Below are 230,686 nucleotides of genomic sequence, written 5' to 3'. Positions count from 1 at the left end.
AAGAGCTGGAAGTTAATACCAGCGGTTTGACCGATTTTAATTTTACAATGACGCCCTCAGCTCAGGCGATGGACGATATTGTGGTGGTAGGATATACCACACAAAAACGGGTAAGTGTGACGGGTGCCGTTTCCGTTGTTGATCTCAACAACCTGCAAAAAACAAAATCACCGGATGTTATACAGGCTTTACAGGGACAAGTGCCCGGTGTTATGATACAGTCAAGCACAGGAGCCCCCGGCGACGCTATCCAAATAAGGATACGGGGCGTGGGAACGCTTGGTAATGTAGACCCCTTATATATTATTGATGGGGTGCCTACCAAGAACCTTACTTTTCTGGACCCTTCGGATATACAAAGTATGTCGGTATTAAAAGACGCAGCAGCTACCGCCATTTATGGTTCAAGAGCTGCAAACGGCGTTGTTATCTTTACTACTAAACGGGGCACAAAAAGCGATAAAAGCAATATTGCTATTGATTATTACACAGGTATAACAAAGCCCACCAGCCTGCCTGATATGCTGAACGCAGACCAATATTTAACTGTAAAGGATATAGCCTGGCATAATACCGCCGGTAACAGCGCTTCGGCCACCAGTCCTTACGCAGCATTAAAGGCTGCGGGCAATTATGCCAATACTAATTGGTTAAACGAATTATTTACTACCGGTACCACCAATAAACTAAACGTTTCAGCAAGCGGTGGGTCGGATAAAGTACAGTATTACCTTTCTGCCGGCTATTTTAGCGCTAACGGAATCGTTGTTGAAAACAACGACATGTTTAAACGTATTAACCTACGTGCCAATGTAAATGCTAATCTTACAGACCGGCTTATAGCAGGCATTAATTTCCAACTGGTAAACGCTACGCAGGATAAGTTGTCCTCCAGCGGTGATGCTCCCGGCATTATCCGTCATGCATTGTTACGACCGCCGGTTCTGGGCGTTTACAAAGACCCTTCAGACCCTACTTATAACCCCAGCGATCCTTATACCGATCTACCTTTTTATGCACAAAACCTTGCAGCTAATAACGGCGTATGGAACGGAGCGCAAAATCGTTTTGAATTTTCATCCAACCCTATTGCGTTGGTAAATTACACAGATAACAAATTAAATAACTTCAGGAATTTTGGTAACGCATACCTGGAGTATGGCTTTCTGAGGGATAAATCACTAAAATTACGATCCAGCTACGGCGCCGATATTATTATGGTGCACAATAAAGCCTTTTTTCAAAACTTTGGAGACAATGATGGCGGAGGGGGCGCCCTCTATCCTAACCTGGGCAGACAAAACAGGCCTAGCAGCTTAACCGAAGAAAGAGGACAGCTTACTACATTAACCATAACCAATACTTTAAACTATCAAAAGCTGCTAAATAATATACATAATGTAAATATTCTATTGGGGCAGGAGTACATTAAAAATAAAGAAGACCGGATGAATGGAAGCCGTATTAATTATAACAATAGCTCTCCTGCCTTTAGATTCCTGGACTATGGAAGTGAAACCAGTGGACTTTGGAATGGCGGATCGCAGCCCAATAACTGGACCCTGGTATCGTTCTTTGGTTCTGCCAACTATGGATTTGAAAATAAATATTTCTTAAATGCCACATTCAGGGCGGACGGCTCATCCAGATTTGGCCCCAATAATAAGTGGGGGTACTTCCCCTCGGTAGCGGGTGCATGGGTTATCTCAAAAGAAAGCTTTATGCAGGATGCCAGCTGGATCAACAATCTTAAATTAAGAGCAAGCTGGGGTATGTCGGGCAACCAGGAAATTCCAAACGATGCTTACCAGACAGTGGTATCGCAGGTAGGTGGTGTGGTAAATATTAACAGGTATGGTAACCCCGATTTAAAATGGGAATCTACAAAGCAAACGGATATTGGCCTGGATATGGACGTACTAAGCAACCGCTTATCCATTTATGCAGACTACTACCACAAGACCACAGATAATATATTGCTGGCAGTTGGGCTACCGGCAGTATCGGTGGGTGTGATCAACGCCACTTATGTGAATGCAGGTGCTGTAAGCAATAAGGGATTTGAATTGGGCGTACAGTATAGGAACAAGGATCATGCTTTTAAATATGAAATAGGCGCGAATGCTACCACCCAAAAGAACAACGTAGACCAGTTATATGATTTTGTCCCTACTATTATTGATAATGTATCGCACACTATTACACGACCCGGCAATGCTATTAGTTCCTACTACGGATTACAGTTTGATGGTATTTATCAAAACATTAATGAAATCAATACTTACCTGCATACCAATACCAATGGCGCCCAACCTGGTGATATTAAGTTTAAGGATATAAATGGAGATGGCCAGATTGATGATAATGACCGTACCATTTTAGGCAACAATATCCCTAAATTTTTCTACGGGTTTCATTTTAATGCATCCTATAAAAAATTCGATTTTTCTTTCATGTTCCAGGGCGTGCAGGGTGTAGACAGGTATAACGATCTTAAACAGATCATCAACTACGATACCCGGCCCTTTAATTCCACTACAGACGTATTAAACGCATGGAACGGCGAAGGTTCAACCAACACTATACCACGCCTTACTTTTAATGATAATGGTGGCAGTAAGGTTTCGGGTGTTTTTGTTGAGGATGCGTCTTTCCTGCGTTTGAAAAATGTAGAACTAGGCTATACAATTCAAATGAAAAAATTAAACCTTAATAACTTCCGGGTTTATGTGTCCGGGCAAAACCTGCTCACCTTCACCAAATACTCTGGTTTAGATCCTGAATCTACCCTATTAAAAGACCAGGGCACCTATCCACAGCTGAAAGGATTTATACTTGGCGCAAGACTTAATTTTTAACCTGCCTAAATCAGTCATAATGAAAAATAATAAATATGTATACTTAGGATGTTTTGCTTTTCTAATGGCCACAGGCTGCAAAAAGCAATTGACATCAGACTCCATAGGGTTGCTTACACAAGAACAGGTAAATGCTACACCTACCAGTACAACTGTAGAAAATTCGGTAAAATCTTCTTATAAAATGCTGGCTAATACACTTAATCTTTTAGGCAACTGGGACTGGACCGGTGGGTTAGTTTTTCAAAACGATATCATTATATCCGATATCGAGTCGGACGACATGGAAAAAAAATGGGCTGCTGATGGCGACCAGCCCTGGATGGATGACATTAATAACTTCACATTCACTGCATCCAATGGTGGTCCTAACGGGCTATGGAAATACGATTACGAAGGTATCAAAAGGTTGAACATTGCTATCGGTCTATTAACCAAATCAGACATTGAAACGGTTACCGGTATTACTACCACCCGAAAAAACCAGTTACTGGGAGAGAGCTACTTTTTACGTGCTTACTATTACTTTTCCCTGGTTACTAATTTTGGAGATGTGCCACTCATTACAAAAACAGTAGACTCCTACCAGGAGGCTTTCAAAGTTGCAGTACGTGCTGACAAAAATACGGTGTGGGACCAGATAAAGGCTGACCTTGCCGCCGCCAAGCCGCTGTTACCCAACTCCAAATTCAGCTCAACAGCAGAGCTATGGCGTGTTTCAAAAGGTGCGGTAATTGCCATGCAGGCAAAAGTTGCGCTATATACACAAAAATGGAGCGATGTGACAACGCTCGTGAATGAGCTCGAGACTACAGGGTTTTATAATCTTAATGCGAACTATTTCAGCAGTTTCAATACCGAATTTACGGACAACGAAGTAATTTTTGCTTATGACCACTCTACCGGACAAATACCACAAAATGGCAACGGCTATTGTGCTCCTGTGGGATGGGGCTTTTTTGCACCAAGCACCGATTTTTTAAACTCTTTTGAAGCCAATGATCCACGCAAGCTGTATACTGTAAATACAGCAACTCAAAACGTAAATAAAATCTTAGGCTCAACAGATGGTAGTAATAAAGGGAATGATGATGCAGCCAATAATAAAATTTTGATCCGGTATGCCGATGTGCTTTTGTGGAAAGCAGAAGCTTACCTGGAAACGGGCGATTTTACAAATTCAATTGCTTACATTAACAAAATAAGGCAAAGAGCCAGAACAACCGTAACTGCTGATGGTAGCATTATACCTGCCGGCACGTTAGCGGACAGGCCTGCATCCAGCGATAAAGCAACCGTAAAAAACTGGTTGATGGCTGAAAGGCGCGCGGAGCTTGGGTTTGAGAACCAGCGTATGCCTGACTTAAAACGCTGGGGTATTGCCAAACAGGTAATGAATGCCTTGGGAAAGCCTTTCCAGGATAAGCATTACTTATACCCTATTCCACAAAGTGAAATTGACGCTTCCGCAGGTACACTTACCCAAAATTCCGGATATTAATAAATTAAAATTCAATGTCTGACATAGCAAAGAGATTCCCCCGGAATCCGTTACTGAAACCTTCCCATCTGAAGCCCAGTACGGAGGGGCTGGAAATAGCATGCCTGCTCAATCCCGGTGTATTCCGGTTCAATGATAAAACATGGATGATCGTCCGGGTAGCGGAGCGTCCGGCACAAGATGAAACCACGATCTCCTTCCCTGTTTTTACGGAGGCAGGAGCCATTCAGGTGATTAAGATCCAGAAATCAGATCCCGACCTGGATGCTACTGATGCACGCGTGATCAACTACAAAGGTGCAGATTATTTAACCACCTTATCGCATCTGCGGCTGGTTTGCAGCGATGATGGTATTAACTTTTATGAGCCGGAGGATTATCCCCCGCTGACAGGAGTAGGCCGGCTGGAAACGTTTGGTATTGAAGATTGCCGGGTTACACAAATTGATGACACTTATTATCTCACTTTCACCTCTGTTTCTGACAACGGTGTTGGTGTAGGCCTGAGAACGACCAAAGACTGGAAGCATTTCGAGATACACGGCATGATACTGCCTCCGCATAATAAAGATTGCGCCCTGTTTGAGGAAAAAATAAACGGGAAGTACTACATGTTGCACCGGCCAAGTAGCGTAGATATAGGAGGAAATTATATCTGGATCTGCAACTCTCCGGATGGCATTCATTGGGGTAATCACCAATGCCTTATCAAAACTACCAAAGGCAGCTGGGATAGTGCACGGGTAGGTGGCGGAGCCGCTCCTATTAAAACTAATAAAGGCTGGCTGGCCATTTACCATGGAGCTAATGAACAACACCAGTATTGCCTGGGTGCATTTTTGCTCGACCTGGATAATCCTTCGAAAGTGCTGGCTAAAACCATTGCCCCCATTATGATGCCGCTGGCTGATTACGAGCAAACCGGCTTCTTTGGCAACGTGGTTTTCACCAATGGTCATATTGTACAGCCCGATGGAGATACCGTAACTATTTATTACGGGGCTTCAGATGAGGTAGTATGTGCTGCAGATTTCTCCATCCACCAGATTTTATCACAATTAAGCTATACCCATGTTTAAATATATATCTAGCGAAGTAGCGCATTTCAAACAGCAGCCACACAATTTTCGCATACTGGTGCTTACCAATCTGGTATATGCATTGGTGTTGCCGGTTATTGATATTTTTGTTGCAGCTTATGTGATGCGTAATTCTAACGACCCCACTAAGGTTGTAATTTACCAGCTAACCATTTATACAGGCATTCCGCTTACTTTTTTACTCAATGGGTTTCTTTTAAAATATATCAATATCCGAAAACTGTATTCAGCCGGCATGATGCTAAGCGCTGTATCCATGATCGTGATGATGTCTTTAAAATCGCTCGACCTCGTGGGCATTGGCATTGCAGGTATGATCATGGGACTGTCTTTCGGCTTTTACTGGGCTAATCGCGACTATCTCGCCCTGGCCATCACCAACGACAGCAACCGCAATTATTATTACGGGCTCGAAACTTTTTTTTATACTTTGATCGCGGTGGCCATACCCATTACCATCGGCTGGTTTATAGAATCACGCGGTTCTGGAGAAGGCGTTAAAAATGCATATCGTATTGTTACCGGTGTAGTGTTCCTGATCACGATCCTGGCTTCGGTAGTTTGTTTTCGCAGCACTTTTAGCAACCCTGCACAAAAAAAATATGTATATTTCAATTTCCATCCGTTATGGAAAAAATTATTAGTGTTAGCTTCACTGAAAGGTCTGGCGCAGGGTTTCCTGGTCACCGCACCGGCTATGTTGATCATGTTATTATTGGGAAAAGAAGGTGCATTAGGAACAGCCCAATCTATCGGCGCCGTGTTGGCTGCTATCATTATGTATGTGCTGGGCCGTGTAACCAAGCCTTCTGACCGTATCAGAATATTTGCAGCCGGACTTATTTTATTTACAGCCGGTGCAGCTTTTAACAGCGCTTTATTTAACCAGACCGGCGTTGTACTATTTATCCTCTTACTATTGATCGCAAAACCCCTTATGGACCTGGCCTACTTCCCTATACAGTTCAGGGTTATTGACATTGTTTCTAAAATTGAAAAAAGAAGTGAATTTGCCTACATCCTTAACCACGAAGCAGGCTTATATGTAGGGAGATTTTTAGGTGCTGCTACTTTCTTAATTTTAGCTTATAAAGTTTCTACAGAAATAGCTTTACGATATGCCATATTGATCATAGCCATTCTTCAATTAGGATCTATATTAGTAGCAAAAGTAATTATCAAAGAGGGCAACAGGATAGCACCGCAAGACTCAGCCGAACTGCCGCCCGTAGAAACAGAAACAATAGAAAAAGTGATACAACCACAAGCCTAATTAATATTCAATAACGCATGACATTCAACAAAATTTTTTCTACCTGCCTGCTGGCTTTAATAGCATGCAGTTCAACGGCATGGGCACAGGTGCAACAAAAGGCTATTGATCGTGTTAACCAAATGCCTGACATTCCCCGCCCCTTTAAGATTATTGATTTTACTGCCCTCGCTAAAGATTTCGATCGCAAAATATATGACTTCAATGCAAAGGGTAAGTACTGGCCTATGATATGGATCGATAGCAGTAAAAGAAATTTTCCGCAGAATGTAGCAGGTATTTATACTGCTGTAGGCGATGTGCGCCAGGGACTGCAAAACCATAAAGGTATTTTTCACGAAGCGCTAACCACCATGGGAGCCGTATTGGGGGCAAGCCTTGTAGGCATCGATAAATCGGCACAGCAGTATAACTATGTAGCGATGCTGAAAAACTATTTCAACAAGGAAACCGGATGGAATATTATGATGAATAATACCTGCCCTGAAGTAGCGTTGCTGGGTGGTGGCTATGGCAGGGACTGGTGGTACGATGTTTATCCCAATGTGCTATTCTATTCTATTTATAGCCTATACCCGCATGAAAAAGACTTTGAAGAAATTGCCAGGAGCATTGCTGAAAAATTCTACGCAGCAGATTCGGTTTTGCAAGGCAATTACAATTACAGCTTTTTTAATTATGCAACTTTAACACCTGCTAAAAACCAGATCTGTATACAACCAGATGCCGCTGCGGGGCAGGCCTGGGTTTTATATATGGCTTATAAAAAATTTGGTGACAAAAAGTACCTGCAGGGAGCCATCAATGCCATTAAGGCATTGCTGGCATTAAATGAAAATATGACTTATGAACTGCTGATGCCTTATGGGGCCTATGTTGCAGCCATGTTAAATGCAGAAGAGGGACAACAGTTTGACTTTCATAAAATACTGGACTGGAGTTTCAATGGCGACGCTAAATGTCGTGAAGGATGGGGTGTATTAACAGGCAACTGGAACGGATTTGACATCTCCGGCATGGTAGGCAGCACGGTACATAACGGCGGTTATGGTTTTTTAATGAATACTTATGACCTGGCCCTCCCTTTGTTGCCAATGGTAAGATACGATGCCTCTTATGCAGCAGCGGTAGGCAAATGGATGCTGAACGCAGCTAATGTAGCCAGGCTATTTTATCCGCAACATATGCCCGCTAATCATCAAACGCTGTCCGATGCAATGGCGATATCAAAAGGAGTCATTGCCTATGAGGGAATCATTAAAAAATCGCTTTACAAAGAAAGTGAGCACCTGGCGGCGCCTGTAGCGCAGGGCGATGGTCCTTTGTGGGTACAGGATAAAAACCCCAAAGCATCTCAGTTAAGTGTATACGGGAGCGGGCATGTGGGCATTTTTGGAGGAACGATCCAGCCTACTAATGTCCCGGGCATCCTGCAACTAGACCTTTTGGCGGCAGACTTTTTTCACCAGAAAGCTTATCCTACCCTCCTGTATACCAATCCTTATACAGTTACTAAAACCATTATGATCCAAAATCAATCCAGACAACCTGTTGATCTTTATAATACGCTGGAAGGAAAATTTGTTGCACGCAATATCAGGCGAAGCTTCAATTACAAAATAAGTCCTAAGCAATCAGCTGTATTGGTTCAGGTTCCGGCTGGCGCAACTATCGCCAGGGTGGACGGAAAGCTTTTGGCTAATAAGGTTGTAATTGATTTTAAAGCCAGGTAGTATTAGTCTCCCCTCCAGTATCGAATAAAAAAGAGAAGCCGAGCCTTAATATTTTTGGCGCGGCTTCTTATTTAGTTTGTAGTAGCTATATAATGTGACTACTTTATTACCTGTATTATTCTTGAGTAAGTTTTTTTCCCATCCTTATCCAACTGTGCAATACGAATAAACAAATTTGAATCTTTTGCCGACACTTCATGATTATTTTTAGAGCATCCAATCTGTACAATGGTTATCAAAGCTAATACAACAGAAAGTGCAATAAGAGACTTTCTCCTGCGTACAAACAGCATTGAAAAAGCAATAGCACCAACACCGAATACTAGTCCATTTATGTCAATACTGAAGCTGTAATTTAAAACACCCTCATGATTGCCTTTGGTTGCTTTACTTGCCACCTTGGCAATACCTGTAAAATGAACGCCATCATTGGAAGCTTCAACTTCAAAATGATCATTATTTACTTCGGCCAATGTTTGCCATTGTACGTTCAACTGATCATTTTGAATAGTTGCAGAAAGCGACCCAAACTCAACCGGCAGGGTTGATTGAGATAAAGCGGCAATGTCTCCTATCTCACAATAACCGGTTAGTGTGGTATAATTGTCATCTAATAAAATAGTGTTACCGCTAGCAGGCGGATGTATGGCTGTGATATAATTTGTAAAAGTTGTATAATTACTAGTTGACGATTGCGAAAGATAAAAAGTGCCACCAGCATAAGCCAGCCCACGGTTCCCTCCAATAGCAGTACCTCCCGCCGTGAGATCCTTATTGTCAGTAATGCCCCACTTCAATGTAGCCGTCATAGCGCCTGTAACCACATTGGCTGCGGGCACGGTGTAAATAGCAGGATGCGCTGCAGAGTTGCCAGCCTCAAAGCGGGTTCCCAAAATATAAAGGTTACCGGCCGCATCAAAATCGAGGTCATTAATTTCTATAAAAGAGTTCCAGGCAGCTGGTGCATCCGAATTGATAAGCGACAGCATAACCGAACTCCCCCATGTAACGGAACCATTAGCTGCCGTTGTAAAACCGATGTACTTAATATCGCTACCATCCTCGTAAATGAGTCCTCCATTGCCAGAGCTGCCAATACCCAGCGCGTTGGGATAAATATCCTGCGTTGGATTGCTGGTGCCGTTTAAGTCAATCGCTGGAGTAAGAGCAGGTGCTGCGTTATCGAAAACGACAGCCGACTTATAAGCCAGTTGAATAATACCATTGTTATTGGTGGTTACATTTCCCGCAATGCTATACAAATAACCAAATGGAGAAATTCCTATAGGGTAATCACCTTTAATTGAAGAACTATTGTAATAGTTAGTGCCTGGTGTGAGCACACCGGTTGTCGGGTTAATACTGCCCTGGAACCATCCGGTTGTACTGCCGGTGGGATTAGCAACGCTGGTGCTGCTTGCGGCCATTGTTTCGGCACTTGCAGCCATCCTTGTAAAAGTCGGGCATGCAGCCGACATATATATACGATCTTGTGCCTGCGTACTTAAAAAAACGGCGCTTAGTAAAAATGATAGATAAATCCTTTTCATTTTGTTTTGATTGATGTAGATTTTATGGTATTCAGAAACTTTTTCCAATACAGATTGCAAAAATCTTTGAAAACAAAGGTTCTTACACCTGGTTTTCGATAGGATAGGTAAATACCTCTTTAAAACCGCATAAAAATTCTTTAAATACATCAATGCAACCGTATTTAACTGAAAATCAAACAAATAAAATAGTGCATACAGATCAAACTCCTGAGACGAATACACAAAACACCCCCTGCGATTATCTTTATCCTAGTTACAAAACAGCACAACTTTGGGGCGTGTAAACGGTAATTGGTGCAGTTAGCTAATAGTTAACTAATCATTGATGCATTAGGCTCATTACCATTTAAGTGAACCCTAATATAATTTGGTCATCTTAGTGAATCCCGTCTTAACAACCGGAACCAATTGGGGCGTAAATATCTGTGGTTGAAAAGTGATGTCTTTGGTTGCCTTGTTAACGATCCACTGTGAACGTTTTTCAAGTATAAAATTTAAACGTTGTTCGGTTGTTAGCTTAGGCAGGGTATATAAAATAGTATGCTCGCCTTCTTTGCCATTATTTTGCCGGTAGGTGTCACTAATCTGAACCTTGTTGCGTTGCTCAAAAGCTTTAATAAAAGCAGGATCCTCGTCCACAATTGCCCATCGGGGGTCCTTCGGACAACAAACCGAACCATAGCTTTCAGTACGATATACCACCAGCCCATCTTTGGGCACTACAGGTTTTTGAAACTCAATTTTCGGATGCCCGCCACCTGATATGCGGATGCTATCTACTTTCACATTATCCTCTTCACGCAGGATATGGTAATATAAGTTGGTAGTAGCGGGCTCCAGGGTAATGCCGTTTTTAGTAGCATCGGCAGCCACTTTTTCATAGAACTCCCAATCGGGCACTATAACAGTAAACTCCCTCAAAGCAGGGTAAAATCCGCCAATCTTCACTAATCTTGCTACGGGTACACCTGCATTCAGAAAAAACGTATAGCTACTGTCCGGATGCTCTGTTAAAGGAATATCAATCAAAATATTTTCACCCGACCGGGCAACATGCTTTGTTTCTATCTCCACCACATTGTTGTATTGATCTTGTAGCCAGGGAGCCGTTGACGGCATATCAAGTGGGTCGTTACCTGCCGACTGCTGCGACTCTTTGGAACTATCGCAGGCTTTTGCCACCAGGCTGATCAATACCAATATGCAAAGAAGATGGCTACTCATAATTGTGGTGATAAGAATTAGTCTTACAATAAATTTTTGCTACAGGTATAAAATTACTCACTAATTAGTGAATAATTAACCACGTCATACACCGATATACTTTTCCTGAAACCTAAAAATCGCGGAACAATGCTGAAAGCTTTATTCCGCGACCTTCGTATAATCCGATAAAATATTTTACATCCTTTCAGGAACCTTAATACCTAACAACTTCATTGAGGCTGCAATAGTATTGGCTGTTAATGTAGATATCTTCAAACGCAATTGTTTCTTTTCCTCGCTCTCGGCATTACGTATCGAGTGAGCTGCATAAAAACTATTGAACAGCTTAGCCAGGTTAAAAGCATAAATAGCCAACAACGATGGGTTAAATTCAGATGCAGCCTGCTGTAAGACTACATTGAATTGTTCCAGTAAAAACACCAGGTCTTTTTCCAGTGGCAGCAGGTCTCCTGTAGTTACTGACTGCTGGTTGATCGTTTCACTTCTTAATACCGATTTAATACGCGCATGGGTGTATTGTATAAACGGTCCGGTGAATCCATGAAAATCGATGCTTTCTTCCGGGTTAAACACCATACGCTTTTTAGGATCTACCCGCAACAGGAAGAATTTTAAAGCACCTAAGGCTATGGTTTCGTAAAGCTCTGTCAACTCGGCTTCAGAAAAGCCGCTTACTTTACCCAATTCTTCCGTTTTAGCGGCTGCTACCTTCACCAGCTCATCCATCAAATCATCTGCATCCACTACGGTACCTTCACGGGTTTTCATACGCCCTGTCGGCAATTCCACCATACCATAACTTAAATGATGTATCCGGTCAGCATACGGCTTACCCAGTTTTTGCAGAATAAGCTTTAATACCTTCATGTGGTAATTCTGCTCGTCAGCTATTACATAAATACTTTCATCATAAGGAAAATCTTTATATTTCTCATCTGCCAAGCCCAGATCCTGCGTTATATATACCGAAGTACCGTCTTTTCTTTGCACGATCTTTTCATCCAGTCCGTCCGATGTCAGATCGATCCATACACTTCCGTCTTCTTTCTGGTAAAAAACACCTTTACTCAATCCTTCCTGTACAAATTCTTTTCCCAGGAGGTAAGTCTGGCTTTCATAGTAGTTCTTATCAAAATCGGCACCGATACGGTTATAGGTTTTACTAAACCCTTCATATACCCAGCTATTCATTTTTTCCCAAAGTCCGACAACGGCAGTATCGCCACGCTCCCAGTCTACCAGCATTTGCTGGGCCGCTTTCATAATAGGTGTATTCTTATCTGCATCTTCCTTACTCATGCCGGCTTCTATCAACTCAGCCATTTGCTCTTTGTGCTTAGCACCAAAGAGTACATAATAGTCACCTACGAGGTGATCGCCTTTTAGCCCAGCCTGCTCCGGCGTTTGCCCGTTCGCAAATTGCTCCCAGGCTACCATCGACTTACAGATATGAATACCCCTGTCGTTAGAGATAGAGCTTTTAAATACTTCATCCCCCAGTTGTTTTAAGATCTCAGAAACACTCCAGCCCAGGAAAATATTCCTCAAATGGCCCAAATGCAAAGGCTTGTTAGTATTGGGAGACGCATATTCCAGCATGATCTTTTGGGGAGATGCAGCGGACTGCCTGAAATCGTTCACCGCATATTTTTGCTCCAGGTACTGTTTCCAGTAATCCTGATTGATCGAAAGATTCAAAAACCCTTTAATAACATTAAAAGCTGTGATGAGCTGCGGATGATTTGCTACCAGGTGCTGACCGATTTCAGCCCCTATTTCTTCCGGCTTCTTTTTCAGTTGTTTGATAAAAGAAAAAAGTACCAAAGTGTAATCGCCTTCAAATTCGGGTTTGGTTATATTTATAGAAACCACATCCTGGCCAAAATCCTGTCCGTACAACTGGTTTAAAGTGCCCAGCACAACAGGTTTCAATTCCGCAACAATGCTCATACTATCTTTAATTTTCGTGCAAACGTACAAGATTTTTTTCGTTCCCGATTTGACGCGACCATCCTAACCGCCGGTTAACCAATGAAAGATGCTGCACATTTGATGGCAATACAATAGAAATTTAAGACCTTATACATCATAAATAGGTATAAATACCAATATCTTCGCGGTCGATGCGGCAACACTTTTATCGGGTTAGAAATCTTATTTTACCGGTTATTGACTTTTTTTATCCCCCTTTTAAAAAGTTAATGACCATTCAAACCTTCCGTTACCTGGCTACCGGGGCGTCTAACACGGTGCTGGGTCTTATTACATTTTATTTAGCGTATCATTATATTGTAGGAAGTCAAAATGTTGACCTGGGGTTTTATGTTTTTGAGTCCTATACTGTCACTCTTGCCATTTCGTTCACTGTTGCCTTATTCTGGGGCTTTTTTTTGATGAAATACGTGGTGTTTGATGACAGCAAAATTAAAGGCCGCGTACAGTTCTTTAGGTATTTGCTGGTTTGTCTTTTGAACCTTTTTTTAAACTGGATTTTGCTAAAGCTGGCTGTAGAATATCTGCATATATATCCCACATTTGCCCAATTAGGCACAACAGCTATTTTAATTGTAGTTAGTTACCTCGTGCAACGCAATTTTACTTTTAGGAAAACGGTAGTACCCGATTATGTTGCAGAAGAAGAGGGCAACAGTTCTACACCGGCCTAAAACTGGAGGTAAAAAACCGTTCCCGATCCGGGCACCGATTTTACATAAATGTTTCCTTTATGCAGCAACATAATTTGTTTGCAAAGGCTTAAACCGATACCACTTCCGCTGGCTTTGGTGCTAAAAAACGGGACAAAAACCTTTTCCATCACATCGGCAGGAATACCTGCGCCGTTATCGGTAACCGTAATAATAATACGTCCATCATTGTCCAAATATCCCGAAAGCATCATCTTCGGATCAGCGGTATCCTTCAATCCATCAATAGCATTGAGCACCAGGTTAATCAACACCTGTTCAATCAAATGCCGGTCAGCGCTTAACTTCATTAGAGGATCCTTCAGAATGATATCCGCAGTAATAGCCCGCTGATCGAGCTTAGGTCCCAATAATTGCAGTACGCTTTCGAACAGGTCGCCTACCATAAACGATTGCTTACCCGAGCTGGTGATTTTGTTTAACGTGCGATAGGTGGCTGCAAACTGCATCAGGCCCTCGCTTCTGCGCTGTATCGTTTCAATGCCCAGCTCCACATCATCTTTAAAAGCAGCTAAATCATCTCCACCGCCCTGTAGTTGTTGTTTTAATGTAGCTGCCAGTGAGGCAATGGGCGCTACCGAGTTCATGATCTCATGAGTCATTACACTTAATAATTTCTGCCAGGAACGGGCTTCATTTTCGTCAAGTGCCTCGTTAATATTCTGCAGTGCTACCAGTTTATGATTTTTACCCTCTGTTACAAAAGTTGCCGCCGAAATCATTAACTTTTGCTGATCAGCATCAAGCAATAGTACGGTGCTCTGGCCAGGTTCCAGGTTAACCACTTCGTTATATATAACTGCATTCTTTTTTTCGATCAGATGCAGGTTGGGTATATATGGAAGCTCCAGTATCTTTTTTAGCGATTCGTTCACCCAGCTTACTTTTCCTGTTTCGATATCGTATAAGAGGATACCTGTTTGTATCAGCTCTAATATTTTCTGAAGATATTGATACTGGGTTTCTTTCTCTCTTGTTATCGACTTAAAGGTTTGGTTGATCAGGTTAAAGTCACTTCTTAGTGAGCGTAATTCGGCAGGCGCTTTATCAATATTAAAATGCCGGGAAAAATCGCGGTATCGTGCAGCCGATGCAAAGTCTTCTAATTCTGTAAAAGGTAATATCGCCAGTTTGTACAACAGGTAAGCCTGTACTATCGAAAGCACTAAAACCAATAAGGATAAGACATACTCTGTTTTGAGAAAAAACCAGGCTGCAATCAATAACGACACAAACAACAATAGCAGTCTTAATGCATACCTGAGCCTGTATTTTCGATGTATTGCCATAACTAAATATCATACTTACTTAAACGTCTGTATAAAGCGGTACGTGTAAGTCCCAGCTCTTTTGCAGCTTTGGTAATATTCCCGTTATGCTTTTCAACCACCCTGATAATGGTATTTTTCTCCAGGGTTTCCAGGTTCGTCTGTGTTTGTCCCTGTGCCTGCGACTGATGTTTTTCAATAGGCGAAAAAACGAGATCGCTGGCGTCCAGTGTTCTTTCTTCACACATGATCACCGCCCGCTCTATAGCATACTGTAATTCCCGTACATTACCGGGATAATGATAGAGCCTGAGCTTCTCAATTGCCTGCCTGCTGATGGACAAAGATGGCTTCAGGTATTTTTCGCTATACATTTTAATAAAATACTGCGCCAGGGGCAAAATATCTTCCGTTCTTTCGCGCAATGGCGGAATAGTGATCTCTACCGTATTAATCCGGTACACCAGGTCGCGACGAAAACGCTGTTCATTAGCCAATTCCTGCAAAGGCAGGTTGGTCGCACATATCAGCCGGATATTTATAGGTTGGGCTTCACTGCTGCCCAGCCGGTTTACCACCCGGTTTTGTAGAACGGTCAGTAATTTAGCCTGCTGGGGCAAGGCAATATTTCCGATCTCATCTAAAAAGAGCGAACCGCCCGAAGCCATTTCAAAACGTCCTGCCCTGTCTTCCCGGGCATCGGTAAAAGCACCTTTTTTATAGCCAAATAATTCACTTTCAAAAAGACTGGCTGTTAACGCACCTACATCTGTTTTAATAAAAGGGCCGCTATGGCGTAAAGATTGCTGGTGTATCAAATTAGCTACCAGGTCTTTGCCTGTTCCGTTTTCTCCTAATATAAGAATATTAGCCTCTGTGGGAGCTATCTTTTTGATCTTGTATAAAATATCCTGCATGGCCGGAGAATCAGCAATAAAGGCCGATTCGGTTTGCAGCAACGCATTGTTAGCCGCTTTGGCTGATTTATTTTTTTGAGCAACTATCTCTTTAATGGTTTCCAGCATTTTTTCATTATGCCAGGGTTTTACAATAAAGTCAGCAGCACCGTCTTTCAAACTCCGTACTGCGAGGTCGATATCACCATAAGCAGTGATCATCACTACCTGAATACGCGGGTCTAATGATTTGGCTTTACGTAACCAATAAAGCCCTTCATTACCCGTGTGAAGCGCGCTTGTAAAATTCATATCCAGCAATAGCAGGTCATACTTCTGCTCCAATAAATGTGTCCGTATATTTTCGGGATTCTTTTCAGTGGTGATCTGCTTCACTTCCGCCTTCAATAACAAACGCAACGCCGTGAGCATATCTGCATCATCATCAACAGCTAATATGGATATATTTTTTAAAGACATTTGCCGATGCAATAATACCACATTTGGCTACCTGATATGCATTTTTATGCCGGGTGAAGTGATAATTATAAAAACTGTATCAAAACCGGACAGTTGGTGTACGATTCCGAACAGTACTTCAATCCAATAAAACACCTAGTATATTGAAAATAAATAAATTAGAATAATGGCACGGTATTACAAGGCATCAGTGATTTTCTCTCATGTTTTCACTGCCGGATGGTTGATTAAAAATCCGGCAGCTTTTTAAACAGTAAGAGAACAGGGCGTAACTGGCTTATACCAGCATACAACACATCATACCATTAAAAACTAATAGGGTTGGACAGGAAAATTGAACAAAAGAAATGGTCGAAAAAAAGGATCATGCTTATTGCAGGCGTCGCTGGCCTGGTAATACTAATTGTAGCCAGCATTTACGCTACTACGGGTAATACTAAACTGAATGTAGCCGCTGAACGAATTACCGTCAGCGAAGTAAAGCAGGGAAACTTCCAGGAGTTTATACCTGTAAATGGCGTAGTGCAACCACTGACGTCTATTTACCTAGATGCAGCAGAAGGCGGTCGTGTAGAAGAAAAATTGGTAGAAGATGGCGCCATCATGAAAAAAGGACAGCCCATCCTGAGACTCTCCAATACAGATTTGCAGCTCAGCCTGGTACAACAGGAAACCCAGGTTTATAACCTGATCACCCAGATGCAGATTGCTAAAAATGCTTCTCAGCAAAACCGTATCACCAACCTGAACCAGATGACAGATGTAGATAATGAGCTGAAAGAAGCGGATCGCGTATATACACTTAATAAGAAGTTGTATGATAAAAAGGCCATCGGTTTGCAGGAGCTGAGGCAAAGTGAAAACACCTATAATTACCAGTTGGCAAAAAAGAACCTGGCTACAGAAACCATTAACCAGGATGCTCAATCTTCAAAGCAGCAGTTGGTACAGGCACAACAATCTTATAACGGCTCACAAAATGCCTTATCGGTAATGCGCCAAAAAGTCGGAGATTTGATTGTAAGAGCTCCTGTTGACGGGCAGCTAACTTCGTTGGATGCTGAAGTGGGCCAGAACAAAAATAAGGGGGAAAGACTGGGACAACTGGATGTGATTGGTGATTATAAAGTACGGGTAGACATAGATGAGCATTATATCAACCGCATCTATAATGGGCTTGAGGGTATTGCCACTATTGGCGGTAAAGATTATAAATTAACCATTAAGAAGGTATATACGCAGGTAGCTAACGGGAAGTTTTCGGTGGATATGTCTTTCGAAGGCAAAGCACCCGATGGCATCAGGCGGGGACAAACATTACAAATACGCCTGGCCTTGAGCGATGAAACAAAAGCTTTATTACTGGCAAGAGGAGGTTTTTATAATAAAACCGGTGGCAGATGGGTGTACAAACTCAGCAGCGACGGATCAGTTGCTTACAAAACAGACATCGAACTGGGACGCCAAAACCCCGATTATTTCGAAGTGATGGGTGGCCTGAAACCAGGTGATAAAGTAGTTACGAGTAGCTACGAGAATTACGGAGACGATATGCAGGAATTAGTGATCAAAAAATAAATGTAACGATCCAAATTAAACTTCAAACTTTCGAATCTGAAATCTTTTATATGATAAAAATTACCGATCTGGAGAAAATGTACCGGACAGAAGAAGTAGAAACAATTGCACTCAACAAATTATCGCTCGAAGTAAAAGAAGGAGAATTTGTTGCTGTAATGGGCCCCTCGGGCTGTGGCAAATCTACTTTATTGAATATACTGGGCCTACTGGACGATTTGGATGGCGGCAGTTTTATTTTTAACGGTATTGAAGTAGCACAATTCAATGAGCGCAAAAGGGCAGACCTGAGAAAGCATAATATTGGATTCGTTTTTCAAAGCTTTAATTTGATAGATGAGCTAACTGTTTTTGAGAACGTAGAGCTTCCCCTGATTTACACGGGCGTAAAAAGTGCAGATCGTAAAAAACGGGTGGAGGAAGTGCTTGAAAAAGTACAGATCATGCATCGTCGCAACCATTACCCCCAACAGCTTTCGGGCGGGCAGCAACAAAGAGTAGCTGTTGCCCGGGCTGTTGTAAACAAACCAAAGCTGATACTGGCGGATGAGCCTACGGGTAATCTTGACTCTTCCAATGGTAACGAGGTGATGGAGATGTTAACCGATCTTAATGAGCAAGGCACCACTATCATCATGGTAACCCATAGCGAGCATGACGCCCGTTATAGTCACCGTATCATACGTATGCTGGATGGTCAGACGGTTACGGAGAATATATTAGTGTGAGATTGAACATTGAATATTGAATCATAAACAGTAAACACCCAGCTTAAAGTTGAATTATATGTTCAAAAGTTACTTAAAAATAGCCTGGAGAAATCTTCGAAATAATAAATGGTACAGCGCCATCAATATCTTTGGCCTGGGCGTTGGCCTTGCCAGTTTTATTTTAGTGCTTCTTTTTTTGAACTATGAGTTAAGCTATGACAAATGGAACCCCGAACTCGAAAAGATTTATAAGCTTGGACTTGAGGACAAAGATGGTATTGCGTGGAATGGCGCTACTCCTGAACCTTTAGGTCGCCTGATAGCCAGCAAATACAGCAACGCCGAAGCTGCCACACGCATGGGTGGGGCGGGCGATTATGAAATACTCGTGGCAGCGAATGATAAAAAAATATATCAAAAAGGGATTACCGAAGTAGACTCCCTGTTTTTCAAAGTATTTCCCTATCAGCTGTCTTCAGGCAATATCAATACTGTTTTAAATGCACCCAATGCAGCTGTAATTACGGAATCTGTTAAGGAAAAGCTTTTTGGCCACGAAGATCCGATCGGAAAAACGATCAAACTCTATGGCCGGCTGGAGGTAGTAGTAACCGGTGTCATGCAATCGCCTGATCAGCCCTCTGCCTTGAATATGCAGATACTATTTCGTTCTCCCTATGAAAAATCCAACAACCACTGGCAGAATTTTTCTTATCAAACGTTTATAAAAGTAAAAAAGGACGTTAGACCGCAAGCATTTGAAAGTGCCATCAATAATATTTATTACAACGATCAGCTCAAGGCAGACAACCTCACCTATCAACAATACCTGGAAAAAGAAAATAAAACGCTTGTATTCTCCGAAAAATTATCAGCGCTCCACAATTTCCCTAAAAGTGGTGGCAGTAATTTTAAAACCATAGTGGTATTGCTCGTTTTGGCTTTTCTGTTATTGGTTGCAGGAGCTGTAAACTTCAGCAATCTGTCCATCGCTACATCCATTAAAAGGGCTAAAGAGGTGGGCGTAAGAAAGGTACTGGGAGGCCGCAAAAAACAACTGTTCTGGCAGTTTATGGGTGAAGCCATTCTATCCTGTTCAATAAGCTTATGTATTGCGGCACTGCTGGTAATAGCATTAATGCCATGGTTCAGGCAGGAGTTCAACATTCAATTTTCTATTTGGGGTACAAATATTCCCTACTTTGTCCTCCAGATAGCTTTATGTATTGTTACCGTAATTTTATTGTCAGGCCTCTACCCTTCTGTCTTCCTGTCCCGTTTCAACACTTCCAAAATATTAAAGGGTAATTACTCACAAGGTAAGTCGGGCCTGAAACTTAGAAATTTCTTGCTGGTTGTACAGTTTACTCTTTCCGGCTTTTTTGTTTTTGCTGTTATTGTGATCAGCTCACAGGTTCATTATATGCAAACTAAGGATAAAGGGTTTTCGGGTTCTCAAATAGTTCGCATCGAAGCACAGCAGAGCACCAGAGAAGACGGGTTTGATAAAGCCCGTGCTACCCTCCTGTCCATCCCCGGTGTTGAGCTGGTGTCCAAAACTACATTAGTTCCAGGCGATGCCGAAGTGGACACGATACTCAACGACTATACTTTCAATGGGCAAACGATAAAAATGACCACGGTTAAAGTAAGTGCCGATTATTTTAAAACGGTTGGAACTCCGGTATTAAAAGGCAGGAGCTTTAATGACAGCTATGCCGATCAAAATACACGCAGCATTATCTTAAATGAGACGGCGGCGCAGCTCTGGGGCGATCAAAAAGCGGTTGGTTCATTTGTAGGTATGCCTTACTGCGATTCGGTTAAAGCCCAGGTAGTAGGCATTACAAAGGACATCAATGTACAGGACATGACCAATGCGGTAAGACCTATTGCCTACTCCATCAATAATAAAGCTTGCGGGTACCTGTCTGGCGGAGCGCTATTAGTAAAACTTTCAGGTAACAACTTATCACAAACGATCAGTGATATTGAAACCCGCTGGAAGCAAATTGAACCGGAAGTTCCTGTCAGGTATAGCTTTCTTGATGAAAATTTCCAGAGAATATTCAAAACCTATTATACTATTCAAAAAACCATCAGCTTCTTTGCGCTGGTTGCTATATTAATTTCGGCGATGGGGCTGTTTGCGCTTACAGCCTATATTATAAAGGAAAGAACCAAGGAGATCGGTATCAGGAAGGTACTCGGCGCAGAGATTGGCGATGTAGTTTTTTTAGTTGGTAAGCTATTCCTGCAACTGATCATTATTGCACTGTTGATTGCTATACCGGTGAGCTGGCTGGCTGCCACCAAATGGCTGCAAACATTTGCTTATCGTATTCACCTCAGCTGGCTTATGGCAGCGGCCACAGTTCTCGCCATTGCGGTTATTGTGTTAATCACCATTGGCACGCAAGCCGTTAAAGCAGCGCTATCGAACCCTGTAAAGAGTTTAAAAACCGAATAAGATAAAAACTTCTAAAAATCGAATAGCCGCAAACCTTTTAAAAAAAGAGCATGTTTAAAAATTATTGCATAATAGCCTGGCGAAATTTATTGAAGAATAAGATCACATCATTTATCAATATCGGCGGACTAAGCATCGGTATGGCAGTTACAATACTCATTGGTTTGTGGATATGGGACGAGCTCAATTACGATCATTATCATACAAATTATGATCGTGTAGGACAGGTACAGCAATATGAAACCAGGAACGGCAGCACTGAAACCTGGCCGGCTGTGCCATTACCTCTCGGTGACGACCTGAAGAACCTTTATGGCAATAACTTCAAATATGTGGCCATGGCTTCCTGGCAGGGTAATCACATGCTCAGTAAAAACGAAAATCATCTAAATAAGAACGGTATTTATATTGACAAAGAAGGTCCATATATATTATCGCTGGATATGGTGAACGGTTCCAAAAATGGCCTGAGTAATCCTAACAGCATTCTCATTTCCGAAAGTACTGCCAAAGCTTTTTTTGGAGATGCAGACCCAATGAACCAATCTATGAAGATCGATAATAAACTGAATGTAAAAGTTACCGGTGTGTTTAAAGATCTTCCTTACAGTACTACATTCAGAGATCTGAAATTTATTGCCCCCTGGGATTTATATAAAACCTCTGAAGGCTGGTTGGCGGAGGCTGCTACAGATTGGAGCGACAATTCATTTCAGTGTTTTGTTCAGATACGCGATGGCGTCGACTTCGCTTCGGTGAATGCCAAAATTAAAAAGGCACGCTATAACAGATTAGGCGATAGAAATAAAAAATTCAATTCGAGCATTTTTCTCCACCCTATGAAAGACTGGCATTTACGTTCTTCTTATAAAGACGGTGTACAATCCGGCGGGCAAATAGAATATGTATGGATGTTTGCCATTATAGGTGTTTTTGTATTGCTGCTCGCCTGTATTAATTTCATGAACCTGAGCACGGCCCGCTCAGAGAAAAGAGCGAAGGAAGTCGGTATCAGGAAAACCGTAGGTTCTCATCGTAGCCAATTAGTAGGGCAGCTTCTTTGCGAATCTGTAATGGTTACACTTATTGCTTTTGTATTTTCTATAATGCTCACCACGATATCCCTGCCCTGGTTTAATAAAGTGGCGGATAAACAAATGCATATTCTATGGGATAACGTTTGGTTTTGGTTGATCGGGTTGGGCTTTACGATCACTACGGGCCTGATTGCCGGCAGCTATCCCGCATTGTATTTATCGTCATTCAGACCAATAAAAGTATTAAAGGGAACTTTCAAAGCCGGAAAGCTGGCCGCCTTACCGAGAAAAGTTTTGGTAGTAATGCAATTTGCCGTATCTGTTTCCCTGATGATATGCACGATTATAGTGTATAAACAAATACAACACAGCAAAAACCGCCCCGTTGGCTACGACCGTAATAACCTGATTTCAATTATGATGCAGACGCCAGACTTTTATGGCAAGTATGATGTTCTGCGCGCGGAGCTGAAAAAGCAACAGGCCATTGAAGAAATGTCTGAATCATCAAGTCCGGTTACAGGTGTATGGAGTAATAACAGCGGCTTTAAATGGGAAGGCAAAGATCCTAATACCGATAGCGATTTCGCAACGATCTGGGTTACTGCTGAATACGGGAAAACAGTTAGCTTCACCATCAAAGAAGGCCGTGACTTTTCACGGGAATTTAAAGGAGACAGCAGCTCCGCAATTATTAACGAAGCAGCTGTAAAATTTATGAATCTGAAAGACCCCATCGGCAAAATTGTTCGCTGGGGCGATGGGCCCGGTGCACCCGCTTTGACCATTATAGGTGTGGTAAAAGATATGGTAATGACCTCACCTTATGAGCCGGTGAAGCAGGCCGTATATCTTTTAACGGATAACAATGTTAACGTCATTAACCTGAAGCTAAATCCTGAAAAGAGTACATCTGCATCTCTGGCCATTATAGAGAAAGTTTTTAAGGAGCTTATACCAGAAGCGCCTTTTGCCTACGAGTTTGCTGATACAGAATATGCCAGAAAATTCTCCAATGAGGAACGTATTGGCAACCTGGCAGGCTTTTTTACATTACTGGCTATTTTGATTAGTTGTTTAGGTTTATTTGGTTTGGCATCTTTTGTAGCCGAACAACGTACCAAGGAATTAGGGATACGAAAAATAGTGGGCGCTTCGGTATTTAACCTGTGGGCATTACTTTCTGCGGAGTTTGTAGTACTGGTAAGTGTTGCCAGTGTTATAGCTGTTCCGGTGGCCTATTATTATTTACATGATTGGTTGGAAAAATATAACTACCGTGTCGCAGTCTCCTGGTGGGTTTTTGCAGGTGCGATCTTAGGTATGATGGTCATCACTTTATCCACTATCAGTTTCCAGGCCATTAAAGCAGCAACAACCAGCCCTGTTAAAAGTCTCAGATCAGAATAAGATATAAAACATACCAGCCTCTTACTTTATCATCAACAGCAAGACCCGTTTTCAAATTATTAATTTATGTTCAACAATTATATAAAAACCATTTTCCGGAATCTTTGGAAGAATAAGGGATATAGTTTCCTGAATATTTTTGGCCTGGCTATTGGCATCACCTGCGCCGGATTTATTTTCCTTTGGGTAGAACATGAAGTCAGCTATGATCAATACCATGCTAAGAAAGACAAGCTATATGAGGTAATGACCAACCAGACGTATGGGTCTCAAACATCTACATTTAGCTCGACTCCACTACCACTAGGACCCGCTTTGCAGGCGGAGATTCCGGGCATTGCCAATACCTGCAGAATTGCAGATAAAGGAACGAAGCAACTATTAACGGTTGGCGATAAATCATTGTTTGCTTTAGGAGCCTATGCTGACGCTTCTATTTTTAGCATGTTCAGTTTCCAATTCACCGAAGGCAATGCTAAAACGGCTTTTTCAGAACCTCATTCCTTAGTAATCACGCAGGGAACTGCTGAAAAGTTTTTTGGTGGTTCTAAAAATATAGTTGGCAAAACAATCAGGGTAGACAACAACACTGAATACGCGGTATCAGGTGTTATAAAAAACCTACCTAGCACATCTACCGTTGGCTTCGATTGGGTAGCCCCTTTTGCCGTCTGGTATAACCTAAATCAATCCCTGGCCCAGGCCTGGGGCAACAACTGCTTGCAAACCTTTGTAGAGTTAAAAGAAGAAATAACAGCCGCATCTGTCAATAAATCGATCAGCAATATGATCAAAAAGAGAGAGCCCGAAGCCACTGTAGTCCCTATACTATGGGCGATGAATGACTGGCACCTGAAAAGTGAATTTAAAAACGGGGTACAAACCGGTGGCGGCAAAATAGAATATGTTCGTATGTTTTCAATCATTGCCTGGATCATATTGATTATAGCCTGCATTAACTTTATGAACCTGTCTACCGCACAAAGTGAAAAAAGAGCCAGGGAAGTGGGCGTCAGGAAAGTGTTAGGCGCCGGCAAACGGAAGCTGGTTGTTCAATTTATTGCAGAAACGTTGTTCATGGCCTTCCTGTCGGCATTTATTGCCGTTCTGTTGATGGCATTGTTGCTACCCACCTTCAATTTACTGGTACAAACCAATCTATCGCTAGGTATTACCAACCCGGCTCACATGGTTTCTATTGTAGCAATCGCGCTTATTTGCGGACTGATAGCAGGCAGTTATCCTTCATTTTACCTTTCTTCTTTCAATCCTGTATCTGTTCTAAAAGGGATACGGGTTAAAACCGGTAGCGCCACTTTTATAAGAAAGGGCCTGGTTATATTACAATTTAGCATATCAATTATTCTGATCGTAAGTACTGTTATTATTTTCCGGCAAATACAACATGTAAAAAGCCGTAACCTGGGTTTTAATAAGAACAACCTGGTACAGATAGACATGAATGATGAAATAAGAAAGAACTATGCAGCAATAGATCAAAATTTATTAAATACTAATGTTATTGAACATATAGGTCTGGCAGATTACAATAACTTATATGGAGGTAATAATACGGGGGGATTGGCCTGGAGCGGAAAACCCGATAACGACAAAACATTGATCTCCACCCGTGGCATTAATCCAGGATTCTTTGATGCCTACGGTATGCAATTAGTATCCGGGAAAAACTTCGTTACAACGGATAGTGCGCAAACAGATAACCCGAATATCATCATTACCCGCTCTTTGGAAAAAAAGATGGGCAACGGTAGCGCACTTGGTAAAAAAATATACTGGGATGGGAATAGTGAAGGCGGCCAGTTTACCGTAGTAGGTGTAGTAAACGATTATATCTATGGCGACATGTACGCGCAACCGGACCCCGTTATATTTTACTGCACCAACATGAGCAGCCTCAATAACATGTATTTACGATTAAAACCCGGTGTTGATATTGAACAAGCTATTAGTAAAATAACAGCAGCTATAAAACCACACACCCCCTCGTATCCTGTTGCCAGTCGTTTTGTAGACGAACAGTTTAATCAAATGTTCCGGAATGAACAATTAATAAGCACCTTGTCCAGGATATTTGCTGCTTTGGCCATACTCATATCCTGCCTGGGTTTATTCGGCCTTTCAGCTTATACCGCTGAAAAACGAAAGAAAGAAATAGGTATCCGCAAAGTATTAGGAGCTAACATCACAGGCATAACAAGACTTCTATCAAAAGAGTTTTTATTATTGGTGGCCATTTCCTGTTTAATTGCCTATCCCATAGCATGGCTATTGATGAACCGGTGGCTTCAAAACTATTCATACCGAACTGAAGTTAACCTTTGGGTCTTTCTGATTGCAGGAGGTATGGCTATGTTACTAACTATAATTACTGTGAGTTTTCAGGCTATTAAAGCGGCTATTGCCAATCCGGTAAAGAGTTTAAGGAATGAATAATTATTAAACCCCCGATTATGTTTAAAAGTTATTTCAAAACCGCATTTAGAAGTTTAAGCCGCAACAGTAACTATACTATAATCAATATAGCAGGACTGGCAGTTGGCATCGGGGTTTGCATGATCATTTTTATTGTGATATCCTATCACACCGGCTTTGATCAATTTCATACAAAAAAAGACCGCATTTATCGCGTGCTGACGGAATACCGTCATACGGGTGATGCAAATATCAGCTATGGGAAGGATGTTCCCTTCCCTATGCCTGAGGCTATAAAAACGCAGTTTTCTCAAATAGAGGAAATGGCTCCCATTTTCGCGAGCCACGATGATCAGCTACTGGTACCGGCGTCAGGTGATAAAGAGCAACGTATATTTAAAGAGCCTACAGGCGTATTCTTTACCAATCCCTCGTTCTTTAAAATCTTCGATTTCCCGTTACTTGCCGGATCGTATGAGACACTAAAAGACCCTAATAATGTTTTACTCACCAAAGAAATAGCCGAAAAATATTTTGGAAATTGGGAAGCTGCTCTTGGACAGGCTATCGATCTTGAAACAGGCGGCTACTTATTCGAACATGGCAAAGACAAGCTAAAAGTCTCCGGCATCCTGGCCAATATACCGGCCAATACCGACTTCCAGATGAAAATTGTGGTGTCGTATGGTACAGGATTTACCGGGAGCCTGATTGCCAAAAATACCAATTGGGAAGACCGCACCAATACTGGGTTTGGTTGCTTTATTATGTTGCAGCCCGGTATTTCAGCCCACCATTTCAACGGGCAGCTGCGCGCTTATGCAACAAAAGTTCAATCGCCTGAAAACAAAGACAATTATCTTATCCAGCGTTTGGAAGCAGTTCATTACGATGCGCAGGCGGGCAATTATAGCAATAAAACCATCAGCCACGAAATGCTGAATGTTTTATGGTTGATTGCCGGATTTATTTTATTGATAGCATGCGTAAATTTTATCAACCTTTCTACTGCACAAGCAGTTACCCGGGCCAAAGAAGTGGGTGTGAGAAAGGTTATGGGAGGAAATGCCGTACAATTAAGAACCCAGTTTATAGTTGAAACCTTTATAATAGTCAGCATTGCAGTGGTACTTGCAATAATAGCCGTGGCGCTGGCCCTGCCCTATCTAAACCGGCTGCTCCAGCTTTCAGTTTCATCCGGTATCTTATCCAATAAGGCTATCCTCCTGTTTCCTGTTGCTATAACCTTTATTGTAACTGCGCTTGCAGGGTTTTATCCGTCTATTGTTTTATCCCGCTTCAATCCCATTCATGCTTTAAAAAGCAAACTAACCACTAATACAACAAAAGGCATTTCATTAAGAAGAGGCCTGGTTGTATTACAGTTCATTATTGCCCAGGCATTGATTATAGGCACATTGGTGACTGCCAAGCAAATGAATTACTTTATGGCCCGTCCCCTCGGGTTTGATAAAGATGCAATCATCAATGTTCCCTTCAGGGTGGATAGTCTCCGGATCAGCCGGCTCAACTATTTAAGGGATCAGTTATTACAGATAAAGGGGGTGGCAGCAGTGGGCTTTAGTTCTGCTACGCCTGCTGAAGAAGCCAATAATACCTGGAGCACTTTTAAATTTGATAATGCTATTAAGGAAACAGGCTTTAAAATAATTACCAAATTTGCTGATACCGGGTATGTACCTACCTACAAGCTACACCTGGTTGCCGGAAGAAACTTACAGCCTTCAAGTTTAACCAGGGAGTTCCTCGTTAATGAATTGCTGGTAAAAAAACTCGGATTTAAAAACCCGGAAGATATCTTAGGAAAAGAAATAAGCATTTGGGGCGACGTGATCAAATGCCCGGTTGTGGGCGTATTGCAAGACTTTAATAACCGCTCTTTTCGTTATGAAGTAGCCCCTGAACTTATTACCACAAATGTTACCATGTACAGTGTTGCCGGAATTAAATTGGAGACTGAAAACATTGCAGCTACACTCCCCCGGGTACAAGCAATATGGGAGCAAACATTCCCCGGCTTTGTTTATGAATACAAATTTTTAGACGATAAGATCGAGGGTTTTTATAAACAGGAAATGCAGTTAAGCCGGTTTTATAAAATATTTTCAGTGCTTGCTATTTTACTCGGTTGCTTAGGCCTGTACGGTTTGGCGTCTTTTATGACTACACAAAGAATAAAAGAAGTAGGTATCCGTAAGGTTCTCGGGGCCTCAGCAGGCAGTATTATTTATTTGTTTTCGAAAGAATTTATCTTATTAGTTATAGTTGCATTTGCCGTTGCGGTGCCGCTTGCCTGGTATTATATGCATCACTGGCTACAGGATTACGTTTACCGGGTAGAAATTAGCTGGTGGCTATTTCTTTTGGGCGGCGCCGCTGTTATTTTTATTGCAATTGGTACACTTAGTTTTCAGGCAATAAAAGCGGTAAGAGCCAACCCGGTAAAAAGTTTAAGAACAGAATAATACTCAAAACAAAGCGTTAACAAAAATTGGCAAATATCAAATCATAACCAGTAATATGTTTAGAAATTACATCAAGACAGCGTGGCGAAATATAAGGAAGTATAAACTTCATACCATCATCAACGTATTGGGCATGTCGGTTGCTTTCCTGTGCAGTATATTTCTTTTCCTGGTAGCCTGGTATGAATTTTCTTTCGACAGTTTCCATCAAAACAAATCTTCTGTTTTCAAAGTTTATAACTTTTACAGCGACGACCAAAATGAGTCGGGCTCAAGGCGCTCTTCCACAATGGGACTGCCTGTTGCGTCCGCGTTGAAGAAGGAAGTTCAGGGTGTTGAGCTGGCAACACGTTATAAGAATGGCAATGGCGCGGTAGAGTATAACGGTAAAGAAATCAATCTTCAACTAAACTATGTGGACAACGATTTCTTCCGGGTATTCTCGTTCCCGGTAGTATCGGGTAACGCCAAGGCTCCGCTTGCAGATCCCGGTAATATTGTAATGAGTGCTTATGCAGCAAAAACTATTTTTGGAAAAGAAGATCCCATCGGTAAAATACTAAAAGTAAATGTTGACGGCTCCTGGCAAAACCTCTCCGTTTCAGCGATATTAAAAGACTTCCCTGATAATTCTTCGATAACCTATGACTTGCTGGTAAGAACCGAATTGAGACCAGACTATACGGTTAATAAGGACCGGTGGAATACGCAGGATCATGATGTATATATTAAACTGGCCCCGGGTGTGTCCGCCCAAAGTGTAGAAAACAGTATGCGACCTGTTGTTGAAAAATATCGTGCCGGTGATATCAGGGAAATGACACAAAGAGGCGTCAGGCCCGATGCAAACGGAGACATCCTGGCGCTTCGTTTGCTCCCCTTATCTCAAATCCACTTTGATATTGAAAAAGGAACAGGGCCGGTAACAGCTAAAAGCTATCTGTATACCTTATTAACGGTCGGACTTTTAATTCTGATTATCGCTGTGTTTAATTTCGTTAACCTGAATATTGCTCAGGCGTTTACACGTATTAAGGAAGTAGGTGTTCGCAGAAGTCTTGGCGCAGGCAAAAGGCAGATCTTCCTACAGGTATGGGGTGAGAGCTTCCTGATCTGCCTGGCTTCGGTAATTATAGGTGTAGCAGCGCTTGGCATTTGCATTAAACCTCTTAACCAATTACTAAGTCAGCACATTTCGCTGGATTACCTGCTGCAACCCTTACCCATGCTTTTCACATTACTGCTTATTGTTGTGGTTTCTTTGCTGGCCGGAGGTTATCCGGCAGTTAGTGTATCGCGGTTAAGCACCATTAATGTATTAAAAGGGAATATCACAGTAAAACGTCCGGGCGTCTTTAGAAACACTTTAATTGTTGTACAGTTCATTATGGCCTGCCTGTTGATGGTTTCAGGTTTAATTGTTTTCAGGCAATTTGAATTTATGCGTACTCAACCCCTGGGCTTTAGCCAGGAGTCTGTGATCAGTGTTCCGATAGCACACCCTGAGAAGGGCAAAATGATCGTATCCAGCCTTCGTTCACAATTATCTGCTCAACCAGCGGTGCAAAGCGTTGCGGGCAGCGATATTAATTTTGGCGTAGGAAAGGATGGTGGTACTTCAAGAATATCATCGGGCTTTGATTATAACGGCCGGCTGATCCGTAGTAATGTTATAACAGTGGATTATGATTTTCTAAAAACAATGGGGATACCACTCCTATCGGGAAGAGATTTTAGCAAGAGCTTTGGTACCGATACGTCAAGAAACGTTATTGTTACAGAAAGCATGGCAAAATCTTTCGGCGTGGAAAATCCATTAGGACTATCATATATTACCGACAGCTCGGAGCCACGATCCACTATCATCGGCATTATACCCGACATTCACCTGTACTCGCTTCATGAGCAGAAAAAGCCATTATCAGTTTACCTGGCCGGCGATAATGCAGACTACATAGATTATGCATTAGTGAAAATTAAAAATCTTCATCCGGTAGAAGCCATGAATCTTATAAAAGAGGCCTATAAAAAAGCAGACCCCGGAGCAGAATTTAATGGATCATTTATAGAAGAGAATGTAGGCAGATGGTATAATAAAGAAAAGAATTTCTCTAAAATACTGGGCATTGCTACCGGTGTAGCTACACTCCTGTCCTGTCTCGGATTATTTGCCATGTCGGCCTTAATGATCGGGCAAAGAATCAAAGAAATAGGTGTCAGAAAAGTTCTGGGCGCTTCAGTTCAAAGCATCGCCGCACTTTTATCGAAGGATTTCCTGGTATTGGTGCTTTTAGCAGTGGCTATTGCAACACCCTTAACCTGGTGGTTAATGAACAAGTGGTTATCTGACTTCCCTTACCGTGTAGAAATAAGCTGGTGGCTGTTTTTTGCCAGCGGAATCGTAGCGCTGTCGGTAGCCATTATCACCATTAGCTTACACACTATAAAAGCGGCTGTAGCCAATCCTGTAAAAAGTTTAAGAACAGAATAAAATGGAATGCAAAACCCCCGAATTTAAAACCCCAACTGTCTGATATATGTTCCGGAATTATATAAAAATAGCGTGGAGAAATATTGTAAAGAGCAGGTTTTACACCGCTATCACTGTTATAGGCCTGGCTACAGGGATTGCATTTACATTGATTATTGCCGCGTATGTATGGGGGGAATTGCAGGTAAACAGAAATTTGAAAAATATAGCGCAACACTATGTTATCCAAAGCAAATGGAAAAACCCGGGCGAAGGATTCGAAATTGCAACGCTCGGACCGCTGGCGAAAACCCTGAAGGAAGAATATCCTAATCTCGTAAAAAATTATTACCGGTTTGATGGTATTACATCAAGCATTTATAAAAAGGACAAAAGCTTCAGGGAAAGTATCCAGATCGGCGACAGCACTCTATTAAATATGTATGGCTTCAGGCTGATAGACGGTGATGCATCTACAGCACTTACACAACCTTTTACTATTGTCATAACAGAGCATGCTGCTCAAAAATATTTTGGCAAAACAAATATTGTCGGGCAAACTCTAACCGTAGAAAACTTTTCCGGAGCAAAACATGATTTTCAAATTACCGGTGTACTAAGCAAGCATGCTAAAAATTCCGTGACACAGCTTTCAGAAGATTATCCGAGTAATTTTTTTATATCCAACTACAACCTGGATTTTTTTAACCGGGATATGAGCTGGCAAAACCCTTCAATTGCTAATTATATTGAGCTTCAGCAGGGCGTTTCTGCAAGAGATCTGGAACAGCCTATCGCTCAAATTATGAAAAGGCATGCGCCATCTAAGTTCCGGGAAGACCTTACCCCCTATCTTGTACCGCTGACAACTTATTACCTTGATCAAAATAACGGAGTTGTAAGAAAAATGATATATGCCTTATCAGCAGTAGCATTATTTATACTGGGTATGGCGGTTATCAATTTTATCAATATGTCGGTAAGCCGCTCTTCGGCAAGAATGAGGGAAATTGGCATCAGGAAAGTGCTGGGCGGCATAAAAAAACAACTGGTCATCCAGTTTCTTACCGAATCAGTCATTATTGTATTGCTGGCCACAGTGGTGGGCTTTATAGTATACCTGCTTACTCAAGGCTTCTTTAGCAACCTGCTTGGCAAAAACATTCCTTCCCTTAACGATTTCCCGGTTTATTATATTGTATACCCCCTGCTATTCATTTTTCTTGTGGGTACCGGAGCCGGTCTTTATCCTGCTTTTGTACTTGCATCCTTAAAATCGGTTGAGTCGCTTAAAGGAAAATCAGCCTCTATAAAAGACAATGTGCTATTACGTAAAGGACTTGTAGCTTTTCAGTTTATTACAGCAACAGTTGCTTTTGTCGGAGCTATTGTTATTTCAAAACAGGTTAACTTCTTCCTGAGCAAAAAACTGGGATATAACAAAGACTATATTATATCAGCACAGGTGCCAAGGGACTGGTCTCAGGCAGGGGTTGATAAAATGATAGCAATAAGAAACCAGTTTAAAATGCTGCCCGGGATCAAAGACGTCTCCTTGTCTTACGAGGTTCCGGACGGAAATAATGTAGGGCAAGCTTATATCTACCGCCAGGGTGCAGATACCGCAAAAGCCTTACCTATGCAATTCCTCAGCTCCGATGAGCAGTTCATTAAACTGTACCAGATCTCCTTAACAGACGGAACCGGCTTTCAGGGTAACAGACTTGATTCGGGCAATATAATTATGAATAAAACAGCCATTGAATCTCTGGGTTTTCATGATACCGAAGATGCTATAGGTCAGCAAGTACGGTTTTTAGGCGATCCTACTATTTTTAAAATTACCGGCGTTACCAGCGACTTTCATTTTGGCTCGATGCAACAAAAAGTGCAACCTGTTATTATAGCCAATGTGCAGTTTTCACAAATATACCGGTACCTGTCGTTTAAACTTACTCCGGGGAACCTGTCTTCTGATATTGATATATTGCAAAAAAAGTGGGCAGCATTACTTGGCAACGCCCCCTTTGAGTATAAATTTATGGACGACACCTTAGCCAATTTATATAAATCGGAAATACAATTAAAGAAGGCCGCGTATGTAGCTGCAATATTGGCATTGATCATTGTACTGCTTGGCGTAATAGGGTTGATATCATTAAGCATCCGGCACCGCACCAAAGAAATCGGGATCAGGAAGGTGCTGGGCTCATCCGTTACAGGCATTCTGCTTCTCTTTATCAGGGATTTCCTGGTGATCGTATTAATTGGTGGCCTGATCGCCTGCCCGGTAGCTTATCTCATAATGAGCAACTGGCTAAGAGATTATGCATACCGGATAAACCTCACGTCAACACCCTTTATTATTTCCGTGGCATGCCTGGCATTCGTCACCATCGCACTCATCAGTTTACAAACGATAAAAACAGCTTTAACAAACCCGGTAAAGAGCTTAAGAACCGAATAAAACGGAATGTCACGAATACCAAATCTTAAATATTAATATGCTCAGAAATTATATCAAAATAGCCTGGAGAAATATACTTAACTCAATTGGATACAGCATCTTAAATGTAACGGGGCTTGCTATAGGCATGTGTGTAACACTGTTAATTAGTTTTTGGGTGCACCATCAGTATTCATTTGACAGGTTCCTGCCGGAGTATCAATCTGTTTATCGTGTGCAAAGAAACTTTAATAGTAATGGCGATACGCTTACTTTCGCTACAACATCGCTAAAACTAGCTGATGCTTTACGTACACAAATTCCGGAAATACAATATGTAGCGGAAAGCGACTGGGTACGAAATCATGTATTACTTGTTGGCACAAAAAAGTTATATGTAAATGGTACCATTGCAGGCACAGATATTTTTAAAATCCTGCAACATCCGTTCATTAAAGGCAATGCCGATGCGGCATTTAAAGATGCCTATTCAATAGTATTAACTCAATCGCTGGCTAAATCGCTTTTTGGCAATGAAGATGCAGCCATAAATAAAACGATCCGTTTCGATAACGCACACGATCTTACAGTAACGGGTATTATTAAAGATGTACCGTCAAATGCAACATTTAGATTTGATTATATAGTTCCCAGCTCCTACATATATGCCACTAACCCGCAAATAAAGATAGACGGCTTAAGTAGCTTCAGTAATAATAATCTCCAGATATTAGTGAAGTTAAAACCGGGGGTTTCTTATGAGCAGGTTGCACCCAAAATCAGGAATATAGAGCACATTGAAAAAGGCAATACCAATGCCATGAATTCTTATGTAATACTGCAACCAATGGATCGATGGCACTTGTATTCTAACTATATTAACGGTAAAGACACCGCAGGCTTTTTGAGCTATGTAAAAATGTTTTCGATTATCGGTTTGCTGGTCTTGATTATAGCCTGCATTAATTTCATCAACCTAACAACAGCACGTTCAGACAAAAGAGCAAAAGAGGTAGGGGTAAAAAAAGCCGTTGGCTCTCAAAAAAAACAGCTTGTTATTCAATTCCTGACAGAGTCATTGCTGCTAACAATGATCGCTTTTGTTTTTGCATTTCTTTTTACATTATTATTATTGCCTGCATTCAATACATTAACCCAGAGTCATATTAGCATGCCGGTCGATAATTTCTATTTCTGGCTGGTAGTTATAGGGTGTTTATTTATGATTACCTTATTTGCAGGTGGCAGACCCGCCTTTCATCTCTCCTCATTTAATCCGGTCAAAGTATTAAAAGGTTCTTTCCCAACAGGTCATTCTTCTTTTTCAAGAAAACTGCTGGTTATTATACAGTTCAGTTGTTCCGTCGCGCTAATCATTAGTACCATTATCATCTATAGACAAATTCAATATGCAAAGAACAGACCCAGCGGTTATAGTTTAAGCAGGTTGATGTCAACTAATATGAACGATAATTTGCAAAAAAATTTCGCTGTTTTAAAGAATGAATTAATATCAAAAGGAATTGCTTCATCGGTTACAACTGCAACAAGTCCTGCAACTGATATTTGGTGGCACTCTGATATTGATAACTGGCCTGGTAAAAACGCAGCCGAAACGGTTGAGATGGGCACTATACTCGTGTCGGAAGATTATTTTAAAACAGTTGGAATGAATATGCAGGAAGGAAGGGATTTTTCAAATGCTGCTGATACGACAAGCGTAATATTTAATGAAGCGGCAATTAAACGGCTACGATTGAAAAATCCTGTAGGGCAAAAGATAACGTGGCAGGAGAAAAATTATACCATTGCCGGAGTGGTAAAAGATGCCTTAATGGTATCACCTTTTAAGACTGCAGATCCAACAATGTTTTTTTGCGTACCAGAGCCGCAGGGGAATCTGTTATACAAGTTATCTGCTAACAAAGAAACGCATCATTCTATTGTGCAGCTAACTGAAATTTTTAATAAATATGCCCCGGCTTACCCGTATGAGTATGCTTTTTCCGACCAGCAATATGCAACGAAGTTTAACCTGGAACAATTAATAGGAAAGCTGGCAGCCTTATTTGCTGCGTTCTCAATTTTTATATCCTGCCTTGGTTTGTTTGGATTAGCGGCTTACGTTGCAGAGCAGCGCAGAAAAGAAATAGGTATTAGAAAAGTACTGGGTGCATCAGTACGGCAGGTATGGGTTTTATTATCTAAAGACTTTCTGCTATTAGTGCTGATCAGCTGTTTAATTGCTACGCCTATTTCCTTTTACTTTTTGCATAACTGGCTATTGAATTATGATTATCGCGTCAGCATTGGGTTTAGCGTTTTTGTATTGAGTACACTGTTGGCTTTATCAATCACTATTCTGACAGTCTCTTTTCAATCTATCAAAGCTGCCATAGCTAATCCTGTGAAGAGCCTGAGAACTGAGTAAGGTAAATATCTGCAATAAAGAATTAAACATACATTAAATAAAATCGATCAGCACCAGCTGGTATTTAAAAACATAAATCTCAATGTTAGAACTTAAAAAAATATACAAGTGGGTTAACAATGGTAATCAGCGCATTTTTTTGCTAAAAGACATCAACCTCTCCATTAACGAAGGTGAATTTGTTTCTATTATGGGACCGTCAGGATCCGGAAAGTCAACCTTACTGAATGTCATCGGCATGCTGGATGGGTTCGATGAAGGAGCTTATCATTTTTTGGGCGAGTCGGTACACCAGCTAAAAGAAAAGCAAAGAACCAATTTGTACAAGCAGCATATCGGTTTTGTGTTCCAGGCGTATCACCTCATCGACGAATTAACCGTTTACGAAAATATTGAAACGCCTTTATTGTACCAGAATGTAAAAGGAAGCGAACGCAAGGCAATGGTTGCTGATATATTGGACCGTTTTAATATTGTAGCCAAGAAAGACCTGTTCCCTGCACAGTTGTCGGGCGGCCAGCAACAATTGGTAGGTATTGCACGTGCATTGATTGCCCGGCCAAAGTTATTACTGGCTGATGAGCCTACCGGTAATCTCAATTCCAAACAGGGTGAAGAGATCATGGAACTATTTACCCAACTCAACAAAGAAGGCACCACTATTATACAAGTAACCCATTCAGAGAAAAATGCAACTTACGGCAACCGCATCATTAGCTTGCTGGATGGCACTATTGAAAACTAAACCGTTAATAAGGCAGGATATTAAAACAGTACAATTACAATGAAGGACCAAGCCAGGATATTTTTATTATGTCTTTTTATAAGCACAGGCATCCTAAGCCATGCCCAAAAAACAATGACACTTCAGCAGTGTATTGATACCGGCATACAAAATAATTTTGATGTAGAGCAAAGACGCATTTCGGAACAATCGGAACAACTGGATTATAAACAAGCCAAACTCAGCCTGCTACCCGACTTAAACGGAAACGCCGGACATGGATTCAACCAGGGACGCAGCATCGACCCTTTCACGAATTCGCCCGTAACACAATCGTTCAATTCGTCTAATTTTAGTTTAAGTAGCGGCCTTGTATTGTTCAGCGGACTGTCCAGGATGAATAATATAAAAAGGGCAGATCTCGGCCGGAAAGCTGCCCAAATGGAGCTGCAGCAGGAAAAAGATAACCTGGCTATCAATATTATTCTTGCGTACCTGCAGGTATTAAGTCTTAACGAGCAAGCTCACCTTGTAGCAGACCAGGCCAGGTTATCGGCACAACAGGTAGAACGCCTGGATATATTAAATAAAGAGGGTGCCATCAAACCATCAGAGCTATCTGACCTCAAAGGCCAGTTTGCCAACGACCGGCTTACGATTACCGACAATAAAAACAACCTAGGTAATGCCCGATTAAGCTTGTTCAGGTTAATGAATATCACCTATGACTCAACGATCATATTTGAAGAAATAAACAGCGATTTTTCTGTAGCAGACAACAGGAGTTCAAACAGTATCTACCAGTCTGCATTACAGCAGCTGGCACTGGTTAAAGCCGTTGATTTACGTATACTCAGCTCAATCAAATCAGTACAAGTGGCCAGGGGTGCGCTATGGCCTACCTTGAGCCTCGGTGGAAATGCCTATACACAATACTCCAGCGTAGCCAGGCAAAACCTGGTACAAAATCCGAGTTTCAATCAAACAGAAGATTATGTTGCTATTAACGGACAACAATACCCGGTATTCGTAAAAAAGGATAATTACCTGAGTAGCCCTATTCCTTATGGCACACAGCTGAACAATAACCTGAACTCATCGCTTAGTCTTACTTTGAGCATCCCTATTTTTAACGCCTTTCAACAGCGCACCAAAATCAAGCAGGCACAGCTGGAAGTGAAACGTAAGGCAACCATAGCGGCAGATACCAAAAGACAATTACAACAGGAAATCGATGTGGCAGCGCTGAATATGCAAACTGCTGTTGAAAAATACCAAACCCTTTTGCAACAGGTAGCTGCTTACAAAGAGTCTTTTGATGCTGCTGAAGCAAGATTTACAGAAGGTGTAGGTAATTCCATTGATTACTTAACTGCAAAAAATAATGTAGACAGAGCCAACCGAAACCTGGTAAATGCACGTTACGATTACATTTTAAGACTTAAGATCCTTGACTTTTATAGTAACAATAGATTTTAATTCACGGGAAATTATAAATACAGAAAGTGCGCGTGAAGACACGCGCAGGGCTTAGATTATTTAACCGCCAAAAATAACCTGGACCGGGCTAACCGCAATCTCGTCAACGTCCGTTACGATTATATACTCAGAAAAAAGGTTCTCGATTTTTATAGCAACAATGCATTCTAAGGGTGCAATTCAAACTAACGTGCATGCCGCGCAACGGCTGCTTATTTAAAAGCCACGGGAAGATGTAAAGCCTGGTAAAGATGCATACCAATAAAATTGAACAGGCGATGGCTGCGTACCTACGGCACGCAAATATTCATTAACCTTATGAGACTATAATGAGTTTGCCTCTATGCAAAGGCGTTCGGGCTAAGGTTGCCTTCAAAACCATACCGGGTCATGCGTTTGATTTTTAGTTTTTCAGCACAGTAAAAACAGGCCCGTTCCGTACGAATATTTCTCAAAAGCCCGCGAATATTAATTGGGCTGTAAAATGATTCATCGCGCTTTTATATTTGAAAAAACAATTCTAAAGCGTTATGAAATGACTATAAAAATTTTCGAGCCAACCAGCCTGCCGGCTGGCAGGTTCGTACCTGAAGCAATGAAAATTTTTATACAAATTACATGTGGCCACAAAACAATAAAAATTAATACATGAAACTCAACAATACTATTGCAGCCCTGGTTGGCTTTTTTATTCTTGGCTTGTCGGCCTGTAATGCCGTTAAAGAAAATTTTGGAGGAGGTGTAGATATGAGCCAGCAAGACCAGGTAAACAAAGTACCGGGCATTATTGCCAAGAAGATACAGCCGGAGGAACAACTCCTCGAGATCGATTTTGACTTTAATAACAGCCAGTCTTTTACGCAGGAAGCAAAAGCCGTTGAAGTAGTAAAAGCTGATGGTCTCAAGGCGATAACGATAAGCCTGAATACAGAAGATTCTATAGGTTCCAAGAGCAAGGAAGCCTTTGCATGGTACAAGGATATGGTTCGATACGCCAAGCCCCTATCGCAATTCGATTTTTCAAAGATAGGCCAGCATGTTAACGAGGCCATCCAGCAAATTGATGGAAATGCCTACGAGTATGCAGGACTAGGTAATTACACATTAAAAGTAGGGAAAGGTGGTATCAGCCACGAATTTGATATCCAGACCACTAAAAAAGGAGAATCGTCAAAGCAAAATGGTAGAATGATTACCACCAACTATTACGAACTGAATTTCGAAGTAACTCCAGAGGGAAAACTTATTAATAAATCAAAGTAAGTATCGCTTCTTCTCCGGGCTCACTGATAGGAGCCGGCAAACCCATGATATATGGGTTTTCTTATTTCACAGTTCAACTGTCTGTACAAAAAAACCTTATAGACTTCCAAAAAAAGTAAAGATAAAAGCTGAACTGCATTGGCCGTTTCTAACCACCCCTTTTTTGCCGGAGATTGAACATATTTTTGCCGGCAATAAATCCAGCCAAATTCATGTTTTTGGGGCAGTTTTGGCTGGATTTAAATATCCGCTCATAATAAACAGGTATCAAAAATATTATTACATATAGTTCCCTCTTCCCCGTCAGTGGAAACACTGAGCAGGGTTATACTGATGTTAGTACCTCCACCAACCGTCCAGATACATTTCGAAAAAATTAATGCCGGTTTATTATCACGTCGATTGTGCCATTGGTGGAGTATCTCAACAACATCACCCATTCTATCATCCGGATTAATTCACCTATCGCCGGGCTGTTGGTTAAAGACGTGACAGCAGCCGCAGGGATGTATAACTCTATTATTTTATAATATCGCCCTTTAACCGCAACAGTTCGGTTTCTGCCAGTTTCAGGTTATAACGTGCTGCTATCAGGCGGTCATAAGCCTGTGCCAGGCTTAGCTGTGCTTCTCTTAATTGCACAAGGGTAGCTGCACCCAGCTTATAGGTTTCAAATACAATAGTTACGTTCTCTTCTGCCAGGGCAATGCTTTCTTCCTCCAGCTTTAAAAACTTTTGTTGCTGTTGATAATCCTTAAAAGCATTAATAACCGAAAGGTTGATCAGCGAGCGCTGGTTTTCCAGGCTTAGTTCCTGCAGGTTAACACTCAACTGGTCCTGCCTGATCTGCCTGCGCACCCTGAACTGGTTAAAGATCGGAACCGTAGCAGTAAAACCATAATTATATCCATTGAGCTGATTAAACAAAGTAGAGAAGTTGTTCAATACTCTTTTATTAACCGTTCGACTGTAATTATAAGCGGTACCAAATGCAATGGTTGGCCATAACCCGGCCTTTGTTTCCTTTAATGTATATTTTGCCACATCAATATTCGAACGGGCCAGTAACAGATCGGGATTTGTTTTTTCAATACCCTCCTGTATGTCACCAAGAGCAATGGTTTCATTTAAAGGAATGGTATCAGGTATTGAAAACTCGTGTTCTTTAATATTACTGTTCATGACCTGTATCAGTTGCTGCTTTAACTGGCCGATCAATGTTTCCTGTTGCATTTTAAGCGACTTTTGCTCGTTCAGATCTACCTTACTCTGCAATACATCGGGTTTGGCGCCACTACCTATTTCCAGCTTATATTGCGCCAGGCGTGACCGGTCATTATTTAACCTGATCTGTACATCTGTAGCCTTAATCAATTGCTGCTGACGCGAGATATTATAATAGGTGTTCACCACCTGCGCCACTGTATTTATAACCTGTGCTTTCGCGGTATATGAACCCGCTTCCAGCAAGGCTACGGCTTTATCCCGGGTGGCAAACATGCGGAATCCATCAAATAATACCCAATCCAGTCCTATACTGGCCTGCAGGTTGTTGGAGCGGACCCCGTTTGATTTTCGTTCGGTACCATCTGCTAAAGTCTGGCGCTGGTTATTATTATTAAAGGTACGGGCCGCATCTGCATTAACCGTTGGTAAAAAAACAGCATTGCGATAACTATAATCAATTGCTGCTACCAGCGAATCATTCCTGGAGATCTGTATATCATAATTATTCTGCAACGCAGTAGCGATAGCTTCCTCCAGGGTCAATACCCGCTGCGCTCCGGCATCCAAAGTAAGGGCCATCCATACCAACAGCAGTGCCCAGTACCGATGCCGGTACAATCGCTTTATTTTAATGTTTTGTATCATGCTCACGCGCTTCATTTGTTTTAGCAAGTTCCTGCTCTTCATCTGCCAACACCTCTTCAAAAGTTTTCACTTCCTTACCCGACGCCATATAACTGTAAATAGCCGGCAGTACGTACAGTGTTAGCACCAGCGAAAATATAATGCCGCCGACAATTACAATACCTAACGGGATACGGCTGGTAGCCGCAGCACCCAACGACATGGCAATCGGCAATGCGCCTAAAGCCATAGCCAGGCTCGTCATCAAAATCGGGCGCAAACGCTGACCTGCGGCATACACCACAGCCTCGGTTTTGCCCATCCCCTTTTTTTCACGGCTCTGGTTGGCAAACTCAACAATTAGAATACCGTTTTTGGTTACCAGGCCTATCAACATGATCATACCTATTTGTGAAAATATATTAAAGGTCTGGCCAAATATCCAAAGGGAAATAAAAGCCCCTGCAAAAGCCATAGGTACTGTAAGAATGATTATAAATGGATCGATAAAGCTTTCGAACTGTGCTGCCAGGATCAGGTATATTAATCCAATAGCCAGCAACAGGGCAAACATAGTATTACCACTGCTCTCAGCAAAGTCGCGGGCCGAGCCGGTTAACGAAGTAGTAAAGGTTTCGTCCAGTAATTTTTTAGAGATACGCTCCATTTCCTTAACTCCGTCACCTACAGTATATCCTTCAGCCAGGTTGGCCGATACCGTTGCCGACTTATAGCGATTGAAGCGGTAAATAGTAGGCGGAGTGGTTGATTCAACCGAATTGGTAATATTATCCAGGCTGATCAGTTGGCCGGCATTATTGCGCACAAAGATCTTTTTAAGGTCATTGGGATCATCTCTGTCAATCCTGTCTACCTGCGCCATTACCTGGTATTGTTTACCACTGCGGGTAAAATATCCCAGCCGTTGGTTACTGTAAGCAGTCTGCAGGGCCTGCGACACATCTGCAATAGACACACCCAGTTGCGCGGCTTTCAGGCGGTCTACATGTATTCTCAGCTCGGGCTTATTAAATTTAAGATCCGCATCTACCTGGGTTAAGATCTCACTTTTATTAGCCTCATCTAAAAATTGAGGCAATATATCCGAAAGCTTATCAAAGTCGTTGTTCTGCAATACAAATTGTACCGCCTGGCCTCCACGACGGTTTACCTGTATGGTTTGATCCTGGTTGGCAAATGCCCTGGCCTCCGTGTATTTTGAAACATGCCTGTTTACATATTCCACTATTTCTTTTTGAGATCGATCCCGCTCGTCGGGCTTCACCAACCTTACCCTGATCATACCATTATTGGCGGCCCCACTCATTCTCGAACCGGTTATCGAAAGTACAATCTCATGTTCGGGTACCGAATCGATGAGGAATTGTGAAACCTTGTTCACGTATTGATCCATGGCCAGGAAAGAAGTTCCCTCCGGTGCGGTTAAACTTAACCTGAACTGGCTTTTATCTTCCATCGGCGCCAGCTCCGACTGTATATTGGTAAACAGGAAATAAATAACCACGAAACAGGCTGCGATCACCACCCAGGCAATCCAGCGCAACTTCATAAATGATTTCAGGGTACGCTCATACAGGCTTTCCATGCCCGTAAAAAAGGGTTCTGTTTTCAGGTAGAACCAGGAATGCTTATGTACATCTTTTTTGGAAATAAACACATTGAGTACCGGCGTTAACGTGAGCGATACAAATGCCGATATCAATACGGCGCCAGCTACTACAATACCAAATTCCCTGAACAGACGGCCTACAAAACCTTCCAGGAACACGATGGGCAAAAACACCACTGCAAGTGTAATAGAGGTAGCAATAACGGCAAAGTAAATTTCTTTAGATCCTTCCAGCGCCGCCTTGCGCTTGCTCATGCCCTGCTCCAGTTTCTTAAAGATATTCTCTGTCACCACAATACCATCATCTACCACCAGCCCTGTTGCCAATACAATCGCCAAAAGCGTTAATACATTAATGGTGTATCCCATAATGTACATGATAAAGAAAGCGCCGATCAATGAAACAGGGATATCGATCAGCGGTCGAATAGACAATAACCAGTCCCTAAAAAACAGGTAGACAATCAATACAACCAACCCTATCGCTATGATAAGTGTTTCCTCTACCTCAAGAATCGACTTCTTGATATACTCCGTCTGGTCTAAAGCAATATTGAGCTTAATATCAGCAGGTACTTCCTTTTTAACATCTTCCAGCCGCTTGTAAAACTCGTCTGAAATGGATACATAATTAGCACCCGGCTGGGGAACAATGGCCAGCGCCACCATTGGTACTGCACTTTCCTTCAAAGCGCTTTCTTCATTTTCCGGTCCTAGTACCACATTAGCTACGTCTTTAACACGTATGTCGCTTCCGTTTACATTTTTTATCACGATATTGGCAAACTCCTCTTCTGTATCCAGCCGGCCGAAAGTGCGAATGGTCAGTTCGGTATTATCACCGGTTAACTTACCCGAAGGTAGTTCAATATTTTCCCTTTGTAAGGCCGATTGAATTTCTTCCGGGGTAATATCAAAAGCCGCCATTTTATTGGGGTCCAGCCAAAGCCGCATGGCAAACCTCTTCTCACCCCAGGTATCAATACTACTTACACCAGGTATCGTTTGCAACCGGTCTATTAAAATGTTATTGGCATATTCGGTAAGCTCCAGCGGGTTTTTAGTATCGCTTTGTACCGTCATCGATAGAATCGGTTCCGCACTGGCATCTGCCTTGCTTACCGACGATGGGGCTTCCAGGTCTGGTGGTAATTGTCTTTGCGCTGCCGCCACTTTATCTCTTACATCATTCGCAGCCGCCTCCAGGTCCACACCCACATCAAACTCTACGTTAATACTGCTGCTCCCGTTACTACTGCTCGATGTGATATTGCGGATCCCCGGAATACCGTTAATAGCATCTTCCAGGGGCTCTGTAATCTGTGATTCAATAATGTCTGCATTAGCTCCCGCATAAGTAGTACGCACACCAATATTAGGAGGATCAATTGCCGGGTAATCCCTTACCCCAAGGAATTTAAAGGCAATAACACCAAATACGATAATGACCACATTCATCACTATCGCCAGTACCGGCCTTCTTAAACTTAATTCAGAAATATTCACTCGTAGACGTTGAACTTTAGATGTTAGATATTAGATACCGGATACTTGATACTTGATATTCCCTACTTCCTACTCCCTACTCCCTATTTACTATTCACTACTCCCCCCTCATCACTTCACAATCTTACCTATCTCAACCTTAGCATCCGGCTTGGTGGTCATAATGCCCGTTGTTAAAATGGTATCACCTACTTTCAAACCCCGGGTTACTTCTACCCTTGCAGAATCGCGGGTGCCAATCTCCACATCACTGAACAGCGCTTTACCGTCGCGATATAAAATAACCTGCTTGCCTTTTATGGTAGGTACTACCGACTGAGACGGAACAAATATGGCATTCGTATTAGCAGCAAAACCGAGTTTTACTTTTGCAAATGCACCAGGTACGAGGGCGCCGGTAGCTCCATTTACGCGGGCTCTCACCAGGAGACTACGGTTGGTAATACCAACATTCGATTCGGTGGCATAAACCCTGGCAGTATACTCTTTGTCACTACCCTGTACAGTGAAATTCACTAACTGACCATTCTCAATACTACCGATATATTTCTCAGGAATGGAAAAGTCGAGCTTCAGATCACTTACCTGGTTGATGGTTGCAATAACATCTGCAGGCGATACATAAGCGCCCGGGCTTACGTTTCTAAGTCCCAGCTTACCATTGAAAGGTGCGCGAATCTCCGTGCGATAGATCTGTGTTTTGATCACGTCGATATCAGCACGGATATTATTGAGATTAAGGAGGGTAATATCATAATCATTACGGCTGATGCCTTGTATTTCCAGCAAACGGGACGCCCTGTTTTCATTGCTTTGCGCAATAGCCAACTGGGACTGCAGCTTTTTTAACTGCGCCTGCAAGTCGCCATCATATATTTTAGCCAGTAATGCGCCCTTTCCTACAGACTTGCCTTCAGCGATATTTATTTGTACAATACGACCGGATACTTCGGGCCGTATTTCGGTTACCTCGTTGGCCACAATGGAGCCGGGTACTTCTATTACATCCGCAAAAGATTGGGTAGAAACAATGTAAGCCTCCAGCTTAGGAGCGGTACGTTGTTGGGAGGGCTTTGATTTTGCCTCTTGCTTTTTAGAACCACATGCGGCAAAAAGACAGGCAATCGTTGCACTGATTATAGTTTGGTGAACATATTTCGGGATCATCAAATATCGTTATGCCTTAAAATTAAGTACGTAATCAACATAAGACGCCAAAAAATAAAAATTCCTGCTTAGAATAGTATTTTTTAGTAGAACATACCCGGCAATTTCAGCAATTAAAATATTAGAAAATATTCTATCCTATTAAATCGTACCGGTCAGGAGTTATCCCCGTTTATGTATTTGAGCTATTTTGTACAGCAATGCGGTTTTGCAGGCTTTCCATTCACTTTCAATAATAGAGAAAACAACAGTGTCCCGGTAGGAGCCATCGGGCATCAGTTGGTGGTTTCTTAAAACACCGTCCTGTTTTGCGCCCAGACGGGCAATAGCATTCCTCGAAGCAAAATTATACCAGTTGGTGCGAAACTCAACGGCAATGGCTTTCAGCGCTTCGAAGGCGTACTGAAGCAAAAGGAGTTTGCATTCGGAGTTCACATAGGTTTTTTGATAAGATTTTGCATACCAGGTATACCCGATTTCAACTCTTTTATGCTCACCAACCCCGTTTGCAAACCTTGTTGTACCAATAATTTTATTGATCCTTTTATCTACAACAACAAAAGGCAAAGCCGTATCGTTCTTAAAATCAGCTAAAGCTTTGTTTAAATAGGCATCAATAGTTGCTTCAGAGGGAACACTTGTAAACCACAACTCCCAGAGGTTCCCGTCACTCGCAGCAGCAACAAGGGCATCCCTGTGCTCCCGTTGTAAAGGAATCAATTTTACATTATCCGTTTCTAGAACCTCCTCATTCAACCACTTCATAGCACTTGTTTACTAATGACCTATTAACTACTTCCTACTCCCTATTCACTATTCACCACTCACTCCTTCTTGCTAACCACCGATAAATTATGCTTGATCCTATTGGCTTTATGCAGCAGATCGGCTTTCTCGTTGCTCATAATGGTTACGTGACCCATTTTACGGCCGGGCTTGGTTTCCGCTTTGCCATAAATATGAAAAAATGCATTCTCAATTTTCAGCATTTCTTCCAATCCTTCATAATGCGCTGTACCGCTATGCCCTTCGGCACCAATAATATTTTGCATAAGAGAAGACTGAATAGGATCGGTAGCGCCCAGCGGATATTGCAGCATTACCCTCCATAACATATCAAATTGTGAACTGTAATGTGCTTCAATAGTATGATGCCCGCTATTATGCACCCTTGGCGCCATTTCATTTACTAAAACATCCCCCTCAGGAGTTACAAACATTTCTACAGCAAAAATTCCCGGCGACTTAAGGTTCTTTACCGATGCCAGGGCAATAGCTTCGGCTTTATAATACACTTCTTTTGAAATTTCAGCAGGACAAAGCTGGAAAGCCAGCAAATTCAGGCTGGTATCAAATACCATTTCTACTGCGGGATATAATGCCATTTTACCGTCCACACCTACCGCAATCATCATGGCTATTTCTTTTGCTATATCCACTTTCTTTTCTAAAACGCTTAGTGCATCAAATCCTTTGGTGATCTCGCTTTCATTGTTGATCACCTGCACACCCTTGCCGTCATAACCACCTTCAGCCAGTTTATGTACTGCAGGTAAAAATTCAGTATGCTGCGCCAGGTCATCAATATTATGTGTCAATACATAGGGGGAAGTAGGAATCTGGTGTTCGGTATAGTAACTTTTCTGTGTAGCCTTATTGCAAATAATTTTCAGAACCGCCGGTTTGGGGAAAATGGTCTTTCCCTCCTGCTCCAGCTTTTCCAGGGCTTCAATATTCACATTCTCTATTTCTATGGTAATGGCATCCAGGTCTTTACCAAAATTGTATACGTCATCAAAGTTTTTAATATCGCCTTTGGTAAAGTGATGGCAGAGATGAGCCGCCGGGCTATGAGTATCATTCTCCAGCACATAAGTGGTTACAGGGTAGTTAGCTGCGGCTTGTAAAAGCATTCTACCTAATTGCCCGCCGCCCAAAATTCCTATTTTTTGCATGCCGCAAAGATAGGTATGCAGCAGGTTTGGCGGGCTGCCATTTATAACATTTACTTAGGCAAACTTTGCCGGTTAACTGTTAAATTTGCAGACAGTGAATCAGGATGCATCAAAATAGCAAATATTGGGCCCGATAAATAACTGAATCGTTGATTTTCAGCAATTCAGCTTCCGGACGACTCCCGTATTATTGCTTTGTTATTGACTTTGAGCACTCCTGTTTTATCTTTTAAAACGGGCAATTTATCTCAGATGATGAAAAATATTTTTTGGATTATCCTTGTTTTTCTCGGTAGCTTACAAGTGCAGGCACAAACTTCAGCGCCTTCTTTCAGTAATACAGCCACTTCTTCCTTTGTCAGTTATCAAATGGGGTTTCAACGGCCCCGCGAGTCCTTTGCCCGCAAAGAGGCTAATTTAAAGGCCTTATTTGAGGCTAAAAACCTTAAATGGCCTGCCCGATACATGTATATCCGCTCGTTTAAATACGACAGTCAACTGGAAGTATGGGTAAAAAATACAGTTACCGAGCCCTATAAATTACTAAAAATCTATAAGGTTTGTGCGCTGGTAGGCACGTTAGGGCCGAAGAGATTTGAGGGTGACTACCAGGTACCCGAAGGATTTTATCATATCAACGAGTTTAACCCCAATAGCGCTTATTACTTATCGTTGGGGCTTAACTATCCCAATGCTTCAGATCGTGTATTAAGCGATCCGGTAAAACCGGGAGGAGATATTTATATACATGGAGGTTGCGCTACGGTGGGTTGTATCCCCATTAAAGACGACCAGATTGACGAATTATATGTTTTAACGGCCAGCAGCAAATCAGTTGGACTGGACTTTATACCGGTGCACATCTTCCCTATTAAGTACGATGTAAAGAAAAGCTACGAATACCTGGGTAAGTTAACAAAAGACAACCAGCAACTGAAAGAATTTTCAGACGTTATGGAAGACGCCTATGATTATTTTGAGCAGTATAAACAGATCCCTATTGTAATGATTAAAGACAATGGGCAATATGTGGTTAGCAATGCATTACCTAAAGTACCAAAATTTCAACCTAAGCTTCGGCCGGTCAGCCATCACAAGCCCCTGGTACGTAACGTAGAGTTTGTAGCAGATGCAGTTGCCAAATGGCCTGAATATCCCGGTGGTGGCGATGCTTATGCTGCATTTTTAAAACAGGTGGGAAAGGATATGGTGAAGGCTTTTCCTGATAGCGTTAGCCGGGCTTACGCACAGGTAGAGTTTATTGTTGATAAAGATGGAACGCCTGTTAACTTTAAAGTGTTAAAAGGCGTGGATACTTACTTTAATGCAGTACTGATAGAGCAAATGGAAAAAATGGCCAAATGGTCCCCTGCTATCTACCGCGAAAAACCGGTAGCCAAGAAAATGGTGCAGACAGTGCCCGTGGGATTTGATTAAGTAATTTTTACTGAAAGATAGATTAAGCGCGACGGGATAACGTTGCGCTTTTTTATGCACCGGCAAGTTGAACATTAAGCTTACACCACCCGCCGCAAAACACCCCATCATTGACTTGTTCACACCTTAATCTAAAGGTTGCCCCTTAGTACATTTGTGGTAACAAAATCATTTATTAAAACAACAAGTATGAGCCAGCAAATTTTTATCAACCTGCCTGTAAAAGATCTTCAACAATCAATGAGTTTTTATACGGCTATAGGATTTAACAACAACCCCCAGTTTACCGATGATAAAGCTGCCTGCATGGTGGTAAGCGACACCATCTTCGTAATGCTGTTAACACACGAACGTTTTAGCGATTTTACTTCCAAAGAAATCGCCGATACCAAAAAAACAGTCGCGGTTTTAAACGCCCTTTCTGTTACCAGTCCTGAAGCCTTGAACGAGCTGGTCAACAAAGCCATTGAAGCCGGAGGCAATGAATATGCCGAACAAAAAGATTATGGTTTTATGCAGCAGCGTTGTTTTGAAGACCTGGATGGACATAACTGGGAGATCACTTATATGGACATGAGCCAGTTTCCAAAGTAAGCAACAATAAATTGTTACAAAAAAGGCTGCCCGTGTAGAGAAGCCTTTTTTGTTTAGAACTTTATCGTCTTATTACTTTTAAACATGAAGGTATTAAGGAGGGATATACATCAGGAATAACCTTAACTATCCTTAACTCCTTCATGTTTTACAACAACTCCCTGATTCACAAAAAGGTCGACAAATAGTAAATCTTTTACATTGACTTTTACGGCCTCAGCTCCAATACCAGGTTAGACATAGGCCGAAGCGCCATAGAATCCTGTAGCGGAATCTTTACATCGGTAACCACATCCCTGCCGATTGCAAAGCCATTCAGTCTTTCTGCAAACCGGCCCAAACCAAGGGTAAAAGCTTTATCATTGGTATTCATAATGCACATCACGCTTTGTTGCGCATCATACCTGAAATAAACATATACACCATCATAAGGAACAAACTGCATTAGTTTACCGGTTTTAATAGCCGATGAACTTTTCCTGAAATGGGCCAGCTTCCTGATATAATCAAATACCTGGTTTTCTTTGGCTGTTCGGCCGGCCGCTGTAAACTTATTGTGTTGATCTCCCTTCCAGCCTCCGGGAAAGTCCAGCCTTACATAGCCGTCATTCGGCGAGGTAGTGCCTGCCATTAATATTTCATTACCGTAGTACATTTGCGGTATGCCCCTGCTGGTGAGTAACCAGGCAAAAGCAGTCTTATACTTGGCAGTATCCTCGTTCACTACGCTGTAAAACCTTGCGATATCGTGGTTATCTAAAAATACTACCTGGCGCATCGGATCTTTATATAAGAAATCCTGGGCTAATGTAGTGTATAGTTTATTTACACCGTCCGTCCAGCCAAAAGGCTGTGTTAATGCGGGTTGTATACCATAAAACAAGGTTTGAAAATCGGTGGTAGCCTGTAAATTGCTTTTAAAAGGCACTTCGTAATTATTCTCACAAAAATAACTTTGATTGGGTACGCCATGCACCCATGTTTCTCCGAATATGGTCAGCTTTGGAAAATCATTATATAACGCCTGGTTACACTTGTTCATAAAAGGTAGGTCGTTATAGGCATAAGTGTCAATACGCCAGCCATCAATACCAAACTCTTCCACCGTCCAAATGGCATGTTGTATTAAGAACTGCTGTACCATTTCATTACTCTGGTCCCAATCGGGCATAGACGGCACAAACCACCCATCAGACATTAATTTTTTATCAGCAGCCGAGGCATAAGGATCAAACACTACCTGGTCTTTATAACTGGTTTGCGTAAACCTGGGCCAGCGGTGAAACCAGCTGCTATCCGGCTGGTCTTTAAATAAAAAATGACTGGTGCCTATATGGTTATATACCGCATCCTGTATAATCTTCATCCCCTTTGCATGCGCTGCAACCACCAATTCGAGGTAAGCCTGCTCGCCTCCTATCCTTCTTTCTATTTTATAATGGTCGGTAAAAGCATAACCGTGCTCGGTTCGATCGGGCATGTCGTTCTCTATAACCGGGTTTAGCCAGATGGCGGTTACACCCAGGTCCTGCAGGTAATCCAGGTGATTTTGCACTCCTTTCAAATCACCACCATGCCGGTTGAACACCGTATCCCGTCTCAGGCTTTGATCCCGCATTCCTTTTACCCTGTCGTTGCTTTCATCACCATTACTAAAGCGGTCGGGCATGATCAGGTACATCAGGTCTTCGGAAGTCACCCCTTTTGCATAAGCAGTGCCATTGCCTGTACGACGTGGCTTCAGCTCATACTTCAGGCCTTTTTTGCCCACAAAAGGTAAAGTGATCCAGCCCGGTTGCGCATTGCCGGCAATTTCCAGGTCAAAGAAAATATAGTTGCTGTTAGCCACTCGCTTTATTTGCTTCAAATGCACGCCCGGCGCCAGTTGCATGCCTTCAGGTTTCATTTTAACCATCGGTACGGTAGCAGCAACTTTATCACCCCTTACCATAAGTTGCAGCTGATTCCACTGCATACCGGTCCACCAATGAGTGGGATAAACGGCTACCGACTGCGCCTGTACCCAGCCAGTCCAGCACAATAATATCAGCATTAAAACCAACCTGTTCATTATACTTTTTAGTTTAATTGACAACTTATTTATCTGATAATTTTATAAACAATACATATACCGCCCCTATCAGCATCAACACACCGGCTGCTACCAGGTAATATATGGCATGGCTATGAAAAAGTTTGCTTACAATGGGACCACCGATCAATCCGTTAATGATCTGGGGTATTACAATAAAGAAATTAAAAATGCCCATATAAATACCCATCTTGCGTTGAGGAATGCTTTCGATTAACATTGCGTAAGGCATCGCTAATATACTGGCCCAGGCAAAACCAATGCCCAGCATACTGATCCATAAAAGACTGGTATCTTTTATAAAGAAAAGCGAGATCAAACCTAAGCCACCGCTGGCCAGGGCCAGTGCATGGGTTTGTTTTTTACCGATCTTAGCCGCCAGCGGTATCAGTACAAACGCAAAAGGAATCGCAAAGAAATTATACCAGCCAAATAAGGACCCCACAAAGTCGCCGGCTTTATTAAAAGCTGCTGAATGGGTATCATCCGGCTGCAGTCCGAAATGATGGGTGGCAATGGCACTGGTGGTGAATACCCACATAGAAAATAAAGCAAACCAGGAAAAGAACTGCACTATACCTAACTTTTTCATATTAGCAGGTATGTTCGCAAAATCCTTAAACATATCAGAGAAACTGGCTTTGGCTTCTGCATGATGATCTTCGCCCGAAAAAGCAGCAAGCTCCGCCGGGGTATATTCTTTGGTGGTAGCTATCGTATATAAAATAGCAGCCAACAGTATGGCGGCCCCTACGTAAAAGGAATAGATCACATTTAAAGGCACAAAACCAGCTGCAGCAATATTGGACACACCCATCGAGGTTAGTATAGCCGGTAAAGAGGAACCAATAACAGCTCCAATACCAATCAATATCGTTTGTACACTAAAGCCCACCGTGCCCTGCTCTTTGGGTAACATATCTCCCACCAGGGCCCTGAACGGTTCCATGGAAATATTCACCGAAGCGTCCATTAATGTAAGAAATGCTACAGCCAGCAACAATACGTTGGCCGTAAAAAAATGAGTCACACTGGCGGAGTTGGGCAAAAACACCAGTCCTAATGCACAAAGAATGGCTCCTATTAAAAAATAAGGTTTACGTCTCCCCATCGCGCCCCAGGTATTATCGCCCATATGACCTATAATGGGCTGCACAATTAAACCGGTTATAGGCGCTACCAGCCAGAACCAGGATAGCTGGTGCACATCAGCGCCAAAGTTGGCTAATATCCGGCTGGCATTACTATTTTGTAAACCAAAGGCCATTTGTATACCTAAAAATCCCATGCTCATATTAATAATCTGAGCAATGGATAATCGCGGCTTCTGTGCAGAAGTAACTTCGGAAATTGGAGACATTGCAATCGTTTTAAAGCACAAATATATGCATTATGTATTTAGTACACATTAAAAAAAGGCAATAAAAAAACCTCCCGCCAGGCGGAAGGTTATATTTTATATTACATAACCGTTAGGGAATACAGCTCCCTTCCGGGTTACGATAATGCCATCTTTTACGGTATATAATTCTGTTTCGGTGTTGGCCAGGTGCGGACCTCCATTTAAACGCACATCATCGCCTATACGACAGTTTTTATCGATGATACAATTGCGCAGGTAGCATCGCTTTCCAATACCAATCGGCGGCAAGCCTTTATTCTGGTCATTGTTGATATCATCAATCGTTTCATAATAATCGCTACCCATAATATAGCAGCTTACTACGGTTGAACCATAGCCAATGCGCGACCTGATGCCGATCACGCTATGCTCAATGCGGGAAGCGTTGATGATACAACCATCTGCAATCACCGTTTTTTCGAGGGTAGTGCCACTTATTTTAGCCGGTGGCAGCATACGCGGGCGGGTATAGATCGATTTTGTATTATCGAAAAGATTAAACTCAGGAATATCGGCAGTTAATTCCAGGTTGGCCTCGAAGAAGGAATAGATGGTTCCAATATCGGTCCAGTAACCTTCGTACTGATAGCTGGCCACTTTATACTCGCTGATAGAGGAAGGAATGATTTCCTTACCAAAGTCTGTGGTGTCCGGGTGAATCTTTAATAACAGGTCAAGTAACAACTGCCTGTTGAAAACATATATACCCATAGAGGCCAGGTAATTCCTTCCTTTTGCCTGCATAGCAGGGCCCGTATCACTCACCCACTCGCCCAGGATATCTTTGGAAGGCTTTTCAATAAAAGAACTGATCAGGCTTTCTTCGTCCACTTTCAAAATACCAAACTCAGGCGCTTCCCGGTCACCAACAGGTATGGTAGCAATCGAAATATCGGCCCCGGTAGCTTTATGGTTTTCGATCATTTTATTGAAATCCATCTGGTACAACTGGTCTCCCGAAAGAATCAGCACATATTCGCTGGGGAAAGCCGAGAGATGTCGTAAACATTGCCTTACCGCATCGGCAGTACCCTGGTACCAGGCTGGGTTATCGGGTGTTTGTTCTGCTGCAAGTATATCTACAAACGCAGTACTAAAAGCGCTGAACCGGTACGTGTTCTTAATATGCCTGTTTAAAGAAGCTGAATTGTATTGCGTTAATACAAACATCCGGTTAATATCGGAGTTAATGCAGTTGGAGATGGGAATATCCACCAACCTGTACTTACCGGCTATTGGCACCGCAGGTTTTGACCTGCTGCTCGTTAAAGGAGCAAGTCTGCTTCCGGCCCCCCCTCCTAAAATCATTGCGATAACTTCCTGCGAGATACTCATAAGTATATTTTTTTAAAGTTTGTTCTTTTATAGTTCGACAGCAATATTATATTTTATAATACTGATTCATATAGTTCCAGGTACTTCTGGGCAGAGGAAGTCCAGCTGTGGTTAATCCCCATCATCTTTTCCCTGATCTTTTTAAACTGGGCAGGTTTATTGTCGTAAAGATCGATAGCCCGGCCCACCGCGTACGCAATATCCCCCACGCTCGATTGTTCCATGGTTATACCAAACCCACCCGGAGCACCATAATCTATTACGGTATCTTTTAATCCACCCACGTTCCGCACCATAGGTACGGTACCATAACGCAACGCATATAGCTGGTTCAGGCCACATGGCTCTACCCTGCTGGGCATTAATAAAAAGTCGGAGCCAGCGTAAATCAAATGGCTCAGCGATTCGCTATAACCGATATAGGTGTTTACATACCCTTTCAAAGTCTTGTTCATATCCACCAAAGCCGCTTCTACATAAGGATTACCCGAACCCAGGATGAGGAAGGAGGCTTTACCCCCGTATTGGTATACCGACTGACTGATACCTTCCGGTAACAGATCGGCTGCTTTTTCATCTACCAGTCTTCCTATAAAACTGATCAAAGGCTTTTTAGGGTCAAGACCAAATTGTTTGGTGAGTTCTGCTTTATGTGCTGCCTTACCTGCTGTTACAGTTGTAGCATCATAGCCCTTCAAAAGGAACGGATCTGTAGCCGGATTCCATACTTCGGTATCGATACCATTGATAATGCCGCTGCATTTTCCTCTTTCGTATTCAAATAAAGCCTCTAGCCCTGCTGCAGATTGCCGCAATTCTTCCATATAATTCGGGCTCACCGTAGTCACTTTCCAGGCGCATTTTACAGCCGAAGCCATGGGATTGATCAGGTTATTCCAATCCAGGTAGCCCCAGTTTACAGTATCATAAGCAGGGATCATATAATATTTATCCCAGCTAAACTGTCCCTGGTACTGCCCGTTATGTATGGTAAAAATGGTAGGAATATCTGCTAACTGATGCCTGAACGCATGTACATATTTACAGAAGAATGGAATAAAGCCAGCCTGGTGGTCGTGGCAGTGAATAATATCCGGCTTATCCTGCCAGCGGCTCAGCCAATCGCAAACAGCCAGCTGAAAAGAAATAAACCTTTCGGCATCATCGTCATAACCATAAATCTTTTCGCGATCCAGCACACCATTAATATCTACCAGGTACAAATCAAAACCTAATTTACCGGTCTTTTCTTTGATAACACTATATTTAAACCAGTGGTTCCCCAGTACCTGTCCGCCCTCATGCACCAGCTCCCATTCATTATCATACAAAAATTTGGTACGATACATAGGCATCACCACTTTCGCTACATGGCCCAATTCGTTTTGGTATTTGGGGAGCGCTCCAACAACGTCACCAAGTCCACCTGCTTTAGCCATAGGATAACACTCTGCAGATACGTGCACAATTTCCATATATTACATCTTACGTTTCAACTAATGTAGGAAGAAAATATGAACTAACATCATTTTATGCAAACATATTTAACCTGATAAAAATCACCGCTAATGTGAATGGTTTATTTTATATTTACCCATTAAATAAGAACTGAAAAATCAATTTTGCTATATGAATAAAAGCTCAACCCAATGGGGTCAGTTTATATCCCTTGTCACTGTTTTTTTCTTCTGGGGGTTTGTGGCAGCCAGTAACGATATTCTAATTCCTGTATTTAAAGAGGCCTTTGACTTAACCCAGGGGCAAAGCCAGTTAGTAGCAGTTGCATTTTACGTGGCATATACTGTTGGCTCCGTAATTTACATGATCATCTCCCTGGCAATAGGGAAAGACCTGGTTAACAAAATAGGTTATAAAAACGCGCTGGTACTAGGGCTTGTGGTATCTGCGCTTGGCACCATTTTATTCTATCCTGCCGCTAATACCGGGTCCTTTGCGTTAATGTTATCCGGCTTATTTATAGTTGGCCTGGGCTTCTCACTTCAGCAAACTGTTGCTAATCCGCTGGCTATTGCGTTGGGTCCTGAGAAAACAGGGTCACAAAGGCTAACATTGGCTGGCGGTATCAATAATTTTGGAACAACCATCGGCCCGCTAATTGTAAGCTTTGCTATTTTTGGCTCGGCAACCAACTCGGATACAACGGCAAGTATTGAAAGTGTTAAAATTCCTTATCTATGCCTGGGCGTTGCCTTTCTGCTGGTAGCCATCTTTTTAAAATTCTCAAAAGTGCCTAACAAACCGGAGGTTGAAGAAGCGGCAACTGATGGAACCCATTACGAAAATGTGATCTCCAGGAAGTCTGCTCTTCATTATCCTCAATTAGTTTTAGGCATGTTAGCCATTTTTGTGTATGTAGGCGTTGAGGTTTCAACAGCCAGTAATTTGCCTGCGTATATGGAAAAGGACCTGGGGTTTTCTGTTAAAGACGTAGCTCCGTACATCTCACTCTATTGGGCAAGCATGATGATCGGACGCTGGTCGGGCGCTGTAGAAGCTTTTAATCTAAGCAAACCGACAGAGAAATTTGTAAAATTAATTGCGCCCTATCTTGCTTTTAGCGTTTTCTTACTGGTAAATTTTATCGCCGGACACGACTTGGGGGCTTTTTACATTTATGCTGCGATCATCCTGGTTTTGATTGCTGCCGACTACATGAGCCAGGGAAGTCCGGTGAGAATGCTGCTTATTTTCGCTATACTGGGAATTATTGCTACGGCAATAGGAATGGCTACGACCGGCATGGTTAGCGTTTATGCATTTACCAGCGTGGGCCTTTTCTGCAGCACTTTATGGCCTTGTATCTTTACTTTGGCATTGGCCGGACTGGGCAAGAGCACGAGCCAGGGAAGTAGTTTCCTTGTAATGATGATTATGGGTGGTGGTATTGTAAGCTGGCTGCAAGGTGTAATCGCAGATTCCACTTCTATACATTATAGTTACATTGTGGGCATTGTTTGCTTCGCCTATTTGGCATTTTATGCAATTAGAGTGAAAAGCATTCTGAAATCACAGGGAATTAGCTATGATAGCCAGGTGAGCGGCGGACACTAAGAAAAAAAATGTGTGGATATAACACATCTAAGTATTTTTACGCCTGATTCATTATCATTATAATAACAAAAACTTAATTCGAACTAATGGGCATATATGATTTATCAAATGAGATGGTGATTGGCATTGATATAGGTGGCACTAATACCAAATATGGATTGGTCAACCACCGTGGACAGATATTTGATAAAGGTGATATCAAGACGGATGGTTATGCAACTATTGAAGAGTATGTAGATGCACTACACTCGGCTATTTATCCATTGATCCAGAAATTTGAAAAAGACTACCAGTTAAAAGGTATCGGTGTTGGGGCTCCTAACGGTAATTACTACACAGGGTCTATCGAATATGCACCTAACCTGCCCTGGAAAGGAACCCTGGAAATTGCCAACCTGATCAGCAAAAAATTTGGCGTTCCCTGCACCCTCACCAATGACGCCAATGCAGCGGCCATGGGCGAAATGATGTATGGAGCAGCACGTGGCAAGAAAGATTTTATCATGATCACCCTGGGTACCGGTGTTGGAAGCGGTATTGTTTGTAATGGTCAGGTGGTATATGGCCATGACGGCTTTGCCGGCGAACTGGGACATGTGATTGTGCGCCCCGGTGGACGTAAACATTACAGCACCGGAGCACATGGCTCTCTTGAAGCTTATTGTTCGGCCACCGGTATTACAGTAACCGCCAAAAAATTAAGAGCCGAAAACCCTGATTCAATATTAAATAATATACCTGAAGAGCAGGTAGATTCCAAATCGGTATTTGATGCAGCCGAAAAAGGTGATGCGGTAGCAAAAGAGGTATTCCGTTATACAGGACAAATATTAGGCGAAGCTTTAGCCAATTTTATCATGTTCTCTTCTCCTGAAGTAATCGTACTATTCGGCGGCGTAATCAAAGCAGGCGACTATATCATGAAGCCGACAAAGGAGCATATGGAGAAAAACCTCCTGCCTATTTTCCAGAATAAAGTGAAATTGGTATTTAGCGAATTGAAAGAAGCCGATGCCGCTATATTGGGCGCTAGTGCGCTGGTTTGGGAGCAGTGAGAAAAAAGCTAGTGGGGGTTTAGGAAGTAGCTAGTAGGGTATAGCAAGTGGTTAGGAGGTTTAAGATTTAAAGTTTAAGGTTTAATATTTGAAAACCTCTGCGCCTCCGCTCCTCTGCGTGCTTTGCGTGAAACAAAAAAGCTAGTAGGGAGTTGCAAGTAGTTGGTAAGTTTGAAGTTTAATATTTAAGGTTTAAAACCTCCGCACCTCCATTACTCTGCAAACGCTGTGGAAAGAAAAGCTAGTAGCAAGTAAAGTTAATATACCAAAGGAACGATTCACTACTCACTGTTCACCACTCGTTATTCACCATTCACTTTTCATTATTCACTCCCATGGCTTACAAAATCCCCGCTCAAACCCGTATCGGGCATGTACATTTAAAAGTATCCGACCTGCAAAAGTCACTTGATTTTTATGTGGGCCTGCTGGGTTTTGAAATAACCACTTTATATGGCTCCCAGGCAGCCTTTATTTCCGCCGGTGGCTATCACCATCATATAGGTTTAAACACCTGGCATAGCCTGGGTGGTAAACCCGCGCCCGAAACCGCACCCGGATTGTATCATACGGCTATCCTGTATCCCACCCGCAAGGATCTGGCGGTAGCCCTGCAAAGACTGATCGACGCCGGTTATCCCCTCAGCGGCGCAGCCGATCACGGTGTATCTGAAGCATTATATCTGGATGATCCCGATGGCAATGGCGTAGAACTCTATTGGGACAGACCCCAGGAAGAATGGCCTTCCAAACCAGATGGTTCATTGGATATGTACACCCAAAGGCTGGACTTGGACGGACTACTGAAGGAAGTTAATAGCTAGAATATTCGTGTGGAATGGCTCATGGCAATATAGCGACGAACTATTTACCATGAACCATTAACTCTCGTTCCCTACGGCACAATCGCTTCTATGCTGTATATCTGCCATCCTATCGAAAAATTACCTGTAATAGTAACATACACTTCCCAACCATCAACAACCGCATAAAATTTGTCTACATTTATCGTACCCGGCGAATGCGAGTAGCTGCTCATATAAACAGGGCTGCCGCCATTGCGTGCAATAGTGGGCGTGGTATACAGCTGACCGGGTAAATAAGTGATCTGGGCAGTAAAACTACTTCCGTAAATAGTTTCGGTTTTTGTTTTTACTACAGGGGTTTGGGCCGATGCGTTAAAAATAAACAAGCCCACCAGCAGGGTAGTCAGCAAAAAGATTTTCGTTTTCATACCTATTACTTTTAAATGTTTTGCGAATACTTAAAGATAGATCGCATCAACACAAAAAAGTACAACATGCGCAACCGGTTGCACCTGCATGAAAGAATTTCCTCGCTCATGGATAACTGGTCAATATGTGCCGGCTATAAACCATCAACCATGAACCATCAACCTAGCCACTACTACACCAACATCTTCTTGCTCTGCTCCCATTCCTTCCTGCCAAGGCCGGGAAATACATGTCTTTCGCTATGGTAAGACGAACGCACCAACGGACCGCTTTCTACATAGTCGATGCCCATTTCATAACCGGCATCTTTATAGTAAGCAAATTCATCGGGATGTACAAAACGTTGTACCGGTAAATGCTTTTGAGTAGGTTGCAGGTACTGGCCAATGGTTACTACATCGCAGCCATTGTCTTTTAAATCCTGCATGGTTTGCACTACTTCTTCTTTGGTTTCACCCAGGCCGAGCATGATACCGCTTTTAGTACGGATGCCACCCTCTTTCAGCGTACGGATCACTTCCATGCTGCGCCAGTACTTGGCCTGTATGCGCACCTGGCGGGTGAGGCGTTCTACGGTTTCTATATTATGAGAAATCACCTCGGGCGCTGCAGCCATAACGGTTTGAATATCTTCTTTTTTACCCTTGAAATCAGGGATCAGCGTTTCCAGCGTAGTACCTGGATTCAGGACTTTCACCGCTTTAATCGTATTATGCCATATCTCAGCGCCCCCATCTTTCAATTCGTCTCTGTCCACCGATGTAATTACGGCATGTTTTACCTTCATCAGGTAAATGGCTTCTGCTACACGTTGAGGCTCATCATAATCTACTGCCAGCGGCCGGCCGGTAGCCACCGCACAAAAGCCGCAGCTGCGGGTGCAAATATTACCCAGTATCATAAAAGTAGCCGTACCGGCGCCCCAGCACTCGCCCATATTAGGGCAATTGCCGCTCTCACAAATCGTATGTAATTTATGCGTATCCACCAGCCCGCGTACATGCTTATACTCCTCACCTATCGGTAATTTTACGCGTAGCCAATCTGGTTTTTTGATCTTTGTTGTAACAGGTAATTCCGTCATAATGCGAAAATAATGCTTTTAAGCTGAAAGCCGTTCTGCTGTCTGTTTGGGGCTCTCAACTGTCAATATATCCCGACTCTGCTCCGTCCCTTCCAGGCTACGGCCCCTTCGGGGCTAAACCTTCCAGGCACGGCAGCCTTTGTACTAACAATAAAGGGCAGCAGTTGTTCGCTGTGATAAATCGCCCCGAGGCAACAATAGGCTTTTATACCCGGCAAGATAAAAAAACTACCAGTAGCTTAGTAAGCTGCCTTTTGCAGAACAGGCAGGGGAGAAAAAAGCTTGAAAAAATAAATAACCAGCAAAAACTGTGTATACCCATATACGGCATCTTCTACCGGAATGGTCAGCATTCTTATGTTCAATATTTCGTGCGGATTATAGTTCACAACAGGTGCTTCCAAACCCGTGCCTGTTAAAACCCCATTCACCACAAAAAAGCCCGGCATCAAACAAAAATACATAAGAGAAGCTTCTCCAATCCACTCCACTTTTGCAATAAAATGGAGAAAGATCATAGTTAAGGTGGCTGCCACAGCAGTTACCAGTGTGTACAACTGGAAATGATGCAACAGCGCGATCAATATACAGCCAACACAGGTAGCAAACACGATCATATTATTAAATCCATTAGCCCAGCTGATATCAAAGAATTTGCGCAGACAGAAATAAGTAAACGTACAGGAAAAAGGGATACAAATAAAAAACAGCCATTCTTCAACAGGCAAACCGGCTAACAAGACACCAATTGTATAATCTTTATTGAACCACCAAACGCCTCTTGCCGTAAACCATATATCCCAGGCAATAAAAGGAATAGCTGTGAGCACTGCAGCAACAGCAAAGGCTTTAAAATACTGGTCAAAACGAATACGCTTATCGAACGAAAATATAAAACAGATAATTACCGTAAAAATATTGATCAACAAATAAGTATACTGCTGCATTACTGGCTTTTCTTAAAATACATTTTAAAATATTTGACCGGTACCCACAAAAAACCAAAACATTCCCCCTCGTGCTTATCAATATGCTTGTGATGCTGTTTATGCGCCCGGCGAATAGCAAGAAAGTAGGGATTTTGCGTATGCCTGAATATTTTAACACGCTGGTGTATAAATATATCATGTACGAAAAAGTAGGACATGCCATATAAAAAAATACCCAGGCCAATATAAAACACAGCGCTGAAACCGTTTCTCACGCCGAAATACAGTAATATAATGGTAGGTATGGCAAAGATCACAAAAAACCAGTCGTTTCTTTCGAGGTCGCCATTATGGCTATGATCGTGATGATCGCGATGCAGGATCCATAAAACCCCATGCATAATATACTTATGAATGAGCCAGGTAGCCCCTTCCATTAAAACAAACGTGACCAGTACAATCAAAACATTCACAGCATTATTTTTATTGTTATTGTAGATAGCTTATTGATGACTGATATTAAAGCCAGGCTAATTTATATTGAAAATAGCTACTCATTGCCAAAGACAACTTTTTTCCATTGGGGATCCGTATCCTCTCTTTCAAAATTCGCTCAGCCGGTATTTTTCTTATTTTTTTAAACAGCGACCAATAGTATTTATACGCCAGGTATACACCAAATCTCGACGACCGGGGTAATTTAAAAATACCGGCAAGCGCCTCATCAAATTCTGCAGCAATCTCCTCCTCTATTTGCTTTTTAATAGTATTATTAAACAACTGCATATCTACATTAGGAAAATAGGTTCTGCCCAGGTTATGGTAATCATCTTTCAGATCCCTTAAAAAATTAACCTTTTGAAATACCGATCCCAGCTTCATTGCCTGGGGTTTCAATTGTTCGTACTGGGCGGCATCGCCATTTACAAAAACCTGTAAGCACATTAACCCTACCACTTCTGCTGACCCCAGTATATATTGTTTGTACAACTCCGAATTGTACGACATCTGCCCCAGGTCCATTTCCATGCTCAACAGAAACTGATCAATCAGCTTCACATCAATATTATACCGTATCACAGTTTGCTGAAAAGCGTTAATAATAGGATTAAGTGATATACCCTCATGGATAGCCTGTTTAGCCTGTTCTTTAAAACGCCCCAGCAATAAAGATTTATTATAGTCATGAAAGCTGTCAACAATTTCATCGGCCAGTCTTACGAAACCGTATATGGCATAAATAGCCGGCCTTATGGAAGGCTGCAGCGCGAAGATGCCCATTGAAAAGCTGGTACTGTAACGGTGAGTGGCTTGCTTGCTTACATGGTAAGACAGGTCATCAAATATTTTTTTCATAAAGAGGGCATTTTAATTTTATTGACTTCTGTTGCAACAATTTTCCCGGAAATGATGGAAGGTGGCACACCCGGACCAGGCACGGTTAATTGCCCCGTATAAAACAAATTAGGCAAATGCTTATTCTTTATCGACGGCTTCCATACAGCAGTTTGAGAAAGTGTGTTGGCCAGTCCGTAAGCATTTCCTTTATACGCATTATAATCTGCAATAAAGTTGCTGACACAGTAGCTTTTTTTATAGTCTGCTTTTAACAGCAGGTTAGTTGCGCCGGTAAAACGCTCAAGCCTGTTAATCATCAATTGCAGGTATCGCTCCCTTGTTGGCTCATCATCGTTAATGCCCGTGGCCAGCGGCATCAACAAAAAAAGGTTTTCGTGTCCTTTGGGCGCTACTGCCGGATCTGTTTTAGACGGGCAACACGCATAAAAAAGCGGACGCTCCGGCCACTTCTTATCTTCATAAATGGCATGGATATGATCATCGAGATCGTTTTCAAAAAAAAGGGTGTGATGCCTCAGATTGGGTATGTGCTCTTTAAATCCTAAATAATAGATCAGGCAGGAAGGGGCGAAAGTCTTTCTGGACCAGTATTGCTCGTCATAATTTCTTAAAGGAGCATCCAGTAAAGATTCTGTATGTTGGTAGTCAGACGACCCGATAATAAAATCAAACGACAACTGCTCCCCATTTACCACAAGGCCTGTTACTTTACCATTCTCTGTAATAATTTTTTCAACATTACAACCGGTCCTAAACCGGGCGCCTTTCGATTCGGCAACGGTCTTCATGGCTCTTACCAACTCATGAAATCCACCTTTGGGATACCAGGTACCCAACGCATATCCGCCATAGTTCATCAGGCTATACAGCGCGGGTATTTTTTTAGGAGAAGCACCGAGAAAGATTACCGGGAACTCCATCAACGCTTTTAATTTAGGGTTCGTAAAATAACGGCCAACATACCGCCTGAAGTCTGACAGCAGGTTCATTTTAAAAGCACTCTTTATCACTGTGGGCGTAGCAAACTCCAGCCAGCTGTAACAGGGCCTGGTTACCAATTGCCGCATCCCGATCTCATACTTATGCCGGGCCGATTTCATAAAGGCATCCAACCGGCTACCTGAACCCTTTTCCATGGTCTCAAACAGTACTTTCAATGCATCATAGGATCGGGGAATGGCAATGGTTTCGTCTGAAAAAACCATTTCAAATTGCGGGTCTAACGGAACCAATTCAAAAAAATCAGCAGTTCGATAACCAAAATCTTCAAAGAAACGTTCAATAATATCCGGCATCCAATACCAGCTCGGTCCCATGTCAAATTTATAGCCGTCAGGTGTAATCATTTGCCTGGCCCGGCCTCCTATTGTATCATTCTTTTCAAATACATATACTTCATTACCCTCCCCGGCTGCATAAGCCGCGGCTGAAATTCCTGAGAAACCTGATCCGATCACTGCGATTCTTTTGGGCATATTGTTTTAATTACCGGTTGACATAAATTCCTGGGTTACGCGCTCCAGCAATGTGGCACTATCAATACCAGCTTCAAATATGGGTTTATGAAAATGATCCAGCTTGTTTAGGATCCTGATGAGTTCCATTTTCTCATGTCTTGAAAGATCGCCGCTGACCACTTTAGTAGCCTGCCTGATCCGGTCCATCTGCTGCTCCAGCACGCGTTCGCCCGCTGCTGTAATGTCAACAACTTTGCTTCTGCCATCCTCGGAAGAAGGTTGCTGCGTTATCCAGCCATTATTTAAAAGGCGGTTAATGATTTGCATGCCGGTTGGTTTATCCTGTATATTTCTCCTGATCAGCTTCATTTTGCTCATGGCTCCATAAGCCCTCAGGTTAATCAGGTAAAAAAATTCCTCCTGCGTAGAAAATTCCGAGCCGTAAATGGCCGACCTGGAATAAGATTTTGCATACCGGTTCATGTGAACCAGCAAGGTGCTAATAACGCTTTCGGCACTACGGCCTTTCTCCTTCCCCTCCCAATCAGGATCTACACTCCCCTGCTCTGCGCCCTGTGTATCCACCACCCATTGCCGGAAACCGGTCATATCGGGTGTATATAAGCCCGACTGGTTGGCTAACTCAAAAGACTCAGTAAGACGGATCACATCAGTTATTAAACTATAATTCATAGCATCATTTTTTAATCATTTGGCCCATTTAGTAGCAAATTATAAATAGTATATTAATAAACCAAAAAAACTTACAAAACTACCTTTTTTGTCAAAATAGACGCATAATTAAAATAATATAGAAAATTTTAGTTCAATAATAAACTAAAATTTAACACTGGCATAAACTTTGTAAATATTTTAGTATAAAAAAATACCTAAAATATAAATAAAGGTATTTTATAAAACTATTATTAACTATATAAATTTTAAAACCACAAACCATGAATCAGCTACTCAAAACCGCTTTCATCGCCGCTTTTCCTGCTATATTACTGGCCTCTTGCGGAAAGGATGACGATGGCATGCCGTCTGACAACTCTAAAACTATTACCGTATTGGTGAGCGAAAATGCTAATTTATCTCTTTTGAAAACGGCAGTGATAAGAGCAGGTCTCACCGAAACCTTGTCTGCCAATAGCACTCTTACTGTATTTGCGCCAGACAACAGCGCCTTCCAGGCAGCAGGCCTCGGCACTGAAGCGGCGATCAACGCAGTGCCGGTAGATGACCTGAAAAAAATACTGCTTTATCATGTATTGGGTGAAAAGTATGCATCAGGCAGTATACCCTCAGGTACTACTGAGCTAAATACGGCAGCCAGCATTAAAACCTATGTTACTAAAAACAGTTCAGGTGTGTTTGTAAATGGCGCAAAAGTTGGATCAGCAGATGTGAATGCCCGAAATGGCATCGTTCATGTTATCAATAAAGTACTGATGCCACCATCGGCTAATATTGTACAATTAGCACAGGCCAATACAAACTTTTCATTCCTGGTAGCAGCCGTAGTTAGAGCCAGCACCGGTAGCACCAATGTTGCTGCAGCTTTATCAGGCGCGGGTCCGCTTACCGTGTTTGCGCCTACGAATGCGGCCTTCCAGGCAGCAGGTTTTGCTACCATCGCCGATATACAGGCAGCCAATGCCAATACGCTGGCAGCTATTCTTACTTACCATGTAATCAGTGGCCGTATTTTTTCTTCAGATCTTACTGAAGGAGCTATGCCAACAACGGTGAACGGGGGAAAGGTGACTATAACACTAGCAGGCGGTGCCAAAGTAAAAGGTGCGGCTAACACAACGGCATCTAATATTACCGCAACCGATATGATCACTACCAATGGCGTGGTGCATGTCATAGACAGGGTATTATTACCCTAGCTTCCCGGTAGCGCAGTCAAAAGCTTTATGAAACAGGTATTCAGCAATAAGATTGAATACCTGTTTTTTCATTATATTACAATTACTCCTTGTTGCTATCTCAACTCTTACATATTCTTCACCCCTACCACTTGACCACTCATCCATGCCCTGAGCTTTTTCGTTAACGCAGCAGTACGATGCTGTGAGAAGAAAACTCCGGCGATGCGCGAGTGAACTGATTTATCGTAAGAAAATTTCTAAGCTGAAGGAAGTATTGCCAGGGTTGAATGGAATAGCATTTCAGGTGCTCTACGGTATTCGGATGCCTGATTACTGCTTCCGTATTTACCCATACGTCGCAGCGGCTTATTCTTTCAATGGATCTGCATGACGATGGATAAGCTTCCACTCATTGTTCACTTTCCTGAATATTTCTGTAATACGCAAATTAAATTCAACCTCGTCGTCTTTTCCTTTCATTTTTACAGTAGAGCGTTGAATACCCGTCCAGTAAGCTAAATGTGCATCGGTATCCTGGTGCATTACCTCGAACCTGTTTTTTGCTCCGGGTAAAAAAGCATCTGCACCTTTTTCATTAAAGCTGTTTACGGATTCAGCGCGTTCTATACAAATACCCGAGGGTGGAAAGATGGTGGCAAGGCGCGCTTTCGGCAGATATATTTTAAAACTTCAAACCGGCCTTCTACAAAGTCGGTTGAGGCCTTTAGCCTCAGCGCCATGAAATACTGGAAATCCTCGAGGTAAGTATCGGTTTGTTTCATAACGATATTTTAAAATGACAAAGTTGTGTATTAACAATTAAATAATAATCATATCGCCAACCTTTAACTCTGTCAAAGTGTGAATAATAAGACAGATTGCCGCGCCGTTGTCATCGGCTCAGGAAAAGCCGTGATGCCCCGGCCAGGCAACAACTTATTATAACCTATGATCCGGCATCTAGCATCCTGCGCACAATATAAGATGTCCGATGTACGCCCTACATTGAAACAACCATTAACCTGCATGCATTACAAAGCACACAAAAAACCCTGCAGCTACCTTCCTTGCCGGAATAGTAACTACAGGGAATTTATGATATGAGATGTACGATGTAAGCCATACGATAGATCACCACTCACTATTCACTGTTCACTATTGACCATTCCCTACTCCCTGCTCACCATTCACTACTTACCTTTTCACCACAGTAACTACTTTAGAGTAACTTTTCGTTCCATCCTTATCAACCTGTGCAATGCGCATATATACTTTACCTTCCGGTAATGCATCATGCCTGCTTTTCTTACAACCCGCGGCCAACACAACGATAGCTAAAGCCATTGCCATCATTGCATAACGTGCGCGGCGTGCTTTAAATAAACCAGCACCTGCTACCAATAAAGCAATACCTGCGGCTACTATACCTGCGCTTGCATCTTTGGTAAACTCATACTCTAATGCTTCTGCAGAAATACCGTTGTTGGCTTTGCTATTTACTTTACCAATGCTGATGAAGTTGGTGCCATCTACAGATGCTTCTACTTCAAAATAGCTGTTATTTAATTCGCTTGTAGTGTTCCATTTTACTTTCAACTGGTTATTGAATAGCTCCGCTGCTACAAAGCCAAATTTAACGGGTAATACGGCAGGGTCGTTGCTGATACCAAAATCTACCGCTGTTACAGCGCCTGCCAACGCACCAATTTCAATAACACCCGTACGATTGCCGGTATTGGCCACACCACCTACACTGGTTCCCGTATAACCGTAGTCCCCATTAGGGGCAGTTGCTGAAGCCAGTGGAGCGCCAACAGGTCTTTCGCCATTAGTGACAATAACTGAATAATCTCCCCCCACGGTATTTTCTACCAAAAGCGCAATGGAGTATGTACCATCATCAGCCACTTTCGCCGAGCCAACTACGGTACCATTAGGCGCTACCAGGTTTACCCATAGGTCATTGGAAATACCATTTTCGCTACCTTCCTGGCTTGCATTTCCATTGGCATCGTTCCAGATAGTACCTGCTACAGAGTTCATCTTACAATCCGCAATTTCAAAGGTTTTGGTAGCTGTAGCCCCGGTTGGGCAGTCAGCGGTAGTTGTGGTATAAGAAATCGCAACGGTTCCTGTACCAGGGCCATTAAAAATTAAACGGTTACCGGTAATAGTAGCCGCGCCGGAGGTTACCGCCCAGGTTCCCCCAGCAGGCAAAGCCGATAGTACCAGCGAAGTACCATTACAATAACGGGCCAGTGCATCGGTAGTTCCGACGCCACCGGTTAATATTTGCGGTACCGCAGTAGCGCCGCATAACTGTACATTGGCCGTATTAAAAGTAAAAGAAGGCTCATTTACGTCCACAGTTGCGGCATCGCCATTACCCATACTTCCATTAACTCTGTGACCTACATAGCCAAAATTTTCCGTACAGGCTTTTACCAACATGGTCGTATGCCCCCCTGATTCTATTGATAGAAGTTTTTCTGCACCACTAATGCCCGCCGGCTGTCCCGGATCATAGTTGATGTTAGTGGTAGGGCGCCCTAACATTAAACCACCATTAAATCCCCAGTTATACACCTGGTAGGCGCTATTGATTACATTGATAGCCTGATTCCCGGAAAAGTGTTCATTAGGAGAAATCCACAATATGTCGTTCATTTCAGAACCAGCAACAGCAGTATAACGTGGCTGTATCCAATAATTTTTGTTTATGTTGGTAAAATCTCCCAGTTGTCGGCTAGAGTTAAAACCCATTGCGTATAAATGCCCGTTTTCATATAATACATAATGTGTGTTACCGGTCATACCGATCATTTTTATTAAACTAGAACCTTCAGGAGGCAAGGCCATAGGTGTTGCCCTATTGGGTTGCGAAATAGTAGTACCGCCGCCGCCCAGGTACACACTCTGTCCCCAGGTCCATAAAGTTCCATCGCGCTTCAGTGCCATTAAACGCACACTATGGCCTCTCAGGGCTACTACATCGGTAAGATAAGGGTTGCCCGCCGTAGATTCCTGTACATGAGCCCAGGTATTCGGATCAGCAGCACTTCCATCGCCCCTGGGCTGCCCATTGGTGGTATAATTGGCCAGCACATATACATGACCATCGCATGTAAGAATAGCCAGTGTAAGGTCTGATGCAAACATCATTTTTACCTGGGTAGGTGTCACACCTGTCGGCAAACCCGTGGCGTTACCATTGACAGTAATTCTTTCCAACTGACTGGTAGATTTGATCGTTGTACTAATTACAGTTCCTGGCTGTCCCCACACAAAAAGTCCGTCGGTAGTGAGCACAATAGTTTGTGGAAGACCTCCACCTGCTACCAGTGCTTTTAACGGACGGCCTGTTAAGCCAGGAAAGTTAACGCTATTAATCTCTGTAGGAACCGTCAGGCTTGTAGCACCGTCAGCCGCCGAAAGGGCTCCCCAGATACGAAAAACACCGGTGTAATCTCGTACCACAGAACTGTGAAAAGATGACACCTGATTATCATATTCCAACGTTTCCGCCCCAGAAGAGCCTACTCCATAATTGGCATAATTAGTTCCGGGGCAGCCGTAGCCGGAGAAATAGCCGCATTGAGCGGAGGTCGTTCGGATACCCAAAAACATAGCGGTACCTAGCGACAATGCCGCCAGTAGCTTAGAAGGTTTTTTTAACATGTAAGGGTTGTTTTAAGTGTTTAGTTTGTTAATTATAAGATCAATTTTACGTTTAGAGTTGCTTGGGGGTAGTTTTGGTACTACACCAGTTAATGAGGGTTGTTTAGAGGACCGCAAGATAGCCGCTGCCTGTTACAAAACCAAAAGATTGAAGGACAAAACATTAAAGGATGCCTCATACTGGATGCCGGATACTGGATACTTGATGTTGGATGGAAGAGCTTCCTGCCATCACCTCATTATCCACATTCCATTTCATCTTGCATATCCAATATTCAATGTTCATTGTTCAATATTCCCTATTTAATTTTCAACGGTAGCTGCCACCATCAGTCATTGAGCATCTACTTTCTATCACCCGTCATCTATCATCTGTCATCTTTCCTCTTCTCATGAAAGTAAACCCCGCAGTTGCCCGCTCCGGCGGCTTGCCCCCAGGCGCAGGAACCGCAGGGTTTATAATCATGTCAGCCCTTTTAATCACATGATCGATAATGGTGTTTTTTAAAGTGTATCTCCATTCGCCCTACAGATGGAGGCCCTAACCTTATACGAAGGCTAATTTAACAGCATCGGGTATCGTATGCAACCGTTTGTCTTGCCATAATCTGGAAAAAAGCCTGAAAATAATTGAGCTTTGCAACTATTTTTTGAGCCATTATTACAAAAACAACCATATTTAACTAAATGATTATTAATCAACTAACAAGAGTAGCATTTCTTAAATTCCGGAAATCGGCAAGACCATTGTAAATACACCATTGTCAGGCAGTTAGGTTTTCTGAACAAATGCCTATTTTTACGATTCATCTACCTTCAACTGTTGCGGCTCAACCGCTTTTATTCGAAAAATGAAATATAGATTTGGCGTGCTGGCGCTTTTCATGCACTGTTTTTTATGTATAAAAGCCCTGGCGCAGGATCCTGAAGCCTATAGCAGCATTTACCGCAAAACATTCCTGGAGACGGCACAGACTGATATGGCAAAGGCCCACGAAATTGCCGATTCGCTCTTCACTATTTCTACCACCCCACAGTTTAAAGCCAAAAGCCTGATGCTGTCAGCCACTTTATATGAGCAGCAACAACAACTGGAAAAGTCAACCCAGATAGCCGAACAGGCTTACACAATAATCAGCGAGACCAATGATTTTAGCTGGCAGGTTAGAGTATGCGGTTTCCTGGCCAGCCAATACCGGATACTGCAGCTTTATAAAAAGTCGAAGATCTATTGCGACCGTGCGCTGAAGCTGATACCACAAATACCTCAACCCGAAGCTGCTCAAAGTGCGGCAGGACTGGTGAACCAGGAACTATCATATTATTATATGGCTGCTAAAAATTACCAGGCGGCTATTCGCTATATAGAAGTATCGAAGCAAAGCTTTGACAAGGTGAGCCAGAATAAAGATTTTTTCCAGGCCAATAATGAACAACTGTTAGGATTAAGTTATTATCACCTTAATCAACCAGAGAAAGCAATGCAACACTACCGCAAAGGTTTGACTATGTTAAAGCAGATGCCCGATAACCATGTTCGCGGGTTGATGTACAATGGCATGAGTGCTGTTTATATTCAAAAATCAGATACGGCCAATGCTAAAAAATACCTGGATAGCGCTAATGCCATTGCCGGTCGCTCTCAGTACCTTCGATTAAAAAACGAAATATTAAAAACCACCCAAAGTTATTTTTTAAAAGTGAAAGACCTGGCCCGGTTTGAAGAAGCTCGCGAGAAACAGGATTCAATAAGGGAACAGATTGCCCAGCGCAATACCAGGTTCCTGGACAGCAGTTTTGTGGAGTTGGAAAAAACAACGCAACAGGCACAACAAAACAGTAATGCCAAAAACGTTCCGCTGGCAGCAGGCGGACTAATGCTTGTGTTTGGCGGAAGTTATTTTTATTTTTACCGGCGCAAACAGAAACAGCAGCACCGGCTATTTACGGCTTATTTTGAAGATAAAAAACAATTTGACCCTGCAGCGCCCCCAAGCAAGCCCTCTCACTACCTGGTATATACGGAAGCTGATGATACGGAAGGGACGGAAGCAATAACCGCCGATAACGAGGCACTAATTGAGACCGCAGCGGATGCCCCTACCGGCAGAAAACAGGATAGCCCTTTGCTACTAAGTGAAGAAACATTGCAAAGAATCCTGAATAGCCTCAGCGAATTTGAAGCGCAGCAACAGTTTACCTCGGGTACTATTACCCTCTCGCAGATGGCTGCACAAATCAATACCAATATCAAATACCTGTCTTATGTAATCAAAACCTATAAAGGGCGGGATTTTAACGGGTATATTAATGAACTGCGGGTAGACTATATAATCAGGCAACTGAAGGAACAATCCCAATGGCGCAGTTATAAGATCAGCGTGCTGGCCGAAAAAGCGGGGTTCTCCTCGCATGGCAAATTCGCCACCATTTTTAAAGGAGTTACAGGATTGTCGCCATCTGTATTTATACAGCACTTGGAGAACGAGGAGCGTAAGTAAGGGAATGGGCTTCAATGATTAAATAGCCCAGCTGCACAGGTAATCGAACACCATTTTATTCCCATTCCTGCCTGTAAGCCAGGAAAACTACTGCTAACAAAGGCTGGCAATGGACGCAACAACAAGGGCTGAAGTGGTAGGCTGTCCTTAAGCCACCCCAACACCACCTTCTTCGTTCATAGGTTCGGTTACTAAAAGAATTTTTATTTTTTTTGTAATTGATGCAACATTTTACAACACCTTACGCCTTAATAGAAAGAATCGCAAAAATAAGTAACCAGGCAAACAGAAAATAAGAGAATAGCCATTGCAACTACCGAAAAAATTAGACGACCAGGAGCTGATGGAGCTGTGCCGGCAGGGCAATGGAGCGGGTTTCTCCGAACTTTACTTACGTTATAATAAGGCTGTTTTTAATACCATTCTGCGTTTGGTTAGCGATTTTGCTCAGGCACAGGACCTGTTACAGGAGGCGTTTATGGCGCTTTACCAGGAAATTATGAAGGGCCGCGACATCGAGCATTTTGCTCACTTTTCGAGGCGCGTGGCCGCCAACAAAGCCATCAGTTTTTTACGGGCTCATAAACGCCTGTTTGTTTTTGAGGATTACCGCGACCAGGTTGCAGAAGAAGAAGCCGAAGATGAAGACCTGTACGAAATGAAGGTGGAAGGCGTAAAAAAAGCCATAGAGGCATTGCCAGAAGGATTCAGAACCATCGTTAACCTCTATGTAATGGAAGGCGTGCCTCAACAGGAAATCGCAGCGCTATTAGGCATTTCGCATGCAACAGTACGAACGCAATACCATCGCGCTAAAAAGAAAATATTGACGCTTTTACAAAAAGAGACCGTATAATATGAAGGAAGATATTTTAAAAAAATTTGTAGATACCAACCGCGACCAGTTTGACGACCAGTCACCTGATGCCGATATACTCGGTAAATTACAGGCGCAGCTGGGCCTGCAGCCAGCGGCTGATGCACCCAAACCTGCAAAAGTCATCGGGCTTCGGTACTGGTGGGTAGCTGCAGCAACCATTACCGCCATTATCGGCCTGGGGGTGCTTCTACAGCGGGCTCCAAAAGCGGACCAACCAATAGCTCAAACCAGGGATATAAAAGCGATAGCACCTGCTATCCCCACTCCTGCTGACTCCATGAGCAGTTCATCAGACATCGAAAAAGCAATGGCGCAAACCAAACCGCAGGCTAAAGCTGCAGCGCCACAGGCACAAAGGATAAGGGAAGCCCAACAGATCAATGCCCCTGTAGCTGCGGTAACAACAGCACCCGCTACGGCAACCGGCAACTGGCAGGCCGGTTTACAAAACGAAAGTTCATCGGTGCGGCTGGCAGCAGTGCTGACTTCCGGCAAAAGTAAGACCCTGTCTGACGATGATATAAAATCGCTCTATTTTACGATGAACAATGATGAGAACAGCAATGTGCGCCTGGCAGCCCTGGATGTGCTGAAAAAAAGAGAACAGGCCAGCAACCTGATCTTAGCTTCAGTTGATAAACAGGACGACCCGGTGGTGCAAATGGAATTACTGGCGTCCCTTTCGCCGGCACAGGCAGAAAAAGTAGAACAACAACTACTGGAGATCACTCAAAACCCATTAACTATTGATGCAGTGCGCAACGAGGCTTATGCCGTGCTGCTTCGATCTAATACAAATTTTTAAAACAATAAGATACAATGAAAAAAATAATAGCAACCATCATCCTGTCTGTAGTACTCGTTTCCGTGGTAAGTGCGCAGGATCGTCAATTTAAATTGTCCAGAAAAACAGGCACACTTAACATCAATATTCCTGGTGTATATATTGAAGGATATGATGGCAGTGAAATTGTTTTTGAGGCTCCGGCACTAAAGACTGAAGATAAAGATGAAAGAGCGGCCGGGCTCCGGTTGGTTTCAGGCTCAGGCCTCACAGACAATACCGGACTGAATTTAAGTGTACGTGAAAACGGCAATGTAGTAGATGTAGATTACGTGGGCAGAAGAGACAAAGACAGTCTCACCATAAAAGTTCCTAATACCATGGCCATAAAAGTAAAAACCAACAGTGTTATGGATGCCGGAAAACGTGTGGATATCAGGAACTTTAAAGGAGAACTGGAAATAAACACCATTTATAATGCCATCGCCTTAAACAATATCACAGGCCCGGTAAATGCCAAAACTATTTACGGAGAGCTTACTGCAAAATTTGCTTCTGCTATAAAAAGCCCGATATCGCTGGTTGCGCTTTACAAATTTGTAGATGTGAGCATACCTTCCGACTTAAAGGCAAATGTCAATATTTCGTCTCAAAACGGCAATATTTATGCTGCCGATGGACTGGATATTAAGAAAGAGCCGCTTAAAGAAAAAAATAGCGATGGTGAAGATCTTACAGGTTTAAAGGATTGGGGCAGGTCTTCAGAGATCAAAGGAACCCTCAATGGCGGTGGTATCGATCTGATACTGAAAACCAGCTATGGAAAGATCTACCTGCGTAAAAATTAAGCGCAGGTCCTCCCTTCTTCCCGTTTTATTATTATTTCCGTCTATTCAAAAATTCATATCATGATGAAAAGGGCATTGCTTTGCCTGTTATTTACAGGCAGTTTACAATTATTGTTCGCACAAAGGATCATTGAGAAAACGTATAAAACCTCGAAAGACCAACCGGTACTGTTACAGTTGGGCTATCCCAACCTGAAAGTGAACAGCTGGGACAAGGACGAGATTTATATTAAGGCGACGGTAAATATCAGTAACAACAAATATAATGACCGTTTTGAATTGCGGAGTGAAACCATTGCCGGCAAATTACACATCCTGGATTCTATTGACCTCAAAAATATAGAGCCGCAATACTATGTTGAGGTAAATGGCGTCAAAAAGCATTTTGATACCAAGGCAGATTTTGAGGTTTATAGAGCTGCACATAAAAACGAAAAGATGTCAGCCTACAGCAGTACCGATGCTCATATCGAAATTGAAGTAATGTTGCCTGTTAAAGACTTTATTACCATACAATCTAAGTTTGGGCTGGTAGAAGTAAAAAATTATACCGGTCCGCTAACCATAAAAACAGAATATGGAAAGATCGACGCCCAACTCAAAGAAACCCGGGTTGGCAAAATCAAACTCACCAACCATTATGGAAAGATCTATTCTGACTTCGATCTGAAACCGGTTGAAAAGGAAGATAAAAATTTCTACACCTCCATTACGGCTATTCCCGGCAAGGGGCCGGCATATGAATTGAGCTCAAAATTTGGGAATATTTATTTGCGTAATATAAAATAACACCCGGCTCGACCCCTACGGGGCCGATTCCGTAAATCATCTATTTTCTATAAACAGGATGCTCCTCCGGAGTATATCTTCACCTAACTCTAGCGCCTGTAATGCTATCCTTTTCAAAGAGGCCGTAGGCTTACAACAGAGCATATCCTAAGCACGTGCGGTCCCTACAAATATGAAAACATTATCCCCGCACCTGTAGCCTCCCCATCCTAGCCTGAACTTTAGCATCTGCAATGATTGCTATTATTCTCGAAGAAGCTGTGGGCCTACAGCATAATATCCATAAATATGTGCACCCACCTGGCTGGTTAGCTCAATTTTGCTTAAGAACCAGGTTTCTCTTCAAAGCAGCTGAGGGGCATCGAAACACCCTCCCCTGACGGCTGATAATCACCCCAGTAAGACCAGGCGATATATTTAAGCCTTTATTCGTATTAAAAAGCTTACCTTCAACAGAAGCAAATAAGCGTCCTATACAATAAAACAGGCTTTTACGGCTCGTGTCGGATTCTTCTTTATTGGTTTACATACCTTTCATCCTTACCAAATCCGATTCTCAGGTTCACTCATCGATGTATTTTTTGTAGTCATTGACTGGCAATCACCGGCATCAACTAAAAACGGCTGGCAATTTTAATTCTTTAAAATACTATTATGCATTTTGAAAAACATGATCTAAATATGGCACATTACAACTGGAGCCAGGAAACCCAGATGTATGAAGGCCCACCCAGCCGAAGAAGCTTCGACAAAAGCAATGGAGCGCAGGTGCTGTTTTTAATCAACCATTACGCCTCCTTTGATGAGCGGCTTAACCAACAGCAGTTACACTTGCTCGAGCAATTATTACGCGGCGAATTGCCTTTGGAAGCCCGGAGCGAGATATCTGTATTTAAATGGATGACAGAGCAACTGCTGTATTCCGATAAAATACTTTACAAGTAGTCATTTACGCACTATAGGTCAGCCGGGACTTTACTTCCAATTCCATTTTACAAAAGGGCAATGCTGGTTTTATTACCCTTCAACATTATAAAACAAATTCTTTTTTATGCAGAAGTATAACACATCGCGCCCGCCGGCACTCCGTATACAACTCAACAATAAGGACATTGCAACAGGACTGGTATACTTTACAGGCAATGCCATTTCTTCCTGGAGCGATCGCGTGGAGGGAGTAGCTACCGAATTAAACAATTGCACCTGGCATGAAGACATGTCCAGCGGAACATTACTGTATATTGTTACAGATATGAAAAAATAAACAGCTGTCAGTTGTATAACAATCTGGTAGGTATCTGAACCTTTAAGCTTATTCCGGTTCAATATGACCACAAGTATCGAGATCTTTCAAAGTATAAAGTATTTAAGCCGGTAAACGTTTAATCCTTGTCAACTACTCAATATTAATAACCTCACTGAAACATGCGCCGGAGCCAAAGACGCGTTGCTTATGCTGCTGGTTGAATTCAGAAACAGCAGTTTAATAAAAATCAATCACACAAGAATAATAACGGTTTGCCTTACGCCGTATGGTATGGTATTGTACAACATGCAATAACCGCGGGACTTAATAGCGAAGAGCGCCGGAGCCCACTACTCTTGGCAATCATCTTTATTCAGCCGTAATAAGTATTAATTCAGCAGGCTAACGAAAAAATGGATGAAGCTATTTTGGAGCGGCTACTGGCGTTATACCGTGTTATTAATAGTAACCCTAACCTTATGCCCATGACCATTTCCGGGCCGGGCAACAGTTAGTAGCCTCCAGTCCTGCTTTGCTTGATCTGATTTATAAATGACAAATGCCTGGTCACCATATTGAGGAGGGAAATATTGTTGTTTTCGCATCCGTGGGCGCTGGTATGAATATCAATACTGCGGTATATCGCTTCCCGCCTGCACCACCCATTCAAACCCGAACTGAACCATCGGTTTAGCTTATTTTTTTAAGGCATTTAATATAAATGACCAGGTCTTTATGTTCCTTTTCCCTGTAAAGTGTCAGGTAGGCGCCGTTAATGGCTTTCACCTCATACACATGCTTCGAAGAAAAAGGGGGCAACAACTTTACACGGTCACCAACAATGATACTACACATACCATAAAGATAGCTCTTCCGGCCGGGATTCCGGCTAAACTTCCCGGCCCCGGCAACCGCTACCGAACCTCAGGAACTAAATCTCCAGTGCCCTGGTTACTTAATCCTTACACCGGCAATCCATCCCTGCCGCCCAAAAAAAGGGAGAAGATAAGAATACCCCCTCCGTTGTTTTACATGAGAAAAAAAATAAGAGGCTAGCTATCCTCCTTATATGATGATACACCCCATTTCAGAGCTGTATTATGTTTATATTTCATAGCATCAACCCGCCACTAACCTGCGCTTCCCTATCTGGCTGAAATAAAGGAAAGGCTTCTTTTCATAAAGACCTTTCAGCGCCGCAAATGTAGTCATTGTAAGGCAGATAATTGAAAGAACAATGCAACTTAATGGAAATATAATAGTGATTGATAATAAAAAGACACCATTTGGGGACAATTTATTGAAATGAGAGATAAAGCCCCAATGGCGGTACCGATATTAATACTAGTAGCAAACTCTTTGTATGTATTGCACAGCAGGATACAGATAGCAGCATCTGCTATTCTAGTGAATGAAGTTTTAAACCCAGGTTGAGATCGGCCTGTTATGATCAACTGACACTGACTAAAGTTTTTCCAAACAAAAAAAGGCGCACTTGCTAACAACACTTATTAAGGGTGCCTCTCAAGTTGGTGCGCCTACCATGGTATAGCAACACAGGCAAAAAGGATGCCGGATCAGCAACTAAAGCTCCTGCACGATTGGTTGCGAATAACCATTTTAGAAATCCCGTGGGTATTATCAAGTACCTGTAAGGCCCAGGCATGCACTGCCTGCGCCGTATTACACATATACGGCTATATGTATCATTTCCCTATCTGCCGCCATCCCGGCAGTTATAAATATTATTAACTTCTTATTTCACGGCGCATAAAAATATAATAGCCTATTGCAAAGCAAACCACTGTTGATGCCACCAAACCGCTTACCTGCGGCCATACAATCATCAGGCTTTCTTTGAAAGGTAAGGGAGCAGGAATAGCACCTGCCATTTGTTCCATCGTAACAGGTCCAAGGCTGCGCACCGAAGGCATTAATAAGGTAGTGGTAGCATCAGTATACAGCTGGCTGGGCGATACACGGAGCAGCGTTAAAATAAGCTCGTTGTAACGGGCAATCTGTTGGGGCGCCAGGAAATCCGGGTCTGGTAACACGGTACGCACTGCCAGGTTTACCAGTATCTGGTAAAACACTGTAAAAAAAAGCCAGATACCAATAGCGGTCAGGGCTGAGGTAGCTGCCTGCTTCAGTCCGATAGACAATAGTATCGAAAGACTTAACCAGAAACCAACATATAAAATACTGATCGCAACAAATGCCAGTATTCTCAACAGTTCCTGCGGCTCCATCCTTACGCCTGTAATTAAAAGCCCTCCTCCAATCATCAGCAATACCAGCGCAATGAACAGGGTACTTACAATGATAAGCGTGCTTACAAATTTTGCGAGCAAGAGGTTGTCCCTGTAAACCGGCTGCGCCATCAGCCTGATCAATGTTCCGTTATTTTTTTCAGTATTGACGGCATCAAACCCGAGGCTGATACCGAGGAGGGGCCCGAGAAAGCTCAGGAAAACGTGAAAGGGTGGCATCGAGTTTTCGGTAGCCGTCAATAGCTTAAGATATAAAAAAATATGATCCGGATCGGTAGTATTACCCATGGCCTGTTTAAGGTTGCCCAGCGACACATACATCGATGCCATGAAGGTGAGTACAATAAGCAGAAACAATACCATAAACCGCCAGCTACGTATATGGTCAGCCATTTCCTTGCTTACTATTACCCAAAAGGGACTATTAGCCTTGTGCAGCCTGGTTTTACCGGGTTTTGCGCTTTTTAAAGAAAGACTTTTTGATAACATGATCTGACTTTTCATTTGCTCTGTCTTCTGTTGAATTATGTTCGAAATATTTCTGATAAATGTCTTCCAGCCCGTACTCCTTTCGCTGCACCCCTATAACGTCAAAGCCTTTATCTACAAATAGTTTTACAAGGCGGGCTGTTATATCATTGCTGCATGAAAAATGGATGGTATTGCCCACGACTTCCGTTTTTTTGATCACATCCCAGTCCTCTGTCTCCTTATCCAATGGCAGCGGCTCAAGCGGAGCAGTATTTAATGTAATAGCCGTGGTATAACCTTCCCTGTTAAACAGGTTGCCCGACAGCGAGTGTATGCTACCCTCAGCCAGAAGCTTACCCTTTACAAAAATGCCCACCCGGTCGCATACCTGCTGTACCTGGTGTAAATGATGAGAAGAAAGCAATACAGTAAGTCCATGCTTAACACTCAGTTCTTTGATCAGGTTCAGAAAGTCTTTAACCCCCGCCGGATCAATGCCCAGCGTAGGTTCGTCCAGTATAATTACTTCCGGTTTTTTGATAAGCACGTCCGCCAGGCCCAAACGTTGCTTCATACCCCGCGAGTAGGTGGATGTTTTTTGATGCATATAGGCCGAGAGCCCAACCACCTGCATCATTTCTTCGGCACGGCTTTTTACTTCCCGTTCCGGCAAGCCATTTAGGCGTCCCAGGTATACGAGGTTGTCAAGGGCTGTCATAGTATCATAAAAACCTACACTATCCGGCATATACCCCAGTTTTCTTTTGACTTCAATAGGGTTTGACGTAACATTGATACCAGACACCCAGGCACTGCCTGCCGTAGGTTCGCTGAGACCCAGCATCATCAATATGGTAGTTGTTTTACCGGCTCCGTTAGGGCCCAGGAGGCCAAATATCTCCCCCTTCGTAATATCAAGGTTTAGTTCATCAACTGCCTTAAGGGGGCCATAGCATTTGGTTAATCCCTTTAGCTGTATAATAGGATCCATCTGTAATTGTTAGGTGATGAATGCCGCCGGCGGCGGCAACAATTTTTGCGAACATGCTGTGGCAGTGTAGCTGCTGCTGTCCCTATCACTTGCTACCTTCTGCCATACTTACGTACCAGGTAATAAACCAGGGCTATAGCTGCCAGAATAACTAATATGCCAATCCAGCCTGAAAGCAGGGAAGTAGTTACTACCAGCCGGAAGTTGGCCTGGGCCGAACTGGTCGTGTTCTTGACGCTGAAGGTACCGGCATAATCTCCGGCTATGGTTTTATCAGGCACTTTAACCGTAACGGTTATGTTTGCAGTTTTGCCGGGTTCTAGTTGCTGTATTTTGACAGGTTCAAAAGTTGACTCCCATTGAGGAGGTAATTGCCCCGACAGCTCCAGCTCATTTAGTGGTAATGTACCTGAATTTTTTACGACCAGCTGAATTTCACTGCGGCTACCTGAAGTGATCTCCTCACTTAATCGCCCGGTGGGCGTGGTGAGTTCAAGAGCGTAAGATCCTCTTACCACTGCCTCCAGGTGAAGCAGCAGGGTATCTGCCTCCGAAACAGCTTTTACAGGCAACCGGTACTTATCAGGTTTTGCAGCAGCCGTTGCATTGACCTCTATTGAAATGTCCTGCGACTTTCCACTGTCGAGGTTTAAGGATCGAACCTGGCTACCCTCCACCCGGTAAGCAATCTGCCATCCGGCAGGCAGATCTGTTTTTAATTCATAAACACGGGACACAGAAGAGCCGTTGTGCAGTGTAGCAGTATAACGGAAGGTTTCGTTAGTAGGCGCTTCTATATTCATGAGGCGGGCGGTAAAGGTATTTTTACCATCGGCTCCGGGTGAGGGCTGCTGGGCCCATAATGAATAACACCAAAAATAAATAACAACAACAAGAGACAGCCGCAATGCGCTCTTACGAGTAAATAAAGATTCTGTTAACATGATCTAATAACTAAAATTTATAATTGTAGTTTGTAAAAAATGTCTTTTGAATAATTTGTTACCAGTAACGTTTTATAAAATGGCCCGCTAATTTAAAAATTGAAAATTAATTTCAAAAGTATTTTTTATTTTTTTTTGCATCGCCGCGATGCTTCTCTGCAAAAAACCTTTGTATACCCTTTCAAGGATGGCACCGGCACCTTAATCCCAGTAACCATACCTAAAATATGGGCAGGAGACAACCTCTTTTATATTTTGGCTTTCAATTTTGTAAAACATTAACCGGATACCTGCTGGTTTTGAAAGCGAAATTTTGACAGAAAAAAATGTCAGCAAAACTGAAAAAAATGCGGTTGTACACCAGGTGGTACAGCCTTTGTTTTTAAGTTGTACATAACAGCATGCTGTAATATTCTTTCAATTATTGTTTAACTAAATTAAAAGGAGGTTGATTATGTCACTCATCAAAAGGAATGGAAATTTCCCATCATTCCCCACGCTGTTCGACGACTTATTTAGCCGCGAACTTTTTAACTGGAATAACAGTAATTTTTCAACTACCAGCACCACCGTGCCTTCGGTAAACATCAGGGAAACCGATAGCAGTTTCGAAGTGGAAATGGCAGCTCCGGGTATGGAGAAAAAAGATTTTCACATTTCGCTTGAAGGCAATACCCTTACTATTGCTTCTCAGAAACAAAGCAAACAGGAGCAGGAAGGTTATAGCCGCAAAGAGTTCAGCTATCAGTCTTTTCAAAGAAGCTTTGAATTGCCTAAAGATGTGGTGGATGAAGAAAATATTGCCGCCCGGTACGAGAATGGTCTGCTTCATTTAACCATACCTAAAAAAGAAGCCGCCAGGAAGAAAGCGCCACGGCTTATTGAAATTGGTTAAAACTATTACAGGCTCGTAAGAAACGGGCCTTTTATTTTTTTGGTTTAAAGCATGCACCATGAACGAAGTGTTTAATATTACCATAGATATGAAAGTGGCTGAAGGCTATATTGAATATGGCCGCTTTTTTGTGAATACAGCAATAGACGCTGCGCAGGACAGTTTTGAACAGCTGCCCAGCCTGCCGTATACAAACAACGACCTGCTCCTTCGCCTTAGCCTTGTACGATCAGGCAGCCTGCCTGATGAAGTACTGGCTACTAAATACTGTACGCTCAACGAACTGGGCCATGCCTGCCGCCTTATTACGCGTGAGCTATTCAAATACTACAATCTCGACCAATAAATACCCGGTAATACGTTATGAATGCCGTATTGATTTCTTTATGCCAGGTATGCCTGGTCATACTGGCCTTAATATTTTTATTGCGAAAGGTAAAACAACCTTATATAGTGGCCTATATGCTGGCCGGTATACTACTGGGCCCGCAGGTTGCCGGTACCATCGTCAATACCAGAGAAATTGAAGCCATTGGCGAAATCGGTATTTTGTTGCTCATGTTTTTCCTGGGCATGGAGGTAGATGTACCCGACAGCCGTAGCCGGCTGGCCAGGCCCGTCACAATGCAGCTGATCAAAATAATACTTTCGGTTCTTTTTGCTTTTCTCGCCGGCAGGCTGGTTAACTGGCCGCTGGCCCTCATTATGCTTACAGCCATGTTGTTTATTTTTAACAGCACGGCTGTGGTTACCGAGTATCTCCGTAAAAACGGAGAACTATCTACTCCCCTGGGGCAAACGATACTGAACATACTGGTGTTCCAGGATGTATTGCTGGCACCCGCCATTATGGTGCTTCAGTTTTGGGGCAATGGTACTGCAGCGCCGGGCAGGCTGATATTGCCTGTTGTAATATCTACGCTGGTAATACTGTTGTTTCGTTATATGCGAAACCGGGGCCGGTTCCGGCCTCCCTTTTCGCTTCAGGCAGTGCACCGCGATCATGACCTGCAGGTGTTCGCAGGGTTATTTATTTGCATAGGATTTGGTGTAGTAGCCGAGCTGGCCGGTATGAGCAGTGCGCTCGGGAGTTTTCTTGCCGGCATCATCATCGGGAAAATGAAGGCATTTAACTGGCTCGAACGCTCCCTGCTTCCTTTCAAAGTATTCTTTACCGCCCTGTTCTTTCTTTCTGTAGGGCTGCGGCTCGATGTATTGTACATAACAGCAAACTATACCACTGTACTTACGGCAACACTACTTGTGTTGATCAGTAACTACCTCTTATCGGCTATTGCTTTTCGCATGTTAAAGTATCAATGGAAAGAAAGCTTTTATGGAGGCGCACTTCTTTCGCAAACAGGCGAGTTTGGCATCCTGGTACTGTCCTTAGCCTACAAATCAGGGATCATCAACTATGACTTTTTTAAGGCAGGTATCGCTATTACCGCCCTGTCCTTGTTGATCTCTACTGTATGGATATCCGTTTTCAGGCATTTTTTTTACCAACCCCGGCTTGCGTAAACGGATGCCGGCAGGATGGCCGGCGGATCGGAACTGTTGCCTGGAGCACCTATATCAGGTAAGGTGATAAAACAGGTTATCCGGTTTTTCTAATGTACATTTAAATCAAACTTATTTCCGGTTAAGCCAGAAGAAGACCGTTGGCTGAGACACGAGCCCTATCAAACATTGCTGGCAAAATATGGACCTTTTGCGGCGATGGGTGGTCTTTTTACAGGAAACTGATGGCGGCCTGTTTTATTGATATATCATTCAACCCAATGACAAGAGAAGATATTTTACAGTTACGCTTGTGGAACCAGGGTTTAACTACCAATGGTTTCGAAAAGCCACAGGATGTTGTAGCGCATTTAGGAGCTATGCAGGCACAGGACTATAATATGAGCACCTGGGCAGCCGGCCTTCGCCTCAGCACACCCAACAGCGCTGCTGTTGAAAGCGCCATCAACTCAGCTCAACTGATCAGAACCCATATTTTACGTCCTACCTGGCACCTGGTGCATTCAAAAGATATCCGGTGGATGATGAAGTTGTCTGCCCCCTATGTAAAAAAGGCAACACAGTTTGTTGATAAAAAAGAAGGCCTGACCGATGCATTATTTAAAAAGTGCCGGAACATCATAGAGCGCCTGCTCAACAAAGCCGATCACATTACGAAGGAGGATATCCTTTCGGCTTTATCAAAGCAGCACATCACTGTTAGCTCTTTACTGGTAACACAAATCATCATCAGGGCAGAGCTGGAAATGCTGTTATGCAATGGAGCCGCTAAAAACACTTATGCCCTTTTCGATCAAAGAATACCGCCGGCCCCCTCCCTCTCCAAAACAGAATCTATCGTTCAACTGGCACAGCGCTATTTTCAATCGCGCGGACCGGCAACGGTAAAGGATTTTGCGTGGTGGAGTGGACTGGGCAGCCATGAAGCTAAAACAGGCATTGCAGAACTGGGCAGCCAGCTGGAGGAATTTACTTTTGATGATCTGAAGTATTACTACTTTAATATTGAAAATAAAATACCTGCCTCCAAAACAGTTACATTACTGCCCTGCTATGATGAATATACTGTGGGATATACCGAAGGTAGAAATATTGCTTTGCCCCCCGCTTTGGATAGCGCCATTATCGGTAACGGTATTTTTAAACCCATCGTGTTATATGGTAACGAGATGGTGGGTACCTGGCAAAAGAACCGGAAAACGGGGCTGGCCGAAGTGCAGTTACTGCCCGCGCCTAAAGCAATTCCGGCAAAAAAGCTCGACGAAGGCATCACCTGGTTTAACCGGTTTAACCAGGCCGGCAAGCAAGGTGCGTAATAAAGAGATACCGAGGAATGTTGGTGAAAACTACAACCAAGGCGAACAAAACGACAGCGATGGCGAACAATAGCAGTATTGCATGAGGTTACTGGTTGGTGTCAGATATGGCAAAGTATGTTTACCAGTTTATTAAAAGGATCCCGAACATAAAACCTTCTGACACCCCAGGGTTCATTTACCGGTCCATATTCTATTTTAAAACCAGCATCCTTCATTTTAATGAAAGCTGTGTCCAAATCATCCACTTCGATAGAGAGGTCTGGAACTGCTGTTCCGGAGCCTCCTTCAATGGCGAAACTAATTTGAATATCCATCTTGCTATCGCTGCCATAAGTTAATATCCAGCCATGATCCATTATACTTTGCAATCCTAGTATGTCCCTGTAAAATACCCGCGAAGCCTGCAAATGCTCCGTTTTAATATTCGGCACTATCCTTAAAACTTTCATTGTCTCTTTTACCAAACTTATGAAATATCTACCTGTTCCTGCCCCTGCCGGTGTTTTCACAGGCAAGGCCTGGCTCATTCCTAATCCTGCTTTAAGGGTATCACCATGTTCCAGGTTTTACTAACCTGGTAGGGCTTATCGCCTGACCCGGTTGCCGCAAACAGGTGCGTAGGTTTCCCGTTTTCGAACAATAAAAAAGGACGTTCAAAATTGGCCTGCCGGGTAACCGTTCCATCGTCCCATTGAATGGTGCGGGAGTAGGCTTTTACCGGGTTGGATAATGTCCAGTTCACACCGTTGGGTGAAGTAGCATGAATGCCTCCGCCCTCTTCGCCACAAATATGTCCAAACCGGTCTTTCATGATCAGCTCATACCGGTGGCCGGTCCACCATACAAAAGGGTCTTCCACGTCATTTTCTTTTTGCGCATTGCTCTTAAAATCAAATACCGGTTCTTCCGAAAGCCGCTGGTAAGGACCGCTATAACCCTGTTTCGACATAGCAGCACCTAATAATAAGGGAGGTGTAAGATCTTTAGAAGATGATTTATACATCAGGTAAACTGTTCCATCTGGTTTTACTACCGGCGAGGGATTGGAAGTAATCGTAGCATCCCATTTACCCGGTCTTGGCGCAATAACCGGCTGCGCTACACGCTTCCAGGGTCCTGTAATGCGGGGCGCCACAGCCAGTCCTACTCTTTTATTCATCCAGGCTTTTTGTGCCCTTCCGTCGGCCCATATATCGATATTATTACCTGGCACAGGAAAATCATAAGTATTGCCCATGTAAAAAAGAAGGTATTCATTTTTATATTTGGTGATCCTGGGATTATGGGTGGTTAACCCGTCAAACCATTGTTTACCACGGGCAGCCAATACAACTTCAGCAAAAGTATAAGGGCCCTCCGGCCTGTCGGCAACTGCTCTTACAATCTCCGAATTGGTTACCCATTTATCAAACCCGATTGCTTTGGGCCAGCGGGAGGCAAACATATGGTAGCGCCCGTCTTCGCCTTTTATAACAGAAGGGTCCCATACCCAATAATCATCCATCATAAAACCACCGCCTGTTACAGCCGGTAGCAGCTTATCGGCAAAACCTCCTCCTCGCGTTGTTGCCAATAAAGATATGGGATCACAAAAAGCGGGCAATACAATACCGGCTGATAGCTGCTTCATAAAGGTTCTTCTTTCCATCCGTTAAAAATACGGGGAATCTATTGTTGCGGCATAAATCACTGCAACTAAAAGCATATTTCTATAACCCAATCGCTTGTATGGTGATAGGTGTTAAAAATGTGCACAGCAACCGGTGTTTTGTTTAAAATGAATTATATTCACTTACAAAACTAATGAATGAAGAATTGCCTTGCTGCCTGCTGCCTGTTATTAAGCCCGTTACTGTTTGCTCAAAAATTTACGGATACCGGAACAATTTTCATTTCGGGGAAAGTAACCAATGCTCCCAAAAACTATGCAGAATATTCGCAAACCGGTTTTGTGGATGACCGTACCTCCTCTTTTATACTGGGCGGAGACGGCACCTTTAAGCAAGCCATAACTATTGAAGGGCAAACCCAGGACATAACCTTCTATCTTGAAGATACCGGGTTCACTTTCACAGCTACTGCCGGGGATAGTATCCAGCTCAGCTGGGATGCCACCCATTTTGAACAAAGTTTTAAGGCCCGGTCGCGCCGGCCGGATGCAGATACCATTTTGCAGGGGCAATGGTTTTTACACCAGCAGATAGATCATTATTTTGGCGGTTTGCAAAATGCTTTAGCCCAAAATAAATCCCTGCCGGCAGAAGAAAAATTTGCTTTAATTAATACCGCCTTTAATAAGGAGGTTGAAGCCCTCAGCGCAGCCTTCCCCCATCATGAGGCCACCCGCCAAAAGCTCTATACCGATTTATACTACCGCTATACCCATTTACTTTTCAGCAAAAGGCTGCTGGGTCAATTCGCCCTGCATTATACCGCATCAGGCAATAATCCTGTCGATCCGGGATTTGCCTGGCAACCGCAGTTCAAAATTTTAAATGAGTCAACATTTTGGACGCATCCCCTTTACCGGGCATTTTTATTTGATTATTGCCGCTTTGCCCCTCAGCAACTTTTTACGGGAGTGGCGAGCCTGTCTCCCCATCGAAATAACTTTCCTGCCTCAGCCCATTATATGGGCAAGTCGCTGCTCGATATAAAATCCATCCGGGATTGGTTTCTGACCCAACACCTGCTGCTCAGCTTTGACAGTTATAATTTTTTGCAGGCCGAAGCTATTTATAAAGAGTTCAGGCAGGAGTTGTCTGATCCGTTTTTAAAAAACAAGCTGGAGGCCGGCTATACCAGTTCCCTTACCTTAAAGCCCGGTAAGCCCGCTCCTGCCCTGGCGCTTACCAATGCCAAGGGGCAACCTGTATCCCTGAAAGACTTTGCAGGCAAGATCGTTTACCTCGATTTCTGGGCCACCTGGTACGGGCCCTGTATTGCCGATATTCAGGCGAATAGCCGGCAATTACATCAACGGTACCAGGGCAAGGATATTGCTTTTATCTCCGTTTGCGTGGGCTCCGAAGCCGGCCAATGGAAGGAGGCAATAAAAAAATACGATATGAGCGGATCGGTTAATTTATACGCACCCGGAGGCCTGGACGATCCTTCTGTGAAAGCCTACCAACTGAACGGTGTGCCCCGTTATATCCTGATTGATAAAAACGGTAAGATCATCAACAATAATGCCCCCTTTATGCTCGAATTAGTCATGAGCACCACTAACGAAATAGACGAAGCCCTGGCCCGCTAAACCCTGATAAGCGCTGCTGCAGAACTTCTGCACCAGCCACCTGCAAAGCGGCATTGCTTTTGCAACCGCTTCAAAGCAACAGCATTGGTTGCAGGTAAAGAAATGCCCCATGAAGATCGCAACATTTAATATCAATGGTATTAACGGCAGGCTGCCGGTATTATTGAAATGGCTGAAAAGTACAGCGCCCGATGTGGTATGCCTGCAGGAGCTGAAAGCACCGCAGGAGAAGTTTCCCGAGGCGGCCCTGCAAAAAGCAGGCTACCACGCGGTATGGGTGGGACAAAAATCATGGAACGGTGTGGCCATACTATCCCGCCAACCGATACAGGAGCTGAGGCGAGGCTTACCCGGCAACCGTACCGATACCCATAGCCGCTACCTGGAAGTGATTACCTATGAAAAAGTGATTGCCTGTATCTACCTGCCCAACGGCAATCCATGGCCCGGGCCTACATTCGATTATAAGCTGGCCTGGTTTAAAAGGCTGATCCGACATGCCAAAAAACTTTATGCCATGGAGCTGCCGGTTATACTGGCGGGCGATTATAACGTGATGCCCACTGAGCTGGATGTATATAAACCTGAAAAATACCTGGAGCATGCACTATTTAGAAAAGAGATCCGTGCGGCTTATCAAAGCCTTCTAAAACAGGGATGGACGGATGCCCTGCGTACCCTTTATCCTAATGAGCCCATTTATACGTTCTGGGACTACCTGCGTCATGCTTGGGAGCGCAATGCCGGCCTGCGGCTCGATCATTTTTTGCTAAGCCCACTGGTGGCCACCCATCTTCAATCCGGCGGTGTTGATACCCGGGTACGAGGCTGGCCCAAAGCCAGCGATCATGCCCCGGCCTGGATCGAAATTAAAGAGTAAGTTCAAAGCATTCGCCAAGCCATCAACCCATTGCTATCATGCCAGAGAAACAGGTGCAGCACCAACATTGCTCACCGGCTGGTAAAAGCTTCCCAGGCAGATTAGTATACATGCTGACCAAAAGGATACTATCAGTAGCCAAACTGTTATCAAATACCCGGAGCTACCCCGAAACTTAAAATACGGGTATCTATATATCTTCAAAGGAAAATAGTATTATTGCGTAAGAGCTGCCGGTTTGTTTTATAAGCCAGGAAGATTGTAAAGAAGAACCTATAAAAATAAAATATGAAAAAAATACTAACTGCCTGTATCGCCCTTGCATTGGCTATGCCTGTGTTTGCTCAAAAAATGATCAGGAACTATAGTTTTGAATATGTAGACGCGCTGGGTAAGCCCATCAGCTGGGCGCCTCAAAATTCAGATGGTAAGTATGCGTTTAGCCTGGATACCCTGGTAGCCAGAACCGGTAAACTATCTGTTTTAATTAAGCGAAAACCCGATACCGGGCCGGAGAAAACGATTGGATTATGCAATACGTTGATCACCCGTGCACTTTTAACCGGCAAAAAGAAGATCACCATTACAGCCTATATTAAAACAGAAAACGTTACAGAAGGTGTGGCCAGCATCTGGATGCAGCTAAACGGCAACGGACGCATAGTAGCCGATAAAAACTCGGACGCCCATGGCGTAAGCGCAACCCAGGACTGGACCCAACACACCATAGAGCTTCCGTTAAGCGAAGAAGTAGGTTCCATTGGCTTCGGCTGCAAAATGAGCGGAAAAGGAAATGCCTGGTTTGATGATTTTGAAGTGCGGGTAGATGGCGTATTGCTCGAATAATTGACCGGGCGTTTATTCTGTTACATCGTCGTATTGCCAGGCCAAAGAGAAGCAGGCCCGGGAAAGCGCCCGGGTTGAAAACGCAGACTACGGGAACAGCATCTATATCCTAACCCAACGTAGTTAAAAAAATAATGTAAACCAATAGCCGGGCACCTACTGCTGAGTTACCCGGAAAGTAAAGGGTTGGGCCTGCATGGACCGGCTCTTTTTTCCTCCCTCCAAAATAACAGGTTGCCATTGGCCTGACGAGAGCAGCACCACTCTTTTCAGTTCTTCTGCCATCCCATATCCCGGGTCTTTTATCACCATTACCGTATCAATGTGCCCTGCAGTATCAATAACAAACCGCACATAAGCTTCGTATTGCCCGGCAGGCGCTCCCTTTTTTACCGGCACGTCGCCGTTTACGTTAGCCACCAGGAATTTTTTCCATGCCTCTTTACCTGCTGCGAAAACGGCCGGCCTTTCTATTTTGGGAAACGGGTTCCGGGGTACCGTATCAAGGCTTCCGGTGGCCGATGCATGGCGCGGCTTACCAATAGCAATTGCCAGCAGTATAGCAGCAACCGGTAAACAACCATATTTCCAATTTGTATTTTTCATATTCTTAAAGCATTTCTTTTTTTAACAATATATAACCCAGGCCCTGGTCACCTTTACCCCCTACCTGTTCAATTGCATGTATTCAAAATGCGGGATGTTAATACACCATATAACCCTGGTGCAGGTTGGCATATCTCACAAGCAATACGGCAGGCTATACGAATTTAGCTATATGCCGGCTAAAGCCCAGCAAAGCCCTGGTCATTATTTTGTTTATTTATACCAATAAGCCCGCCATTGTCCAAAAACAACAGGCCCCGCCACAGCCCGCCCTCATCCGCTATACGGGAAAAATACCCGGTTGGCTGCCCATAGCCGCCCCTTACCTTTAGGCCCAACCACTCCAGGTTATTGATGTTTAAAACCCACTACTATGCCCAACGGCCAATACCTTATTTGTTACGATTTAAATGAAGCTATGGAAAACCAGGTATTGGAACACCCCTCTGCCTTTTTAAAAAAACTGGGCATCGGCTTCCAGTCTTTCTCCTGGGACTGTACCCTTAACCAGTGTATTTTTAAAGGCTGCACCAATATGCCCGCCCAGGCGCCCTCCCACTTTTCGGTACTCAGGTATTATGAAAATTGATGACCAGCCTATAAAACTCCTGCAACATGAATAAACCCCGCATGACACAGGTTTACTACTTCCAGCACCTCGGTATTGCTGCCTACCGCGTTACCGACGGCCAAACTGACTGGGTTTTGCTAAAGATCGAAGATCCCCGGATAAAAGCCAGGCGATTTATTTCCCTGGCCGCTTTTGAGCAGGAATATCAACACCTGCAGCAAAGCGCCTGGTACCAGCTTAACCATAAAAGGTTTAGGCTTATAGAAGCATATGATGCAGGCTCTCCAGTGCCCGGTGCCGAAGAATGGGAGCAATTTATGGCGGGTATTGATAACAGGCAATAATAAACGCTACTTCTTATTGCCCGTTCATAGCCTACCTAATTACAATAACTACGGTCTACATATACTTTGCTACCACCGGCGGTATAATAATAGCAGCCTCCCCTTGGACCCGTATGGTATACCCTGCCCGAAGCAGATTTGCGGGTACCTGTTGTTCTCTTTAGACTACCGGCTTTATTGTCAGTGTTACCAGCACCTGCCGAAGCCGTTCCATATTTATAAGAAATGGCGCTCACCTTTCCCTGTGATGGTGTAGCATTGGCATAGTCCCAGGTATTGTCGCTATACAAATTAACGGTGGTGCCGTTCTTTGTTTTTACAACATGTAGTAAGGTCTTTTGCGCGCAGGACGCCTGCGTTATCAAACTAAAAATAAAAATGATGATGAGTCGGTTCATGATACTGTATCGGTAATTTCTGTTATTATAATATTTTGCTGATAATTATGGACAGTGGTTAACAGCTCTTTCCTGTACTTATAAATATCATCCAGTGATTCCAACAATTTCCGTTCTCCATTGTCTTTTCCATTATGAAAAAGTTCGAGATATTTTTTAGAGAAATTGAAATGTAACCGGGCCAGGGGTTTCCGGTTATTATCGTCGAGCAAGATACCGAAATAAGATTGAGTATCTCTGAACGCAATAGGCGCGGCCGGAACGGTTTCTCTTAAAATAGCCTTTACAATCTGCGAGCCTTCTATCTCTTCCTCTGTTGTAATCGCTTTCTGGGCTTCTGTATTTTCGTCAATAGGCGCGATCATTTCTTCCTGCTGCTGTGAGGGAATCTTGTCATTCATACTCAGGGCATTTTTTAACCGGTAGCTAATGGATTCGTTGATGGAATTGGATATGGCTCTCCGTGTATATTCTTTAAAAGTGCTGAGCCGGGAGGCAGTCAAAGGTTTCTCAAAAAAACGGTTTACCAACAGCTTCACCAGTTCATCTGACGGATCCTGCAATTCTTTTTCAAATTCGCCGCGAACAGCTTTTATATATTTCAATGCTTCCGCCGAATCGAGAATACTATCCAGACTATACCCTTGTTTTGTAAAATTTTCCAGGATCTTCAGGTTAGAATCTTTAAGATTAGCGATATCCAATGTAAAAAAGGGTTTATCATCCATGATATTGGGTCGCTCCAGGTCGGTAAAAAAGTTATAAACATGACCGTTGGTTAAAACACCGAAACGCGATTTCGAAACGTGGAAGTACCGATGCAACTGAGAGTTGTGTGCATCTGCTTTTTCTTTCCAGTGTTTACATTCAATTATAAGTATGGGCTCACCATCTTTTTTGATTACATAATCGATCTTCTCTCCTTTTTTTGTACCAATATCACATATAAACTCCGGGATCACTTCGGTAGGATTAAAAATATCATACCCTATAATTTGTATAAAGGGCATCACAAAAGCGTTCTTGGTCGCTTCTTCCGTATTGATCTGGTCTTTTAATGCATCCACCCGTTGATGCAGTTGTTCAAGCTTTAGTTTGAGATCATTTTCCATTTGCGTAGTTTTTTATTTGAAAGGGCAAAGAGCTGCCACTAAAAAAGTGGTTCCTCGTTCAAGCTAAAATAGTATACCCCGCATTCTCTTATTTACGGGAAACCGTATTGCGCTCATTTTTATTGATCCTTCAACTTATGTTAATGGGCAGTATTGGCTGTATGCCTGGCCCGCCGCCACTCCCAGGGCGCTACAGGGTTACGATCCTTCCAAACGCCTACCCTTGCCTGCCTGGCTTTATTTTCCAGGTTGGCATAGATAGTGTCATCCGAGTGTTTTTTAAAATGCCAGGCCAGTCCATTTTTCACCAGTTCTTTATTAAGGTTGCAGCGATCAGACAGGATCACTTCGGCAATCAGCCGGTGATTGCGATCGTATTTATCATTATGTGCTAATGATACATACCTGCCAAATGTTCGATCGGAAACAAATGCTTTCGCCCGCGCCCCAAAAGGCTGCTTTTTTTCACGGCAATCAATATGTGCCAATCTTACTACTTGTTCTTTTCCATCCATCAATACCGCAAAAGTGTCACCATCTTTTATGCCGATTACTTTGTAAGTCGGCAATTGAGCGGGGCGATGATTGGAAGACGCGGCTGTATAAAATAAACCGCTTTGATGCAGCTCCTCCTCCGGGTTCGAACAAGGTACAAACAGGATTGTAAAAAAGAAGCAGCCAAAACATATCTTATATATTTGGCTCACCCTCATATGATACAGGATTTGTAGCTAACTGGTTCTATTTTTAACGCCGACAGCTTCGGTAAAATCGGATTTTTAAAAATCAAATGTCATAAAAAAACAAGCGAAAGCCACACCAGACAGCAATAAAAAAATGAGTGCTATAGTCACTACTTTATATACATTAAACTCAGCCGGATCCGTCCGTTTGTCGCTCCTGCCAGTTTCAAAACATTCGAGCTCGCCTGTACCCGAAGTCATCCTGGCTTTTACCGTAGTAGTATTTGTAGAAATCGATACTGATTTCAACGCCTGCGGCATCTGGTGTTGATTAAGCTGGTTAATAAAATTTCTCTTATGTTCGTTTAACCATCGTCTTACCAGGTGGGGCTTTTCACGGGCTTTTAAACGGTTAACAGATTCAACGATCTTTTCGAGGTAGCTTTTATACACTTCTCCGCTATGAGTAGACTGCTTTTTAGCTTCTTCAATTCTCTTCCTGTTTTCTTCATGTTGCCGTTCATTTTCGGCGATCCAGTTTTTATATCTTTCCTTTAACCCGGTTTGGTCCCTTTCTATCTTCTGTTGTTCTGCTTCCAGTTCTAAAATAAAAGCCTGCATCAGGCGAAGCTTCTCTTCGTTTAGCTTTTCAAGCTCTTTATCGAGATCACGTTTACCGGCAACGTCCTGTATTAATGTAAAAAGCCCCCGTTCATTTACAAACTTGGCTATTTCCTGGCTACTCGTAAAATAAATCGTATCATAAAGGTTCAGCAACTCCTGCGTTCTCCTGAAATAATCTTTCAGGCTATTGGGGTTGATCTCACAAAAAACTACCAGGTACCGATCACTTGCCGCTATCAGATTCAGATCCCCGACCTCCTTTAAGTTAAAGTCGATCTTTGTAAAGTCTTTAGGATTTCTGACCTGGAAATGATCAGAATGGGTTACCTGGATAATATCCTGCTGTACATTCTTTTTTTCGAGGTAATCATGAAATTCATTCAGGCAATTCACGGTAATGGCTTCCCCGGCAACCTTATCTGAAAAAAGCAGGCTGGAGCCGATAAAAGTACCTCCTCTTTCAGAGCCCTGCTCTTTTGCAAAACTGTATACAGAATAGGAAACAAGACAGCTACCATTAACCATTTCTTTCCTGATGGCATAAAGCCGGCTATGGGGAAACAGCCTGATAGCATCTGTTTTTAAATCGAAGGTTTTAATACTCTTAGCCAGACCCCGATCAGCGCCTGCATTAAAAAAAGTTTGCTTAAACCCATTCGGATTTCCAAAAGTGCCGAATGCAATAATATTAACTTGATGGCTCATTATTTTACCAGGCTAAATTTGATCCTTTCCCAAAAAGTACCTTCATAATCCAGGTCATATCCTACTATACTATGGTATAGCCATTTTGATAAAATTTCGGCAGTTGCCAGGCTCAGCAGTCCAATACGTTCTTCGCCACTACCACTTTGAATATCCCCGATGGTGTAATAGGTTTTACTTAAGCCATAGGTATCAATACGCTGGCTCGTTCTGCTTAACCGTTCATTAACGAATTGATCTAATTCATCCGCATTTACCACATTCATCTTACCCGACTTATCCCATTTGGAAACCACCAGGATCACATTGATCGTTTTCAGGTTTTTCCCTTTTCGCTCCAGTTCATCCAAAAACTCGTTGATCACTGTATCTTCTTTATGAGCCGACTCATAACCTGTTACGATAATAAAGGTGAGTGGAATATTAGCGCTGATATATGAATCTATACTGCTGTGATAAGTACCTCCTCTTTTTATCTCATTGTGATTCTCTCCTGATGTTTCGAGAAAGGTGAGGTTAATGGGCACCACTTTCTTCGACCGGTTATTCGGTTCAAAAACCAGGTCCAGGCGCGTTACCTGGTCCCGCGTAGTACGGCCGGGTAAAATGCCCTGCCTGATATTTTCAAAAAAGTTAGATAGCAAAACCTGCGCTTCTTTTGTATTGGGTGTACCAATTTTAGGCCTTAAAACACCGGCCTGCGAGCTCAGGTAATACAACATGGATGAAAGGATAACCGACTTCCCCGACTTGGAAGTGCCAAAGAAGAAAACAAAATTGCTATCCTTACTTTTTATTTCTGTTGTATTCGTTTTGGTGAGCGGTACAAAGTCATCTTCCAAAACAGTTTTTTGAGGTTCAAATGACAAAGGCTTTAGTATGTCCTCGTTATCAAAAGTAAGGGGTTGTAGATTTTCGTTGTTCATTGTTTCAATTAGTTGTTAGGGATAAGAGTTTTACCGCTGCGTTTATTATTAAACACCGAGCCGCTGCTGTCGCTTTTTTTATGATCAGGATTGGTAACCAACAGGATGATGATCACAATAACAAAATCTAAAAGAATGCAGCCCGCCAGCACCACAAACTGGTACATCCCAAAATTCTTAACCGCATGATCAAAGGCATAACCTATTTTCCCCACATCCTGGGTTTTAGAAAAAACCGGCTCGAACTTAAATTTATTTTCTCCCAGTACGGTATGCGCCCTTACGCCCAGTTTATTAAATTCAGCCAACGATTCATCAATCAATCCCTGCGACAAATCATCCTTTTCTTTCTTGGGCAATAAAAGCAGGTCTTGTATCCGCTTATTCCATTTTAATACGGCATTATTGATATCGGTTTTCAAAGCCTGCTCTTCCGGCGAAAGATCGGAGATCATATTATCTATCTGGTTGCCCATTCTCTGGGCCAGGTCCTCATAATCGTTACGAATGGGTGTCAGCAGGTCTACTTTTTGCCCGGTAAGCTTTTCTATATCTCTTATCAAGGCCTGCGCCCGCTCTCCTATCCCTTTGTTACCGGGGTCTTTGATCTGCTCCATCAGCTGTTTCTTTTTGATCTCGATATTTTGCGTAGTTTCTTTATTATACTTATAGCTTAGTTTGGATTGTACGTCTGTTTCGAGGCCATTAAAACGTTCGTTGATATCGCGCAGTTCGGTAGTATAAATATCGGTTTTCATAAACCGCGTATAGAGTGCATTGAAATTGGCTATAAAACAAAAGGAGGCTATAAAAATATAGATCCACACCAGGCTGGACGAAGAGCGCCGTTCCATCTTCGCGGCCCTGATCATCCAGCATAGAAAAAGCAACAGTAGGGAAAGCACCAGTGCAATTACAAAAGAGGCAGCGCCAAATATTTGTTGCAAACCCAACCAGGTTTGGTAAAAGCTTACGCTGATGAGTAAGCATGCAAGAATAGCCAGGAAAAAATCGGTGGCAGAAATTTTACGGTTCATGTTCGTATTGTTAATTATTGGTAAAGAGAAATCCAAACGGTGGGTTGAGCCAGCCGCTGCTGTTGTTAAATCTATTCTGTGCAAAGCATTGATGCCAAAGATGCAGGACCATTTGCAGAGGATCAATACCAAAGCATCGATTGATAACAACTGCTTTGCAGGAACAAATCTATACCAGACTTGAAACACCAGATTACGGAAAACCGTAAAACATAAAATGATCAAAAAAAATGGCGGATCAACTTTAGGAAAAGCGACACCCCTTATCGTAGCTGCGGCGGGTTATTCAGCCGGATGGCTATTTTGAATATACTTATCGATAATGTAGCCCGTAATGGGTTTTAAGCGGAGCTGTGGTTTAGTAGGATGGGTACCCTCAAAGGTATAAAACTCCAGCTGCCTGTTTATTTTAGCGTACCAGACCCGGCCGATATCATTTATTGTAATGGTATCGGGCCGGGTTATTTTTTTAAAGCGGCGAAGCCTTACAGTGTCCACAGGTATCACGGCAACATCATCAATCTTCTGATCACAGGGCAGCGGCTCATAATGGTCTCCGGCCCAGTACATACATTGATTACTTAAGCCGCCTCCCAACAAGATCCCGCCCCCACTGCTATTATTGCCGTTGAAAACCAAAATGCCGGTAACCGATAATAGTATGGCAGCAATCAGGCCCCCTAAGGCGGTTTTTTTAACCGGTGTTTTGGGTGAAGCAAGCAGCACCGGTATGAGTGGCGGCTCTTCTTTGGGAGGGGCAGGGGTTGGCCCCGGCGCAGGTTGAGGTGCTTTAAGGTCTTCAACAGACTTATCTTCTTCTACCTTTTCAGGCGGGCTTTCCTGGTCAATTTCGATTTCCTCATTGACAGAAATGGCTATTGGTTGCCCTCCATTTTTTTTCCATTGTTCCAAAGGCCTGGGTTCGAAATCAATCAGCCATGCTAATAATTCTATATTTTTTTCATCAGTTTTGATAGCAGGATTATTTAGAAAATTAATCATAGCCTTTAGCTTACCAATATTCCAATTTTCTATAACCCATTCATAACCGTTTTCCCCCGGCGGTCCAAAGAAATCCCTTAAAGTCCTTTCATCCTTTTTTGTAAATCTGTCTTTGAAAACAATGAGACATTCATCTCTCAACCTGGCAGGTGTGGGCTGGCTCAAGTTGGAGGGAAGTTTACCTGCTGCCAGTTTTTTTTGATAATCCTGCAGCACCTGGTTTGTATAATCAACGAAAAGCATTCACAAAGATTATTTGATAAAGCTAACGGAATTTACGGAATTCCGTACCCCCAACCGGAATTTAAGCAAGAATTACGGGCATTACCGGAATGACCGGAATCGATTGCTAACCAACCTCTTACACCGATCTATTTTTGTATCCGAAAGCGATCAGGCTCCTTTGCTAAGAGCCAGCTGTACAGTATCTCTTTCACAGGGACAATAGAAAGTGGTAGCCGATAACCGGTTTGGGAAGCGTTTAAAAGCTCCCGCGATCTGTTCCCTACTCCCTTCCCAGCGGCAGTAAGAAGCGCTTCTTACCGCCATTTCAAAACGCGCCCCAAGGGCTGCGCATTTTTTCAAAATTCAAAAAACAAATACAATGATCGAAATTATATTGTCATTGCTGCTGGCATTATGCCCAGGCTGCAATCATATCGGAAATTTTCATACCCACAATAATGGGCAGGTAACTACCATGGGTGATGAAGGCGGCGAAGCTGGGCATGTACCCAATCAACCTCCTCCTCCGCCGCCGCCGCCCACTTCTCAACCATAGAAGGTGAACTTAAATAAGGCAAGATTGATCTTGCCTTATTTTTTATTTGTTCTATTTTTACGCTTAAATAACTGTTGTGAAAAAAGGACTTCTTTACCCCATTCTATGGATAATTTTACAAAATTTACTAAGCTGCGAGCAAGCTTCCCCAACCAGAATTCTCAACCCATCCAAAGACACTCTTATTCTTTCCGCTGATTATAAAAAAGCAGAACAATTCCAAAATGATTTTCAAAATGATTCTGCATTCCAATATTTTAATAAAGTAACAATACTAGCTAAAGATAGCTTAGAGGCTGCGATGGCCTACAACAAAATGGCGATTCTTCAAAATGATGCAGGAGATTATTTTGGTAGTCAGGAAAGCATTATTGCGTCTCTAAAATTATTAAATAATCAAAAAAAAAGAGATCATTATTGTCTTTTTTCAAATTATAATGAACTCGGTTTTATAAATTTAAATCTTAAAAATTTTGAAAAGGCTGCATATTACTTTGATGAAGCATTAAAATTTGTGCCCCGCGACGAATTCCATAAAGTAACTACTTTGAATAATAAAGCTTTAGCTTACCAGAAAAAAAAAGACTATGCAAAAGCCATAACAATTTTTGAATCCATTATTGAACAAAGTAAAAAAAATCCAATTGAGTACGCTAGGATTCTATCCAATTTAGCAAAAACAAAATGGCTTCAAGATTCCAGTTATTTTGCGAAACAAGAACTTTTAACAGCTTTCCAGATTCGAAAAGAAAACAAAAGTAGTTGGGGTCTAAACGCTAGTTACGGGCAGTTAGCAGACTATTATGCCAAGTCACAACCGGACTCCGCATTTTACTATGCTAATGCGTTATACCATATCGCCCGATATTTAAAAAGCCCGGATGATGAACTAAGCGCGCTTTCAAAGCTAATTCTATTATCTGACCATGAAGCATCAAAACAATATTTTAAACAACACCAGCTTCTAAACGACAGCTTACAAACCGCACGCAATAACGCAAAAAATCAATTCGCATTGATTAGGTTCAATACTAAACAACACGAAGCTAATAATTTGATACTACAAAAAGAGAATGCTGAAACCAGGCTACGTATTATTTGGTGGCAACTAGCCCTGGTCATAGGGAGCATTATTACTATTACCGGTTTTATATTATATAGAAGGAAAAAGCAACAAGCCATACGGGAGCAACAATTACGACTTTCCCAGAAAGTGCATGATAAGGTTGCCAACAAGGTTTATAGCATTATGTCGGAAGTGGAACATAAAGGAGTACCCAACAGAGCTATTCTTTTATATAAATTAAATTACGTGTATAAGCAGTCCCGCGATATTTCCTATGATCAACCGGGAAATGATTGGCAGGATTTTCAGCAATCGGTTGCTGAATTGCTGGAATCTTTTGCCAGTGATACCATAAGAATTTCGAGTGTTGGCAACTCCCAGGAGTTATGGAGAAAGATACCACCCAGTGTAAAGGAAGAATTGAGCATTATTATGGAAGAATTAATGACGAATATGAAAAAGCATAGTTCAGCTCAAAATGTTGTTGTAAAATTCGTTCAAAAAGAAAAAGGCGTGGAAATACAGTATACCGACGACGGCATTGGGTTTCCGGGGAACTTTCGATATGGCAATGGCCTTAGCAGTACGGAAAACCGTATCCAATCAATAGGCGGGCGTATTATTTTTGATTCAGATCCCGGCAAGGGATTAAAAATTCAATTATTTATTCCAACTGAATAATTCTTATGATCAAAAAAATACTAATAGCTGAAGACCATGAAACGGCTAACCTATCGGTGCAAAAAACGCTGGAAGCATTGAAGACAGGTGAAGCTTACTATGCCTATTACTGTGATGACGCCTTATTGAAAATAAAAAAAGCGGTACAGGCGGGAGCCTCCTATGATTTGCTGATCACTGATCTCTATTTTGAAGATGATCACCGACAGCAACAACTGCAAAACGGAGCGGCTCTTATAGATGCGGCGCGGAAAGTACAACCCGACCTCAGAGTATTGGTGTTCTCTGCAGAAAACAAACCGGCATTGATCGACAAGCTATTTACCCAACAGGAGATTGACGGATATGTACGTAAAGCCAGGGGCGATGCCAAAGAACTACTTAAAGCCATTGATGTGATCAGCCAGCAGCAACGTTATTATCCCCGGCACCTGCTACAACAGGTAAAACAGCATAATGCCCATGAATTTACCGACTTCGACCTGCTGATCATATCGTTGATGACCAAAGGAAAACGCCAGCAGGAAATTGCCGAACACCTAAGAAAGCACCATATACAACCCTCCGGGTTAAGCAGCATTGAAAAAAGGTTGAACACGATGAAAGAAGCGCTCAACTTTGCTACCAACGAACAGTTGATCGCGCATTGTGTAAAAATGGGTATTGTAGATTAGCCGAATTGTTCCTGGCAGCACGCATCCTACTTTTTATGCAGCCAGCACTTTACAGTTTCCCGTAATTCCATGCTTTTGACAGTATCTATTTTTGTTTTTAAACAAACGAATAAAAAACAAAACTATGGCGCTACTGGATCATAAAGGAGAAAGCGAATTTCCTTTTAAAAAAGACACCGTATTTCATGCTATTTGTAAAGCTATTTCTGTTCTTGATGGAATGACAATAGACAGCGCAGATCAGCTAACAGGCCGCATTATGGTTAAAGCCGGCGTTAGCTTATTCAGCTGGGGAGAAAACATACCCATACAATTACTGGCCGTTTCGTCTGCTACAACCAAAGTGCAGATTACGTCCACACCTAAAACAGGAATTATGTTTGGCGGTGCGTTTGATATGGGCAAGAACAGAAATAATATTGAAAAGATTCTTACAGGGACTTCCAGGATCTTATCGACGCTTCAACCTGAAGAACAACACTCCGATCCCGCCAGGAGTTTGTCCGTGGCAGATGAAATACAAAAACTAAGAAAGCTCCAGGAAGAGGGTATTTTAACGGCTGAAGAATTCAACCAGCAAAAAACAAAATTATTAAATACTGAAATAAACCACGGCTGATGTTCTAAAGTACCCCAACGACATGTATAAACCCTCTATTCCTTATTTCTCAAAGATGTCGCTGTTCTTTATAATTTTTGTTAACGACATCACATGCAATACCGGTATGGTATACCTATGCAATAGCGAGGCCGCTACCAGGTATCATTTAAAAGCAGATTGCCGCGGGCTCAGCAACTGCAACTACCATATCATATCTACCACACTGGACAATGCAGTGCAGAACCATAAAACTTTATGCAAATGGGAGCGTTGATCAATTACAATAATTCCTAAACGGATCTGCGTCCTTGTCATTGTAAAAAGAAAAGCTATAAATACTGCTACTAAGCATAATTTAGAACCAACGTTTAATACTATACAATTCGCTATCGTTTGCAGCAGCAAGAAGAAACCATATCAGTCAAATGATAACATAAAAATCGATACCCCGAATAATGTATCCGGGGTATTGATCTCAAACATTTCACTGGCTGGTTAAATTTTACACAATGGATCCCATCGTGTCTTTCCATACATTACTTCCCTGGTGTATGATTTCCTTATTGATATCGGTATCAAAGTATTTGAAATACATGGGTGCAAATGCGGGACGCTCACCGGTAGTTCCGCCTTCAATAAGGTTCCAGTCGAGGGATTTGTATAATTGAGGCCACCACTGATAATTAACACTGGTGTAGTTATAATGAACATCGGAGCTGTTATTGGTGGCAATGACATTATTAAGCCCCAGCAGCTTAGAGTCTCCGGAATAGCGAAGCGACAATCCGTTCGAATAGAAATAGTTATTTTGAAACTGTAGTACGGTACTATTGGTGCCATTGGAATGGAATTCAATGACGCCCCCGTGTGTATCGCCTGGAAAGTAATTATTACTAAATTCTGAAAGTACCCGTGATGATGACGCGTTGATATAAAGCGCTACATCTGATTTGATAATACAATCCGTAACCTCTACCCTTGAACTGTATAAGTAAAGATGATCTATAACGCTATTGTGGCAAATAAATGTTACAGCCATTGGACCCGTAAGATAGTTATTACCCGGAAGAGATGACACCTCTGAGTTGTTGTCAATGACTAGTTGGTTGAGAGCAAATATAAAAGCGCTAAACTTCACTGCCGAATGATTGATAAAAAAATCAGCAGCAGCATTATTTGACATAATCGCATAGTTCTTGACATTACTCAATATAATAGTATCTGGTCTTGCAGAAGAAGCATGAAGCGACTTAATTGGAACTAAAGGTTTATTACTGTTATCGGCATTACTGATCGTCATCCTGGCTACTTTTGGATAAACCTCGTAAGCATCTCCAGCTGAACCAAACCATCGAATTAACGTAATAGCTCCAATGAACTTATCACTATCCACTACACTTTCAATATTAGATTTGCTGTTGTTGCCCCAAAAAGCGAATGATGGATTATTTATATGAATAGTTGCCTCTCTCTCATCGGGCGTTGGCGCTGCGAAAACCCTGATACCGAATACAAAGTCGAGGTTAACCTCCAGGCCTGGTGTGTTAGGGGCAAGGTATTCAATAGACGGGTTGTCTATGATCAGCTTATCATCAGGATTGCCCAGCCTTACACTTATTCCTGAAACAGCATTTTTTATAACACAGTTGGTAATGGTAATTTCTGTATGATAATTAAATTCCTCCAGAAATACCGAGTCAGAAATAGCTGATATGAGCCCTTCCACCCTTGACAGTTGATTATGATATCCGGTATTGTCTACGTAAAAATTCAAATACCTTACATGACTAATGACATCAGTAACGTTTTCAATATCGCTCTTTCTGCGAGCTCCATCTGCTATTGCATAATTTACGCCATGAAACCCTGCCTGATACGCGCGACAATTAATTACATCGAAACCAATAGTATTTTCGGCCCAAAAACCAGAATTCTGTTCTCCCAGTGGCGCATAATAATTAGAAGCATCATGACCGTGCATTGCGGTACATCCGTCAAATACGATATTTTCGCACCAGGTGGGATATTGCCACGAAGTATCAGCACAAAAGCCCATGCGCATATAATCAAAAGCTATGCTATTTCTTATAGTAATATTTTTACCGTGATCGATAAAGTAACCATCACCGAATACACCTACCGTTCTTTCTGACCGGCAGTTTTGCAATAAGTGGTCTTTACCTCCTATTCTTACACCTACGTCTCTTGTATTTCTAAAAACACAGTCGTATACCCTTATGGCTTCGGTATCCCATCCAATTAGTAAAGCTGAACTTCCATAGACATCAATCACATCGGCCGCATAATCTTCAATAATGGTAAAATTTGCAGATGTCCATTCCCAGGCGTTGGGGATATTTCCATTTAGGTTTCCATCAAATATTACCCCACTGATTATACTATTAGATTTAGTGACCAATACAGGAGCGCCTCCTGCGGCATTGGTTAAATTATTCTGGATAATACCCGTTCCATTTCCGGCCATACTACATTTAATATCGAGGGCAGAAACCCTGATATGTAAACCAGTAATATCTAATACTACATCGAGTTGACTGCATGCGTCGGATGCATTTTGCATAGCTACTGTATCATCTGTAATACCATCACCCGATACACCAAACCATCTGGCATGGATGGGACTATTAACAATACGCTTCCACCTTCCTGCGACTACGCCGGTAACCTGGAAGACGGTACCCCCGTTATCATTTTCAGTAGCATTTTCGTCCCACCAAAACTCACCTCCGCCTCCATCGCGTGGCGTATAATAGCCTAATACATTGGCATAATCATTTCCGAACGTGCCGGTCGTTAATCTCAAATCTGAGATCGTTTGTAAATTCATGTTTGTGTTTTTTTAAGTTATAAAAATTGTTTGTAAGTTGAATAGTGAACAAATGCATTCCAGTCTAATTACATTTCTACATCCCGAAAATATTAGACCGGACTAACGATATGCAGATGAAATAACGAAAACCACTTCAGGCAGCTAAAAACCCTGTTAGTTAAATACGCCCCGGGTGCATCCGGGGCGCAATAAAACAGACAATAGTACTAGATTAGCTTTTATACTATTGCTTACTGGAGCTTTTCAAAGGTTAGCCACGATAAGTTATTAATGATTTCTACTAAAATCACTTTCTAAATTCATTATTTTATATCTACCTCTATTCTCTTTATCAAACAAAATGACTGATCAACAATCTGCAGTATAACTATTCATATTTCTAATAGGCTATACAATCATTTGCAGCACAAAAATACTAAAAAATTTAGCAAAAAAACAAAAAGCTGGATTTTTATTTATACACATTTTTGAAGTCTTGATGAGTCCTACTTTCACAAATAAAAAAGCAGGTCGAGGAGTAGAATTGCCCAAGCCCTTACCTGCTTTGTTATTTAGCTTTTAATCGAAAATAATTCCTATTGCTCCAGCAGCGCCCTTACGCACCATAAATAAGGCGCCTGGCCATGGTAGTCGCCGGTAGCGCGGGGCCTGTCGTAATAGTATTGTTTATCGTTCTTTTTATTGGTACCCACGCATACTTCTGATACGGCGCCCTGGGCATTTACATAGCCCACCAGGGCCATCCAGGCTTTACGGGCAGCCGGGCCATAAACAGCGGCATCCAGCCAGCCTTTTTTTACCCCGGTTATAAAAGCATAGGCAAACATGGCCGAGCCCGAAGTTTCGGCCCAGCAATCAGGCTCGTCCACCAGCTGGTTCCACATGCCATTAGGTTGCTGATAGCTCTTTAAGCTGGCCATCATTGCCCGGTAGCCCTTCATGATACGGGCATGGTGCGGGTTGGTAGCAGGCAGGTAGCGCAGCAGCTCGGTTACCCCGGCCGCCATCCAGCCATTGCCGCGGCCCCAGTAAAAAGGCACATCGGGTGCATGGTAAAACAGGCCGTTAGGACGTTGCAGCTCATCGAGGTAAAGCGCCATTTCTTTGGCTGCCCGGTTAATATATACCACATCGCCGGTAGCTTTATAGGCCTGGGTTTGCACAATGGTGATCATATACATATCGTCGATCCAGAGCCGGGTTTGCCAGCTATAGCCCTTATCGGCCCAGGCTTTTTCCTCCGGCTTGGCATCAGCCGGTACCTGCCATTGGGTTTGTGCATAAGGCAGACCCAGGCTAAGATAGCGCTGGTCTTTGGTAAGCTGCCATAGCGTTAGGGGCAGGCTGCCAAACATATTGAGGTCCACATGGTTTTTAATGGGCAGCAGCTCCTTTTCAGTAGTAAACAGGGGCTCAAACCGGTTGCGTAAAAAGCCCAGCAACATATCGTCTTTAGTAAGCTGCGCATAATGCAGCGCGCCTGTCCAGAAAAAAGTTTCGGGATAGCCGATCCATTTACCCGCATGCAGCGCATGCTTGGAATACACCATACGATAGGCAATCAGCCGGCCCACTTCTTCGGGTGTATACCCTTTTGGAAACCCGGTTAAAACATTTTTTTGTGCCCCCGCTATTAAAGCCGGCAACCACATCATTAAAAAGATAATACTACGTTTATACATGCTATCATTTTTTGTTCATGGTTTTTAGTTCATAGATCATAGCCGATGGTGAATCGTTAATGGTGAATAGTGAATAGTCAATAATTTATCATCTATAGTCTATCGTCTATCATCTGTCCTCTATCAACTATCACCTCCCTACTCCATCCTGAAAGCCCCTACTTCAGCCAGTCCGGGTTGCTTTTGACTATCGTGGCCCGATTGCGGCACCAGTTTAAAATAGCGGAACTGCTTTTGCTGCGGCAGATCGATATACTGCTTCATAAGGTCGATATTATTCAGCGGATACGAACCCAGGGTTTCCCAGCTGGCATTATCGTTACTTACCTGCACCTGCAGTTCTTTTATTTTACGGTCGCCCTCTTTCTGGTATACGATAAAGCCATCTACTTTTGAAACAGCCCCCATATCAACCGTAACCCAGTGGTTGGGATAATCGGTGGGCTCGGTTGAGTACCGGGTGATCCAGTAAGTGGAGATACTATTGTCGATAAGGCGGCTAGCCAGGCGGCTGTTGGCCGTTTCCTCTGAGCTGAAGCCGGCAATGGTCCAGCCCGTTTTAGGATAGACATACCGCTTTTTTTCTCCCGAAGGGCGGTTATAGGCAACCGCAATATCCCAGGGCAGGCCAAAATTAGGCGTACCATCCGAGTTCCAGCTAAAGCGCTGTATGCGCGGGTTGCGGCCATTATCGTCGCCACCACCCGGTTTGGTACGGGCATGGTAAATGATCCAGTCTTCGGTACCATCGGGCGATTTAAAGAAGCCATTATGCCCCGGGCCATAGGCGCTGCTTTCGGCCCGCATCGAAAATACCGGCTGGTTTCTTTTGGTCCAGTCCGCCGGGTTCATCGGGTCGCCGTTTTCTTTCAGGCTCAGCAGGCCCAGGCAATACCCGTCTACCCAATAGCCGCTGCCGGAGTATACAATAAACACACGCCCCTGCGGGTTGGTAAGTACCTGTGGCCCTTCATTAATAGGATTGCCTTTTTTCTCCCAGTCGAAATTGGGGGTGGCAATCATGACCTTTTCGCTGCTGATGGTCCACGGGTTGCTCATGCGGGCGATATAAATATTCTGCGGTGGCGCGCCGGCATTACCGCCCGACCAAACCATGTACAGCTGCCCGTTGTGCTTAAATACCGTACCATCAATAGCCCAGAGATCGGAGGGATCGGACACTTTTCCCTTCATCACCCAGCTACCTTCAACCGGCGTAGGTGAAGTATTTTCTACCACATACATGCGGTGGTTGGCATTAGCGCCATCGTCGGCAGCAAAATAGATATACCATTTGCCGTCTATTTCATGCAGCTCGGGCGCCCATAGGTTTTTAGAGTACATCTGTCCTGCCGGGGGCACCCATACCTCGTAGCGGCGGGAGGAAGCCAGCTCAGACATGGCGCGGGTTTCGAGTATCACCAGCCGGCCACCCTGGGTATACATATAATAATACACCCCGTTTTTTTGCACTACCCAGGGGTCGGGGCCGCCGGGCATAACCGGATTGGTAAAATGGGTATCGGGCGTTAAAGCCGAAAGATCGTCGCCCTTGGGTGGCGGGTTCTCTGTACCAGGATTTTCAGTGCCCGCTTCGGGGCTCTTCTGGCAGGCGCTCCAGGTAAGTACACTATTGAGCAATAATGCGGCAATCAGCAATCGTTTCATATGCATAGCGTCAAAAGTTTATAAGGGTTTACAATAAGTGACAGGGTTGAGTGCATAACGCTTTCCTGGCATTTTCACCTACCTTAAGGCCTGGGAATTACCTGGCTTTAGTGCCGGCCGGGTGGCCAGGTTCTCAGCATGGTTATTGACTACAAATTTTTTAAAGAAAGCCTGCTGGGTGGCAGCGCCCCTGGCCAGCAGGGCAATGCGTACGGCACGGTCCCAGGGCGGCAGGAAGGCAATATCCACCGGTTCGTCATTCAGGGTTTTGAAGGCAGCGCCACCGGTACTATACATAAAACGGGCCCCGGTATTATGGGTTACGGCTACTTTTAGCACCAGCGATGCCGCAGCGGGTATCGCGGTTTCCATCAACACTTTTTCCTGGTCTTTCTTTAATTGTACCAGCCGGATCCTGCCGTTCAACACACCGGCATATACCATATTTTTATCATCGCCCACCAGTGCCAGGCCTGCTTCGGCCGTGTTGTTCTGCTGCAGGGTTACCTGCGCATCATAGTGGGGGGCCATTACCGAGCGCCCCACATAGGCGCCGCCATTACCCGGCAGCGCCTGCAATTGCAGGCTGTTACGGCTTACCCTGGCCTGAACCGGCTGAAACACGCTCCAATGCCAGGCATCATCCAGCCGGTTGCCTGCAAAAAGATCGGTAATAGTGGCCGGTACGGCCGGCGCGTTGCGTAGCGGCCGATCTATAAACTGCACCCAGCCATCGGGTGTAAATTGAAACTCGCTCAGCAAACCCTGCCGCCCACCATAAGCGCCGCTGGCCGTGCTGTAGCCATGGTATAAATAATAAAAACGCCCGTCTTTTTCCACCGGGGTACCATGGCCGGGGCATTTCCAGTTGTCGTTATCGGCCAGTACCGGGTTGCCCGGAAATTTCTCCCAGGGGCCCAGCAGGTTTTTAGCTCTTGCCACACCGGTACCATAACTGCAGGTTTTACCGCAGCAGGCCGCTGCCGCGTAAAAGGCATAGAAATAACCCTGGCGCTTTATAATAGATACGCCTTCAACCAGTCCTTTTTCCCAGGGGGTATCGGCACGAAACAGTTCTTTTTTGTTGCCCAGCAGGCCGGTACGGTCTTCCTTCATTTCCTGCGCCCAAATGGGTGTAGGCTTGCCCTTGCTGTTACCATCCTCCTTCCAGATCATATATAGCTTACCCTGCTCATCGCGCATGGGGAAGGCATCAATAGACCCATCGGCCTCGCACATGAGCGGGCCTAGATCGCGGTAAGGCCCTTCGGGTTTATCGGCTACGGCGGCAGCAATACAAAGGCTGCCCCCTTTTTTATGCCCGGTATAATACAGGTACACTTTCCCGTTCTCGTAAGTAATTTCGGGAGCCCACATATAGTAATCGGCCCAGGCCGGCATTTGGTTAAATACATGCCCTGATGCTTTCCAGTTTACCAGGTCGTGAGAACGATAAAGGGTAAAAGCAGGAAACCAGTTGGAAGTGGTACCCGCCGCCCAGTATTCGTTACCAATTTGCACTACCGAAGGATCGGGATGATCGGCCGGCAACACCAGTTGCTGGGCCCTCAAATGAAATACCGGTAATAACATTAACAAAGAGAAAAGCAAGCGCATAGTTATTCAATTGTAAAAGTCTTTCTGCATGTAAGCGCTATCTGTTTCAATAAATAGTATGGCAGCCGGCAGTACACGAAGATCGCCCGGATAGTTACCGCTGCCGCCATCTGTTGCCAGTTATGTATGCAGCAGGATAGCATCTGCAATCGCCTGCGGCACAATATAGCAACGGGGTACCGGCAGTAAAACACGGTCTATTCAGCTAATAAATATTACGGGGTCAAAATAAATACACAAGCAGCAGATTGCCTGTTCAACATTTTGTGCAATCGTTTCAAATAAGATAAAAGGCAGCCGCTGCTGCATAAATGGGCCGGTACAACAGGTTAATTCTAATTACCATGTTCTATATTTGAATGTAGTTATTATGCGCCTGTTTTATTATGTTATTGCTTTAAGCCTGCTGGTACAGCTTGCCCCTTTTATTGCCCATGGTCAGTATTACTTTAAACATTACCAGGTAGATGACGGTTTATTGCACAACGCGGTAACCTCGGTGATACAGGATAAGAACGGGATGATATGGGTGGGTACGCGGGCGGGCCTGAACCGCTTTGACGGTTACACTTTTAAAGCCTGCGACAACGGGAAATCAACCAACGACAATATCGGTAACAACATCGTAAACGTGGTTACCGAAGGCCGCAACGGCAAACTTTGGGTGGCTACAGCCAAAGGCCTGTTCAGCTACAATCCTCACCAGGAAATATCGCAACGGGTGCAGGCAGTACCTGCGAGCTATATTCACCACCTGGTGAGAGATACCCGCGACAACCTGTGGTTTATAACCAACGGTACTTTATACCGGTACCAAAGTGATAAGGGGAAATTAGACAACCTGGAACTGCAAAGTGCCTGTATTGCAGCCGATGGAACCAGGGGCCTGTGGATAGGGCGCGAAAATGGAACCATCGGCCGGTACAATTTTGAAACCGGCGCTTTGGTAAACACCACCATTGTTGATGCACGCACGGCGCCCCATTTAAGATCGATCAGCAAAATATATCCCGTCAACGACAGTGCAATACTGATTGGCTGCTTTACACAGGGACTGAAACTATACAATCATAAAACGGGGGTTTGCAGCTCGCTGCCACTGGTAAAAAATGCGCAGGCTTCCATTTATGTGCGCGATATCATTCACGGTGAAGGACAGCAGTATTGGATTGCCACAGAGTCGGGCATTTATATTTACGACCGGGCCAGCCAAACCGCCCAACACCTGCAAAAAAGGCTGAACGACCCGTATGCTTTAAACGACAACCCGGTTTATACTTTTTGTAAAGACCGGCAGGGCGGCATGTGGGTAGGCTCCTATTTTGGGGGCATTAATTACTATTCGAAAGAAAACGCGCGGTTTAAAAAATACTACCCGCAACCGGGAGCAAATTCTATTTCGGGTAATGCCGTAAGAAAAATTGTTGCGGACACCCGGGGCCGGCTGTGGATTGGTACCGAAGACGCAGGAGTAAACCGTTTAGACCTTGGCAGCGGCCTGTTTACCCATTATACCGCAACCGGTAAAAAAGAAGATATTGCTTATTACAATGTACATGGTTTACTGGCACTGGGCAACCGGTTGTTTGTGGGTATGTTTTATAACGGTATGGATATTATGGATACCCGTACCGGCAGGGTTACCGATCGCTTTAAGGTGATCAAAGACAGTGCAGAGCAGGTCATCGATTTTGTATCCTGCATCTATCTTACTAGGGATAGTACTATACTGGTAGGGGCGGCCTACCATGGCGCCAGCCTGCTTACGTACAACCCCATCAATAAAACTTTTAAAAGGGTACCGCAAATACCTTACAATAGTTATACCTGGGACATCAGGGAAGATAGTAAAGGCAATATATGGACCGGCAGCGTGTCGAGAGGCGCTTACTATTATCATCCCAAAACCGGGGAAACCGGTAATATCCGCTTTGGCGATACGGTTAACAACTCAGTAGTCAACGAATTTGCGGTATACAGCATCTGGGAAGACCGCAACCGGTTTTTATGGTTTGCTACTACGGGCGGTGGTCTTATTAAAGTAGGACCCGATAAAAAGATCATTAAAAAGTTTAACACCCAAACCGGCCTGCCCAGCAATGTATTGTACAGCATGCTGGAAGACGACGCGGGAAATCTTTGGATCAGCTCCCTGAAAGGGCTGATTTGTTTTAATACCCTCACCGAAAAAGTAAAAGTATATACACAGGCCAACGGCTTACTGACCGACCAGTTTAATTATAACTCGGCCTATAAACATAGCGATGGCAGCATGTATTTCGGATCGGTGAAAGGGATGATCGCTTTTAACCCCAACGACTTTAATCAACCCGAACCCAGTCCGCCTACTTATATCACCGGCTTCCAGATCAATAACAAAGACGTAGAACCCGGCGGGCCCGGAAGCCCTTTAGCCCGGTCGATATTCTATACCGACACATTGGTGCTGGACTATGACCAAAACAATTTCAGTATTGAATTTGCAGCGCTGAATTACTCCTCACCGCAGGTAACCCGGTATAAATATCGTATGAAAGGAATGGATGATAACTGGACCTACCTGAACACCAACCGCAAAGCTTTTTTCACCGACCTGTCGCATGGCGATTATGAATTTATAGTGCAGGCTGAAAGCAATACCGGTAGCTGGGTGGGTAAAGAACGCCGGCTCTTTATCAGGATACATCCCCCCTTCTGGCAAAGCCATATCGCTTACCTGTTCTACATCCTGTTGTTGGCTGCCGCGATATTTGTGCTTACCCGTTTGTACCGTAAGAACCTGGAAAGAAAAAACCTGCGTAAGCTGCAATTGTTTGAGCATGAAAAAGAGAAGGAGATTTACCAGGCCAAGATCGAATTTTTTACCCATATTACCCATGAAATACAAACACCCTTGGCCTTAATATCGGGTCCTATAGAATGGCTGATGCGACAGTTTGGAAAAAACCCTGAAATTAATAAGAGCCTCACCATTGCTGAAAAAAATACCCGGCGCCTGGTATCATTGACAAGCCAGCTGCTTGACTTCAGGAAAACCGAGGCCAACCAGTTTAGCCTGAATTTTGTGAAGACCGATATTGCAACATTGGTTGCCGATGTGGCAGAAGGTTTTAAAGAGCAGGCATCGGGCAACCCTGTTCAACTGGAACTGCAGGCCCCCGCTGAAAGCTTTATGGCTTTTGTAGACCGGGAGGCTTTTATTAAAATATGCACCAACCTGGTATCGAATGCGATGAAATATGCCGCTACTCGTGCTGTCATTAGTATAGAAGCAGTTAAAGAAAGTGATGCCTATTTTACTATTTATTTTAACAACGATGGTAAGGGCATACCGCCCGAGTACCGGCAACAGGTATTTGAACCCTTTGTACGCGTGGGTGGTAATAACAAACCCGGAACAGGCATTGGTTTATCGCTGGCCCGCTCCCTTACCGAGCTGCATAACGGCACCCTGGTGCTGTTATCGGGCGAACCTGATAATATAAGTTTTGCGCTCCAACTACCTATACACCAGGAAATAGAATTTCAATTAAGCAGCTGGAAAAAAATCAAATAATATGACCGAAACCATTTTGATTATTGATGACGAGCAGGATGTGCTGGATTTTTTATCGCATATACTGGGGTATACCTATAAGATATATACGGCGCCGGAGGCCGGGAAAGCGCAGCAGCTTTTGGATGAAGAGATCATCCACCTCATTATATCAGATGTGATGATGCCGGGAATGAACGGCTTTGAGCTTTGCCAGCTGATCAAATCCAATATAGCCTACAGCCATATACCCATCATCCTGCTTACTTCTAAAAATACACACCAGGCCCATATTGAAGGCTTGCAGGTAGGCGCCGATGCCTATATTCAAAAACCTTTTTCGGTTGACCTGTTGCTATCGCAGATTCAAAACCTGTTAAAGAACAGGACCAAGATAAAGGATCATTTTGCTAACGATCCATTTGCCCATATACAGGTGCCGGTGCGTTCTAAAAAAGATGAATTGTTTTTGCAGGAACTCGACGCGTATATCAATGCTCATATGAAAGAGCCGAATATAGATTTTGATGCGCTGGCAGAACATTTATTTATGAGCAGGGCCACTTTTTACCGCAAGATCACCGCCTTAATGTCTTTATCGCCTAAAGAGTTTGTGGATATGACACGGCTTAAAAAAGCAGCGGCGCTGATGGCAGAAAACCGCTTGTCATTGCCCGAGATCATTAAGCTAACCGGCTTTAGCTCGGAGGCCGGCTTTAGCCGCAGTTTTGAAGCACAGTATAAAATGTCGCCCGAAGCTTATTATGCATCGCTACAGGAAGGAGCATAAGAAATAATTAAGCTGGGTGAATTTGCGTTAAAAATCAGCCAAGTAAATAGCTGGTGCTTCTGCTTCAGAAATATCTTTAATCATATCCCTTGGGGGAATCAGATCAGTGATATGCTGGTTAGCGGATTCAAGCTATCGCTATATCTTAATTAACATTAAACACTTAAAATACTTTTACCATTTCTTTTACGGTATGCCCTTGAAACTTTATCTATAAACACAAGTTCATCCCGTGGCAGAGGAGCTAATCATGAGTTTTTAGTACGATTCAAAACTGCTAAAAAAGAGTAAAACCCACCCATACTGGTCAATACCAAAAGTCGTAGAACAAAGGGGCGCGGTAAATTGTGCATTAGCCAAGATTTACGCTTTGAAAAGTCATGATGATTAAAAAGTCACAAAGATCCACATAACGGCAAGAGAACTCGAACGATATTTTAATAATATCAAGATTTAAGGCTGGAACCGGGCTCCCAGTATGTAGTTACTTAAACATCGGAACTACCTTTTATTCGTCTTTAAGTCTAAACGCTGCAACTTCAGCCAGCGCTGGCTGTCGCTGACTGTCATGTCCCGACTTAGGAACAAGCCGGAAATACCGACATTGCTTTTGTTGTGGCAAATCAATATATAGCTTCATTAAATCAATATTATTGAGTGCAAACACACCGAGATTCTCCCAGGTTTTATTATCATTACTTATCAGTACCTGAAGCTCTTTTATTTTGCGATCATCTTCTTTCTGATTAAAAATAAAGCCATTGATCTTGCAAACTACTCCCATATCAATGGTTATAAAGTGGTCAGGATAGTTCGTTGAGTTAGAAGTATAACTCGTCACCCAAAAAGTAGCAGCATTACCGTCTATAAGCAGTTTGCTGCTGTTAGCAGATTCTTCGGAACTAAAATCAGCAACCGACCAGTTGGTCTTTGGATAGATATAGCGGATTGTTTCACCCGAAGGCCGGGTTTGCGGTATATCTGTGTTTGACGGTGTTCCAAAATTGGGCGTACCATCAGTGTTCCATGTAAAGCGCTGCATGCGCGGACTGCGTCCTGCATTACCATCATTGGCTACACTGCGCGCATGGTAAACAATCCAGTCTTCTTTGCCATCCGGTGATTTAAAAAAGCCATTGTGACCAGGACCATAAGCCTTACTAGGAGCCAGCATGGAAAAAACCGGCTGGGGATTTTTGGTCCAGTCTCCCGGGTTCATAGGGTCGCCATTGCTTTTCAAAGAGAGCTGCCCCAAACAGTATCCATCTGACCAATACCCGCTACCAGAGTATATAACGAATACACGCCCATCAGGATTGAAAAGAACCTGGGGGCCTTCATTAATCGGGTTACCTTTTTTCTCCCAATCATAGTTAGGAGTTGCAATCATTACTTTATCCCCGGTAATCGTCCACGGGTTGCTCATCTTTGCTATATAAATATTCTGTGGCGGTGCGCCGGCATTTCCACCGGACCATATCATATACAGCTCACCTTTATAGTTCAGCACTGTACCGTCTATGGCCCATAAGTTGGTGGGGTCTGAAACCTTGCCCTTTAATATCCAACTGCCCTGCATAGGGTCAGGCGAGGAATTTTCCAGCACATACATGCGATGGTTTGCATTTGCGCCATCATCTGCAGCAAAATAAAAGTACCATTTGCCGTTAATCTCGTGCAGCTCCGGTGCCCAAATATTTTTTGAATAAGCCTGATTAGCCGGCGGTGTCCATACATCTTTACGAAGGCCCGAAGCAAGTTCTGATAAGTTTTTGGTTTGGATGAGCACTAGCTTACTGCCTTGTGTAAATGTATAATAGAAAACCCCATTTTTTTGTACCGCCCAGGGGTCGGGGCCTCCGGGCATAATGGGATTAGTGAATTTTTCGTCTTTAGTCAACCTGGTTAAATCATCATCCCCGCCGGTTGGATCAGGCTTTACAACATCAGGCTTCTTCACTTCCGGATTTGATTTCCCGCAGGAAGTGTAAACCAAAACATTAGTAAGGATACATAAAATGAGCATTAATCGTTTCATCTGTATATTTTTCGTTTTTCAATAAATAGTCTTCAGTTAAGAGACCGGCAACATGATTTATTAAGTATCTATGACGAAGATCTCAGACAAGAAGTATAGGTTATATTAATCAACTGTATGTACATTTTATAATAATCTCTTTTTCTTATCATCGACATAACCGGGTAAACATTTACCGGTAAAACATTTCATCAGGTTTTATCGATCAGGATATTTTCAAAAGCTCCTGTTAATTAAAATAAGCCTGCCCATCATAACTTGGCAGGCTTATTACCTGATTTTAATAACTGGTTGATTTTAGGAATAACAATTTGAACGGTCTTACTATTTAACACCCAGGTATAATTCCTGAATCTGTACGGTATTACCCTGCGAAGTATAAGACGACTGGTAAAAGCACTGAGCCTTTTGCGCATAAAACCGGATATAGCGATACTTCGATTTGGGAATGGGAATATCAACGGATTCCTGAGGTGAGCCTGTTGCGGCATCAGGTACCACCACGTTAGAAGCGATCACCTCAAAATTAGCGCCGTCATTGCTACCTAATATCTGATCGAAAGCATACCATCTTATAAACACCTGGGTAGTATTTCTATGTAATATCCTGAAATAATCTACCTCCTGGGATGCTTTCATATCAACCGTAAAATGAATGGCTTCTCCCGAAGGCACTGTTACCAGGCCGGTGGCATTTCCTGAAGATTTGCCAGGTCTTACCAGACAGAAGTTAGTAGCAAAATCACCATCCACCGCAGCCGCCAGCGAGTTTCCTTCGGGATTACCGGTAGCGATCATCAATGCATGAGAGGCAGTCATTGTCCAGCCAGCTCTTGGGTAATCACCGCTGAAAGCAACCACGTGAACAGTAACTGTAGCCTTAACAGAGGGATTTTGCTTTGAAGCTACGGAAACAGTAGCGGTTCCCCGGCTTAAACCTTCGAGTCTGCCGACCGTGTTTACAGCCACCACTGTCGGCTGGGAGGAAGTATAAACCAGGTCATCATTTGCATCGAAGGGAATAAGCTGTACATCGTCAACCAAATTGTAAGTTCCTCCTAAACCCAGGTCCAACTCAGTTTTACGAAAATTGATCTGAGTAGCCGGTTTTAGAATTTTACTAACCACTGTTATAGGCACTTCAACACTATGCCCGCCTTTACCTACTGCTATTGTAATAATAGCGGAGCCTTCACTAAGCGCTCTTACAATACCCAGCCCACTTACTGCAGCAACTGCCGGGTTGGATGAAGTATAATTTTCAGCCCTATCTGTGGCATTTTCAGGCGAAACAGATATTTGCCTGCTTACATCCAATGTAGTACCAATTAAAAGGGTGTTGTCTTTTTTTAGCGCCTCGTTTAAAGTAATGCCCGATACATTAACTTCCTGCACTTTTTCCATGTTTTTGTCGCAACCCGCAAACAGTAGGCTAAACAGCGAAAACACTGCAACGAATTTGAATATTTTATTTTCACTCATTTGTCTTATTTTTTTGTAATCAGAGTTTTTGAAATACTAATCACCCAATTGATCAGGAATGTAGAGGAAATATTTTGCCCCCCGACCTTACGGTTGCCTTGTATGTGTTACCACTTTAAAAAATCTCAATACATCCAATAGTCTTATTGTGTGCTGGTTTAACGGCTTTTAGCTTTTGGCAGAATACCTGCTTACAAATAAGTACTTACATTAAAAGCCCTCTTATCCGCTTAACTATCCCAACCGGGGTTTTGCACCAGCATTCCTTTAGTACGCTGCATTTCTGTAAGCGGTATTGGATACAGATAATTTTTGCGTCCGAAGTAGCGAGTCTGAAACCTTCTTCTTTCGTGAAACGCGGCTTTATTTCCATCGGGGTTCATTCCGGTGAACTCTCCACCCTGGCCACCTTCACCTACCGGCTTTTCGGCTATCATCCATCTGCGTACATCAAAATAACGCTGCCCTTCTGTGGCCAGTTCTATTCGGCTTTCGCGGCGTATAGCCTCACGCTGCAAATCCTGGTTGCCAGCTATTGCGGGGTTCAAATCCTCCAGCTTGGGTAGCCCTGCACGTTCACGCACCATATTAGTATAGCGTAATATATCGGCATTGCCAGGCTGCACTTCATTGAGCATTTCGGCATACAGCAAATAAAATTCAGCCAGCCGGAAGATGATAGAAGGTCTGTATCTCCTGCTTACGGCACCTGTAGCGGTACGTCCGTACACGGTGCGGTTCATTCTTTTGTATAAAAGGTAGCCGGTGACAGGAGCCCCGTCCACTACATTCTTATCAGCGTTACCACCGAGGTAAAACTGTGTTTCAGCGTTACTGATATGCCATTTTTTACCGGAGAAAGTGATGGTATTGTAAAAACGTGGTTCACGACCAATATACATCCTGGAAACTTCAACGCCGTCCAATGTGCCAAAACCGGTCTCGCTGTAAGCGGGCGAAGCCGAAAGAAAACTTGTATTTTTTATTGGCCTACCATCCGCCATATAAAAGTCATCTACCAATTCTTGTACTACGTGTATACCGCCTAGTCCTGAGGGTTCATTACGGGGCGTCACAAACTGATCAAAAGCACCGTTAGTTGCAGTTCCCCATGCATCTTTTGAGGTAGCCCAGATGATCTCTTTGTTATAATCCTGGAACATACCATAAACCGAAAGCCCTGGATTAAATGTACCTGTATTTCTAAAAAGCTCATATCGTCCTTGCTCAGCATAGTCTAAAAATTCTCTTAATGCCGTTACCGCTTTCTGCAGTTTGCCATTATCCCGTTCAGGAAACAGACGTTTGCCATCGCTATTGGCAATCGACAAAGCCTCTGCGAATCCACCGTTGAACAGCGGGCTCGCAGCATATACCCAAAGTTTGGCCCGTACAGCCAGTGCGACACCTTTGGTAGGTACAGCCGCATAGTCCAATTGGGTATGATAAGGCTCCTGTTCCATACCCTGCATCGCTTCCTGAAGCTCCGTATCAATAAAATTGATCACTTCATCCAAAGAGTTGCGTGGTATATCAATTTCATCCTGTAAGGTTTTTGACACCGTTATAATTGGAACGGGGCCATACTGCTCCATCAAATAGTAGTAATACAACGCCCGCATAAAACGTATATTGGCTTTATAACGTTCAACTTCTGTTTCGGTAAGCACATTGGCGTTTACACCCGTTGCTGCAATAGGCTTTACCCTTTCAAGAAAAATGTTGGCCTGTCTTATGCTTTCATAGAGCGTGCCCCAACGATGGTTACGGGTATTAGAAGAATTCCAGTTATCATATTTTCCCGAGTTTCTTGCTAACCGGTGGTATAACTCATCTGCATATCCGGCCCATGCATTACCCATAGCAGCAGTTTCCACCCATATTGCTGAATAATCAGGTACATTGTTATATATCTGGCCATACCATTTTCTCGTGCGGTCTACGTTATCAAACACCTGAGAGATATCAGTAATACCACCTGCCAGCTCGTCGGAAACATCCAGGAACTTGCTACAGGATGTTATCAATCCGAAAGAAAGACTTATTAATAATACTTTTATGATGTTAGTCTTCATATATTCCTCTTTAATTTTTATAAGTTTACTTCAAGGCCTAATGTAAATGTGCGGGACATGGGGTAGCTGATCCCTTTATTACGATCCCCCATTTCCGGATCCCAGATCTTTATCTTGTCCCACACATGGAGGTTATATCCCATAATGTATGCCCTGGCGCCGCTAATTCCCAGTTTTTGAATGGCATTTTTGGGAATAGTATAACCCAGCTCCAGGTTTTTAAAGCGCAGAAAGCTGGCATCGCGCATCCACCAGGTGCTGGCTTCTTTACTGATATTATTCCCATAGCCGTCATGCAGTCTTGTCATCAACACATCCTGACGGGGGTTGCTTGCAGTCCACCGGTCTAATAAGGCCGTACGATATCCCCCTTTCTCAATTCCCCAGCTAAAGGGCCAGAAAGTATATGCTTCGGTACCCGATCCTTCAGTACCCATTACAAAGGACGTGTTAGCTGTACCCTGGAAGAACATACTTATATAAAAACCTTTGTATTCTAAGTTAATACCAAAACCATAGTTGATTTCGGGGTTCTCCGGGTGGCCTATACCTCTTTTTCGATCATTATTATCTATGATACCATCGTTGTTCAAATCAGCATACTTAATATCGCCAGGCCCCATCGTTGCGTTACCGGTCATGGTAGGTACAGGCAGTCCCGGCTTCAACTGGTAACGATAAGTGCCGTTGGGATTTTGTGTCCTTACAAAATCATCCTCGGTGTAAAGTCTTTCGGCAATATACAGGGTATGCTCTCCCACCCTTGTACCTGTAACCTGCATCCATGGATAGTTTTGAGGCAATTCATCGTACTCAAGTACTTTATTGCGGGCAAAGGTGAATGTTCCCCTGGTACTTAGTCCAAACGCTCCGATTTTATGGCTGCTTTTCAGGCTGGCATCCACACCATGGTTATGCACAATACCATAGTTCTCCCAGGGGGCAGCATGGAAACCTGCAGATCCGGGAATGGTACGGCGTTGAATCAAAATACCAGTACGTTCATTATTAAAATAATCAACAGTTAGCTCCACTTTATTTCTGAAAAATCCTAAATCAAGCCCAACGTTGCGTTTGTTCTCTATTTCCCATCCTATAAAGTTGTTGATAAAACGCTCATCAAATATACCTGCACCCAGGCCATTGGTGCCACCATTTGAGCTGATGCCTTGCAGGAAGTTATATCCACCTGTGTTGAAAGTCGGCCGATACAGGAAGCGCGCACCACCGGTGTTATCATTACCGGTGCGGCCCATGGACAACCTAATTTTTGCGCTGTTCAGTATTTCTTTCAATCCTTCGGGATAAAACGGCTCGTTAGATACAAAATAACTGATACCTACCGCCGGGAAGAATCCAAAGCGATTACCCTTAGCAAAGGTTTCACTACCCGTATAACCGAAGTTACCCTCGATAAAGTAACGGTTGGCGAAGGAGTAAGTGGCACGGCCTACCAAACCCTGCTTGCGAAAAGGCAGCACATTATCGCCACGTTGATTTTCTTTCTGCATATAAAGCACCATACCGCCCACATTATGGCGCTGGAAAGTACGCGCATAGTTGATCGCTCCTTCGATATATATATTGCGGTAAGTATCTCTGCCGTTATCAGTATATACAGGGTCTTCCAACTGGGCGTTTCCCGATACTACTTCATTAAAAAGAAGTTTGCCGTCAGCGTCTCGTCCTGAAGCGTTGTACAGGGTGGGCCAGTAATTCCGCAGCGTAGCATTGTTACCTTCATAATCAAGACTCAGGTTTGCCCTCGCGCTCAGGCCACGGGTCACTACTTTTAAATCCTGGTTAATGCCTACGTTCGACTGTACACGTGTACTAAATTCCTTACGGTAACCCTGATTATATAGCATATTAAAAGGGTTGCGGTTATTGGCATCGCCCGGCACTTTATAAGTAGCTAAAGTGCCATCGCTATAAATGGCTGGGAACAGGTGCGGAGGCGTAAAAAGCATAAATTTAAAAATATCATCCGGTGAGCGGTTAGCCGTAAGGCGGGAAACATACTGCCCTGCAAGATCTATATTCAACTGGGTTGTATTGCTTACTTTTAAATCGATATTACTTCGCAGGTTGTAGCGCTGGTAGTCAAAATCACTGTTATATTTACCCAGCTCGTTTTTTTTAAATACACCTTCCTGATTGAAATACGCCATGGAAACGAAATATTTTGCGTTTTCGGCACCTCCCCTAAAATTTACAGTGTAACGTTGATTTTTAACGTTCTTGGCCAGCAGTTCCTTCATCCAGTTAGTATTAGGATATAGATCCTTATCCTCTCCGCTGCGATACTTTTCAATCTGTTCCTGCGTCATGTAAGGATCGAGACCGTCATTAAAGCGTGCTTCATTGGCCAGATCCAGGTAATCCCATGAATCAACAAACTCTGGTAAGCGTTGGGGCTGTGCAGTGGACAATTCAGCGCGAAAAGATATGCGCGGTTTGGATACAATACCTCGTTTAGTGGTTACCAAAATAACACCGTTTGCGCCTTCCGCTCCATATACAGCTGTCGCGGCCGCATCCTTCAGAAGTGAGAAGGTCTCAATTTCATCGGCTTCCAGCTCACTAATTTTCCGGGGAATACCATCTACAAGCACCAATGGAGAAGAGCCCCCTGCAAAAGTGCTGATACCCCGTATCCAGAACTCAGCATTATCCCTACCCGGTTCTGCGTTCCGTTGAATAGCAATAAGCCCCGAAAGTTGCCCCGCCAGGTTGCCGGTAATATTACCGGTGGGCGCCATCAGCTCCTTGGCTGTTACAGTACTTACAGAGCTTACCACAGCAGCTTTTTTCTGCTTACCATAACCCACCACTACTACCTGCTCGCTTAGTTGCGGATCAGGCTGCAGCACTACATTTAAAGTATCAACCCCTTTCAAGGCTATATCCCGGGACATAAAACCCATATAACTGAACGAAAGCACATCGGTAAGTGATGCTTCGATAATATAAAGTCCCTCATTATTGGTGCTTGTTCCAATTGAAGTGTTTTGAATACTTACAGATGCGCCAACAAGGGGCTCGCCGGCCGGATTTGTGACCTTACCTGTAACCCGGCTTTTGTTTTGCTGTATAACGGTCACTGAAGCCGTACTTTGAGAAAAAGAAGTTTTTGGGATGACCAGCTGGAACAGCGTAGCCAAGATCCCCACGTACCATATACCGGCCTTTTTATAGGCTCTGGTATAACTCCTACTTTTTGTTAAACCTTCATGCATAATTGTTGATTTGATATTCTCGTTAGTTTTTGCTACTTTATTTGATGGGACTGGACAAAGCATAAGCACACCATAACATCGCTGCCTGGCCATGAAGATCCCCTATCCAACGTCTTCTATCCAGGTAGTATTGATAGTCATTCCTGGCACCCGTACCTTCGCATACCTCGCGTATATCATAGTTAGGTTCCAGGTAAGTCAAAAGAGAAAGCCAGGCTTTACGGGCGGCTGCACCATATTTCTCTTTATCCAGCCAGCCATTTCTTACGCCACTGATCAATGCATAAGTGAACATGGCGGATCCTGATGTCTCCTTCCATGAAGACATATTATCGATGAGTTGCCCCCACATGCCACCAGGCGCCTGGTATCGCAACAAGGTTGCCATCATGTCTTTATATCCCTTCATTATTCGGGTACGGTATAGATCATATTTGGCAGTTTTGGGAAGAATACGTAATATTTCAGTCATGCCAACAGCCATCCATCCATCACCCCTTGCCCAAAAGAAGGGTGCATTAGGCGCATGATAGAACAAGCCATTATCACGCTGTAGCTGATCCAGATACAATACAACTTCCCGGGCAGTACGCTCAATATATTTTTCATCCCCGGTAGCCAGATAAGCCTGGGCCTGTAACGCAGTAATCATGAACATATCATCAATCCATAGGCGCGTTTGCCAGGAATATCCATCGTCATGCCAGTCTTTTTGAGATGCAGTTGGTTTAGATGGTAATGCCCACTGGCCATCCGCGTATTTCATCCCCAGTTCTTTGTACCTGCTTTCTTTTTTCTGAGTATAAATTTCCAGCGGTACGGCACCAAAAACATAATAGTCCACCTTATTGTCAGCGGTTGTATTGACATTAGGTTGCAGGTGCTTTTGAGTTGTAAATAGTGGCTCAAATCTGGCTACCAGTTGGTTGTACAATGCATCGTTGCCAACACTCTTAGAAAACCACAACGCCCCCAGCCATGCACAAACATCAGGATAAGTGATATGGTCAGCCGTATACTGCGAATAAATGTTACCCCAGTAAGAATATTCAGTTTGTAACAACCGTTCCGTCAATTTAAGACCCACCTCACGTGGACGAGCCCCTTCAGGAAAATTTTCCAAATCATAAGTTGCTGAATCTTTTTTGACCACCGGTTTTTCTTCAGGCTTATTATTACTCTTACTACACCCCAGTAAAAATATACCCGCTACAAAACAACCGGTCAGCCATTGCATGACCCTCATATATTTATTTTTATTTTGCTATCGCTTTATTTATCTGGAAAAATATCATTCATGTGCAGATAATACAGCCGCCCCCCAGGATTGGCTCCTCACCACCGTACAGCATATATCATCAGACATTGCCTGGCACCCTCATCTGCCTATTCCAAAGTCAACGAAATTTATTATGTTTATTGAGGCTCTGCATGGTTAAATCAAAGTCCAAGTCATTTCTATCATCTCATTTGCAGTAATTAGAGACACAAGCAATTAAAGTATTTTAAATCTTTATACAATTCATCGGCAAACATGATCTTTAAAAATTCGAATCGTTTAGTCAATTCCTGACAACACAAAATAAAGCAACATGTATGGACAGCATTATTCAAATTATTGTGAATTCGTACCATTTTTAAATCACGCATCGGTATAGCAGGCACAATAATTTAAGATATTCAATACAGCAAGTAAAAACACTTTAAATGCTACTATTATTTCCTGTCCGAGTACATTTTCAATATCACAGTTAAAAGACCAAAAGTGGTATATAGAAAAGTGGTAAAAGACTTTTTAATTATTAAGGCTTCTGCCTATTCTGATCGGAATTAGGCTCTCAGGAAACGAACTAATATCAAAAAGCCACATACGCATTAGGCATTTTATTCATCACTTTTCCTAATGAATGTATTGTTAGCATAAATTACGTTATTATTTCATGTCTGAAACTTGTAGATTCTTAGGCCCATTGTATATATTTGAACTAACGAATTATGCATATCTTAATCACGCAGAACGCAGCGTGTTTTGACCTATTAATACCTATTTATCAGAATCTAATTTCAACTACATACCTGAAAAACTAAAGTGGCATGACAGAGGACATTCTAATTATTGATGACGAACCAGATGTTTTGGATTTTTTATCGATGGTACTGGGATATTCATATGGCGTCCATCAAGCTTCCGATGCAAGATTGGCACAAAACTTTTTAGAAACAAAAATGATCCATTTAATTATTTCTGATATTATGATGCCTGAGATGGATGGTTACGAACTCTGCCGCTTTATTAAATCAAGTGTGGAATATTGCCATATTCCCGTCATACTCCTGACTTCAAGGAACACTCACGCTACTCATATTGACAGCTTGCAGGTAGGGGCAGATGCATATATTCGTAAGCCGTTTTCGGTAGAGTTACTATTGCTGCAGGTTAAAAACCTATTAAAAAACCGGCAAAAAATACGGGAACATCTAGCCAGTACTCCTTTTACTAAAATACAGGTATTAAGCATTTCAAAAAAAGATGACTTGTTTCAGAAAAGGCTTAAGAAATACGTAGATCAACATATAGAGAATCCAGAAATAGATCTTGATGATATTGCTGAACATCTATGTATGAGTCGCACAACTTTATATCGCAAAATCACTGATCTGCTATCTTTAAAGCCAAAGGAATTTGTTGATTTCACCCGACTTAAAAGAGCTACTGAGTTGATGATTGACAACACAGTTTCTTTAGAAGAAATTCCAAGACGTGTCGGCTACAGCTCTGAGCAGCTTTTTAACAGGAGTTTTGAAAAATATTTCAACATGTCTGCTTCGGAGTATCATCTTTCAATTCAGAAAGATAACAGGCAAAACAACGCCTGATAGCCCGTCGTCATTATATAAGCCAAATAAAGAATTTCAGAGTTGTCCCTAACAAACTGGCGAATCGTCTTGATCGATAATCTTGTAATTATTATAAAAAATTATGACCATAAAAAAAGCAAGAAAATGTATTTCGCAAGACGTAAGGCATATAGGTATTTTGAAGAGGTTAAAGCAAAAAGCAGAACGCTCTTACATCATTGGTTACGCAGTGTGAGACTAGTTAAGACAGTTTACGATTTCTTTTACATCACTCCATTGGAGGTAGCATCTATCGAGGCATATTCATCCCGTGGCAGGGGAAATAAGAAAAGAAATGCCAGGGGACAAATAACCACTTCATAAACAAGGCTACTTAATTAAATCCTCATCAATCCTGACCTCAAAATCATCAAACCATGCTTTACCGTTCCCAGACATCTTGCAACCGAATCCAACAGAGACCACCTCGTCAGTTAAAGGCAGTTCTATGGTGTGTTTTGTCCATTCTGTAGTTCCTCTGCTTGCATTTTTATCGGAGTTCTTATCAGATATTATACTGCGGCTTCCATTTAACTGCATCCAAATACTAGCACCTCCTATAGTAAGACCGTCAGTTTTAACATATGCACTGATAGTTATTTTATGGTTATCCTTAAAAAAGCTATTTAAAAGTATTGTGTTGCACAATCCTATATTTTTATCAGGAACTGTATTTGGTTGGAGCGTTATTCTTATTGAAATTTTACCGGCCTTCGCAACACTTGTGTCCAAAACAAAGGAGTACTTTTTATCTGAACTTTGTGGCGACCAACCTATGGGTCTATACAGTGCATCAATATCTTCAAAGCTATAATTTCTGATAACCTTTTGAGATAACGCTGGTAATGCGGCAAACAAGATAATAGCAATCGTAGTTATTTTTTTTTTCATATTTTAAAAAGTATAAATTTGTTGTGTTTGAATAAATAAGTTACATGAGTGATTCTTAGATTTTCGATTTTATTCATAGAATTAACTATATGTAATTACCTAATCTTTAATAATAAGTTTGCTTTCTTATTGCTCCCTGAATATATTAAAAATTTTAAAATAATATAATTATTAAAAAACTTCATTCCAATTTCAAAAGCAATCAATTATTTTCTTCAGCTCTGAAAGTTATGGAAGTTAGCCAAACAAATAATAAATAACTATTTGTTAGCTTATTTTTTTTTAACAATTGGAAGATAGGGTGATTAATTACTATCTTTAAAAAATCGAAAAGTTGATTTATAATTAGTGATATGAAAACTGCCCAAACTGCTGCCATTCAAAGTCTTTGGATAGGAACGACGTTGTCAATTATTGAACAATTATGTATCAGGTCTTTTTTAGCCAATGGACATGAATTTCATTTATATTCTTATGAAACAAATCTCAAAAACTGCCCAGATGGAGTTATCCTTAAAGACGCAAATGAAATAGTTCCACACGAAAGGGTTTATAAGGATATCGCGCAAACATACACATCGTTTGCTAACTGGTTTAGATACAAGCTACTTTTTATGAAAGGAGGATGGTGGGTAGATATGGATGTTGTTTGCTTAAAATACTTCAATTTTAACCAGGACTATTGTTTTACAACAGAGATGATCACTGACACTGGTGTTCCACAAATTATAACAAATAATGCAGTAATTAAAGCCCCTCAGAAAGCAGAATTTCTGCACGAAATGATAGTTACTATGGAAAAGACTGATTTAAAAAATGCCCGTTGGGGAACCTTTGGATCTAGATTTCTAGAGCAAATATTAAAGAATTACGAGAGTGAAAACTATATCCAGCCAATGTATGTTTTTTGCCCTATTAATTGGCATCAAATAGAACTTTTCTTTGTAGACAATTTGGACATGACCTTTGAGCATTGCCATGCAATTCATTTATGGAATAATATATGGTCAAAACGTGGAATTTCGAAACACGATAGATTTGGAGACACTGCGTTAATTGAAAAATTAAAACGTATGTATTTGTAACAATATTCGATTTCAACCGTTAGAGATATGAGTAATAATATTGAAGAGCTTATAATATTGATTGCCTGGTATAACACGACTAATGAAGATACCATTAGCACCTTTACGGCAAACAAACAAACATTCATCGATTATAATCCTGGAGTCAAAGTATTTGATGTGATAAATCCGTTTATTGATTCTCCTATTATTGGCCCCTCTATAGATCTGGCATTTTTTAGATGGTATTTAGAAAATAAGTCAGATATCTTTAGTAAAAGATTTGTATTGGTAGGCTGGGACTGCTGGTGCGACTGTAGTGTAAATAGTTATTTTTCGAGGGTGTGGGACTGCGACTTTGTGGTGCCATCAGTTAAGTATCCTGAACGAGATACCTGGCACTGGTTTTATCAAATAAGAAATCTTCCTATTGATGTGCGCCAATATGCTGTTGGCATTAGCCCTTTTTGCGGCATTATGATGTCGGATAAGGCTATGAGTTTAATTGCTGATGAAATACTTAAACCTGTATATCAAGCTCTTCATAGCGAACTTAGATTGGGAACAATCGCAACGATGCTTAATTTAGATCCTATTGTAAACCCAGTTTATTCGAGATCAATAGGTTGGCGCGAACCTCAATTTGGTCAGAAATATCGAGGCTTTCATCATCCGAGAAAAACGTTAAGTAGCTGACGAAGAGCTTACTAGAGGCGAAAGATTGCAGATAAGTACGATTAAATATCCGTGTTCAGTACATCTGATTTATATCTTATACACTATATACCCAGATGAACTATATTTTGCGAAGCATTCTGGCTAAGATTCCTTCTGTAAACTCAAGTCGAATCTTTAACTGTCCTAAAAACACGGAAGGCTAAACTTACACTTGGACCAGAACGTTTTTCCGCTATAAGAGCTCCTTTAATCCTCACCAGGCAAAGCCAATGCTACAACTTACAACCCATCTATAAAGAAAATCGTTAGGCTTCGCAAACCGTATTGTTTTAAAGACGAGAAAACTTTAGTACCCATTAGGAATATAAAGTATGTGGCGAAGATTTGCATTGGGTTATCAATGGCCCCGCCACATACATTAGAAAATTGGATTTTAACATTGGTTGCGTTGAAAAATTATTGCTTTTCTAAGACCTTTAAGATGAACTTCTGATTGATTTGCAAGTTTTCGGGAGCGAAAAACGATACTCAAAGAGTTAATCTCATTTGATGTGTAATCTATCCATTTTTGATACTATTTACCCTTGAAAATATAAAGGTATCCGTGTCGACTACCACGAGGCTTTTCAGAAGATTTTATAAATTCCGTATGGCTTATTGCAAATTGCAGGTCATTATACCTGAAATAAATGCTGTCAATTTGAGATGGCTCTAAAATCCTTTCAGAAAATCGTACACTGTTCTTTGCAGGAATATTGATTTCTATTGTATTGTTTTTAATCTTATAATCTGTTTTTTTATCAAATTTAATATTGTTTCTAGTGTCATCATTTTTTCCGTTACTTAATTTAGGGAAATCTGAACGACTTATTTTTGAACCATCATCTCTAACAAATTGCAGTTGATTTGCACCTTCTGAATTCAGTTTGACAACTACAGTACAAGCACTCTCAGTATCATTTGTTATAAATACAGGGTTAGCCATACTGCAGCCGAAAAAAATTAGGAGAGCTGTTATAATGATTATGTTATACTTTTTCATGAGAGTATTTTATGATTGGATTTAGCACCTATCTGACTAACTAAGCCCACCATGATGAAGTAAATCCTGAGTAATTGGGATCCTGATAGTCTGATGGAGGGTTAACGATATCATTTATTTTGCTTGGATCCCACATATTATATATTAAGAATTCCTGTCCCAATTGAGTGGCACTTTTTTCATACCATTGATTGTCATGGAAGTTTTCTGTACCGAACATTTTGTAAAGTATATTGCCTATTACTGCAGAACCTACGCTAGGTAATGCAATTTCCAACAGATATCTAAATTGTCCTCGTCCTTGCTGCTGTAAATAGTGCCCATATTCATGAGCAAAATCATCGATGTCAAAGCCATTATTCGCCCAGTTCTCGTTAATATGAATAGTTCCGTTCATCTGATAAGCAGTATTGTTCGCTGCATTTTTTGAAAGTTTAACACCAGGGAAAAAAGCTACTGTTCCGGAGCTTCCATAATATTGAACACCATTAGCCGTTTCCACAAGCAATCCTCCATTTATCGCCATTTGATCGTCATTAGCTTCATAATAAGGATTACTTCCGGCACCACTACTTCCTGAGCTATCTTGAAAGCCGCTGCCCCAATCTTCAACATAGTTTCCTGTACTGGCAGCAGGGCCGTAAGCAAAATAATTTCCGCTAGAATCAGAATCAAAGTTAAACCCTAAATTCGTATAATACGTCAGGATTTCATTGACGGTAAGACCTCCTAAAACAGAGCTCATCTCAGTTGAATTCATTGGTTGCATCTCTTTTCGAAGTTGATCAAATGCAAGTTTGAGTTTTCTCTTCATAAATAAATTTTTAAATGGTGAATTAAGGATATTCTAATGTGAAAATAAAAAAAGACATTTTGTAATCGTTGACACCTCAAACGCTAATATGTCAACTTAGCCATAAATGAGACCAATAATGAATGAGAGGTTGCCTAATGTCCCTCTCCGGCATCAGCCTAATTTCTTCGTAAGTGTATGCAAATATTTTTTCTAGTAAAATCTGTTTTGGCTTAGGATTTTTATAGCAATTATAAGACTCAGTGAGGCGAAACGGTCCCGAGTATTGAGGTGTCAACAATTTGATTTGAATTTTTTCATCAAATAAGTTTACAATTTCTCTTGCTAGATATAAAAGAAATGGATTACCGGGTGCCAGGAAGAAGCATTCACAACTTAACACCTTGGTTTGGGGATCTAGTATCAAAAAGCCCTCTTTATTGTTCTCAATAAGGGCCGTAAACTTTGGAGGGTGAATGAGCTGAATGTCCCAATCCACATAGCAACCACCAAAATGGTATATAATTAGATATCTCGCCAGGTCTGAAGCTTCTGCTAGGTTACGAGAACCCTCATAGGCAGGTAAAGCAAACTGATAGTATTTTTCCAGAAATTTAAGAACTTTACTTTCGTTCCATTTCACAATCTCAAAACCATCATTTTTGAGGATGTTCCACGATTTAAGACAGGTATTGACCAGATCGTTTATATTGGAACCAAATACTATTTGATGAATAGTTCGCATTTTTTCTAATCTTTTATTTTGTATTTATCCCACAATAACGTTTTAGTATTAAATCAGCTGTCTCATGCAGTTGTTTACTCGAAAATTTGAATGTCGAATTCAAGTGATATAATACTTTGTATATCCAAATTTTTGCAAAAGCGATTTTCTGTGAAGTGTTAAAGTACCGACGACCATAATTGAAATGAATTGCAGCATGTATAGCCAGTTCATCCGAACTATAATCGATTCCCATTTGGTCAAGTTTATCCGATATGAGCTCCATGGAATTTTCTTTTTGTCTCTGAATATTAGAATGAGAATCTGAACGATGATGAATTCGATAGGAGGTTAGGAATTCAGATAGATTATGCAGCTTGCCTGTTTGAGCTATATTGAACCATAGATTATAATCTTCGCAATGTTTGTATTTTTCGGAGTATTTAATTTTTTTTAAGAGATCACTCTTAATCATTACAGACGATTGGCAAAATGGATTTTTAAAAAACATCAGTAATTTTATATCAACATTCTCACTGGAATATTGCATGATGCCATTGATCTGGCCAGTGTCAGTTATGATATAGTGGCTTCCACCTACCATCGCATAGCCTTGATGAGTTTCTAAAAAAGATACCCTTCTCAAAATGCTGTTTTTATCCATAATATCGTCTGCATCGAACCTTGCTATGTATTTCCCATTTGCCTTTGACAATAATTGGTTCGAACTGTAAACTATACCTTTGTTATTGGTGTTTTTTATCTTTGTAATTCTTGGATCATTGTATTCTTCCAAAATTTCACTTGAATCATCATCTGACCCGTCATCCAAAATTAAAAGTTCAAATCTGGTATAAGATTGATTTAGTACGCTATTTATACATTCTTTCAAAAATTTGCCAGCGTTAAAGCAAGCAATAAGAACACTTACCAATGGACCATTCTTTATTAAATCTGAAGAATGAGCTAACTTTTTATCAAAATATTCATTACTCAAAAGGTTATGATATACATTAATTGTACTTTGAGCCATAGCCTCGGCATTAAAATTCTGAGCTGCATGATACCTGGCGCGTTTTGCATAATCTTTAGCTTCTTTAGGGTTGTCGATAAAAAATAATAATGCCTCTTTCAATTTGTCCGGGTTAATAAAGGCTCTTGATTTTGATAACACAATAGGCACTTTCAAGCCACAACCGTCTGGAACTATCTCTGAAAGACCATCGACATCGGAGATGATGATCGGTAGTCCACTGTGCATCATTTCTATCGCAGAATAACTACATTGCTCTACATATGATGGCACTATTCCGATATCTGCCATTTTATAGAAGTCATATAAGGTGTACTTTTCCAGTTCTCCAGTGAAGGTAACCTTAGACCAACATTGCTTTATGCTTCCAAGCATGCGATTGTGTTCTCCATCTCCTGCTATTATTAGTCTTACTTCTGGTTTTATTAATAAGAGCTTCTGAAATGCAATTAGTAAGTCTTGTATTCCCTTCCTCTTTGTAACTCGTCCGGCAAATAAAACGATGGTTTCCTCGTCGGAGAATCTATATTTTTTACGAAGTTGGCTTTTCCTTTTTGAACTCGGTATGGAGAATTTTGAGTCTATTCCGTTGTAAATAACTGTTTGTTTATAGGGAGGTATGTGCAATAAATTAGTGAGAGATTTAGTGGCAAAATTTGTTACACAAATTATATGATCCACAGTTGCATAATTAAGGTGTTCTCTCATTAATGCAGGGTGCATTGGACGTTTAGTGTTCTTTTCTTCGAATAATTGCTTGTTTAGTAATTGGAAAACTGTATAGTTGTTTGTTATTAAGTCACGCCAAGGAATACAGTGCTTCGTTAAAAGAGTTTTGCAGTTAATATTTTTTTTTAGTAATGTTGAGAATAGGCCATGATTAATCCAGTTAAAATGGAAAATGACATTTTTCACTTCCTGTAATTCCATCGTAATAAATTTCGCAGCTTCCTCGTCGAATTTACCAGTGTCATTAGGAATGCACAAATCTTTTGGAACATAGATGTGCTTGACATTTTGTTTATCTGTTTGAGCAAACATTGCTCGATGATGTACTTCGCATTTAACCCATATATGGCAAAGCGAAATGCTTGGTATTTGTAGAATTCGATTTGACAGGTATTGGGTATAAGTACTAAGCCCACTGGTTTTAAATCGACTATAATAGTCAATAATGCATATAGTGATTTTATCTTTAGAGACATCGCTCTCCAATTCTCTGTTAATCCTCATTAGCTTTATAATTCTATTTCACATTATAGAGGAACCGCTGGGAGATATATTTTTCCAGTTTATCTTCCTCTTTAACATCTCTTATTCTTTTTTCCCGCTGATTAAACATATGGATTGAATATTTTCGGGAGTTCTTATTTTTTATTTGACAACGTTCTGTAATGATTAATTAGAATCGTTTAATTACGTTTAAGACTTTATATTGATGTTTGGTATCGGTACATCAGCTATTGTCCAATCCTACAGTTCAGGTTAGTTTTTCGAACCCTAATCACTCTTGTCACATTCTGCAATGAACATCGGCCACAAATCCTTTCGATTTCCTGACGCTTTTGACAAACATTATTTATGCATCACCTTAAATCTTATTTTTTTGGGGAACAATAGGTCTTGACATTTTACTTTTTTTGGTTGCTAATATGATTTTCATAAATGGCAAAACAAATATAAGGAGAATCACGGCAGAAATAAATTAATTTAAAAATATCAGCCCTGTTAATTTATTTTTAACAAACCAATATCTTTATTTGTATAATAATTTTTGAAAAACTAATGCTTAGTAAATTTCCTTGTGATCGCCAAATGGATATGATGGATTGTGGTCCCGCCTGCTTAAAAATGATTGCCAAATTTTACGGCAAATATTACAGTTTGCAGTATTTACGTGACAAATGCGGCATCACCAAGGAGGGAATATCATTTTTGGACCTGAGTTATGCTGCTGAAAGTATTGGGCTCAGAAGCCTTGCTTTAAAATGTACCATAGAAGATTTACTTAATAAAATTCCACTACCAACTATTGTTCATTGGGACAAAAGTCATTTTGTTGTTGTGTATCATACTAACCCCCGAACAGGAGCAATATACGTATCTGATCCAGCCAAAGGATTAGTGAAATATGCTAAGGAACAATTTATTAAAAAGTGGGTCAGTAAAGGTGAAGATAAAAAAGGAGTTTTGATGGCCTTTGAACCTCAAGCCGATTTTTATCAGCGTCAGGTTGGTGAACGTACAGAGCACAAGAAAACATTTCAAAATTTCTTGGGATACTTTCGTCCCTACAAAAAAAGTTTTATCAATTTATTCCTTGTAATGCTAGTCGTTACTGCTTTGCAGGGACTATTGCCTTTTATCTCAAAAGCAGTTATAGATGTGGGTATTCAAACACACGATGTTGATTTTATCACAATTGTATTGGCGGCGAATATTGCAATTTATATTAGTATACTTCTAAGTAACATGGCCAGGGATTGGATATTGTTACATGTAACAGCAAGAGTAAATATAGCTTTAATTTCGGATTACCTTATAAAACTAATGCTCCTGCCTATCACTTTTTTTGAAAATAAAATGACAGGAGATATTCTTCAACGCGCACAGGATCATGAGCGAATCAGAAGTTTTATCATGAATAACTCTATAAACATGGTCTTCTCTTCGCTGACATTCTTGGTTTTTGGCATTATACTGCTTGTATACAACACTATCATATTTTATATTTTCTTAGGAGGCAGCATACTATATGTATTGTGGGTATTAGGTTTCATGAAACTGCGAAAAAAGCTAGATTGGGAATATTTTGAGCTGGTGTCGAAAAATCAAAGTTACTGGGTCGAAACTATTGCTGGTATACAGGATATAAAAATTAATAATTATGAGAAGCCGAAACGCTGGAAATGGGAGGATATACAGGCTAGACTATATAAAGTAAATGTCCGGTCACTTAATATAAATAATATACAAAATCTTGGTGCACAGTTTATCGATAATATCAAAAATCTATCTATAACTTTTTATTGTGCTATAGCAGTAATAAATGGAGAAATGACATTTGGCGTAATGATCTCAACTCAATTCATGATTGGCATGTTAAATGGGCCAGTTGTACAGTTTATTCAATTTCTTCTTTCATACCAATTTGCCAAAATTAGCTTTCTGAGATTAAATGAAATTCACCAATTAAGTGATGAGCATGAAAATGTCGGTAGTAATCCCATCGATTTACCGGAAAACAAAAATCTTTTAGTTAAAAATGTTTCCTTCCAATATACTCCGCAGTCAACAGCGGTTTTAAAAAACATTCACTTATTAATCCCAGAGAAAAAGGTTACGGCAATAGTAGGTGATAGCGGTAGTGGAAAGTCTACACTACTTAAATTAATATTACGTTTATACAAACCCTCATATGGTGAAATATTAATTGGTAATATGAATATAAACAATATTAGTCTTAAGCAATGGCGGGATAAATGCGGAGCTGTCATGCAAGATGGTAAGATTTTTAATGATACAATCCTAAATAATATTGTCTTAGATGATGAAAGGGTAGATTACGAAAGACTAAAAACCGCTTTGGATACAGCAAATATTGCTGCTGAAATTGAGAAACTCCCTTTGGGCTATCAGACCAAAATGGGAGAGCAAGGGAGAGGTTTAAGTGGAGGGCAGAAGCAAAGAATCCTTATTGCCAGGGCTTTGTATAAGAATCCTGACTATCTGTTTTTTGATGAAGCTACAAATTCACTGGACACTTTGAATGAGCAGAAAATAGTAGCCGCCTTAGACGACGTTTTCAAAGACAAAACAGTGATAGTAGTGGCACATAGATTAAGTACTATCCGCAAAGCTGACCAAATTGTAGTGATGCAAGATGGCTATATAGTAGAAGTTGGAAATCACCAAAGTCTGATGAATAAAAAGGGTAGATATTTTCAACTAGTACAGTCTCAATTGGACCTCACTAGTTCGATCCAAGGAACTACTTTTTTGGAAAAAGAGATGCTGTTGACAGAAGAAACACTCATTGAAAAAGAAAGTTCAAATGAAAAGTAGCAAGATGAATAATAAAGAAATAGAACTTATCAATATTGGAAAATACAACAGTACAGAACGCACGGAAGAGGTGAGGGATATCATTGAAAGAATGCCGACTAACTTTGGTTCTTTTATAAGTGTAATTGTCGGGTTTATATTTCTTTTGCTATTGGTTTTCGGTTGGATTGTTCGCTATCCAGATGTGGTACATGGTATTACAACAGTAAATACATCTGTAGCCCCCGTGAAACTTTTCGCCAATGCTTCCGGAAAGATCCATCTTAACGATATTAAATCGCAATCGATGACAAAGGCAGGCGCAGTTGTTGCCTATATTGAAACTGCGACATCTTATGACACTTTGCAGTATATCAAAAGTGTTTTAAAAAATTATAATCCTAATAATGTCGAAAATGTCTCAATAATACATCAGTTACCTTCCACCCCCGCGCTTGGAGAATTGACGTCGAAGTATTATAATTTGATAGCAAATCTTCATCAATTGGCTCTGTTTCATAGAGATAAGCTTTATGACAAGCAAATAGCAAGTCTACAAAATCTGCATGGTCATCAGCAAAAGGAAGTTAAAAACAGTTTAAGCCTTACTGAGATTAATAAAGGGGCTCTTGCTTTTTCCCAAAGATCGCTTGCTAGAGACTCAATTTTGTTTTCGCAAAAGGTTTCCTCAGCGGCAGAGTATGAAAGAGCTGGTCAACAATATCTTTCTTATAGTGCTGGTGTGGCCAGTGCCCAAAGCAATCAGATTGATGCAGAAAAACAGGCTCAAAAAACCCGAAGTGATATTACGCAAACACGTGTACAGAAAAGTGAAAAACTCGCGGAAATTAAAATTGCTTTATTGGCAGCCTATAATGATTTGATGGATAATATTTCACTTTGGGAAGAGCGTTATGTTTTTAAATCGCCTTTTGAAGGTCAAGTTCAGTTTTTGAAATTCTGGACTAATAGTCAATATGTTCAGGCTGGAGAAGCAATATTTACTATAGTTCCCAAGGCCGAAGAACCTTATGGTCAAATATTACTGCCTGCTATGGGTGCCGGTAAGGTAGAGGTTGGGCAAGAGGCTATTATTAAATTAAATGATTTTCCCTATAACGAATATGGCTCGGTAAAAGGAGTAGTCAGAGATATATCGCTAACTACTAGCACCGAAAAGACAGATCAAGGTAGTATGGAGGCTTACTTAGTTACCGTAAAATTTCCTTCAGGCCTTACTACAAATTATGGAAAATCTATAGAGTTTAAGCATGAAGCGAAGGGTACCGCGGAAATCATCACTAAAGACCGTAGACTGATTGAACGCCTGTTCGATAATTTAAAATACGCATTAAATAAGTAACAGATCGTGACTTGATTTTGCGGAATTAGAACCTTTCATAGAATTTAGTACATTTATAAATTAATCCTATCTGATTTCAGATTCCCCTTTATTTTCATATATACCGAAAGAACGAAAATTCCGTTCCAATTATTTGGCGCCTTCATCATCAATACCTGAAATCGAAAAGCCATAGTAACCAGTTCGACAAGCAGGTCCCACCAGGTATCGCAAATAGCCTATCACTAACTTCTTTCCAATGAATGGAAATTATGCGTGAGTTCAATTTGTTAAAAAAACTTTAAACAGGCGAATTATTAGTTAGCTGACAGTAGAACGGAAAAATAATTTTTAAAGGATGCTAAATTTTGATTAGAAGTTCAAGACCTAATTGGGGATTATGGCTTTCAATTTTATTTGTTAACCTGACGATCCGAGATTTGATCTTCAACACATTTTTTAGAAAACGATTCTTGTGTTCAAATGCTTAACACAGTAAATGTTGATAGAATCTTCCCGCTTAATTTCACGCGGCTGAAAAAGGATCCTTATTGATACTATTGTAAAAACCGGCAACATTCTCATTTACAAGTTCAAGGCTCGGCAAAAAGAAATTAAGGCCGCGTGCGCAAGGTTTGTATATTGAATGCTAAAGTGCATTGGTAATCAAAGTATTAGGGTTGGAGCTGCTTAATTTATCAAATAACCATCAAATAAAAATTGATTGATAATCAATAAATTAAGAAAATGAAATTAATTGGTTGTCAAATGACCATCAAATAAGATCACGCCCAATTAGGAACGTATTTAGGGTATTTCCTTGACCGATTTTCAGGGTCTAAAGGCTTAATGAGTCCTTCAGTTAGAGTTTCCTTAATTATCCGGCTCGCAATGGCAGCGTTTTGATCTTCGATTTGAAATCGTTCCCTTAAGGACTCATTTGTCATAGTTTCATTCGATACATACTTTAGGCAACAGTGCTGATAACAAGCTCGAATCTTATCAGCTTTACTCATGTCGTTCAATTTCTGATGAGAAAATAATACTACAGTAGTGTGCGTCTGCTTAACCCGGAAATCAGGGGCTGGCAAAAGCCCAGTTTCAGCATAATAAATTACCTTATCAATACCACTACCTTTTTCTTCACAAATCCGAAGTCTTCTCATCAAAGATGCTAAAAACTCATTACGACTTTGGTACTCATCTATAAATCTTAGGGGACTTATCAAAGGCTGCCCTGGGTTTGAGATTTCGATCCTATCATCAAATATTTCAACGAAAGGTCCTATTCCAGTGGCTGCAAAATCTTGATGAATTAAAGCATTTGCAATCAATTCTCTAAGCGCTATTTCTGGATAAGCTTTTGCTATTTTTCTAAGTGCTTGCGTTATTACTTCGCTAGTAGGTAATTGATCATTTATATATTGAAGCATTTGCTCAAACCCTACAGCATATCCTTTAACGCCTGTTATGTCCTTTTTGGTATGAACTTTATTCTTTCCGTCATAAACAACAACTCTTACTGCCTTTCTACTCACCGTGGGAAAGTTCTTTATATCCTTGGCAAACAAAATAGCTCCCAAATTCGTAATCGTCCATCCGTTTGAAGATCTCTTTATAAGGTTTTCAGATTCGAAACGCTCTAAAACGCCAGCTTGAGACGTTGGATATGGTAATTCAATCATTTCAAAATAGCCTGATGTGTCAAGGAGTTTAACCACGTCATCGGAAGTAAGGCCCGTTTTAGCAATGTCCTTCTCGAAGATGGACTGTCCAAACTTCTTCCATATCTTCCTTTCTTTTTCAGGAAAATCTTTTAGCTTACGAGTAATACTTCCAATTCTAATATACGCTTCATGATAAAAATCAACCGGCTGCGTTGAAGCAGCATCGATTTGAAATAGTGTTAAAGATTTACCATCAAAATCGAACTCGTAAATCATAAAATCTACCCTCGGACTTAAACGCTGCGCAATCCAATTTTCAGACTCTTCATTACCCTTCTTATATCTAGACGGACGAAAGTCCGTTCCAATTATTTGATGGCTTTCGTCTTCGATACCAAAAATTAAAAAGCCGTAGTGCTGGTTTTGTAAACAGGCGCCATTAGATAGAGCTGATAGTCTCTCACCAACTTCTTCTAATGAATGAAAATTATGCTTGAATTCAATCCACTCAGCTTCGCGTGGTTGTGATATTAATTCCTTAACTAGATTATTTAATTCTTCAACTTTCATCATATTCAATCCACTAGTTTACACGAAAATTAGGCAAAATGTCAATTTAGAATAGCCAGTAAAGTTACGGAACTAATAAGGTCTGGAGAAACAATGTATCAATACTAACGAATCACCTCATTGAAGACCATTGTTTAAAGCAATCTCGACCTGTTCATTGAATTCCAGCTGCCGTTCCCAATGCTTTTCCAGTGATATTATTTATCCTCGTTAGCCAACGCATTTAGTTATGGCAGAAAGTTACCTAATATTTTTATCGCTTAGAAAGTGTACACTCTATTATTGGCATCGACAAGATTCAGACAAAAGCATTAAAAGATGATAATAATTGAAGGGACTTCCTCCTTTTTCACTCGTAAGTTCAAGTCCGGAATGAATATGAACCCAAATCAATAGATTGAAAATTTCATTTAACTCACATTAATGTAGGCTAAAAACACGAGGAAACACAAAAATTTTAACCAAATTATCGTCTATACTTTTACGGAAACTTTTACACTTTATCGTCTCGCATTATTGATTCGTTTTAAGTCGTTTTAATACTTCTGAAATTTAAATGAAAATTGATGACACAAAAACAGAGCAATCTTTGATTTCAACCTGCTTATGTATCTTTGCCTTGATAATCAATGTAAGAAATCTGTATCAGTGGGTTTTACTAAAACTTTTACGGTGCTTTTATAAGAGTCTGGATTCAAATCACTTGAACGCATTTTCCCCAGCAGGAGGAGACCAATTTATCAGAATAACAGTCTAAAAATTTCCCGCCTCAGCTGCTGCTGTTCGTTAAGGTTTGTGCAAATGATAGAGTGCGTAAACTAATGATACGGCTTTACCAACATTGCTCTCCGCGAAATATATCCATATACTTTTGCAGTATCAACGAGTGTGTGGATCAAAAACAGCCACACCTACCCTGCTATCGGCACAGCCATAATATAAAAACCATTTGTTTTTAAAATAAACCAGGCCTTCTATAAAAACAGTGCCTGCGGGGTACTGGCCGCTTTTTTCAAAGGGTTCTGTAGGTACAAAAAAAGGCTGATCTAACCGGCTGATGACTTTGGAAGGATCTTTCAAATCGAATAAAACCTGGCCGGCTGCATAGGTGTTGGCGGTGTAATTAGTATCCCTGTCTTTATTGCCTTTATTTTTACCGTTGTATAAAAGCAGGATGCCTTTATCGGTTACCAAAGCCGGGGGACCGCATTCTGTAAGGTCGCTATCAAAATGCCCATTCCTGGGTTTTACGATCATATCCAGTTTACCTTCCTTATCCAGGGTGGGTGCCCAGTTAACGAGGTCATCAGAAGTAGCAATATTCATAAACCGTTCTCCCCAGTACATCATATATTTTCCATTGATACGGGTAATTACCTGCTTTCCTTTTTCGAGCTTCGTTACTACCGAACCCGACTTACAGAACATATCTTTGAATTTACCGTCATAAGCTTTGGCAAATGCAGGCCCATGCTTGGTCCAGTTGACCAGGTCCCTGGAAGTAGCTACTGCCAGTCTTGCCACTTTGCGGTTCCATTGGGTATAGAGCATTACATAAAGGCCTTCAGCAGTAACGGCTATGCGCGGGTCTTCGCAACCTCCCGGCCATTCATTGTCCTTCTGGTTGTCTTCAGCAGGATAGAAAACCGGTACAGGACTTTTCTTCATGGCAATACCATTATGGCTTTCAGCCAGCCCCAGCCTGGAAGTGCGTTTACCAATGCCCATCCCCGACCGGTCTTCTGCGCGGTACAGCACATAGATCTTATTGCTCCTGACTACGGCTGCTGGATTAAAAACATCTCCCGCCTCCCAGGCCAGGTTTTTCCTGCTCATGGGATCGAAGAAAAGGGTTTGGGTATCCGGAACAATAACAGGATTGACGCCGGCGGGCCTTATAAAAGGACCTAAAGCCCATTGGGGCAATTGCTGTTGTGCCATGGCGGAAAATGCCAGGGCAATAAGAACCCATACCCCCGTTATTCTTCTAAAAAAACTATTCATACCAATTCTTTTAATGATATATTTTATGCGTGGTTAGCCCCGGCTTCCTCAACAATATAGCTACCATTTTAATTTCAATTCGCTGGTATTAAACGCAACCACTGACAGGCCATTTACATGACGCCATGCGTTTTCATTGACTTCGAGTGTAATAGTACGCGTTTCGCCCGGCAACAACGAAAAGAAATTATCCGAATAAAAAACCGCCGGTACCACCGCATTCGCCTGATCGGTTAAACGCACTTGTGTAAAGAAAGCAATCTTTGCAGATACGTTCTTTACCTGCATCTCTAAAAATACTTTCCCGCCCTGTAGGCGTTTTTTAACAGTGCCGTTTAGCTGAGCCTGTGGCAACCGGTTGATATCGGCAAAGCCGGAAACGGCAGGCCCGGTCATGGTCCAGGCCCCCTTATAAGCATCTTTCGATCTCCAGTAAAAAGCTTCAGCCACTTCTTTACCGGCGGGCGACTTCAATAATAGTTTAATAAAGTGCACCTGCGTTAAACTATCGCTGAACGATAATTGCAATGCATCTTTTACAGTTCCATCAGCCGGTATTGATATTTTCCGCGAACTGGTATGTACCAGATTTGAGTTCATATCGTATATCCTGGCTTCAATAGTATGGCCAGGAAAGGCTTTGCGGTAATCGTTATAAACCGATACCGTATTTTTCAGGTAATCAAATTGCGGATGTAAGGGGGCCAACCCATTTTGAGAATAGTATAAGGCTGCCGTAGGACGTAAATACCAGTCATACATACGGCTGGCCGTTTGCGGCAGCGGACTGTTATTATACCAGAACAGGAACCCGGAGGCAAAGCGGTCGCCCCAGCCAAATTTATTATAGTTCCATACTTCGGCAATAGCCCGGTAATTTAAAGCGCCTACCAGCTGTGCTTTTTTAGCGTACTCTTCAATAGAGCGGGATGGCCCAAACTCGTTAACTGCCTGGCGGTATTTGGTATTAACATTATGAAAGCCATTACCATCCAGGTAATTCCATACCGAATCGTTAATGGGCCAGAGGTCTTTTGCCGGCATCATCTCTTTTAAAGATTCCAGCAGTGGCAAACAAGGCGTTCCATACTCCGGGTTAAATCCATCTACGCGGCTACCTCTGGGCGATGCCGTGTTTTCGAAATATTGCATGGGGTTTTCATATTTGTACGGGCTGCCATCATGCACCCCGCAACATTCTGACTGTTCCTGGTAACCGATGGTAGAGTCCAGGGCAAAGATCCGTGCCCGGGTACCGGCTATCTCTTTCGATTCATTAGCCGCTACATAATAAGCTACTGACGGATGTGAACGGATCCTTTTTACCGTAGCTTCCAGGTTTTGAAAGTAAAGAGCCGTATCGGCCGGAAAACGGGTATCTCCCGTGATCCAGAATTCGTTCCATACCAGCAAGCCCAGCTCATCGCAGGCCCTGTAAAATTCGTCCGACTCCGCAATACCACCCGCCCAAAGGCGAATGAGGTTAAAGCCGCCCTGGCGGGTATAACGGAGTTCGGTGCGGGTTCTGTCAACAGAACCACGTAACATTGCCTCGGGTACCCAGTTAGTACCTCTGATAAAAACAGGATGCCCGTTTACAATAAAGCGCCGCGACTGATCGGGTGTTAACCGGTCGGTTTGCACCTGCCGGATACCAAAACGGGTGGTTAGCTGGTGGCTGATTATTTTATCTTTTTCAAATTGAAGGGTTAACTCATACAGGTGCTGGCCGCCTTTATTAATGGGCCACCATAGCTTTGGATTTTTTATTTTCAGCTGCGGGTAATCTGCCGGGCGAAATACCACCTGCCGGGTTTCACCAGGCTGCAACACCAGGCTGGTTTGAAAGCGAATATTCGTGCCGGTTATCACCCCCGTAAGCTTTCCTGACTGTTTTTGCTGAGTGGTATTGCTTACCTCCACCGACACGGTTTCCATAGCTACACTGGTATCAGGTAAGGGTAAATAGGTTTGAACAAAAGGATGGGCCAATACCACTTCCCCCGTGCTGTATAATTCCACATCGCGCCAGATACCGGTATTACGATCTCGGGTACCGTCAGGCACTGAAAAGTCCCATCCCACCGACATCAGCATGGTAATATTCTTACCGATCTCACCATCTCCGCCATTATTATTTTCACCAACTGCGCCGGTACGCTTTTTTCCATCGCGAAACACAGAGCCGGGTATATCTACGGGCGCCACTTCTACAGCAACCACATTTTCTCCTTTGCGGTTAACGATATATGTTACGTCGAAACTGGCAGGCTGGAACATACCTGCCATGGTTCCCAGTTTTTTACCATTCAACCAAACGCCCGCCCTGTAATTAATACCGTGAAATTTAAGCCATAATTTTTTACCGTTTAAAGTTGCGGGCACTTTAAAAGTTTTGCGGAACCAATAATGATAAAAGCCTGCGCCGGCATCATGCAGATCGGGTATTAACCCACGCGAGCGACGGTTATTATCGCCAAAATAAGGCTCGGGATACACTTTATTATGCACCAGGCTATTTAAAACCGTTCCGGGCACTATTGCCGGCATCCAACCATGAGTTTGATAGCGAACCGACGACACCTGTTCTCCGGCACCAGCTTCACTGTATCTTTTCATCGACCAGGAATCGTTTTTACCGGTACTGCCCGATGAATTTAAAGAAACCGATTGCCGCGCCGAGCGATCCATTTCATAAACACCCTGTTGCGCACCCACCTGTGATACCATCATACAGATCAGTACTGCACTACAAATTTTCTTCATTTGATCTCTTATCCGTTTTTACGGCTGTGCCGTGGTTAGTAATTGGTTGAGATAGCCGGGATAGCTATCCTTGTCATGAGAGCCGTCTCCCCTGGTAATGCTGTCTCCGAAACAAACGATGGAATTGGTGGGGAGTTGGTTATAAAGTATACAATCATACACCGCCAGCGCCATAAACCTGTACCCGTTGGCAGTTGGATGAATGCCATCCGTTTTACGCGCGTTTTGTTCATTTTGTATCAGCGATTCCATACCGGTACCTATTTTCCCTACTGCGATAAACCGCTGTTCCATATCCAGCAGTACAGCCCCGTGCCGGCTGGCTACTTTCCTGATAGTATCGTTCACTTGTCGGCGGCGACCTGTTATGCCCTCGGGTTCATAAAAAGCGGCAGGGTGACGGGTAAGCAGGTAGGGCTCATAGGCCGGCAATATTGTCATCATTATCAGCCGGCTCCCAGCGGCTTTAATACGGCGGGCCATTTCTGATATATTCTTTTCGTAGCTGAGGAGCGGTACATGTTTTACACTGTTCATATCATTGGTGCCGGCCATTAATATAGTAAGCCGGGGGCTGCGCGACAGGCAATCCTTTTCGATTCGATTTAATAAGTCAACAGTATTATTACCGCCAATGCCTGCATTGATCGCAGGCAACCCCTGGCCTGCCGCTTCCCGTCTTATTATTAGAGACCCGGCTGCATGAGCAGGCAGGGCAGCGCCTAAAACCAGTCCGCCTACGCAACCCATTCCTTTTTCTAAAAATTGCCTTCTTGAAGAATTCATCATTATTTACGGGATTGAACGTACAGGAACAAATAACACTGCATCTGCAGCAATAGTGCCGTTGGCACCATCATTTGTTACTTCAACATAAGCTTTTTTACCTGCAGGTAACTGGTACGGGCCCAGGCTCACCCATTCTCCTGAAGTTTGGCCGGTAACCTGTATATCCTTACTTAATAGTTGTTTGGTTATTTTATTAGCGCCATCAAAAATCTGAAGCGTTATTTGTTCCGATGCTTTCGACAACCGCGGATAGTAAAAGTAAATGGTATAACTACCGGCTTTTGTAACCTCAGGTATAAACTGTGCGGCTGCTTTAGTTGCTTCTTTATTCACTAATAGTGTAGGCCCATAACCACCTGCTGTCTCTTTATCCCATTGTCCTCCAATAACTACAGCATTTATATCATCCACCAGTATTTCCGCAATACTGCCATCCGCCAAAGGATCGTTTTTTAACCGTTGTTGCAGGGATTGAATGTTTACCGCCTGGATGCTTGTTTTGGCATCAATAGCCATGGAAGCTGCGGTAGCCGCAGATTGCGCTAATACCATAAACACCGGTTCCATACGAATGGATCCGTAAGCAATATGGCTGGCAGACAGGCATACCGGCACCAGCAGGTTAGTACATTCATCAGACTTCGGAGTAATAGACCGATAGGCAACGGGGTACGGCTGTACCCCTTTTAACTGTACATCGCCCTCATTCTTCACCATACCATTTACAACAATACGTTGCGCATTATGCGAGTCCATGGTATAGGCCGCCATACCTACTCCATCTGCCACCACTTCTTTACGCTGGCAATTAGCCTGCGTCATAATGTAGTCGCCCTTCATACGGCGGGCTTCGCGCACATAGAGCTGCGGTGTCCAGTGCCCCGTGGCCGGGTACTCATCTTTAGGATATCCCCAGCGCAGCATTTGTTCCTTTACAGGCGATGGCATGCGGGCATCGTGCCCTATAAAGTATAGCAGCCCTTTTGTATAATCGACATGTTCTTTAAATATGCGTTCGCGGGTGGCATAATCGCCGTTAGGATAATCGTAGTTCATCCCGATCATATCGGTGGAAAAAGGTCCCTGGTTGTTGATATCTGTTTTACCATTGGGCATCCGGTCCATTTTCAGTATCTGTCCCAGGTCGCCGGTGGGCTTTACAGACAAATAACGTAACAGCAATTCATAGCGGGTGGAGTCATAGTTAGCCGGCCGTTCGATAGTCAACCTGTTACCAGGTATATTCGTTAAACATATCCGGAAATTATATGCCTGTATTTTATCATCGCCAGAGCCTGTTTCCTGTAAAACACCTTTGCTGATACCCCAGAGCAGTCCGCTTTCGGGCTTTCCCGGGATAATATAAGGATCAACCCCATCAGGAAACTGGTGCTTATCTTTTAACTGTACCCCGTTTACGGTTTCATTATACCGGCTATTGGGCTCGCGACCTGTGGTATAGCTGACACCGGCTTTGGCCATCAGGTCTCCTTCATAAGAACAGTCGATATATTGTTTTGCTTTCACCTGGATCAACCCCGCCGAACCATCTGAATTTTCGAGACTAACCGACCGGATCGTTGTGCCCGTTTTATTGACCTGATTGAGGCGTTTACTATATATAACCTGAACACCTGCTCTTTTTATATAGTCCAGGAAAACGGTTTCGGCCACACCCGGCTCAAATATCCATTGCTCAAATTTTCCATAGTGCCGTCCGATACGCCTGTAAAAATCACGGGCAAGACCGGTTACCACATATTTGTTGCCAATATCTGTGAAGCCCAACCCTCCCGAAGACAAACCGCCCAATCTTTGCCCCGGCTCAATGAGCAGGACCGTCTTCTTTTGCATGGCTGCAGTGTAAGCAGCAATTACACCGGCCGAGGTACCGCCGTAAACGCAGATATCCACACTGGCAGGTAACTTAACGGTTTGACCTTTTACAGCAACCGACAGAAGGGTTGCCCAAACAAAAAGAACTTTCTTCATACGCATTTTTAAAGAATCGCTGCCCCGCATTAATAGCCAACTGGTTCAGAGGGGTATTAACCAGTACCGGAACTACTTTCCCAAAAGAGCGGCAGCACACCAAAGATAAGGCGCCTGTCCATGAAAGTCACCGGCATTTCTCGGCCTGTTGTGATAATGTTGCTGATCATTCTTTTTACCGGTACCAATACAAACCTCCGTAACATTATTACGTTCATCAATATAAGGGATCATCGCCATCCACGCTTTACGGGCTGCCGGGCCATATTCGGCTGCATTGAGCCAACCTTGTTGTATACCGCGTATAAAAGCATACGCAAACATAGCAGTGCCGGAGGTCTCGGGCCAGAAATCGGGCTCATTGATCAGTTGATTCCACATACCACCGGGGCGTTGATGCTCTTTCAGGCTTTTCATCATAGTTAAATAGCCCTGCATAATACGGGCACGATCTTTATGATCCTTGGGTAAAGCAGTTAACAGATCGGGCATACCAACCGCCATCCACCCATCACCCCTGCCCCAGTAATAAGGTACATCCGGCGCATGATAGAATAAGCCGTTAGGGCGTTGTAACTCGTCCAGGTACATCACCATTTCTTTTGCTGCCCGGTCAATATACTTGCGATCACCGGTTACTTTATAAGCTTCGTTTTGCACCACGGTGATCATATACATATCATCGATCCATAACCTGGTTTGCCAGGAAAACCCTTTATCAGCCCAGGCTCTTTCGTCCTTATTAGCGCCTGCAGGTAATTCCCACTGGGTATCAGCATAAGCTAACCCCAGTTTGCGATAACGCTCATCCTTTGTTAACTGGTACAGTTTAAGGGCAAGACTTCCGAACATATTATAGTCAACATGGTTCATAGGAGGTAGCAGCGGCTTTTCGCGATCAAAAAAAGGCTCAAACTTATCCTGTAAAAGTTTAATCAGTTTCTGGTCTTTTGCCTTCACGGCATAATCCAGCGCACCGTTCCATGTACACACTTCGGCATAATGAATATATTGAGCCGCATACAGGTCGTGCCTGCCGTCGATAAAATGATAAGCCAGTCGCCTGCCTACTTCCTGCGGCGTAAAGCTTTTGGGGAAGCCGGTTAAAGCTGATGACTGGGCCAGCAGCAGCTGGTAAGCGAAAAGGGCCAGGAGGGTTACAACAGATTTCTTATACATCGTATCGCCGGGTATTATTGGGGTATTTATTAATATTTGTTTCAATCGTATATTAGTTATCTGGCGGGTTTGCTCATCAATGACTGGGGAACATACCTTTACCGGGATCAACTTTAAAAAGATACTGGCATATTATTGGCGTATAGATAACAGATACTTACAGCAATCATTGTTTCTTTTTAATTTCCCGGGTTGTAAAGTAAAAGAACATCCGCCAGCGACTGTGTTCAAGTTTTTGTACAATTGTTTCAAAATGCGTTTGTTTTAATGCAAAACCAGAGGCTTAAATAGTTACATTTGTTAGTATTAAACCTTAGAACTTTTTCTGAACTATTCGAGTGTTATTCATGTCGAAACCTGAAAATTCAACTTCTGCCTCCGGCCTGTTGAGCATATTAATGCAGTCGACAGAAGCCACTGCTATTTACAGCGGCAAGGATATTATTATTGAGTATGCCAATAATACAATGCTTACCTTTTGGGGAAAGGGACCCGAGATCATTGGAACGAAGCTGGAAGAGGGCGTTCCTGAGCTGAAAGGCCAGCCCTTTAAGCTGATGTTACAGGAGGTGCTGCGAACCGGTAGAACAGACGAAGGCGTTATTGCTGCAGAAACCCGGATTAACGGGGAAATGATTACCCGGCAATATTCGTACTGTTATAAAAGAGTGCTGGCCGCCGACGGACAGGCATTCATATTACATACAGCCGCTGATGTCACCAGCCAACTGGAAGGTGCCCGGGCGCTTGAATATGCCAATGCCCAAACACAGGCATTGAACCGCGAGCAACAGCTCAATGAACAACTGGCCGCTGTGAATGAAGAACTGCTGGCCTCTAACGAAGAGCTTACCCAAACCCGGGAAATGCTTGCTTCGCTGAATGCCGTACTGGAGGATAAGGTAAATGCAAGAACCCAGGACCTGGCTCAAAGTGAGACAGCGCTTAAGGCTGCCAACGAGGAACTGTCTGCCATTAATGAAGAACTATTTACTACCAATGAAGAATTGGTGGAGAGTGAGCGTAAACTGCAGCAACTTTTAAGGGAGCTGGCCGGTAGCGAGCATAAGATAAGGAACATGGTAGCCAGCGCACCTTTTCCTATTGGCGTGTACGTGGGTAGAGAAATGCGTATTGAGCTGGTGAACCAATCTATTATGGATGTTTGGGGAAAAGGTAACGATGTGGTTGGAAAAACCTATCATGAAGTACTTCCCGAACTGAAAGGAACGGGCATTTACGAGCAGCTGGATCGTGTGTTTATGGAAGGACGGCCCTATCATGCGCGCAACCAGCGGGTAGACCTGGTGGTGGACGGCCGTTTACAGCCCTTTTATTTCAACTATAGCTTCACGGCGTTATATGATGATGAAGGCCGTATTTATGGGGTAATGAATACAGCCGCAGAGGTTACAGATGTAGTAACTGCCAAGCAAAAAATAGAACAAAGCGAGCGTAATCTGCATAATATGATTCTTCAGGCGCCTGTTGCAATGTGTATTATGCTGGGACCCGAACACGTGATCACCGTTGCCAATACACTAATGATTGAGCTTTGGGGCAAACCGGAGCAGGACGTTATCAACAGGCCTGTATTCGATGCCTTGCCGGATGCACGCCACCAGGGTTTGGAGGAAGTAATTAACCAGGTATATACCCTGGGCGAAACTTACAGCGCCAATGAGCGACCTGTTAGCTTAGTACGCAATGGTCGTTGGGACACTGTTTATCAGAATTTTGTATACGAGCCTTACCGCGACGAGAACGGACAGGTGCAAGGGGTTATTGCCATCACTATTGATGTAACGGCACAGGTATTGGCACGCCGTCGTACCGAAGAGAATGAAAAACAGTTTCGTTTCCTGCTGAACGCCATGCCGCAACAGGTATGGACCGCCGCGCCGGATGGTACTTTCAGCTACCTCAACGAGGTGATGATCCGTAATTTCGACCGGACTTTCGAAGATATTATCAGCCAGGGCTGGGAGGTATTTATTCACCCCGACGACCTGCCCGATGCCCTGAGCCGCTGGCAACGTTGCCTTCAAAATAAACAACAATACTTGGCCGAATTCAGGCTGAAATTCAGCGACGGTGAATACTACTGGCACCTGGCGAGGGCAGTACCCATGATCGAAAACGGGAAAGTAAGTTTCTGGCTGGGTACCAATACCAATATTCACCAGCAAAAGGTGAATGAAAACATGAAGGATGAATTCATCAGCATTGCCAGCCACGAGCTAAAAACACCATTAACCACTATTAAAGGATTTTTTCAGCTCATTAAACGTGATGTTACCGAACAAACCAGCCTGGGCAGCTTTGTAGTAAAAGCCGAAAGGCAGGTGGAGCGGCTTTCCCGGTTAATAGAGGACCTGCTGGATGTGTCGAAGATCAATGCAGGCAAAATGGTTTATAATAAAGACAATTTTGATTTCAGTACCCTGTTGGCTGATACGGTAGAGAGTATTCAGCATACCACTACTACACACCAGATCGAATTACACTCCGCCTGTGATATTCAATTCTATGGAGATCAGCTTCGTATTGAACAGGTATTAATTAATTTGTTGAACAATGCCATAAAGTATTCGCCCGGGAGCCGGAAGATTGTTGTCAAATGTGAAATAGAAAACAATAACCTGGTCGTTTCCGTAGAAGACCTGGGTGTCGGTATCGCTGAAGAGCATTTAAAAAGTCTTTTTAACCGCTTTTACCGGGTAGACAATTCTTCAGCCCGCTTCCAGGGCCTGGGTCTTGGCCTTTTTATTGCCAATGAAATTGTAAAAAGGCATGGGGGCAGTTTCTGGATAGAAAGTGTTCCCGGAAAGGGCTCTACCTTTTCGTTTTTGCTGCCGCTGAATGGCGAACAGGAATTTGCTGACAAAGCAACCGATCATCAAACCTACTACGAGGGTAGCTTTATAAGGATACATTACCAAAAAGAAAAACATTATCTGGATGTGGAGTGGATCGGTTACCAGAACTACGATTCCGTAGTAAAAGGATGCGGTATTATGATGGATCTGATGCAAAAAAATAATTGTCACCATGTACTCAATGATAATACCCTCGTAAAAGGGAACTGGTCAGAAGCTGCTGACTGGGGATCCTCGGTATGGTTCCCGGCGATGGCCGAAGCAGGTTTAAAGAGATTTGCATGGATCTACTCCCCCAGTACATTTAGCCAGATCGCCGCCAATAAAAGCCTGCCTTCTGATTATGAAGCAGTACAGGTAGCCTTCTTTAACAATAAAGAAGCTGCTTTAGGCTGGCTGAATCGATAGTACCAGCCAGCCCCGTCATTTTAACTTAACTATTACAGCGCTACGGCAAAATGCACCATTACCCTATCTTCCGCCTTTACAATACCACTGGCCAGGCTTTGCGACAACGGAGTTTGATAATTGGCTCCAACAGCAAATTTTCCAAAAGCTGTTTCCAGGCCAACCGTGCCCACTAGCAAATTACCGCCGGATGTGATGACCCTGATATTTTCGTCGCGATCGGTTTGCGAGCTTTCATATTGTACACCCGCATTGGGTGCGATCATTACCTTGCTTTTGGTACGGAATTTATAATACGCCTGGGCATTTAAACTTGCTTTATTACCGTACTGGTAATCGAACCGGTTGGCTGTATTTATTTTGTAATTTCCATTTAAGTTAACCCCGGCATCCTGCAATCTTACATCATACATGGCATTTACATTAAAATCGTAACTACCGGTGCCTAATTGAAAGAGGTTCGCGCTTTGCGCGTTAACTGCGCGGTCAGCCGGGTTATATGTACCGGTTGCAAGCTTTACACCGCCCCCTACCCAGAGACTTTGCACCAGCAGGTGGGTATTGTTTTCTCCCGACACCGTGTTACGCGAATTTAACAGCTGATAAAAGCCAAATAAACTAATGTCCCCGATACCATTTTTAGTGGTAGTACTACCCTGGTTGGTCTTCTCATTAAAGCTGTACGGGAGCACCGCCATTATCCTCACATGATCGTTCAGGTTCCACCCACCCCAGGCCTCTGCTATATTGTATCGCTCTTTAGTAGTGAGCGGTGTATTAGCACCTCCTACTCCTACATGCGATATAACCTGGTTATACCTGTACCTGACCCCGGCAATATGTTTATAAAAATCCGGTAAAATACCAATATAGTTATTGCCGGCCCCGCATCCGCAGATATCGCAGGCCAGCGCAACTATTGGTACACTAAACGCTATTAAAATGCTTACTATTCTTTTCATAAAGGATTATTGATTAAAACTGAAAATTAGTGGTGACACGGATGCACCTGCCCAGACCCGGATGCATCAGTCACCAGTGCGGCGAACTCCTGTTTACAACCAGGACTGCAAAAGCCATATATTTTCCCCGCATAAGACATGGTGTCGGTAATGCGAGCGCTCAAAGGCATACCGCAGCTGGTATCTGCCTCCGAAGCAAAATGGATATTACTGAAAACAGGGGTATCAGGCGTTCCTTGGTGGCCCGTAACCATACCTTCTGCGCCTCTGTTATTACTTTCCAATATGTCATTTACTTTAGTTGAACCATCGTTACAGGCAACCCCTATCATTGCGAAAATGCCGAAAATAAAAACCCTTCTCATACCTATCAATTATTGCTCAGATAAAAGCTTGTTATTAATGAAATTTTTATCATTCAGCGTATTTAAAAATGCCAGCACCTGTTGCTTTTCCGTAACAGATAAAGCAAGGTTATTTTGCAACACCGGATCAAGATTGGGTGTATGCCGGATATTATCACTATACTGATCTAATACTGCATCCAGCCTGATAAAGCGCCCATCGTGCATATAGGGCGCCGTGTAGGCCAGGTTGCGCAGGCTTGGCACTTTAAATTTATACTGATCGGCTTCATTCAACGTAATTTCATAACGTCCCTTGTCATTATTTGCACCAATGCCAATACCATTGTTACGAAAGCTGTTATCGGTGAATAAAGGTTCCTTGTGACAACTACCGCATTTTTGTTGAACCAGCTTATACCCTGCGGCCTCCGCCTCTGTAAATGCGGCGCCATTGATCTGCTGCATCACACTATCGTATTTACTCTCTGCACTTACACACATGATCATAAACTGGGATAAGGCTTTCATGAAATTGGCCGTAGTAACCTGTTCGGTTCCAAATGCTTTTTTAAATAAACCCGGGTAGTCTGCATGAGCTTGTAGCTTGCTGATCACATTCACAAGCGACTCATCCATTTCTTCGTGAGTCGTGATAGGAACAATAGGTTGCAGGTCCAGGTCAAACACGCCCCCGTCCCACATAAAGGTAGGCATCCAGGCCAGGTTCATAATGGGAGGACTATTACGCTTTCCCAGGCGGTCATCTATTCCATGGCTTACATCGTGACCATGTTGCGTGAATGCAGATGACTGTATATGGCAGCTACCACAACTAATGGTATTATTCCGTGACAGGCGCGGTTCGTAAAAAAGCTTTCTTCCCAACTCAAATGCTTCCTTCGTAACCGGGTTGCCGGATAGATTATAAGAAAGCCCGGGGAAATGAGCCGGCTTTTTAAATCCTGCAAACAGGGACTGCTTAACCGGTTCGTCTTTACTGCAGGCAATAATTGCTATCATTATGCACAGCATTATGCCGATCTGTTTACTACCCATCGGTTTAATTTTCGGTGTGATCGTGGGTGAACATGGTTGTAAAGTTGTTAGCCACTTTTACGCTGAACTCGCTGAACATTACCTGCGGATTAGCGGCGATGCTTACAGGATTCAAGCCGCTTAATACCTTATCAATGTCAACAAAGAAATGAATATTAGCGCTCCTGTTTTTGCGCACCTGCGCCATGCCACGGGCTGTAAGATCAGTAGTAATGACTTTTATATTATTAATCGTGGGTACAGAATACCCGCCGAATCCGCCTATATGAAAGCGATATTTATTGGCCCCTGTAGGATCCAAGGGCGCCTGCGGGCTTACCCCTTCCATCTTAAAAAATATATACCCGCTGTTCCATCCCCAATACATACCGCTTTCCATGCCTCCCGCCGGATTTAATACACCTGTTCTTTTGCTGACATCCATAGTGCTACGCAGGCTATCCACACCCAGGGTGAAGGTTATCTTTGTATAGTCTCCTTCCGGAACGTTTACACGTGCAAAGCGCGAATCGGGGTTGGTCTCGTTAATTAAGAAGTAACTGCTATCCTGTGGAACCGTATAGCTGGTACCATCTGCTTTGGTTACAATAATGTTGCTGATGAAATATTGCAGCAATTGTATATTATAGGTTTCGCCCGTACTATTTTTATAATTTGAGGTATTCAGTATCAAGTTCTGGCCGCCTACAATATTATCAAACTCAACCGATAAAGGGGCCAGGTTACCCTGGTTAAATTCAGGTTCGGAGGTATCTTTTTTACAGGACAAAAAAGCGGCCATGAAAAGTACGGCCCATACAAATTGTATTTTGTGGATCATGCTAGTTGATTATAGAGATTAAAAATGATTGCCATGCCTGACTGCGGGCATAAAATTTACAGGCATATTTAGTACTGTTAGCAATACAGCAGCATGGCAAAACCATGGCAGTAATTACTGACAGTAAAAAATAAATACCGGCTGCGAGGAACCGTTTGTCCCTTAAACCGGGAACTCATCCTATCAACTACAGGGAGGACGGAATACAGAACGAGGCATTTTTATTGCAGCACCCGATTCGGGTATATAGTAATAGCGGAAACCTTTAGTTTCGAAATGATTGACCGAAAGAAAAAAATGTTTTGAAGACAGGCTGTAATCGATCTTGGGAGCAGCTTTTTCTGCATCCTGTTGTTTTTTGGTTTCTTCTTCCCGGATCTTCTTGGCCAACTGGCATTTTCCATTGCACTGAAGCATCGGGCGCGCTTTATTAACGCAGTTCTTAGCGTATTTCTCCAGGTTAATTTTATAGTCAACCCATAGCCATACATTTCCAAAAGACTGGGCCGCAAATACAATTAATAATATGGCTACTAAAAAAGGTTTCACTGATTTTTGCAAAATTAACGGGTGCTATCTTCAAGCCTGTTTACATAATCATGACAACTATTTATACAATCATGCCATTTCGGGTATGCTAACCATCCCGCGGGCTTTACCTGTTTTTCCTGAATGTTTCGGGTGTTACGCCTGTATTCTTTTTAAAAAAAGTTACAAAATAAGACAAGCTCTCAAACCCCAGCTGAATGGCTATTTCGCCTACCGACAGACTTGTATAATGTAATGATCTTTGTGCTTCGATGACAACCCGTTTCCGGATAATTTCACCTGCTGTACTGCTGCGATACTCCTGGCAGAGCTTGTTCAAATAATTGGTAGTGATATATAGTTGTGCTGCGTAGGCGGCCGGAGTTTTCCATTCATAATAATGTTCCTCTACCATTTTTTCAAACTGTATCACTTTGTTCAGCCGTGCACTTACCTGTTCTGCAGCACCAGGTATATTGTTGCAACGGTCCAGCTCATTCAGGATGATGTTCAAATAAGATCTCAGCACCTGTTCACTACCCCGTGTTTTATACTCTTCGAACATTAAAGTATTTAACGAATGCCACTTCTCTGCATAATCTGTTTGGAGATTCAACCGGGATGGAACCTCACTGCTCAAAAAGGCAAATCTTTGTAATACGTTGTTATTATATCGCAGGGAAAAGAAGCTTTCTGAAAAGCAGATCATATAACCATTGGATCTGCCTGCTATATCTACCTGAACAATACTGCCTGGTTTAATACAAATAACATTGAATGGGGTAAGGTATATTACTTCATGATCGATAATAATATGACCACCCGGTTCCTGCACATGAATGAGCGTGTAAAACATCTGTTTGTGCGGCAATGCCAGGTGCGGGTAAGCATTCCCAATGCCCCTCCACTCTCCCATCCAGAAGAAGGGTTTACCTGTAGAAAATACATCAACAGTATACACAGGTATCGTATCTGATTTGGAACCCATGTAAATAATTTTTGATTAACACTATTATTATAAAATGCTAACCAATCAATATAGGGGGTTTCAGAATGGAAGACAGGACGCCTTGCAACAAAGCAGAATGCTGAGGAACAGGAAATGCCTGGTGTGCATCTGTGATGCTGACAGGCTTTTCTATATCTACTTTCCGGTTATCATAAAAAAGGAAAGTTTCTTTTAATTTCAATTCAGGTATATCCTGCTGGTGCTGTTCGTTTTCACTCAGCTGTTTTTCGAGATAGCAGGATCCTTTACAAAGAGGAATAGCATCGAACCGGTTGATGCATAAGTTATCTGAAATATAATCCCTGTTTAAATGAAAGGCTGCCAATATCACGAGGCCGCTTAAGGCCTGAAACAGGAAGGCTGCCAATAATGATATGAGGATGATTTTCTTCAAACGGGGCGAAGGTACATTAAAATTGTTCCCGGAGCAACCGTTTAATATCAGCTAATAAACGATCGGTTTCCTTAGGTTCCAGACTGTTGTACACACCACGTATATTCCTGTTTTTGTCGATCAGCAAAAAACCCCCACTGTGTACCAATCCTCCCGGTGCTGTGCTATCGGCATTTGCAGCTGAGTAATAGGATTTTTCGGCCAGCTTCATAATACTATCCTGGTTGCCGGTAACAAAATTCCATTTCGGAGCCGATACATCCAGCGTCTCTGTATAAGCTTTAAGCCGGGGAATGGTATCCCGCTCGGGATCTATTGTATGGGATATAAATGATACACGATCATCTGTTTGGTAAGCATCGTATACTTTTTTGAGCTCCCTGGTCATGACCGGGCAAATGGTAGGGCAGGATAAAAATATAAAATCGGCTATATATATTTTATCTTTAAAACTGGCGTTGGTTATATGATGGCCATCCTGGTTAACGAAATCAAAATCTGCAATACGCGGATATACCGGCTTGCCATTGACCATTGTAGCTTCTCCTAAAACCGGCAATCGCTCCTGCTCATTTCCACAGGAACATAAGGCTACCATAACTGCCCAATAGAAAAGAAAAACACGTTTCATGATATAAAAATAGCTAAAATGCAAATGCCACCAGGAGTGAACCCGGGAATGTAAAAGCCCCTTACCAGTTATACTCAAAAAAAATGGCAGCAGGTTTTTGCCTGCCGCCTTATTACTTAAGATACAAATTCAACCCCTATTTTTTCGCGGGCTTCATGGGCAGCAGCCACCATATTTTCAAGTGCTTTTTTAGTCTCGGGCCATTTACGCGTTTTTAAACCACAATCCGGGTTAACCCATATATGTTGCGCCGGCAAAAGAGTGGCTGCCTTTATCAGCAGATCAGTCATCTCAGTAACAGACGGTACTCTTGGTGAGTGGATATCATACACGCCCGGCCCCATTTCATTAGGATATTTAAAGTGAGCAAATGCCTCCAGTAATTCCATTTGAGAGCGCGAGGTTTCTATAGTGATCACATCGGCATCCATTGCTGCCACATGCTCAATGATATCATTAAACTCGCTGTAGCACATATGTGTATGGATCTGTGTTTGATCTGCTACACCGCTGGCAGCTATACGAAAGGCCTTGATGGCCCAGTTAAGGTACTCTGGTTGTTTTCCCTTCCTTAACGGCAAACCTTCCCGGATAGCAGCCTCATCGATCTGGATAATACTGAGACCCGCTTTTTCGAGCGCCAATACCTCATCACGAATAGCCAGCGCGATCTGGTTAGTAGTAACACTGCGTGGCTGATCATCGCGCACAAAAGACCATTGTAAAATAGTAACCGGGCCTGTCAACATACCCTTCATTAGTTGATTGGTTTGTGCAGCGGCAAAGCTGCTCCAGCGCACGGTCATATCCCTCGGGCGACTGATATCACCATAAATAACCGGTGGCTTTACACAGCGGCTTCCGTAGCTCTGCACCCAACCGTTTTTAGTAAACAGGAAACCATCCAGTTGTTCACCGAAATACTCCACCATATCATTGCGCTCAAACTCTCCGTGTACTAATACATCCAGCCCAATCGACTCCTGCCAGCGGATTGCTTCGATAGTAGCTTCTTCAATGGCCTGTTCATATTGGTCAAGTGTCAGGTCTCCTTTTTTATACCGGGCTCTCAGTTGCCGTATATCATCAGTTTGAGGAAAGGAACCAATGGTTGTAGTGGGAAACGCAGGAAGTTGAAAGCGATTACGCTGTACTTGCTGGCGAATAGGGAACGGGCTCTTTCGTGTAGCATCTGATTCATGAATGGCGGCTACCCTTTCTTTGACTGTTTTTTTGTGCACCTGCTCCGATTGCGCCCGGCTTTCGATAGCAGTTTTGTTGATCAGTAATAAATTATCATCCCCTTCAACGATCAGGCTCAAATCGCCTACTTCGTTTAGTTTCTGTTTAGCAAAAGCCATCCAGTTTTTAATCTCAGGATCGATGGTCGTTTCCAGATCCAGGTCAATAGGACTGTGCAGCAAAGAACATGATGGGGCAATTATTATTCTATCGCTACCTATTTTTTCAATGGCTTTATTGATAAATGACAATGATCTTTCATAACAGTTTTTCCAAACATTCCTCCCATCTACCACGCCTAGCGAAAGAATAAGATGATCAGGTATGGCCGCAAGCACTTCATCTAGCTGTTCAGGAGCCCTTACGAGGTCGATATGCAAAGCAGCTACCGGCAGGTTTACGGCGAGTTGTGTATTATCAGACAGGCTTTCAAAATAAGTGGCTACCAGGATCCTTATTCCTGCCGTTTCTTTGGCGATATACCGGTAGGCATGCTCAAAGGCTGCTTTTTCTTTTGCCGACAGATCCAACGTTAAAAATGGTTCATCCAGCTGTATCCATTTGGCTCCCAGCTGTTTCAGGCGGTTCAGAACAGCTATGTACGCCGGTAATATTTTTTTAAGCAGATCTATTCTTTCAAAACCGGTTTCCTTTTCCTTGCCCAGTAACAAATAACTAACGGGTCCGATCAATACGGGTTTAGCCTTTTCACCCAGCAATGCTTTTGCTGCCATGTATTCTCCAAAAACTTTTTGGGAGAACAATTTAAACTCCTGGTCTGCAGCAAATTCAGGCACGATATAATGATAGTTGGTATCCAGCCATTTGGTCATTTCCATAGCTGTAATATCTAAACCATCTTTCTGGTAACCGCGTGCCATTGCAAAATACAAATCCATTTCACTATTGGTTTTTACATCGGTTAAAACAGGCGTATATCGTTTAGGAATGACACCTAACATCAGGCTCATATCCAGTACTTGGTCGTAGAAGCTAAAATCATTACAGGGTATCAGGTCCATGCCGGCCTGAAGCTGCGTTTGCCAGTTTTCGTCCCTGATCTTAAAAGCAGTGCTCTGCAGATCTTTTAAATCAATGGCGCCTGCCCAATACTGTTCGCAGGCCTTCTTTAACTGTCTTTGACTACCGATACGCGGGTAGCCGAGGTTTTGCGTTTTCATCGAAAAAATGTTTTAAAAATGAATAAATGCTTTTTACGGCCCGGGCGCATAGCAGGCAAACCGGCTGCGTCCTGCAGCTTCAGAGATTACTCCCGAACCAATCGGCTCCATTATGCGAAAGCCCGTCTTACTAAACAAGGCAGGTCTCCTGGCTTGTAATATCCCGGTCATCCTTCCCATGCCGCCCTTAGCAACACAGTGGACATACCAGACCGGAACTTTTTTCATTACTTACAGTTGCGCGACAGCCCGTGATTTACACACGGTTCCCTATTAATGCTGATTTACATCGGTAACCTTGTTTAGCGGATGTATCAATAATTAGATACTTAAAGCAAATCTATTCCATGCAGATTAAAATGCTACATAAATAAAATAAATTAGTATATAACACTAAAAATAATAAGATAAGTAGAATAAAATAACAAAATAGATCAAATATGTTACAGGATTTAGTGCTTTAAAAGGATACTGATCCCAAAGAATAATATGCCTCCATGCCAGGTGACCATTATTGTTATATAAATGTACCGGTACCGCTCTGAACACACTGTATCCACTTACATCTTCGGGCATCAATAATAGTGTTGAAATAAATTTTGTGCAAACGTATGCGCAAATCAGTTTTCACACAGGTTCCGTTTCGTTTTCTATTGTTGTTAAATAAAAGAGCTCAACTGCTATAATGGGCTCCTGAAATAATATCCCTGTAAAGGCCTGTTTAACCAAATTGTAATCAGCATATTACTAAAAACAATCCCATGTTTGGATCTTTACTGTTTTTACATGTTGACTTTAGTTGTTCATTGCAAACTCCCATAACCCGTAATACATAAAATTTTCTTTTAAAATTTAACAGATGCCCTGCAGTTGTTTAGCTTTTCCCATTATCAATCTAACTCTATACATTTGCGTCCCGAAGACTCTATGCAAGGAAAAAATTATACGCTGGCTGTTTTTGATTCAGACAGGGCCATGCTGAACGCATGTGCGTTAATATTAAAGGAACAGGACATCGACATTCATGCTTTCGCTAATAGCGGAGACTTTGTCGATCAGCTTCAACGTTCTGCACCGTCGGCTATTTTGCTCGACAATTCTATTTTGCCGCATGGCGGACTTGAGGTATTGCGTTTACTGAAACAACACAATGAGCTTAACAAGATACCCGTCATTTATATGACCGCTAACGGAGCTATAGGCGATAAGGTATTAAAGGAAGGTGCGGAGTATTTACTGATCAAACCCTTTGATTTACTGCAGCTCACTGCTACTGTGCTTAAGGCATGTGGCGCCGGCCATTAACATATCTTACCCCCTCAGGTAAAAATCATCCATAAAGCTGGTTTTACCGGCTTTTCTAAATCAGGTCCGATCCGGCTCCCTGCTTATAATATCTGTAATTAAAATATGGCCTTCATCAAATAGCGTAAAAACAAAATCCTGTTTATTTAACGCTTCCTGATCGATTATTTCATGGGTAAAAGCCAGCAAGATAATTACCTGCTGAATAAACTCATCAGATTCTGATTTCGCAAGCAGCTGTACTACCTGCTCATAAGTTAATTTCGAATTCATAAGCTATTTGCTGGGTATTAAAAATATAGCAACTATGGCTGCAACCGCACTCCTTACGTATCTATATACTCCTCCACGATCTTGCCGCATTTTTCGGCCAGCCTGGTTTCTTCGCCGTCTATTTTCCTCATTACATCATATAAAATGTTCCACAGAAGCTATCAGGGCTCAATGCTCCTTTTAGTTCGCCAGGTGATTAATGATGAAACCTACAGGTCATGAAGTAAGTTGGTCGTAAGGCCCCGTAGGGTATGCCTCCACCGACCTACCTTATCTTTAACCTCAATCGCTTGAAAGTGGCAAGTATGTATTTCTCAAGCAGATTGAAAACCAAACCCACCATTACGAATACAGATGCCCCTATCTTCCAGAAAGGAAGCGGTTCATTGAGCACAACAGCAGCACTTAAAAATCCGATAACCGGTATCAAAAGTGTAAACGGCACTACTGCTGCGGTTGCGTAGGAGTTAAGCAAAAATCCCCATAGACCATAGCCAACATGAGTGGATAAATAAACAATATAAAGGATGGCTAAAACAGTCGGCAGTGATATATTTTGAAGAGCACTAACCATGCGTTCGGGCCCCTCAATAAAAAACGAAAGGAGCATCATAAAAGGGAAAGCCACCAGGTTGCCCCAAACAACAAGCGAAAGTGGCGATTCAGCATCTACTTTTTTAGAAAACATATTGCCGGCCGACCAGGAAAGAGCGGCCAGTATCGTTAATATAAGCCCCACAAATGAAGAGCTGTCACCCATATGAAAAGCAACAATACCAATACCAACGAACGATATAAGCGAGCCACCTATTTTCCACATACCCGGCCTGTCCGCAAAAAAGAATGCCGCAAGACCCATAGAAAAAAACACCTGCACCTGCAGCACCAGGGAAGCCAGGCCCGTTGAAAGCCCCATTTGGATACCACTAAATAACAGTCCGAATTGCATGACGAAGGTAAAAATACCATACCCTATAATATACTTCAGAGGAGCTTTGGGACGGGGAAGCAGAAACACCCAGGGAAATGCCGCCAGGCCAAATCGAATCGCACATAACAATAAAGGAGGGAATCCCTTTAAGCCATAATAAATAGCGATAAAATTAAGTCCCCAGATCAACACTGTAAAAAGCGCCAAAAAAAGATGCTTGGCCGATAAGTTCAATGCATTCCCCATATCCGATATATTACTCTATTGTAGCCGGCAAATTTCCGAAACCTGTCGATATAAATACAGATACAGTTTTGAATATTTTTATGGATACAGATTTACAAAGCCTGTTTAACGATTTTGCCCAAACGTTTCAGGTCAAACTCCAGCCGGTCGTCCCATTGCAGGGCAAAATTCAAACGCATACAATTATTAAACTGATTGCGTTGGGTAAACATTCTTCCGGGCGCAAAACTTAATTTTTGCCTGATTGCAGTATCAAATAACCCGGCTGTATCAATACGCGGATCAAGCTCCAGCCAGAGAAAAAAACCACCCTGTGGTTGCGAGATCCTTGTATTTGCAGGGAAGTACTCTTCTATTGCTCTTTGAAAGCGCAGGCAATTGGTATGCAGGGTATGACGGATCATACGGAGATGATGATCGTATCTTCCAAATTCCAGGAAATCGGCAATCACTTCCTGGTAAAGAGAGGGCATAGATACTGTTTGCAACAACTTCTGCATGATAATGTGCTCTTTAAATTTACCAGGAGCTACCCAGCTTACCCTGTATCCGGGCGCTAGTGTTTTCGAAACCCCTCCGCACCACATGACTATCCCTTCCTCGTCAAAAGCTTTACAGGGTTTGGGCCGGCTTTCTCCAAAATACAGGTTCCCAAACAGGTCATCTTCAATCAGCGGTACCTGGTGATGCGTCAGCAACTTCACCAACTGCTTCTTATTTTCATCAGGCATCAGGCTGCCCAAAGGATTACTGAAATTATTGACCAGGCAACAGGCTTTTATTTTATGTATCACTTTCTCCAGCGCAGCTATATCAATACCTGTTACAGGATGCGTTGGAAGCTCAATAATATTTAAGCCCATTGATTGAGCCAGTCGAAGTATACCGAAATAAGTTGGACTTTCTGTGGCTATATAATCTCCGGGTTGGGTAACAGCGCGTAAACAGTAAAAAACTGCACTCATAGTTCCCGCCGTTGTCACCAGGTCATCTTCAGATATTTTGCCTTCCAATACCATCGACCATTTAGCTATATTTCTCCTGAGATTAATGCTTCCCTGAACCGGCTCTATAACGGTCCCACACCCTTCCATGCTACGGGTCATTTTTATTACGCTCTTATTCAATTTGGCAATGGGCAGTAAACTTTGATCAGGAATACCCAAAGAAAACTGCCGGATGTCCTTATAGCGGAGCGTGTCAAACACCTTATTGAACAGGTCTTCCGGGTTTTTCTCCTTCCCCGAAAATTTTGGTTTGCTGACAGAAGGCAATGAAAGCTTCCTTTTAGACGTTTTACTAACAAAATAACCCGACCTGGGGCGGGATTCGATCAGAGATCTGCTTTCCAGCTCTACAAATGCCTTTGTAGCCGTATTGAGGCTTACATTATAAAGTGTTTGAATGGACCGTAACGAAGGTAGCCTGTCTCCTATCCTCAAGGTATCCGACAGAATCTGTTCTTCAATAATTTTTGCAATCTTAAGGTATAATGTATTTCTGGCCATTCTGTAACTATTGTGGTACAATTCAACTTTAAATTACAAATTAACTACAAACAGCCATTGAGCCAGTTAACCAGGCGGTCATTGGCTTCCTTTTGTTTTTTAGGATTTGCAAACAATGTATTGCCTTGATATAGCTTTTTACTTAACGCTATCAACTGATGCTCCCATTGCAGCCCCGTATACGCGCTATCAATAACCGCATCAAATAAAATTTCACCTGATTCGCTGATACATACATAAGAATATCCTATCACTTTCTCCTGACTTCTGGCAATATAAAGCGGACAGCCAAAATCCGCTGTCAGCAAGTCTCTTGCGGGAGAACTTCCCGCCGGTGCCTGCATGGACTGCTGTCGTTTTCTGTAAAGCTCCCTGATAACGCTAAGATCTGAAACCTGCACCAGGCTGAAATACACCTGGCTTGAGGTGGTTGGTGTAGTAGTTGCTTCTTTCATAAAGCAAAGCTACGTCGCAGTTTCAAGCAGATACAGATACAGAATGATGTAAATTTATGGATACAGATTTATGAAACATACCGCTATAGCCCAGATCGAACCGTTGTTTAGAGCTGATCTTCTGCTAAACAGCAACATCCCTGCCTTTCATCCAATGGGTATCTGTTTTAGTGCTAACATACTTTCAACAAAAAACCTCCATAAGCAGTAACCAGGTTTCAGCCTATTGGTTGAAAGAACAAATTCTTTTAACCTTTAACGGCTAAATCCCCAAACGAAAATCCTTTACACTTTTAAGTTCAATATTTACGTCATTAAAATAACTCACCGTTCCGGTATCTACCGGGCATTGCGCGCTGATGCCTAAGAAAATATTGGAAGGATATTCATTTTTATACAACCGGGCCAGCTTCCATTTTTTATTATCCAGCGAATAATAACTACCCACCGTCTTCGTATCGGATGATATTTTCATGTACACATATTTCTGTTGAACCAGATCGTGGTTGTTATCATCCGAAGTGCCAACCGTTCTTACGGAAACTACCCGGTGGTCGCCGCTTTCGTCCTGTTCAAAACAAAATTTCTGATACAGGTCGTTGCTGCTATATATATACAGTACACCCGCGTTATACATTCCATTAGGCGTGAATTGAGGTGTTACCCTCGCTGTTATCGTAAATGGCTTCGTATTATCAACGGATGACAATAAGATGGGCGCAGAATTATTGGACAACTTACCATCAGGATCGGAGAAAAAATCTTTTTTAGCTCCCACCCTGAATGTGACTTGCCCGGAGCTATCTACACTAATTAAATTAGCGGCATCATTCAATGATTTATCAAAGCGGGTATCACCCATTTTGATATCAACAGTAGTAAGTGCTGTATCAACGGTGGTCTTTACCTCAGCAATTGAAGTTTCGACAGGTTGCGGGGTATTTTCCTGGCTTTGACAGGCCAACAGCAATAACAATGCACCTACAGGCAGCGGGGTCAATATTTTTTTCATGATCAGTTGTAGAGTTTTTTAAATCAGTTTCGTTTCAAATGTAGTACAAAGGCCCGTCAATGAGTAAGATTGATTTGTCAAAACATCATTGTAAGCCAAAATTTCACGTCCTTTGCAACCTACTAATCAGTACTTTTTATGAAAAAGGCAGCAGCTACAAGACTGAATATATTACAAAAGGCATTTGAGTTGATTTATGCAAGGGGCTATCAGGCCACCAGTATTGATGAGATCATTGCCACGACCCAAGTAACTAAGGGGGCCTTCTTCTATCATTTTAAAAATAAGGATGAAATGGGGATCGCCATTATTGAGGAAATATTAAAGCCTACACTTAACAACAGCTTTATATCTCCATTGGAGCGCGATGAAAATCCAATACCAGCCATTTATAACCTCATGCGCCACCTGCTAACGAGAGACAAATTTTTAAAGCCTGAATATGGATGCCCGGCCGCTAACTTCACGCACGAAATGACGCCCTGGAATACCAGCTTCAGCCTGGTATTAAATGAGCTCACCGAACAGTGGATGCAGGTAATGACCAAGGCTTTGGAAAGAGGAAAAAAACTGGGCTTTATAAGCAAAGATGTAAACAGCAAACAGGTAACCTTGTTTGTGGTATCCGGGTACTGGGGCATACGAAACCTGGGAAAGCTGGGTAATAAGAGCTATTATACCTCCTATTTAAAAGAGCTAAAAAACTACCTCAATACCCTTCAGAAAATTTAGCTCAATAAAAAACATACCAATTAGTATGTTTTTTATATTTTTGCATCGCTCAACAAAAAGCGATGTATTCAGTACTACTATTTTTACATTCTATTTTCCGATGGTTGGTATTAGTGAGCCTGGTTTACAGTATTTACCGGGCCTTCCTCGGGTATACATTAAGGCTGGCATTCAGCAAAACAGATAATGCTATCCGCCATTGGACGGCCACCCTTGCTCATATCCAGCTAATGATTGGCATGGTGCTCTATTTTAAAAGTCCGTTAGTACAACACTTCTGGTCACCGGCGGGCAAGGTTACCGCATCGAAAGAGCTGACTTTTTTCAGCCTGATACACCCCGCACTTATGCTTGTATCGATTATTCTTATTACTATCGGATCGGCAAAAGCCAAAAGACAGCTGCAGGACCAGGCCGCTTTCAAAACGATCTTCACCTGGTACCTGGTTGCACTGATCCTTATCTTCATAGCCATACCCTGGCCTTTTTCTCCACTAGCCAACAGGCCCTATATCAGATAATATGACACAGTTATTTAAAACCAAAACCGGCAGGCTGCGCATTATCGGCTTTCTCGAAGGCATTTCTCTTTTAGTACTGATCTTTGTTGCCATGCCACTTAAATACTGCTTTAATTACCCCCTGGCAGTTCAAACCCTCGGCCCCATTCATGGCGCTTTGTTTGTGCTTTTTATTATCAATACGCTTAGTGTGGGAATTGAGCAGCAATGGAAGTTTGCCACTACCACCTGGAAGGTGCTACTCGCCTGTATCATACCTTTCGGAACCTTTTATATCGACAAAAAAATCCTGAAACCCATTAATCCATGATATGAAAACAGCATTGCTGATGGCTCTGGTCAGTGCCCTTATATATGCCGGGTATCGCGTATACAGGTCAGCGCATCTTTCCAAAGAATTACAATCAAAAATTTTAGAAGGAGCCCTGATACTGGATGTAAGAACCGAAAAAGAATATGCCGCGGGGCATATAGACGGAGCTGTAAACATATCACTAGGCACTATACGGGAACGCTATAAAGAACTGGATCCGCTGAAAACCTATATCACTTATTGTTCGCATGGATTAAGAAGCGTAAAAGCGGCCAACTTGCTCAGGGAAAAGGGTTTTAAACAGGTTTACAACGGCGGAGCACGTGAGGACCTGGAGAAATTGATGACACCGCATTAACGATCATGCTTTAACTGATAAGCAATTGGTTTTGGGTCGACCTTTTCGCACTAAATTAGCTTTCTAAAAACAATATAGCTGGTATGGATACAAGTTCGCCAATTACATTAAATGGACTGGATTTTCATGATCTGGATGGATTTTACACTGTCATCTACAGTATGATGGACTTATATGAAGACTGGAAACCAGCTCACAATCTTGATGCCTTCAATGATATATTATATAGTGGCTTCGGCAAAGAGCAGGTGAAACTGGTATGGGAGCATTCCGCAAAAAGCAAGAGCGATCTGGGCTTGCAGGCTACCCGCAATTTTTATCAGCATAAGATTGACCAGGGCCAGCCCTACAATACCAACTGGGCTACTCAGCAACTGGAAGCGCTAAATTCGGGAAATGGTGCGACTTTGTTCGACATCATTGTAGAGATATTTCATTCGCATCGTCATATAGAGCTGGTACTACTTTAAACAGGAACAGCTTACACTATGGAGCAAGGCAAAACCATATTACTGCTCATAGAGCATTTTGATTCACATGGGCTTCAATTGAGCTGACTAATTTAAGTAGCTACTCAATCTAGCATCTAAAGATTATGCCGGTATCTACAACTTTACTCTAACTTAGTGTATTGTAAATCTGACCTGATGGACTATTTCGTAAAAGAAGGATCTGTAGTACGCACTATCTGGGGAAAGAGCGACACCATCCTGTTTATTTTTGCGGGCGCTGCTGCAGAGTTTGCCTTAAATAAATCGGTAGACTGGTTATACTTTACCGGCAAATTACCTGCCGATCCGATCGGACGCCTTTTCTCCACGGTGCGTTATGCCCGGGAGATTGTTTTTGCACCGAAAGATGCAGCTTTTAAAGCTATCGACGTGATTACCCAAATACACCGGGGCGTGGAGGCAAAACGCGGTTACTCAATTCCTGACTGGGCCTACCGGGATGTACTTTTTATGCTGATTTATTACTCGATCGCCGCGCATGAGCTGTTAGAACAACATTTAAATGATACCGAGAAGGATGAAGTATATGATGTATTTTATCGCGTGGGTATTCGAATGGGGCTAAAAGACTTACCAGTTTCTTATGCGGAATGGTTGCCGGTACGGGAAGCCCATTTATCAGAAGATCTTCAAAAAAGTGATTATACCGAAGATCTTTTTGTTCAATATAAAAAACACCTGGGCGCTATGCGATTTAAAGTATTGCTGGAAGGTCAAAAATTAGTCGTTCCCAACCAGGTTAAGCAATTGCTCAACTTCAAGAACTTTTCTCTTTTAACGCCGGCAGTACCTCTTTATAAAGTAAGTCGTGTAATGAAAATGGACTGGCTGCTCAGGCACCTGTTGCTACCTTCCGACTACAAAGACCAGATCAACGCACTTAATATACATCCTTAAATAAAAAGATCCAGCAACAACACACCCCCCAAACCAGCTAACCCGATAACAGATTCCATCAGGGTCCAGCTTTTGAAGGTATCTTTCAGGCTGAGTCCCAGGTATTCTTTAAACATCCAGAAACCGGTATCATTGACATGCGAACACATCAAACTACCGGCACCTATAGACAGCACCATCAGCTGGGGATTAACATGCATGGCTACTACCAACGGCTGCACAATACCTGCAGCAGTAAGACCGGCCACTGTTGCCGATCCTATAGCAATTCGCAGCACCGTAGCAACCATCCATCCCAGCAAAAGAGGAGGCAATGTGCTGTCTTTAAAATAGCCGGTGATCGCTTCGGCTGTTCCGCTCTCAATCAGTACCTGTTTAAGCGCCCCGCCGGCAGCAGTAATTAATATAATGGCGGCAATAGCACTAACAGCGTTTCCCGACCGCTCCATTAGCCTGCTCACTTTAACGCCTCTAAAAGCACCTAAAAAAAGAATAGCCAGTAATACCGCTACCAGCAGCGACATGCCCGGATCTCCAATAAACAACAGGAATTGTCGTAATGATCCTTCGGAGGGTTTATACACTTGCAGCAACAGCGTGGATACCGCCAGCAAAATAACGGGAACCAGCGCAATGAACAAACTGACGCCGAAACCCGGCGCTGTAGCGGCTTCCCCTGTTTGCTGCGTAAATATGCCTGCCGGGGGCTTTGTCGTAATCCTTTTTACCCATTCAGGGAACCACAAACCAGCCAGTAATAAAACAGGAACCGATATACATAAACCGTATAAAAGTGTTAACCCGATATCAGCCTTAAAAATACTGGCAATAGCTGTAGGCCCCGGATGTGGTGGCAGAAACCCATGGGTGACTGAAAGAGGTGCTGCCATGGCTATAGCGAGATAGATCAATGAAGTTTTGGTATCCAATGCTATGGTAAAAACAAGCGGGATCAACACCACAAAACCTGCATTGTAAAAAAGAGCTAACCCCACACTAAAACTGGTAATACATACAGCCAGCTTGGACTTACGACTGCCGAATGCCTGTAGCAACCGGTTGCTGATTTGCCGGGTAGCGCCGGTCTCAGTTAAAATGCTGCCCAACATGACGCCAAAACCCAATACAGCAATTACAGACCCGAGTATATCGCCCACACCCTTTGACATAGCGGCGATACAGGCAGCGGGCTCCATTCCATTGGTTAAGCCAATAAATAATGCTGTAATGAATAATGCCAGAAACGCATTAAGCCTGGCACCGGCAATCAGGAGTAGCAGCAAAGCCATTCCCAGGATGAGTAAGATTATTGGAGACATGCAATCATATATTTATCAAACCAGCGCCTTCAAAGCTATAGCTATTGTCGCTTCCAGGTTATCCTGTACTTCAACAGTAGTCACATCCGCCTCTCCTTCATCCGGCTCCTGCAGCAAATCGAACTGGCTTCTTAATAAACTCACCGGCATGAAATGTCCTTGTCTTGCTGCTAACTGTTGCGATACTTTTTCGTAAGAAGCTTTAAGATACAAAAAATTGATCGAACTGATGCCTGACCGGAGGCGGTCGCGGTATTGACGCTTCAAGGCTGAACAGGCGATAATACCAGTCTCTCCTCTCTTTACTATTGTTTTCGCTTCAGCTACAATAGTATCCAACCATCCCTGCCGGTCTTCGTCCGTTAGCGGTATTCCCTGGCTCATCTTATTAATATTGGCCCGGGGATGCAGATCATCTCCGTCCATAAAAATACGTTTTTGTTCTTTGGCTATAGACTTACCCACAGAAGTTTTACCACTTCCGGAAACACCCATTATTATAAGGATCTGAGCTATCATAACCTGATATTACAACTACAAATACTACTTCACACTAAAAATAAATCCCACTCCATAAACATTTTCAATCTTCACTTTTTTTGATTCAGCAAGTAATTTGCGTAACCTGGAAATAAATACATCCAGGCTCCTTCCCAAAAAATAATCATTTTCTCCCCAAAGCTGGATCAATATATCCTCACGCTTGATCACGGTATTTTTATTCTGGTACATATATTCCAGGAGGTTAGCCTCTCTTACTGTAAGGGAGATACTTTTACCGGCATTTCCCACCGATATTTTAAATACATCCTTGCGAAAAACAATATCCCCTATTTTAAGTATGTTTCCATGCTCCACTTCCGCAGTTACCCCCTTGCTGTTTCTACGTATTATATTAGTAACCCTCAATACGAGCTCATCTATATCAAAAGGTTTATTGATATAGTCATCTGCGCCTAACTTCAAACCGGCAATACGATCTTTCTTTTCATTTCTTGCTGTTAAAAAAAGAAAGGGAATAGCCTCATTGGCCTTTTTAACCTCTCCTGCAAACTCAAAACCATCCATGCCCGGCAATTGTATATCTGTTATCAACAGATCGTAATACTCAGACCTTTGTTTAAAAGTCTCTAAAGCTTCTTCTGCTGTGGTTCTCAGGTCTACTTCAAAATTCATCAGCTGAAGATATTGCTTCACTACGTTACCCAGGTCTATTTCATCTTCTACAAAAAGAATTTTACTCTTCATCTAAATAAATATATTAATAACAACCGATCATTTTAAAGAGGAATGACGATACTAAAATCTGTTCCTGATTTTTCAACTGTATCAACATGCAGCTGCCAGCGATGTGCTTCTATACATTGTTTGGTATAATAAAGCCCTAAGCCCAGCCCCTTTACTGCCTTATTTTCTATCGACTTAGTAGTTCTGTAAAACTTATCAAAAATATTCTTGAATTCCCTGGCAGGTATCCCAACCCCATTATCTACTATATGAACAGTAAGCGCTTTTTCGCTCTCAGTTGTAAAGATACTGATGCGTTTAGTAGCACTTGTATTGTATTTGATGCCATTTTCTATGAGATTTACAAACATAGTGGTTACCCAAAACCTATCCAGCAAAACCGTGTGTGGCTGCGCATCCGCTTCCTTAAAACTGATCTGCACCTTACTGTTATCAGCCTGTATCATGTAATCATCTATCACCTCTTTCAGAAGCTCCTCTATAACAACCGGTTCTTTCTGTAAAGTAGATTCATTCATCATAGTAATATCCATTACCTGGCGAAACAGGTCACTTAATCTTTCGGCCTGCCGGCTAATCACGCCGGTCAACGAAGTCACCATTTCATTATTTTCTTTTACCTGGTATTTTTCCAGTGTTTTATTGGCTACAATGATAGCAGACAAAGGTGTTTGAAACTCATGATTGATACTATTTACAAAATCAGACTTCATTTCCGCCAGCTTTTTTTGTTTAGACCAATTCCGGAATGTTATATAAAATATTGTAGCCAATGAAAGAATTGAAAAAAGCGACAATAGAAAGGTAGGTAACATACGTGCTATAATAGCGTGTGTGCGATGAGGAGTATCGGTATACAAAGAAAAACCGATACGATTGGAATAAGCGGTAGGCGTACTGATCGTAATATTTGAAACAAGATTGGAAGGACCCGTATTTTGCAACGAACCACCAACAACAATCCCTTTATTCTGAAAGGCGCTATCTAAACCTTCATATTGTTTAGACTTATCGTAAAGCGTAACATATTGCAGACCATTAAATGTTACACTTATATGATCAACCGTAGAAAGCCATATCAGGTCGGTCTCGAGGTTGTTTTGCTTTATAATGGCCTCAATCAAACTATCGATATTGCTATTGGCTCTTAAACTAACGGCGATACTATCAATCACCAATTGACTGAAAACATTAAACTGTTTCTGATCAGATTTGTAAAGACGTTCGAATTCGCTCATATTCCTGTTTAAAAAACTGTCGATGATTGCCTGCCCACCCGGGAATACCTTGTCATTACGAATGGCGTTACTGTAATCACCCTTAATCTGCGCAGCTTCTGCCAAAAAGAACTTGTCGTTTTTTAATTCATATGTATTATATACCAGAAAATACTGAACCACAGCGAGTATTATAAAACTGGTAATTGCTATAAACCTTATGTTAAATATAGAAGATGACATGTACAATAAATAGCTATAAAGCTACCAATACAAAACAATTAATGCGCAATATTAAAGATGTGTTAACAATTTGTTGGGCTTTTGTTATTAAGATGTTATAGAAACCTTAAATACTTTCAACCAGTCAAAAAAATGAGAAAAGCAGAAGGCCCTTAGCTTCAAATTGACACGATTGCCTCCATAAGATACGTAAACTATTTTCTAACATACGATTAAACTAGTAAAAACGATGACTAAACAAACACTGCTGAAAGTGTGTGCTTTCCTGTTTTTGTTCAATCTCCTGGTATTACCGGAATTGAAGGCACAACAGGAAATAACAATTACCGGAACAGTTAAAGACCCACTCAATGCCCCGATGATTGGTGTATCGATCGAGAACTTAAGATCGAACCAGGCAGTTACCACTAATGAAACAGGCGCTTTTGCTATCCGGGCCTTTAAAGGAGATAGCCTGGCAGCAACCTTTATAGGGTACAAAGATTACCGATGGAAGTTTTCAGACAGGATAGATATACAGATCGTAATGGAAGCGGCATCGGGAAGTATGGAAGATGTAGTAGTAGTAGGATTTGGACAGCAGAAAAAGATCAGTACGGTTGGTGCTCAATCCACCGTAAATGTAGAAGACCTTAAACAACCGGTTGCCAACCTCAGTGCCGCTTTAGCCGGACGCATAGCAGGCTTGATCGGTGTTCAGCGTTCGGGATTGCCTGGCTCTAACGGAGCCGATTTATGGATAAGGGGTATTTCTAACTTTGGTGGCGGCAACTCAACTTCACCTCTAGTTGTTGTTGACGGTGTAATTGGCCGTGATATCAATGCTTTTGACCCTGAAGACATTTCATCTTTCTCTATTCTGAAAGACGCATCGGCTACTGCTGTTTACGGTGTTGCCGGAGCGAATGGAGTAATTCTTATTACTACTAAAAAAGGAAGATCAGCAAAGCCTTCGTTAACATTTAACTACAACCAGGGTTTTAATACTTTTACCAAGTTGCCTGAATTAACAGACGGGATAACTTATATGCAACTGCGTAATGAAGCACTGGTGGCAAGTGGCCGTACTCCTGAATATTCGCAGGCCTATATTGATAGTACAGCAGCAGGCAATCAGCCCTATTTATACCCCAATGTAGACTGGATGAAAACTATTTTCCAGAAGTCCTCTTACAACAGGAGGGCCAACTTCAATGCACGTGGCGGATCAGACGTTGCCAATTACTATGTAGGGCTTTCTTATTATGAAGAGAATAGCTTATTGAAGCTAGATGAATTAGCCAATTATAATGCAGATGCTAAATTCAGGAGAATCAACTTTACGTCCAATGTAAACATGAACTGGACGAAGACCACCAAATTTGAATTAGGGGTACAGGGTTACGTTACCAATACAAACATGCCGGGTACCAGCCCACAGGATGCCTTCTCCAGGGTAATGCAAACCAACCCGGTTTTATACCCTGTAATGTATCCTGGCAATTTATTACCTGCTGTCAACCAGTCAACCGATGCACAACCCAACCCTTACGGCTTAGTTACGCAAAGAGGCTATGTGAACACAGCAAGCAATCAATTATATTCTAATGCAAGGCTTACACAAGACCTGGGCAGCTTATTAAAAGGATTGTCAGCAACTGTACTTTACTCTTTCGATGTATGGAACTCCCACTCTATATCGCGTACACGTAACAGAAGTGCTTACCAGATCGACCGCGGCAACCCTTATAAAGAAGACGGCTCACTCAATTTAACTATTGTACAAAATGGTTCGGATGACCTTGGTTACGGAACTGGTAGCGGAGCCAACCGGAAAAACTATCTTGAAGGAGCTCTTAACTATACAAATCAATTTGGAAAGCATGGAGTAACGGGTATGCTCCTTTATAATCAAAGGGAAGAAATCAGCTCCAATGCAGCTACGCTCATTGAATCTATCCCCTATCGTTTACAGGGTCTTGTAGGACGTGCCACCTATGCTTACGATAATAAATATTTTGGAGAATTCAACTTTGGTTATAACGGATCAGAAAACTTCGCTCCCGAGAATCGCTTTGGATTCTTCCCTTCAGTAGGTGTAGGTTATGTAATCTCAAACGAAAAATTCTTTGAACCGCTTCGCGATGCGATCCAGTTTTTGAAGCTTCGTTACTCTAACGGTATTGTTGGATCTGGCTCCGGCGGCCGCCGTTTTGGCTTCCTGGATATTGTTAACGGAAGTGCGAGTGGTTATACTTTCGGATACGGATCTACTACACTTGGTTTTGGTGGTACCGCTATCTCGGAATATGGAAGTATGGTACGTTGGTCTGAAATGAATAAACAAAACCTGGGTATAGAAATTAAAACCCTTGACAATAAAATTTCAGCTACAGTAGACCTGTTTAGCGATAACCGCACGGGTATTTTCCTGCAGCGTGGTGTACTGATGGACTATGTAGGTTTAATTAGTGTACCATACGGGAACCTGGGTAGGATGACTAACAAAGGACTGGATTTCACCATTGAAACGACTCCTATTGCCATCGGCAAAACCTACTGGGATTTCAGGGCGAACCTAACTTATAACCGCGACCTGGTAATTGAAAACGATCAACCGGTGCAACCATTTCCCTATATGGAAAGAAGAGGTCAGAACACATTATCAAGATATGGTTATGTAGCCATTGGCTTATTTGAAGATCAGAATGACATTCAAAATAGCCCCTTGCAAAGAACCGGCGCCGTACGCCCGGGAGATATCAAATATAAAGATCTGAACGGCGACGGTATTATTGACGCCAATGATATAACCCGTATAGGAAATGGTGATGTACCCCGTATCATTTGGGGCGGCAGCTTTAATGTAAGCTGGAAACAGTTTTATATAGGGGCATTCTTCCAGGGCACTTCAGGTGCCGACAGGATGTTGAGCGGCGATGGTTTAATTCCTTTCAACAATAGTACCGGTGCCGAAAGAAGCAACTTATTTATGGTAGCAACAGATCGATGGACGCCTGAAAATCCTAACCAGAACGCCATGTACCCAAGACTGGGCTGGGGATCTGTAGTCAATCAAAATAATGCTGTAGCAAGCAGCTGGTGGGTAAAGGATATGGACTTCATCCGCTTAAAAACTTTCGATTTAGGATATAACCTACCCAAAGGATCTTTGAGCAACCTGGGCTTAAAGAATGCAAGAATTTATGCGCAGGGTGTAAACCTGTTTTACTGGAGCAAATTCAAACTATGGGATCCTGAAATTAATTCTAATAACGGTTCATCTTATCCGAATATCAGAACTGTATCATTAGGTATACAGGCCAACTTCTAATAATTTTTCTTAACCATTATTTGGTTTAAAATGATAATAATGAAAAAGTCACTTATATACACCCTGGTGGTATCAGTACTGTTTACTACCATCTCCTGTAGTAAATACCTCGACCAGATCCCTGATAATATTTTAACTGCAGAGGAGATATGGAAATCAAAAAGCCGAACAGAGAACTTTTTAGCGAATATCTATGCGGCCCTTCCTAACGAACATCAGCAGCGATTTGTAAATACCACCAATTCCGGTCCGTGGATAGCCGCCTCTGATGAAGCAAAATACACCTGGGATTTTAACTATGCCAATAATATGAACTCGAGCGTATGGGCCAACACCAATGGCCAGGTAGCTCATTATTGGAGAGAATATTACCGGGCTATCAGAAACGCCACCTATTTTATGCAAAATGCGCAAAAAACAGATCCTGCAGAAATAGATGCGGTTATTATTACCCGCTATATTGCTGAGGCAAGAGCGTTGAGAGCCTATTACTACTTTCAATTAATAAGGATATATGGTCCGGTAATTATCCTCGGCGATCAATTACTTGACTTTGAAGCAGATTTAAGCACATTAAAGCTACCCCGTAACAGCTTTGATGAATGTGTAAACTTTATTGTTTCAGAATTTGATAAGGCATACACAGATTTACCTGTAAAACCTACAGATGCAAGAGAATCGGGACGAATGACCAAAGGAATTGTGAAGGCCTATAAAGCTGAAACTTTATTACTGGCAGCAAGCCCTTTGTTTAATGGCAATACTCAATACGCTTCTTTGAAAAATGCAGATGGTAAACAATTGATCAGTCAAAGCAATGATGCCAACAAATGGAAAATAGCGGCTGATGCACATAGAGAATTTATCAATGAATTCGTACCTACCGTGTATGACCTTTTCGTTCAACCCAACGCCAATGCCTTTATGCAGGCTTATCTCTCTACCAGAAATGCGGTAACCCAGGACTGGAATCCTGAATGGATTTTCGCACGCTCTATGTCTCCCAACAACATGGAGTACGACCGCACCCCTAAACATGTGGGTTTCATAGGAGCTACCCAGGGTGGTGGCGCCAACGGGGTAACCCAAACAATGGTGGATGCTTATTTTACCGCCAACGGCCGATCGATTACCGACCCCAATTCAGGTTATGTCTCAGCAGGCTTCTCAAGTTTCCAGGCGCCATTTGATGTACAGGCCAGAAACACTTTTAACCAGTGGGTAGGGCGCGAACCTCGTTTCTATGTGGGTGTAACCTACAATAGAAGCTACTGGCTGTTTCAGCAAGGTAGCAGTACACAGGTTATTACCATTATGGAATATAACGGCAATTCGGGCCGTGTGCAAAGCCTTTCTGATGTAACCCCCACAGGATATATTGTTCGTAAAAACACAGTAGGTAATGGAAATAACCGTGGTGCATTATTACTACGCCTGGCTAATATTTACTTGAATTATGCCGAAGCATTGAACGAATCAGAGCCTGGCAACGCCGATATCCTTAAATATGTAAACCTGATCAGGAAAAGAGCAGGCATACCAGAATACGGAAGTGCTGAATTAGAGGCGCCTACAGGGCAGGCGGCCGTACGCGAAGCCATCCGTAAAGAAAGAAGAATTGAATTGGCATTTGAAAGTGTACGGTATTTTGATACCCGTCGTTGGAAAATAGCCGAACAAACCAATTCAGGCGAGTTTTACGGGATGAACCTGCAAGCAAGCGGTGATGCATTTTACACCAGAACCCTGCTGGAAGTAAGGAAGTTTTTACCAAGAGATTATCTATGGCCCATTCCTAATAACGAAGTACTGAAGAACGAACTATTGGTACAAAACACAGGATGGTAGATTTCTCAATTTTTAAAAATTCGAAGCAATGAAAATGAATATAAAAAAACTAAGCCTCGCTATCCTTATCGCCGGCACATTGTTAAGTGCCTGTAATAAGCCGGATGAAATTAAAATTGACAGCGAAGGCACTTTATATATGGCAACAGCTACCGAGGAGAAAGCAAAATTTAATCTTTTCCTCGCCGACACCGCTCAAACCATCGCGTTTGGTGCAGCTTATAGCGGCTTGGGATTTCCCGATAGCGATATCCCGGTTTCATTTACGGTACAAAAGAATCTTATTGCAGCTTTCAACCAGGCCAATGGAACTAGTTATCTGCCCTTTCCTGAAGACGCTTATACTATATCAAGCCTCAATACACTGATTAAAGCGGGCAAAACAACTTCTGTCCCATTGACTATTTCTATTCTTTCTAATAAATTGAGCAGAGGCCTTAAGTATATGCTACCAATCAGGCTGGAAGCCCCGGCCGGCGCTAAAGTCTCTTCTAATTTACAGACGACTTATTTCAGATTAGAGAATATCGTTCGTAAAGAAACAGATATTACTGATCTGGCCAAACTGACGGTTTCCCAGGAACACAGAGATGGATCGGGTGCTAATGAAGCTTCTCCCAAACTGGTGGATAATAACGCCGCCAGCAAGTTTCTACTTCATACATTCCCCGCCGGATTCTGGGCTCAGCTGACATTTGTAGATGCAAAAGTAGTTGGCGGTTACAGGTTAACTTCGGGTGGCGATGCGTCTGAAAGAGATCCAAAAGACTGGCAGATACAGGGTTCGAATGACGGAAACAGCTGGACTGTTTTGGATACAAGAACCGGTTTTATGTTTGCAGCCAGAGGCCAAACGGAATTCTTTGAGTTTCCTAATGAGACAGCTTATAAATACTATCGCCTCTCCATTTCTGCATTAAGAGCAAATGCAATAGGAGGCCTGTTTCAATTGGCCGAATGGAGGTTAATTACGTTCAAATAACATACAACAATTATCTTTAACACTTTAATATAGCCGGTGTAATGCGCGTCAGAACATCGGCTATTTCTTTATTTCTCCGGCAATGAAAAACAAATTACACAACTTGCTTCGCGTATTAATACTTACAATTTGGAGTTTCACCTTGGCCTGCCAAAAAAATGTAGTGAATGCCCAACCCTCTACCTTATCCAAACCTTCTAAAGACTCATCCTTTTATCCTCCCTATAACTGGCAGGAACATTGGTTCGATCACCGGCAACTGATAAAAAGGGTACACTTTAATAATAACGTAGCCGTTTATTTTGATGATGATGTGAGCCGTGAAAAAACCAGCTGGCTCTTTGGCCTGGTAGATAGCGCATGGGCCTATACCAAAAAAGAATATGGCAGCTTTGGAAACAGTGACACTACCAACCGTTTATTCGCTATCTTTCATACCAACAAATACGGTGGCGGACACCCGGGCACCTACCTGGCATCACGACATGATTTCCGGAATGTCATTGACCTGGGTGCAGGAGCTAATGCCTGGACGAACCAGACAGACTGGGAACTAAGTGCTACCATACACGAGATCTCACATATTGTGGAGGGCGCATCAAAAGGCATAAGAGAATCGCCGGCATTCGATATCTGGGGAGATAGCAAATGGGCTGAAATTTACGTGTACGATATTTACAATTACCTGGGAAGAACAGACATTCAAAAAAGAGTATTTGATGAGTGTATGGAAAAAACAGACGCTTATCCCCGGTCCAATACCTCCTGGTTCAGAAATTGGTTTTTTCCTATTTACGAACAATATGGTAAAGTGAAAGTTTTAAACCGTTTTTTTGAACTGCTGGCTGCACATTTCCCCAAAAGATCAGGAGCCAATGGCATATCAACCTATGCAAGAAGAATGACTATGGGTGAATTTGTTCATTTTTGGAGTGGCGCTTCGGGTGTTGATCTCTCCATTCGTGCGCAAATGGCTTTTGGAAACAAAGACAGATCGGGGGCGGATTGGTGGCCCCAATTTGAAAGAGCAAAAAAAGATTTCAGCGGAGTTACCTATAAAGCCGACTTAACATATGGTACTATTATTTCAAAACAAGCCTTATTGGAAGTCAGTAAAGAAAACGAAAACGGACCCAACGGCACGGAAGGTTCGTCTAAGCTGACGGACCTGGATAACAACAGTAAATTTTTAATAAAAGGCTTTAAGCCCGGGTTCTTTGCCTTGCAAATACCCACCGATCCTGTGGTATCAAATGCCTATATACTTACTTCAGGAAATGATGCGCCGGCCAGAGATCCCAAAACATGGGTATTAGAAGGCTCACAGAACAAATTGAACTGGACGGTATTGGACCGCAAAACCAACCAGCTATTTACCTACCGTAACGAAATCAAAATCTTTGATTTTATTAATACCGTAGCCTATAAATATTACCGGCTGCGTATTATAGAAACCGCAGGTGATGCTGACATGCAGTTAAGTGAATGGATCTTATTGAAGAAATAAACCATTAAATGTGCATTAACAATTGGTTCAAAATTTATTAGGTACAAAACCGGAGAACTATTTATATTTTTAGCTATTGATAGATACGGTTACTCATTTCTAATAGCACAACGAATGCGGATATTGCCAGCAACAATAATTGACAGCAACCAAACAGTATGATTAAACATATTTTGTAATGACCAGCTTAAAAAAAAATATATCCACTTTACTAGTGGTCGCCTGCATTATTTTACAAACTGTACAGACCGCATCGGCCCAATTAAAAGTTATTAATGCCAAATTACCGTCTTTGCAGCAGGCTTTTGTTGATTTAAGATTTGGAATGTTTATACATTTCAATATTCCTACTTACATGAACCAGGATTGGGCCGACCCGGAGGCCTCTCCTTCCCTGTTCAATCCAGCAAAACTCGACTGTAACCAGTGGGCTCAGGCAGCAAAAAGCGCCAATATGAGCTATGGTTGTCTTACCACCAAACACCATAGCGGCTTTAGTATATGGGATACCAAGACTACCCCTTATAATGTAATGAACAGCCCGCTAAAGCGGGATGTAGTAAAAGAATTTACTGAAGCATTCAGGAAAGCAGGATTAAAAGTGATGCTATACTACTCTATTTTAGATACCCATCATCAGCTAAGGCCTAATTCTATCACACCCACTCATATTAAAATGGTTAAAGACCAGGTCACCGAGTTATTGACCAGGTACGGTAAAATCGAAGCATTGATTATTGATGGGTGGGATGCGCCGTGGTCAAGAATCAGTTATGACGATATACCGTTTGAAGAGGTATACCTGCTTATAAAAAAGCTACAACCCGATTGCCTGGTAATGGATCTTAACGGAGCCAAGTATCCGGCTGAAGGAATGTTTTATACGGATATCAAAACCTACGAAATGGGCGCCGGGCAAAAAGTACAGGAAGATAAAAACAGGATGCCTGCATTAGCTTGTCTGCCTGTTAATTCTTCCTGGTTCTGGAAAGACGATTTCCCCACCACACCAGTAAAAGAACCTTCAAAACTGGTGAACGATTTAATTATTCCACTTAATAATGCCAACTGTAATTTTATCTTAAATGTAGCTCCCAATAAGGACGGATTGATAGATGCCAATGCTTTGGCGTCTTTGAAAGAAGTAGGCCAGTTATGGAGCAATAAAGGTGCTGTTGCTACCCTGCCCACATTAGATGCGCCTATTATTTCGCATAACCTGGCTACGAGAAAACCCAGCAATTCCAGCTGGAGCGATGACATGAACATAATGGATTTTGCCAACGATGACCGTTATACCACATCATGGGTATCTAATCCTACAGTAAAAAATCCCTGGTACGAAATCGATCTGAAAAATATCACATCTTTCAATTCCATATCTATTACAGAATCGCATTCCAACATCAGTCAATATCGTATTGAGTACTTTTCAAACGGTAGCTGGACAACGGTAGTAAACGGCAATATCACTAAAAACGTTAAAGTACATCGTTTCCCTCCGGTAAAAGGTTCGAAGATCAGGATACATATCCTGAATGCGCGCCAACAAGTGTCTATTGCTGAAGTTGGCATTTATAATGAAAAAATTTAGTTCCCAAGAAATCAAAATAAAATGAAAAAAATCCTGCTTCCTCTTATATCCTGTATGTTTTCGCTATACGCGCTGGCACAGAGCAATAGTTATCCAACAGAACTGGTCGACTACGTTAATCCATTAATGGGTACTGATTCAAAAGGAAGCCTTTCTAACGGTAATACTTATCCCGCCATCGGTTTACCCTGGGGTATGAATTTATGGACACCTCAAACCGGCACTAATGGTAACGGCTGGCAATACACTTATGCCTCTGATAAAATAAGAGGATTTAAACAAACCCATCAGCCTTCTCCATGGATGAACGATTATGGTATGTTTTCCATAATGCCTGTTACCGGCAAAGCTGTGGCAGACCAGGATGGAAGAGCCAGCTGGTTTTCGCATAAGGCAGAAATTGCGAAGCCGTACTACTATAGCGTTTACCTGGCAGATCATGATGTAACTACTGAAATTACGCCTACCGAAAGAGCCGCTTACTTCCGCTTCACTTTCCCTAAAACAGACAGTGCTTTTGTAGTAATTGATGCCTTTGACAAGGAGTCTTATGTAGAAATCATTCCCTCGCAAAATAAAATCATTGGTTATACCACCAAATATGCACGGGGTAAATTGAAGAACTTTAAAAACTATTTTATAATCCAGTTCGACCGGCCCTTTACCAGCACAGGAACATGGGTGGACAAAGACATTACAAGAGGAGCCTTAAAATTGCTGGAACAAAAAAACAGCGGTGCCATCGTTGGCTTTTCCGTTTCTAAAAGAGGCGAAAAAATACAGGCCAAAGTAGCATCATCTTTTATCAGCCAGGAACAGGCTGAAATCAACCTGAAAGAAATTGGCAACAGGAACTTCGACCAGGTTGCAGCAGCAGGTCGCAGTACATGGAACAAAACACTGGGCACTATTAAAGCTGAAAGCAAGAATACTGATCAGTTACGCACTTTCTACTCCTGCTTATACAGGATGGTGTTCTTCCCCAACAAACTATATGAAATTGATGCCAAAGGAAAAATAATGCATTACAGTCCTTACACTGGTGAAGTATTACCCGGTTATATGTTTGCCGGTACCGGTTTCTGGGACACATTTCGTGCACTCTACCCCTTCCTAAACTTCGCCTTTCCTTCTATCAATAAAGAAATGCAGGAGGGCCTGATCAACGATTATAAAGAAGGTGGCTTCCTGCCCGAATGGAGCAGCCCCGGTTATGCCGATATTATGATTGGCAATAACTCCGCCTCAGTTGTTTCCGACGCATATATAAAAGGCGGTCGAGGTTACAATATACAAACCCTTTACAAAGCCTTACAGCATGGCGCTAACAATGAAGGCCCGATAACTGCTGTAGGAAGAAAAGGTGTTCAATATTATAACGAACTGGGTTATGTGCCCTACGATGTAGGCATTAATGAAAATGCAGCCCGTACCTTAGAATATGCTTATGATGATTTCTCTATCTATCAGCTGGCAAAGGCGCTCAACCGTCCTAAAGAAGAAATAGAGCTGTATAAAAAACGTAGCCTCAACTACAAAAACCTGTTTGACCCAGAGCACAAACTAATGCGTGGCAAAAATAAAGACGGCCAGTTTCAAAAACCCTTCAATCCTCAAAAATGGGGTGATGCATTTACTGAGGGCAACAGCTGGCATTACTCCTGGAGCGTTTTCCACGACATTAATGGGTTGATGCAATTGATGGGTGGCAAAAAAGACTTCATTACCATGTTAGATTCCGTATTCATTATGCCGCCTACTTTCGACGATTCTTATTATGGCGGCGTTATACATGAGATCAGGGAAATGCAGATCATGAATATGGGGCAATATGCTCATGGCAATCAACCCATTCAGCATATGATCTATTTATATAATTACGCCGGCGAACCATGGAAAACACAATACTGGAGCCGCGAGGTAATGGATAAACTGTATTTCTCTACTCCTGATGGCTATTGCGGTGATGAAGACAACGGCCAAACCTCTGCCTGGTACGTATTTTCGGCTATGGGCTTTTACCCGGTATGCCCTGCTACCGATCAATATGTTTTGGGCGCTCCATTATTCGACAAAGTCACAGTTACCCTGGAAAATGGTAAGCAGGTGGTGATAACGTCTAACAACAATAACAGGAATAATCGTTATGTAAATTCGTTGAAGTTCAACGGCACTAACTATACAAAAAACTGGATCAGCCATTTTGATCTGCAGAAAGGTGCTAAACTGGACTTTTCCATGAGCAGTACGCCTAATAAAACTAAGGGAACTAAAGATGCCGATTTCCCTTACTCTTTATCAACAGATCCTCAATCAAAATAATCATACCATCCAAACAATAATAAATACCGGCAGCCCAATCCAGGCTGTTGGTACAATCATACACAAAACACTACAACAGATGAAAAAAATAATCGCAGGCATAAGCTTCATAGCTATGATAGCCGCTAGCAACAATGTTCAGGCTCAAAAAAGAAGCTGGGAAGATGTTGATGTAGCCGGTGCTATCAGTAATGACACAATCAAAAGAAAAAAATTCACCATCGTTTTTATTAATAAATCCGGGAAGTTCGATCCAAAAACAGGCGATCGTATGATTGAAACGTTTTTTAAAGTATATCCGCAGGAAGCAAAGCTTTACAACAAGAACACCCGGAAGCTGGTTACATTTGTAATAGATCCTGAATATACTGCTGTAGCTGCAGCTTCAGGTGGTGTGATTAAAGTAAATCCTGAATGGATGATTAAAAACCCGGAGGACCTGGATGTGGTAACACATGAAGCAATGCATATAGTACAGGGATACCCGGGTGGAGCTGGTCCAGGCTGGGTTACAGAAGGCGTTGCAGACTATGTTCGTTACAAGCTGGGCGTGAACAATCCTGCGTCCAACTGGAGCCTGCCGGCATTGACAGATAAGCATCATTACACCAATGCCTACAGGGTAACCGCGAGGTTCTTTGTATGGATTGAAAAAAACTATAGTAAAAAAATGGTACAGAAACTGGACCATGCGATGCGGACCAAAACATATACCCAGGATTTCTGGGCGAAAGAAACCGGCAAAACGGTGGACGAGCTTTGGGATCTTTACAAAAAAAATCCAGCCATTTAAATATCAAAAAGAGAACATTGTAGGGAAATACTTTTATCTTTCAAGGAAACATATCTGTGATATCTTCAATAATTATAAATAAGTATTTCCGAAATAAATAACAATGAGTTACAAAGCATTCAAATTTTCAACCGCCTGTCTTTTAATAGGGGGTGTATTGCAGGCACAAAACAGTAACCTGATCCAATATGTAAACCCACTGATTGGCACCGCAAAAATGGGGCATACCTATCCGGGAGCTACGGTTCCTTTTGGCGCCGTACAGTTGAGTCCCGATACAGATACTATTCCGTATGCGGGTCCTGATGGCAAGTACACCGGCACCGCTTATCGTTATTGCGCGGGATATCAGTATGATGATCCGACCATCGTAGGATTCAGCCATACCCATTTTAGCGGAACAGGCCATTCTGACCTGGGCGATTTCCTGATCATGCCTACTACCGGCACATTGCAGTTAAATCCTGGAACAGCAGACAAGCCTGAAACGGGCTACAGGAGCCGGTTTAGCCATAGCAACGAAGTAGCCGAACCTAACTATTACAAGGTAAAACTCGACGATCATAATATCCTGGCCGAAATGACCACCACCACCCGTGTCGGCGTTCACCAGTATACTTTTCCCAAGTCAGACGATGCACATATCATCCTGGATCTGATGCACGGCATTTATAATTATGATGATAAAAACACCTGGACTTTTGTAAGGGTGGAGAACGATACATTAATTACTGGTTATAAGCAAACTCACGGATGGGCTAAAACACGTATCGTGTATTTCGCCATGACCTTCTCAAAGCCTATTCAAAGCTATGGGTATGCTCAATTTAAGAAACAGGTATACCAGGGCTTCTGGCGCCGGTTTAATGTAACCCAGAATTTCCCTGAAATGATCGGTCAAAACCTTCGGGCCTATTTTAATTTTAAAACTGAGCAGGATGAAAAAATAAACATAAAATTTGCGTTATCCCCTGTTAGTACGGTGAACGCGTTGGAAAATCTTCGTACCGAAACGCCTTCATGGGACTTTGCGGCCATTAAAGCAAAAGGCCAGCAGCAATGGAACCAGGAGCTGAGTAAGATACAGGTTGAGACCTTGAATAAAGATGATATGACCAATTTTTACACGGCAATGTATCATACTTTCCTCGGCCCTACTGTTTATAGTGATCTCAATGGCCAATATAAAGGATTAGACCAGAACGTTCATACCACCAATAACTTCACCAATTATACCACATTTTCGCTTTGGGATACATACAGAACACTTCATCCGTTCTTCAACCTGGTACAACCCCAACGTAACAGCGATATGATACAAAGCATGCTGGCGCACCAGCAGCAAAGTGCGCATAAAATGTTACCGGTATGGAGTCATTATGCCAATGAAAACTGGTGTATGAGTGGTTATCATGCCGTACCGGTAATAGCTGACGCCATAGTTAAAGGTGTCAAAGGGTTTGATTATAATAAAGCACTGGATGCCTGTATTGCTACAGCCAACGTAAAATATTACGATGGACTGGAAGATTATATCCGCCTCGGCTACATACCTGATGATAAACGCGGCAACTCTGTTTCTACCACCCTCGAATACGCATTTGACGACTGGAGCATTGCTATGGCGGCTCAAAAGCTGGGCAGGAATGATGTGTATGAAACCTTTATCAAAAGATCACAAAACTGGAAAAATGTGTATGATGCCTCCATTGGCTATATGCGACCTAAGTTCAGTAACGGCAGCTTTAAAAAAGAATTTGATATACTTTCTACCCATGGCCAGGGTTTTATCGAAGGCAATGCCTGGAACTTCAGCCTATTTGTGCCTCATGATCCCAAAGGTATGATCGACGCAATGGGTGGCGATAAAAAGTTCCTTCCACATTTAGATTCATTGTTTACTATGCATTTACCGGACGAGTTTTTTGCACATACAGAAGATATCACCAGGGAAGGGATCATTGGTAATTATGTACATGGCAATGAGCCTTCGCACCATGTGGCCTATCTGTACAATTTTACCAGTCAGCCCTGGAAAACACAGGAACGCGTACGCATGATCCTCAAAAAGCAATACAAGGCTGCTATTGATGGTTTAGGTGGTAATGATGACTGCGGGCAAATGAGTGCCTGGTATATCTTTACCGCATTAGGCTTCTACCCTTTTGCCCCCGGTAGCGAAACCTACCAGCTGGGAAGCCCGGCTGTGAGAAAAGCGGTGATCCGTTTGGAGAATGGCAATACACTAACGGTAGATGCCCGGAACCAATCGGACAAAAACGTATATGTATCCAAAGTTACTTTTAATGGTGTTCCTGTAAAAGGAACAACTATTGATCATAGTAAGCTAATAGAAGGCGGAGAGCTGGTGTTTTATATGTCGGCAAAGCCCACTAAGTAATTTATCGATTTCCCCAAAAAGCGTGATGATTAACTTTATCACGCTTTTTTCATACGGGAGAATTCACTCTGACACTCTTAAACTTAATACGGCGAAATTGTATCTGTTAGTGTAATGTCATCTTTGTCAGGCGTCTTGCCGAACATCATCGATCCTGATCATCTTTTTTAGAGGTTGCAATGGCTACCGCCCTATGTAATTTCTCTTTCAATATTTCAGGTGACGGTAACAAGGTTAAGTATTCCGCTACTTTTATATTAGCTTGCTCTAATTGCATTAATTCGATGTGCTCTTCATTTTTACCTGTGCAAAGGATTAATCCAATTGGATTGTTCTCCCCTTCTATTTGTTCATTTTTTTGAAGATAGCGCAGATACAACTCCATTTGGCCTTTAAAACCGGCTTCAAATTCGCCTAATTTAAGATCGATAGCTACCAGGCATTTTAGCCTCCGGTGATAGAATAACAGATCAATATAATAGTCCCGGTTGTCTATAGTGATTCGCTTTTGCCGGCTCATAAAAGCAAAATCGCTTCCCAATTCAATAATAAAGCGTTGTAATTCAACAATGATAGAGGTTTCCAGATCTTTTTCTGAATACATATCATTTAATCCTAAGAAATCGAGGATGTAAGGATCTCGGAAAACCAGATCATGCGAGAGCTGCTGCTAAGATTTCAATAGCTCTAAATCATATTCTATAGTCTTTTCGGGCTTTTTACTTATGGCTGTTCGTTCATATAACATAGATTGAATGCGTTCTCTGAATGTCCTTACACTCCATTTTTCCAACCTGCACATTTCTATATAAAACTCTCGTTTCAATGGATTTTCAATAGGAATAATTACAATGATATGTGTCCAACTCAATTGTCGTATCAGTGATACGACAATCTTTTCATCAGGAAAAACGTCTGCAAATTGCATCATCCTTCTTAGATTTTTCTCCGAAAATGACGTTCCATATTCACTTTGTAAGTGTCGCCAAAGTGTAGCGACAATTTGCTTACCATAATTTTTTTCGCCCTCAAACTTCTTCAATTCTTTGTTTATAGCGGTGCCAATTTTCCAATACAGCATACTCATTGTAGCATTTACGGCCACAGCCACTTGCTGTTTACTATCCTCAATCAGTTGCCTGATGCTTGTAAAAAGTGGATTATTTTGTACTGAATGATCCATTGGATGAATTTTAGCTTTTATATTATTAGAATAGTTCTGTAAATGATCACCATCACTATATAAACGCGCCCTGCCTTTCCTTAATGGCCCACTTGGCCATGGCATTGATCACAGGTATTAATCCCTTGCCCGAAGTACTCAGGCTGTAAGTAACAAAAGGCGGCACCACCGGCTTCGATTCCCTGATTACCAGTCCGTCTTCTTCCAGCTGCTTCAGGTGCTGTATCAATACCTTCTCGGTAATAGCAGGGATAGCCCGCTTCACCTCGCTGTATCGTTTAGACTGTTTGGATAGATGGTAAAGGATGATGGGCTTCCAGTAACCTCCAATCTTTTCCATAACATAGGTTACGGGGCAAAGATCCAGTGCGATCTGTTTATTCTCCTGTATAGTAGATGTTTTCTTTACTGCTGTCATGATACATACTTTAGGGTAAGTACTTGTATAAAAGTAAGTACAAAACTACCTTTGTCCTGTCAAACAAAAAAATTAATTCTAAAAAAATAGACAGATGAAAATTACAGTAACAGGATCTTTAGGAAATATCGGTAAAAACTTAATTCCCATACTTACCGGTGCCGGACATGAAGTAACCGCTATTAGCAGCAATATTGAACGTAAAGCTGATATTGAAGCATTAGGCGCCAAGGCCGCCATAGGTTTGGTGAGCGATAGCAATTTTCTTACTGCAGCTTTTTCAGGAGCAGACGCCATTTTTGCCATGACGCCTCCTAACCTGGGCGGCAGTCATATCATTGAAAACACCACTAACGCAGGTAAAGCATTTGCAGCAGCTATTACTGCTTCCGGCGTTAGAAAAGTAGTAATGCTAAGTAGTATTGGAGCTGATGTGCCTGGTGGCACGGGCCCTATTGAAGGCCTGTACCATATTGAGCAGATCTATAGCCAACTCGAAGACGTTTCTGTAACCTTCCTGCGCGCGGGTTATTTTTATACGAACTATTACAATGATATACCATTGATCAAAAATGCCGGCATCATAGGTTCTAATTTCCCGGCAACTGCTTTGATACCCCTGGTGCACCCGGCAGATATTGCAGCAGCGACGGCTGAAGAGCTGCAGCAAACAGCCACAGGTAACAAAGTACGCTATATTGTAAGCGACTATCGCCCTGCAGCAGATTTGGCTTCTACATTTGGAGCAGCAATTGGCAAACCGGAACTGCCTTGGGTGGCTTTTACCGATGAAGAAGCGTTACAAGGTATAGTGCAGGCCGGAGTTCCTGAAGAAATAGCCGGCTTGTACACTTCCATGGGAGCAGCTATAAGAAATGGAGCTATTCAGCAGGATTTCATACAAACAGGAGCGCCGGTAACCGGTACTATCAAACTGGAAGACTTTGCCAAAGAATATGCTGCTGCTTTCTAGTTATACAGATATTCGTTTTTAAAAAAGTTGGTGACGGGATGCAGATACCGGACCTATAACTATTCGATAAAAGAGGAATCACTTAATTGAGGAGATTCCTCTTTTCGCTTTGCTGCAACCGAAACAAGGCAGCATTTATTATCGTACAGCCAATTCGCTCTTAACTCCCTGTGCGCTTAGCTGCGCCTGTAACTTTTCTATGTACAGTTTAAGATTAGCCTCCGTTTCAGGCGATAAGGTAATTTTGGTTGCAAATAAATAATTACGACTGGTCCTCCCGTTACGTTTAACCACCTGCATTCTGCCACTAAAGCCTGCTGCCCGGGGATTGGACTTTACGATTCGAAAAATAACTTTATCAATATCTGTTACAAGGTATCGCTTAAAGGACAGGTTGTTAACAATCAACCAGCCATTTTTAATCACAAATGGCGGCATGGTCTTATTTCTTAATAGGTACATCAACAACAAAGCCAGGACAATACCAGTCCCAACGACCCAGTAAGCCAATGCCCGGTCGTTGTTTTTATACCCGGTAGTAGCGGTGAGCAACTGGTTGCCGGTTGTGGCTACAATTTGTCCGGACCGGTGTAGCGCCAGGATATCATCCGTCCGCCAATTTTTGGATTGCGTAATTTTTTGCGCCAAAGCCGGATCTTTTATTTCATACACAGCGTCCGACATCCCGTTTGAGCTACCTGGTCCATCAAAATAAAAATAGCGGTTTCCGAATTGCCATACATTGTTGTACCGACTTGACGTATCACCAATGGGATACAGTGCAGACGCTTCCACTCCTTCCAATTCCAGCAAGTGTGTACCCCGACTCTGCAGGCCGGTTTTATGTCCCCAATGCTCAGTCTCCCGCAGGTAATAGATTTTATTGCCGCTTTTGAATACATCGGGCGCTATTTCTTCAAAAGTATCTTTAAATGGATTGGAACCGGCACGCCTGACTTTCTTAGCCTCAGCATCATAAAAGTAAATTCCATCCTTCGCTGCAAACAACACCTGGTTCGCATGTTTCAATTGTGCCGTTAATATCCGGTAGGGCGCTTTATCTTGATCAAAGGCAAGACCGTCTGCATATACCATTCCGTTCTTTTCATCTACCAGGTATGCATTTCTTGAAGGCACATCACCCTCAATAAGCGGCTGGTACAAGGTTTCATTGTAAGATAAAGGCAACAGTTGGCTTTCATAATAGACATGTTTACCGTCAGTAAAGTACTCCAGGCTTTCGCGTTCTCTCTGGCCATGCCTTCGCTCAAAAATCGGCTGCATGTTGAGCGGGTTGGCGTCAGGCAATACTGCTCCCTTAAAATAAACCTGCTTTTCATTCACAGCCATAGCGTAGCTAAGCCTGGATTCATAGGTGCCCCCATCTCGCGGTAGTGGCACATATTTGTACCAATAGGTTTGAGGCTTACCGGTCAGCCCCCAGTTATATCCTATTAATTGGATTACTTCTTTTAAAATCCCCAGCTCTCTATTACGCTCAGAATGCCTGTTGCAATAAAAGCTGCCAGTACCATCAGTGTAGTAATTATTGCCCAGTGCGCGAATACCTGCAGGATTAATGTCTTTCACAATAAGATTACCAGCATACACATGCCTGTCATCATAACCTATATGCGCATCTCCAAAGTTATCAGGTAGTACCTTAAAAGCTTCGGCCCGGGCATGTTCTAATTCGTAGTAGCCGTTGCTGGGCACCATTGCATAAACTTTGCCCTGATCGGTGGCAAAAACACCATTTAAAGATTTCGCCCTTTTCTCAAATTCATAGGTAGTTTCTGATGATGAGCGTATCGTGCCAAAAAGAACAATGGAAAACACTAATGCCAGAACCACCAATGTATAAATCAGATATCGAAATTTGTATAAGAAGATCATTTAATAACAATTTAACCCGCTGGCATATCTACTCAAGCAGATCTTTACTGGAAATTTGCGCCGGTTGTTCCCCAATAGAATTCGTTAACACTCTTTCCGGATATATTATACCACCGGAGCAAATTTATCTTTCCTGTCAGAAGATCACAAAACCATTTACAATTCGCTACAGGCCTTGCCAGGCAAGAGGCTAAAACTCCTGTCCTATTAATTTTTCGCTCTTTTACAAATCAAGTTATAAAAAACCAGCAGCTAGCATTGCATTCTAACAAAAAGCAGCTTAGCTTTACAAAACGCCCTCATCCAAACTTTTTGCTATGACAGATTTTGAATTACTGGCATTCGCCTTCAAACAGTTCGCTGGTTTAACAGGAGAAGAATTTGAAAAATCAATTCCCTACTGGAAAAATGAAACATTTAAGAAATGGGATTTTTATAATGAGCACCGGTCGGTTTGTAAATACCTTGGCTTTGTGAAGCAGGGCGTTTTTCGCTCTTATGTAATTGATGAAAAAACAGGTGAGGATAAAAACGTATTCCTGTACTCGGGAAACCAATTCGTGGTTTCATTTAAAAGCTTTATACAACAAATCCCCTGCGACTATCATACACAAGCGATGACAGAGGCCGAAGTATTATGTATTCATTTTTTAGATTTACAGAAGCTCTACCAACAGTCGCATGCATGGGAAAGATTTGGCAGGTTGCTGGCCCAGGAAGCTTTCAATATCTCCATGGAACGCACGGAAAGCTTTCTTTTTAAATCACCCGAACAACGATATCTCGACCTCATTAAAAACCACCCCGATATTTTCAATAATATTCCACTGTATCATATTTCCTCCTACCTGGGTATACAGGGTCCCTCGCTGAGCCGTATCCGAAAAAGAATTTTAGGCAAATAATACGATTTTAACCTTGGTTAAAGTTTTTGGGATTTTAGCAAGCGAGCTTTGTGTTATCAAATCATTCAAAAAAACTAAAATTAAAGTTATGAACACAAAGCACATTGTACTGATCCATGGTTTATTTGTAAACAACACTAGCTGGGCCGATTGGAAAACCTATTTTGAAGCACAAGGCTATACAGTACATACACCCGCCAATCCGGGTCATGAAGGCATCCCTGCTGACTTAAGAAATAACATTCATCCGCAATTGGTGCAAACCGGCTTCAAAGATGTAGTAGACAACATCGTTAACTTAATCGACAGGTTACCAGAGAAACCTATTGTTATCGGTCACTCGTTAGCCGGCCTGGTAGTGCAAAAATTGGTAGAAATGAATAAAGCGATAGCCGGTATCAGTATAGATGGTGCACCTCCCAAAAATGTTGTAGCGCCATGGGCTACGGTAAAAGCTGTATGGCCTGTTGTGAATCTTTTTAAAGGCAATAGCGTCTTTATGGGTAGTAAAGATTGGTATCATCGTCACTTTTTCAATAATTACACCAAAGCCGAAAGTGATCGATTATATGAGACCATAGCCACTCCTGAAAGCCGCAAAATAGCCAGGGACACTTTATTAAGTTCATTTGCCAAAGTAGATTTTTCGAAACCCCATGTACCTTTGTTGTTTATCGGCGGTGGCAACGACACGATCTTTGCTTCTTCCTTTACTAAAAAAATTGCAGCACAATATAAAGATCCCAACAGCCGGGTAAACTACAAACACTTTGAAGGCCGGAGCCATTTTATTGCCGGTGAAGCAGGATGGGAAGAAGTAGCCGCTTATGTATTGAGCTGGATCAAATCTATATAGCAACGCCGGGCAGATGTACCAACTCATTGTAACAGGTAAACTAACACATCGCCCTAACATCGATTGAGTGCGGAGCGGCAACATATTAAACTTACCCGTCATCGCTCTTGGCAGCGTCGCCGGCCTCAAAAAAATACGAAAGCCCTATCTTTATCAAAAATTCACAAATGACATCGGAAGTAATTTATAATGGTGACCTGCGCACCACCTGTACACACTTAAAGAGCGGCTCGAATTTCGAAACAGATGCCCCGGTTGACAATAACGGGAAAGGTGAAAGATTTTCTCCAACCGACCTTATGGCAACCAGCCTTGCCACCTGTATGGTTACTGTAATGGGTATTAAGGCACGCACCATGAACTTTGACCTTAATGATATAAGAGTAGAAGTTTTAAAAAAAATGGCTGCAGAACCCCGCCGTGTAAGTGGTATTGATCTGAAATTTCACATACCTGAAAACCTGGCTTCGATTGATGAGAAAACAATCGCTATTCTAAAAAATACAGGTAACACCTGCCCTGTAGCCAAAAGCCTTCATCCGGATATAGAAGTAACGGTTGACTGGGGAGCCTGGTCTTAAGTAAATGATACAAAAAACAAGAGGCATTTCGATCGAAATGCCTCTTGTTTTTTTACTATTTGTCCGAAATATATTATCCATTCCGTATTTGTTATGCTACACTCTTTTAATATTTTATATCCTTGTTCATATCATACTTCATTCCTTCGTAACCCAAAGCCCTGCGCATTAATGCCATCTGTCCGAGGAGATAGCTTTCCCGGTCGAGACACATTCCTACCATATTGAGCTTATTTTCTTCAACAAAATCAAAGCCCATGCCTATATTATAAGGCTGAGCTAGCTCTTCATCTGTTACGCGATATAGCATGTCGTACAATTGAGATGACACTTTATGCCATTGGTCTTTAAGGTCACTCAACTCAGGGTAGTTAGCTTTGGGATCTAACGCCCTGGCGTCTTTAAACAATTCATCATTAGGATCTTTATCTTCTACACCCAGAATATTGGCCAGCCAGTAACGTATATTGACCATATTACCGGCCATCCATACAAAATGGTTGGTTACATCATTTACTCTTTTTAAAGCATCAAAACCCGAGATATTCTCTATTACGTTGTCAAAAAGCTGGGTATGCATCCGGTACTGAGGAATTACCAATTGAAGTGTTTTTGCCTCCAGTACCTGTTCTTTTTCTTTAGTATCAAACATGACAAAGGTTTTATAGGTGAGTATTTTATTAAAATGGCAACTAAAAACATGCCAGCAAAAAAGCCTGCTACAGCAATGCGGCAGGCTTTGGTTGAATAAGATTGCTACTGATTGATAAACAGGATACTTAAAAGTTGGGGTTATAGTTAACCATCCAGCCAATGCCAAATTTATCAACCAGTGAGCCGAAATAGTCGCCCCAAAACTGGTCTTCCATAGGCATTTCCACCTTACCGCCTTCTGCCAGGGCGTTAAACAATTGATCAGCTTCTTCCTTATTATCGGGATGCAGAGAGAGATACACATTGTTCCCCTGTGTTAGCTTATGTCCCATAGAGGGAACAATATCCGAAGCCATCAATGTCTGGTTGTTATCCAGTGGTAATGATACGTGCATTACCCTTTCTTTTTCATCATCAGGCAGATTTTCTGTACCGGGGGCACTACTCATTTTCATGATACCACCCGCAAATTCCCCACCAAAAACAGATTTATAGAAATTGAATGCTTCTTCTGCGTTACCATCAAAGTTGAGGTATGGATTTAATTTAAATGCCATAAAGTATTAGTTTTTATATTTAAAAGTTAATTATAATCGTGCTTTGTATTTACGGGACTATCAGTATGCTCGGCCAACTGTTTTAACTCTTGCAAGCTCTTAGTAAACCCGTCATTCATCATTTGCTCATACTCGTCAGTAGTTTGCACCCTTACTTTTAGCAGCGTACCTTTATCATCAGGTAACAACTCATATCGTTCAATAGCACCGGCATAAGCTTTTACCCTTTCGCTTGTAGTATCTTCTACCCCTTTATTCAATTCTCCGTAGTGAGAAAATTCCACAAGTGCGGGGGGCTCGAGCCTTTTTATAGTAGATAGCATGCCATTCCTCTCAGCATCCAAAAACAAAGTCTTACCCCCCACCTGCCAGTCGCTTTCCATATAAGACCCGGGATTAAAAGGAGCTGTCCACTTGCGGTAGGTATCGTCATTCCAGAGCGTTTCCCATACTTTTTCAACGGGGGCACTTATGACAATTGAGAAATTCAGGTCTTTCATAATATATATGTTTAAAGGTTTCCAATTTGCCGCCTCACGCTGCCGAGATAGCGCTTAATTTATCAATATCTATTTTTTGCATCTGCATTAGCGCATCGGTAACTTTCTTTGCTTTTTCCCTGTCGTCCTGGTTCATCAGGATCATCAATTTTTGAGGTACGATCTGCCAGCTTACACCAAACTTATCTTTCAGCCACCCACACATGCTCTCTTTCCCACCTTCTTGTACCAGGTTATTCCAATAGTAATCAGTCTCCTGTTGATCGGCAGTAATGACTACCAGGGAAATACCTTCGTCAAAATTAAATTGGTGCTGGATGGAGCTATCCATACAAGCCATGGTAAAATGATCAATATGAAACTGGGCGTGTTGTACATTGCCCTTTGTATCCTCCTGTCCATCATACTCCATAACACTTTCAGTTTGTGAACCCGGAAAAATCCTTGTATATAATTCTATCGCTTCTTTAGCACGGCCGTTTTGCTGGTTAACATACATCAGTGTGGGAATAAAATACTGGTCTGTATTGCCCTTTTCTCCTGTATACAATTGCCAGGTAACACCAAACTTATCGCGAACCCATCCGTATTTTGTACTAAAAGGGTAGCTATCCAGTGGCATCAAAACAATGCCGCCTACAGACAATTCATTAAACAGTCGCACCGTTTCCTCCTCGTTTTCACTGGCAATTAAAAAGGAAATAGACGCATTGGGTTTAAACTGCGGACCAGCACTTAATAACATCAGGTTTTGCCCGCTGATACTGAGCATCTGCACCAGGCCATTATCTTCGGCAATATGTGTATCCGGGAAAATACTTTTATAGTATCCGGCGGCTTCCTTACCGTTCTTATCAAGCCATATACAGGGGTAGATTTTATTATTCATATAACTGCTTTATGGTAATTAATCGCTTTTCAAAATTAGTATGCAATACTCTTGTCATCTCTTGCCATTTGACAAGAAAACTGCTGCTTACAATTATTTAACAACCTTGTACTGTAAATAGGCAACGCCACACTTAAATTTTTTGATGTTTTCCAGCTTCAATTTCGACAAATGCATATCATCAAAAAATCTTCGTCCTTCACCTTTTATTTGCGGATCCAGCAGGACATGATATTCGTCTATCAATCCCAGCTTATGTAACTGCATAGACAATTCTCCACTGCCCAAAATGACAATGTATTTATTGGTGGTGGCTTTGATATGGCTGATCACTTCCTGGCTAATCTCATTGTGAAAAATACATCGGTGCCAATCTGACTCTTTCAGGGTTCGGGAGAAAATATGCTTTCGGCTTTTGTTCATAAACCGATACGCACCGGCAAAATCTCGTTGAGCCTGGGTGCCGGGCCAATAGCCTGCCATTAAATCATAAGTAGTACGACCCATAAGGATCGTATCCGCCCGATTCAACCGTTCTAAATTATAATGCATCAGTTCCTCATCGCTGGTAAACCAACCCGTATCACCGCCCGGACCGGAAAAAATACCATCCAAAGTGATCCAGTTCGAAACAAATATGCTACTCATATTTTTTATTTTAAGGGAACAGCGCAGATCACCTCCTGATCGTTTTTATAGATTTCGAGGCAAAAACCTTCAGGATCCAACTCAGGCGTTTGTAATAATTCTTTGAAAGCTGATCCAATTGCCTGCGGATTCTTCATAAAATCGCGAATAGTAAGGCTGCTGTAATTGCCTGCCGGTATAGTCATGATGTCCAATCCCAGCGACTTGCCTTCCCCCTCATATAATTCATCTACTGCTGCTTTATAAATAATGTTGTCCATACTACCTTCAGGTCTTGAAATACCGTAAGTAGTTCTTTGAAAAGCATCCGGCACTTTACTATGCAGCTGTTGAAAGGCGGCCATAATTCCATCAGGAAACGAACTAGCCTGGTAAACAATGACGCTTTTATCTTTTTCAATAGTAAGGTTTTCCATATATCTGTTTTTGGATACAAACTTATCATACTACTCCATCTCATCCGATGTAGAAAAGCGACAAACTATAAGCGATTTACGACAGCTCAACCTCCCATCCGGAAAACAAATAGGATGCCACCCACATCTTTAACAAATTAATGTTATGATAAACTAGGGGCGTATTTTATAAACAGATGTTACGGGGTAATGGTCGGAAGTATTACCAGAACTATAGGCTGGTACAACGTTGATCACGTCTGTTCTTATTCTCGCCGAAGCCGGTATATACCAATTACTCATACTGCTGCCAATAATTTGCTGATCTATTACAGAATTGGCATATCCCACCGTAGATTGATTGCCCGGAATATTTAATGGCCGGGTGATGGAGTGATACTTTGCCGGGTCGTTCAAAAAATTCTGGTAAGGTGATGGTTTTCCGGGAACAATACTTTTATCAAAATTATCGTTAAAATCGCCCAGGATCATAAAGTGCTTTCCGCTGTAGTATGCGTCCAGGCTGTCTTTTAATTCTATGGCGCCATTCAATCTGCGGTTATAGCTGGCCTGCTCATCATCAGCCTTGGCATGAATAAGTATAAAGCTTATATCCTTCTTTGTACCATTAACCGTTACTTCGGATTGAAGCAGGTAAGGATAACGGTTTCCAAAATTAAAATAAGCTGGAGCGCTGATTCCCATAAACGGCCTTACTGAAACACCCCTGAAAATATGACGATTATAGACAAAGGCCATTTTTTGTGCTCCGCTGGTGAAAAAGGAAATAGTATACCTGAAATCATTCCCCAGGTTATTCCTGACCATGCGGCCAAAACGTGCAGTATCCACTATTTCACAAAGGGCATACAGATCTGCATCAAGATACTTTAGTACTTTCGCCGCATTCGATTCCTGGTCATTCAGGTTGCCTTGAAATCCCGATGGATCACCAAACCATTCTATATTCCAGTTGACGATTATTATGTCTTTGTTGTAGTCTTTAAGCAGCCCTGTGGGCTGAGCTGTATTACCGGGCTTTTCTTTTCCACAGGAAAGAAAGCAAAGCACGAAAATCAGCCAGTTGCAGATGGTCTTCATATAGTTAACAATTCCTTCTTAAAATTAAACATTTTTTAGTTAGCCACGTTATATTTGTTCACATACAACCACAAGCCTTAAACGAATGATTAAAAGATTTGCCGCCATTTTTCTTCCGGTTATTTTTATGTTTAACCATCTGTCTGCCCAAACAAGGCATGAACAAAGCGGTTGGCTTTTCTTTATGAACGCTACAAAATTCAATGAGAAATGGGGATTACACATGGATGTCCAGGTACGCAGTCATGACAACTGGGATGGAGTACGTAGCGTTTTATTAAGGCCGGGTTTAACCTATTATATTAAACCTAATCAAAATGCTACCCTGGGTTATTTATATGCGCCTACCATTCCGCAAGACGGGGCAACTTTAACGGAGCACCGTATATGGGAACAATACATCATTTCGCATAAGGCCTTTACAGGCAGCCTGAGCCATCGTTTCCGGCTGGAACAGCGCTTTATTGAAAAAGCGGGAGATCAGAGAGTATTTGCACAACGGCTACGTTATTTTTTCAGGCATATTCAACCTTTAAAACGGGATGAAAATGGTTTTACCAAAGGGCCTTTCGCTGCTTTACAAAATGAGGTGTTTGCCAATATTCATAATCAAAAAAATACCAATAATCATTTCTTTGATCAAAACCGCGCATATATAGCAGCGGGGTATCGTTTCTCCAAAAAATTTGATGCAGAGGCGGGATATATGAATGTATTTGCTAAAGGGGCCACCGCAAATACCGTTAATAACGTTGTACAACTGGCTTTGTACACCAGGCTTTAGCTCTTCTTTCGTTCGGCCGGTGTAGGCTTAGGTTTCCATGAATTATCATAGGCATGAAACACACCGGAGCTCTCAAAAACTTCTGCAGTAATCTTAGCATCCATATAATCGGCCAGCAACCGGAAAGCCTTTTTGTTTTCTTTTTGTAAAACCAGCAAAGCCGCATTGGTACCTGCTTTTACCGCGATGGGCACACCACCACCCAGTTCTGCCCATTGTCCTCCTATCAGCAGGTTACTGATGGGTGTACGATAGCGGGCAACTTTGTTCTTCATGTTTTCTTTGCCCGGTTTGGCTCCCATCATGGTACCCTGCTTATTACCGGTATATCGCCAATGTGTAACCGGTGTAGCTACATCATAAAAAAGAATATGTGAAGGCAGGTCGGGAGCAATAATTTTACTTAAGCGATCGATCAATACCTCCGCGATCTCGTTCTTAAGGCGCCTGTAGTCTTCATTTCTCACATAGTTTCCGTGTTCATCTTTAGTAGTATACCATCCATCTTTGAAAGACATATAGGCAGGCATAAATACAGTTAGTGTACCGCAACCTTCAGGTGCCAGGGACTGATCTCTCAATGAAGGTGTAAGCACCACTATTTCACTTTTCAACGGGTCGCCACCCGAGTGTTCTTCAATAGTAGCCGAATCACTGCTGATATGAATCAGTTCTTCACTAAATCCAAGTTGCCCGGGAGAACAATCCAATGCAATAGAAATCGTCAGCGAACTGCTGTAAATGTCTGCTTCCTCCAATTGCTTTCTTAATTTATTTGAAAGCACAGATGCAGGTAGCATTTTGTTATACAATGTTTCTACATCGCAGGCAGCAATGACATGGTTGGCCTTGAGCTGAATCTCTTCACCCCTCTGTTTAAATACTACTCCGGTAGCTTCGTTACCTTCTACTAATACTTTTTCAACCTGGCAGTTGGTAAAAACATCGTTGTGATAATAACGAACCAGGTAACTAAGCCACTCGGGTATCACCTGCCCCCCACCCCTGGGCGGTGATTGAAAATCGCCATAGTAAGCCCACCCTATAGGTACCATACAGCCTATCACATCGCCATCTGCAGCAAATATATCATGCAGTTTTTTTTCTTTAAAATACCGGTTCAATCCTTTTGTGATACCCTCCTCACCCGAGTATCCCAGGTGAGGGATAAATGCTGAACCGAACCTGATGAGTGGTAACTTATTTTTGATCCGTTCCCAGAAACCCATACTTTCTTCTGTGCGGAAAACGGTACTGTACTCATTGAATGCAGCTCCTATTTTTTTTGCCGCTTTAAAGAAACGATCGATTCCCTTTTTTTCGTGGGGAAATTCTTTGATCCATGCAGCCTTTAATTCTTCAGGGTTATTGGTGAGCAGGTAATCGTGATGATTGCCGATGTATCGCCTGATTCTTTTTTGTGGAATGGCAACGGGGTGATCCTTACCCAGTATCGAAAATATTTTCCCCGCTACACCCTCTGGCCCGCATTGATTCAACCAATGAATCGCGGTATCAAAACGAAAATCTTTCCGGCGAAAACCTGCCAGGTAGCCGCCCACATGGGGTTCCTTCTCCAGAATACAAACTGAGAGCCCTGCTTTACTTAATAACGCTCCGGCTGTTAGTCCGCCAACGCCTGACCCTATAATAATTACGTCATACCCGGACTTAAATGGTTTACCCATTGGATTTGTATATAGTCACAATTCTGCGTAAAATAAGGCATTCTCAGGGAAGAAAGAAAAATATAACCAGGTGATTTTCCGGACATTTTATCCCGGGATAGTAAAGCGATAGAATACAATAAGTAGTATTGAAGTTGAATACCGGATGTTTAAAATTGTTCGACAAGACTTTGAGTTTCTATCAAACCTTAAACTGAAAACCTTAAACCTTGAATTTTAACCCTTGAACTTCCTGCTACACCCTCGCCCCAAAAAGCAGGCTACCTACGCGCACCATAGTGCTTCCTTCTTCTATCGCCATTTTATAATCGCCGCTCATGCCCATAGATAATATTTCAGGTTTAAGGTTTAAAATTTCAGGTTGATCCAACTGCCCGAAGAGTTTCCTTAACTGCCGGAATTCGTTGCGCACCAATGTTTCATCATCGCTGAAGCTCGCCATACCCATCAAGCCCTTTACCTGCACGTTTTTAAGTGCCGGCACCTCCATCATTACATCGTGGAGTTCTCCTTCATCAAGACCAAACTTAGTCTCCTCCTTTGCCACATGCACCTGCAGCAAACAATCAATAACACGATCGTTTTTTAGCGCTTGTTTATTAATTTCTTTTAATAAATTGATACTATCTACGCCATGAATCAGATGTACAAAAGGAGCAATATATTTCACCTTATTACTTTGCAGGTGGCCAATAAAATGCCAGCGGATATCGCCGGGCAACTGAGACTGTTTATCTACCAATTCCTGCACATAATTTTCTCCAAAATCACGCTGACCTAAATCGTATAGCGCTTTAATATCAGACACCGGTTTAATCTTCGAAACAGCAACCAGGGCTATAGAGGAATCGCTCAGCTGCTTTACTAATTGCTGATATGCGGATATATTAACAGACATGCTGCAAAAGTAAGCCCCTGTAACATTCTATAGCAATTTCATTGTTTCCTGATGCGAATACCATGTTTGGACATCATTAAAAATAAGCATTTAAATATATGATAATCATACGATTGTAAAAAAATTTAAAAATTTCAACTTCCTTAAAGCCGCTCAATATTGGTTTGCGACCGGGTTTAGGGTAGTATATCTTTGTGTTATAAATACATAATCAAACAACCAATAATGGTTAAAGATTATCACGAATTAAAAAAAGAGACAAATGAAAACAGTTCTTTTAAAAGCAGAAAAAATAGCGATCCGGTTAGGGGTACTATTTGCAAACACTTTAACAACAAGTTCGGTATCGAACCAGTAAAAGTGTAATGGCCTATCTCGAAAAGATACGACCATTTAAATATTCATTCAATTTTTTAAGATATAATTTAAACTGAACAACATGAACATCCTATCTAAAACAAAAACATTTGTAATAGCATTCATTTCTATTTTGGCAATAGCCTCAACACCTGCATTTGCTGGTAATATTGATGATGATAAAAAATCTGAAATAGCTTATATCGGCAATCTTAATGAATCTCCGGTTTACAGGTTAACGTTAAATAACAATACTAAAGAAACCATCTTCGTATCAGTTGCTGATGCTGACGGAAATATATTGTACAACGAAAAAGTAAGCGGAACAAAGATTGTTCGTAACTACCAGTTTGATAATGTAGTTGGCAACGATTATGAACTAACTTTTACTATCTCGAACGCAAAAGGTAAAACTTTAAGCTCTTATAATGTAAACAGAACCCAAAAAGCAACTGATGAAATAGCAGTTAGCAAAATCAAGTAAGGCAATCAATTATATATATAGATGTACCCCCTGTTTTAGCAGGGGGTATTTTTTTACAGGAATTATCATATATAACAGGAATCTTCTCCTAATATATAAACCTGTAAAATACATTCCTTTGTGGCGATTGTTTGTGTACAGTCGCGCGCTCCGGACTCGAAAACTTCTTGTAAAGTGATAGATGTTATTTGATCATGGAATCAAATATTAGAGTACCGGTAACTAGGCAACAATAGTACCTGATAAAGACATATTTCCTTGACGTAACAATGGTGTATTCTACCGAACTTACAGCTATTCCACTATATGCCTTTAATTAATCCTCCAGCCTGGTAAGGTCCACTTTTGGTTTCGGCAAATTCATAGCTTTTATTTCAGCTTTTGTTTTATCAGCCATGTCTTGTGTTAGATCATATTTATAGCTGCCATAATCACCAAACTCGAATTGGCCCACGTAAAAAAATCCATATTGGTCGAAGAAATCTGTCAAATCGGTCTTACTTACTTCACAGGCTGTTTTCACAAAATTTAATTGATACGGTGCGGGATTATTGCCCCTGTCACCCCAACCACCGTTACCTCTGCGTCCGCCGCGCTGACCGGTTTTCTCTGCATTGCCCTGTTTACGAAAAGCTTCAAAAAGATCAGGATAAAAATCAGGATTATTACCTGCCCCGGCAAAATAGAGCTGCAATTGCCAAAAAGGGATCAGGCGGTTAAACACGTCATCATCCTGCAAGTAACATATCTTTCTCGCAATAATGCTATCACGTGCCTTTTGATAGTTCTTCTGTTCGCTAACCCGGCTTTTGTTTCCAAAGGATGTGGTGCCGTATAAAGAGAAAATATTATTGCTCACCTCACCTAATCCGCCCCAGTTCAAATAAGGACGTAACTGGTGCACATGTCCTACCTCATGGCTAAAGCCCCAGCAGGGATCGCCCTTTAGTACACGCGCGGGATCAACTACAAGGGCCATTGCATTGCCAGGATCAGTGCCCATATAAGCCACACCATCGCCATCGCGGAACATGTAGTAATTATAATTTACCCGGGCAAGGATATGATTATCAGGAACACTGTTATATTTAATCAATCCCAATATCCGGTGCTGCCGGTATACCAGCGAATCATAATTGGCAATCAACTCCATTCCTTTTCCATACGCGTATTTTTTACAGGCTTCCACAGGATAAGCTATCTGAATATGTTTTCCTTTGGCATCGATCACGGGGTAAACAGCGTTATCAATCAATTTGTTCCAATCATCATTATTGTCTTTACTGATATCAAAATAGCCATTCACTTTGCCGGCTACAAAATGAGCTTGTATCGGCTTTTCTTTTAGGGGCTCATCAGAATAATAATCGATATAAGCAAGGCCTCCATTGTTTTTCACCTGGATAATATTTACACCATTGCGTAGAACGAACCGCTGTTTATGGATACCCCAGCCTGCCGGATCTTTATCTGGCTTTACACCTTCGGGAGTCCTGCGGTTCCAATTGGGCACCAATAACCCGACTTCTTTGCCTTCTGCAATGCCATCCACCAGTATCGTATGTTTTCCTTCGGGCAAATAAATGCCAGTTACTCCTTCATATTTACTGTACCCATCGCCGATCATTAATTGTTGCCCAAGGGTTGTAGGAGTTAACCAGGCCTTATAGGTTGCTGAACGATATTCGGGATTGTAGGATTTATTCAATAATGCTAAAGCGGCCTCCTTTAGCTGGGCATTTTGTAATTGGTCGATTGCCGATTTCCGGACACCCTTTTTGAGAGATAATGCCATCGGCGTTTCAAATACAGCGAGGTCTTTATACGCTACCGCCAGCTCAGAGGCAGACTGGCCTGCTACCAAAATTGAAAAACCAATAATAGCAGTTAACAAGGCTGAAAATCTTTTCATACTTCAATGATTTACCGAAAGATAATCCATTGAAAGATGAGAATTGCGCGCAAACGATTGATCAAGTTTAATTAAAACTATTAAGCAACCTATAAATTGAAGTTTTCAAAATCCTTCGCAAAGCCTATTATATTCTGCTGTGTAAATTCATCTTTATGATGCATAGTTGTTAATACAAAGCAATCCATCCCGGCGTTGGCCGCAGCATCTACACCTTTAGGAGCGTCTTCAAATACAAGACAATCTGAAGGAGAAGTCTGCAATAACGCTGCACACTTTAAATAAGTTTCCGGATCAGGTTTGCTATTCCCTACATCGTCAGCACTGACAATAGCCTGGAAATAATGACGAATCCCTAGCCCATCCAATACAAAGTCGATATTATACATAATAGCAGCAGACCCAATGGCCATTTTAATACCCTTGCTATGGTAATGTTCCAGCACTTCTGGCAGACCGGCAAGCAGTTGTAAATGTGGTCTGAACTCCTCCTGGTATTGTCTTTCCTTTTCGATACTCATCTTATTTTTCTCTTCCAGGGAAAACCTGCCGGGAAATACCCGATCCAGTAACTCATGATTCTTTCCGTAACACTCTTCTTTAGTTTTCTCCATAGATATCTCAGCCCCCAGTTCATTGAGTATCCTGTACCAGGCTTTGATGTGATATTCCATATCGTCAATCATGGTACCATTCAGATCGAATAAAAAAGCTTTATACTGATGCATAAGATTTACTAACTAAAGATTTACGAGATCAAAAATACATTATTAAAGCACAAGCGTAGATGCTGGTTTAAACAACAATTTTCCGCCAGGGAAGTTGTTGTACCTGTTGGTGTGCCCACCAGCAACCGGCAAGAGATAAAGGTACCAATGCCAGAACCAGCCAGCTGATTTTTAGGGCCAACCAGTGTAAGGCTACCAGGATACCGATCAGGAACATACGTAACAATACCATTAAAAATTTACCACTTTGCTGTTTAGCATTCGGTTGCTGGGAAAACGGCAGGTAATGTGTGGACATTAACGCACTGATATAAAAAATGAGAATACTGTTAAAGCCCACCAGCAGGATATCATCTAAAGTTTTATGTCCCCAGATAATGAACGTGACCATACTCATTACAAGATAGACCGGTATAAAGAACTTGACCAGCAATGCCTTTATAGCGCCATTGATCAGCTCTCCGGGCTTATTGATGGGTGCTGTCTGGTATACCCAGGAAGCAGTATAATTTTCATAATAGCTGATCAGCGACAGGCTTAATGTTACCGAAAACATGCCCAGGTATAACAACCATAAAAACATATTTCCATTCGGCAAATCCGCCAGCTTTTGCCCAACGTCTTTAAAGTTCCTGAAAAAGATGATAAAGATAAACACAGGAATATAAGCCAGGCTGGGATAAAATTGCATTTTAAAATTCTTATCGCGTCCGGTTATTTTCCATACTTGTGTGAATGAAGCATTTTCATAAGGGGACCGACAAAGTATACCGGCCAGTTTTTCGGAGAGGTTGGCCTTACGGTTGCTAGTCCTTTCTGTTTTAACAAATGTTCCCCCTTCCGCAGGCGCAGACATAAAACGGGAGAAATAGGGAGCCAGGTATTTCGTTATAACGAAGCCGGCAAGTATCGGTAAGCCGATCGCACAAACGATCATACCAATCCGTGCGCCGTCGATAGTGGCGGTTTGCACTGAATCCAGCAAACTGGCCATCCATACCGGCGGTAATAAATAGGAATACCAATGCAACTCAAAACTAAAAATAGTTTCGCTCAGGTTAATTAAACGGGGAACTACCTGGTAAGCTACCGCAAAGAAAACGGTCATAAATACCTGGAAGTAACCGATGATATCTTTTACTTTTTGCTCGCTGGTATACCGCAGCACGAGTCCGTATAAAATATAGGTGATAAAAATACCTATTGCAGCAGTGAGCAGGGTTGTTAATAAAAGGGAGACACCAACCGCTACTCCATACTTAAAGAGAGTGGCTACCAATGGACATATCATAATAGCCAGTATGAGCTGGCCCAGGTATACAATGATATGCAAGGTACGGGCTACCAGTAAGGTACGGCTGGTAACAGGTTTGGGCAATATGATCTGCGAGTCGGAAGTATCTAAGAGCACATTGCTGAAATCGGTGATCAGTATCATGATCAGCATAAAGAGCAGGTAGGTATGCAGGATGATCATGGCCAGCATAAAATCTGTCACAACAAAAATCATTAGCCCAATAAATAATCCCATTAATGCATACAAAAACATAGCATACAGCATGGCATTAGAAGATTCCTTCTGCTGGCTCCGCTTCCAGGTAGCAGGCTTGCGCCGCCTGTCCATAGTGAGCTTAGTTGATGCAATCATATGTACCTGTTCCAGGTTTACACCTGATAAAGGCAACAGCTTTAAAATCCCGAAAAATAAGCGAAGAAAAAAAGTATCCATGTAATAGTTAGCTGTTTAATACGTCTATAATTTCTTTGGCAGTATTGGTTGTGGCCGAATCGGTAGCAGTCAGCGACTTAAATATGCTTTCGAGTGATCCCTGCTGCGCCTGCTGCCTGAGTGTATCAATAGTGCCGTCAGCAATGATCTGCCCTTTATCTATAAGAATAATGCGGTCGCTTATTTTCTCCACTACATCCATAATATGGGATGAATAAAAAATGGTTTTACCCGATTGCTTTAACTGTTGCAGCATTTCTTTTACCAATATAACCGCATTCGCATCCAAACCGCTCAGGGGTTCATCCAGGAAAATAATTTCGGGATTATGCATCAGGCCGCTGATCAGCAGCACCTTTTGCTTCATCCCTTTACTGTAGGTATTCATGCGCGCATCAGCTTTATCTGCCAGATCAAAAAGCTTCAACAACTCCCACCCTTTCGCAGCAATCACTTCATCGCTTAAGCCGTATAATTTACCTGTAAATTTAAGATACTCCACAGGGGTTAGTGTATCATAAAGTGCCGCCAGCTCCGGGATGTAGCCAATACGCCTTTTCACCTCCAATGCATCGTTACGCACATCCAGTCCAAATACTTTCACCTCTCCTTCAAATTCGTCGATAATACCGGTAATAATTTTGATGGTGGTACTTTTACCTGCTCCATTAGGACCGATATACCCGAGTATCATGCCAGGCTCTACCTGCAGATCAATGCCTTTCAACACATAATTACCAGCGTATTGTTTTTTAAGGCCAGTTGTTTCGATCACGCTCATTTTGTAGCTTTTTAGAGTGTCAATATTACAACTTATTATACCGTACTTTCCTTTGCAGGTCCCTTTTTTTGCATGACCTTCACCATTACTTGTTTCGGATTAGCGCTTTAACTACAAGTGAGTAATACAATATTTAATTGTATCATCTTACATTTATGCACTTAAAATATGAGTATGATCTGGAGTAAAGAATATGACCTGGCAAGGTTGAACGAAATAACCAATGACAATATGAATACCCACCTGGGTATTCGATTTACAGGTATCACCGAAAATACGCTCGAAGCTACGATGCCGGTGAGCGACAAAACACGGCAGCCCTATGGCATTCTGCATGGTGGTGCTTCGGTAGTTCTTGCAGAAACTGTAGGCTCATACGCCAGCAGCCTGGTGGTGGACCGAGAAAAATTTATGGTAGTGGGCATGGAAATTAATGCCAACCATTTAAGACCGGTTTTGTCGGGAAGCGTACGCGCGGTTTGCAGCCCGCTACATCTGGGTAAGAGCAGCCATGTATGGGATATTAAGTTATATGACGACAGTCAACAACTGATTTGCGTAAGCCGACTTACAGTTGCTGTAATTGAAAGAAGAAAATTTAAGTAATGATGAAACGGAATATCTCTATTTTAATATTCCCCTGCTGATCACAATTCTTTGTACCTCGCTGGTACCTTCGTATATCTGTGTGATCTTGGCATCGCGCATCAGCCGCTCCACATGATATTCTTTCACATATCCATAACCGCCATGCACCTGTACCGCCTCAATGGCAGTCCACATGGCCGTTTCAGAAGCATAGAGTTTGGCCATAGAAGAACTAATAGTATAATCCTGATGCTGGTCTTTTTCCCAGGCAGCTTTCAGGCATAATAACCTGGCAGCCTCAATTTTCATGTGCATATCGGCGAGCTTGAAAGCTATGGCCTGGTGGTTCATAATTTCGGTACCAAAAGCCTTCCTGGTCTTAGCATATTCTTTAGCTAATTCATACGCTCCAGCTGCAATGCCCAATGCCTGGGAAGCTATACCAATTCGTCCGCCAGCCAGTGTCTTCATTGCAAATGAAAAACCAAATCCATCAGCGCCAATCCGGTTTTCCTTGGGCACTTTTACATCGGTAAACATCACGGTATGGGTATCACTACCTCTGATACCCAGCTTATTTTCTTTAGCAGCCACCGTTACGCCCGGCCAGTTTTTCTCAACAATAAAAGTGTTAATCCCTTTGGAGCCTTTTGATACATCTGTTTGCGCCATTACCAGGTATACGGAGGCCGTCCCTCCATTCGTAATCCAGTTTTTAGTACCATTAAGCAGATAATGATCACCCTTATCCTCCGCAGTGGTTCGTTGCGAAGTAGCATCACTACCGGCTTCAGGCTCACTTAACATGAAAGCGCCGATATACAGTTCGCCATTCTTTTTTCCCTGTGCTAAAGGTTTCAGATAGTTTTGTTTTTGTTCCTCCGACCCGAAAGCCTGCAGTCCGTAACACACCAGGCTGTTATTTACGCTCATACATACACTTACACTGGCATCAACTTTTGATATCTCTTCCATAGCCAGTACATAACTAATGGTATCCATACCAGCGCCACCATACTGCTCATCCACCATCATACCTAAAAAACCCAGATCTGCAAGTTTGGATATTTGCTCACCCGGGAACTTTTGTTGCTCATCACGTTCTATCACACCAGGCAAACATTCATTTTGTGCAAAGTCACGTGCAGCTTTCTGTATCATTAATTGTTCTTCGGTCAGTTCAAAATTCATATAGCTACGTTTTTATAAATGTAATTCATTTGTAGAAATAGCTACGTACCTCCAGTAAAAAGTTGACAGGAAGCAATTCGGTTTGTTTCGATGGCTGAGACAATACGGTATGTAGAAAACAAAAAAAATCGCTCCGGAGAGCGATTTCTATAATGAGGTTTACTTAAAGTACCAGTTACCTTCTGCGTCCGCCACCGCCGTTTTCAGCGTCGTTCATGCGAATTTTTCTGCCACGATAATTTTTACCGTCCAGTGCTTTAATCATTTTACCACCGGCAGATGGATCAATTTCAACCCAGCTGTTCATATCTTTCATGTCTATTTTACCCAATACATCTTTACTCAACCCACTCATATCTAAAATAAACTGTAAGAAACTGGCTTTATAGAAACCATCTTTTGTACCGAGGTTTACAAATAAACGCTGGTAGTTGCCGTTGCTGCTCCTGGAGCTGCGACCTTCTCTGCTACCAATGTTTCTTTCTGCCGATCTGCTCTCTCTGCCACCTTTACCCGAATCACGGATATTCAAATCAGCCGAGTTTTCATAATACTTCAGAAAGCGATCAAATTCTAAAGCCGCTACGCGCTGCATGATCTCTTCTTTATCTACATCTGCAAATTTTTCCTGCAGAATAGGAAGATAGGTAGCATACTCACCATTGCTGATATCTGCCTGCAGCATTTTATCGATAAAATGGAAGAACTGTTTGCGGCAAACATCTTTACCACTTGGGATATCCATTTTATGAAATTTCGTATTTACCAGTTTTTCAATCTGGCGTAAACGATATATTTCTCTTGGAGTAACTATTGAAACAGAAACCCCGCTTTTACCGGCACGACCTGTTCGGCCACTTCGGTGGGTGTACACTTCTGTATCATCCGGTAATTCATAATTGATAACGTGTGTAATTTCCTTTACATCAATCCCCCTTGCGGCTACGTCTGTAGCAATCAGCAACTGGATAGACTTCTCACGAAAACGCGCCATTACTTTATCACGCTGCGCCTGTGTTAAATCACCATGCAAAGCCTCAATATCATAACCTTCACGAATGAGGTTTTCCGTTACGTTTTGAGCGTCTGCCTTAGTTCTGGTAAAAATAATACCGTAAATACCAGGATTAAAATCAATGATACGCTTTAATGTTTCGTACCTGTTTACGTGTTGGGTTGAATAATACTGATGATCGATATTGGCATTTCCCGAATTAACTTTACCTACGGTAATTTCATGTGGGCTGTCCATATAGCGTTTGCTCACCTGCCTGATTGCAGGAGGCATTGTAGCACTAAAGAGCCAGATACTCTGCCTGTTGATGGTTTCTTTAAGAATGAATTCAATATCATCCTTAAAGCCCATATTCAGCATTTCATCGGCCTCATCCAGAACTACGTAATGAATACCTTCTAAATTGATGGCCTTGCGTTCAATTAAATCAATTAAACGGCCGGGCGTAGCTACGATAATATTGGTTCCTCTTTTAATCTCTCTGATCTGGTCAGAAATAGAGGCGCCACCATACACGGCGGTTACTCCTATAGAACCTTTTTTTGCTTTAAAGTTGGCTAAATCTTTAGCAATTTGCAGACACAATTCACGCGTTGGGCAAATAACAAGAGCCTGCGGGGTACGCTGCTCTTTATTAATAAGTTGTAACAAGGGTAAGCCAAATGCCGCGGTTTTACCGGTTCCGGTTTGTGCTAAACCTACGAAATCTTTGGTACCTTGTAATAAAACGGGAATGGCCTGTTCCTGAATGGGTGTGGGTGTTACGAAACCTATAGTTTCCAGAGATTGAAGCAGCCCAGCCTCAATCCCTAATGATTCAAATGTTGTCATAAAAAGAGTGCAAAGGTAACAAAAACAAATCATTTGGCAATTTTTGAAAATATATAGTCCTTCTTCGTATCTGTTCAAACTATAGTTTTCAGTCGCATTTGCATTAAATCACCTAGCGATAATACCCAAATTCCGGGCCTGTTTTATTTAATAAGTTTTCCGCTCCAGGCGGTATTTAATGTGATTGTGTTTCTATACAGACACAAAAAAACCACTCCGCCGTGGCGGAATGGCTCCTCTATATTGCTTGCCGAATAAAAATTACAGTTTAATTGCAGACGAATCGGAAGAAACGGCGGTTGTATCCAGATTAACCATAGTATCAGTTGGGTTTACTGGAGGATTTCCTAAAGTAGGATCTACTGCTGTAGTATCAGAGCTGGTACCTGTAGAATCTGAATTACCTTCACCTTCGCTGGCATTATTACAAGCAACGAATCCTAAAGAACTGATTGCGAATAAAATAAATAATTTTTTCATACAAAAAAAGGTTTGCGCGTTAAAATAATTAATACCTGAAAGGACAAAAGGTAACCCAGTAAATAAAAAATTTTTTCTGACTGCAAAAGGGTTACTATTTTTAAAAATTCGTATTAAATAATCATAGGTTGAAAGATTCTACATTAGAACAGGAAATAATTTTACTGAAAGGATTAGCTCGTAACGACAAAAAATCAGTTGAAATGATCTATAGCCAGAACTATAATCTGGTTCAGGCGCTGGTAGTTAATAACAACGGAACTATAGATGATGCCAAGGATATTTTTCAGGAGGCAATGATGGTTTTGTATGATAAAGCAAGATCAGGTAGTTTTGAATTGAATTGCCAGATAAGAACGTACCTCTACTCTGTTGCCAGGAGGCTTTGGCTAAAAAAACTGAACCAGAGTAATAGACGTACCACTGATTTTGATGATACTAACGAAACCCAGATAGCTGTAGACGGTGATGTAGTGGAGCACGAACAGAAGGATGCAGAATTTGAAATGATGCATTCAGCTATCAGCACATTAGGAGAACCCTGTAAAAGCCTGCTGGAGGCGTTTTACTTTAAAAACAACAGCATGCAGGAAATAGCAGAAAGTTTTGGGTACACAAATGCAGAAAATGCAAAAACCCAGAAATACAAATGCCTGATGCGCTTAAAAAAAATATTCTTTTCTCAATATAAAAAACCTGATTAAGTGATGAATGACCAGAACAATAATATAACCCTTTTAGATGCCGTTGAACGGTATATAATGGGTAATATGAACCCGGATGAACGTCTTCATTTCGAAAATCTGCGGAAGGCAGATAGTGAAGTAGATCAGATGGTAGTGGAGCATACTTTGTTTTTACAAAAAATGAACCAGTTCAACCAGTGGCAGAAATTCCAGCTGTCACTGAACGAAGTTCACCATGACTTATCGGCCCAGGGTAAAATAAATGCCACCCTACCTAAAGGTGGTAAAGTATTATACCTGTTCAATAAATTTAAGAAAACAGCTGCCATTGCTGCATCAATAGCAGGCATTACAGCTTTAATGGTAAACGGCATTGTAGGTTCTGTTACCCCTAAAGCGCCCAAAGACCAGCTGGAAATACTTAAAAAGAATATTAACACACTGGCTCAAAAATCCCGTTTACAGGACAAGGAGATCAGCACTCTTAAACAAGGCAGCACAGCCACCATTACACCAGAAATACCTTATACCAACAGTGGTACAGGCTTCATCATCGATGGTAAGGGATACCTGGTAACCAATTATCACGTAATTGAGAAGGCCCAGAATATAGCCGTACAAAATACAGCCGGCAAAGAATTCCTGGCAAAAGTAGTATACACGAACCCGGCTACAGACATAGCTATTTTGAAAATAAACGATCCCCAGTTTAAAGCATTACCTGGCACTCCTTATAGTTTTACTAAAAAAGCAACAGACCTGGCCGAACCAATCTTCACCCTCGGTTATCCTAAAGATGAAGAACTGGTGTACGGACAAGGTTACCTTAGCTCCCGGACAGGTTTCAATGGAGATACTTTAAGTTGCCAGATTGACGTAAAAGCAGAAAGAGGTAATAGCGGCAGCCCGGTATTGAACAGTAATGGCGAAATTATTGGTATTTTAAATGCCAAGCAGAAGGACGCAGAGGGTGTTGCATTTGCTATTCAAACACGCAATATCTTTAACGCCCTTAGCGACGCCAGGAAGAAAGACAATATAGACTCTACTATTAAAAATATAAAGCTTAGTACTAAAAGCTCACTTAGTGGAATGAAGAGTCCCCAGCAGGTAAAGAAAATAGAAGAATACATATATATGGTGAAAGTGAATTGAGGCGATTAAGCAAAGCCAAAACCGGATAGGCGCTACCCACAGAGGTAGCGCTTTTTTTATGGCCACGGTACAAGCAATTTAAAAAAAGTCAGGCCATGGTTTAAACCACGGCCTGACTTTTTTTAACATATTTCTATTTTCTGCTACGCACCCCAGAGATTAGTGCTGTAGGCACCTTGTTCAATCAGGTCATTCAACTGTTTTTGTACAGCAGGTGCATCTTCTTTATAAGTCACACCAAACCACTGCGCTGATGTAGTCACCACTTTTACTTCGCCGCCTTCTTTAATAAAATTGTCTACAACTGCCGGGATCAGAAACTCTGATTTAGGAACAGCAATGCTTTCTTTAATAAAAGCTTTAAAGTCTTTTTCATACAAATCGTAAACCGAAGGATGGAAACACCAGAAATTCATCGATACCACTGTATCTTTCGGCAATTCATCGGGCTGTAAGCCATCATCTACAGTTACTTTATCGCCCTGCAAACCAATACCTATACGCTCTACCACGCTCGCCAGATTGCCTTTCTCATCTAATCCGCAAACACCGCGGTTTACCGTACCATGCTCCGACAAGGTATTCATTAAAGGGTAGCTGATTACTGCATATGTTTTTTCATCGCAGTCGGTAGTTAAAAACTCAACGGCTTTTTTAAATGCATCGAAACCATAAAAATCATCTGCATTAATAACCGCAAATGGGGTATTCACCACTTTCCTCGTACATAATACCGCATGCCCGGTACCCCAGGGCTTGGTACGCTCTGCCGGGATTTCTGCCCCATCCAGGTACATATCCAACTCCTGGAAAGCAAACTCATAATCCACTTTTCCATCGAGCTTGGAAGCAAACAGTTTGCGGAAATTTTCTTCAAACTGCTCACGGATCAGGAAAACGATCTTTCCGAATCCTGCTTTCACAGCATCTGCTATTGAATAATCCATTATGGTTTCGCCGCTCGGACCAAAAGCCTCCACCTGTTTCATACTGCCATAACGAGAGGCCATTCCTGCGGCCAAAATCACTAATGTCGGTTTCATTCGTAAGTTTTTTATATTTTCTTTTATCGTTTAGTGGTAGCAGGCTATGCCCGCCGGTTTTTATTTTGCAACCGAATTTGATCGGGCAATACTTTTGCTAAAATGAATGGTCTCAAAAATAAGGTAATTTAGCCAACAGGTATCATTGTTATGGATATTATTGACGAAGATTTAATCACCACAGAAACTGTACCTTTTTTGTCGCGAAACGGAATAAATGTACATGTTTTAAGACTGGACAAAATACACCCTGTAATAAGCGGTAACAAATGGTTTAAGCTTACATTTCACTTGCAAAAAGCCATAGAAGGGCAATATAAAACTATTGTTACATTTGGAGGAGCTTTTTCCAATCATATTGCTGCATGTGCTGCTGCCTGTGCTATTTATAACATTCCTTGTATAGGCATCATCCGGGGCGAAGAGCCGCCAGCTTACTCCCACACGCTTTTGAAAGCGCAGCAATATGGCATGCAGCTACATTTTATTTCAAGATCAGACTATCAAAACAAAACCATCCCGCCATCTTTTTTGAGGAATGACTACTATATAATACCCGAAGGAGGTTATAGCCAGGACGGCGCATTGGGCGCATCTACCATTCCTTACGACAAAAGCGCATTTGATTATGTTCTATGTGCCGTGGGAACGGGCACTATGATGGCCGGCCTGATGAACAGCAAAGCTGATCACGCCACTGTACTGGGTTTCAGTGTGCTGAAAAACCACTTACTCCTCAATCAGGAAGTACAAAATCTTCTTATTCATAAGGATCAGGCGGTCCCCATCAACCATGATTATCATTTTGGCGGATACGCTAAACAAAAACCTGCATTACTCCAATTTATGAACGAGTTATTTACAGCAACCGGCATCCCCACCGATTTCGTGTATACGGGTAAACTATTTTATGCAGTGCACGACCTGATCAATCAAAACTATTTCCCAATCGGATCCAGATTGCTTCTGGTGCATTCAGGCGGACTTCAGGGTAATCTTTCTTTACGAAAAGGAACGTTAATTTTCTGATCTGTTATCCGCACTCGCTTATCTTTGTTAGTTAAGTAGTTAATGGCTCTATCATGAAGAAGATTTTATTGTTTTTACTGTCAGGCTTTATTATTTCAGGTATCAGCGCCCAGGAACAGTTGCCCGACTTTTCCGTTTATAAAGTAGGGACTAACAGGGTGGTTGTGGCGTGGACCCATAATTACCAGGGAGTAAAACAAATCAGCATTCAGCGGTCAACCGATACACTTAATTATTTTAAAACAATAGGTACCCTACCCGACCCCGGCCTGCAGCAAAACGGATTTGCTGATGCCACTGCTCCCAATGACAATATGTTTTACCGGATTTTTGTGATGTTTGAAGGCGGAAAATATATTTCAACCAAGTCTAAACGCCCCACTGTAGATTCATCTGGCCTGGCCGATGCCTATAACAGCGGCAATAAATCGAATACGGAAGTTAATTTAAATCCCAATTTTATACCCGCGGGTTTTATACAATCTACTTATATTTTCACCTCGCCCGACAGGTATGTTCGGGTAGAATTACCAATGGATAAGAGAAAATATGATGTGAAATTTTATGGTGAAAATGGTCAGCCGCTATTCGAGCTTAATAATATTAAAGAGAAAAGATTTAAACTGGATCGCTCTTATTTCGCCACAGCGGGGTACATCAATTTTGAATTATATGCCGATGGCAAGCTGTTAGAAAAGAATAAGGTTTTCCTGCCTAAGGATTTTTGAGGATGGTTGACTAGTTGACTGGTTCATTAGTTGACCTTGTCAACTAATTGCATCCAACTCACCCCCTATTTCTACTTCAAAAACTCTTTCAAAATTCCGCTTCACTTTCTCTTTCACTTCATTCATATCTACTTCGCGGCCCAGCTCTTTTTGCAAAGAAGCGACTTGCTTTCCCTGTATGCCGCAGGGCACGATCATGTTAAAATAATTCAGATCGGTATTTACATTCAGCGCAAACCCGTGCATGGTGATCCAACGGCTGGTTCGTACGCCAATGGCACATATCTTGCGCTCCCGGCCCTTTTTGTCCGGGTCGAGCCATACACCTGTTTCACCTGCCGAACGTTCGCCCTGTAAACCATATTCAGCCAGGGTTAAGATAATCACTTCCTCAATATTGCGCAGGTATTTACCAATATCTGTATAAAACTTTTCGAGATCAAAAATGGGATATCCCACCAATTGTCCGGGGCCGTGAAAAGTAATATCTCCTCCCCTGTTGATTTTAAAGAAGTCAATGCCTAGTTTAGCCAGGTGCTCCTCACTCATTAAAACGTTGCCCATATCGCCGCTTTTTCCCAGGGTAAATACAGGTGGGTGCTCTACAAAAAGCAATTCATGACGCGTTTGAGGCTTCTCCGCAAGCTGGTCGAGTTCACCACTGTCCTGCAACTCGCGTAAACGTGTTTTAGCCAACACATTTTCCTGTAATATATTTTCCTGGAAATCCCATGCATCTTTATAGCGCATATTGCCTAAATCACGGAACTGAACTTGTTGTTTCACCTTGCGTTCGATAGTTTGAAATATGAAGAAAGAGTAAGAATTAACTGGCTTTTATGTAGACCAATTAATTTCTATAAGCAACAAAAATAAACACAATCGGTTCAAAACACATTAGTTTACCTTTGCACGCAATGAACGAGGAAGAAATATATACCGAACAACAGGATACGAGCGATGAACTGTATCAGAAATTTGTATTTAAGACCGATCCGGGCCAGGAAGCCTATCGTATTGATAAGTTTTTAATGAACCGTATTGAAGGAGCCACCCGCAACAAAATACAACAGGCTATTCATAACAAAATGGTGCTGGTAAACGGTAGCGAGGTAAAACCTAATTTTAAAGTGAAGGGCAACCAGGAGATTGTTGTTTTTACTGATACAGCACCTGATGAGAATGAAATTGTTCCTGAAAATATTCCTTTGAATATTTTTTATGAGGATGAGCATATCATTATTGTAAATAAGGCTGCAGGTATGGTGGTACACCCTGGCAGCGGTAATCCTAATGGAACCTTACTAAATGCGATGGCATGGCACCTTCAGCAGCAAAATGCTGCTATTAACGCAGAAACCCTCCCGCGTTTTGGTATGGTACACCGGATAGACAAAAACACCACAGGTTTATTAGTACTGGCTAAAACCGAATTGGCGATGAGGAACCTGGCCAAGCAGTTTTTCGACCATACCGTTGACCGGAAATATATCGCACTGGTATGGGGAGACGTGGCCGAAGACGAAGGAACCATTGTAGCACACGTGGGTCGCAACCTCCGTTTTAGAAAGCTATTTGAAGCTTACCCGGAAGGAGACCATGGAAAAGAAGCTATTACTCATTATAAAGTATTGGAGCGATTCGGATACGTTACGCTGGTACAATGTATATTGGAAACCGGGCGCACCCACCAAATACGGGTGCACATGAAACACCTGGGACATCCGCTTTTTAATGACGATTTTTATGGGGGTGACAGAATCATCAAGGGAACGGTATACGCTAAATACAAGCAGTTTGTAGATAATTGCTTTGCCATTTGTCCCCGGCAGGCACTGCATGCCAAAACACTGGGCTTTACACACCCGGCAACAGGCGAACGGGTTTTCTTTGAGTCCGATCTTGCCGCAGATATAGAAGAAGTAATAGAAAAATGGCGAAGATATACCACTGCTTATCGCCCTACAGAGTAAAACCCGGCAACAAACGTCTGCCTGTTAAATATCATCAATGAAATTAAAAGTGATCATTACAGGAGCTACCGGCATGGTAGGTGAAGGCGTTTTACATCATTGCCTTAATGATGACAGAATCGAAAGCGTTTTATCACTAAGCCGCAAGTCAGCTCATATAACTCATCCCAAGCTTAAAGAGGTCTTACATAGCAATTTTGAAGACCTGACGCCTATTGAACATCAACTGCAGGGCTATGATGCCTGTTTTTTCTGTCTGGGCCTGTCTTCAGTAGGGATAAGCGCTGAAGATTATTACCGGATGACTTATACCCTTACCCTTCACGTAGCGGAAGTATTATGCCGGCAAAATACGGGAATGACTTTCTGCTATGTATCTGGCGCCAGTACAGACAGTACTGAAAAAGGGAAAATGAGATGGGCTCGTGTAAAGGGGAAAACCGAAAATGATTTGCTGAAACTTCCTTTCAAGGCAGTATATAATTTCAGGCCGGGTGGTATGGAATCGTTTAAAGGTGCTGTAAATGTGCCAGCGCTTTACAAGCCGGTTATTAAACTATTAAAATGGGTAGCTCCTCGAAAACTGATCCATCTCTCTGAATTAGCAAAAGCCATGATACTTGTGAGTACACATGGCTTTCATAAAAATATACTTGAAATAAGCGATATAAAAACCGCAGCAAAGAGTTAGTCTTTTTGCTGCTCTTCAACTGTATTATCCATACGCTCTTCCTGTGCTTCTTTGATCAGTTTTTCTTTGCTTTTCTTGCCACCTTTTACCAGCTTCATGATAACCGGGAAAGTAGTGATCACAACAATGCCAATAATAATGATTTCCAGGTGAGCAGTAAGGTCAAAATTATAATGACTCAACAGCCATTTTTGCAAGAAGTGACCGGCAAAAATCAGGCTGAATACCCATAAGCAACAACCCAGAACATTGTAGAAAGTAAATTTAGCTCTTTCCATTTTCACAATACCTGCAATAATAGGAGCGAAAGTTCTGATAAAAGGAAGAAAGCGGGCTACCACAATGGCAAATCCGCCGTTCTTTTCGTAAAAGTCGTGCGCCTGCTCAAGGTATCTTCTTTTAAAGAAAAAGTTCTCTTTCCAGGTATACATCGATGGGCCCACTTTTCTACCTGTCCAATAGCCTACCATATTACCTAATATACCCGCTAAAGCAATCAGGCCAAACAATACAAATAGATCTACCCACTCATTATGTATATGCCCCAAACCAATTACCTGCATAAACTGGTTAGCTAAGCCTGGCACCGATTCACCTGCTTTTTCCATCTTGTGGGCAAAAATGCCCGCTATAAACAATAAGGTATCGCCGGGCAGAAAAAAGCCTGCAAATAACCCTGTTTCTGCGAAAACAACAAACAATATCAACCATAACCCTCCATTTTCTATATACCAGGTTGGCTGCAATAAATCCGTCCACTGAAATGCCGTGCTCAATAACTCGATCATGATTTAATTTTATCGTTCGTTTTTGTTTATGTGTTTTACTACCAAAGCAGTTATGCTAAACCCGTCAAAGATAAGGTCTATCATTTGCTAGCGATTCAACAAAAGTGCTAAAAAAAGGTTTAAACCTGCAGATAAATATTTTCTAATCTTTGAAAGCTAGCGCTTTCGACTCATCGAACTCCTTTTCCCATTTAGCTACCACCACGGAGGCCAGGCAGTTACCAATAACGTTTACAGAGGTTCGCCCCATGTCCATCAGCTCGTCAATACCTAAAATAGCAGCAATAATTACAATAGGTAAGCCAAATTGCTCAGCAGTAGCAATTAATATAATTAAAGATGCCCGTGGTATAGCGGCAACCCCTTTACTGGTGATCATCAAAGTTAAGGCGATCAGTAATTGCTGGCCAAAGGACAGATCCATGCCTGCCGCCTGCGCCACAAAAATAGACGCTAATGATAAGTAAAGCGTGGTACCATCCAGGTTAAAGCTATATCCCGTTGGGACAACAAAGGACACTATGTTCCTAGGAACACCGAATTGTTCCATATTTCTCATTACTGCTGGTAAAGCCGCATCTGAACTGGTAGTAGCAAAAGCTATAGAAACCGGTTCTTTGATAGCCTGGATGAATTTCTTAATAGGAATTTTAAGGTACAATGCAACGGGTAACAGCACCAATAATATAAAAGCGATCAGGGCTGCGTACAGTGTAATAAGCAGCATGAACAGGTACTTTAAAATATCTATACCCATGTGGCCTACTGTATACGCCATCGCGGCGCCTACCCCAATGGGAGCGAAATACATGATGAGGTGGGTATACTTAAACATGGTTTCTGACAGGCTTTCCATAAAGTCTACAATTGGCTTTTTCTTACCCTCCGGAAGCTTCGCCAAACCAATTCCAAATATTACAGAGAATATTACAATCTGCAGCACCTGGTTTTCATAAACAGATTTCACGATATTTTCAGGAAAAATGTCCCTGAAAAACGATGTAGTTTTGTAAATCCAACGGTCGCCTTCCGGAATATTTTTAAGGGCGGCAGCGTCTGCCTCTTTTACTACCGAGGTTTTGGGCAGATCGTGATGCGGGATTTTAGATGCATCGATCCCTACCCCAGCTTTGGTAATATTAATAGCAGCCAACCCAATGAATAAAGCAATGGTAGTGGCACTGTAGAAATACAGTAAAGACTTCCAGGCCATTCGCCCTACCTGCTTCAGATCTGAATGCCCTGCGATGCCATACACGAGGGTTGCAAAAAGAATCGGTCCAACAATAGTTTTAATTAATTTAATGAACCCCTGGCTTAAAGGCTGAAAAGACAGCGCTACCCCCGGGAAGTCACTTCCCAGTATCACCCCGAATAAAATGCTAACGAGGATCCAGGTTGTGAGAGATTTTTTTAAAAAAGCAAAAAGGATAAGTATGATAACTAATATCCACCTCGAAGCAAATAGCAACTGAGTAGGCAAAGGACTGACTTCGAAGCTAAATAAATGTATTATAGCCACAAGCGTGAATGCTATGAGTGCAATTAATCCGGCTTTTTTTGTTTTCATCATATATCGAGGCAGGCTTAAAAACTAATTTACGGTACTTAAAACTTGGTAAAATAGAGAATAATATGTGTAACTTCCAAAAGTTTTGTTAAGGTGTATACGATTATTCCTTATTTTTCCTCTGTAAAAACAATTGATCAAAAAATAATATACCACTCAAAGTAGACACTTATGGGATTATTTACAAAGAAACCTCTTAGTATTTTACTGGCGGAAGCATCCGACTCTGAGAAAGGCCTGAAGCGTACACTCACTGCCGGAGGGCTCGTGGCATTAGGTATTGGTGCCATTATAGGCGCAGGCCTTTTCGTACGTACTGCTGCTGCCGCTGCGCAAAATGCCGGGCCATCCGTAACATTTGGTTTTATTCTGGCGGCAATAGGCTGCGCTTTTGCCGGTCTTTGTTATGCCGAATTATCTTCTTCAATCCCAATCTCGGGTAGTGCTTATACTTTTACCTACGCTACTATGGGGGAAATGCTGGCATGGGTAATTGGCTGGGACCTGGTACTTGAATATGCAGTAGGCGCTGCCACCGTAGGAATAGCCTGGAGCGAGTATCTGAACAACCTGCTTGTAAACATCCTGCATTGGAAACCTATTGCCTATGAATGGTGCCATTCCCCCTTCCAGGTGTCACCGGAAGGTATAAGAGGCATTATGAATATTCCCGCTTTATTTATAGTTACATTAATGAGTATGTTATTGATCAAAGGAACTTCCGAGTCTTCTTTTGTAAACGCCCTGATTGTGATTGTAAAAGTGACTATCGTTATATTAATAATTATCCTGGGATGGAAGTTTATTAACCCTTCGAATCATACTCCTTATATACCTCCTGCTGAAAAATACGTGGATCACCAGGGTGTGACTCATAATTTTGGCGGCATCATGGGTATTTTGGGGGCTGCGGGAACGGTATTTTTTGCATTTATTGGTTTTGACGCTGTGAGTACGGCAGCCCAGGAAACCAAAAATCCGAAAAGAGCTTTACCCATTGGGATCCTGGGGTCTTTGGCTATTTGCACAGCTTTATATTTATTGTTCGGACATGTATTAACAGGATTAGCACCCGTTTCTTTCTTTAGAGACCCAACTCAGGGTGGAGAAGCTTCAGTGGTAGCAGCTATTCAAAATTTTATGCCTGGCTATAAATGGTTAGCTGATGCGGTAACCATTGCGATCCTCGCAGGCTTTACATCTGTTATACTGGTAATGCTTTTGGGACAAAGCCGCGTATTTTATTCCATGAGTAAGGACGGTCTTTTGCCTGCTTCATTCAGCAAATTGCATCCGAAATTTCAAACACCTTATAAGGGTAACCTCATCATTCTTTTATTAGTGGGACTGTTTGCCGCATTTGTACCGGGCGATGTGGTAGGTCATATGACCAGCATAGGAACTTTATTTGCGTTTATATTGGTTTGTGCTGCGGTGATTATTCTCAGAAAAAAAGAACCCAATTTAAAACGTGAGTTTAAAACTCCTTTTGTTCCCCTGTTCCCTATTCTGGGAATCGTTTCTTGCCTGGCTATGATCCTGGGTCTTGGATGGGAAAACTGGGCCCGCTTAGGTGTGTGGCTGGCTGTTGGTTTTGTTATTTACTTTGGCTACAGCGTTAAAAACAGCAAGCTGGCCAAGGGTCAGGTAGTAATTCCGGAAGATCCTCCCGGAGATGGCCTGCACTAATTGAAACATTCTGATTTTTTTAATAGCAACCGCCTCCTTAAAAAAGAGGCGGTTTTTTATTAATGCTTGCTTAGATTTGCAGCCTCAATTTATATTTTTTATGGGAAGGATATTTGAAGTTCGTAAGGCCTCGATGTTTGCCAGGTATGATAAAATGGCTAAGAACTTTACCCGTATAGGTAAAGAAATTATTATTGCTGTTAAGGCAGGTGGACCAGATCCCGCACAGAATGCAGCTTTACGCCGTTGTTTTCAGAACGCCCGGAGCGTAGGTATGCCTAAAGACCGTGTGGAAGCAGCCATTAAACGTGCGCAGGGTAAAGAATTAGTGAACTACGACGAAATTTTGTACGAAGGCTATGCACCACATGGTGTTGCGTTGCTGGTTGAAACTGCAACAGACAACCACGTACGTACAGTAGCTAATGTAAAGTCTCATTTCAATAAAGGTGGCGGTGCCATGGGTAATAGCGGCAGCGTGGCTTTCCAGTTTAATAAAATGGGAGTTTTCAAGCTAAATCCTGAAGGTTTAAATACAGATGATCTTGAATTAGAACTCATCGATTTTGGATTGGAAGAATTAGGAGAAAGTACTACCGATGAAGGCAAAGAGGTAATTGTTTTGCGGGTAGCTTTCACTGATTTTGGCAATATGCAAAAAGCACTGGAAGAAAAAAACATAACACCTATCAGTGCAGAGCTGGAATGGATACCCTCCACTACCGTTCCTGTTACAGACGAACAAGCTGAAGACATCAGTAAGCTGATCGAACGCCTGGAGCAGGACGAAGACGTTCAAAAAGTTTTCCATAATATGGGATAAAGAGGCTGATAGTCGATAGGCCATCAGCTATGGTCTATCGACTAATTTGCTATATTTGTTTCAATGGATAATGATAAAGAAGTTGAAGCATTATTGACCCTGATCGAAGACCCTGATGCCGAAGTATTTGAAGCGGTAAGCAATCGTATTATCTCTTATGGTACACCTATCATTGCCAGCCTCGAAAACCTTTGGGAAAACACCATCGACAATAATGTGCAGGAACGTATTGAACTGCTCATACATCGTCTCCATTTCATCAATCTTAAAAACGATTTTATAGCGTGGAGTAATGCGCCACATCATGATTTGATACCTGGCGCCTTATTGGTAGCAAAATTACTTTACCCTGACTTGCATACCGGAAAAGTGATCCAGGATATTGAAAGACTGCGGCGTAATATCTGGATCGAATTAAACAATTACCTTACCCCTCTTGAACAGGTAAATGTTGTTACCAGCATTTTATATAACTACTTCGGGCTGAAAGGATCACTTGGAGAGGCACGTTTACCTAACGAATTCCTGATCTCCAGTATCATCGAATCCAAAAAAGGAAACCAAACAGGCAACGGCGTACTGTATCTCTTACTTACCGAATTATTGGATGTCCCCATCAGGTTATTACCCATTCCCAACCAGTTTGTGCTGGCTTATTTCAAATCGAAAACAGAGAAGGACACTGAAAAACTACATCTGAATATCGAATTTTTTATTGATCCCACTTTAGGACAGGTATTTACCCATAATGATCTATACAACTACTTTAACAAGCTTTCCGTAGCGGTGATACCCGATTATTTCAGGCCTCAAAACAATAAACAGGTAATAGCAAAATTGCTGGAAGACCTGGGTAAGTGCTACGAAACGGATGACAAATCCTATATGTTGAGGGAAATTGAAGAATTAATTGCAATCTTAAGGGATTAACTCTACCACCCCAACCATTCCCTGGAATTTGTTAAAAAAAATCAGAAAATTTTAAAGGCTTGTTAATTATACGAAAGAAATCGTAAATTGCTTAAAATTTTGGTGTATGGCAGACGTTAAAACATTGAAACCGACAGAGAGTGAACTGGAGATATTGCAGGTACTTTGGCAAAAAGGTAAGGCAACAGTGAGAGAAGTTCATGAAGAACTGGTTACCGGAAAAGATATTGGCTATACCACTACCCTTAAGCTCATGCAAATCATGAATGACAAAGGACTGGTGGACAGAGATGACTCAGCGAGAACTCACATATACAAAGCAGCTACAGACAAAGAAAATACGCAAAAGTTTTTGCTGAATAAGTTTATTGGCAACCTCTTTGGCGGATCATCAACTCAACTCGTAATGCAGGCCTTGGGTAGCCAGCAGGTTACTGAAGAAGAGTTGGACCAGATACAATCTTTGATTGACAACTTAAAGAAAAAGTAAACCATGAACGCAAGCTTGCAATCGGTACTAACTGCTTTGGGAAATGCTGTTATTAACAGCGTCTGGCAAACAGGCTTAATATGGCTGCTCATTGTGGGCTATACACGTTTTTACAAACGCTTATCAGCTGAGCAGTTAAGTAATATAAGTTTTGCCGGGCTTCTTACAGGGTTTATCGCTTTCATTGCAACTTTCTTTATTTCATTAACAAATAACCATTCGGTATCAAGAATAGTAAAATGGATCAGCAATATCCAGTCCTCCCAACCAATTATGGTGTATGCTGCTATTGCCTATATGGTTCTTTTAATACTGCCAATAGTTAAGCTGGTAATAGGAACGAAAAGTATTTACAAATTGCGCAGGCAAGGATTAGGAAGAGTTCCGGGGACTTTAAAGATATTTATGCTGGATACAGCTCAATATTTGAACATTAAAAGAAAGGTAAGCATATTTACGTCCACTATTATCTCATCTCCACTAACAGTAGGCTTTATCAGGCCTGTAATCTTATTACCGGTTGCAATGGTAAACCAGTTAAGTATTGAGCAGACTCAGGCTATAATTTTACATGAGCTGGCTCACATAAGGAGAAATGATTACCTGCAAAACCTGATCACACAAATAATCCTGACCATTCTCTATTTTAATCCATTTGCCCGCTTATTGGCAAAGACGCAAAACCTGGAGCGCGAAAAATCGGCTGACAACTGGGTTATGCAATTTGAATATGATAGTTGCATGTATGCCAAAACCCTCCTGCTGCTGGCCAGGCAAAATACAGGAGCGACTAACAACTTAGCAGTTCCTATTTCCGGTAAACGCTCTCCGCTCCTGGAAAGAGTGGAGTTCCTATTAGGCTCTGGCAAAAGAAGGTATCCTTCTGTAAAAAGTCTTTCTTTTTTATGTACTTTAATAGTTACCATGCTGGTGTGTTCGCTGCTAAACCGGCCGGTTTCTGATCGTAAAACCGATCGGGCAATTGCATGGACTGCAGAGCCTGCCACAGGCTTACAATTTGCATCCTACACTGAGCCGTTACCAGCTACAACCGAACCAGTAAATATAGTTATCGCTCCTGAACCGACAGCTGAAGCGACCCAGGCAACTCCTGCAACCTGTGATAATAATAAGAGCAAGCCCGGTTACGAAAAACAATTAGTAGAAATAGTAGAGTGTGTTGATAAAGAAAAAACTCCGGCTACTTTTGTAAGTCGTTTTGAAACGGTAATGCCGGTTTTAGCAGAAGAGGAAGAAAAAGATGTACAGGAAGCATTGAAAGCTACTCAAAAAATTGTTGTTGAATTGAGCTGGAACGCTATAGATAATTCGCTTGCGGAAACCGTTACACAACAGGAAAAGCAAGCCCTCAAAGAGGCTTATAGACAAAAACTACAAACTGCCAATTGGGAAAAACAAGCCGATATTTTACGCCTGCGCTATAAGGATATTAACTGGGAAAACACTGTTAAGAAGCTGACATCAGCTGTCGCTGAATTTAAGGTTGATAGTATTTACAAAGAATACAAAAATGTAACCCAGGCACTATATGGCTATAAACAACAGCTGGAACAGGATTCATCTTGCCAGAAAAAAGAAATTACTGCTGTTACAGGCCTTATCAAACAGTATAGGGTAGCCATTCAAAAAATAGATAGTGTAAGAAGCAAAAAAGTGGTTGAGTTATAACACGATCAAAGCTTTTACAGGTCCTCCTTAAAACATCTTATCGATTGTTCCCGCAACATTTATTTCCATTCTCCTAGCTTAAATTTTTATTTTTGTTGAAGAGAAAAGAAAACTATGCGCATTACAGCAGAAAACAGATTTAAGAAATTAATTGTTATTGGTGACCGGATACTGATTAAACCGCAGAAACCTGATGAACGCACCGCCAGTGGATTGTATCTTCCGCCAGGTGTGCAGGAAAAGGAAAAAGTACAACAGGGCTATGTGATTAAAACCGGACCGGGTTATGCAATACCAGTAGCGGTGGATGATGAGCCCTGGAAAACCGAAGAAGACCAGGTAAAATATGTTCCGCTGCAGGCAAAAGAAGGCGACCTGGCTATATTTTTATTGAGCGGCGCTACCGAGATCATGTACGAAAATGACAAATACTTTATTGTACCACAAAGTGCCATACTTATGCTGGAACGGGAAGAAGATTTGTAAAACGAGACCTCTATCTATCATTAAACACCATTTAAAAAAAACATACTCATGAAAGGATTCAATGCAAATATTGAGCAGCTCACTTTAGAAAATGAAAATTTCAGGAAAGTATTATATACTTCCAAACACATGCAGCTAGTGTTGATGAGCTTGTTACCGGGAGAAGAAATTGGTGAAGAAATACACAATGAAAACGACCAGTTTTTTCGCTTTGAGCAAGGTACAGGAGCATGCATTATCGATGGTAACAGGTACTCCGTAGCAGACGGGGATGCTATTATTATTCCTTCAGGTGCAAAACATAACGTTATTAATACTGGGCATGATTCTTTGAAAATGTACACCATTTACGCCCCTCCTCATCATAAAGACAGCATTGTGCGGGCCACGAAAAAGGAAGCAGAAGAAAATGAAGAGGATTTTGACGGCCAAACCACCGAGTGAGCAAGATGATACAACTTGTGTGTCGATATTTCTCAGGCCTCATCTTCTGTATAGGACTCTCTGCTATACCTGCAGTAAATGCACAACAGAATGCGTTGTACATAGAACGTTCGTTCCAGAAATATAAAAGAGAACTGCGGAGACACCCGTACCTGGAAATGGTAGAGTTAAAAAGTAGGATACCCGCTATTATTTATGACTTAAGGTATGCCATTGCGGATAACTTCATGCAAAAGCCAATGTATCCCGCAGGAACCAATGCAACCTTTCTTCGCAAGCCTGCAGCAGATTCATTATTAAAAGTACAGCAAGAGTTGACAAAAGAAGGCCTCGGTATAAAAGTCTTTGATGCCTACCGGCCCTATTCGGTCACCCAACACTTCTGGGAACTGGTAAAAGACGAGCGGTATGTAGCCAATCCGGCCAAAGGAAGTAATCATAACCGGGGTACATCCATCGACCTTACATTAATTGATCTTAGATCAGGAAAAGAGTTAGATATGGGAACCGGCTTTGATAACTTTTCAGATACCGCACATCATGACTTTAAACAATTACCTCAACACGTACTATACAATCGTGAAAAACTAAAGACCCTCATGTCGAAATTTGGCTTTGCTCCCCTGTCTACTGAGTGGTGGCACTACACCTATCAAAGTAATTTGAAATTTAATGTATTGGATATTTCGTTTAAAAAGCTATCCCTTAAGTAATGTTTTGTTGTACACCGTCTTTTGTAAAAGGACTGCCAGCACATAAACCATCACAGCTCCTACCATATTCAGCCAAAGAAAGCCCAGGCTTATTTTCTCATATTCATTCAATATAAAAAGCAGTATGATCACTACTTCTGTAATGATTGCTGCAACGAAAACAGCATTTCCTTTAACCTGCTTAGCATAAAAAGCCACCAGGAAAACCCCAAGAATGGTTCCGTAAAAAAGAGATCCTAAGATATTCACGACTTCTATTAAACTACTCGTCCAGTTAGAAACAAACATGGCTACGCCTATACAGAACAAGCTCCACACAATAGTGTATATCTGCGAATAAGTATAGTCTCCCAACCGGGCCTTAGTGAAATATTTTTTGTGGATATCAATAACAGTGCTGGAAGCCAGGGAATTGACAGCAGCGGCGATGCTGCCCCAACTGGCCAGGAAAATGACTGCAATGATCAGCCCTA

Annotated in this window: 191 protein-coding genes and 1 riboswitch (2 of these 192 only partly in view); of the genes, 90 read left to right on the top strand and 101 right to left on the bottom strand. The window is 42.2% G+C overall.

The genetic code is table 11. From position 1 onward, the window contains the following. The 5 genes in view from ACLOAU_RS21880 to ACLOAU_RS21860 are tightly spaced (at most 19 nt apart) and all read left to right on the top strand, a layout consistent with a single transcriptional unit that may run on beyond the window. Positions 1-2,858: the 3' portion of a SusC/RagA family TonB-linked outer membrane protein gene (locus ACLOAU_RS21880; RefSeq protein ID WP_427864040.1), read on the top strand. 292 nt of this gene lie to the left of the window's left edge; only the last 2,858 of its 3,150 coding nucleotides appear in the window; the start codon falls outside the window, past its left edge; its stop codon occupies positions 2,856-2,858. 19 nt (positions 2,859-2,877) lie between these two features. Next, positions 2,878-4,359: a RagB/SusD family nutrient uptake outer membrane protein gene (locus tag ACLOAU_RS21875; protein ID WP_427864039.1), complete on the top strand. Its 1,482-nt coding sequence runs from the start codon at positions 2,878-2,880 to the stop codon at positions 4,357-4,359. A gap of 14 nt (positions 4,360-4,373) precedes the next feature. Further along, positions 4,374-5,438 carry a glycoside hydrolase family 130 protein gene (locus tag ACLOAU_RS21870; protein ID WP_427864038.1) on the top strand — a complete coding sequence of 355 codons (1,065 nt, stop codon included), beginning with the start codon at positions 4,374-4,376 and terminating at the stop codon, positions 5,436-5,438. Then, the gene (locus ACLOAU_RS21865) at positions 5,431-6,732 is read left to right on the top strand and encodes an MFS transporter (protein ID WP_427864037.1); all 1,302 of its coding nucleotides are present in this window, start codon (positions 5,431-5,433) and stop codon (positions 6,730-6,732) included. Before ACLOAU_RS21870 ends, ACLOAU_RS21865 begins: the two co-directional genes overlap by 8 nt. Positions 6,733-6,749: 17 nt before the next feature. Further along, a complete protein-coding gene (locus ACLOAU_RS21860; RefSeq protein WP_427864036.1) occupies positions 6,750-8,465 on the top strand; it encodes a glycoside hydrolase family protein in 1,716 nt (571 codons plus the stop codon). 98 nt (positions 8,466-8,563) lie between these two features. Here the strand turns inward: ACLOAU_RS21860 and ACLOAU_RS21855 are convergent, their stop codons facing one another. The 3 genes from ACLOAU_RS21855 to argS form a co-directional block, all read right to left on the bottom strand. Then, positions 8,564-10,015, bottom strand: coding sequence for a hypothetical protein (locus tag ACLOAU_RS21855; RefSeq protein WP_427864035.1), 1,452 nt, complete (start codon positions 10,013-10,015; stop codon positions 8,564-8,566). A gap of 360 nt (positions 10,016-10,375) precedes the next feature. Next, a complete protein-coding gene (locus ACLOAU_RS21850; RefSeq protein WP_427864034.1) occupies positions 10,376-11,242 on the bottom strand; it encodes a hypothetical protein in 867 nt (288 codons plus the stop codon). Between the two features lie 177 nt (positions 11,243-11,419). Beyond that, positions 11,420-13,195, bottom strand: coding sequence for an arginine--tRNA ligase (gene argS / locus ACLOAU_RS21845; protein ID WP_427864033.1), 1,776 nt, complete (start codon positions 13,193-13,195; stop codon positions 11,420-11,422). A 251-nt stretch (positions 13,196-13,446) separates the two neighbouring features. Here argS and ACLOAU_RS21840 point away from each other — a divergent pair, with 251 nt between their 5' ends. Further along, positions 13,447-13,911: a GtrA family protein gene (locus ACLOAU_RS21840; protein WP_427864032.1), complete on the top strand. Its 465-nt coding sequence runs from the start codon at positions 13,447-13,449 to the stop codon at positions 13,909-13,911. Here the strand turns inward: ACLOAU_RS21840 and ACLOAU_RS21835 are convergent. Both ACLOAU_RS21835 and ACLOAU_RS21830 read right to left on the bottom strand, forming a co-directional pair. After that, entirely contained in the window at positions 13,908-15,239 is a 1,332-nt protein-coding gene (locus ACLOAU_RS21835) for a sensor histidine kinase (protein WP_427864031.1), read from the bottom strand. The two genes, ACLOAU_RS21840 and ACLOAU_RS21835, sit on opposite strands and share 4 nt — an antisense overlap. 2 nt (positions 15,240-15,241) lie before the next feature. Continuing rightward, positions 15,242-16,594, bottom strand: a complete 1,353-nt coding sequence (locus tag ACLOAU_RS21830; protein ID WP_427864030.1) for a sigma-54-dependent transcriptional regulator — start codon at positions 16,592-16,594, stop codon at positions 15,242-15,244. A gap of 321 nt (positions 16,595-16,915) precedes the next feature. Here ACLOAU_RS21830 and ACLOAU_RS21825 point away from each other — a divergent pair, with 321 nt between their 5' ends. The 12 genes from ACLOAU_RS21825 (at position 16,916) to ACLOAU_RS21770 (ending at position 39,531) form a co-directional block, all read left to right on the top strand. Then, a complete protein-coding gene (locus ACLOAU_RS21825) occupies positions 16,916-18,172 on the top strand; it encodes an efflux RND transporter periplasmic adaptor subunit (RefSeq protein ID WP_427864029.1) in 1,257 nt (418 codons plus the stop codon). A 50-nt stretch (positions 18,173-18,222) separates the two neighbouring features. Then, positions 18,223-18,900 carry an ABC transporter ATP-binding protein gene (locus tag ACLOAU_RS21820; RefSeq protein WP_427864028.1) on the top strand — a complete coding sequence of 226 codons (678 nt, stop codon included), beginning with the start codon at positions 18,223-18,225 and terminating at the stop codon, positions 18,898-18,900. A gap of 58 nt (positions 18,901-18,958) precedes the next feature. Next, the gene (locus tag ACLOAU_RS21815; protein WP_427864027.1) at positions 18,959-21,352 is read left to right on the top strand and encodes an ABC transporter permease; all 2,394 of its coding nucleotides are present in this window, start codon (positions 18,959-18,961) and stop codon (positions 21,350-21,352) included. Positions 21,353-21,402: 50 nt separating this feature from the next. Further along, positions 21,403-23,799, top strand: a complete 2,397-nt coding sequence (locus tag ACLOAU_RS21810; RefSeq protein WP_427864026.1) for an ABC transporter permease — start codon at positions 21,403-21,405, stop codon at positions 23,797-23,799. A 66-nt stretch (positions 23,800-23,865) separates the two neighbouring features. Further along, entirely contained in the window at positions 23,866-26,253 is a 2,388-nt protein-coding gene (locus ACLOAU_RS21805; protein WP_427864025.1) for an ABC transporter permease, read from the top strand. Positions 26,254-26,270: 17 nt separating this feature from the next. Continuing rightward, entirely contained in the window at positions 26,271-28,718 is a 2,448-nt protein-coding gene (locus ACLOAU_RS21800) for an ABC transporter permease (protein ID WP_427864024.1), read from the top strand. 55 nt (positions 28,719-28,773) lie between these two features. After that, entirely contained in the window at positions 28,774-31,209 is a 2,436-nt protein-coding gene (locus ACLOAU_RS21795; protein ID WP_427864023.1) for an ABC transporter permease, read from the top strand. 46 nt (positions 31,210-31,255) lie between these two features. Next, the gene (locus ACLOAU_RS21790; protein ID WP_427864022.1) at positions 31,256-33,655 is read left to right on the top strand and encodes an ABC transporter permease; all 2,400 of its coding nucleotides are present in this window, start codon (positions 31,256-31,258) and stop codon (positions 33,653-33,655) included. Positions 33,656-33,692: 37 nt separating this feature from the next. Continuing rightward, positions 33,693-36,065, top strand: a complete 2,373-nt coding sequence (locus tag ACLOAU_RS21785) for an ABC transporter permease (protein WP_427864021.1) — start codon at positions 33,693-33,695, stop codon at positions 36,063-36,065. Between the two features lie 82 nt (positions 36,066-36,147). After that, positions 36,148-36,810, top strand: coding sequence for an ABC transporter ATP-binding protein (locus tag ACLOAU_RS21780; protein WP_427864020.1), 663 nt, complete (start codon positions 36,148-36,150; stop codon positions 36,808-36,810). A gap of 114 nt (positions 36,811-36,924) precedes the next feature. Continuing rightward, positions 36,925-38,268: a TolC family protein gene (locus tag ACLOAU_RS21775; RefSeq protein WP_427864019.1), complete on the top strand. Its 1,344-nt coding sequence runs from the start codon at positions 36,925-36,927 to the stop codon at positions 38,266-38,268. 648 nt (positions 38,269-38,916) lie between these two features. Further along, a complete protein-coding gene (locus tag ACLOAU_RS21770) occupies positions 38,917-39,531 on the top strand; it encodes a hypothetical protein (RefSeq protein WP_427864018.1) in 615 nt (204 codons plus the stop codon). Positions 39,532-40,050: 519 nt separating this feature from the next. Here ACLOAU_RS21770 and ACLOAU_RS21765 read toward each other — a convergent pair. The 5 genes from ACLOAU_RS21765 to ACLOAU_RS21745 form a co-directional block, all read right to left on the bottom strand. Further along, complete coding sequence (locus ACLOAU_RS21765) at positions 40,051-41,418, bottom strand: TolC family protein (protein WP_427864017.1); 1,368 nt, start codon at positions 41,416-41,418, stop codon at positions 40,051-40,053. Further along, positions 41,387-44,518 carry an efflux RND transporter permease subunit gene (locus tag ACLOAU_RS21760; RefSeq protein WP_427864016.1) on the bottom strand — a complete coding sequence of 1,044 codons (3,132 nt, stop codon included), beginning with the start codon at positions 44,516-44,518 and terminating at the stop codon, positions 41,387-41,389. The genes ACLOAU_RS21765 and ACLOAU_RS21760 overlap by 32 nt, the downstream gene beginning before the upstream one ends. 111 nt (positions 44,519-44,629) lie before the next feature. Next, the gene (locus ACLOAU_RS21755; protein WP_427864015.1) at positions 44,630-45,685 is read right to left on the bottom strand and encodes an efflux RND transporter periplasmic adaptor subunit; all 1,056 of its coding nucleotides are present in this window, start codon (positions 45,683-45,685) and stop codon (positions 44,630-44,632) included. Positions 45,686-45,847: 162 nt separating this feature from the next. After that, positions 45,848-46,450: a GNAT family N-acetyltransferase gene (locus ACLOAU_RS21750; RefSeq protein WP_427864014.1), complete on the bottom strand. Its 603-nt coding sequence runs from the start codon at positions 46,448-46,450 to the stop codon at positions 45,848-45,850. 59 nt (positions 46,451-46,509) lie between these two features. Further along, the gene (locus tag ACLOAU_RS21745; protein WP_427864013.1) at positions 46,510-47,640 is read right to left on the bottom strand and encodes a 5-(carboxyamino)imidazole ribonucleotide synthase; all 1,131 of its coding nucleotides are present in this window, start codon (positions 47,638-47,640) and stop codon (positions 46,510-46,512) included. A 252-nt stretch (positions 47,641-47,892) separates the two neighbouring features. On the opposite strand from ACLOAU_RS21745, the gene ACLOAU_RS21740 reads away from it, so the two are divergent. Both ACLOAU_RS21740 and ACLOAU_RS21735 read left to right on the top strand, forming a co-directional pair. Further along, positions 47,893-49,077, top strand: a complete 1,185-nt coding sequence (locus ACLOAU_RS21740; RefSeq protein WP_427864012.1) for a L,D-transpeptidase family protein — start codon at positions 47,893-47,895, stop codon at positions 49,075-49,077. A gap of 189 nt (positions 49,078-49,266) precedes the next feature. After that, entirely contained in the window at positions 49,267-49,671 is a 405-nt protein-coding gene (locus tag ACLOAU_RS21735; protein ID WP_427864011.1) for a VOC family protein, read from the top strand. 208 nt (positions 49,672-49,879) lie between these two features. Here the strand turns inward: ACLOAU_RS21735 and ACLOAU_RS21730 are convergent, their stop codons facing one another. The 4 genes from ACLOAU_RS21730 to ACLOAU_RS21715 all read right to left on the bottom strand — a co-directional run bounded on the left by ACLOAU_RS21730 (position 49,880) and on the right by ACLOAU_RS21715 (position 55,975). Beyond that, a complete protein-coding gene (locus ACLOAU_RS21730; protein ID WP_427864010.1) occupies positions 49,880-51,742 on the bottom strand; it encodes an alpha-amylase family glycosyl hydrolase in 1,863 nt (620 codons plus the stop codon). Between the two features lie 25 nt (positions 51,743-51,767). After that, on the bottom strand, positions 51,768-53,123 hold the full coding sequence (locus tag ACLOAU_RS21725; protein ID WP_427864009.1) for an MFS transporter: 1,356 nt from the start codon (positions 53,121-53,123) through the stop codon (positions 51,768-51,770). A gap of 96 nt (positions 53,124-53,219) precedes the next feature. Then, positions 53,220-54,500, bottom strand: coding sequence for a glucose-1-phosphate adenylyltransferase (locus tag ACLOAU_RS21720; protein ID WP_427864008.1), 1,281 nt, complete (start codon positions 54,498-54,500; stop codon positions 53,220-53,222). A 53-nt stretch (positions 54,501-54,553) separates the two neighbouring features. After that, entirely contained in the window at positions 54,554-55,975 is a 1,422-nt protein-coding gene (locus ACLOAU_RS21715) for a glycogen synthase (protein WP_427864007.1), read from the bottom strand. A 154-nt stretch (positions 55,976-56,129) separates the two neighbouring features. Between ACLOAU_RS21715 and ACLOAU_RS21710 the strand changes: the two genes are divergently transcribed. The 3 genes from ACLOAU_RS21710 (at position 56,130) to ACLOAU_RS21700 (ending at position 59,451) form a co-directional block, all read left to right on the top strand. After that, entirely contained in the window at positions 56,130-57,572 is a 1,443-nt protein-coding gene (locus ACLOAU_RS21710; protein ID WP_427864006.1) for an MFS transporter, read from the top strand. Between the two features lie 86 nt (positions 57,573-57,658). After that, positions 57,659-58,627 carry an ROK family protein gene (locus ACLOAU_RS21705; protein WP_427864005.1) on the top strand — a complete coding sequence of 323 codons (969 nt, stop codon included), beginning with the start codon at positions 57,659-57,661 and terminating at the stop codon, positions 58,625-58,627. Between the two features lie 335 nt (positions 58,628-58,962). Then, positions 58,963-59,451, top strand: coding sequence for a VOC family protein (locus ACLOAU_RS21700; protein ID WP_427864004.1), 489 nt, complete (start codon positions 58,963-58,965; stop codon positions 59,449-59,451). A gap of 71 nt (positions 59,452-59,522) precedes the next feature. Here the strand turns inward: ACLOAU_RS21700 and ACLOAU_RS21695 are convergent, their stop codons facing one another. The 7 genes from ACLOAU_RS21695 to ACLOAU_RS21665 all read right to left on the bottom strand — a co-directional run bounded on the left by ACLOAU_RS21695 (position 59,523) and on the right by ACLOAU_RS21665 (position 65,384). Continuing rightward, positions 59,523-59,861: a hypothetical protein gene (locus tag ACLOAU_RS21695; protein WP_427864003.1), complete on the bottom strand. Its 339-nt coding sequence runs from the start codon at positions 59,859-59,861 to the stop codon at positions 59,523-59,525. Positions 59,862-60,034: 173 nt separating this feature from the next. After that, positions 60,035-60,946, bottom strand: coding sequence for a lipoyl synthase (lipA, locus tag ACLOAU_RS21690; RefSeq protein ID WP_427864002.1), 912 nt, complete (start codon positions 60,944-60,946; stop codon positions 60,035-60,037). A 239-nt stretch (positions 60,947-61,185) separates the two neighbouring features. Then, positions 61,186-61,893 (bottom strand): lycopene cyclase domain-containing protein, encoded by a 708-nt coding sequence (locus tag ACLOAU_RS21685; RefSeq protein ID WP_427864001.1) that lies wholly within the window; start codon positions 61,891-61,893, stop codon positions 61,186-61,188. Next, positions 61,893-62,348: a sterol desaturase family protein gene (locus ACLOAU_RS21680; RefSeq protein ID WP_427864000.1), complete on the bottom strand. Its 456-nt coding sequence runs from the start codon at positions 62,346-62,348 to the stop codon at positions 61,893-61,895. The genes ACLOAU_RS21685 and ACLOAU_RS21680 overlap by 1 nt, the downstream gene beginning before the upstream one ends. Positions 62,349-62,394: 46 nt before the next feature. Continuing rightward, on the bottom strand, positions 62,395-63,231 hold the full coding sequence (locus ACLOAU_RS21675; RefSeq protein ID WP_427863999.1) for a phytoene/squalene synthase family protein: 837 nt from the start codon (positions 63,229-63,231) through the stop codon (positions 62,395-62,397). Then, entirely contained in the window at positions 63,228-64,709 is a 1,482-nt protein-coding gene (locus ACLOAU_RS21670) for a phytoene desaturase family protein (protein WP_427863998.1), read from the bottom strand. The genes ACLOAU_RS21675 and ACLOAU_RS21670 overlap by 4 nt, the downstream gene beginning before the upstream one ends. A gap of 6 nt (positions 64,710-64,715) precedes the next feature. Next, the gene (locus tag ACLOAU_RS21665; protein ID WP_427863997.1) at positions 64,716-65,384 is read right to left on the bottom strand and encodes a MarR family winged helix-turn-helix transcriptional regulator; all 669 of its coding nucleotides are present in this window, start codon (positions 65,382-65,384) and stop codon (positions 64,716-64,718) included. A gap of 263 nt (positions 65,385-65,647) precedes the next feature. Between ACLOAU_RS21665 and ACLOAU_RS21660 the strand changes: the two genes are divergently transcribed. Continuing rightward, the gene (locus ACLOAU_RS21660; protein ID WP_427863996.1) at positions 65,648-66,586 is read left to right on the top strand and encodes a fasciclin domain-containing protein; all 939 of its coding nucleotides are present in this window, start codon (positions 65,648-65,650) and stop codon (positions 66,584-66,586) included. Here the strand turns inward: ACLOAU_RS21660 and ACLOAU_RS21655 are convergent. From ACLOAU_RS21655 to ACLOAU_RS21645, 3 genes are all read right to left on the bottom strand, one after another. After that, the gene (locus tag ACLOAU_RS21655) at positions 66,578-66,733 is read right to left on the bottom strand and encodes a hypothetical protein (RefSeq protein WP_427863995.1); all 156 of its coding nucleotides are present in this window, start codon (positions 66,731-66,733) and stop codon (positions 66,578-66,580) included. The genes ACLOAU_RS21660 and ACLOAU_RS21655 overlap by 9 nt on opposite strands. 201 nt (positions 66,734-66,934) lie before the next feature. Further along, the gene (locus ACLOAU_RS21650; protein ID WP_427863994.1) at positions 66,935-67,111 is read right to left on the bottom strand and encodes a Cif family virulence factor; all 177 of its coding nucleotides are present in this window, start codon (positions 67,109-67,111) and stop codon (positions 66,935-66,937) included. A 651-nt stretch (positions 67,112-67,762) separates the two neighbouring features. Then, a complete protein-coding gene (locus ACLOAU_RS21645; protein WP_427863993.1) occupies positions 67,763-70,246 on the bottom strand; it encodes a hypothetical protein in 2,484 nt (827 codons plus the stop codon). Positions 70,247-71,097: 851 nt separating this feature from the next. On the opposite strand from ACLOAU_RS21645, the gene ACLOAU_RS21640 reads away from it, so the two are divergent. From ACLOAU_RS21640 to ACLOAU_RS21610, 7 genes are all read left to right on the top strand, one after another. Continuing rightward, positions 71,098-72,747 (top strand): helix-turn-helix domain-containing protein, encoded by a 1,650-nt coding sequence (locus ACLOAU_RS21640; protein ID WP_427863992.1) that lies wholly within the window; start codon positions 71,098-71,100, stop codon positions 72,745-72,747. 307 nt (positions 72,748-73,054) lie between these two features. Then, the gene (locus ACLOAU_RS21635; protein WP_427863991.1) at positions 73,055-73,603 is read left to right on the top strand and encodes an RNA polymerase sigma factor; all 549 of its coding nucleotides are present in this window, start codon (positions 73,055-73,057) and stop codon (positions 73,601-73,603) included. Position 73,604: 1 nt separating this feature from the next. Beyond that, the gene (locus tag ACLOAU_RS21630) at positions 73,605-74,432 is read left to right on the top strand and encodes a hypothetical protein (protein ID WP_427863990.1); all 828 of its coding nucleotides are present in this window, start codon (positions 73,605-73,607) and stop codon (positions 74,430-74,432) included. Positions 74,433-74,446: 14 nt separating this feature from the next. Further along, a complete protein-coding gene (locus ACLOAU_RS21625; protein WP_427863989.1) occupies positions 74,447-75,259 on the top strand; it encodes a DUF4097 family beta strand repeat-containing protein in 813 nt (270 codons plus the stop codon). Between the two features lie 60 nt (positions 75,260-75,319). Beyond that, on the top strand, positions 75,320-76,048 hold the full coding sequence (locus ACLOAU_RS21620) for a DUF4097 family beta strand repeat-containing protein (protein ID WP_427863988.1): 729 nt from the start codon (positions 75,320-75,322) through the stop codon (positions 76,046-76,048). Positions 76,049-76,702: 654 nt separating this feature from the next. Then, positions 76,703-76,993: a hypothetical protein gene (locus ACLOAU_RS21615; RefSeq protein ID WP_427863987.1), complete on the top strand. Its 291-nt coding sequence runs from the start codon at positions 76,703-76,705 to the stop codon at positions 76,991-76,993. 106 nt (positions 76,994-77,099) lie between these two features. After that, positions 77,100-77,312 (top strand): hypothetical protein, encoded by a 213-nt coding sequence (locus tag ACLOAU_RS21610; protein ID WP_427863986.1) that lies wholly within the window; start codon positions 77,100-77,102, stop codon positions 77,310-77,312. A gap of 428 nt (positions 77,313-77,740) precedes the next feature. On the opposite strand, the gene ACLOAU_RS21605 is transcribed toward ACLOAU_RS21610, so the two are convergent. Next, complete coding sequence (locus ACLOAU_RS21605) at positions 77,741-77,899, bottom strand: hypothetical protein (RefSeq protein WP_427863985.1); 159 nt, start codon at positions 77,897-77,899, stop codon at positions 77,741-77,743. Between the two features lie 190 nt (positions 77,900-78,089). Between ACLOAU_RS21605 and ACLOAU_RS21600 the strand changes: the two genes are divergently transcribed. Then, the gene (locus tag ACLOAU_RS21600; RefSeq protein WP_427863984.1) at positions 78,090-78,350 is read left to right on the top strand and encodes a hypothetical protein; all 261 of its coding nucleotides are present in this window, start codon (positions 78,090-78,092) and stop codon (positions 78,348-78,350) included. A gap of 692 nt (positions 78,351-79,042) precedes the next feature. Here ACLOAU_RS21600 and ACLOAU_RS21595 read toward each other — a convergent pair. The 3 genes from ACLOAU_RS21595 to ACLOAU_RS21585 form a co-directional block, all read right to left on the bottom strand. Continuing rightward, positions 79,043-80,068 carry an ABC transporter permease gene (locus ACLOAU_RS21595; protein ID WP_427863983.1) on the bottom strand — a complete coding sequence of 342 codons (1,026 nt, stop codon included), beginning with the start codon at positions 80,066-80,068 and terminating at the stop codon, positions 79,043-79,045. Beyond that, positions 80,010-81,026 (bottom strand): ABC transporter ATP-binding protein, encoded by a 1,017-nt coding sequence (locus ACLOAU_RS21590; RefSeq protein WP_427863982.1) that lies wholly within the window; start codon positions 81,024-81,026, stop codon positions 80,010-80,012. The genes ACLOAU_RS21595 and ACLOAU_RS21590 overlap by 59 nt, the downstream gene beginning before the upstream one ends. Before the next feature lie 92 nt (positions 81,027-81,118). After that, on the bottom strand, positions 81,119-81,970 hold the full coding sequence (locus ACLOAU_RS21585; RefSeq protein WP_427863981.1) for a COG1470 family protein: 852 nt from the start codon (positions 81,968-81,970) through the stop codon (positions 81,119-81,121). Positions 81,971-82,424: 454 nt separating this feature from the next. Between ACLOAU_RS21585 and ACLOAU_RS21580 the strand changes: the two genes are divergently transcribed. The 4 genes from ACLOAU_RS21580 to ACLOAU_RS21565 all read left to right on the top strand — a co-directional run bounded on the left by ACLOAU_RS21580 (position 82,425) and on the right by ACLOAU_RS21565 (position 85,705). After that, positions 82,425-82,865 carry an Hsp20/alpha crystallin family protein gene (locus tag ACLOAU_RS21580; RefSeq protein WP_427863980.1) on the top strand — a complete coding sequence of 147 codons (441 nt, stop codon included), beginning with the start codon at positions 82,425-82,427 and terminating at the stop codon, positions 82,863-82,865. 58 nt (positions 82,866-82,923) lie between these two features. Continuing rightward, complete coding sequence (locus ACLOAU_RS21575; protein WP_427863979.1) at positions 82,924-83,211, top strand: hypothetical protein; 288 nt, start codon at positions 82,924-82,926, stop codon at positions 83,209-83,211. Positions 83,212-83,228: 17 nt separating this feature from the next. After that, positions 83,229-84,389, top strand: coding sequence for a cation:proton antiporter domain-containing protein (locus ACLOAU_RS21570; protein WP_427863978.1), 1,161 nt, complete (start codon positions 83,229-83,231; stop codon positions 84,387-84,389). Between the two features lie 260 nt (positions 84,390-84,649). Then, positions 84,650-85,705, top strand: a complete 1,056-nt coding sequence (locus ACLOAU_RS21565) for a winged helix DNA-binding domain-containing protein (RefSeq protein ID WP_427863977.1) — start codon at positions 84,650-84,652, stop codon at positions 85,703-85,705. A gap of 101 nt (positions 85,706-85,806) precedes the next feature. Here ACLOAU_RS21565 and ACLOAU_RS21560 read toward each other — a convergent pair whose 3' ends face one another. Together ACLOAU_RS21560 and ACLOAU_RS21555 are read right to left on the bottom strand one after the other, a co-directional pair. Continuing rightward, positions 85,807-86,157, bottom strand: coding sequence for a VOC family protein (locus ACLOAU_RS21560; RefSeq protein ID WP_427863976.1), 351 nt, complete (start codon positions 86,155-86,157; stop codon positions 85,807-85,809). A gap of 80 nt (positions 86,158-86,237) precedes the next feature. Next, positions 86,238-87,338 (bottom strand): glycoside hydrolase family protein, encoded by a 1,101-nt coding sequence (locus tag ACLOAU_RS21555; RefSeq protein ID WP_427863975.1) that lies wholly within the window; start codon positions 87,336-87,338, stop codon positions 86,238-86,240. Positions 87,339-87,515: 177 nt separating this feature from the next. On the opposite strand from ACLOAU_RS21555, the gene ACLOAU_RS21550 reads away from it, so the two are divergent. From ACLOAU_RS21550 to ACLOAU_RS21540, 3 genes are all read left to right on the top strand, one after another. Beyond that, positions 87,516-88,967, top strand: a complete 1,452-nt coding sequence (locus tag ACLOAU_RS21550; protein WP_427863974.1) for a TlpA family protein disulfide reductase — start codon at positions 87,516-87,518, stop codon at positions 88,965-88,967. A 109-nt stretch (positions 88,968-89,076) separates the two neighbouring features. Continuing rightward, entirely contained in the window at positions 89,077-89,847 is a 771-nt protein-coding gene (gene xth / locus ACLOAU_RS21545; RefSeq protein WP_427863973.1) for an exodeoxyribonuclease III, read from the top strand. A 288-nt stretch (positions 89,848-90,135) separates the two neighbouring features. Next, a complete protein-coding gene (locus tag ACLOAU_RS21540; RefSeq protein ID WP_427863972.1) occupies positions 90,136-90,693 on the top strand; it encodes a hypothetical protein in 558 nt (185 codons plus the stop codon). Positions 90,694-90,849: 156 nt separating this feature from the next. On the opposite strand, the gene ACLOAU_RS21535 is transcribed toward ACLOAU_RS21540, so the two are convergent. After that, a complete protein-coding gene (locus ACLOAU_RS21535) occupies positions 90,850-91,299 on the bottom strand; it encodes a hypothetical protein (protein WP_427863971.1) in 450 nt (149 codons plus the stop codon). A 373-nt stretch (positions 91,300-91,672) separates the two neighbouring features. Between ACLOAU_RS21535 and ACLOAU_RS21530 the strand changes: the two genes are divergently transcribed. Then, a complete protein-coding gene (locus tag ACLOAU_RS21530; protein ID WP_427863970.1) occupies positions 91,673-91,888 on the top strand; it encodes a hypothetical protein in 216 nt (71 codons plus the stop codon). Positions 91,889-91,914: 26 nt separating this feature from the next. After that, a complete protein-coding gene (locus tag ACLOAU_RS21525; RefSeq protein WP_427863969.1) occupies positions 91,915-92,214 on the top strand; it encodes a hypothetical protein in 300 nt (99 codons plus the stop codon). 35 nt (positions 92,215-92,249) lie between these two features. Here ACLOAU_RS21525 and ACLOAU_RS21520 read toward each other — a convergent pair whose 3' ends face one another. The 7 genes from ACLOAU_RS21520 to ACLOAU_RS21490 all read right to left on the bottom strand — a co-directional run bounded on the left by ACLOAU_RS21520 (position 92,250) and on the right by ACLOAU_RS21490 (position 98,944). Then, on the bottom strand, positions 92,250-92,612 hold the full coding sequence (locus ACLOAU_RS21520) for a hypothetical protein (RefSeq protein WP_427863968.1): 363 nt from the start codon (positions 92,610-92,612) through the stop codon (positions 92,250-92,252). Continuing rightward, positions 92,609-93,724 (bottom strand): type I restriction endonuclease, encoded by a 1,116-nt coding sequence (locus ACLOAU_RS21515; protein WP_427863967.1) that lies wholly within the window; start codon positions 93,722-93,724, stop codon positions 92,609-92,611. Before ACLOAU_RS21515 ends, ACLOAU_RS21520 begins: the two co-directional genes overlap by 4 nt. A 140-nt stretch (positions 93,725-93,864) precedes the next feature. Continuing rightward, positions 93,865-94,431 carry a thermonuclease family protein gene (locus ACLOAU_RS21510; RefSeq protein ID WP_427863966.1) on the bottom strand — a complete coding sequence of 189 codons (567 nt, stop codon included), beginning with the start codon at positions 94,429-94,431 and terminating at the stop codon, positions 93,865-93,867. Between the two features lie 72 nt (positions 94,432-94,503). Continuing rightward, complete coding sequence (locus ACLOAU_RS21505; RefSeq protein ID WP_427863965.1) at positions 94,504-95,736, bottom strand: hypothetical protein; 1,233 nt, start codon at positions 95,734-95,736, stop codon at positions 94,504-94,506. Continuing rightward, on the bottom strand, positions 95,736-96,662 hold the full coding sequence (locus ACLOAU_RS21500; protein WP_427863964.1) for a hypothetical protein: 927 nt from the start codon (positions 96,660-96,662) through the stop codon (positions 95,736-95,738). Before ACLOAU_RS21500 ends, ACLOAU_RS21505 begins: the two co-directional genes overlap by 1 nt. 8 nt (positions 96,663-96,670) lie before the next feature. Continuing rightward, positions 96,671-97,699 carry a hypothetical protein gene (locus ACLOAU_RS21495; RefSeq protein WP_427863963.1) on the bottom strand — a complete coding sequence of 343 codons (1,029 nt, stop codon included), beginning with the start codon at positions 97,697-97,699 and terminating at the stop codon, positions 96,671-96,673. 282 nt (positions 97,700-97,981) lie between these two features. Beyond that, positions 97,982-98,944: a hypothetical protein gene (locus ACLOAU_RS21490; protein ID WP_427863962.1), complete on the bottom strand. Its 963-nt coding sequence runs from the start codon at positions 98,942-98,944 to the stop codon at positions 97,982-97,984. Between the two features lie 361 nt (positions 98,945-99,305). Between ACLOAU_RS21490 and ACLOAU_RS21485 the strand changes: the two genes are divergently transcribed. The 4 genes from ACLOAU_RS21485 (at position 99,306) to ACLOAU_RS21470 (ending at position 102,522) form a co-directional block, all read left to right on the top strand. Then, positions 99,306-99,482 carry a hypothetical protein gene (locus ACLOAU_RS21485; protein WP_427863961.1) on the top strand — a complete coding sequence of 59 codons (177 nt, stop codon included), beginning with the start codon at positions 99,306-99,308 and terminating at the stop codon, positions 99,480-99,482. A gap of 76 nt (positions 99,483-99,558) precedes the next feature. Further along, the gene (locus ACLOAU_RS21480; RefSeq protein ID WP_427863960.1) at positions 99,559-101,229 is read left to right on the top strand and encodes a tetratricopeptide repeat-containing sensor histidine kinase; all 1,671 of its coding nucleotides are present in this window, start codon (positions 99,559-99,561) and stop codon (positions 101,227-101,229) included. Between the two features lie 5 nt (positions 101,230-101,234). After that, positions 101,235-101,903, top strand: a complete 669-nt coding sequence (locus tag ACLOAU_RS21475; RefSeq protein ID WP_427863959.1) for a response regulator — start codon at positions 101,235-101,237, stop codon at positions 101,901-101,903. Between the two features lie 124 nt (positions 101,904-102,027). Further along, on the top strand, positions 102,028-102,522 hold the full coding sequence (locus tag ACLOAU_RS21470; RefSeq protein ID WP_427863958.1) for an SHOCT domain-containing protein: 495 nt from the start codon (positions 102,028-102,030) through the stop codon (positions 102,520-102,522). A 484-nt stretch (positions 102,523-103,006) separates the two neighbouring features. Here the strand turns inward: ACLOAU_RS21470 and ACLOAU_RS21465 are convergent, their stop codons facing one another. The 4 genes from ACLOAU_RS21465 to ACLOAU_RS21450 all read right to left on the bottom strand — a co-directional run bounded on the left by ACLOAU_RS21465 (position 103,007) and on the right by ACLOAU_RS21450 (position 110,322). Further along, the gene (locus ACLOAU_RS21465) at positions 103,007-105,352 is read right to left on the bottom strand and encodes a putative phage tail protein (protein WP_427863957.1); all 2,346 of its coding nucleotides are present in this window, start codon (positions 105,350-105,352) and stop codon (positions 103,007-103,009) included. Positions 105,353-105,930: 578 nt separating this feature from the next. Then, positions 105,931-107,037: a glycoside hydrolase family 88/105 protein gene (locus ACLOAU_RS21460; protein WP_427863956.1), complete on the bottom strand. Its 1,107-nt coding sequence runs from the start codon at positions 107,035-107,037 to the stop codon at positions 105,931-105,933. Between the two features lie 138 nt (positions 107,038-107,175). Then, on the bottom strand, positions 107,176-108,711 hold the full coding sequence (locus ACLOAU_RS21455) for a family 43 glycosylhydrolase (RefSeq protein WP_427863955.1): 1,536 nt from the start codon (positions 108,709-108,711) through the stop codon (positions 107,176-107,178). Positions 108,712-108,783: 72 nt separating this feature from the next. Next, a complete protein-coding gene (locus ACLOAU_RS21450) occupies positions 108,784-110,322 on the bottom strand; it encodes a glycoside hydrolase family 43 protein (RefSeq protein ID WP_427863954.1) in 1,539 nt (512 codons plus the stop codon). A 355-nt stretch (positions 110,323-110,677) separates the two neighbouring features. Here ACLOAU_RS21450 and ACLOAU_RS21445 point away from each other — a divergent pair, with 355 nt between their 5' ends. Both ACLOAU_RS21445 and ACLOAU_RS21440 read left to right on the top strand, forming a co-directional pair. Next, a complete protein-coding gene (locus ACLOAU_RS21445) occupies positions 110,678-113,878 on the top strand; it encodes a ligand-binding sensor domain-containing protein (protein ID WP_427863953.1) in 3,201 nt (1,066 codons plus the stop codon). Between the two features lies 1 nt (position 113,879). Then, positions 113,880-114,647: a response regulator transcription factor gene (locus ACLOAU_RS21440; protein ID WP_427863952.1), complete on the top strand. Its 768-nt coding sequence runs from the start codon at positions 113,880-113,882 to the stop codon at positions 114,645-114,647. A gap of 508 nt (positions 114,648-115,155) precedes the next feature. Here ACLOAU_RS21440 and ACLOAU_RS21435 read toward each other — a convergent pair. From ACLOAU_RS21435 to ACLOAU_RS21415, 5 genes are all read right to left on the bottom strand, one after another. Continuing rightward, entirely contained in the window at positions 115,156-116,685 is a 1,530-nt protein-coding gene (locus ACLOAU_RS21435; RefSeq protein ID WP_427863951.1) for a family 43 glycosylhydrolase, read from the bottom strand. Positions 116,686-117,009: 324 nt separating this feature from the next. Continuing rightward, positions 117,010-118,167: an Ig-like domain-containing protein gene (locus tag ACLOAU_RS21430; RefSeq protein ID WP_427863950.1), complete on the bottom strand. Its 1,158-nt coding sequence runs from the start codon at positions 118,165-118,167 to the stop codon at positions 117,010-117,012. 230 nt (positions 118,168-118,397) lie between these two features. After that, a complete protein-coding gene (locus ACLOAU_RS21425) occupies positions 118,398-120,242 on the bottom strand; it encodes a RagB/SusD family nutrient uptake outer membrane protein (RefSeq protein ID WP_427863949.1) in 1,845 nt (614 codons plus the stop codon). A 17-nt stretch (positions 120,243-120,259) separates the two neighbouring features. Continuing rightward, a complete protein-coding gene (locus tag ACLOAU_RS21420; protein WP_427863948.1) occupies positions 120,260-123,481 on the bottom strand; it encodes a SusC/RagA family TonB-linked outer membrane protein in 3,222 nt (1,073 codons plus the stop codon). Positions 123,482-123,518: 37 nt separating this feature from the next. Next, positions 123,519-124,727 carry a glycoside hydrolase family 88/105 protein gene (locus ACLOAU_RS21415; protein WP_427863947.1) on the bottom strand — a complete coding sequence of 403 codons (1,209 nt, stop codon included), beginning with the start codon at positions 124,725-124,727 and terminating at the stop codon, positions 123,519-123,521. A gap of 848 nt (positions 124,728-125,575) precedes the next feature. Between ACLOAU_RS21415 and ACLOAU_RS21410 the strand changes: the two genes are divergently transcribed. Together ACLOAU_RS21410 and ACLOAU_RS21405 are read left to right on the top strand one after the other, a co-directional pair. Next, on the top strand, positions 125,576-126,358 hold the full coding sequence (locus ACLOAU_RS21410) for a response regulator transcription factor (RefSeq protein ID WP_427863946.1): 783 nt from the start codon (positions 125,576-125,578) through the stop codon (positions 126,356-126,358). 126 nt (positions 126,359-126,484) lie between these two features. Then, complete coding sequence (locus ACLOAU_RS21405; RefSeq protein ID WP_427863945.1) at positions 126,485-126,703, top strand: hypothetical protein; 219 nt, start codon at positions 126,485-126,487, stop codon at positions 126,701-126,703. 6 nt (positions 126,704-126,709) lie between these two features. Here the strand turns inward: ACLOAU_RS21405 and ACLOAU_RS21400 are convergent, their stop codons facing one another. Further along, complete coding sequence (locus tag ACLOAU_RS21400; RefSeq protein WP_427863944.1) at positions 126,710-127,270, bottom strand: hypothetical protein; 561 nt, start codon at positions 127,268-127,270, stop codon at positions 126,710-126,712. Between the two features lie 353 nt (positions 127,271-127,623). Here ACLOAU_RS21400 and ACLOAU_RS21395 point away from each other — a divergent pair, with 353 nt between their 5' ends. Then, entirely contained in the window at positions 127,624-128,355 is a 732-nt protein-coding gene (locus tag ACLOAU_RS21395; RefSeq protein WP_427863943.1) for a glycosyltransferase, read from the top strand. Positions 128,356-128,382: 27 nt separating this feature from the next. Continuing rightward, a complete protein-coding gene (locus ACLOAU_RS21390; protein WP_427863942.1) occupies positions 128,383-129,030 on the top strand; it encodes a hypothetical protein in 648 nt (215 codons plus the stop codon). Between the two features lie 556 nt (positions 129,031-129,586). On the opposite strand, the gene ACLOAU_RS21385 is transcribed toward ACLOAU_RS21390, so the two are convergent. The 4 genes from ACLOAU_RS21385 to ACLOAU_RS21370 form a co-directional block, all read right to left on the bottom strand. After that, positions 129,587-130,054, bottom strand: coding sequence for a hypothetical protein (locus ACLOAU_RS21385; protein ID WP_427863941.1), 468 nt, complete (start codon positions 130,052-130,054; stop codon positions 129,587-129,589). 40 nt (positions 130,055-130,094) lie between these two features. Further along, positions 130,095-130,868 carry a hypothetical protein gene (locus tag ACLOAU_RS21380; protein WP_427863940.1) on the bottom strand — a complete coding sequence of 258 codons (774 nt, stop codon included), beginning with the start codon at positions 130,866-130,868 and terminating at the stop codon, positions 130,095-130,097. 91 nt (positions 130,869-130,959) lie between these two features. Then, complete coding sequence (locus ACLOAU_RS21375; protein WP_427863939.1) at positions 130,960-131,592, bottom strand: glycosyltransferase family 32 protein; 633 nt, start codon at positions 131,590-131,592, stop codon at positions 130,960-130,962. A 13-nt stretch (positions 131,593-131,605) separates the two neighbouring features. Next, on the bottom strand, positions 131,606-133,645 hold the full coding sequence (locus tag ACLOAU_RS21370) for a glycosyltransferase (protein WP_427863938.1): 2,040 nt from the start codon (positions 133,643-133,645) through the stop codon (positions 131,606-131,608). 744 nt (positions 133,646-134,389) lie between these two features. Between ACLOAU_RS21370 and ACLOAU_RS21365 the strand changes: the two genes are divergently transcribed. Then, the gene (locus ACLOAU_RS21365) at positions 134,390-136,669 is read left to right on the top strand and encodes a peptidase domain-containing ABC transporter (RefSeq protein WP_427863937.1); all 2,280 of its coding nucleotides are present in this window, start codon (positions 134,390-134,392) and stop codon (positions 136,667-136,669) included. Between the two features lie 4 nt (positions 136,670-136,673). Next, a complete protein-coding gene (locus ACLOAU_RS21360; protein WP_427863936.1) occupies positions 136,674-138,011 on the top strand; it encodes an HlyD family secretion protein in 1,338 nt (445 codons plus the stop codon). Positions 138,012-138,775: 764 nt separating this feature from the next. Here the strand turns inward: ACLOAU_RS21360 and ACLOAU_RS21355 are convergent. From ACLOAU_RS21355 to ACLOAU_RS21330, 6 genes are all read right to left on the bottom strand, one after another. Next, positions 138,776-140,230 carry an ATP-binding protein gene (locus tag ACLOAU_RS21355; protein ID WP_427863935.1) on the bottom strand — a complete coding sequence of 485 codons (1,455 nt, stop codon included), beginning with the start codon at positions 140,228-140,230 and terminating at the stop codon, positions 138,776-138,778. A gap of 876 nt (positions 140,231-141,106) precedes the next feature. After that, positions 141,107-142,231 (bottom strand): beta-1,2-mannosidase, encoded by a 1,125-nt coding sequence (locus tag ACLOAU_RS21350; protein ID WP_427863934.1) that lies wholly within the window; start codon positions 142,229-142,231, stop codon positions 141,107-141,109. Positions 142,232-142,291: 60 nt separating this feature from the next. Next, positions 142,292-144,997 (bottom strand): glycoside hydrolase family 2 protein, encoded by a 2,706-nt coding sequence (locus ACLOAU_RS21345; RefSeq protein WP_427863933.1) that lies wholly within the window; start codon positions 144,995-144,997, stop codon positions 142,292-142,294. A gap of 18 nt (positions 144,998-145,015) precedes the next feature. Continuing rightward, positions 145,016-145,786: an SGNH/GDSL hydrolase family protein gene (locus tag ACLOAU_RS21340; RefSeq protein WP_427863932.1), complete on the bottom strand. Its 771-nt coding sequence runs from the start codon at positions 145,784-145,786 to the stop codon at positions 145,016-145,018. 3 nt (positions 145,787-145,789) lie between these two features. Further along, a complete protein-coding gene (locus ACLOAU_RS21335; RefSeq protein ID WP_427863931.1) occupies positions 145,790-147,778 on the bottom strand; it encodes an FAD-dependent oxidoreductase in 1,989 nt (662 codons plus the stop codon). A gap of 72 nt (positions 147,779-147,850) precedes the next feature. Continuing rightward, positions 147,851-149,002 carry a glycoside hydrolase family 88/105 protein gene (locus ACLOAU_RS21330; RefSeq protein ID WP_427863930.1) on the bottom strand — a complete coding sequence of 384 codons (1,152 nt, stop codon included), beginning with the start codon at positions 149,000-149,002 and terminating at the stop codon, positions 147,851-147,853. Positions 149,003-149,304: 302 nt separating this feature from the next. Here ACLOAU_RS21330 and ACLOAU_RS21325 point away from each other — a divergent pair, with 302 nt between their 5' ends. Beyond that, the gene (locus ACLOAU_RS21325; RefSeq protein ID WP_427863929.1) at positions 149,305-152,244 is read left to right on the top strand and encodes a PAS domain-containing protein; all 2,940 of its coding nucleotides are present in this window, start codon (positions 149,305-149,307) and stop codon (positions 152,242-152,244) included. Between the two features lie 32 nt (positions 152,245-152,276). On the opposite strand, the gene ACLOAU_RS21320 is transcribed toward ACLOAU_RS21325, so the two are convergent. From ACLOAU_RS21320 to metE, 9 genes are all read right to left on the bottom strand, one after another. Next, positions 152,277-153,206 carry a transporter gene (locus ACLOAU_RS21320; protein ID WP_427863928.1) on the bottom strand — a complete coding sequence of 310 codons (930 nt, stop codon included), beginning with the start codon at positions 153,204-153,206 and terminating at the stop codon, positions 152,277-152,279. A 26-nt stretch (positions 153,207-153,232) separates the two neighbouring features. Then, a complete protein-coding gene (locus tag ACLOAU_RS21315; RefSeq protein WP_427863927.1) occupies positions 153,233-153,571 on the bottom strand; it encodes a YHS domain-containing protein in 339 nt (112 codons plus the stop codon). 9 nt (positions 153,572-153,580) lie between these two features. After that, positions 153,581-154,573 carry a cytochrome-c peroxidase gene (locus ACLOAU_RS21310; RefSeq protein ID WP_427863926.1) on the bottom strand — a complete coding sequence of 331 codons (993 nt, stop codon included), beginning with the start codon at positions 154,571-154,573 and terminating at the stop codon, positions 153,581-153,583. A gap of 40 nt (positions 154,574-154,613) precedes the next feature. Next, the gene (locus ACLOAU_RS21305; protein ID WP_427863925.1) at positions 154,614-155,429 is read right to left on the bottom strand and encodes an MbnP family protein; all 816 of its coding nucleotides are present in this window, start codon (positions 155,427-155,429) and stop codon (positions 154,614-154,616) included. A 183-nt stretch (positions 155,430-155,612) separates the two neighbouring features. Then, on the bottom strand, positions 155,613-155,978 hold the full coding sequence (locus ACLOAU_RS21300) for a hypothetical protein (RefSeq protein WP_427863924.1): 366 nt from the start codon (positions 155,976-155,978) through the stop codon (positions 155,613-155,615). A gap of 106 nt (positions 155,979-156,084) precedes the next feature. Then, positions 156,085-156,945, bottom strand: a complete 861-nt coding sequence (locus ACLOAU_RS21295) for a helix-turn-helix domain-containing protein (RefSeq protein ID WP_427863923.1) — start codon at positions 156,943-156,945, stop codon at positions 156,085-156,087. Between the two features lie 37 nt (positions 156,946-156,982). Next, positions 156,983-157,360 (bottom strand): hypothetical protein, encoded by a 378-nt coding sequence (locus ACLOAU_RS21290; RefSeq protein ID WP_427863922.1) that lies wholly within the window; start codon positions 157,358-157,360, stop codon positions 156,983-156,985. Between the two features lie 16 nt (positions 157,361-157,376). After that, the gene (locus ACLOAU_RS21285) at positions 157,377-157,991 is read right to left on the bottom strand and encodes an SCO family protein (RefSeq protein WP_427863921.1); all 615 of its coding nucleotides are present in this window, start codon (positions 157,989-157,991) and stop codon (positions 157,377-157,379) included. Positions 157,992-158,107: 116 nt separating this feature from the next. Further along, the gene (gene metE / locus ACLOAU_RS21280) at positions 158,108-160,414 is read right to left on the bottom strand and encodes a 5-methyltetrahydropteroyltriglutamate--homocysteine S-methyltransferase (RefSeq protein ID WP_427863920.1); all 2,307 of its coding nucleotides are present in this window, start codon (positions 160,412-160,414) and stop codon (positions 158,108-158,110) included. Positions 160,415-160,535: 121 nt separating this feature from the next. Then, positions 160,536-160,730: riboswitch (cobalamin riboswitch) on the bottom strand. Between the two features lie 611 nt (positions 160,731-161,341). Here metE and ACLOAU_RS21275 point away from each other — a divergent pair. Further along, complete coding sequence (locus ACLOAU_RS21275) at positions 161,342-161,719, top strand: response regulator transcription factor (RefSeq protein WP_427863919.1); 378 nt, start codon at positions 161,342-161,344, stop codon at positions 161,717-161,719. Between the two features lie 60 nt (positions 161,720-161,779). On the opposite strand, the gene ACLOAU_RS21270 is transcribed toward ACLOAU_RS21275, so the two are convergent. The 5 genes from ACLOAU_RS21270 to ACLOAU_RS21250 all read right to left on the bottom strand — a co-directional run bounded on the left by ACLOAU_RS21270 (position 161,780) and on the right by ACLOAU_RS21250 (position 166,144). Continuing rightward, entirely contained in the window at positions 161,780-161,992 is a 213-nt protein-coding gene (locus tag ACLOAU_RS21270) for a hypothetical protein (RefSeq protein ID WP_427863918.1), read from the bottom strand. A gap of 265 nt (positions 161,993-162,257) precedes the next feature. After that, positions 162,258-163,169, bottom strand: coding sequence for an EamA family transporter (locus tag ACLOAU_RS21265; RefSeq protein ID WP_427863917.1), 912 nt, complete (start codon positions 163,167-163,169; stop codon positions 162,258-162,260). A 92-nt stretch (positions 163,170-163,261) separates the two neighbouring features. Continuing rightward, on the bottom strand, positions 163,262-164,677 hold the full coding sequence (locus ACLOAU_RS21260) for an aminotransferase-like domain-containing protein (RefSeq protein WP_427863916.1): 1,416 nt from the start codon (positions 164,675-164,677) through the stop codon (positions 163,262-163,264). Positions 164,678-164,721: 44 nt separating this feature from the next. After that, the gene (locus ACLOAU_RS21255) at positions 164,722-165,132 is read right to left on the bottom strand and encodes a hypothetical protein (protein ID WP_427863915.1); all 411 of its coding nucleotides are present in this window, start codon (positions 165,130-165,132) and stop codon (positions 164,722-164,724) included. 262 nt (positions 165,133-165,394) lie between these two features. Further along, positions 165,395-166,144 (bottom strand): DUF1349 domain-containing protein, encoded by a 750-nt coding sequence (locus ACLOAU_RS21250; protein ID WP_427863914.1) that lies wholly within the window; start codon positions 166,142-166,144, stop codon positions 165,395-165,397. A 138-nt stretch (positions 166,145-166,282) separates the two neighbouring features. On the opposite strand from ACLOAU_RS21250, the gene ACLOAU_RS21245 reads away from it, so the two are divergent. The 6 genes from ACLOAU_RS21245 (at position 166,283) to ACLOAU_RS21220 (ending at position 169,477) form a co-directional block, all read left to right on the top strand. Further along, positions 166,283-166,876, top strand: coding sequence for a TetR/AcrR family transcriptional regulator (locus tag ACLOAU_RS21245; protein WP_427863913.1), 594 nt, complete (start codon positions 166,283-166,285; stop codon positions 166,874-166,876). A gap of 62 nt (positions 166,877-166,938) precedes the next feature. After that, positions 166,939-167,397 (top strand): hypothetical protein, encoded by a 459-nt coding sequence (locus ACLOAU_RS21240; RefSeq protein WP_427863912.1) that lies wholly within the window; start codon positions 166,939-166,941, stop codon positions 167,395-167,397. Position 167,398: 1 nt separating this feature from the next. Continuing rightward, positions 167,399-167,707, top strand: a complete 309-nt coding sequence (locus tag ACLOAU_RS21235) for a DUF3817 domain-containing protein (RefSeq protein ID WP_427863911.1) — start codon at positions 167,399-167,401, stop codon at positions 167,705-167,707. Position 167,708: 1 nt separating this feature from the next. Further along, entirely contained in the window at positions 167,709-168,068 is a 360-nt protein-coding gene (locus tag ACLOAU_RS21230) for a rhodanese-like domain-containing protein (protein ID WP_427863910.1), read from the top strand. Positions 168,069-168,151: 83 nt separating this feature from the next. Continuing rightward, complete coding sequence (locus tag ACLOAU_RS21225) at positions 168,152-168,538, top strand: barstar family protein (RefSeq protein WP_427863909.1); 387 nt, start codon at positions 168,152-168,154, stop codon at positions 168,536-168,538. A gap of 177 nt (positions 168,539-168,715) precedes the next feature. Next, positions 168,716-169,477, top strand: a complete 762-nt coding sequence (locus tag ACLOAU_RS21220; RefSeq protein WP_427863908.1) for an oxygenase MpaB family protein — start codon at positions 168,716-168,718, stop codon at positions 169,475-169,477. Here the strand turns inward: ACLOAU_RS21220 and ACLOAU_RS21215 are convergent. The 4 genes from ACLOAU_RS21215 to ACLOAU_RS21200 are packed head-to-tail and all read right to left on the bottom strand — an operon-like array spanning position 169,474 to position 173,444. Next, a complete protein-coding gene (locus ACLOAU_RS21215) occupies positions 169,474-170,796 on the bottom strand; it encodes a gluconate:H+ symporter (RefSeq protein ID WP_427863907.1) in 1,323 nt (440 codons plus the stop codon). The two genes, ACLOAU_RS21220 and ACLOAU_RS21215, sit on opposite strands and share 4 nt — an antisense overlap. Positions 170,797-170,811: 15 nt before the next feature. After that, positions 170,812-171,315, bottom strand: coding sequence for a gluconokinase (locus ACLOAU_RS21210; RefSeq protein ID WP_427863906.1), 504 nt, complete (start codon positions 171,313-171,315; stop codon positions 170,812-170,814). Between the two features lie 24 nt (positions 171,316-171,339). Next, positions 171,340-172,044 carry a response regulator transcription factor gene (locus ACLOAU_RS21205; protein WP_427863905.1) on the bottom strand — a complete coding sequence of 235 codons (705 nt, stop codon included), beginning with the start codon at positions 172,042-172,044 and terminating at the stop codon, positions 171,340-171,342. Between the two features lie 32 nt (positions 172,045-172,076). Then, complete coding sequence (locus tag ACLOAU_RS21200) at positions 172,077-173,444, bottom strand: sensor histidine kinase (protein WP_427863904.1); 1,368 nt, start codon at positions 173,442-173,444, stop codon at positions 172,077-172,079. Between the two features lie 289 nt (positions 173,445-173,733). On the opposite strand from ACLOAU_RS21200, the gene ACLOAU_RS21195 reads away from it, so the two are divergent. The 8 genes from ACLOAU_RS21195 to ACLOAU_RS21160 all read left to right on the top strand — a co-directional run bounded on the left by ACLOAU_RS21195 (position 173,734) and on the right by ACLOAU_RS21160 (position 188,264). After that, positions 173,734-176,817: a SusC/RagA family TonB-linked outer membrane protein gene (locus ACLOAU_RS21195; RefSeq protein WP_427863903.1), complete on the top strand. Its 3,084-nt coding sequence runs from the start codon at positions 173,734-173,736 to the stop codon at positions 176,815-176,817. A gap of 39 nt (positions 176,818-176,856) precedes the next feature. Next, positions 176,857-178,665, top strand: a complete 1,809-nt coding sequence (locus ACLOAU_RS21190) for a RagB/SusD family nutrient uptake outer membrane protein (protein WP_427863902.1) — start codon at positions 176,857-176,859, stop codon at positions 178,663-178,665. Between the two features lie 28 nt (positions 178,666-178,693). Beyond that, the gene (locus ACLOAU_RS21185; protein WP_427863901.1) at positions 178,694-179,647 is read left to right on the top strand and encodes a BT_3987 domain-containing protein; all 954 of its coding nucleotides are present in this window, start codon (positions 178,694-178,696) and stop codon (positions 179,645-179,647) included. Between the two features lie 163 nt (positions 179,648-179,810). Continuing rightward, on the top strand, positions 179,811-181,154 hold the full coding sequence (locus ACLOAU_RS21180; protein WP_427863900.1) for a hypothetical protein: 1,344 nt from the start codon (positions 179,811-179,813) through the stop codon (positions 181,152-181,154). A gap of 178 nt (positions 181,155-181,332) precedes the next feature. Further along, entirely contained in the window at positions 181,333-182,748 is a 1,416-nt protein-coding gene (locus ACLOAU_RS21175) for an alpha-L-fucosidase (RefSeq protein WP_427863899.1), read from the top strand. Between the two features lie 21 nt (positions 182,749-182,769). After that, a complete protein-coding gene (locus tag ACLOAU_RS21170; RefSeq protein WP_427863898.1) occupies positions 182,770-185,070 on the top strand; it encodes a GH92 family glycosyl hydrolase in 2,301 nt (766 codons plus the stop codon). Between the two features lie 79 nt (positions 185,071-185,149). After that, a complete protein-coding gene (locus tag ACLOAU_RS21165) occupies positions 185,150-185,863 on the top strand; it encodes a basic secretory protein-like protein (RefSeq protein ID WP_427863897.1) in 714 nt (237 codons plus the stop codon). Between the two features lie 103 nt (positions 185,864-185,966). Then, positions 185,967-188,264, top strand: coding sequence for a GH92 family glycosyl hydrolase (locus ACLOAU_RS21160; protein WP_427863896.1), 2,298 nt, complete (start codon positions 185,967-185,969; stop codon positions 188,262-188,264). A 145-nt stretch (positions 188,265-188,409) separates the two neighbouring features. Here the strand turns inward: ACLOAU_RS21160 and ACLOAU_RS21155 are convergent, their stop codons facing one another. The 3 genes from ACLOAU_RS21155 to ACLOAU_RS21145 are packed head-to-tail and all read right to left on the bottom strand — an operon-like array spanning position 188,410 to position 189,865. Then, positions 188,410-188,916: a PDDEXK nuclease domain-containing protein gene (locus ACLOAU_RS21155; RefSeq protein WP_427864308.1), complete on the bottom strand. Its 507-nt coding sequence runs from the start codon at positions 188,914-188,916 to the stop codon at positions 188,410-188,412. A gap of 18 nt (positions 188,917-188,934) precedes the next feature. Further along, positions 188,935-189,447 (bottom strand): DUF1016 N-terminal domain-containing protein, encoded by a 513-nt coding sequence (locus ACLOAU_RS21150; protein WP_427863895.1) that lies wholly within the window; start codon positions 189,445-189,447, stop codon positions 188,935-188,937. A 55-nt stretch (positions 189,448-189,502) separates the two neighbouring features. Then, entirely contained in the window at positions 189,503-189,865 is a 363-nt protein-coding gene (locus ACLOAU_RS21145; protein ID WP_427863894.1) for a winged helix-turn-helix transcriptional regulator, read from the bottom strand. A gap of 94 nt (positions 189,866-189,959) precedes the next feature. On the opposite strand from ACLOAU_RS21145, the gene ACLOAU_RS21140 reads away from it, so the two are divergent. Then, positions 189,960-190,838, top strand: coding sequence for an NmrA family NAD(P)-binding protein (locus ACLOAU_RS21140; RefSeq protein WP_427863893.1), 879 nt, complete (start codon positions 189,960-189,962; stop codon positions 190,836-190,838). A 138-nt stretch (positions 190,839-190,976) separates the two neighbouring features. On the opposite strand, the gene ACLOAU_RS21135 is transcribed toward ACLOAU_RS21140, so the two are convergent. Next, positions 190,977-192,734, bottom strand: coding sequence for a DKNYY domain-containing protein (locus tag ACLOAU_RS21135; protein ID WP_427863892.1), 1,758 nt, complete (start codon positions 192,732-192,734; stop codon positions 190,977-190,979). 317 nt (positions 192,735-193,051) lie between these two features. Here ACLOAU_RS21135 and ACLOAU_RS21130 point away from each other — a divergent pair, with 317 nt between their 5' ends. From ACLOAU_RS21130 to ACLOAU_RS21120, 3 genes are all read left to right on the top strand, one after another. After that, a complete protein-coding gene (locus tag ACLOAU_RS21130; RefSeq protein ID WP_427863891.1) occupies positions 193,052-193,639 on the top strand; it encodes a Crp/Fnr family transcriptional regulator in 588 nt (195 codons plus the stop codon). A gap of 88 nt (positions 193,640-193,727) precedes the next feature. Then, positions 193,728-194,495, top strand: coding sequence for an alpha/beta hydrolase (locus ACLOAU_RS21125; protein ID WP_427863890.1), 768 nt, complete (start codon positions 193,728-193,730; stop codon positions 194,493-194,495). Between the two features lie 167 nt (positions 194,496-194,662). After that, complete coding sequence (locus ACLOAU_RS21120) at positions 194,663-195,076, top strand: OsmC family protein (RefSeq protein WP_427863889.1); 414 nt, start codon at positions 194,663-194,665, stop codon at positions 195,074-195,076. Positions 195,077-195,182: 106 nt separating this feature from the next. Here ACLOAU_RS21120 and ACLOAU_RS21115 read toward each other — a convergent pair whose 3' ends face one another. The 7 genes from ACLOAU_RS21115 to ACLOAU_RS21085 form a co-directional block, all read right to left on the bottom strand. Then, positions 195,183-195,728 (bottom strand): DinB family protein, encoded by a 546-nt coding sequence (locus tag ACLOAU_RS21115; protein ID WP_427863888.1) that lies wholly within the window; start codon positions 195,726-195,728, stop codon positions 195,183-195,185. A 127-nt stretch (positions 195,729-195,855) separates the two neighbouring features. Further along, complete coding sequence (locus ACLOAU_RS21110) at positions 195,856-196,287, bottom strand: VOC family protein (protein ID WP_427863887.1); 432 nt, start codon at positions 196,285-196,287, stop codon at positions 195,856-195,858. A 26-nt stretch (positions 196,288-196,313) separates the two neighbouring features. Beyond that, complete coding sequence (locus ACLOAU_RS21105) at positions 196,314-196,787, bottom strand: SRPBCC family protein (protein WP_427863886.1); 474 nt, start codon at positions 196,785-196,787, stop codon at positions 196,314-196,316. Between the two features lie 34 nt (positions 196,788-196,821). Beyond that, complete coding sequence (locus ACLOAU_RS21100) at positions 196,822-197,676, bottom strand: VOC family protein (RefSeq protein WP_427863885.1); 855 nt, start codon at positions 197,674-197,676, stop codon at positions 196,822-196,824. A 93-nt stretch (positions 197,677-197,769) separates the two neighbouring features. Further along, entirely contained in the window at positions 197,770-198,324 is a 555-nt protein-coding gene (locus ACLOAU_RS21095; RefSeq protein WP_427863884.1) for a dihydrofolate reductase family protein, read from the bottom strand. A gap of 5 nt (positions 198,325-198,329) precedes the next feature. After that, the gene (locus tag ACLOAU_RS21090) at positions 198,330-198,740 is read right to left on the bottom strand and encodes a hypothetical protein (protein ID WP_427863883.1); all 411 of its coding nucleotides are present in this window, start codon (positions 198,738-198,740) and stop codon (positions 198,330-198,332) included. A gap of 153 nt (positions 198,741-198,893) precedes the next feature. Then, positions 198,894-199,820 (bottom strand): exonuclease/endonuclease/phosphatase family protein, encoded by a 927-nt coding sequence (locus tag ACLOAU_RS21085; RefSeq protein WP_427863882.1) that lies wholly within the window; start codon positions 199,818-199,820, stop codon positions 198,894-198,896. An 85-nt stretch (positions 199,821-199,905) separates the two neighbouring features. Here ACLOAU_RS21085 and ACLOAU_RS21080 point away from each other — a divergent pair, with 85 nt between their 5' ends. Further along, complete coding sequence (locus ACLOAU_RS21080) at positions 199,906-200,604, top strand: DUF2490 domain-containing protein (protein WP_427863881.1); 699 nt, start codon at positions 199,906-199,908, stop codon at positions 200,602-200,604. Here ACLOAU_RS21080 and ACLOAU_RS21075 read toward each other — a convergent pair. Together ACLOAU_RS21075 and ACLOAU_RS21070 are read right to left on the bottom strand one after the other, a co-directional pair. Continuing rightward, positions 200,601-202,292, bottom strand: coding sequence for a phytoene desaturase family protein (locus tag ACLOAU_RS21075; protein ID WP_427863880.1), 1,692 nt, complete (start codon positions 202,290-202,292; stop codon positions 200,601-200,603). The two genes, ACLOAU_RS21080 and ACLOAU_RS21075, sit on opposite strands and share 4 nt — an antisense overlap. 235 nt (positions 202,293-202,527) lie before the next feature. Then, the gene (locus tag ACLOAU_RS21070; RefSeq protein WP_427863879.1) at positions 202,528-203,190 is read right to left on the bottom strand and encodes a YggS family pyridoxal phosphate-dependent enzyme; all 663 of its coding nucleotides are present in this window, start codon (positions 203,188-203,190) and stop codon (positions 202,528-202,530) included. Positions 203,191-203,629: 439 nt separating this feature from the next. Here ACLOAU_RS21070 and ACLOAU_RS21065 point away from each other — a divergent pair, with 439 nt between their 5' ends. Next, positions 203,630-204,031 (top strand): hypothetical protein, encoded by a 402-nt coding sequence (locus ACLOAU_RS21065; protein WP_427863878.1) that lies wholly within the window; start codon positions 203,630-203,632, stop codon positions 204,029-204,031. A 316-nt stretch (positions 204,032-204,347) separates the two neighbouring features. Here ACLOAU_RS21065 and ACLOAU_RS21060 read toward each other — a convergent pair whose 3' ends face one another. From ACLOAU_RS21060 to ACLOAU_RS21045, 4 genes are all read right to left on the bottom strand, one after another. Next, positions 204,348-205,943, bottom strand: coding sequence for a M60 family metallopeptidase (locus tag ACLOAU_RS21060; RefSeq protein WP_427863877.1), 1,596 nt, complete (start codon positions 205,941-205,943; stop codon positions 204,348-204,350). An 89-nt stretch (positions 205,944-206,032) separates the two neighbouring features. Beyond that, positions 206,033-206,671 carry an HAD family hydrolase gene (locus ACLOAU_RS21055; RefSeq protein ID WP_427863876.1) on the bottom strand — a complete coding sequence of 213 codons (639 nt, stop codon included), beginning with the start codon at positions 206,669-206,671 and terminating at the stop codon, positions 206,033-206,035. Positions 206,672-206,738: 67 nt separating this feature from the next. Next, the gene (locus tag ACLOAU_RS21050) at positions 206,739-208,400 is read right to left on the bottom strand and encodes a hypothetical protein (protein ID WP_427863875.1); all 1,662 of its coding nucleotides are present in this window, start codon (positions 208,398-208,400) and stop codon (positions 206,739-206,741) included. A 7-nt stretch (positions 208,401-208,407) separates the two neighbouring features. Beyond that, complete coding sequence (locus tag ACLOAU_RS21045; RefSeq protein ID WP_427863874.1) at positions 208,408-209,181, bottom strand: ABC transporter ATP-binding protein; 774 nt, start codon at positions 209,179-209,181, stop codon at positions 208,408-208,410. Between the two features lie 174 nt (positions 209,182-209,355). Here ACLOAU_RS21045 and ACLOAU_RS21040 point away from each other — a divergent pair, with 174 nt between their 5' ends. Further along, a complete protein-coding gene (locus ACLOAU_RS21040; RefSeq protein ID WP_427863873.1) occupies positions 209,356-209,787 on the top strand; it encodes a hotdog fold thioesterase in 432 nt (143 codons plus the stop codon). An 18-nt stretch (positions 209,788-209,805) separates the two neighbouring features. Here the strand turns inward: ACLOAU_RS21040 and ACLOAU_RS21035 are convergent, their stop codons facing one another. From ACLOAU_RS21035 to ACLOAU_RS21025, 3 genes are all read right to left on the bottom strand, one after another. After that, complete coding sequence (locus tag ACLOAU_RS21035; RefSeq protein ID WP_427863872.1) at positions 209,806-210,960, bottom strand: acyl-CoA dehydrogenase family protein; 1,155 nt, start codon at positions 210,958-210,960, stop codon at positions 209,806-209,808. Positions 210,961-211,135: 175 nt separating this feature from the next. Next, entirely contained in the window at positions 211,136-212,806 is a 1,671-nt protein-coding gene (locus ACLOAU_RS21030; protein WP_427863871.1) for a DEAD/DEAH box helicase, read from the bottom strand. Positions 212,807-213,067: 261 nt separating this feature from the next. Continuing rightward, a complete protein-coding gene (locus ACLOAU_RS21025; RefSeq protein WP_427863870.1) occupies positions 213,068-213,286 on the bottom strand; it encodes a hypothetical protein in 219 nt (72 codons plus the stop codon). A 128-nt stretch (positions 213,287-213,414) separates the two neighbouring features. Between ACLOAU_RS21025 and ACLOAU_RS21020 the strand changes: the two genes are divergently transcribed. Next, positions 213,415-213,990: an RNA polymerase sigma factor gene (locus tag ACLOAU_RS21020; protein ID WP_427863869.1), complete on the top strand. Its 576-nt coding sequence runs from the start codon at positions 213,415-213,417 to the stop codon at positions 213,988-213,990. A 3-nt stretch (positions 213,991-213,993) separates the two neighbouring features. Then, entirely contained in the window at positions 213,994-215,127 is a 1,134-nt protein-coding gene (locus ACLOAU_RS21015; RefSeq protein WP_427863868.1) for a S1C family serine protease, read from the top strand. Between the two features lie 143 nt (positions 215,128-215,270). Here the strand turns inward: ACLOAU_RS21015 and ACLOAU_RS21010 are convergent, their stop codons facing one another. Then, positions 215,271-216,170, bottom strand: coding sequence for a nucleotidyltransferase family protein (locus ACLOAU_RS21010; protein WP_427863867.1), 900 nt, complete (start codon positions 216,168-216,170; stop codon positions 215,271-215,273). A gap of 150 nt (positions 216,171-216,320) precedes the next feature. Between ACLOAU_RS21010 and ACLOAU_RS21005 the strand changes: the two genes are divergently transcribed. Both ACLOAU_RS21005 and ACLOAU_RS21000 read left to right on the top strand, forming a co-directional pair. Continuing rightward, a complete protein-coding gene (locus tag ACLOAU_RS21005) occupies positions 216,321-217,199 on the top strand; it encodes a 1-aminocyclopropane-1-carboxylate deaminase/D-cysteine desulfhydrase (RefSeq protein ID WP_427863866.1) in 879 nt (292 codons plus the stop codon). Between the two features lie 53 nt (positions 217,200-217,252). Continuing rightward, positions 217,253-217,927, top strand: a complete 675-nt coding sequence (locus tag ACLOAU_RS21000) for a hypothetical protein (RefSeq protein WP_427863865.1) — start codon at positions 217,253-217,255, stop codon at positions 217,925-217,927. A gap of 39 nt (positions 217,928-217,966) precedes the next feature. On the opposite strand, the gene lipB is transcribed toward ACLOAU_RS21000, so the two are convergent. Further along, positions 217,967-218,713 (bottom strand): lipoyl(octanoyl) transferase LipB, encoded by a 747-nt coding sequence (gene lipB / locus ACLOAU_RS20995; RefSeq protein ID WP_427863864.1) that lies wholly within the window; start codon positions 218,711-218,713, stop codon positions 217,967-217,969. 131 nt (positions 218,714-218,844) lie between these two features. On the opposite strand from lipB, the gene ACLOAU_RS20990 reads away from it, so the two are divergent. Further along, complete coding sequence (locus ACLOAU_RS20990) at positions 218,845-219,900, top strand: RluA family pseudouridine synthase (protein WP_427863863.1); 1,056 nt, start codon at positions 218,845-218,847, stop codon at positions 219,898-219,900. Positions 219,901-219,937: 37 nt separating this feature from the next. Next, on the top strand, positions 219,938-220,591 hold the full coding sequence (locus tag ACLOAU_RS20985) for an NAD-dependent epimerase/dehydratase family protein (RefSeq protein ID WP_427863862.1): 654 nt from the start codon (positions 219,938-219,940) through the stop codon (positions 220,589-220,591). On the opposite strand, the gene ACLOAU_RS20980 is transcribed toward ACLOAU_RS20985, so the two are convergent. Beyond that, complete coding sequence (locus ACLOAU_RS20980; RefSeq protein WP_427863861.1) at positions 220,588-221,379, bottom strand: DedA family protein; 792 nt, start codon at positions 221,377-221,379, stop codon at positions 220,588-220,590. The two genes, ACLOAU_RS20985 and ACLOAU_RS20980, sit on opposite strands and share 4 nt — an antisense overlap. Positions 221,380-221,521: 142 nt before the next feature. Continuing rightward, on the bottom strand, positions 221,522-222,952 hold the full coding sequence (locus tag ACLOAU_RS20975) for a dicarboxylate/amino acid:cation symporter (protein WP_427863860.1): 1,431 nt from the start codon (positions 222,950-222,952) through the stop codon (positions 221,522-221,524). Between the two features lie 168 nt (positions 222,953-223,120). Between ACLOAU_RS20975 and ACLOAU_RS20970 the strand changes: the two genes are divergently transcribed. From ACLOAU_RS20970 to ACLOAU_RS20935, 8 genes are all read left to right on the top strand, one after another. Then, entirely contained in the window at positions 223,121-224,638 is a 1,518-nt protein-coding gene (locus ACLOAU_RS20970) for an amino acid permease (protein WP_427863859.1), read from the top strand. A 100-nt stretch (positions 224,639-224,738) separates the two neighbouring features. Further along, a complete protein-coding gene (locus ACLOAU_RS20965; RefSeq protein ID WP_427863858.1) occupies positions 224,739-225,461 on the top strand; it encodes a YebC/PmpR family DNA-binding transcriptional regulator in 723 nt (240 codons plus the stop codon). A gap of 63 nt (positions 225,462-225,524) precedes the next feature. Next, the gene (locus ACLOAU_RS20960) at positions 225,525-226,391 is read left to right on the top strand and encodes a transglutaminase family protein (protein WP_427863857.1); all 867 of its coding nucleotides are present in this window, start codon (positions 225,525-225,527) and stop codon (positions 226,389-226,391) included. Between the two features lie 106 nt (positions 226,392-226,497). Continuing rightward, entirely contained in the window at positions 226,498-226,881 is a 384-nt protein-coding gene (locus tag ACLOAU_RS20955; RefSeq protein WP_427863856.1) for a BlaI/MecI/CopY family transcriptional regulator, read from the top strand. Between the two features lie 3 nt (positions 226,882-226,884). Continuing rightward, positions 226,885-228,570, top strand: a complete 1,686-nt coding sequence (locus ACLOAU_RS20950) for a M56 family metallopeptidase (protein WP_427863855.1) — start codon at positions 226,885-226,887, stop codon at positions 228,568-228,570. A 114-nt stretch (positions 228,571-228,684) separates the two neighbouring features. Further along, positions 228,685-229,056, top strand: a complete 372-nt coding sequence (locus tag ACLOAU_RS20945; RefSeq protein ID WP_427863854.1) for a co-chaperone GroES — start codon at positions 228,685-228,687, stop codon at positions 229,054-229,056. Between the two features lie 48 nt (positions 229,057-229,104). After that, complete coding sequence (locus ACLOAU_RS20940) at positions 229,105-229,500, top strand: cupin domain-containing protein (RefSeq protein ID WP_427863853.1); 396 nt, start codon at positions 229,105-229,107, stop codon at positions 229,498-229,500. A 5-nt stretch (positions 229,501-229,505) separates the two neighbouring features. Continuing rightward, the gene (locus ACLOAU_RS20935) at positions 229,506-230,213 is read left to right on the top strand and encodes a M15 family metallopeptidase (RefSeq protein WP_427863852.1); all 708 of its coding nucleotides are present in this window, start codon (positions 229,506-229,508) and stop codon (positions 230,211-230,213) included. Here ACLOAU_RS20935 and ACLOAU_RS20930 read toward each other — a convergent pair. Beyond that, a protein-coding gene (locus tag ACLOAU_RS20930; RefSeq protein WP_427863851.1) for a sodium:solute symporter family protein crosses the window boundary here: on the bottom strand, positions 230,199-230,686 show its final stretch. The gene runs 1,216 nt beyond the window's last position; the window shows 488 of its 1,704 coding nt (coding positions 1,217-1,704); its start codon lies off the right edge, out of view; its stop codon occupies positions 230,199-230,201. The two genes, ACLOAU_RS20935 and ACLOAU_RS20930, sit on opposite strands and share 15 nt — an antisense overlap.

The sequence above is a fragment of the Paraniabella aurantiaca genome (assembly GCF_050309965.1).
In the GTDB taxonomy this organism is placed as follows: Bacteria; Bacteroidota; Bacteroidia; order Chitinophagales; family Chitinophagaceae; genus Niabella.
The sequence above is the reverse complement of the archived record's forward strand: the minus strand, read 5'-3'. Positions and strand labels throughout refer to the sequence as shown.

Bases quoted from the DNA above. Each gene is read 5' to 3' on its own strand.
- ACLOAU_RS21875 (WP_427864039.1), top strand. From the start codon at position 2,878: ATGAAAAATAATAAATATGTATACTTAGGATGTTTTGCTTTTCTAATG.
- ACLOAU_RS21870 (WP_427864038.1), top strand. From the start codon at position 4,374: ATGTCTGACATAGCAAAGAGATTCCCCCGGAATCCGTTACTGAAACCT.
- ACLOAU_RS21865 (WP_427864037.1), top strand. From the start codon at position 5,431: ATGTTTAAATATATATCTAGCGAAGTAGCGCATTTCAAACAGCAGCCA.
- ACLOAU_RS21860 (WP_427864036.1), top strand. From the start codon at position 6,750: ATGACATTCAACAAAATTTTTTCTACCTGCCTGCTGGCTTTAATAGCA.
- ACLOAU_RS21855 (WP_427864035.1), bottom strand. From the start codon at position 10,015: ATGAAAAGGATTTATCTATCATTTTTACTAAGCGCCGTTTTTTTAAGT.
- ACLOAU_RS21850 (WP_427864034.1), bottom strand. From the start codon at position 11,242: ATGAGTAGCCATCTTCTTTGCATATTGGTATTGATCAGCCTGGTGGCA.
- argS (WP_427864033.1), bottom strand. From the start codon at position 13,195: ATGAGCATTGTTGCGGAATTGAAACCTGTTGTGCTGGGCACTTTAAAC.
- ACLOAU_RS21840 (WP_427864032.1), top strand. From the start codon at position 13,447: ATGACCATTCAAACCTTCCGTTACCTGGCTACCGGGGCGTCTAACACG.
- ACLOAU_RS21835 (WP_427864031.1), bottom strand. From the start codon at position 15,239: ATGGCAATACATCGAAAATACAGGCTCAGGTATGCATTAAGACTGCTA.
- ACLOAU_RS21830 (WP_427864030.1), bottom strand. From the start codon at position 16,594: ATGTCTTTAAAAAATATATCCATATTAGCTGTTGATGATGATGCAGAT.
- ACLOAU_RS21820 (WP_427864028.1), top strand. From the start codon at position 18,223: ATGATAAAAATTACCGATCTGGAGAAAATGTACCGGACAGAAGAAGTA.
- ACLOAU_RS21815 (WP_427864027.1), top strand. From the start codon at position 18,959: ATGTTCAAAAGTTACTTAAAAATAGCCTGGAGAAATCTTCGAAATAAT.
- ACLOAU_RS21810 (WP_427864026.1), top strand. From the start codon at position 21,403: ATGTTTAAAAATTATTGCATAATAGCCTGGCGAAATTTATTGAAGAAT.
- ACLOAU_RS21805 (WP_427864025.1), top strand. From the start codon at position 23,866: ATGTTCAACAATTATATAAAAACCATTTTCCGGAATCTTTGGAAGAAT.
- ACLOAU_RS21800 (WP_427864024.1), top strand. From the start codon at position 26,271: ATGTTTAAAAGTTATTTCAAAACCGCATTTAGAAGTTTAAGCCGCAAC.
- ACLOAU_RS21795 (WP_427864023.1), top strand. From the start codon at position 28,774: ATGTTTAGAAATTACATCAAGACAGCGTGGCGAAATATAAGGAAGTAT.
- ACLOAU_RS21790 (WP_427864022.1), top strand. From the start codon at position 31,256: ATGTTCCGGAATTATATAAAAATAGCGTGGAGAAATATTGTAAAGAGC.
- ACLOAU_RS21785 (WP_427864021.1), top strand. From the start codon at position 33,693: ATGCTCAGAAATTATATCAAAATAGCCTGGAGAAATATACTTAACTCA.
- ACLOAU_RS21780 (WP_427864020.1), top strand. From the start codon at position 36,148: ATGTTAGAACTTAAAAAAATATACAAGTGGGTTAACAATGGTAATCAG.
- ACLOAU_RS21775 (WP_427864019.1), top strand. From the start codon at position 36,925: ATGACACTTCAGCAGTGTATTGATACCGGCATACAAAATAATTTTGAT.
- ACLOAU_RS21770 (WP_427864018.1), top strand. From the start codon at position 38,917: ATGAAACTCAACAATACTATTGCAGCCCTGGTTGGCTTTTTTATTCTT.
- ACLOAU_RS21765 (WP_427864017.1), bottom strand. From the start codon at position 41,418: ATGAAGCGCGTGAGCATGATACAAAACATTAAAATAAAGCGATTGTAC.
- ACLOAU_RS21755 (WP_427864015.1), bottom strand. From the start codon at position 45,685: ATGATCCCGAAATATGTTCACCAAACTATAATCAGTGCAACGATTGCC.
- ACLOAU_RS21750 (WP_427864014.1), bottom strand. From the start codon at position 46,450: ATGAAGTGGTTGAATGAGGAGGTTCTAGAAACGGATAATGTAAAATTG.
- ACLOAU_RS21745 (WP_427864013.1), bottom strand. From the start codon at position 47,640: ATGCAAAAAATAGGAATTTTGGGCGGCGGGCAATTAGGTAGAATGCTT.
- ACLOAU_RS21740 (WP_427864012.1), top strand. From the start codon at position 47,893: ATGATGAAAAATATTTTTTGGATTATCCTTGTTTTTCTCGGTAGCTTA.
- ACLOAU_RS21735 (WP_427864011.1), top strand. From the start codon at position 49,267: ATGAGCCAGCAAATTTTTATCAACCTGCCTGTAAAAGATCTTCAACAA.
- ACLOAU_RS21730 (WP_427864010.1), bottom strand. From the start codon at position 51,742: ATGAACAGGTTGGTTTTAATGCTGATATTATTGTGCTGGACTGGCTGG.
- ACLOAU_RS21725 (WP_427864009.1), bottom strand. From the start codon at position 53,123: ATGTCTCCAATTTCCGAAGTTACTTCTGCACAGAAGCCGCGATTATCC.
- ACLOAU_RS21720 (WP_427864008.1), bottom strand. From the start codon at position 54,500: ATGAGTATCTCGCAGGAAGTTATCGCAATGATTTTAGGAGGGGGGGCC.
- ACLOAU_RS21715 (WP_427864007.1), bottom strand. From the start codon at position 55,975: ATGGAAATTGTGCACGTATCTGCAGAGTGTTATCCTATGGCTAAAGCA.
- ACLOAU_RS21710 (WP_427864006.1), top strand. From the start codon at position 56,130: ATGAATAAAAGCTCAACCCAATGGGGTCAGTTTATATCCCTTGTCACT.
- ACLOAU_RS21705 (WP_427864005.1), top strand. From the start codon at position 57,659: ATGGGCATATATGATTTATCAAATGAGATGGTGATTGGCATTGATATA.
- ACLOAU_RS21700 (WP_427864004.1), top strand. From the start codon at position 58,963: ATGGCTTACAAAATCCCCGCTCAAACCCGTATCGGGCATGTACATTTA.
- ACLOAU_RS21695 (WP_427864003.1), bottom strand. From the start codon at position 59,861: ATGAAAACGAAAATCTTTTTGCTGACTACCCTGCTGGTGGGCTTGTTT.
- lipA (WP_427864002.1), bottom strand. From the start codon at position 60,946: ATGACGGAATTACCTGTTACAACAAAGATCAAAAAACCAGATTGGCTA.
- ACLOAU_RS21685 (WP_427864001.1), bottom strand. From the start codon at position 61,893: ATGCAGCAGTATACTTATTTGTTGATCAATATTTTTACGGTAATTATC.
- ACLOAU_RS21675 (WP_427863999.1), bottom strand. From the start codon at position 63,231: ATGAAAAAAATATTTGATGACCTGTCTTACCATGTAAGCAAGCAAGCC.
- ACLOAU_RS21670 (WP_427863998.1), bottom strand. From the start codon at position 64,709: ATGCCCAAAAGAATCGCAGTGATCGGATCAGGTTTCTCAGGAATTTCA.
- ACLOAU_RS21665 (WP_427863997.1), bottom strand. From the start codon at position 65,384: ATGAATTATAGTTTAATAACTGATGTGATCCGTCTTACTGAGTCTTTT.
- ACLOAU_RS21660 (WP_427863996.1), top strand. From the start codon at position 65,648: ATGAATCAGCTACTCAAAACCGCTTTCATCGCCGCTTTTCCTGCTATA.
- ACLOAU_RS21655 (WP_427863995.1), bottom strand. From the start codon at position 66,733: ATGGATGAGTGGTCAAGTGGTAGGGGTGAAGAATATGTAAGAGTTGAG.
- ACLOAU_RS21650 (WP_427863994.1), bottom strand. From the start codon at position 67,111: ATGCACCAGGATACCGATGCACATTTAGCTTACTGGACGGGTATTCAA.
- ACLOAU_RS21645 (WP_427863993.1), bottom strand. From the start codon at position 70,246: ATGTTAAAAAAACCTTCTAAGCTACTGGCGGCATTGTCGCTAGGTACC.
- ACLOAU_RS21640 (WP_427863992.1), top strand. From the start codon at position 71,098: ATGAAATATAGATTTGGCGTGCTGGCGCTTTTCATGCACTGTTTTTTA.
- ACLOAU_RS21630 (WP_427863990.1), top strand. From the start codon at position 73,605: ATGAAGGAAGATATTTTAAAAAAATTTGTAGATACCAACCGCGACCAG.
- ACLOAU_RS21625 (WP_427863989.1), top strand. From the start codon at position 74,447: ATGAAAAAAATAATAGCAACCATCATCCTGTCTGTAGTACTCGTTTCC.
- ACLOAU_RS21620 (WP_427863988.1), top strand. From the start codon at position 75,320: ATGATGAAAAGGGCATTGCTTTGCCTGTTATTTACAGGCAGTTTACAA.
- ACLOAU_RS21615 (WP_427863987.1), top strand. From the start codon at position 76,703: ATGCATTTTGAAAAACATGATCTAAATATGGCACATTACAACTGGAGC.
- ACLOAU_RS21610 (WP_427863986.1), top strand. From the start codon at position 77,100: ATGCAGAAGTATAACACATCGCGCCCGCCGGCACTCCGTATACAACTC.
- ACLOAU_RS21605 (WP_427863985.1), bottom strand. From the start codon at position 77,899: ATGCGAAAACAACAATATTTCCCTCCTCAATATGGTGACCAGGCATTT.
- ACLOAU_RS21600 (WP_427863984.1), top strand. From the start codon at position 78,090: ATGCTTCGAAGAAAAAGGGGGCAACAACTTTACACGGTCACCAACAAT.
- ACLOAU_RS21595 (WP_427863983.1), bottom strand. From the start codon at position 80,068: ATGAAAAGTCAGATCATGTTATCAAAAAGTCTTTCTTTAAAAAGCGCA.
- ACLOAU_RS21590 (WP_427863982.1), bottom strand. From the start codon at position 81,026: ATGGATCCTATTATACAGCTAAAGGGATTAACCAAATGCTATGGCCCC.
- ACLOAU_RS21585 (WP_427863981.1), bottom strand. From the start codon at position 81,970: ATGTTAACAGAATCTTTATTTACTCGTAAGAGCGCATTGCGGCTGTCT.
- ACLOAU_RS21580 (WP_427863980.1), top strand. From the start codon at position 82,425: ATGTCACTCATCAAAAGGAATGGAAATTTCCCATCATTCCCCACGCTG.
- ACLOAU_RS21575 (WP_427863979.1), top strand. From the start codon at position 82,924: ATGAACGAAGTGTTTAATATTACCATAGATATGAAAGTGGCTGAAGGC.
- ACLOAU_RS21570 (WP_427863978.1), top strand. From the start codon at position 83,229: ATGAATGCCGTATTGATTTCTTTATGCCAGGTATGCCTGGTCATACTG.
- ACLOAU_RS21565 (WP_427863977.1), top strand. From the start codon at position 84,650: ATGACAAGAGAAGATATTTTACAGTTACGCTTGTGGAACCAGGGTTTA.
- ACLOAU_RS21560 (WP_427863976.1), bottom strand. From the start codon at position 86,157: ATGAAAGTTTTAAGGATAGTGCCGAATATTAAAACGGAGCATTTGCAG.
- ACLOAU_RS21555 (WP_427863975.1), bottom strand. From the start codon at position 87,338: ATGAAGCAGCTATCAGCCGGTATTGTATTGCCCGCTTTTTGTGATCCC.
- ACLOAU_RS21550 (WP_427863974.1), top strand. From the start codon at position 87,516: ATGAAGAATTGCCTTGCTGCCTGCTGCCTGTTATTAAGCCCGTTACTG.
- xth (WP_427863973.1), top strand. From the start codon at position 89,077: ATGAAGATCGCAACATTTAATATCAATGGTATTAACGGCAGGCTGCCG.
- ACLOAU_RS21540 (WP_427863972.1), top strand. From the start codon at position 90,136: ATGAAAAAAATACTAACTGCCTGTATCGCCCTTGCATTGGCTATGCCT.
- ACLOAU_RS21535 (WP_427863971.1), bottom strand. From the start codon at position 91,299: ATGAAAAATACAAATTGGAAATATGGTTGTTTACCGGTTGCTGCTATA.
- ACLOAU_RS21530 (WP_427863970.1), top strand. From the start codon at position 91,673: ATGCCCAACGGCCAATACCTTATTTGTTACGATTTAAATGAAGCTATG.
- ACLOAU_RS21525 (WP_427863969.1), top strand. From the start codon at position 91,915: ATGAATAAACCCCGCATGACACAGGTTTACTACTTCCAGCACCTCGGT.
- ACLOAU_RS21520 (WP_427863968.1), bottom strand. From the start codon at position 92,612: ATGAACCGACTCATCATCATTTTTATTTTTAGTTTGATAACGCAGGCG.
- ACLOAU_RS21515 (WP_427863967.1), bottom strand. From the start codon at position 93,724: ATGGAAAATGATCTCAAACTAAAGCTTGAACAACTGCATCAACGGGTG.
- ACLOAU_RS21505 (WP_427863965.1), bottom strand. From the start codon at position 95,736: ATGAGCCATCAAGTTAATATTATTGCATTCGGCACTTTTGGAAATCCG.
- ACLOAU_RS21500 (WP_427863964.1), bottom strand. From the start codon at position 96,662: ATGAACAACGAAAATCTACAACCCCTTACTTTTGATAACGAGGACATA.
- ACLOAU_RS21495 (WP_427863963.1), bottom strand. From the start codon at position 97,699: ATGAACCGTAAAATTTCTGCCACCGATTTTTTCCTGGCTATTCTTGCA.
- ACLOAU_RS21490 (WP_427863962.1), bottom strand. From the start codon at position 98,944: ATGCTTTTCGTTGATTATACAAACCAGGTGCTGCAGGATTATCAAAAA.
- ACLOAU_RS21485 (WP_427863961.1), top strand. From the start codon at position 99,306: ATGATCGAAATTATATTGTCATTGCTGCTGGCATTATGCCCAGGCTGC.
- ACLOAU_RS21475 (WP_427863959.1), top strand. From the start codon at position 101,235: ATGATCAAAAAAATACTAATAGCTGAAGACCATGAAACGGCTAACCTA.
- ACLOAU_RS21470 (WP_427863958.1), top strand. From the start codon at position 102,028: ATGGCGCTACTGGATCATAAAGGAGAAAGCGAATTTCCTTTTAAAAAA.
- ACLOAU_RS21465 (WP_427863957.1), bottom strand. From the start codon at position 105,352: ATGAATTTACAAACGATCTCAGATTTGAGATTAACGACCGGCACGTTC.
- ACLOAU_RS21460 (WP_427863956.1), bottom strand. From the start codon at position 107,037: ATGTATAAACGTAGTATTATCTTTTTAATGATGTGGTTGCCGGCTTTA.
- ACLOAU_RS21455 (WP_427863955.1), bottom strand. From the start codon at position 108,711: ATGCATATGAAACGATTGCTGATTGCCGCATTATTGCTCAATAGTGTA.
- ACLOAU_RS21450 (WP_427863954.1), bottom strand. From the start codon at position 110,322: ATGCGCTTGCTTTTCTCTTTGTTAATGTTATTACCGGTATTTCATTTG.
- ACLOAU_RS21440 (WP_427863952.1), top strand. From the start codon at position 113,880: ATGACCGAAACCATTTTGATTATTGATGACGAGCAGGATGTGCTGGAT.
- ACLOAU_RS21435 (WP_427863951.1), bottom strand. From the start codon at position 116,685: ATGAAACGATTAATGCTCATTTTATGTATCCTTACTAATGTTTTGGTT.
- ACLOAU_RS21430 (WP_427863950.1), bottom strand. From the start codon at position 118,167: ATGAGTGAAAATAAAATATTCAAATTCGTTGCAGTGTTTTCGCTGTTT.
- ACLOAU_RS21425 (WP_427863949.1), bottom strand. From the start codon at position 120,242: ATGAAGACTAACATCATAAAAGTATTATTAATAAGTCTTTCTTTCGGA.
- ACLOAU_RS21420 (WP_427863948.1), bottom strand. From the start codon at position 123,481: ATGCATGAAGGTTTAACAAAAAGTAGGAGTTATACCAGAGCCTATAAA.
- ACLOAU_RS21415 (WP_427863947.1), bottom strand. From the start codon at position 124,727: ATGAGGGTCATGCAATGGCTGACCGGTTGTTTTGTAGCGGGTATATTT.
- ACLOAU_RS21410 (WP_427863946.1), top strand. From the start codon at position 125,576: ATGACAGAGGACATTCTAATTATTGATGACGAACCAGATGTTTTGGAT.
- ACLOAU_RS21405 (WP_427863945.1), top strand. From the start codon at position 126,485: ATGTATTTCGCAAGACGTAAGGCATATAGGTATTTTGAAGAGGTTAAA.
- ACLOAU_RS21400 (WP_427863944.1), bottom strand. From the start codon at position 127,270: ATGAAAAAAAAAATAACTACGATTGCTATTATCTTGTTTGCCGCATTA.
- ACLOAU_RS21395 (WP_427863943.1), top strand. From the start codon at position 127,624: ATGAAAACTGCCCAAACTGCTGCCATTCAAAGTCTTTGGATAGGAACG.
- ACLOAU_RS21390 (WP_427863942.1), top strand. From the start codon at position 128,383: ATGAGTAATAATATTGAAGAGCTTATAATATTGATTGCCTGGTATAAC.
- ACLOAU_RS21385 (WP_427863941.1), bottom strand. From the start codon at position 130,054: ATGAAAAAGTATAACATAATCATTATAACAGCTCTCCTAATTTTTTTC.
- ACLOAU_RS21380 (WP_427863940.1), bottom strand. From the start codon at position 130,868: ATGAAGAGAAAACTCAAACTTGCATTTGATCAACTTCGAAAAGAGATG.
- ACLOAU_RS21375 (WP_427863939.1), bottom strand. From the start codon at position 131,592: ATGCGAACTATTCATCAAATAGTATTTGGTTCCAATATAAACGATCTG.
- ACLOAU_RS21370 (WP_427863938.1), bottom strand. From the start codon at position 133,645: ATGTTTGCTCAAACAGATAAACAAAATGTCAAGCACATCTATGTTCCA.
- ACLOAU_RS21365 (WP_427863937.1), top strand. From the start codon at position 134,390: ATGCTTAGTAAATTTCCTTGTGATCGCCAAATGGATATGATGGATTGT.
- ACLOAU_RS21360 (WP_427863936.1), top strand. From the start codon at position 136,674: ATGAATAATAAAGAAATAGAACTTATCAATATTGGAAAATACAACAGT.
- ACLOAU_RS21355 (WP_427863935.1), bottom strand. From the start codon at position 140,230: ATGATGAAAGTTGAAGAATTAAATAATCTAGTTAAGGAATTAATATCA.
- ACLOAU_RS21350 (WP_427863934.1), bottom strand. From the start codon at position 142,231: ATGAATAGTTTTTTTAGAAGAATAACGGGGGTATGGGTTCTTATTGCC.
- ACLOAU_RS21345 (WP_427863933.1), bottom strand. From the start codon at position 144,997: ATGAAGAAAATTTGTAGTGCAGTACTGATCTGTATGATGGTATCACAG.
- ACLOAU_RS21340 (WP_427863932.1), bottom strand. From the start codon at position 145,786: ATGATGAATTCTTCAAGAAGGCAATTTTTAGAAAAAGGAATGGGTTGC.
- ACLOAU_RS21335 (WP_427863931.1), bottom strand. From the start codon at position 147,778: ATGAAGAAAGTTCTTTTTGTTTGGGCAACCCTTCTGTCGGTTGCTGTA.
- ACLOAU_RS21325 (WP_427863929.1), top strand. From the start codon at position 149,305: ATGTCGAAACCTGAAAATTCAACTTCTGCCTCCGGCCTGTTGAGCATA.
- ACLOAU_RS21320 (WP_427863928.1), bottom strand. From the start codon at position 153,206: ATGAAAAGAATAGTAAGCATTTTAATAGCGTTTAGTGTACCAATAGTT.
- ACLOAU_RS21315 (WP_427863927.1), bottom strand. From the start codon at position 153,571: ATGAGAAGGGTTTTTATTTTCGGCATTTTCGCAATGATAGGGGTTGCC.
- ACLOAU_RS21310 (WP_427863926.1), bottom strand. From the start codon at position 154,573: ATGATAGCAATTATTGCCTGCAGTAAAGACGAACCGGTTAAGCAGTCC.
- ACLOAU_RS21305 (WP_427863925.1), bottom strand. From the start codon at position 155,429: ATGATCCACAAAATACAATTTGTATGGGCCGTACTTTTCATGGCCGCT.
- ACLOAU_RS21295 (WP_427863923.1), bottom strand. From the start codon at position 156,945: ATGGGTTCCAAATCAGATACGATACCTGTGTATACTGTTGATGTATTT.
- ACLOAU_RS21285 (WP_427863921.1), bottom strand. From the start codon at position 157,991: ATGAAACGTGTTTTTCTTTTCTATTGGGCAGTTATGGTAGCCTTATGT.
- metE (WP_427863920.1), bottom strand. From the start codon at position 160,414: ATGAAAACGCAAAACCTCGGCTACCCGCGTATCGGTAGTCAAAGACAG.
- ACLOAU_RS21275 (WP_427863919.1), top strand. From the start codon at position 161,342: ATGCAAGGAAAAAATTATACGCTGGCTGTTTTTGATTCAGACAGGGCC.
- ACLOAU_RS21270 (WP_427863918.1), bottom strand. From the start codon at position 161,992: ATGAATTCGAAATTAACTTATGAGCAGGTAGTACAGCTGCTTGCGAAA.
- ACLOAU_RS21265 (WP_427863917.1), bottom strand. From the start codon at position 163,169: ATGGGGAATGCATTGAACTTATCGGCCAAGCATCTTTTTTTGGCGCTT.
- ACLOAU_RS21260 (WP_427863916.1), bottom strand. From the start codon at position 164,677: ATGGCCAGAAATACATTATACCTTAAGATTGCAAAAATTATTGAAGAA.
- ACLOAU_RS21255 (WP_427863915.1), bottom strand. From the start codon at position 165,132: ATGAAAGAAGCAACTACTACACCAACCACCTCAAGCCAGGTGTATTTC.
- ACLOAU_RS21250 (WP_427863914.1), bottom strand. From the start codon at position 166,144: ATGAAAAAAATATTGACCCCGCTGCCTGTAGGTGCATTGTTATTGCTG.
- ACLOAU_RS21245 (WP_427863913.1), top strand. From the start codon at position 166,283: ATGAAAAAGGCAGCAGCTACAAGACTGAATATATTACAAAAGGCATTT.
- ACLOAU_RS21240 (WP_427863912.1), top strand. From the start codon at position 166,939: ATGTATTCAGTACTACTATTTTTACATTCTATTTTCCGATGGTTGGTA.
- ACLOAU_RS21235 (WP_427863911.1), top strand. From the start codon at position 167,399: ATGACACAGTTATTTAAAACCAAAACCGGCAGGCTGCGCATTATCGGC.
- ACLOAU_RS21230 (WP_427863910.1), top strand. From the start codon at position 167,709: ATGAAAACAGCATTGCTGATGGCTCTGGTCAGTGCCCTTATATATGCC.
- ACLOAU_RS21225 (WP_427863909.1), top strand. From the start codon at position 168,152: ATGGATACAAGTTCGCCAATTACATTAAATGGACTGGATTTTCATGAT.
- ACLOAU_RS21220 (WP_427863908.1), top strand. From the start codon at position 168,716: ATGGACTATTTCGTAAAAGAAGGATCTGTAGTACGCACTATCTGGGGA.
- ACLOAU_RS21215 (WP_427863907.1), bottom strand. From the start codon at position 170,796: ATGTCTCCAATAATCTTACTCATCCTGGGAATGGCTTTGCTGCTACTC.
- ACLOAU_RS21210 (WP_427863906.1), bottom strand. From the start codon at position 171,315: ATGATAGCTCAGATCCTTATAATAATGGGTGTTTCCGGAAGTGGTAAA.
- ACLOAU_RS21205 (WP_427863905.1), bottom strand. From the start codon at position 172,044: ATGAAGAGTAAAATTCTTTTTGTAGAAGATGAAATAGACCTGGGTAAC.
- ACLOAU_RS21195 (WP_427863903.1), top strand. From the start codon at position 173,734: ATGACTAAACAAACACTGCTGAAAGTGTGTGCTTTCCTGTTTTTGTTC.
- ACLOAU_RS21190 (WP_427863902.1), top strand. From the start codon at position 176,857: ATGAAAAAGTCACTTATATACACCCTGGTGGTATCAGTACTGTTTACT.
- ACLOAU_RS21185 (WP_427863901.1), top strand. From the start codon at position 178,694: ATGAAAATGAATATAAAAAAACTAAGCCTCGCTATCCTTATCGCCGGC.
- ACLOAU_RS21175 (WP_427863899.1), top strand. From the start codon at position 181,333: ATGACCAGCTTAAAAAAAAATATATCCACTTTACTAGTGGTCGCCTGC.
- ACLOAU_RS21170 (WP_427863898.1), top strand. From the start codon at position 182,770: ATGAAAAAAATCCTGCTTCCTCTTATATCCTGTATGTTTTCGCTATAC.
- ACLOAU_RS21165 (WP_427863897.1), top strand. From the start codon at position 185,150: ATGAAAAAAATAATCGCAGGCATAAGCTTCATAGCTATGATAGCCGCT.
- ACLOAU_RS21160 (WP_427863896.1), top strand. From the start codon at position 185,967: ATGAGTTACAAAGCATTCAAATTTTCAACCGCCTGTCTTTTAATAGGG.
- ACLOAU_RS21150 (WP_427863895.1), bottom strand. From the start codon at position 189,447: ATGGATCATTCAGTACAAAATAATCCACTTTTTACAAGCATCAGGCAA.
- ACLOAU_RS21145 (WP_427863894.1), bottom strand. From the start codon at position 189,865: ATGACAGCAGTAAAGAAAACATCTACTATACAGGAGAATAAACAGATC.
- ACLOAU_RS21140 (WP_427863893.1), top strand. From the start codon at position 189,960: ATGAAAATTACAGTAACAGGATCTTTAGGAAATATCGGTAAAAACTTA.
- ACLOAU_RS21135 (WP_427863892.1), bottom strand. From the start codon at position 192,734: ATGATCTTCTTATACAAATTTCGATATCTGATTTATACATTGGTGGTT.
- ACLOAU_RS21130 (WP_427863891.1), top strand. From the start codon at position 193,052: ATGACAGATTTTGAATTACTGGCATTCGCCTTCAAACAGTTCGCTGGT.
- ACLOAU_RS21125 (WP_427863890.1), top strand. From the start codon at position 193,728: ATGAACACAAAGCACATTGTACTGATCCATGGTTTATTTGTAAACAAC.
- ACLOAU_RS21120 (WP_427863889.1), top strand. From the start codon at position 194,663: ATGACATCGGAAGTAATTTATAATGGTGACCTGCGCACCACCTGTACA.
- ACLOAU_RS21115 (WP_427863888.1), bottom strand. From the start codon at position 195,728: ATGTTTGATACTAAAGAAAAAGAACAGGTACTGGAGGCAAAAACACTT.
- ACLOAU_RS21110 (WP_427863887.1), bottom strand. From the start codon at position 196,287: ATGGCATTTAAATTAAATCCATACCTCAACTTTGATGGTAACGCAGAA.
- ACLOAU_RS21105 (WP_427863886.1), bottom strand. From the start codon at position 196,787: ATGAAAGACCTGAATTTCTCAATTGTCATAAGTGCCCCCGTTGAAAAA.
- ACLOAU_RS21100 (WP_427863885.1), bottom strand. From the start codon at position 197,676: ATGAATAATAAAATCTACCCCTGTATATGGCTTGATAAGAACGGTAAG.
- ACLOAU_RS21095 (WP_427863884.1), bottom strand. From the start codon at position 198,324: ATGAGTAGCATATTTGTTTCGAACTGGATCACTTTGGATGGTATTTTT.
- ACLOAU_RS21090 (WP_427863883.1), bottom strand. From the start codon at position 198,740: ATGGAAAACCTTACTATTGAAAAAGATAAAAGCGTCATTGTTTACCAG.
- ACLOAU_RS21085 (WP_427863882.1), bottom strand. From the start codon at position 199,820: ATGAAGACCATCTGCAACTGGCTGATTTTCGTGCTTTGCTTTCTTTCC.
- ACLOAU_RS21080 (WP_427863881.1), top strand. From the start codon at position 199,906: ATGATTAAAAGATTTGCCGCCATTTTTCTTCCGGTTATTTTTATGTTT.
- ACLOAU_RS21075 (WP_427863880.1), bottom strand. From the start codon at position 202,292: ATGGGTAAACCATTTAAGTCCGGGTATGACGTAATTATTATAGGGTCA.
- ACLOAU_RS21070 (WP_427863879.1), bottom strand. From the start codon at position 203,190: ATGTCTGTTAATATATCCGCATATCAGCAATTAGTAAAGCAGCTGAGC.
- ACLOAU_RS21065 (WP_427863878.1), top strand. From the start codon at position 203,630: ATGAACATCCTATCTAAAACAAAAACATTTGTAATAGCATTCATTTCT.
- ACLOAU_RS21060 (WP_427863877.1), bottom strand. From the start codon at position 205,943: ATGAAAAGATTTTCAGCCTTGTTAACTGCTATTATTGGTTTTTCAATT.
- ACLOAU_RS21055 (WP_427863876.1), bottom strand. From the start codon at position 206,671: ATGCATCAGTATAAAGCTTTTTTATTCGATCTGAATGGTACCATGATT.
- ACLOAU_RS21050 (WP_427863875.1), bottom strand. From the start codon at position 208,400: ATGGATACTTTTTTTCTTCGCTTATTTTTCGGGATTTTAAAGCTGTTG.
- ACLOAU_RS21045 (WP_427863874.1), bottom strand. From the start codon at position 209,181: ATGAGCGTGATCGAAACAACTGGCCTTAAAAAACAATACGCTGGTAAT.
- ACLOAU_RS21040 (WP_427863873.1), top strand. From the start codon at position 209,356: ATGATCTGGAGTAAAGAATATGACCTGGCAAGGTTGAACGAAATAACC.
- ACLOAU_RS21035 (WP_427863872.1), bottom strand. From the start codon at position 210,960: ATGAATTTTGAACTGACCGAAGAACAATTAATGATACAGAAAGCTGCA.
- ACLOAU_RS21030 (WP_427863871.1), bottom strand. From the start codon at position 212,806: ATGACAACATTTGAATCATTAGGGATTGAGGCTGGGCTGCTTCAATCT.
- ACLOAU_RS21025 (WP_427863870.1), bottom strand. From the start codon at position 213,286: ATGAAAAAATTATTTATTTTATTCGCAATCAGTTCTTTAGGATTCGTT.
- ACLOAU_RS21015 (WP_427863868.1), top strand. From the start codon at position 213,994: ATGAATGACCAGAACAATAATATAACCCTTTTAGATGCCGTTGAACGG.
- ACLOAU_RS21010 (WP_427863867.1), bottom strand. From the start codon at position 216,170: ATGAAACCGACATTAGTGATTTTGGCCGCAGGAATGGCCTCTCGTTAT.
- ACLOAU_RS21005 (WP_427863866.1), top strand. From the start codon at position 216,321: ATGGATATTATTGACGAAGATTTAATCACCACAGAAACTGTACCTTTT.
- ACLOAU_RS21000 (WP_427863865.1), top strand. From the start codon at position 217,253: ATGAAGAAGATTTTATTGTTTTTACTGTCAGGCTTTATTATTTCAGGT.
- ACLOAU_RS20990 (WP_427863863.1), top strand. From the start codon at position 218,845: ATGAACGAGGAAGAAATATATACCGAACAACAGGATACGAGCGATGAA.
- ACLOAU_RS20985 (WP_427863862.1), top strand. From the start codon at position 219,938: ATGAAATTAAAAGTGATCATTACAGGAGCTACCGGCATGGTAGGTGAA.
- ACLOAU_RS20980 (WP_427863861.1), bottom strand. From the start codon at position 221,379: ATGATCGAGTTATTGAGCACGGCATTTCAGTGGACGGATTTATTGCAG.
- ACLOAU_RS20975 (WP_427863860.1), bottom strand. From the start codon at position 222,952: ATGATGAAAACAAAAAAAGCCGGATTAATTGCACTCATAGCATTCACG.
- ACLOAU_RS20970 (WP_427863859.1), top strand. From the start codon at position 223,121: ATGGGATTATTTACAAAGAAACCTCTTAGTATTTTACTGGCGGAAGCA.
- ACLOAU_RS20965 (WP_427863858.1), top strand. From the start codon at position 224,739: ATGGGAAGGATATTTGAAGTTCGTAAGGCCTCGATGTTTGCCAGGTAT.
- ACLOAU_RS20960 (WP_427863857.1), top strand. From the start codon at position 225,525: ATGGATAATGATAAAGAAGTTGAAGCATTATTGACCCTGATCGAAGAC.
- ACLOAU_RS20955 (WP_427863856.1), top strand. From the start codon at position 226,498: ATGGCAGACGTTAAAACATTGAAACCGACAGAGAGTGAACTGGAGATA.
- ACLOAU_RS20950 (WP_427863855.1), top strand. From the start codon at position 226,885: ATGAACGCAAGCTTGCAATCGGTACTAACTGCTTTGGGAAATGCTGTT.
- ACLOAU_RS20945 (WP_427863854.1), top strand. From the start codon at position 228,685: ATGCGCATTACAGCAGAAAACAGATTTAAGAAATTAATTGTTATTGGT.
- ACLOAU_RS20940 (WP_427863853.1), top strand. From the start codon at position 229,105: ATGAAAGGATTCAATGCAAATATTGAGCAGCTCACTTTAGAAAATGAA.
- ACLOAU_RS20935 (WP_427863852.1), top strand. From the start codon at position 229,506: ATGATACAACTTGTGTGTCGATATTTCTCAGGCCTCATCTTCTGTATA.